The organism is Micromonospora sp. WMMC273 (assembly GCF_027460285.1).
GTDB lineage: Bacteria > Actinomycetota > Actinomycetes > Mycobacteriales > Micromonosporaceae > Micromonospora > Micromonospora aurantiaca.
Genome location: NZ_JAPZBE010000001.1, coordinates 2,383,701 through 2,612,926 on the forward strand (window position 1 = coordinate 2,383,701; position 229,226 = coordinate 2,612,926).

General features: G+C 73.9%; 207 protein-coding genes and 2 pseudogenes (2 of these 209 cut by a window edge). 114 read left to right on the forward strand and 95 right to left on the reverse strand.

The window, feature by feature from the left end:
* Positions 1-306, reverse strand: partial view of a cytochrome P450 gene (locus tag O7611_RS11055; protein WP_194800042.1) — the 5' portion only. The gene continues 897 nt to the left of window position 1, outside the view; 306 of the gene's 1,203 nt are visible here — the first part of the coding sequence; its start codon is at positions 304-306; its stop codon lies off the left edge, out of view.
* 190 nt (positions 307-496) lie between these two features.
* Between O7611_RS11055 and O7611_RS11060 the strand changes: the two genes are divergently transcribed.
* Genes O7611_RS11060 through glyA form a run of 7 tightly spaced genes read left to right on the forward strand, consistent with a single transcriptional unit; the run spans position 497 to position 17,768 of the window.
* A complete protein-coding gene (locus tag O7611_RS11060; RefSeq protein WP_269696749.1) occupies positions 497-1,486 on the forward strand; it encodes a ParB/RepB/Spo0J family partition protein in 990 nt (329 codons plus the stop codon).
* A gap of 27 nt (positions 1,487-1,513) precedes the next feature.
* Positions 1,514-8,089: a non-ribosomal peptide synthetase gene (locus O7611_RS11065; RefSeq protein WP_269696750.1), complete on the forward strand. Its 6,576-nt coding sequence runs from the start codon at positions 1,514-1,516 to the stop codon at positions 8,087-8,089.
* Entirely contained in the window at positions 8,086-13,437 is a 5,352-nt protein-coding gene (locus O7611_RS11070) for a non-ribosomal peptide synthetase (protein WP_269696751.1), read from the forward strand. The genes O7611_RS11065 and O7611_RS11070 overlap by 4 nt, the downstream gene beginning before the upstream one ends.
* Positions 13,434-14,579, forward strand: coding sequence for a saccharopine dehydrogenase NADP-binding domain-containing protein (locus tag O7611_RS11075; RefSeq protein WP_194800045.1), 1,146 nt, complete (start codon positions 13,434-13,436; stop codon positions 14,577-14,579). Before O7611_RS11070 ends, O7611_RS11075 begins: the two co-directional genes overlap by 4 nt.
* Complete coding sequence (locus tag O7611_RS11080; RefSeq protein WP_269696752.1) at positions 14,576-15,667, forward strand: Gfo/Idh/MocA family oxidoreductase; 1,092 nt, start codon at positions 14,576-14,578, stop codon at positions 15,665-15,667. Before O7611_RS11075 ends, O7611_RS11080 begins: the two co-directional genes overlap by 4 nt.
* The gene (locus O7611_RS11085; RefSeq protein WP_194800047.1) at positions 15,664-16,419 is read left to right on the forward strand and encodes a thioesterase II family protein; all 756 of its coding nucleotides are present in this window, start codon (positions 15,664-15,666) and stop codon (positions 16,417-16,419) included. The genes O7611_RS11080 and O7611_RS11085 overlap by 4 nt, the downstream gene beginning before the upstream one ends.
* Positions 16,377-17,768, forward strand: a complete 1,392-nt coding sequence (gene glyA / locus O7611_RS11090) for a serine hydroxymethyltransferase (RefSeq protein WP_194800048.1) — start codon at positions 16,377-16,379, stop codon at positions 17,766-17,768. Before O7611_RS11085 ends, glyA begins: the two co-directional genes overlap by 43 nt.
* On the opposite strand, the gene O7611_RS11095 is transcribed toward glyA, so the two are convergent.
* The gene (locus O7611_RS11095) at positions 17,753-19,003 is read right to left on the reverse strand and encodes a cytochrome P450 (protein WP_194800049.1); all 1,251 of its coding nucleotides are present in this window, start codon (positions 19,001-19,003) and stop codon (positions 17,753-17,755) included. The two genes, glyA and O7611_RS11095, sit on opposite strands and share 16 nt — an antisense overlap.
* Before the next feature lie 97 nt (positions 19,004-19,100).
* Between O7611_RS11095 and O7611_RS11100 the strand changes: the two genes are divergently transcribed.
* The 3 genes from O7611_RS11100 to O7611_RS11110 all read left to right on the forward strand — a co-directional run bounded on the left by O7611_RS11100 (position 19,101) and on the right by O7611_RS11110 (position 22,661).
* A complete protein-coding gene (locus tag O7611_RS11100; protein WP_269696753.1) occupies positions 19,101-20,279 on the forward strand; it encodes a glycosyltransferase in 1,179 nt (392 codons plus the stop codon).
* A gap of 64 nt (positions 20,280-20,343) precedes the next feature.
* Entirely contained in the window at positions 20,344-21,228 is an 885-nt protein-coding gene (locus tag O7611_RS11105) for an NAD-dependent epimerase/dehydratase family protein (RefSeq protein ID WP_269696754.1), read from the forward strand.
* 14 nt (positions 21,229-21,242) lie between these two features.
* Positions 21,243-22,661, forward strand: coding sequence for an aldehyde dehydrogenase family protein (locus O7611_RS11110; RefSeq protein ID WP_228531758.1), 1,419 nt, complete (start codon positions 21,243-21,245; stop codon positions 22,659-22,661).
* A 42-nt stretch (positions 22,662-22,703) separates the two neighbouring features.
* On the opposite strand, the gene O7611_RS11115 is transcribed toward O7611_RS11110, so the two are convergent.
* The 3 genes from O7611_RS11115 to O7611_RS11125 are packed head-to-tail and all read right to left on the reverse strand — an operon-like array spanning position 22,704 to position 26,431.
* Positions 22,704-23,759 carry a hypothetical protein gene (locus O7611_RS11115; protein ID WP_269696755.1) on the reverse strand — a complete coding sequence of 352 codons (1,056 nt, stop codon included), beginning with the start codon at positions 23,757-23,759 and terminating at the stop codon, positions 22,704-22,706.
* Between the two features lie 39 nt (positions 23,760-23,798).
* Positions 23,799-24,764: an FAD-dependent oxidoreductase gene (locus O7611_RS11120; RefSeq protein WP_269696756.1), complete on the reverse strand. Its 966-nt coding sequence runs from the start codon at positions 24,762-24,764 to the stop codon at positions 23,799-23,801.
* Positions 24,761-26,431 carry an AMP-binding protein gene (locus O7611_RS11125; protein ID WP_194800053.1) on the reverse strand — a complete coding sequence of 557 codons (1,671 nt, stop codon included), beginning with the start codon at positions 26,429-26,431 and terminating at the stop codon, positions 24,761-24,763. Before O7611_RS11125 ends, O7611_RS11120 begins: the two co-directional genes overlap by 4 nt.
* A 226-nt stretch (positions 26,432-26,657) precedes the next feature.
* On the opposite strand from O7611_RS11125, the gene O7611_RS11130 reads away from it, so the two are divergent.
* The 16 genes from O7611_RS11130 to O7611_RS11205 all read left to right on the forward strand — a co-directional run bounded on the left by O7611_RS11130 (position 26,658) and on the right by O7611_RS11205 (position 43,679).
* The gene (locus O7611_RS11130; RefSeq protein ID WP_269696757.1) at positions 26,658-28,337 is read left to right on the forward strand and encodes a carbamoyltransferase N-terminal domain-containing protein; all 1,680 of its coding nucleotides are present in this window, start codon (positions 26,658-26,660) and stop codon (positions 28,335-28,337) included.
* Between the two features lie 77 nt (positions 28,338-28,414).
* On the forward strand, positions 28,415-28,705 hold the full coding sequence (locus tag O7611_RS11135; RefSeq protein WP_269696758.1) for a phosphopantetheine-binding protein: 291 nt from the start codon (positions 28,415-28,417) through the stop codon (positions 28,703-28,705).
* Between the two features lie 52 nt (positions 28,706-28,757).
* The gene (locus O7611_RS11140) at positions 28,758-30,461 is read left to right on the forward strand and encodes a carbamoyltransferase N-terminal domain-containing protein (RefSeq protein ID WP_269696759.1); all 1,704 of its coding nucleotides are present in this window, start codon (positions 28,758-28,760) and stop codon (positions 30,459-30,461) included.
* 2 nt (positions 30,462-30,463) lie between these two features.
* On the forward strand, positions 30,464-31,486 hold the full coding sequence (locus O7611_RS11145) for a methyltransferase (protein ID WP_194800056.1): 1,023 nt from the start codon (positions 30,464-30,466) through the stop codon (positions 31,484-31,486).
* Positions 31,483-32,232: a 3-oxoacyl-[acyl-carrier-protein] reductase gene (gene fabG / locus O7611_RS11150; protein ID WP_269696760.1), complete on the forward strand. Its 750-nt coding sequence runs from the start codon at positions 31,483-31,485 to the stop codon at positions 32,230-32,232. Before O7611_RS11145 ends, fabG begins: the two co-directional genes overlap by 4 nt.
* A 49-nt stretch (positions 32,233-32,281) precedes the next feature.
* A complete protein-coding gene (locus O7611_RS11155; RefSeq protein WP_135239705.1) occupies positions 32,282-32,536 on the forward strand; it encodes an acyl carrier protein in 255 nt (84 codons plus the stop codon).
* A 4-nt stretch (positions 32,537-32,540) separates the two neighbouring features.
* Positions 32,541-33,761: a beta-ketoacyl-[acyl-carrier-protein] synthase family protein gene (locus O7611_RS11160; RefSeq protein ID WP_269696761.1), complete on the forward strand. Its 1,221-nt coding sequence runs from the start codon at positions 32,541-32,543 to the stop codon at positions 33,759-33,761.
* On the forward strand, positions 33,758-34,831 hold the full coding sequence (locus tag O7611_RS11165) for a beta-ketoacyl synthase N-terminal-like domain-containing protein (protein WP_269696762.1): 1,074 nt from the start codon (positions 33,758-33,760) through the stop codon (positions 34,829-34,831). Before O7611_RS11160 ends, O7611_RS11165 begins: the two co-directional genes overlap by 4 nt.
* Positions 34,828-35,637 (forward strand): alpha/beta fold hydrolase, encoded by an 810-nt coding sequence (locus O7611_RS11170; RefSeq protein WP_269696763.1) that lies wholly within the window; start codon positions 34,828-34,830, stop codon positions 35,635-35,637. The genes O7611_RS11165 and O7611_RS11170 overlap by 4 nt, the downstream gene beginning before the upstream one ends.
* A complete protein-coding gene (locus O7611_RS11175; protein ID WP_194800060.1) occupies positions 35,634-36,332 on the forward strand; it encodes a 2-hydroxychromene-2-carboxylate isomerase in 699 nt (232 codons plus the stop codon). Before O7611_RS11170 ends, O7611_RS11175 begins: the two co-directional genes overlap by 4 nt.
* Positions 36,329-37,552, forward strand: coding sequence for a cytochrome P450 (locus O7611_RS11180; RefSeq protein ID WP_135239710.1), 1,224 nt, complete (start codon positions 36,329-36,331; stop codon positions 37,550-37,552). Before O7611_RS11175 ends, O7611_RS11180 begins: the two co-directional genes overlap by 4 nt.
* Positions 37,549-38,697, forward strand: coding sequence for a steroid 3-ketoacyl-CoA thiolase (locus O7611_RS11185; protein ID WP_269696764.1), 1,149 nt, complete (start codon positions 37,549-37,551; stop codon positions 38,695-38,697). The genes O7611_RS11180 and O7611_RS11185 overlap by 4 nt, the downstream gene beginning before the upstream one ends.
* A gap of 46 nt (positions 38,698-38,743) precedes the next feature.
* Positions 38,744-39,679 (forward strand): TIGR03560 family F420-dependent LLM class oxidoreductase, encoded by a 936-nt coding sequence (locus tag O7611_RS11190; RefSeq protein WP_269696765.1) that lies wholly within the window; start codon positions 38,744-38,746, stop codon positions 39,677-39,679.
* 48 nt (positions 39,680-39,727) lie between these two features.
* Positions 39,728-40,897, forward strand: a complete 1,170-nt coding sequence (locus O7611_RS11195; RefSeq protein ID WP_135239713.1) for an acyl-CoA dehydrogenase family protein — start codon at positions 39,728-39,730, stop codon at positions 40,895-40,897.
* A complete protein-coding gene (locus O7611_RS11200) occupies positions 40,885-43,299 on the forward strand; it encodes an alpha-L-rhamnosidase-related protein (RefSeq protein ID WP_194800063.1) in 2,415 nt (804 codons plus the stop codon). Before O7611_RS11195 ends, O7611_RS11200 begins: the two co-directional genes overlap by 13 nt.
* Complete coding sequence (locus tag O7611_RS11205; RefSeq protein WP_269696766.1) at positions 43,296-43,679, forward strand: hypothetical protein; 384 nt, start codon at positions 43,296-43,298, stop codon at positions 43,677-43,679. The genes O7611_RS11200 and O7611_RS11205 overlap by 4 nt, the downstream gene beginning before the upstream one ends.
* Here the strand turns inward: O7611_RS11205 and O7611_RS11210 are convergent.
* Entirely contained in the window at positions 43,673-45,130 is a 1,458-nt protein-coding gene (locus O7611_RS11210) for an amidase (RefSeq protein WP_194800065.1), read from the reverse strand. The genes O7611_RS11205 and O7611_RS11210 overlap by 7 nt on opposite strands.
* A 267-nt stretch (positions 45,131-45,397) precedes the next feature.
* Between O7611_RS11210 and O7611_RS11215 the strand changes: the two genes are divergently transcribed.
* Positions 45,398-46,777 carry a cytochrome P450 gene (locus O7611_RS11215; protein WP_194800066.1) on the forward strand — a complete coding sequence of 460 codons (1,380 nt, stop codon included), beginning with the start codon at positions 45,398-45,400 and terminating at the stop codon, positions 46,775-46,777.
* 154 nt (positions 46,778-46,931) lie between these two features.
* Here the strand turns inward: O7611_RS11215 and O7611_RS11220 are convergent, their stop codons facing one another.
* Positions 46,932-48,233 carry a condensation domain-containing protein gene (locus tag O7611_RS11220; RefSeq protein WP_269696767.1) on the reverse strand — a complete coding sequence of 434 codons (1,302 nt, stop codon included), beginning with the start codon at positions 48,231-48,233 and terminating at the stop codon, positions 46,932-46,934.
* A 73-nt stretch (positions 48,234-48,306) separates the two neighbouring features.
* On the opposite strand from O7611_RS11220, the gene O7611_RS11225 reads away from it, so the two are divergent.
* From O7611_RS11225 to O7611_RS11240, 4 genes are read left to right on the forward strand one after another with little or no spacing between them, the layout of a single operon-like run.
* Positions 48,307-50,031: an FAD-dependent oxidoreductase gene (locus tag O7611_RS11225; RefSeq protein WP_269696768.1), complete on the forward strand. Its 1,725-nt coding sequence runs from the start codon at positions 48,307-48,309 to the stop codon at positions 50,029-50,031.
* Position 50,032: 1 nt separating this feature from the next.
* A complete protein-coding gene (locus O7611_RS11230) occupies positions 50,033-51,436 on the forward strand; it encodes an FAD-dependent oxidoreductase (RefSeq protein WP_269696769.1) in 1,404 nt (467 codons plus the stop codon).
* Positions 51,437-51,468: 32 nt separating this feature from the next.
* The gene (locus tag O7611_RS11235) at positions 51,469-52,749 is read left to right on the forward strand and encodes a cytochrome P450 (protein ID WP_269696770.1); all 1,281 of its coding nucleotides are present in this window, start codon (positions 51,469-51,471) and stop codon (positions 52,747-52,749) included.
* Between the two features lie 9 nt (positions 52,750-52,758).
* A complete protein-coding gene (locus O7611_RS11240; RefSeq protein WP_269696771.1) occupies positions 52,759-53,166 on the forward strand; it encodes a VOC family protein in 408 nt (135 codons plus the stop codon).
* A gap of 4 nt (positions 53,167-53,170) precedes the next feature.
* On the opposite strand, the gene O7611_RS11245 is transcribed toward O7611_RS11240, so the two are convergent.
* Both O7611_RS11245 and O7611_RS11250 read right to left on the reverse strand, forming a co-directional pair.
* On the reverse strand, positions 53,171-54,037 hold the full coding sequence (locus O7611_RS11245; RefSeq protein ID WP_269696772.1) for a thioesterase family protein: 867 nt from the start codon (positions 54,035-54,037) through the stop codon (positions 53,171-53,173).
* 3 nt (positions 54,038-54,040) lie between these two features.
* Positions 54,041-55,492 carry an MFS transporter gene (locus O7611_RS11250; RefSeq protein WP_269696773.1) on the reverse strand — a complete coding sequence of 484 codons (1,452 nt, stop codon included), beginning with the start codon at positions 55,490-55,492 and terminating at the stop codon, positions 54,041-54,043.
* Positions 55,493-55,588: 96 nt separating this feature from the next.
* Here O7611_RS11250 and O7611_RS11255 point away from each other — a divergent pair, with 96 nt between their 5' ends.
* Positions 55,589-56,035 carry a VOC family protein gene (locus O7611_RS11255; protein WP_135239725.1) on the forward strand — a complete coding sequence of 149 codons (447 nt, stop codon included), beginning with the start codon at positions 55,589-55,591 and terminating at the stop codon, positions 56,033-56,035.
* Positions 56,036-56,045: 10 nt separating this feature from the next.
* Here O7611_RS11255 and O7611_RS11260 read toward each other — a convergent pair whose 3' ends face one another.
* Entirely contained in the window at positions 56,046-57,338 is a 1,293-nt protein-coding gene (locus tag O7611_RS11260; RefSeq protein ID WP_194800073.1) for a condensation domain-containing protein, read from the reverse strand.
* A gap of 67 nt (positions 57,339-57,405) precedes the next feature.
* On the opposite strand from O7611_RS11260, the gene O7611_RS11265 reads away from it, so the two are divergent.
* Entirely contained in the window at positions 57,406-58,500 is a 1,095-nt protein-coding gene (locus tag O7611_RS11265; protein WP_269696774.1) for a class I SAM-dependent methyltransferase, read from the forward strand.
* A 57-nt stretch (positions 58,501-58,557) separates the two neighbouring features.
* Here the strand turns inward: O7611_RS11265 and O7611_RS11270 are convergent, their stop codons facing one another.
* Together O7611_RS11270 and O7611_RS11275 are read right to left on the reverse strand one after the other, a co-directional pair.
* Complete coding sequence (locus O7611_RS11270) at positions 58,558-59,040, reverse strand: PaaI family thioesterase (protein WP_194800075.1); 483 nt, start codon at positions 59,038-59,040, stop codon at positions 58,558-58,560.
* A complete protein-coding gene (locus O7611_RS11275) occupies positions 59,040-60,644 on the reverse strand; it encodes a (2,3-dihydroxybenzoyl)adenylate synthase (RefSeq protein ID WP_269696775.1) in 1,605 nt (534 codons plus the stop codon). The genes O7611_RS11270 and O7611_RS11275 overlap by 1 nt, the downstream gene beginning before the upstream one ends.
* Positions 60,645-60,874: 230 nt before the next feature.
* On the opposite strand from O7611_RS11275, the gene O7611_RS11280 reads away from it, so the two are divergent.
* Positions 60,875-62,197, forward strand: a complete 1,323-nt coding sequence (locus O7611_RS11280; protein WP_194800077.1) for an acyl-CoA dehydrogenase family protein — start codon at positions 60,875-60,877, stop codon at positions 62,195-62,197.
* A 13-nt stretch (positions 62,198-62,210) separates the two neighbouring features.
* Here O7611_RS11280 and O7611_RS11285 read toward each other — a convergent pair whose 3' ends face one another.
* On the reverse strand, positions 62,211-62,858 hold the full coding sequence (locus O7611_RS11285; RefSeq protein ID WP_194800078.1) for a GNAT family N-acetyltransferase: 648 nt from the start codon (positions 62,856-62,858) through the stop codon (positions 62,211-62,213).
* A 141-nt stretch (positions 62,859-62,999) separates the two neighbouring features.
* Between O7611_RS11285 and O7611_RS11290 the strand changes: the two genes are divergently transcribed.
* Together O7611_RS11290 and O7611_RS11295 are read left to right on the forward strand one after the other, a co-directional pair.
* A complete protein-coding gene (locus tag O7611_RS11290; RefSeq protein WP_167796881.1) occupies positions 63,000-63,263 on the forward strand; it encodes an acyl carrier protein in 264 nt (87 codons plus the stop codon).
* Positions 63,227-64,975, forward strand: a complete 1,749-nt coding sequence (locus O7611_RS11295; RefSeq protein WP_269696776.1) for a carbamoyltransferase C-terminal domain-containing protein — start codon at positions 63,227-63,229, stop codon at positions 64,973-64,975. The genes O7611_RS11290 and O7611_RS11295 overlap by 37 nt, the downstream gene beginning before the upstream one ends.
* 1 nt (position 64,976) lies before the next feature.
* Here the strand turns inward: O7611_RS11295 and O7611_RS11300 are convergent, their stop codons facing one another.
* Both O7611_RS11300 and O7611_RS11305 read right to left on the reverse strand, forming a co-directional pair.
* The gene (locus O7611_RS11300) at positions 64,977-65,975 is read right to left on the reverse strand and encodes a hypothetical protein (protein WP_194800079.1); all 999 of its coding nucleotides are present in this window, start codon (positions 65,973-65,975) and stop codon (positions 64,977-64,979) included.
* A gap of 12 nt (positions 65,976-65,987) precedes the next feature.
* Positions 65,988-67,076 carry a phosphotransferase family protein gene (locus O7611_RS11305; RefSeq protein ID WP_194800080.1) on the reverse strand — a complete coding sequence of 363 codons (1,089 nt, stop codon included), beginning with the start codon at positions 67,074-67,076 and terminating at the stop codon, positions 65,988-65,990.
* 194 nt (positions 67,077-67,270) lie between these two features.
* On the opposite strand from O7611_RS11305, the gene O7611_RS11310 reads away from it, so the two are divergent.
* A complete protein-coding gene (locus O7611_RS11310) occupies positions 67,271-67,879 on the forward strand; it encodes an NADPH-dependent FMN reductase (RefSeq protein WP_269696777.1) in 609 nt (202 codons plus the stop codon).
* A 37-nt stretch (positions 67,880-67,916) separates the two neighbouring features.
* On the opposite strand, the gene O7611_RS11315 is transcribed toward O7611_RS11310, so the two are convergent.
* Positions 67,917-68,177 (reverse strand): hypothetical protein, encoded by a 261-nt coding sequence (locus tag O7611_RS11315; RefSeq protein WP_194800081.1) that lies wholly within the window; start codon positions 68,175-68,177, stop codon positions 67,917-67,919.
* A gap of 132 nt (positions 68,178-68,309) precedes the next feature.
* Here O7611_RS11315 and O7611_RS11320 point away from each other — a divergent pair, with 132 nt between their 5' ends.
* On the forward strand, positions 68,310-69,449 hold the full coding sequence (locus O7611_RS11320; protein ID WP_194800082.1) for an acyl-CoA dehydrogenase family protein: 1,140 nt from the start codon (positions 68,310-68,312) through the stop codon (positions 69,447-69,449).
* A gap of 15 nt (positions 69,450-69,464) precedes the next feature.
* The gene (locus tag O7611_RS11325; RefSeq protein ID WP_194800083.1) at positions 69,465-70,520 is read left to right on the forward strand and encodes an acyl-CoA dehydrogenase family protein; all 1,056 of its coding nucleotides are present in this window, start codon (positions 69,465-69,467) and stop codon (positions 70,518-70,520) included.
* 10 nt (positions 70,521-70,530) lie between these two features.
* On the opposite strand, the gene O7611_RS11330 is transcribed toward O7611_RS11325, so the two are convergent.
* Together O7611_RS11330 and O7611_RS11335 are read right to left on the reverse strand one after the other, a co-directional pair.
* Entirely contained in the window at positions 70,531-71,067 is a 537-nt protein-coding gene (locus tag O7611_RS11330; protein WP_194800084.1) for a hypothetical protein, read from the reverse strand.
* Positions 71,068-71,244: 177 nt separating this feature from the next.
* A complete protein-coding gene (locus tag O7611_RS11335; RefSeq protein WP_269696778.1) occupies positions 71,245-74,034 on the reverse strand; it encodes a helix-turn-helix transcriptional regulator in 2,790 nt (929 codons plus the stop codon).
* Between the two features lie 432 nt (positions 74,035-74,466).
* Here O7611_RS11335 and O7611_RS11340 point away from each other — a divergent pair, with 432 nt between their 5' ends.
* Positions 74,467-75,099 (forward strand): hypothetical protein, encoded by a 633-nt coding sequence (locus O7611_RS11340; RefSeq protein ID WP_194800086.1) that lies wholly within the window; start codon positions 74,467-74,469, stop codon positions 75,097-75,099.
* Between the two features lie 226 nt (positions 75,100-75,325).
* Here the strand turns inward: O7611_RS11340 and O7611_RS11345 are convergent, their stop codons facing one another.
* From O7611_RS11345 to O7611_RS11395, 11 genes are all read right to left on the reverse strand, one after another.
* Entirely contained in the window at positions 75,326-76,039 is a 714-nt protein-coding gene (locus tag O7611_RS11345) for an aspartate/glutamate racemase family protein (protein ID WP_269696779.1), read from the reverse strand.
* Entirely contained in the window at positions 76,036-77,316 is a 1,281-nt protein-coding gene (locus tag O7611_RS11350) for an NAD(P)/FAD-dependent oxidoreductase (RefSeq protein WP_269696780.1), read from the reverse strand. The genes O7611_RS11345 and O7611_RS11350 overlap by 4 nt, the downstream gene beginning before the upstream one ends.
* A gap of 13 nt (positions 77,317-77,329) precedes the next feature.
* Positions 77,330-78,208 carry a family 3 encapsulin nanocompartment shell protein gene (locus tag O7611_RS11355; RefSeq protein WP_269696781.1) on the reverse strand — a complete coding sequence of 293 codons (879 nt, stop codon included), beginning with the start codon at positions 78,206-78,208 and terminating at the stop codon, positions 77,330-77,332.
* Positions 78,209-78,222: 14 nt separating this feature from the next.
* Positions 78,223-79,062 carry a class I SAM-dependent methyltransferase gene (locus O7611_RS11360; protein WP_194800090.1) on the reverse strand — a complete coding sequence of 280 codons (840 nt, stop codon included), beginning with the start codon at positions 79,060-79,062 and terminating at the stop codon, positions 78,223-78,225.
* A 29-nt stretch (positions 79,063-79,091) separates the two neighbouring features.
* A complete protein-coding gene (locus O7611_RS11365; protein ID WP_269696782.1) occupies positions 79,092-79,922 on the reverse strand; it encodes an SDR family NAD(P)-dependent oxidoreductase in 831 nt (276 codons plus the stop codon).
* Between the two features lie 4 nt (positions 79,923-79,926).
* A complete protein-coding gene (locus O7611_RS11370) occupies positions 79,927-80,898 on the reverse strand; it encodes a sulfotransferase (protein WP_269696783.1) in 972 nt (323 codons plus the stop codon).
* The gene (locus O7611_RS11375) at positions 80,895-82,079 is read right to left on the reverse strand and encodes an MFS transporter (protein WP_269696784.1); all 1,185 of its coding nucleotides are present in this window, start codon (positions 82,077-82,079) and stop codon (positions 80,895-80,897) included. Before O7611_RS11375 ends, O7611_RS11370 begins: the two co-directional genes overlap by 4 nt.
* Positions 82,076-83,404, reverse strand: coding sequence for a DegT/DnrJ/EryC1/StrS family aminotransferase (locus O7611_RS11380; protein WP_194800094.1), 1,329 nt, complete (start codon positions 83,402-83,404; stop codon positions 82,076-82,078). The genes O7611_RS11375 and O7611_RS11380 overlap by 4 nt, the downstream gene beginning before the upstream one ends.
* Before the next feature lie 793 nt (positions 83,405-84,197).
* Positions 84,198-84,935 (reverse strand): serine/threonine protein kinase, encoded by a 738-nt coding sequence (locus O7611_RS11385; RefSeq protein WP_269696785.1) that lies wholly within the window; start codon positions 84,933-84,935, stop codon positions 84,198-84,200.
* Between the two features lie 55 nt (positions 84,936-84,990).
* Positions 84,991-85,995 (reverse strand): Acg family FMN-binding oxidoreductase, encoded by a 1,005-nt coding sequence (locus O7611_RS11390; protein WP_269696786.1) that lies wholly within the window; start codon positions 85,993-85,995, stop codon positions 84,991-84,993.
* Positions 85,996-86,101: 106 nt separating this feature from the next.
* On the reverse strand, positions 86,102-87,325 hold the full coding sequence (locus O7611_RS11395; protein WP_269696787.1) for a PucR family transcriptional regulator: 1,224 nt from the start codon (positions 87,323-87,325) through the stop codon (positions 86,102-86,104).
* An 84-nt stretch (positions 87,326-87,409) separates the two neighbouring features.
* Here O7611_RS11395 and O7611_RS11400 point away from each other — a divergent pair, with 84 nt between their 5' ends.
* The 10 genes from O7611_RS11400 to O7611_RS11445 all read left to right on the forward strand — a co-directional run bounded on the left by O7611_RS11400 (position 87,410) and on the right by O7611_RS11445 (position 100,577).
* A complete protein-coding gene (locus O7611_RS11400) occupies positions 87,410-88,501 on the forward strand; it encodes a ferredoxin reductase (RefSeq protein ID WP_269696788.1) in 1,092 nt (363 codons plus the stop codon).
* Positions 88,502-88,515: 14 nt separating this feature from the next.
* Complete coding sequence (locus O7611_RS11405; RefSeq protein WP_269696789.1) at positions 88,516-89,655, forward strand: fatty acid desaturase family protein; 1,140 nt, start codon at positions 88,516-88,518, stop codon at positions 89,653-89,655.
* A gap of 191 nt (positions 89,656-89,846) precedes the next feature.
* Positions 89,847-91,352, forward strand: coding sequence for a glycosyltransferase family 4 protein (locus O7611_RS11410; RefSeq protein ID WP_370584909.1), 1,506 nt, complete (start codon positions 89,847-89,849; stop codon positions 91,350-91,352).
* Between the two features lie 507 nt (positions 91,353-91,859).
* On the forward strand, positions 91,860-93,035 hold the full coding sequence (locus O7611_RS11415) for an alanine--tRNA ligase-related protein (protein ID WP_269696790.1): 1,176 nt from the start codon (positions 91,860-91,862) through the stop codon (positions 93,033-93,035).
* A 132-nt stretch (positions 93,036-93,167) separates the two neighbouring features.
* Positions 93,168-94,631 carry an ATP-binding protein gene (locus tag O7611_RS11420; protein WP_269696791.1) on the forward strand — a complete coding sequence of 488 codons (1,464 nt, stop codon included), beginning with the start codon at positions 93,168-93,170 and terminating at the stop codon, positions 94,629-94,631.
* Between the two features lie 16 nt (positions 94,632-94,647).
* Positions 94,648-96,468 (forward strand): acyl-CoA dehydrogenase, encoded by a 1,821-nt coding sequence (locus tag O7611_RS11425; RefSeq protein WP_194800103.1) that lies wholly within the window; start codon positions 94,648-94,650, stop codon positions 96,466-96,468.
* Between the two features lie 3 nt (positions 96,469-96,471).
* Complete coding sequence (locus tag O7611_RS11430) at positions 96,472-97,023, forward strand: hypothetical protein (protein WP_228531761.1); 552 nt, start codon at positions 96,472-96,474, stop codon at positions 97,021-97,023.
* 196 nt (positions 97,024-97,219) lie between these two features.
* Positions 97,220-99,196, forward strand: a complete 1,977-nt coding sequence (gene fxsT / locus O7611_RS11435) for an FxSxx-COOH system tetratricopeptide repeat protein (protein ID WP_194800104.1) — start codon at positions 97,220-97,222, stop codon at positions 99,194-99,196.
* 47 nt (positions 99,197-99,243) lie between these two features.
* Positions 99,244-99,756, forward strand: coding sequence for a hypothetical protein (locus tag O7611_RS11440; RefSeq protein ID WP_194800105.1), 513 nt, complete (start codon positions 99,244-99,246; stop codon positions 99,754-99,756).
* Positions 99,757-99,857: 101 nt separating this feature from the next.
* Positions 99,858-100,577 (forward strand): hypothetical protein, encoded by a 720-nt coding sequence (locus O7611_RS11445; protein ID WP_194800106.1) that lies wholly within the window; start codon positions 99,858-99,860, stop codon positions 100,575-100,577.
* A 128-nt stretch (positions 100,578-100,705) separates the two neighbouring features.
* On the opposite strand, the gene O7611_RS11450 is transcribed toward O7611_RS11445, so the two are convergent.
* Both O7611_RS11450 and O7611_RS11455 read right to left on the reverse strand, forming a co-directional pair.
* On the reverse strand, positions 100,706-101,290 hold the full coding sequence (locus tag O7611_RS11450; protein WP_194800107.1) for an HD domain-containing protein: 585 nt from the start codon (positions 101,288-101,290) through the stop codon (positions 100,706-100,708).
* 144 nt (positions 101,291-101,434) lie between these two features.
* Positions 101,435-102,094: a GntR family transcriptional regulator gene (locus tag O7611_RS11455; protein WP_269696792.1), complete on the reverse strand. Its 660-nt coding sequence runs from the start codon at positions 102,092-102,094 to the stop codon at positions 101,435-101,437.
* A 176-nt stretch (positions 102,095-102,270) separates the two neighbouring features.
* Between O7611_RS11455 and O7611_RS11460 the strand changes: the two genes are divergently transcribed.
* The 4 genes and pseudogenes from O7611_RS11460 to pyrE all read left to right on the forward strand — a co-directional run bounded on the left by O7611_RS11460 (position 102,271) and on the right by pyrE (position 105,053).
* Positions 102,271-103,461 (forward strand): helix-turn-helix domain-containing protein, encoded by a 1,191-nt coding sequence (locus tag O7611_RS11460; protein WP_269696793.1) that lies wholly within the window; start codon positions 102,271-102,273, stop codon positions 103,459-103,461.
* Between the two features lie 245 nt (positions 103,462-103,706).
* A pseudogene (locus O7611_RS31910) lies at positions 103,707-104,114 on the forward strand (hypothetical protein); the annotation flags it as partial.
* A gap of 7 nt (positions 104,115-104,121) precedes the next feature.
* Entirely contained in the window at positions 104,122-104,340 is a 219-nt protein-coding gene (locus O7611_RS11470; protein ID WP_013477111.1) for a hypothetical protein, read from the forward strand.
* A gap of 188 nt (positions 104,341-104,528) precedes the next feature.
* Positions 104,529-105,053: an orotate phosphoribosyltransferase gene (pyrE, locus tag O7611_RS11475; protein WP_269698081.1), complete on the forward strand. Its 525-nt coding sequence runs from the start codon at positions 104,529-104,531 to the stop codon at positions 105,051-105,053.
* 2 nt (positions 105,054-105,055) lie between these two features.
* On the opposite strand, the gene O7611_RS11480 is transcribed toward pyrE, so the two are convergent.
* A complete protein-coding gene (locus tag O7611_RS11480) occupies positions 105,056-105,640 on the reverse strand; it encodes a GIY-YIG nuclease family protein (RefSeq protein WP_269696794.1) in 585 nt (194 codons plus the stop codon).
* 33 nt (positions 105,641-105,673) lie between these two features.
* On the opposite strand from O7611_RS11480, the gene O7611_RS11485 reads away from it, so the two are divergent.
* Positions 105,674-106,117, forward strand: a complete 444-nt coding sequence (locus O7611_RS11485) for a hypothetical protein (protein ID WP_228531845.1) — start codon at positions 105,674-105,676, stop codon at positions 106,115-106,117.
* A gap of 64 nt (positions 106,118-106,181) precedes the next feature.
* On the opposite strand, the gene O7611_RS11490 is transcribed toward O7611_RS11485, so the two are convergent.
* The 5 genes from O7611_RS11490 to O7611_RS11510 all read right to left on the reverse strand — a co-directional run bounded on the left by O7611_RS11490 (position 106,182) and on the right by O7611_RS11510 (position 110,905).
* A complete protein-coding gene (locus O7611_RS11490) occupies positions 106,182-106,874 on the reverse strand; it encodes a suppressor of fused domain protein (protein WP_269696795.1) in 693 nt (230 codons plus the stop codon).
* Positions 106,875-106,926: 52 nt separating this feature from the next.
* Positions 106,927-107,943, reverse strand: a complete 1,017-nt coding sequence (locus tag O7611_RS11495; protein ID WP_269696796.1) for a DUF1963 domain-containing protein — start codon at positions 107,941-107,943, stop codon at positions 106,927-106,929.
* A 187-nt stretch (positions 107,944-108,130) separates the two neighbouring features.
* Positions 108,131-108,688 carry a nucleotidyltransferase family protein gene (locus O7611_RS11500; RefSeq protein ID WP_269696797.1) on the reverse strand — a complete coding sequence of 186 codons (558 nt, stop codon included), beginning with the start codon at positions 108,686-108,688 and terminating at the stop codon, positions 108,131-108,133.
* Positions 108,689-108,945: 257 nt separating this feature from the next.
* Positions 108,946-109,665, reverse strand: a complete 720-nt coding sequence (locus O7611_RS11505; RefSeq protein WP_269696798.1) for a response regulator — start codon at positions 109,663-109,665, stop codon at positions 108,946-108,948.
* Positions 109,658-110,905 (reverse strand): sensor histidine kinase, encoded by a 1,248-nt coding sequence (locus O7611_RS11510; RefSeq protein WP_194800115.1) that lies wholly within the window; start codon positions 110,903-110,905, stop codon positions 109,658-109,660. Before O7611_RS11510 ends, O7611_RS11505 begins: the two co-directional genes overlap by 8 nt.
* A gap of 302 nt (positions 110,906-111,207) precedes the next feature.
* Between O7611_RS11510 and O7611_RS11515 the strand changes: the two genes are divergently transcribed.
* Both O7611_RS11515 and O7611_RS11520 read left to right on the forward strand, forming a co-directional pair.
* Positions 111,208-111,591 carry a hypothetical protein gene (locus O7611_RS11515; protein ID WP_194800116.1) on the forward strand — a complete coding sequence of 128 codons (384 nt, stop codon included), beginning with the start codon at positions 111,208-111,210 and terminating at the stop codon, positions 111,589-111,591.
* Between the two features lie 238 nt (positions 111,592-111,829).
* Positions 111,830-112,579: a maleylpyruvate isomerase family mycothiol-dependent enzyme gene (locus tag O7611_RS11520; RefSeq protein WP_194800117.1), complete on the forward strand. Its 750-nt coding sequence runs from the start codon at positions 111,830-111,832 to the stop codon at positions 112,577-112,579.
* Positions 112,580-113,356: 777 nt separating this feature from the next.
* On the opposite strand, the gene O7611_RS11525 is transcribed toward O7611_RS11520, so the two are convergent.
* Positions 113,357-114,601 (reverse strand): IS256 family transposase, encoded by a 1,245-nt coding sequence (locus O7611_RS11525; RefSeq protein WP_194803563.1) that lies wholly within the window; start codon positions 114,599-114,601, stop codon positions 113,357-113,359.
* Positions 114,602-114,650: 49 nt separating this feature from the next.
* On the opposite strand from O7611_RS11525, the gene O7611_RS11530 reads away from it, so the two are divergent.
* From O7611_RS11530 to O7611_RS11545, 4 genes are all read left to right on the forward strand, one after another.
* Entirely contained in the window at positions 114,651-115,295 is a 645-nt protein-coding gene (locus O7611_RS11530) for a hypothetical protein (protein ID WP_269696799.1), read from the forward strand.
* 20 nt (positions 115,296-115,315) lie between these two features.
* Complete coding sequence (locus tag O7611_RS11535) at positions 115,316-117,733, forward strand: DUF5984 family protein (RefSeq protein ID WP_269696800.1); 2,418 nt, start codon at positions 115,316-115,318, stop codon at positions 117,731-117,733.
* Between the two features lie 172 nt (positions 117,734-117,905).
* Positions 117,906-118,037 (forward strand): hypothetical protein, encoded by a 132-nt coding sequence (locus O7611_RS11540; protein WP_269696801.1) that lies wholly within the window; start codon positions 117,906-117,908, stop codon positions 118,035-118,037.
* The gene (locus tag O7611_RS11545) at positions 118,034-118,957 is read left to right on the forward strand and encodes an AEC family transporter (protein ID WP_269696802.1); all 924 of its coding nucleotides are present in this window, start codon (positions 118,034-118,036) and stop codon (positions 118,955-118,957) included. The genes O7611_RS11540 and O7611_RS11545 overlap by 4 nt, the downstream gene beginning before the upstream one ends.
* Positions 118,958-119,026: 69 nt before the next feature.
* On the opposite strand, the gene O7611_RS11550 is transcribed toward O7611_RS11545, so the two are convergent.
* Complete coding sequence (locus O7611_RS11550; RefSeq protein ID WP_194801781.1) at positions 119,027-119,389, reverse strand: nuclear transport factor 2 family protein; 363 nt, start codon at positions 119,387-119,389, stop codon at positions 119,027-119,029.
* Between the two features lie 48 nt (positions 119,390-119,437).
* Positions 119,438-119,629: a hypothetical protein gene (locus O7611_RS11555; protein WP_269696803.1), complete on the reverse strand. Its 192-nt coding sequence runs from the start codon at positions 119,627-119,629 to the stop codon at positions 119,438-119,440.
* A 130-nt stretch (positions 119,630-119,759) separates the two neighbouring features.
* On the opposite strand from O7611_RS11555, the gene O7611_RS11560 reads away from it, so the two are divergent.
* From O7611_RS11560 to O7611_RS11570, 3 genes are all read left to right on the forward strand, one after another.
* Positions 119,760-120,599, forward strand: coding sequence for an AraC family transcriptional regulator (locus O7611_RS11560; protein ID WP_269696804.1), 840 nt, complete (start codon positions 119,760-119,762; stop codon positions 120,597-120,599).
* A gap of 66 nt (positions 120,600-120,665) precedes the next feature.
* On the forward strand, positions 120,666-121,247 hold the full coding sequence (locus O7611_RS11565; protein WP_194801778.1) for a dihydrofolate reductase family protein: 582 nt from the start codon (positions 120,666-120,668) through the stop codon (positions 121,245-121,247).
* Positions 121,248-121,268: 21 nt separating this feature from the next.
* Positions 121,269-121,880 carry a DUF6000 family protein gene (locus O7611_RS11570; protein WP_194801777.1) on the forward strand — a complete coding sequence of 204 codons (612 nt, stop codon included), beginning with the start codon at positions 121,269-121,271 and terminating at the stop codon, positions 121,878-121,880.
* A 28-nt stretch (positions 121,881-121,908) separates the two neighbouring features.
* Here O7611_RS11570 and O7611_RS11575 read toward each other — a convergent pair whose 3' ends face one another.
* Both O7611_RS11575 and O7611_RS11580 read right to left on the reverse strand, forming a co-directional pair.
* Positions 121,909-122,913 carry a hypothetical protein gene (locus tag O7611_RS11575; protein WP_269696805.1) on the reverse strand — a complete coding sequence of 335 codons (1,005 nt, stop codon included), beginning with the start codon at positions 122,911-122,913 and terminating at the stop codon, positions 121,909-121,911.
* Positions 122,914-123,035: 122 nt separating this feature from the next.
* A complete protein-coding gene (locus O7611_RS11580) occupies positions 123,036-123,527 on the reverse strand; it encodes a DinB family protein (protein ID WP_269696806.1) in 492 nt (163 codons plus the stop codon).
* Between the two features lie 405 nt (positions 123,528-123,932).
* On the opposite strand from O7611_RS11580, the gene O7611_RS11585 reads away from it, so the two are divergent.
* Positions 123,933-124,685, forward strand: a complete 753-nt coding sequence (locus O7611_RS11585; RefSeq protein ID WP_269698082.1) for a GNAT family N-acetyltransferase — start codon at positions 123,933-123,935, stop codon at positions 124,683-124,685.
* 73 nt (positions 124,686-124,758) lie between these two features.
* Positions 124,759-125,133 (forward strand): hypothetical protein, encoded by a 375-nt coding sequence (locus O7611_RS11590; RefSeq protein ID WP_269696807.1) that lies wholly within the window; start codon positions 124,759-124,761, stop codon positions 125,131-125,133.
* On the opposite strand, the gene O7611_RS11595 is transcribed toward O7611_RS11590, so the two are convergent.
* Positions 125,047-125,637 (reverse strand): hypothetical protein, encoded by a 591-nt coding sequence (locus O7611_RS11595; protein WP_269696808.1) that lies wholly within the window; start codon positions 125,635-125,637, stop codon positions 125,047-125,049. The genes O7611_RS11590 and O7611_RS11595 overlap by 87 nt on opposite strands.
* A gap of 125 nt (positions 125,638-125,762) precedes the next feature.
* On the opposite strand from O7611_RS11595, the gene O7611_RS11600 reads away from it, so the two are divergent.
* Together O7611_RS11600 and O7611_RS11605 are read left to right on the forward strand one after the other, a co-directional pair.
* Positions 125,763-126,506: an SDR family NAD(P)-dependent oxidoreductase gene (locus O7611_RS11600; RefSeq protein WP_194801773.1), complete on the forward strand. Its 744-nt coding sequence runs from the start codon at positions 125,763-125,765 to the stop codon at positions 126,504-126,506.
* A 101-nt stretch (positions 126,507-126,607) separates the two neighbouring features.
* Entirely contained in the window at positions 126,608-126,985 is a 378-nt protein-coding gene (locus tag O7611_RS11605) for an MmcQ/YjbR family DNA-binding protein (RefSeq protein WP_194801772.1), read from the forward strand.
* 9 nt (positions 126,986-126,994) lie between these two features.
* On the opposite strand, the gene O7611_RS11610 is transcribed toward O7611_RS11605, so the two are convergent.
* Together O7611_RS11610 and O7611_RS11615 are read right to left on the reverse strand one after the other, a co-directional pair.
* Entirely contained in the window at positions 126,995-127,417 is a 423-nt protein-coding gene (locus O7611_RS11610) for a DinB family protein (RefSeq protein ID WP_228532473.1), read from the reverse strand.
* Between the two features lie 162 nt (positions 127,418-127,579).
* On the reverse strand, positions 127,580-127,894 hold the full coding sequence (locus tag O7611_RS11615; protein ID WP_269696809.1) for a winged helix-turn-helix transcriptional regulator: 315 nt from the start codon (positions 127,892-127,894) through the stop codon (positions 127,580-127,582).
* Positions 127,895-128,084: 190 nt separating this feature from the next.
* On the opposite strand from O7611_RS11615, the gene O7611_RS11620 reads away from it, so the two are divergent.
* On the forward strand, positions 128,085-128,882 hold the full coding sequence (locus tag O7611_RS11620) for an SDR family NAD(P)-dependent oxidoreductase (protein WP_269696810.1): 798 nt from the start codon (positions 128,085-128,087) through the stop codon (positions 128,880-128,882).
* Between the two features lie 15 nt (positions 128,883-128,897).
* Here O7611_RS11620 and O7611_RS11625 read toward each other — a convergent pair whose 3' ends face one another.
* Positions 128,898-129,365, reverse strand: a complete 468-nt coding sequence (locus tag O7611_RS11625; RefSeq protein ID WP_194801770.1) for an SAM-dependent methyltransferase — start codon at positions 129,363-129,365, stop codon at positions 128,898-128,900.
* 71 nt (positions 129,366-129,436) lie between these two features.
* Here O7611_RS11625 and O7611_RS11630 point away from each other — a divergent pair, with 71 nt between their 5' ends.
* The 3 genes from O7611_RS11630 (at position 129,437) to O7611_RS11640 (ending at position 131,273) form a co-directional block, all read left to right on the forward strand.
* Positions 129,437-130,312, forward strand: a complete 876-nt coding sequence (locus O7611_RS11630) for a PhzF family phenazine biosynthesis protein (RefSeq protein WP_269696811.1) — start codon at positions 129,437-129,439, stop codon at positions 130,310-130,312.
* A gap of 50 nt (positions 130,313-130,362) precedes the next feature.
* Complete coding sequence (locus O7611_RS11635) at positions 130,363-130,731, forward strand: YciI family protein (protein ID WP_194801768.1); 369 nt, start codon at positions 130,363-130,365, stop codon at positions 130,729-130,731.
* An 80-nt stretch (positions 130,732-130,811) separates the two neighbouring features.
* Complete coding sequence (locus tag O7611_RS11640; RefSeq protein ID WP_269696812.1) at positions 130,812-131,273, forward strand: hypothetical protein; 462 nt, start codon at positions 130,812-130,814, stop codon at positions 131,271-131,273.
* Between the two features lie 27 nt (positions 131,274-131,300).
* On the opposite strand, the gene O7611_RS11645 is transcribed toward O7611_RS11640, so the two are convergent.
* Complete coding sequence (locus tag O7611_RS11645) at positions 131,301-131,705, reverse strand: nuclear transport factor 2 family protein (RefSeq protein ID WP_194801766.1); 405 nt, start codon at positions 131,703-131,705, stop codon at positions 131,301-131,303.
* A gap of 67 nt (positions 131,706-131,772) precedes the next feature.
* Between O7611_RS11645 and O7611_RS11650 the strand changes: the two genes are divergently transcribed.
* Together O7611_RS11650 and O7611_RS11655 are read left to right on the forward strand one after the other, a co-directional pair.
* Positions 131,773-132,309: a TetR/AcrR family transcriptional regulator gene (locus O7611_RS11650; protein ID WP_228532401.1), complete on the forward strand. Its 537-nt coding sequence runs from the start codon at positions 131,773-131,775 to the stop codon at positions 132,307-132,309.
* Positions 132,310-132,505: 196 nt separating this feature from the next.
* The gene (locus O7611_RS11655) at positions 132,506-133,237 is read left to right on the forward strand and encodes an alpha/beta hydrolase (RefSeq protein WP_194801764.1); all 732 of its coding nucleotides are present in this window, start codon (positions 132,506-132,508) and stop codon (positions 133,235-133,237) included.
* A 22-nt stretch (positions 133,238-133,259) separates the two neighbouring features.
* On the opposite strand, the gene O7611_RS11660 is transcribed toward O7611_RS11655, so the two are convergent.
* From O7611_RS11660 to O7611_RS11670, 3 genes are read right to left on the reverse strand one after another with little or no spacing between them, the layout of a single operon-like run.
* A complete protein-coding gene (locus O7611_RS11660) occupies positions 133,260-133,862 on the reverse strand; it encodes a hypothetical protein (RefSeq protein WP_269696813.1) in 603 nt (200 codons plus the stop codon).
* Complete coding sequence (locus tag O7611_RS11665) at positions 133,859-134,248, reverse strand: VOC family protein (RefSeq protein WP_269696814.1); 390 nt, start codon at positions 134,246-134,248, stop codon at positions 133,859-133,861. The genes O7611_RS11660 and O7611_RS11665 overlap by 4 nt, the downstream gene beginning before the upstream one ends.
* Positions 134,249-134,252: 4 nt before the next feature.
* Positions 134,253-134,447, reverse strand: coding sequence for a helix-hairpin-helix domain-containing protein (locus O7611_RS11670; protein WP_194801761.1), 195 nt, complete (start codon positions 134,445-134,447; stop codon positions 134,253-134,255).
* A gap of 134 nt (positions 134,448-134,581) precedes the next feature.
* Here O7611_RS11670 and O7611_RS11675 point away from each other — a divergent pair, with 134 nt between their 5' ends.
* Entirely contained in the window at positions 134,582-136,015 is a 1,434-nt protein-coding gene (locus tag O7611_RS11675; protein ID WP_442929340.1) for an alpha/beta hydrolase, read from the forward strand.
* A gap of 10 nt (positions 136,016-136,025) precedes the next feature.
* Here O7611_RS11675 and O7611_RS11680 read toward each other — a convergent pair whose 3' ends face one another.
* From O7611_RS11680 to O7611_RS11700, 5 genes are read right to left on the reverse strand one after another with little or no spacing between them, the layout of a single operon-like run.
* The gene (locus O7611_RS11680; RefSeq protein ID WP_269696816.1) at positions 136,026-137,087 is read right to left on the reverse strand and encodes a hypothetical protein; all 1,062 of its coding nucleotides are present in this window, start codon (positions 137,085-137,087) and stop codon (positions 136,026-136,028) included.
* 33 nt (positions 137,088-137,120) lie between these two features.
* Positions 137,121-137,441 carry a PadR family transcriptional regulator gene (locus O7611_RS11685; RefSeq protein WP_194801797.1) on the reverse strand — a complete coding sequence of 107 codons (321 nt, stop codon included), beginning with the start codon at positions 137,439-137,441 and terminating at the stop codon, positions 137,121-137,123.
* 41 nt (positions 137,442-137,482) lie between these two features.
* Complete coding sequence (locus tag O7611_RS11690) at positions 137,483-137,971, reverse strand: YcxB family protein (RefSeq protein ID WP_269696817.1); 489 nt, start codon at positions 137,969-137,971, stop codon at positions 137,483-137,485.
* A 53-nt stretch (positions 137,972-138,024) separates the two neighbouring features.
* Positions 138,025-138,789, reverse strand: coding sequence for an SAM-dependent methyltransferase (locus tag O7611_RS11695; protein WP_269696818.1), 765 nt, complete (start codon positions 138,787-138,789; stop codon positions 138,025-138,027).
* 19 nt (positions 138,790-138,808) lie between these two features.
* The gene (locus tag O7611_RS11700; RefSeq protein WP_228532400.1) at positions 138,809-139,585 is read right to left on the reverse strand and encodes a hypothetical protein; all 777 of its coding nucleotides are present in this window, start codon (positions 139,583-139,585) and stop codon (positions 138,809-138,811) included.
* A 112-nt stretch (positions 139,586-139,697) separates the two neighbouring features.
* Between O7611_RS11700 and O7611_RS11705 the strand changes: the two genes are divergently transcribed.
* Positions 139,698-140,162 (forward strand): MarR family winged helix-turn-helix transcriptional regulator, encoded by a 465-nt coding sequence (locus tag O7611_RS11705; RefSeq protein ID WP_269696819.1) that lies wholly within the window; start codon positions 139,698-139,700, stop codon positions 140,160-140,162.
* Positions 140,163-140,176: 14 nt separating this feature from the next.
* Here O7611_RS11705 and O7611_RS11710 read toward each other — a convergent pair whose 3' ends face one another.
* The 4 genes from O7611_RS11710 to O7611_RS11725 all read right to left on the reverse strand — a co-directional run bounded on the left by O7611_RS11710 (position 140,177) and on the right by O7611_RS11725 (position 142,070).
* Positions 140,177-140,401, reverse strand: a complete 225-nt coding sequence (locus O7611_RS11710) for a hypothetical protein (RefSeq protein ID WP_194801756.1) — start codon at positions 140,399-140,401, stop codon at positions 140,177-140,179.
* 112 nt (positions 140,402-140,513) lie between these two features.
* Positions 140,514-141,119 carry a YdeI/OmpD-associated family protein gene (locus O7611_RS11715; protein WP_269696820.1) on the reverse strand — a complete coding sequence of 202 codons (606 nt, stop codon included), beginning with the start codon at positions 141,117-141,119 and terminating at the stop codon, positions 140,514-140,516.
* 29 nt (positions 141,120-141,148) lie between these two features.
* Positions 141,149-141,559: a diguanylate cyclase gene (locus tag O7611_RS11720; RefSeq protein ID WP_194801754.1), complete on the reverse strand. Its 411-nt coding sequence runs from the start codon at positions 141,557-141,559 to the stop codon at positions 141,149-141,151.
* A 142-nt stretch (positions 141,560-141,701) separates the two neighbouring features.
* Positions 141,702-142,070 carry a winged helix-turn-helix transcriptional regulator gene (locus tag O7611_RS11725; RefSeq protein WP_269696821.1) on the reverse strand — a complete coding sequence of 123 codons (369 nt, stop codon included), beginning with the start codon at positions 142,068-142,070 and terminating at the stop codon, positions 141,702-141,704.
* A 61-nt stretch (positions 142,071-142,131) separates the two neighbouring features.
* On the opposite strand from O7611_RS11725, the gene O7611_RS11730 reads away from it, so the two are divergent.
* Positions 142,132-142,797, forward strand: coding sequence for an NAD(P)-dependent oxidoreductase (locus O7611_RS11730; protein ID WP_269696822.1), 666 nt, complete (start codon positions 142,132-142,134; stop codon positions 142,795-142,797).
* Here O7611_RS11730 and O7611_RS11735 read toward each other — a convergent pair.
* Positions 142,794-143,450 (reverse strand): HAD family hydrolase, encoded by a 657-nt coding sequence (locus O7611_RS11735; RefSeq protein ID WP_194801752.1) that lies wholly within the window; start codon positions 143,448-143,450, stop codon positions 142,794-142,796. The genes O7611_RS11730 and O7611_RS11735 overlap by 4 nt on opposite strands.
* A 62-nt stretch (positions 143,451-143,512) precedes the next feature.
* Here O7611_RS11735 and O7611_RS11740 point away from each other — a divergent pair, with 62 nt between their 5' ends.
* The 3 genes from O7611_RS11740 to O7611_RS11750 all read left to right on the forward strand — a co-directional run bounded on the left by O7611_RS11740 (position 143,513) and on the right by O7611_RS11750 (position 145,817).
* A complete protein-coding gene (locus O7611_RS11740) occupies positions 143,513-144,094 on the forward strand; it encodes a carboxymuconolactone decarboxylase family protein (protein ID WP_228532399.1) in 582 nt (193 codons plus the stop codon).
* Positions 144,095-144,158: 64 nt separating this feature from the next.
* On the forward strand, positions 144,159-145,133 hold the full coding sequence (locus O7611_RS11745; RefSeq protein WP_194801750.1) for a DUF1152 domain-containing protein: 975 nt from the start codon (positions 144,159-144,161) through the stop codon (positions 145,131-145,133).
* A 39-nt stretch (positions 145,134-145,172) separates the two neighbouring features.
* Entirely contained in the window at positions 145,173-145,817 is a 645-nt protein-coding gene (locus O7611_RS11750) for an alpha/beta fold hydrolase (RefSeq protein WP_194801749.1), read from the forward strand.
* 17 nt (positions 145,818-145,834) lie between these two features.
* Here O7611_RS11750 and O7611_RS11755 read toward each other — a convergent pair whose 3' ends face one another.
* Positions 145,835-147,073, reverse strand: a complete 1,239-nt coding sequence (locus tag O7611_RS11755; protein ID WP_194801748.1) for an MFS transporter — start codon at positions 147,071-147,073, stop codon at positions 145,835-145,837.
* Positions 147,074-147,185: 112 nt separating this feature from the next.
* Between O7611_RS11755 and O7611_RS11760 the strand changes: the two genes are divergently transcribed.
* Positions 147,186-148,112, forward strand: coding sequence for a LysR family transcriptional regulator (locus tag O7611_RS11760; RefSeq protein ID WP_269696823.1), 927 nt, complete (start codon positions 147,186-147,188; stop codon positions 148,110-148,112).
* On the opposite strand, the gene O7611_RS11765 is transcribed toward O7611_RS11760, so the two are convergent.
* Positions 148,113-148,880, reverse strand: coding sequence for a class I SAM-dependent methyltransferase (locus O7611_RS11765; protein WP_269696824.1), 768 nt, complete (start codon positions 148,878-148,880; stop codon positions 148,113-148,115).
* 51 nt (positions 148,881-148,931) lie between these two features.
* Here O7611_RS11765 and O7611_RS11770 point away from each other — a divergent pair, with 51 nt between their 5' ends.
* Complete coding sequence (locus O7611_RS11770) at positions 148,932-149,354, forward strand: class I SAM-dependent methyltransferase (protein WP_370584971.1); 423 nt, start codon at positions 148,932-148,934, stop codon at positions 149,352-149,354.
* A gap of 101 nt (positions 149,355-149,455) precedes the next feature.
* Here the strand turns inward: O7611_RS11770 and O7611_RS11775 are convergent, their stop codons facing one another.
* The 12 genes from O7611_RS11775 to trxA all read right to left on the reverse strand — a co-directional run bounded on the left by O7611_RS11775 (position 149,456) and on the right by trxA (position 158,570).
* Positions 149,456-149,977, reverse strand: coding sequence for an AAA family ATPase (locus O7611_RS11775; protein ID WP_194801745.1), 522 nt, complete (start codon positions 149,975-149,977; stop codon positions 149,456-149,458).
* Between the two features lie 15 nt (positions 149,978-149,992).
* Positions 149,993-151,084, reverse strand: coding sequence for a DNA glycosylase AlkZ-like family protein (locus O7611_RS11780; RefSeq protein ID WP_269696825.1), 1,092 nt, complete (start codon positions 151,082-151,084; stop codon positions 149,993-149,995).
* Between the two features lie 67 nt (positions 151,085-151,151).
* Entirely contained in the window at positions 151,152-151,370 is a 219-nt protein-coding gene (locus tag O7611_RS11785; RefSeq protein ID WP_194801743.1) for a hypothetical protein, read from the reverse strand.
* 48 nt (positions 151,371-151,418) lie between these two features.
* A complete protein-coding gene (locus O7611_RS11790; protein WP_269696826.1) occupies positions 151,419-153,098 on the reverse strand; it encodes a long-chain-fatty-acid--CoA ligase in 1,680 nt (559 codons plus the stop codon).
* Positions 153,099-153,199: 101 nt separating this feature from the next.
* Positions 153,200-153,379 (reverse strand): hypothetical protein, encoded by a 180-nt coding sequence (locus tag O7611_RS11795; protein ID WP_018787202.1) that lies wholly within the window; start codon positions 153,377-153,379, stop codon positions 153,200-153,202.
* 73 nt (positions 153,380-153,452) lie between these two features.
* Complete coding sequence (locus O7611_RS11800) at positions 153,453-154,163, reverse strand: spermidine synthase (RefSeq protein ID WP_269696827.1); 711 nt, start codon at positions 154,161-154,163, stop codon at positions 153,453-153,455.
* Positions 154,164-154,245: 82 nt separating this feature from the next.
* Positions 154,246-154,854 (reverse strand): class I SAM-dependent methyltransferase, encoded by a 609-nt coding sequence (locus O7611_RS11805; protein WP_269696828.1) that lies wholly within the window; start codon positions 154,852-154,854, stop codon positions 154,246-154,248.
* Entirely contained in the window at positions 154,793-155,689 is an 897-nt protein-coding gene (locus O7611_RS11810) for a sulfite exporter TauE/SafE family protein (RefSeq protein WP_194801739.1), read from the reverse strand. The genes O7611_RS11805 and O7611_RS11810 overlap by 62 nt, the downstream gene beginning before the upstream one ends.
* Positions 155,686-156,270 (reverse strand): rhodanese-like domain-containing protein, encoded by a 585-nt coding sequence (locus O7611_RS11815; RefSeq protein ID WP_194801738.1) that lies wholly within the window; start codon positions 156,268-156,270, stop codon positions 155,686-155,688. The genes O7611_RS11810 and O7611_RS11815 overlap by 4 nt, the downstream gene beginning before the upstream one ends.
* Before the next feature lie 86 nt (positions 156,271-156,356).
* Entirely contained in the window at positions 156,357-157,757 is a 1,401-nt protein-coding gene (locus O7611_RS11820; RefSeq protein ID WP_194801737.1) for an MBL fold metallo-hydrolase, read from the reverse strand.
* A gap of 139 nt (positions 157,758-157,896) precedes the next feature.
* Entirely contained in the window at positions 157,897-158,166 is a 270-nt protein-coding gene (locus O7611_RS11825) for a metal-sensitive transcriptional regulator (RefSeq protein ID WP_013285930.1), read from the reverse strand.
* Positions 158,167-158,219: 53 nt separating this feature from the next.
* On the reverse strand, positions 158,220-158,570 hold the full coding sequence (gene trxA, locus O7611_RS11830; protein WP_269696829.1) for a thioredoxin: 351 nt from the start codon (positions 158,568-158,570) through the stop codon (positions 158,220-158,222).
* A 486-nt stretch (positions 158,571-159,056) separates the two neighbouring features.
* Here trxA and eccB point away from each other — a divergent pair, with 486 nt between their 5' ends.
* Positions 159,057-160,454 carry a type VII secretion protein EccB gene (gene eccB, locus O7611_RS11835; RefSeq protein ID WP_269696830.1) on the forward strand — a complete coding sequence of 466 codons (1,398 nt, stop codon included), beginning with the start codon at positions 159,057-159,059 and terminating at the stop codon, positions 160,452-160,454.
* Between the two features lie 133 nt (positions 160,455-160,587).
* Here the strand turns inward: eccB and O7611_RS11840 are convergent, their stop codons facing one another.
* From O7611_RS11840 to O7611_RS11860, 5 genes are read right to left on the reverse strand one after another with little or no spacing between them, the layout of a single operon-like run.
* Positions 160,588-161,193 (reverse strand): class I SAM-dependent methyltransferase, encoded by a 606-nt coding sequence (locus tag O7611_RS11840; protein ID WP_194801735.1) that lies wholly within the window; start codon positions 161,191-161,193, stop codon positions 160,588-160,590.
* Between the two features lie 32 nt (positions 161,194-161,225).
* Positions 161,226-161,828: a phosphatase PAP2 family protein gene (locus tag O7611_RS11845; RefSeq protein ID WP_194801734.1), complete on the reverse strand. Its 603-nt coding sequence runs from the start codon at positions 161,826-161,828 to the stop codon at positions 161,226-161,228.
* A gap of 22 nt (positions 161,829-161,850) precedes the next feature.
* Positions 161,851-162,717, reverse strand: a complete 867-nt coding sequence (locus O7611_RS11850; RefSeq protein ID WP_269696831.1) for a carbohydrate ABC transporter permease — start codon at positions 162,715-162,717, stop codon at positions 161,851-161,853.
* Positions 162,717-163,676 (reverse strand): carbohydrate ABC transporter permease, encoded by a 960-nt coding sequence (locus O7611_RS11855; protein WP_194801732.1) that lies wholly within the window; start codon positions 163,674-163,676, stop codon positions 162,717-162,719. Before O7611_RS11855 ends, O7611_RS11850 begins: the two co-directional genes overlap by 1 nt.
* A complete protein-coding gene (locus O7611_RS11860; protein ID WP_194801731.1) occupies positions 163,673-165,064 on the reverse strand; it encodes an ABC transporter substrate-binding protein in 1,392 nt (463 codons plus the stop codon). The genes O7611_RS11855 and O7611_RS11860 overlap by 4 nt, the downstream gene beginning before the upstream one ends.
* 121 nt (positions 165,065-165,185) lie before the next feature.
* Here O7611_RS11860 and O7611_RS11865 point away from each other — a divergent pair, with 121 nt between their 5' ends.
* From O7611_RS11865 to O7611_RS11875, 3 genes are read left to right on the forward strand one after another with little or no spacing between them, the layout of a single operon-like run.
* Positions 165,186-166,223, forward strand: a complete 1,038-nt coding sequence (locus O7611_RS11865) for a zinc-binding dehydrogenase (RefSeq protein WP_194801730.1) — start codon at positions 165,186-165,188, stop codon at positions 166,221-166,223.
* A complete protein-coding gene (locus O7611_RS11870; protein ID WP_194801729.1) occupies positions 166,223-167,041 on the forward strand; it encodes a sugar phosphate isomerase/epimerase family protein in 819 nt (272 codons plus the stop codon). Before O7611_RS11865 ends, O7611_RS11870 begins: the two co-directional genes overlap by 1 nt.
* Positions 167,038-168,375, forward strand: coding sequence for an MGH1-like glycoside hydrolase domain-containing protein (locus tag O7611_RS11875; RefSeq protein ID WP_194801728.1), 1,338 nt, complete (start codon positions 167,038-167,040; stop codon positions 168,373-168,375). Before O7611_RS11870 ends, O7611_RS11875 begins: the two co-directional genes overlap by 4 nt.
* A gap of 46 nt (positions 168,376-168,421) precedes the next feature.
* Here the strand turns inward: O7611_RS11875 and O7611_RS11880 are convergent, their stop codons facing one another.
* Positions 168,422-169,126 carry a CBS domain-containing protein gene (locus tag O7611_RS11880; protein WP_194801727.1) on the reverse strand — a complete coding sequence of 235 codons (705 nt, stop codon included), beginning with the start codon at positions 169,124-169,126 and terminating at the stop codon, positions 168,422-168,424.
* A 95-nt stretch (positions 169,127-169,221) separates the two neighbouring features.
* Positions 169,222-171,336, reverse strand: coding sequence for a molybdopterin-containing oxidoreductase family protein (locus tag O7611_RS11885; RefSeq protein ID WP_269696832.1), 2,115 nt, complete (start codon positions 171,334-171,336; stop codon positions 169,222-169,224).
* A gap of 137 nt (positions 171,337-171,473) precedes the next feature.
* Here O7611_RS11885 and O7611_RS11890 point away from each other — a divergent pair, with 137 nt between their 5' ends.
* The 11 genes from O7611_RS11890 (at position 171,474) to O7611_RS11940 (ending at position 201,578) form a co-directional block, all read left to right on the forward strand.
* Positions 171,474-171,866 (forward strand): DUF2267 domain-containing protein, encoded by a 393-nt coding sequence (locus tag O7611_RS11890; protein WP_269696833.1) that lies wholly within the window; start codon positions 171,474-171,476, stop codon positions 171,864-171,866.
* A 329-nt stretch (positions 171,867-172,195) separates the two neighbouring features.
* Positions 172,196-175,663, forward strand: coding sequence for an AMP-binding protein (locus O7611_RS11895; protein ID WP_269696834.1), 3,468 nt, complete (start codon positions 172,196-172,198; stop codon positions 175,661-175,663).
* On the forward strand, positions 175,660-178,770 hold the full coding sequence (locus O7611_RS11900; protein WP_269696835.1) for a thioesterase domain-containing protein: 3,111 nt from the start codon (positions 175,660-175,662) through the stop codon (positions 178,768-178,770). Before O7611_RS11895 ends, O7611_RS11900 begins: the two co-directional genes overlap by 4 nt.
* A complete protein-coding gene (locus O7611_RS11905) occupies positions 178,767-181,070 on the forward strand; it encodes a lantibiotic dehydratase (RefSeq protein WP_269696836.1) in 2,304 nt (767 codons plus the stop codon). Before O7611_RS11900 ends, O7611_RS11905 begins: the two co-directional genes overlap by 4 nt.
* Positions 181,067-184,570 carry an amino acid adenylation domain-containing protein gene (locus O7611_RS11910; RefSeq protein WP_269696837.1) on the forward strand — a complete coding sequence of 1,168 codons (3,504 nt, stop codon included), beginning with the start codon at positions 181,067-181,069 and terminating at the stop codon, positions 184,568-184,570. The genes O7611_RS11905 and O7611_RS11910 overlap by 4 nt, the downstream gene beginning before the upstream one ends.
* 29 nt (positions 184,571-184,599) lie before the next feature.
* Positions 184,600-190,050, forward strand: a complete 5,451-nt coding sequence (locus tag O7611_RS11915) for a type I polyketide synthase (protein WP_269696838.1) — start codon at positions 184,600-184,602, stop codon at positions 190,048-190,050.
* A 33-nt stretch (positions 190,051-190,083) separates the two neighbouring features.
* A complete protein-coding gene (locus tag O7611_RS11920; protein WP_194801719.1) occupies positions 190,084-191,037 on the forward strand; it encodes a TauD/TfdA family dioxygenase in 954 nt (317 codons plus the stop codon).
* A 1-nt stretch (position 191,038) separates the two neighbouring features.
* Positions 191,039-191,227 (forward strand): MbtH family protein, encoded by a 189-nt coding sequence (locus tag O7611_RS11925; RefSeq protein WP_269696839.1) that lies wholly within the window; start codon positions 191,039-191,041, stop codon positions 191,225-191,227.
* Positions 191,224-194,349 carry a non-ribosomal peptide synthetase gene (locus O7611_RS11930; RefSeq protein WP_269696840.1) on the forward strand — a complete coding sequence of 1,042 codons (3,126 nt, stop codon included), beginning with the start codon at positions 191,224-191,226 and terminating at the stop codon, positions 194,347-194,349. Before O7611_RS11925 ends, O7611_RS11930 begins: the two co-directional genes overlap by 4 nt.
* Complete coding sequence (locus O7611_RS11935; protein ID WP_269696841.1) at positions 194,349-199,835, forward strand: non-ribosomal peptide synthetase/MFS transporter; 5,487 nt, start codon at positions 194,349-194,351, stop codon at positions 199,833-199,835. The genes O7611_RS11930 and O7611_RS11935 overlap by 1 nt, the downstream gene beginning before the upstream one ends.
* Positions 199,836-199,931: 96 nt before the next feature.
* Entirely contained in the window at positions 199,932-201,578 is a 1,647-nt protein-coding gene (locus O7611_RS11940; protein WP_269696842.1) for a DUF885 domain-containing protein, read from the forward strand.
* Here the strand turns inward: O7611_RS11940 and O7611_RS11945 are convergent.
* The 3 genes from O7611_RS11945 to O7611_RS11955 all read right to left on the reverse strand — a co-directional run bounded on the left by O7611_RS11945 (position 201,524) and on the right by O7611_RS11955 (position 203,825).
* On the reverse strand, positions 201,524-202,738 hold the full coding sequence (locus O7611_RS11945; RefSeq protein ID WP_194801715.1) for a hypothetical protein: 1,215 nt from the start codon (positions 202,736-202,738) through the stop codon (positions 201,524-201,526). The genes O7611_RS11940 and O7611_RS11945 overlap by 55 nt on opposite strands.
* A 31-nt stretch (positions 202,739-202,769) precedes the next feature.
* Positions 202,770-203,282: an NUDIX hydrolase gene (locus O7611_RS11950; protein WP_194801714.1), complete on the reverse strand. Its 513-nt coding sequence runs from the start codon at positions 203,280-203,282 to the stop codon at positions 202,770-202,772.
* A gap of 99 nt (positions 203,283-203,381) precedes the next feature.
* Complete coding sequence (locus O7611_RS11955) at positions 203,382-203,825, reverse strand: DUF4291 domain-containing protein (RefSeq protein ID WP_194801713.1); 444 nt, start codon at positions 203,823-203,825, stop codon at positions 203,382-203,384.
* Between the two features lie 77 nt (positions 203,826-203,902).
* On the opposite strand from O7611_RS11955, the gene O7611_RS11960 reads away from it, so the two are divergent.
* Entirely contained in the window at positions 203,903-204,397 is a 495-nt protein-coding gene (locus tag O7611_RS11960; RefSeq protein WP_194801712.1) for a type II toxin-antitoxin system PemK/MazF family toxin, read from the forward strand.
* 54 nt (positions 204,398-204,451) lie between these two features.
* Here the strand turns inward: O7611_RS11960 and O7611_RS11965 are convergent, their stop codons facing one another.
* The gene (locus O7611_RS11965) at positions 204,452-205,087 is read right to left on the reverse strand and encodes a GGDEF domain-containing protein (protein WP_194801711.1); all 636 of its coding nucleotides are present in this window, start codon (positions 205,085-205,087) and stop codon (positions 204,452-204,454) included.
* A gap of 225 nt (positions 205,088-205,312) precedes the next feature.
* Here O7611_RS11965 and O7611_RS11970 point away from each other — a divergent pair, with 225 nt between their 5' ends.
* The 4 genes from O7611_RS11970 to O7611_RS11985 all read left to right on the forward strand — a co-directional run bounded on the left by O7611_RS11970 (position 205,313) and on the right by O7611_RS11985 (position 208,981).
* Entirely contained in the window at positions 205,313-205,570 is a 258-nt protein-coding gene (locus tag O7611_RS11970) for a DUF397 domain-containing protein (protein ID WP_194801710.1), read from the forward strand.
* A 105-nt stretch (positions 205,571-205,675) separates the two neighbouring features.
* Positions 205,676-206,563, forward strand: a complete 888-nt coding sequence (locus tag O7611_RS11975; RefSeq protein ID WP_194801709.1) for a helix-turn-helix domain-containing protein — start codon at positions 205,676-205,678, stop codon at positions 206,561-206,563.
* Between the two features lie 76 nt (positions 206,564-206,639).
* Positions 206,640-207,476 (forward strand): SAM-dependent methyltransferase, encoded by an 837-nt coding sequence (locus O7611_RS11980; RefSeq protein ID WP_135239838.1) that lies wholly within the window; start codon positions 206,640-206,642, stop codon positions 207,474-207,476.
* Positions 207,477-207,538: 62 nt separating this feature from the next.
* Positions 207,539-208,981 carry a serine/threonine-protein kinase gene (locus O7611_RS11985; RefSeq protein ID WP_194801708.1) on the forward strand — a complete coding sequence of 481 codons (1,443 nt, stop codon included), beginning with the start codon at positions 207,539-207,541 and terminating at the stop codon, positions 208,979-208,981.
* On the opposite strand, the gene O7611_RS11990 is transcribed toward O7611_RS11985, so the two are convergent.
* Together O7611_RS11990 and O7611_RS11995 are read right to left on the reverse strand one after the other, a co-directional pair.
* Positions 208,945-209,688: a phosphotransferase gene (locus O7611_RS11990; protein WP_194801707.1), complete on the reverse strand. Its 744-nt coding sequence runs from the start codon at positions 209,686-209,688 to the stop codon at positions 208,945-208,947. The genes O7611_RS11985 and O7611_RS11990 overlap by 37 nt on opposite strands.
* A 25-nt stretch (positions 209,689-209,713) precedes the next feature.
* Positions 209,714-210,406, reverse strand: a complete 693-nt coding sequence (locus tag O7611_RS11995) for a carbon-nitrogen hydrolase family protein (RefSeq protein ID WP_194801706.1) — start codon at positions 210,404-210,406, stop codon at positions 209,714-209,716.
* A 66-nt stretch (positions 210,407-210,472) separates the two neighbouring features.
* Here O7611_RS11995 and O7611_RS12000 point away from each other — a divergent pair, with 66 nt between their 5' ends.
* Positions 210,473-211,246 (forward strand): DedA family protein, encoded by a 774-nt coding sequence (locus O7611_RS12000; RefSeq protein ID WP_194801705.1) that lies wholly within the window; start codon positions 210,473-210,475, stop codon positions 211,244-211,246.
* 7 nt (positions 211,247-211,253) lie between these two features.
* On the opposite strand, the gene O7611_RS12005 is transcribed toward O7611_RS12000, so the two are convergent.
* Together O7611_RS12005 and gdhA are read right to left on the reverse strand one after the other, a co-directional pair.
* On the reverse strand, positions 211,254-212,612 hold the full coding sequence (locus tag O7611_RS12005; RefSeq protein ID WP_194801704.1) for an alpha/beta hydrolase family protein: 1,359 nt from the start codon (positions 212,610-212,612) through the stop codon (positions 211,254-211,256).
* A 152-nt stretch (positions 212,613-212,764) separates the two neighbouring features.
* Complete coding sequence (gene gdhA / locus O7611_RS12010) at positions 212,765-214,096, reverse strand: NADP-specific glutamate dehydrogenase (protein ID WP_194801703.1); 1,332 nt, start codon at positions 214,094-214,096, stop codon at positions 212,765-212,767.
* A gap of 92 nt (positions 214,097-214,188) precedes the next feature.
* Here gdhA and O7611_RS12015 point away from each other — a divergent pair, with 92 nt between their 5' ends.
* Genes O7611_RS12015 through O7611_RS12030 form a run of 4 tightly spaced genes read left to right on the forward strand, consistent with a single transcriptional unit; the run spans position 214,189 to position 217,097 of the window.
* Positions 214,189-214,530: a MazG-like family protein gene (locus O7611_RS12015; RefSeq protein WP_194801702.1), complete on the forward strand. Its 342-nt coding sequence runs from the start codon at positions 214,189-214,191 to the stop codon at positions 214,528-214,530.
* Positions 214,531-214,560: 30 nt separating this feature from the next.
* Positions 214,561-215,394 carry a hypothetical protein gene (locus tag O7611_RS12020; RefSeq protein ID WP_194801701.1) on the forward strand — a complete coding sequence of 278 codons (834 nt, stop codon included), beginning with the start codon at positions 214,561-214,563 and terminating at the stop codon, positions 215,392-215,394.
* 16 nt (positions 215,395-215,410) lie between these two features.
* A complete protein-coding gene (locus O7611_RS12025; protein ID WP_030269116.1) occupies positions 215,411-216,382 on the forward strand; it encodes a pirin family protein in 972 nt (323 codons plus the stop codon).
* 46 nt (positions 216,383-216,428) lie between these two features.
* Positions 216,429-217,097, forward strand: a complete 669-nt coding sequence (locus O7611_RS12030; RefSeq protein WP_194801700.1) for a hypothetical protein — start codon at positions 216,429-216,431, stop codon at positions 217,095-217,097.
* A 318-nt stretch (positions 217,098-217,415) separates the two neighbouring features.
* Here the strand turns inward: O7611_RS12030 and O7611_RS12035 are convergent, their stop codons facing one another.
* Positions 217,416-217,685, reverse strand: coding sequence for a DUF2795 domain-containing protein (locus tag O7611_RS12035; protein ID WP_091427162.1), 270 nt, complete (start codon positions 217,683-217,685; stop codon positions 217,416-217,418).
* Between the two features lie 177 nt (positions 217,686-217,862).
* Between O7611_RS12035 and O7611_RS12040 the strand changes: the two genes are divergently transcribed.
* The gene (locus O7611_RS12040) at positions 217,863-218,267 is read left to right on the forward strand and encodes a DUF2267 domain-containing protein (RefSeq protein WP_194801698.1); all 405 of its coding nucleotides are present in this window, start codon (positions 217,863-217,865) and stop codon (positions 218,265-218,267) included.
* A gap of 12 nt (positions 218,268-218,279) precedes the next feature.
* On the opposite strand, the gene O7611_RS12045 is transcribed toward O7611_RS12040, so the two are convergent.
* The gene (locus tag O7611_RS12045; protein ID WP_269696843.1) at positions 218,280-219,452 is read right to left on the reverse strand and encodes a CaiB/BaiF CoA transferase family protein; all 1,173 of its coding nucleotides are present in this window, start codon (positions 219,450-219,452) and stop codon (positions 218,280-218,282) included.
* Between the two features lie 241 nt (positions 219,453-219,693).
* Between O7611_RS12045 and O7611_RS12050 the strand changes: the two genes are divergently transcribed.
* From O7611_RS12050 to O7611_RS12065, 4 genes and pseudogenes are all read left to right on the forward strand, one after another.
* Positions 219,694-220,728, forward strand: a complete 1,035-nt coding sequence (locus tag O7611_RS12050) for a TerC/Alx family metal homeostasis membrane protein (protein WP_194801696.1) — start codon at positions 219,694-219,696, stop codon at positions 220,726-220,728.
* Between the two features lie 50 nt (positions 220,729-220,778).
* Positions 220,779-221,378 carry a sulfite oxidase-like oxidoreductase gene (locus O7611_RS12055; RefSeq protein ID WP_194801695.1) on the forward strand — a complete coding sequence of 200 codons (600 nt, stop codon included), beginning with the start codon at positions 220,779-220,781 and terminating at the stop codon, positions 221,376-221,378.
* A gap of 40 nt (positions 221,379-221,418) precedes the next feature.
* The gene (locus O7611_RS12060) at positions 221,419-222,138 is read left to right on the forward strand and encodes a ferredoxin reductase (protein ID WP_269698083.1); all 720 of its coding nucleotides are present in this window, start codon (positions 221,419-221,421) and stop codon (positions 222,136-222,138) included.
* Between the two features lie 46 nt (positions 222,139-222,184).
* Positions 222,185-222,355: pseudogene (locus tag O7611_RS12065) on the forward strand (DUF6510 family protein); the annotation flags it as partial.
* On the opposite strand, the gene O7611_RS12070 reads toward O7611_RS12065, so the two are convergent.
* Together O7611_RS12070 and O7611_RS12075 are read right to left on the reverse strand one after the other, a co-directional pair.
* Entirely contained in the window at positions 222,281-224,065 is a 1,785-nt protein-coding gene (locus O7611_RS12070) for a glycosyltransferase family 2 protein (RefSeq protein WP_269696844.1), read from the reverse strand. The pseudogene O7611_RS12065 and the gene O7611_RS12070 sit on opposite strands and share 75 nt — an antisense overlap.
* A gap of 170 nt (positions 224,066-224,235) precedes the next feature.
* Positions 224,236-224,883 (reverse strand): C39 family peptidase, encoded by a 648-nt coding sequence (locus O7611_RS12075; RefSeq protein ID WP_194801693.1) that lies wholly within the window; start codon positions 224,881-224,883, stop codon positions 224,236-224,238.
* A 726-nt stretch (positions 224,884-225,609) separates the two neighbouring features.
* On the opposite strand from O7611_RS12075, the gene O7611_RS12080 reads away from it, so the two are divergent.
* The gene (locus O7611_RS12080) at positions 225,610-226,155 is read left to right on the forward strand and encodes a GNAT family N-acetyltransferase (protein ID WP_269696845.1); all 546 of its coding nucleotides are present in this window, start codon (positions 225,610-225,612) and stop codon (positions 226,153-226,155) included.
* 10 nt (positions 226,156-226,165) lie between these two features.
* Here the strand turns inward: O7611_RS12080 and O7611_RS12085 are convergent, their stop codons facing one another.
* Positions 226,166-227,611 (reverse strand): M20/M25/M40 family metallo-hydrolase, encoded by a 1,446-nt coding sequence (locus O7611_RS12085; protein WP_269696846.1) that lies wholly within the window; start codon positions 227,609-227,611, stop codon positions 226,166-226,168.
* Positions 227,612-227,711: 100 nt separating this feature from the next.
* On the opposite strand from O7611_RS12085, the gene O7611_RS12090 reads away from it, so the two are divergent.
* Positions 227,712-229,010, forward strand: coding sequence for an NAD(P)/FAD-dependent oxidoreductase (locus O7611_RS12090; protein WP_269696847.1), 1,299 nt, complete (start codon positions 227,712-227,714; stop codon positions 229,008-229,010).
* Positions 229,011-229,037: 27 nt separating this feature from the next.
* Here O7611_RS12090 and O7611_RS12095 read toward each other — a convergent pair whose 3' ends face one another.
* On the reverse strand, positions 229,038-229,226 hold the 3' portion of the coding sequence (locus O7611_RS12095) for an AI-2E family transporter (RefSeq protein ID WP_269696848.1). 954 nt of this gene lie beyond the right edge of the window; the window shows 189 of its 1,143 coding nt (coding positions 955-1,143); its start codon lies off the right edge, out of view; the stop codon is at positions 229,038-229,040.

The window sequence follows — 229,226 nt, forward strand, 5'->3', positions numbered from 1 at the left end:
CCGGGGCGCGAGCAGCCGGGACATCGCCCGGCGCAGCACGGTGTGCACGGGCGCGTCCCGGTTGAGCACTGTGGCCCGGAAGAAGCCGGTGACCGCGTCGGGCTCGCCCGAGGCCTGGTATACGACGTCGGGGAACTCGTGGCCGACGCGCGGGTCGGCCAGCAGGGCGGTGACGTCGGCGTGCCCGGTGACCGCCCACACGCCGGGACCGGCGGGCACGACCGGCCCGGCCTCCCGCAGTGCCGCGTAGGCGGGGTAGGGGTCGTCCAGTCCGGCGATCGCGGTCGCGTCGTATCGCACTCGCACGACGGGATCGTAGCGCCGGTGGGACGCTTGAAAGCGAGATAGTGCAGCGACGGCGATCACTGACCTGTCGCGATCCCGGCACGTCTGGGGCGTGTGCTCGGCTTCTCCGTCTGATTAGGATTCGCGTATCACGGCTCTTGCGACGCGACGAGAGACGTAAAAGCTAGATACGACATCCCCTGGAGGCGGCGTGACCAAGGGAGCAGCCATGACGGTGGTGGCGGACCTCGACGAGGAGCCGGCGAGGGCGACCGAGGGCGGGCCGGTGCAACTGCTGCCGATCGCCTGCCTGCGCGCGGCCGACTCGCCCCGGCTGGCCGGCGAGGACGACCTGCACGCGCAGACACTGGCCGAGACGGACGCGCCACTGCCGCCGATCCTGGTCCACCGCGGCACCATGCGCGTGATCGACGGCATGCACCGGCTGCGCGCCGCGGTCCTGCGCGGCGAGACGCAGATCGCCGCCCGCCTGTTCGACGGCACCGTCGAGGCGGCGTTCGTGCTCGCGGTGCAGGCCAACGTCACCCACGGACTGCCGCTGTCGCTGGCCGACCGCGAGGCGGCGGCCCAGCGGATCCTCCGGTCGCACCCGCACTGGTCCGACCGGGCGGTGGCGACCGCGGCCGGGCTCGCGGCGAAGACTGTGGCGAGCATCCGCCGGCAGGACATCGGGGCTCCCGACGTGCACGCCCGGCTCGGCCGCGACGGCCGGCTGCGCCCGGTCAACAGCGCCGAGGGCCGCCGCATCGCCAGCGAGCTGATCAGCCGCAAACCGGAGGCGTCGCTGCGCGAGATCGCCAAGACCGCCGGCATCTCCCCGGCCACCGCCCGGGACGTACGCGAGCGGATGAAGCGCGGCGACGACCCGCTGCCGCTGCGTCAGCGCGGTGGTGAGCCGCGCCCGGCCCGGGCCGGCCTGAGCCGCCGGCCACCGATGCGGGAGCGCTCGGTCAACCTGCAGAACCTGCGGCACGACCCGTCCGTCCGGTTCACCGAGTCCGGCCGTGCACTGCTGCGCTGGCTCGACAGCCAGGCCACCGGGCCGCAAGGCTACGCGGAGCTGATCGGCACCATCCCGGCGCACTGCACGTACGTGGTCGCCGACATCGCGCGCAGCATCGCCGAGGAGTGGCTCGAGTTCGCGGACCAGCTCCGGCAGCGGGCGAACGAGGCGGCCTGACGTCGCCACCGGTGGGATTGGGGACAAATGGATACGCAGCACGAGCTGACGCTCGACCGCGTCCGCGCCGACATCGGCGCCGCGGTCGGCGACACCGACGCGCTCGACGCCTCGGACGGCGACCTCATCGCCTGCGGCCTCGACTCGCTGAAGGTGATGCGGCTGGCCAGCCGGTGGCGGGCGGCCGGAGTGGACGTCAAGTACGCCGAACTCATGGAACGGCCGACGCTCGCGGGCTGGATGGACCTGCTCACCGCACGACAGGCGCCCGCTCCCGCCACCGCCGCTCCCGCCGCGTCCGGTGCCCCGGCGGACGCCCCCGGAGAGCCGTTCGACCTCGCCCCGATGCAGTACGCCTACTGGGTCGGCCGGCACGAACAGCTCGTGCTGGGCGGCGTGGCCACCCACTTCTACGCCGAGTTCGACGGCGCCGCGATCGACACCGCCCGGCTCGACGCGGCCACCCGGGCGCTCATCGCCCGCCACGACATGCTGCGCGTGACGATCCTCGACGACGGCCGGCAGCGGGTCGCCGACTCCTCGCCGTGGTCCGGCGCCACCGTCCACGACCTGCGCGACCTCGACGGACCGGCGGTCACCGCGCGGCTGGCGGAGATCCGCGACCGCCTCTCGCACCGGCGCTTCGACATCGCCCGGGGCGAGGTCTTCGACCTGGCCGTCTCGGTCCTGCCCGGCGGCGCCAGCCGGCTGCACCTCAACATCGACATGATCGTCGCGGACGCGCTGAGCTTCCGGATCATCCTCAACGACCTGGCCGAGCTGTACGCCGACCCGGACGCCGCGCTGCCGCCGATCCGCTACAGCTACCGCCGGTACCTCGCCGAGCGCCGCGCCGCACCGGCCCGGGGACGGGAGGCGGCCGTCGCGTACTGGCGCGAACGCCTGCCGGAGATGCCGGCCGCGCCGCAGGTGCCGCTGGCGACCGCGCCCGAGCGCCTGGCGGTCCACCGCGTGGTCCGGCGCTTCCACCGCCTCGACGCGGCCTGGCGCGAACGCCTCGACGCGCGGGCCCGGACGCACGGCGTCACGTCGTCGATGGTGTTCGCCGCCGCCTTCACCGAGGTGCTGTCCGCGTGGAGCGCCGAGCCCGACTTCCTGCTCAACGTGCCGCTGTTCGACCGGGATCCGCTGCACCCGGACGTGGCGCACCTGGTCGGCGACTTCACCAACCTGCTGATCGTGGCCGTGCACACCGGGGAGGGCACGTTCCTCGACGCCTGCCGCCGGCTGCAGGACCGCGTCCGCGCCGACGCCCTGCACAGCGACTTCTCCGGCCTGGAGGTGCTGCGTGCGCTCTCCGCCGAACGCGGCGCGCAGGCGCTCGCGCCGGTGGTGTTCACCAGCGCGCTCGGCCTCGGCGAGCTGTTCAGCCGCAAGGTACGCGACTGCTTCGGCGACGCCGGCTGGAACATCTCCCAGGCCCCGCAGGTCTGGCTGGACCACCAGGTCACCGAGGACGACGGCGGGCTGCTGCTCAACTGGGACGCCGTCGACGGCCTGATCCCCGCCGACGTGCTCGACGACATGTTCGCCGCGTATCTGTGGCTGCTCGACCGGATCGTCACCGACGCGGGGGCCTGGACCGAGCCGGTGCCGAGCCTGCTGCCGCAGGCGGCCGCCCGCCGCCGGGCGGCGCTGAACGACACCGCCGGCCCGCAGCGGCGGACCACCCTCACCGAGGGGTTCCTGGCGCACGCCGCCGCCGAGCCGGACCGGATCGCGCTGCTCGCCGCCGGGGCCGTCGTGCGCTACGGCGAACTCGCCGAGCGGGCCCGGCGGATCGCCGGCCGGCTCGTCGCCGCCGGACTGGATCCGGGCGACACCGTCGCGGTGACCCTGCCGAAGGGACCGGCGCAGATCGAGGCGGTGCTCGGCGTGCTGTGCGCCGGCGGCGTCTTCGCCCCGGTCGGCGTCGACCTGCCACCGGTGCGCCGCGTCGCGATCCACCGGGCCGCCGGGGTGCGGATCGTGCTCACCGACACGGCCACCCGGGACCAGCCGATCTGGAGCCACGGACTGCCGGTGCTCGCCGTCGAGGAGGCGACCGACGCGCCACCGCTCGCCGAACTCCGGCCGGCCGGGCCCGACGACCTGGCGTACGTCATCCACACGTCCGGCTCGACGGGCGGCCCGAAGTGCGTGGAGATGACGCACCGGGCGGCGATGAACACCATCGAGGACATCGGCGACAGGTGGGGCATCGGCCCGGACGACCGGGGGCTCGCGCTGTCCGCGCTGGACCACGACTGGTCGGTGTACGACATCTTCGCGTTCCTCACCGCCGGCGGCGCGCTGGTCTGCGTCGACGACACCGCCCGCCGCGACGCCGAGCACTGGCTCGACCTGGTCCGCCGCCACCGCGTCACGGTGTGGACGTCGGTACCGGCGCTGCTGGACATGCTGCTCGTGGCGGCCGAGGGCGAGGCGGCGGAGCAGGCCGGTGACCTGCCGTTGCGGCTGGCCCTCGTCGGCGGCGACTGGGTGGGGCTCGACCTGTACGACCGGCTCACCGCGCGGGCGCCCGGCGCCCGCCTGGTCGCGCTCGGCGGCGCCACCGAGGTCGGCATCCACTCCACCTGGCACGAGGTGACCGAGGTGCCGGCGCACTGGCGGTCGGTGCCGTACGGCGCACCGCTGCGTAACCAGCTCACCCGCGTGGCCGACGGGCTCGGCCGGGACCGGCCCGACCTCGTGCCCGGCGAGCTGTGGCTCGGCGGCGTCGGCGTCGGGCCGGGCTACCGGGGCGACCCGGAACGCACCGCCGCGCGGTTCGTCGAGCGGGACGGGCAGCGCTGGTACCGCACCGGTGACCTGGCCCGCTTCCACCCCGACGGGCGCCTGGAGTTCCTCGGCCGCCTCGACGGCCAGGTGAAGATCCTGGGACACCGGCTCGACCTCGGCGACGTGGAGGCGGCGCTGCGCGAGCACCCGGGCGTGGCCCGCGCGGTCGCGCTGACCGTACCCGGCGAGGCCGGGCCGCGGCTGGTCGCCGCGGTGACCCCGGCGGCCGGCGGGCCGGTCGACGCGCAGACGCTGCGGGCGTACGCCGGGGAGCGGCTGCCGCCGTACATGGTGCCGTACCGCGTCGGCGTGCTGGACGCGCTGCCGCTCACCGCGAACGCGAAGATCGACCGGACCGCGCTCGCCGCCCGGTTCAGCGACGACGCCCGGCCCGCACCCGAGGCGGCGGGCCGGCTGACCGGCCCGGCCGAACTCGCCGTCGCGGCCGTCTGGGCCGACCTGCTCGGCCGGCCTGCCGTCGGCCCCGACGACAGCTTCTTCGCCCTCGGCGGCAACAGCCTGCTCGCCACCCGCCTGGTCACCGCCGTGCGGGCGGCCGGATTCCCGGGCGCGCGCCTGTCCACGCTGTTCGCCGCGCCGACGCTCCGGGCGTTCGTGGACCGGCTCGGCGAGGCGTCCGCGCCGGTCGCCCCGGCCGCGCCCGCCACTGCCGTGCCGGTCGAGGCCCACCCCGAGCGACGGTACGACCCGTTCGACGCCACCGAGGTCCAGCGCGCCTACTGGCTGGGCCGGCGTCCCGAGTTCACCCTCGGCGGCGTCGGCTCGCACTGGTACTGGGAGTTCGAGGGCGAGCAGGTCGACCTGGAGCGGTTCGAGGAGGCGTTCAACCGGGTCGTCGCCCGGCACGACATGCTGCGCGCCGTCTTCGACGACGACGCCCGGCAGCGGGTGCTGCCCGAGGTGCCGCGCTACCGGATCACGGTCACCGACGCCGGCGGTGACGCGTACCCGGTCGCGGTCGAGCGGATGCGCGACGACCTCGCCCACCTGGTGCACGACCCGGCCGCCTGGCCGATGTTCGCGGTCCGCGCGGTCCGCTCGGCGGATCGCACCCGCATCGGCCTCAGCCTCGACTTCCTGGTCCTCGACGCGCTCAGCATCATGATCGTGCTGGCCGATCTGGCCGAGCTGTACGCCGACCCGGCGGCCGCACTGCCCGAACTGGGGATCACCTTCCGGGACTGCGTGGTGGCCGGGGACCCCGATCCGCAGCGCCGCGAGGCCGCCCGGCGCTACTGGGTCGAACGGCTGCCGCACCTGCCGCCCGGCCCGCGGCTCCCGCTGGCCCGCGATCCCCGCCAGATCGACCGTCCCCGCTTCACCCGGCGGGAGGGACGCCTGAACGACCAGGCGTGGTCGCGCCTGGTCGCGCGGGCCGCCGAGCACGGCGTGACCCCGTCCACCGTGGTCGCCGCCGCGTTCGCGGCCGTCCTCGGGAGGTGGAGCGCCACGCCGGACTTCACGCTGAACCTCACGCTGTTCGACCGGCTCGCCACCCACCCCGACATCTCCCGCATCGTCGGTGACTTCACCTCGCTGCTGCTGGTCGCGAACACGCCCGAACCGGGGGAGAGCTTCGCCGCCGCCGTCCGCCGGCTCCAGGGCCGCGTCTGGGCCGACATCGAGCACAGCTCCTTCTCCGGCATCGCGGTCCTGCAGGAACTGGCCCGGCACACCGGCTCGGCGGAGGTCGCCATGCCTGTGGTGTTCACCAGCACCATCGGCGTCAGCGCCGCCACCGATCGCCCGTTCGGCCTGACCACACCGTTCGGCCGGTACGTCACCGGCCTGTCCCAGACCCCGCAGGTGTGGCTCGACCACCAGGTCACCGAGCACGAGGGCGGGCTGCTGTTCAACTGGGACGCGGTCGAGGAGCTGTTCGCGCCGGGCGTGCTCGACGCGATGTTCGACGCGTACCGCGGGTTGCTGCGCCACCTCGCCACCGCCGGCTGGGACCGGCCCGCGCCGGTGCCGCTGCCGGCCGGGCAGGCGCAGGTGCGGGCCCGGGTCAACGACACCGGCGCACCGGTCACCGACCGGCTGCTGCACGCCGGGTTCGCCGCCGTCGCCCGCGACGACCCCGGCCGTACCGCACTGGCCTGGGGCGACGGTGAGTCGCTGAGCTACGGCGAACTCGCCCGGCGGGCCCGCCGCGTCGCCGGTGCGCTCGTCGCCACCGGCGTGCGGCCCGGCGACAACGTGGCCGTGTCGCTGCCCCGGGGACCGGACCAGGTCGCCGCGGTGCTCGGCGTCCTGCACGCCGGTGCCGCGTACGTCCCGGTCGCCGCCGACCAGCCCGAGCTGCGCCGGGAGCGGATCCATCGGGGCGCCGGGATCCGGGTCGCGCTCACCGCGTCGGCGGTGCCCGACGGCGTGACCGCACTGCCGATGGCGCGGGCGCTGGCCGCCGCCGAGCTCGCCGAACCGGTCACCGTCACGCCCGACCAGCCCGCGTACGTCATCTTCACCTCCGGCTCCACCGGCGAGCCCAAGGGTGTGGTGACCGCGCACGGCGCCGCCTGGAACACTGTCGACGACATCAGCACGCGCTTCGGCGTCGGCCCCGGCGACCGGGTGCTGGCGGTCAGCGCCCTCGACTTCGACCTGTCCGTCTACGACCTGTTCGGCGCCCTCGCGGCCGGCGGGACCGTGGTGCTCACCGCCGAGGACGAGCGCGCCGACCCGGCCGCCTGGCTGCGCCTGGCCGACACCCACCGGGTCACGGTCTGGAACTCGGCCCCGGCGCTGCTGGACATGCTGCTCACCATGTCGGGCGACCGGCCGCCGCTGCCGCTGCGTCTGGCCCTGGTCTCCGGCGACTGGGTCGGGCTGGACCTGCGGCGGCGCCTCGACGCGGTGACCTCCGGCTGCCGGCTGATCGCCCTCGGCGGCGCCACCGAGGCGGCCATCTGGTCGAACGCGTTCGAGGTGACCGAGGTGCCCCCGGAGTGGACGTCGGTCCCGTACGGCTTCCCGCTGCGCGGCCAGCGCTACCGGGTCGCCGACCCGGCCGGCGCGGACCGCCCCGACTGGGTGCCGGGTGAGCTGTGGATCGGCGGGGCGGGCGTCGCGCTCGGCTACCACGGCGACGAACGCCGCACCGCCCAGCGTTTCGTCCGCCACGACGGCGGCCGCTGGTATCGCACCGGCGACCTGGGCCGCTACTGGCCGGACGGAACGCTGGAGTTCCTCGGCCGCGCCGACCACCAGGTGAAGATCCGCGGCCATCGGGTCGAACTGGGCGAGGTCGAGGCGGCCCTGGAGAGCCACCCGGCGGTGACCCGGGCGGTGGCCGTGGCTCCCGGGGGACGGCAGCGCCGGCTGCTCGCGGCGGTGGTCGCACCCGGCGGCGTCGATCCCGGCGACCTGCGCGCGCACCTGGCCCGCCGGCTGCCCGAGCACATGGTGCCGGCCCGCGTCGAACACCTCGCCGAGCTGCCGCTGACCGCCAACGGCAAGGTCGACCGGGCACGCGTCGAGGCGATCGTCGACCGGCCCGACCACACCGGCGGGGAACGGATCAGCGACCCGGTCGAGGAGGCGGTGGCGCAGCTCTGGACCGACCTGCTCGGCCAGCCCGTCACCGGCCGCCGGGAGAGCTTCTTCGCGCTCGGCGGCAACAGCCTGCTCGCCACCCGGCTGGTGGCCGCGTCCCGGGCCCGGTTCGGGGTCGAGCTGTCGCTGCGTCAACTGCTCACCGCGCCGACGGTCGCCGAGCAGGCCGCCCTCGTCGCCGCCCAGTCCACCGTGGAACTCGCCGTCGAGGAGGGTGTGCTGTGACCGCAGCGCTGCGTGCCGACGCCGCCGCGATCCTGGCCGAGCTGGAAGCCGCCGGCGTCCGGCTGTGGGCCGAGGACGCCCGGCTGCGTTTCCGCGCGCCCCAGGGCGTGCTGACCGAGGAACGGCGGGCCCGGCTGCTCGCCGCCAAACCCGAGCTGCTCGCGTACCTCGCCGAGGCCGAGTCGGGACGCATCGAGCCCGAACCGGAGGCCCGCCACGAGCCGTTCCCGCTCACCGACATCCAGGCCGCGTACCTGATGGGCCGGCGCACCGTGTTCGCGTACGGCGGGGTCGGCTGTCACGCCTACGGCGAGGTGCGGCTGCGCGACCTGGACCCGGAGCGGGTACGCGACGCCTGGCAGGCGCTGGTGGACCGGCACGACATGCTGCGGGCGGTGATCGACGCGAACGGCTCGCAGCGCGTCCTGGCCGAGGTACCGCCGGTCCGGGTCGCCGCCACCGACCTGCGCGGGCGTCCCGCCGAGGAGGTCGAGGCGCACGTCGCGGCCGTGCGGGCCGACATGGACCACCGGGTCTACGAACCGCACGAGTGGCCGCTGTTCGACCTGGCGGTGACCCGCGCCGACGACGGCGCGCTGCTGCACGTCTCGATCGACTTCCTGATCGCCGACTTCGTCAGCATCCAGCTGCTGCTCACCGAGTTCCAGGAGCACTACACCGATCCGGACCTGGTCCGGCCGCCGCTCGACGTCACGTTCCGTGACTACCTGGCCGCCGAACGGCGGCTGCGCGGCACCCGCCGCTACGAGCGGGACCAGGCGTACTGGTTCGACCGGATCGACAGCCTGCCGGCCGCGCCGGACCTTCCGGTCCTCGGTGACCAGTCCGCCGGCGACCCGGTCCGGTTCCGGCGCCACCAGCTGCGTCTCGACGGCGCCGGGTACGCCGCGCTGCGCGAGGCCGCCGCCGCGCACGGGCTCAGCCCGACCGCGGCGGTCCTCACCGCGTACGCCGAGGTGATCGGCAGGTGGAGCCGGCGGCGACGGTTCGTGCTGAACCTGACGATGCTCAACCGGCTGCCGTTGCACCCGCAGGTGGATCGGCTGGTCGGCGACTTCACCTCCGCCGTGCTGCTGGAGGTCGACGGCGCCGAGGGGACCACGCTCGCCGAACGCGGTGGCGCCCTGCAACGCCGGCTCTGGCAGGACCTCGACCACCGGCTGGTCGGCGGCGTCACCGTGCTGCGGGAGCTGGCCCGCCGCCGGGGCGCCGACGCCGCGCTCATGCCCGTCGTGTTCACCAGCGCGCTCGGTCTCGGCGACACCACAGCGCCCGGGCCGGAGGCGGGGGAGACCGGCTACGGCATCAGCCAGACCCCGCAGGTGTGGATCGACTGCCAGGCGCTGGAACGCGGCGACGGCCTCGAACTGCACTGGGACGTCCGGCAGGGGGTGTTCCCGGACGGTGTCGCGGAGGACATGTTCGCCGCGTTCGGCGACCTGGTACGGCGGCTGGCCGGCGACGCGCCGCCCTGGTCGCAGCCGTCCCCTGTGGACCTGCCGGAACGGCAGCGCCGCCGCCGCGCCGAGGTCAACGACACCGCGGCCCCGCTGTCCGGGCGGCTGCTGCACAGCGGCGTGGTCGAGCAGTGCCGGCGCACCCCGGACCGCCCGGCGGTGCTGTCCGGGGAGCGCACGCTCACGTACGGCGAACTGCTCGGCCGGGCCGGCGCGGTGGCGGCGGCGCTGCGCGAGCGCGGCTGCGCGCCCGGCGACATCGTCGCCATCGTCATGCACACCGGCTGGGAGCAGCCGGTCGCGGCGCTCGGCGCGCTGCTGGCCGGCGGCGTCTACCTGCCGATCGACACCCGCAGCCCCCGGGCGCGCCGCGACGCGCTGCTGTCCGGTGCCGGGGCGCGGCACGTGCTGGCCACCGCAGCCACCGCCGACGGGCTCGACGCCCCGATCCTGGTCGAGCGGCTGGACCCGGTCGACCCCGACGAGCGGCTACTGACGCCCGCCGCCGGCCCGGCGGACCTGGCCTACGTCATCTACACCTCCGGCTCGACCGGCACGCCCAAGGGCGTGATGATCGACCACCGGGGCGCGGTAAACACCGTCGAGGACGTCAACGCCCGCTTCGGCGTCGGGCCGGACGACCGGGTGCTGGCCCTGGCCAGCCTCGCCTTCGACCTGTCCGTGTACGACCTGTTCGGCCCGCTGGCCGTCGGCGGCGCGCTGGTGCTGCCCGACCACGACCGGCGCGCCGACCCGTCGCACTGGGTCGACACGATGCTGCTGCACAGCGTCACGCTGTGGAACTCCGTCCCGGCGCAGATGCAGATGCTCGCCGACTACCTGACCGTGGAGGCCGGCGTCGACCTGCCGTCGCTGCGGCTGGCACTGCTCAGCGGCGACTGGATCCCGGTCACCCTGCCGGACCAGATCCGCGGTCGGCTGCCCGGGCTGCGGCTGGTCAGTCTCGGTGGCGCGACGGAGGCGTCGATCTGGTCGATCCACCACCCGATCGAGGCGGTCCCGCCGCACTGGCGCAGCATCCCGTACGGCACGCCGCTGACCAACCAGACGTTCCACGTGCTCGACGAGGCCGGACGTGACTGCCCGGACTGGACGGTGGGGGAGCTGTACATCGGCGGCGTGGGCGTCGCGGCCGGCTACCTCGGCGACCCGGAGCAGACCGCCCGCCGGTTCAGCGTGCACGAGCCCGGCGGCGAGCGCCGGTACCGCACCGGCGACCTCGGCCGCTACCGGCCCGACGGCGTCATCGAGTTCCTCGGCCGGGAGGACGACCAGGTCAAGATCCGCGGCCACCGGATCGAACTGGCCGAGGTCGAGGCGGCGATGCAGTCGCACCCGGCGGTCGGTGCCGCCGTCGCGTTCGTGGAGGGGGAGCCGCCGCTGGACCGGCGCCTCGCCGCCGTGGTCGAGACCGCACACCGGGAGCCGGACCGGGAGGCCGCCGTCCGCGACACCGCCCGGCTCCTCGACGGCGCCCGGCGCCGGCTCGCCGAGGTACGCCGGGAGATGGACGCCGACGCGGCAGTCGCGTTCGCCCGCGAACTGGACCGCACCGCGCTGCTGGCGATGGTGACCACGTTGCGCGGCGCCGGCCTGTTCCGTACCGCCGGGTCGGCACACACGCTGCCGGAGGTGCTCGACGCCGCCCGCGTCGCCCCGAAGCACCACCGCCTGGTCCGGCGCTGGGTGAAGGGCCTGATCGCGGGCGGCATGATGCGCCGCGACGGCGACCGGCTCACCGGCGTACCGGCGGTGACCGCCGACGACGTGGCGGCGGCCTGGGCGCGGGTCGACGAACTGCTGCCCGGTGGCGGGCACCGGCCCGAACTCGTCGAGTACTTCCGCGCGGCCACCACCCGGCTCCCCGAGCTGCTGCGCGACGACGCCGACCCGATCCAGTTGCTGTTCCCCGAGGGGCGGCTGGACATCCAGGAGTCGGCCTACCAGGGCAACTTCCTCAGCGACACGGTCAACCGGCTGGTCGTGGAGGCGATGTGCACGCTCGCCGCCGACTTCCCGGCCGGGCGGCCGATGCAGGTGCTGGAGGTGGGTGCCGGGGTGGGCGGCACCAGCATCGACCTGATCCCGGCGCTCGCCGCGCACCCGGTGCGCTACCTGTTCACCGACGTCTCCACCTTCTTCCTCAACGCCGCGCAGGAACGCTTCGCCGCATACCCCTGGGTCGGCTACGGCATCTACGACCTGAACGCCGACTACCGGGCGCAGGGCCTGGAGTCCAACGCGTTCGACGTGATCCTCTGCGCCAACGTGCTGCACTACGCCCGCCACGCCGGCCGGGCGCTGGCACGGTTCAGGGAGATGCTGCGCCCCGGCGGCTGGCTGGTCTTCATCGAGACGACCCGGGACAACTACCAGATCCTCACCTCGATGGAGTTCCTGTTCGACGCCACCGCCGGCGACTTCGAGGACGTACGGGCCGGACAGGACGAGACGTTCATCTCCCGGCCGCAGTGGCAGGCGCTGCTCACCGAGGCCGGTGCCTCCACTGTGGTGTGCCTGTCCGACGAGGACGAGGCGCTGGACCGGATCGGCATGCACGTGTTCGCGGTGCGGTTCAAGGCCGACCGGGTGCCGGTCACCCCGGCCGAGATCACCGCGCACCTGGGCGAGCGGCTGCCCGGCTACATGGTGCCGGGCACGATCGGGGTGGTCGACGCGCTGCCGCTGACCGGCAACGGCAAGGTCGACCGGGCCGCCCTGCCGGCGCTGCTGCGGGCACCGGAGCTGGGCGGAGCCGCGCCGGTGTCGGCGGAGCCGTCCGGCGAGGTCGAGATCGCGCTGGCGAAGGCGTGGGCGGAGGTGCTGGGCGTGCCCACCGTCGGCCGCGACCACACCATCTTCCAGCTCGGCGGCGACTCGCTGCTGGCGGCGCAGCTCGTCGCCCGGATCCGCGAGTCGGTGCCGGCGGCCGCCGACGCCTTCTTCGACCAGATGCTGCGCGACCTGCTGGAGGGGTGCACGCTCGCCGAACTCGCGGCCGGTCTCGGCGCCGGTTCCGCCACCGAATCCCGGTCCGGGGACGAGACCGGGCCGGACGGGCCGGTGACACTGGTCGGCCTCGACGGTCCGGGGCCGGACGTGCTCGTGCACGACGGCACCGGCGGGCTCCCTCCGGTCGCCGGTGACCTCGCCGCCGCCGGGTCCGGCCTGGTGGTGGCCGCGCCGCAGACGTACCTCGGCCTGGACCCGGCGGTGCTCGTCGACTGGCACGCCTCCGCCTGCGCCGACGTGCTGGCCGGGACCGCGCCGCTCGCGCTGGCCGGGCGGAACTTCGGCGCCCTGCTCGCGGTCGAGGTGGCCCGGCGCCGGCTGGAGCAGGGCGGCGAGATCAGCCGGCTGGTCGCCGTCGTCACCGAGCCGTTCACCCCGGACCTGCGCGACGACCTGCTCGTCGAGTACGCCTTCGCCAGGGCCCTCGGCGTGGCGCCGCCGGACGTCGGGCTGCCCGCCGAGGCGGACCTGGCACGTGCCGTCGAGGCGGCCGGTGGCGGCGTGCTGCCGCCGGGCCGGCTCACCTATCCGCCGGCCGGGCAGGAGGCCCCCGGCGTGACCGACGTGCTGCTGCGGCAGACCGAACGCCCGGCCGGCGAGCGGCTCGCCGCCATCGCCACGCGGGCCGGGCTGACCGGGGCCGAGACCGAGCGGCGGTACGAGATGTTCCGGCACAGCCTCGACGCGGCGGCCCGGCACCGCGCCGAGCCGTACGCCGGGGACGTCACGCTCGTGCTCGCGTTCGACAGTGGGCTCTGGCCGGCGGCGGCGGAGGCGATCCCGGCCCGCTGGCGCGACCAGTGCCTCGGCGCGGTCGACGTGCGGTGGTCGCGGTGACCGCCGGCCCGGTCGCCGTGGTCGGCGGGTACGGCGCGGTGGGCAGCGCCGCGGTCGCCCGGCTGCACCGCGACGGCGTCGGCCCGCTGCGCGTCGGCGGCCGGAACCCCGACCGGGCCGCGGCGCTGGTCCGCGACCGGCTCGGCGGCGCCGGGGAGGCGGTCGCTGTCGACGTGTACGACAGGGACTCGCTGGCCCGCTTCTGCGCCGGCTGCCGGCTCGTGGTCTGCGCGGGCGGCGCGTCGCACCAGGTGCTCGACCGGGTGGCGGTGGCCGCTCTGGCCGCCGGCGCGGACTACGTGGACGCCGGCGGGGACGAGCCGTTGTACGACCGCCTCGCCGGGCGCGACCTCGCCGCGCAGGGCCGGATCGCGCTCGTCACCGCCGGGATGATGCCGGGACTCAGCGGGCTGCTGCCCCGCTGGCTGGCGGCGCGGGGCGTGACCCGGCCCCGGCGCCTGGTCGCCCACCTCGGCGTGATGGACCGGCTCACCCCGGCCGGCGCGGTCGACTACCTGCTCAGCCTGCACGACCGCGAGCGGGAGTCGCGCGCCGTGTGGATCGGCGGCCGGCCGGTCGCCCGCGCCGCCGAACCACAGGTGGACGCGCTGGTGCCGTTCTTCCCCAACCCGGTCGGCGTGCACCCGTACCTCGGCTACGAGGCGCGCCGGCTCGGTGCCGGACTCGGCCTGGACGAGGTCCGCTGGAACTCCGTCTTCGACGGCGGCGCCGCGATGATGGCCACACTGGGCCGCCTCCAGGGGGCGATGGCCGGGCAGAGCGACCTCACCCGGGCCGCCGCCGAACTGGCCCGCGCCGCCGACCTGGACATGTTCTCGCGCCGGCCGTACCAGTTGATGCTGCTGGAACTGTCCGGCGCGGACGCCGCGGGCGACCCGGTCACCCGGACCGTGCTGGCCCGCTCGACCGACACGTCCGCGCTCACCGGCACGGTCCTGGCGCTGGCCGCGCGGCAGGTGCTGGACGGGCTGGTGAAGCCGGGGACGCACTTCGCGGCCGAGGGCCTGCACCCGGAGCGGCTGGTCGAGGCGCTGCTACGCACCGGCGCGCTCACCGCGTTCGAGACGTTCGACGTGCCCGCCGCCGAGGCGGCGTCAGCGGTCGAGGAGGGCGCGTTGTGACAGGGCCCCGGGTGGTCGTCGCCGGCACCGGGTTCGGCCGGGTCTACCTGGCCGGCGTCGCCGACCCGGCGTTCCCGTTCGAGCTGGCCGGCGTGCTCGCCCGGGGCAGCGAGCGGTCCCGGGCCTGCGCCGAGCGCTACGGCGTGCCGCTGTGGACCCGGGTGGCGGACCTGCCCGGCGACGTGGACGTGGCCTGCGTGGTGGTCGGTTCCGCGCCCACCGGCGGGCCCGGCGCCCGGCTCGCGGTCGAGCTGATGCGCCGGGGCGTGCACGTCCTCCAGGAGCACCCGGTGCACCCGGGGGAACTGGCGGAGTGCCTGCGCCAGGCCCGCGCCTCCGGGGTGCGGTACCGGCTCAACAGCCACCACGTCCACGTGGCCGCGGTACGCCGCTTCATCGCCGCGGTACGCGACCTCGCGGCCCGGCAGGACCTGCTGTTCGTCGACGCGGCCACCAGCGTGCAGGTGCTCTACACCCTGTTCGACGTGCTCGGCGAGGCGCTGCCCCGGCTGCGTCCGTGGACGTTCGCCCCGCCGGTCACGCCGCCCGGCGTACCGCCGGCCGAGGCGCCGTTCCACAGCCTCGCCGGTGTGCTCGGCGGCGTGCCGGCCACGCTGCGGGTGCAGCACCACCTCGACCCGCGCGAGCCGGACAACCACGCCCACCTGTGGCACCGGATCACCGTCGGCGCCGAGGGCGGAACGCTGACGCTGGTCAGCAGCAACGGGCCGGTGCTGTGGTGCCCCCGGCCGCACCTGCCGCCGACGGACGGGCTGGCCGGGTTCGACGAACTGGCCGACGCGCACCTGAGCTACGGCGTCGCGGAGCCGGTCGGTCCGGCGACCGCGCCGACGTTCGCGGAGGTCTTCACACGACAGTGGCCCGCGGCGGTCCAGACCGCCCTGACGGGATTGTGGGACGCGGTGACCGACGGCGAGGATCCGATGACCAGAGGCCAGTACCATCTCACGCTCGGCCGGCTCACCCAGGACGTGCTCGATCTGCTCGGGCCGATGCACCTGGTCCGGCGGGACACCCCCACGGTGCTGTCCGCTCGGCACCTGTCCGCGGGACCGGAGGCGGCATGACCCCGCTGACCCGCTGCCTCCAGCGGTACGCCGCGCCCGCCGCGCCGGCCACGCGGCTCGTCTGCTTCCCGCACGCCGGTGGCGGGGCGAGCGGCTTCCGGCAGTGGGCGGGGCACCTGCCCGGCGGGGTGGAACTGCTGGCCGTGCAGTACCCGGGCCGGGAGGAGCGCATCGCCGAACCGCCCGCGACCGACCTGTGCCGCCTCGCCGCCGAGGTGTCGCACGCGCTCGCCGGTCTCGACCCGGCGCCCACCGTCCTGTTCGGGCACAGCCTCGGCGCGGCTGTCGCGTTCGAGACCGCCCGCCGCCTGCCGTCGCCGGTGCTGCTCGTCGTGTCCGGCCGGCAGGCGCCGGTGGACCCGGGCCGCTCGGTGCACCTGATGAGCGGCGACGAGCTGTGGCAGGACGTGGCCCGCTCCGGCGGCACCCGGCAGGAGGTGCTCGACAGCGACGAGTTGCGGGCGCTGCTGCTGCCGGTGCTGCGGGCCGACTACCGGCTCAGCGAGACCTACCGGCCGGCGCCGCTGCCGTTGCTGGCCTGCCCGGTGCTGGCCTGCTCCGGCGACCGCGACCCGGAGGTCGACCCGGCCGCCCTGGACGGCTGGCGGTCGGTGACCACCGGGACGTTCACCGCCCGGCTGTTCCCCGGCGACCACTTCTACCTGGTGCCGCAGCGGGGCGCGCTGATCGCCGAGGTGCTGCGTACCGCGTGGTCGTTGCCGGCCGCCGCGGCCTGGCCGTCGACGCCGTGACCAGCGAGGCGCTCACCGGCGCGCCGGACACCGGCACGACCGACCGGATCGCGGCGCTGTCCGCCGTCGCCGCCGCCGGGGGCGAGGGGTTCGCCCGGCTGGCCGCCGCCGACCCGGCGCTCGTGGCACTCGCCCACCGGCAGCGGGAGCGGCGGTGCCGGCAGCTCAACCTGGTCGCCGCGGCCAGCCCGACGCTGCCGGCCGTGCTGGCCGCCGGTGCGCTGGGCTTCGGCGCCGTCACCGCCGAGGGGTACCCGGGTCAGCGCTACCACTCCGGCGCCGAGACCGTCGACGCGGTGGAACGGCTCGCCCGGGCCCGCGCCGAACTGCTGTTCGGCGCCGCGCACGCGAACGTGCAGCCGGCGTCCGGCTCGGCGGCGAACCTGGCCGTGCTCTACGGGCTGCTCGGGCCGGACGACACAGTGCTGTCGCTGGAACTGAGCCACGGCGGGCACCTGTCGCACGTCTCCGGCGCGGCGAGCGTCTCCCGCCGGGTGCGGGCCCGGCACTACCGGGTCGGCCCGGACGGACTGGTGGACACCGACGAGGTGGCCGCGCTGGTCCGCGAGATCCGGCCCCGGCTGCTCATCTGCGGCGGCTCGGCCTGCCCCCGGGCGGTCGACTTCGCCGCGTTCCGCCGCGCCGCCGACGAGACCGGCGCGCTGCTGATGGCCGACGTCAGCCACGTGAGCGGCCTGGTCGCCACCGGGTTGCACCCGTCGCCGTTCGACCACTGCGACGTGGTGACCACGTCCACGTACAAGCAGTTGCGCGGCCCCCGGGGCGGGCTGGCCCTGCTCGGCGCCCGGTCCCGGATCCGCGCCGCCGACCTGGACCGGGCGGTGTTCCCCGGCTTCCAGGGCACGCCCGACTTCGGTGCCATCGCCGGCAAGGCGGTCGCGCTGCGCCACGCGGCCCGGCCGGCGTTCGCCGCCGCGATGGGCCGGGTGGTGCGCTACGCCGGGCAGCTCGCCGACGCCCTCGCCGGCCGGGGCGTACCGGTGCTCACCGGCGGCACCGACACCCACATGGTGCTCGTCGACCTGCGGCACGCCCCGGTGTCCGGCCGGTACGTCTGCGACGTGCTGGAGGCGCACGGTGTGCTCGCCAACCGCAATCCGGTGCCGGACGACCCGCGACCGGTCGGGCAGACCAGCGGTCTGCGGTTCGGCACCAACGACCTGGCGTTCCGGGACGTCGGCGACGACCTGGTGACCACTGTCGTGGCGGCCGTCGCCGGTGCCGTGGCGGAGCTGGCCGAGACCGGCGACCAGGCGCGCTGCCCGTCCCTGGCCGTACTGCCGGACCTGGTCGCCGAGGTCGCGTCGCGCGGCTACCGGGAGGAGTGAGGCGCCCGGTCGACGCGCAGCGGCAGCGCGGTCAGCGCCCGCAGGCTGAAGCTCGGCACCGCCCGGCGCGGCGCACCGGCGAGCGCCAGCCCCGGCCGGGCGCGCAGCAGCGCGGTGAGCGTCGCGGCCGTCTCCATCCGCGCCAGGTAGCCGCCCACGCAGGCGTGCGCGCCCCGTCCGAGGCCGAGGTTGCGGTTCGCGCCGGGCCGCTCCACGTCGAGCCGGTCCGGGTCGGGGAAAGCCCGCTCGTCCCGGTTGGCGGAGCCGACGAGCAGCATCACCGGCTGCCCGGCCGGGATCGTGACGTCGCCGACCCGGTGCTCCCCGGTGGTGACCCGGGTCGCGGTCTGCACCGGGCTGTCGTAGCGCAGCAGCTCGTCCACCGCGCCCGTCGTCAGCGCCGGGTCGGCGCTGAGCCGGTCGAGCTGCTCCGGGTGCCGCAGCAGCGCCAGCATCCCGTTGCCGATCAGGCTCACCGTGTTGTGGTGCCCGACGATGAGCAGGAAGACGCCGTTCACCAGCAGCTCGGCGAGCGTCATCGTCCGCTCGGCGCGCTGCGCGGCCAGCCACCTGCTCATCAGGTCGCCGGTCGGCTCGCGCCGGCGGCGGGTCAGCAGCCGGCCGAAGTAGTCGCCCGCCTCCCGCGTCGCCTCGGCCGCCGCGTCCCGCTGCGCGTCGCTGAGCAGCGCGTCCGGGTCGGAGGCGGCGCCGAACGCGCGGGACCACCGCTCCAGCAGCGGCCAGTCCGCCCGGGGCAGCCCGAACAGGCGTCCGATCACCGCGATCGGCACCGGGTACGCGACGTCGGCGACGAGGTCGATCTCGCCCCGGTCCGGCAGCGCGCCCACCACCTCGGCGACGGCCGCGTCGATCGCCGGGCGCATGGCGTCCACCGCCTGCGGCACGAACTCGTGACTCATCGCCGAGCGGATGCGCGGATGGTCCGGCGCGTCGAGCGCGTTGAGCGGCAGCGGGAACCGGGTGTCGATGCCCCGGGTACGGAAGTACTCGTCGTACGCGGTGAGCCGGCCCAGGTCGCAGCTCAGTCGCGGGTCGCGCAGCCCGGCGCGGACGTCGTCGTACCGGGACACCAGCCAGATGCCCGCGTTGGTGCGTACCGCCGGCGCCTCGTCGCGCAGCCGGCGCAGGAACGGGTACGGGTCGTCGGCGTACGCGGCGCCGGTGACGGTGGCGAGGAAGTCCGCCGCGATTCCGGGCGGGGAGGAGGTGGTCATCGGTGGCCTCCGTCGACTGTGGTGCCTGCGGATCGGCTGGGCGAGAATACCGGGGGCCAGGGCTCCGTCACCCATTATCCGGAGGTGGATGGCCCTCATGAAAGTCGTGGTGACCTGCCAGCCCGCGGTCGGGCACTTCCATGCGATCGCCCCGCTCGCGCTCGCCGCCCGCACCGCCGGGCACGACGTCACGGTGGTCACCGGACGGGGTCTCGGCCCCTGGGTGACCCGGGCCGGGCTGGACGTGGTGGAGGTCGGCCCGGCGTGGCTGGCCGACGGGCCGAGGACGTCGGCGTTCGACGACGAGCGCCGGCGGCTGCGGCTGATGGCCCTGGCCACCGCCGCGCTCATCCCCGGCGTCGTCGAGGTGCTCCGGGACACCCGCGCCGACGTGCTGCTGCACGAGTCGCTGGAGTGGGCCGGGCCGCTCGCCGCCGACGCGGTGGGCGTGCCCTACGCGGCGCTCGGCCAGCTCCCGCGCCTGCCCCGGGCGGTCACGGCGCAGACGATGGGCGCGGGCTGGAGCCAGGCCCGCACCCGCCTCGGGCTGCCCGCCGACCCGGGCATGGCGCGGCTCTACCCGTACCTCTACCTCGACGCGTACCTGCCGAGCATGCAGCCGCTGTCCGACGACCCGCTGCTGTGGTTCGGCGGACGGGCCGAGGACGAGGTGGTGCACCCGATCATGCCGCCGCTGTACCAGGTGGACGGCCCGGTGCCGGACTGGCTCACCGCCCCGGCCACACGGCCGCTGATCTACATGACCATGGGCACCGCGTTCAACCAGACGCCGCACCTGTTCCGCGCCGCCGCGCGGGGCCTGCGCGACGAGGACGTCGACGTGGTCATGACGCTCGGCTCCGGCGTCGACCTCGCCGCCACCGGCATCGACGCGCCGAACGTGCGGCTGGCCACGTACATCCCGCAGGACGAGGTGCTGCGCCGCACCGCCGTGGTGCTGCACCACGCCGGTTACCTGACCACAGTCGGCGCGCTGCGGCACGGCCTGCCGATGGTGGTCGTCCCGGTCGCCGTCGACCAGCCGTACCACGCCCACCGGCTCAGCGCGGCCGGGGTGGCGATCCGCCTCGACGAGGCCGCGGCCACGCCGGAACGCATCCGCGACGCGGTGCGCGCCACCCTGGACGACGACCTCTACCGGCGCAACGCCGCCCGGCTCCAGGCGGAGATGGCCGGGATGCCCGGCGTGGAACGGGGCATCGAGCTGCTGGAGCGGCTGGCCGAGGAGCGCCGGCCGCTGCGCGCGGCCGCATAGGACGGATCCCGGCCGCGTACGCCCGTACCTGTTCGCGCGGCCACCTCGCAGAGAGGCGACAGCCATGCGCGTACCAGTGGAGACCGTCGACGCCGAGCCGGCGCCGCTCGGCCGGATCCTGCTCACCGGCGCGACCGGCCGGGTCGGTGCCCGGCTGCTGCCCCACCTCAAGCGGCTCGGCGGCAAGGCGCGCCTGCTGGTGTGGGGCCCCGGCCCGGGGCCGGGCGGCGGCCGGCTCGTCACCGGCGACCTGCGCGACCCGGCGGTGTGCCGCAGCGCGGTCGAGGGGGTCGACGCGGTGGTGCACATCGCGTCCGCGTTCGTCGGCCTGGACGGGCCGGGCGCCGAGGAGGTGAACCGGACCGCGACCGCGGCACTGGCCCGCGCCGCGCTCGACGCCGGGGTGCGCCGGTTCGTGCAGATGAGCAGCTACCTCGTCTACGCGCCCGCCGGCGACCGGCCGGTACGCGAGGACGGCCCGCTGCTGGAGTCGCCGGAGTCGTCGTTCCCGGCCGCGAAGCTCGGCGCGGAGGCGGCGCTGCGCCAGTTCACCGGCGGGGAGCTGGAGGTGTGCGTGCTGCGTGTCGCGTTCACCTACGGCGAGGGCGACCCGCATCTCGCCGACGCGCTGAGCTGGGCCGCGCACCGGCCGGACGACGAGCGGCTGCACCTGGTGCACCACGCCGACGTGCGGGCCGGCATCTTCGCCGCGCTGCGCAGCCCGGCCGCGGCCGGGCACACGTACAACCTGGCCGACGACGAGCCGGCCCCGGCGGCGTTGCTGCGCCCGCTGGCCGAGGAGTTCACCGCGCGCGGCGCCGGAGCCGGCGACGCGGAGGAGGGCGGTCCGCTGGGCTGCGTCGTGGACACCACCGCCGCCCGCCGGGACCTGGGCTTCCGGCCCGTCTACCCATCGATCGAGGACGCCCGCCGCGCGGGCCGCATGTGACGGAGGACGCCACCATGACCGCGACCGCTGAGCACGCCCCGGCGATGACGATCGGCGGCGTGGCCGAGGAGGCGGCCGCCGTCCTCCCGGTCGACAACCCGGCCACCGGCGCGCCGCTGGGCGCCGCCCCGGTCTGTTCCGGCCGGCAGCTCGACCGGGCGATGGACGCGGCGCTCGCCGCCGCCGGCGGCTGGGCCGCCGACGACGAGGCCCGGCGTGCCGCGCTGCTCGCCGCCGCGAAGGAGGTGTCGCGGGCCGCGTCCCGCCTGGGCGCGCTGGTCACCGCCGAGCAGGGCAAGCCGACGGCGATGGCGATCGCCGAGGCGTACGGCGCGGCCGGCGCGCTGCGCTACCACGCCGGACTCGACCTCGGTGCCGAGCTGCTGCGCGACGACCGGCGCGGGCACGTCGAGCTGGCCCGTCGTCCGCTGGGCGTGGTCGCCGCGATCACCCCGTGGAACTTCCCGGTCGCGATCGCCGCGGCCAAGCTGGCCCCGGCGCTGCGGGCCGGCAACACGGTCGTGCTCAAGCCCTCGCCGTACGCGCCGCTGGCCGTGCTGGAACTGGGGCGGCTGCTGGCGCCGCTGTTCCCGCCCGGCGTGGTGAACGTCGTGTCCGGCGGGGACGACCTCGGCGCGGCGATGGTCGCGCATCCGGTGCCGGCGCACGTGTCGTTCACCGGGTCGGTGGCCGCCGGGCGCCGGGTCGCCGCCTCCGCCGGCGCCGGGCTCAAGCGGGTCACCCTCGAACTCGGCGGCAACGACCCGGCGATCCTGCTCGACGACGCCGACCCGGACGCGATCGCCGAGAAGCTGTTCTGGGAGGCGTTCGCCAACAGCGGGCAGGCGTGCATGCTGGTGAAACGGCTGTACGTGCCGGCGTCGCGCCACGGTCGCGTGGTCGACGCGCTGGCCGACCGGGCCCGGGCCACCCGGGTCGGCGACGGCGCGGTGAAGGGCACCGAGCTGGGGCCGCTCACCACCGGGGCGCAGCTGCGCCGGATCACCGCGCTGGTCGAGGCGGCCACCGCCGGGGGAGCGCGGGTCGCGGCCGGCGGCGCGCCGCTGCCCGGCCCGGGACGGTTCTACGCACCCACCGTGCTCGCCGGCGCCACCGACGACCTGGCGGTCGTGACGCAGGAGCAGTTCGGGCCGGTGCTGCCCGTGGTGCCGTACACCGATCTCGACGACGCGGTCCGGTCCGCGAACGCCGGCCCGTACGGGCTGGGCGCCTCGGTGTGGTCGGCGGACCCGCAGCGCGCCTGGGACGTCGCCGCGCGACTGGACGCGGGCACGGTGTGGGTCAACTCGCACGCCGAACTGACCCCGGACCAGCCGTACGGCGGCCTGAAGTGCAGCGGGCTGGGCGTGGAGGGCGGTGTGGCCGGGCTGCACGGCTACACCGGCGCGCAGGTGCGTCACCGTCCCCGGTGAGCCGCCGTCCGGGCGCCCTGTCCGGGGCGCCCGGAGCGCGGGTCAGGTCAGGCCGCTGTAGAACAACGCGCCGATGACGGCCCGTTCCGCCTGCGGCAGGCGGGCGTGCGGCACCGCCCGGCCGGTCAGCGCCAGCCCTTCGCGCGGCTGGTAGATGAAGTCCAGCCCGCCGTCGGGGAAGTTGCCCGCCTCCCGCACCCACCGGTCCAGCCAGGCCGGGTCGTGGCCGGTCTCGTCGAGGTACGAGCGCATCGGCCCCGGGTCGCCGGCGATGGTGAACAGCAGCGACACCTCGCACGTCGGCTGGTCGGTGTGCACGCCCAGGTAGTCGCCCTTCTCGTAGCGCAGGTACGTGCACCGGGTCGGGTGCATGGGCCGGCCCATCCGGGCGCTGATCTCGGCGACCAGCGCCGGATCCTCGTGGATCTTGATGAGTGTCGGCCCGGCGCCCAGGTACGCGTTCATCGACCGGCTCACCAGTGCGTCGTGCTCGACGTCCCAGCCCGGCTGCAGCCCGCCCGCGAACGACTCCCCGCGCGGGGCGGCCAGCAGCACCTCGACGTCCTTCATGCACTCCCGCGCGGTGGCCGCCGAGATCAGGTCCGGCATGTGCCAGTAGTACCCGGACGGGTCCAGCATGGACAGGTAGTCGCTGCGCCGGCCGCTGGACTCGCGCAGCAGCGCCGCGTACTCCTCGTCCACCTCGTGGTCGGTGGGCCGCCGCACCACCCGCGACTTCACCGCCCGGATGATCAGCGGGCCCTGCGGGAACATCTGGTCGTACGTCGCGTCGACCAGCGGCCCGCCGCCGGCCAGCGGTGACACGTCGGCCGGCGGCACCCCGGCCGACACGGCCAGGCGCTCGTACAGCCGGATCGAGGCCGGCGGCTCGTCGCGCAGTCCGAGGTGGTGACGCAGCCGCCAGCGCCGCCACTCCAGCTCCACCTCGTTGATCCGGTGCCGGGGCCACCGGTACGAGCCGCCGGGCGCGTACAGCGCGTCCCGGATGTGCTGCACGTCGATCGCGCGGACCCGGTCCGCGGCGGTGCGGAACAGGGCCGACGCGTCGGCGCCGGACGCCCAGGTGGCAGTGGACATGGTGTCCCTCCGGTCAGGCCGGCGCCCGGCGGCGCCGGCTCACTCGTCAGGCCGGTCGGTGGTCCCGCCGCCCTGCGCCAGCGCGGCGGCGTCGCGGGCGCATCCCCACGAGAGCATGACGCCGTTCCCCGCGTGGCCGTAGTTGTGCACGACGAGCGCGTCCCCCCGACGCTCGGCCTCCACCCGCGGGGCCGGGCGGCCGGGGCGCAGCCCGACGGTGTGCGCGAGCACCTCGGCGCCGGCCAGGGCCGGCTCGATCGCGGCGCACCGCGCGACGATGTCCCGCTCCTCGGCCGGGTCGGGCGTGGTGTCGTCGCTGCGCCGCTGCGCGCCGCCGAGCACCACGTGGTCGCCGTGCGGGAAGATGGACGCCCAGGTGGGTGTCATGGGCGCCTCCAGGAAGAACCGCTCGATCCCCGGGTTGCGCACCACGATCTTCGGGCCGCGCACCGGGTGCAGCTCGTCGTCGCCGGTCAGCGCCCGCGCGGCCAGCCCGGTGCAGTTGACCACCACCGGCGCCACCGCCGCCGCCTCGTCGAGCGAGGCCACCGGCTCGGCGCGCAGCTCGCCGCCGGCGTCCAGGAAGCGCTGCTGGAGGTACGCGAGGTAGACGGGCATGTCGACGAGCGGCAGCCGGACGGTGAACGCGGTGCCGAAGCCCGCCGGGCGTTCGTGCTCGTCCAGCGGCCGGAACCCCGGGGTCTGCTCCACGAACGGCGGGGTGGCACCGGCGGGCCGGGCCGCGAGTACGCCCTCGCGCAGCGTCACGCCCGGCATCGGCTCGTCGCGCAGCACCCGCAGCGTCTCGTCGGTCCAGGCGCGCTGCGGGTCGTCCGGCGGTGACAGGTTCGGGCCGACCAGCGCCGAGGCCTGCATCGAGGTCGTCCGCGCGGGCGGTTCCGCGGTACGGATCAGCACCCGCGCGCCTCCCTCGGCCAGCCGGATGCCGGTGCTGAGACCGGTGACACCGGAACCGAGGACGACGACGTCCGGACGTGCGGTCATGAAGGATCCTCCGAGTGTGCGGCGGCTGTGGTCAGCTGTCCTGTCAGGAAGATTCTCCACAGCTCACGCCGCTTCGGCTTGCCACTCGTGGTTCGCGGGATGGTGCCGACGCCGGTCCGGACGAACACCAGGTCGGCACCCTCGGTCACCCGGCCGACGAGCCCCTGCGCCGCCTCCAGCCGCAGCGGGTCGGCCTGCTCGACCACCACCACCGCGGTCGGCCGATCCCCGCGCATGCCCAGCAGGACGGTCTGCCGGTGCCGCGGCAGCCCGGCCGACTCCAGCGCCGCCTCCACGTCCTCGGCCAGCAGCGTACGGCCGCGCACCTTCACGCTGTCGCCGATGCGGCCCAGCACGAACAGCTGGCCGTCGTGCAGGAACCCGGCGTCGCCGGTGACCAGCGGCCCGTCCCGGCGGCCGGTGTCGGCGTCCGGCGGCTCGTTGTGGTAGCCGTCGGTGAGGCAGGGACCGTCCACCACGATCTCGCCGACGTGGTCCTCCGGCAGTTCCCGGCCGTCCCGGTCCACGATCGCGACCCGGATCCCGTCCAGCGGGCGGCCGGATCCGACGAGCGCGCCACCTGCCTCCGGCGCCAGCGGCACCGGCCCGTCGAGCACCACCCGCCGCGGGTCCAGCGGCACCGACGTCCACAACTCGTCCAGCGGCAGACCGGTGACGGCGAGTGTCGCCTCGGCCAGCCCGTACGCGGGCAGGACGGCGCGCGGATCCAGCCCGTACGGGGCCAGCAGCCGCACGAAACGCTCCACCGCGCCGGTGCCGACCCGCTCGGCGCCGACGATGACCGCCCGCCAGGCGGAGAAGTCCATGCCCGCCAGGTCCTGCGGGCGTACCTTCCGCGCGACGTGTTCCAGCCCGAACGTCGGCATCGCGGTGAGCCGCGCGCCGTGGACGCCGAAGCAGCGCAGGTAGCGCAGCGGGGACCGGACGAACTGCTCGGGGGAGAGCAGCCACAGGTCGCTCTGCCGCACCACCGGCGTGATGAGGCAGCCGATCAGCCCCATGTCGTGGTGCATCGGCAGCCACGACGCGGTCGGGTCCTCCGGCCGCATCCGCAGCCACTGCGCGATGGCGGCCACGTTGGCCTCCAGCGCCGGCACCGGCACCCGGACCCCGCGCGGCGCCCGGGTCGAGCCGGAGGTGAACTGGAGCATCGCCAGCTGGGCCGGGGCCCAGCCCGGCCACGGGCCCGGGTCGGCGGTGGCGATCACGTCGTCGTCGACCCGCACCGGCACCGGTGGCGGCACCAGCCCGGCGAGCTGCCCGGCCAGCGCGGCGGACGTCACCACCATCCGCGGGGCGGCCCGGCCGACCAGGTGGGCCAGCGCCCGCGCGTACCCGGTCAGATCCTGGCCGAACGCGGGCGGCGCGGTCGGCACCGGCACCGCGCCGGCCACCATCGCGCCGAAGTAGAGCTGGATGAACCGGGGCCCGGTGGGCTCCACGATCACCACCGTGTCGCCGTCGGCGGTCCCGGCCGAGCGCAGCCCGGCGGCGACCCGGCGGGCGCCCTCGGCGAGCCGCTCGTAACTCCACTCGTCCCACCCGTCGCCGGGTCCGGCGAAGCGGACCGCCGCGTCCGGGCGCGGCCGGTGCACCCAGTCGGTCAGCGGCGAGCCTGCCGCCGCGGCGCGATCCTGTCCGTCCATCGGGGACCTCCTGGGCACGGGTGGGCGGAGCGTAACGCGGTGCCACGCGACGGCGGCAGGCCCGCGCGAGCCGGCCGGCGGGCACGCTTGCGGCGCCGGCCGGCCCGGCGCGAGCATGCGCTCGACGTGTGACGTGGGCGCGATGTCCCTGGCACGCCTGCCCGGTCAGGTGCGGGCAACTGGGCATTCTGCCCAGTTGAACGGACCCGGCGAGGAGGCTGCGAAGGTGCCTGGACGATCCCTGATCTGCGGACTGAAGGTCACGCACGACGGCGCGGTGGCCGTGATCGACGACGGTCGGCTGCTGTTCTCCACCGAGGCGGAGAAGCTCGGCAACCACAACCGCCACTCGGAACTGCACGACATCGACGTGATCCACGACGAACTGCGCCGGCACGGCCTGTCGGCGGGCGAGCTGACCGGCGTGGCAGTCGACGGCTGGGCCCGGGACCGCGACGGCACCTCGTACGTGTGGCTGCTCGACGGTGCGCGCCCGCACCCGCTGGACGTGGCCGGTTACGAGGACCCGGTGACCGACGCGGCGCGGCCCCTGGACGCGCGGCACGGCCCGCTGCCGCAGCGGTTCGGCCCGGCCGGTTTCACCAGCTACACCCACGCCACCGGGCACCTGTTCGCGAGCTACAGCACCAGCCCGTTCGCGCAGCGCGGCGAGCCGGCGCTCGGCCTGGTCTGGGACGGCGGGATGCCGCCCTTCCTCTACCTGGTCGAACCGGACGGGCCCCGGGTACGCGGCGTCGGCCGGGTCAACGAGTTCATCGGCGGCCTGTACCCGATCTTCGCCTCGCACTTCGATCCGTTCCGGGTCGACCGGCGCAGCGCCGACCCGGACCGCCGGTTCGGGATGGAGGCGCTGCTCCCGGTCTCCGGCAAGGCGATGGCGTACGCCGGGCTGGGCAAACCGGTGGAGGCGGTGATCGACGTGATGGGCGCCGTCACCGCGCAGTTCGGCGCGGTCGACACGCCGATGCGCTCGTTCCAGTGGAGCCAGCGGGTGCTCCAGCTCGCCCGGGGCCTCGGCGCCACCGACGCCGAGCTGCTGGCCTCGTTCCAGGAGTACCTGTTCCGGGCCCTGGTCACCGGCATGGTGGCGATGCTCGACCGGCACCCGGAGCTGCGGGCGTTGCCGCTGTGCCTGTCCGGCGGCTGCGCGCTGAACATCAAGTGGAACTCCGGCCTGCGGAGCAGCGGGCACTTCCCGCGGGTGTGGGTGCCGCCGTTCCCCAACGACGCCGGTTCGGCGATCGGCGCCGCGTGCGCCGAGATGGCCCGCACGACCGGGCGTACCGGCCTGCGGTGGAGCGAGTTCGCCGGGCCGGAACTGCGCTGGGACGGCGTGGTGCCGCCGGGCTGGACGTCGCGGCCGTGCCCGGTCGAGGACCTCGCCGCGCTGCTGCACGAACGCGGCGAGGTGGTCGTCGTGCTCACCGGCCGGGCCGAGCTGGGCCCGCGCGCGCTCGGGCACCGCAGCCTCATCGCGCCCGCCACCAGCCGGGACATGCAGCAGCGGCTCAACGAGATCAAGGGCCGGGAGTGGTACCGGCCGGTGGCGCCGATCTGCCTGGAGGAGCGGGCGCCGGAGGTGTTCGCGCCCGGCACCCGCGACCCGTACATGCTCTTCGACCACGACGTCCGGGCCGGCTGGGTGGAACGCATCCCGGCGGTGGTGCACGTCGACGGCAGCGCCCGGCTGCAGACCGTCGACCCCGGCAACCGGGTGGTCCACGACCTGCTGCGCGCCTACGAGCGCCTCAGCGGCGTACCGGTGCTCTGCAACACCAGCGCGAACCTGCCGGGACGCGGTTTCTTCCCCGACCCGGGCACCGCCATGTCCTGGGGCCGCACCCGGTACGTGTGGTCCGACGACGTGCTCTACGAGCGCCTCTGAGCCCGCCTCCGGAGGGTGTCCGCGGTCGAGTTCGCGCACGCTTCCGGGGGCGCTCGGGGCGGGGTTACGGTGCCCCCGTGCCGATTCCGAATGAGCAGCAGACGCGGAAGCGGGTGCGGGAGCTGGTCCTCGAACTGGCCCCCAACCCGGAGAAGGGCGACCAGGACGAGGTGCTCCTCGTCGAGGACCTGGAGTACCACTCCCTGGCCCTCCTGGAGCTCGCCTTCGCCCTGGAGGACGAGTTCGACCTGCCGCCGATCGACGAGCAGAGCGTGCAGAACATCCGTACCGCCGCCGACATCGAGAACCACGTGGTGCGGCAGCTGGAGAGCAAGGACGCCGAGCCGCTGGCCGCCACGACGGACTGACGGTCCACCACGGACCGTGCGAGGGCTGGCAACGATCGGTGGAGGTGCGGACTTGTCCGAGCACGACGAGGTCATCTGCGGGCTGAAACTGACCCACGACGGCGCGCACGCCCTCATCCGGGGCGACCGTCTGCTCTGGTCGGTCGAGGAGGAGAAGGTCGGCAACCGCCGCCGCCACGCCCGCCTCACCGACCTGAGCGGCGTGGTGGCCGAGCTGGAACGCCACGGCCTGGGCATCGGCGACATCGACGCGATAAGCGTCGACGGCTGGGTGCAGTCCGGCGACGGGCGTACCGCGGCGGAGATCGAGCTGCCCGACGGCGGCCGGCAGATGATCGACCTGGCCGGCTACGCGGTCATCGCCGAGCCCGGCAACCCGCTGCCGGCCCACCCGCGCACCACCGGCAGCGGCCTGCCGCTGGGCTCGAAGACCTTCGACTACTCCAGCTACCCGCACGCCACCGGCCACGCGTTCGCCGGTTACAGCACCAGCCCGTACGCGGCGGCGGACCGGGCCGCGCTGATCCTGGTGTGGGACGGCGGCATGCCCGCCACCCTCTACCGGTTCGACCCGGCCACGCCCGCGCTGCACTCGCTCGGCGTGGTGGTCCCGATCGTCGGTGCCCTCTACCCGATCTTCGCCTCGCTGTTCCCGCCGTTCGGCGTCCCCGCCGACGAGCGCCGCCGGCTCGGCGGGCTGGGCGACTTCGCCCAGCTGGAGGCGCTGCTGCCGGTCTCCGGCAAGGCGATGGCGTACGCCTCACTGGCCCCGGCCAGCGAGGAGGCGATCACGGTGATGACCGAGCTGGCCGAGTCGATGCTGCCGATCGGCATCACCGGCGCGTTCCTCTGGAGTCACCAGGCGCGGCGCCGGCTCGCGCCGCTCGGGCTCTCGGACGCGGCGATCCTCGCCTCGTTCCAGGAGTTCCTGTTCCGGCTGCTGCTGCGCGGGCTGCGTACCGGCCCGGGCGCCGCGTACGTGCGGGCCGGCGAGCCGCTCTGCCTGTCCGGCGGCTGCGCGCTGAACATCAAGTGGAACTCCGGGCTGCGGGCCAGCGGCGACTTCAGCGACGTGTGGGTGCCGCCGTTCCCGAACGACGCCGGCTCGGCCATCGGCACCGCCTGCGCGGAGCTGTTCCGCCGCACCGGCCGCGCCGCGCTGCGCTGGTCGGTGTTCGACGGCCCGGACCTCGTCGACTCGCCGGTCCCGCCCGGCTGGACCGGCCGCCCGTGCAGCGTCGCCGAACTCGCCGAGCTGCTGCACCGCACCGGCGAACCGGTCGTGGTGGTCGACGGCCGGGCCGAGCTGGGCCCGCGCGCCCTGGGCCACCGCAGCATCATCGCCCCGGCGCACGACCCGGCGATGAAGGACCGGCTCAACGAGATCAAGCTGCGCGAGTCGTACCGGCCGGTGGCGCCGATCTGCCTGGAGGATCGGGCGCCGGAGGTGTTCGACCCCGGCACCCCCGACCCGTACATGCTCTTCGAGCACCACATCCGGCCCGGGTGGCGGGACCGCGTGCCGGCGGTGGTGCACGCCGACGGCAGCGCCCGGCTGCAGACCGTCGGTCCGGCCCATCCGCTGCTGTTCGAACTGCTCACCGCGTACGAGCGGCACTCCGGCATCCCGGTGCTCTGCAACACCAGCGCCAACCACCCCGGACGCGGCTTCTTCCCCGACGCCGCCTCCGCGATGCGCTGGGGCGGCGTGCCGCGGGTCTGGTCGCGGGGCCGGCTGTACACGGCGGACCGCTGACCATGGTGGCCCGTCGCGCCGACATCTCGGCGATGCTCGAGATGCTCCCGCCGTTCGCCGTGCGGGTCGCCGCCACGCTGCGGCTGTCCGACCACATCGCCGACGGTCACACCGGGCTCAAGGCACTCGCCCGGGCCGGCGGAGCCGACCCGGACGCGCTCGGCCGGCTCCTGCGCTACCTGGTCCAGCTCGGCCTCTACACCGAGCCCGAGCCGGGCACGTACGCGGTCACCCCGGCCGGCCGGATGCTCGCCACCGCCCACCCGTCGGGCCTGCGGGCCTGGCTGGACCTGGACGGGCCGGGCGGGCGGATGGACCTGGCGCTGGCCGGGCTGCTGCACGCGGTGCGCACCGGCGAACCCGGCTACGACCGGGTCCACGGCCGCTCCTTCTGGGACGACCTGGCCGCCGACCCGGCCCGCGGTGACGCCTTCGACGCGCTGATGGCCGGCAAGTCCCGGCGCGTCGCCGCCGACCTGGCCGCCGTGGTGCCCTGGCACGGCACTCGGCACCTGGTCGACGTGGGCGGCGGTCGCGGCGCCACGATGATCGCCGTCCTGGGCGCCCACCCCGGTCTGCGCGGCACCGTGTTCGACCTGCCCGGGCCGGCGGCCGGGGCGCGCGCCGCGGTGCGGGAGGCGGGCCTGGCCGACCGGTGCGACGTGGTCGCCGGCAGCTTCCTCGACGCCGTGCCCGAGGGCGACACCCACCTGCTGTTCGACATCCTGCACGACTGGGACGACGCGACCGCCGCGGCGATCCTGCGCCGCTGCGCCGCGGTGAGCCGCCGGGTGCTCGTGGTGGAGGACATCCCGGCCGGCGAACCGGACCGGTGGTCGGTCGCCGCCGACCTGAAGATGCTGACCCTCTTCGCCGGCCGCCAGCGCACCGCCGCGCAACTGGCGGCGCTGGGGGCGGTGGCCGGCCTGCGGGCCGTGCATCCGGCCGCGCCGGTGGCGCTGCCGGGCGGGTTCGCCTACGTCGAGTTCCGGCCGGGCGCCGGGGAAGGGGGTACGCCGGCATGAGCGGCTCCGAGTCCGCCGGGCACGTCCTGGTCACCGGCGCCTCCCGGGGCATCGGCCGCGCCGTCGCGGTGCACCTGGCCGGCCTGGGCTACGACGTCACCGGCTGCTACCGGCGCGACGGCGAGGACGCCGAGGCGGCCGAGGCGGAGGTCGCCGCCCACGGCGTGCGCTGCCTGTTCCAGTCCTGCGACGTGTCCGACCCGGACGCCGTCGAGGATCTGGTGGCGCTGGCGGAGAAGAAGATCGGCCCGCTGACCGGGCTGGTGAACAACGCCGGCATCACCCGGGACGCCCCGGCCGTGCTGATGCGCGCCGACCAGTGGCGGGACGTGCTGGACGTCAACCTCACCGGCACCTGGAACCTGTGCCGCACCGTCGGGTTCCGCTTCCTCAAGCGGCGGGCCGGTGACATCGTCAACATCTCCTCGGTCGCCGGTGTCTACGGCAACGCCGGTCAGACCAACTACGCGGCGGCGAAGGCCGGCATCATCGGCCTGACCCGCTCGCTGGCCAAGGAGATGGCGCCCTACGGGTCGCGGGCCAACGTGGTCGCGCCCGGGTTCATCGACACCGACATGACCTCGGCGCTGCCGTCGAAGTCGCGCGCCAAGGCGCTCGCCGCCATCCCGCTGGGGCGCTTCGGCGTACCGGACGACGTGGCGCCGCTGGTGGCCTTCCTGCTGTCGCCCGCCGCGTCGTACATCACCGCCCAGGTCTTCCACGTCGACGGCGGGATCGTCCTGTGACGCCCGTGCCGTGCCCGACCGACCGTCGTACCAGGAGAGGAACAGTGTCATGTCGGACAAGCAAACCCACCTCGAGGAGCTGCGCGAGCTGGTCGCGGAGGTGCTCGAGGTCGAGCCGTCGGAGCTGACGGACACCGCCGACTTCCAGGACGAGTACGAGGCCGACTCGCTGCGGGCGATCGAGATGCTGGCGCGGATCGAGAAGCGCTACAAGGTGGAGATCCCGCAGCGGGAGCTGGCGGGGATGGAGAACCTCAAGGCGGTGTACGAGATCACCGCCACCTACGCGGGCTGGGACAGCTAGTGCGATGAACCGTGTCGTGATCACCGGCGTCGGGCCGGTCTCCAACATCGGCATCGGGGCCCGCGCCTTCGAGCAGGGGCTGCGCGAGGGGCGCGTGGGTGTCGGGCCGATCCGCAGCTTCGACACCACCGGCTTCCCGCGCACCATGGCCGGTGAGGTCCGCGACTTCGTCCCGGCGGACCTGCTGCGCCGGCTCGACGTCGCGGCGTGGGGCCGCTCGTCCCTGTTCGCGGCCGCCGCGGCCCGGCTCGCGGTGCGTGACGCCGGCCTGGACGCGGCGCTCGACGCCGGTGCGCTGGCACCGGACCGGGTCGGCGTGGTGGTCGGCACCACCAGCGGTGAGTCGAAGCTGACCGAGGAGTTCGGCCGGCGGGTGGTCGACGCCGGGTTCGCCGCCGTGGATCCGGCGCTGCTGGCGGGGTTGCCGGCCGGGCGGCTGGCCTTCGCCGTGAACGAGGAGCTGGGCGTGACGGGTGAGTCGGTGACGCTGGCGACCGCCTGCTCGGCGAGCAACTACGCCATCGGCTACGCGTACGACGCGATCGCCGCGGGCGACGCCGAGGTGATGCTCACCGGCGGCGCCGACTCGGTGTGCCGGTGGGCGCACGCCGGGTTCGTGCGGCTCGGTGCCGTCGCCGAGACCGCCTGCGCGCCGTTCGACCTGAACCGCTCCGGCATGGTCACCGCGGAGGGAGGCGCGATGCTGGTGCTGGAGTCCGCCGACCACGCCGCCGCGCGTGGTGCCCGGCCCTACGCCGAGGTGCTCGGCTACGCGCTGAACTGCGACGCCAGCCACATGGTCGCGCCGAACGCGGCCACCATCGCCGCGTGCATGCGCCTGGCCTTCGACAACGCGGGGATCAGCCCGTCGGACGTCGACTACGTCTGCGCGCACGGCACCGGCACCGCCGCCAACGACGCCACCGAGGCGGAGGCGCTGTTCGAGGCGTTCGACGGGAAGGTGCCGCCGGTCAGCTCGATCAAGTCGATGCTCGGCCACACCATGGGCGCGGCGAGCGCGTTCGGCGCGATCGCGTCCGCCGTCGCCATCGCCCGGGGGTTCCTGCCGCCGACGGTGAACTGGGCGTCGCCGGACCCGGCCATGTCGTGGCTCGACCCGATCCCGAACCGGGCCCGCCCGGCGCCGGTACGGGTGGCTCAGAACAACGGCTTCGCGTTCGGCGGCAACAACGCCATCGTCCTGCTCGGGGGGGCGCCGTCGTGACCGCGTTGACGATCGCCGGCTGGGGCGTCGTGGGCCCGGCCGCGGACGGCCCGGAGGCGCTCGCCACGGCGCTCGGCGCCGCGCCGCAGCCGGTGCCGGTCACCGGCATGTACGCCGACGAACTACCGGACGCGCGGGCGTACGCCCTGGTCGGCTTCGACGTCAAGGCGCACCTGCGCCGCCGCGGCACCGCCTTCTTCGACCGGCGCACCTCGCTGACCGTGGTCGCCTGCGGCCGCGCGATCGAGGACGCCGGGCTGGTGGTGACCGACGACAACCGGGACCGGATCGGCATCGTCACCGGCACCACCGCCGGCAGCGTCAAGTCGAGCGTGGACTACGCCGCGGAGACGTTCACCCAGCAGCCGCCGTACCTGGTGAACCCGGCGCTGTTCCCGAACACCGTGATGAACTGCGCGGCCGGTCAGTCGGCCATCTGGTACAAGCTGCACGGCCCGAACGCCACCGTCGCCGGAGGACCGCTGGCCTTCCTGACCGGGCTGCGCTACAGCGCGAACCTGTTCCGGCGGGGCCGTGCGGACGTGCTGCTGGCCGCCACGGTGGAGGAGTTCACCCCGCACGCCGCCTGGACCGTGCGGCGCACCGGCGGGACCGTCGCCGGGGAGGGCGGCGCCGCGTTCGTGTTGCGCCGCGAACCGGACGGGCCGGCCGACGGCGCCGTCCTCGCCGTGCGGGTCGGCTTCTGCCCGGCCGGCCAGTCCCGGCCCGCCGCGCTCTCCGCACTCGTCCGGGCGACGCTGGCCGAGGCCGGCGTGGACGGCGCGGACGTGACCACTGTCGCCTGCGGCCGGCGCGGCGACGCGCGCGACGACGCCGAGGTCTGGTCGGCGGTGGACGACGGGCTCGGCGGGCGCTCGCCGGCCGAGCGGCTGCACGTCGACGACGTGGTAGGGGACTGCCAGGCGGCGACCGGGGCCTGGGAACTGGCCGCGGTGCTCGCCCGGCACCGCGCCGACCCGGGCCGCGACGGCGCGTACGCGCTGCTCGTGGCGCGGACGCCGGAGGGCGGCGTCGGCGCCGCGGTGGTCCGGGGCCGGAGCCGGCGATGATCCAACCGCGACTGCACGGCCTCACCGCCGACGATCGGGACGCCACTGCGGCCGACGGCGACGGCCCGGTCGCGGTGTTCGTGCACGGCATGGAGGACGACTGCCGGGGCTGGACCGCGCTCGCCCGCAGCCTCGGCCCGCAGTGGCGGACGCTGGCGATGTGCGTGCCCTGGCACGCCGGCAACGACTACTCCTGGCGGTACGCCGGGCGGCCGGGGGAGTGGGTGGCGGCCGGGCTGTCGAAGCTGCCCGCGCCACCGACCGTCCTGGTCGGGCACTCCTTCGGCGCCAACGCGATCCTGGAGCTGCTGGCCACCAGCCCGCAGCCGCCGGCCCGCTCGGCGGTGCTGACCACGCCGTTCTACCGGCCGCACGACGCGCCGGTGACCTGGCGCGCGTTCGACAGGTCGCGGCGGATCTTCCAGCGCCAGATCAGCGACGGGCTGCGCTCGCGGCTGACCGCCCGCAAGACGTCACTGGAACCCGACATCCTCGAGTCGATGCTCGAACGGGCGTGGGAGCGCACCGGCCCGAGCGCGTTCCTGGCGGTCTTCGAGCAGTACCTGGCCAGCGGCCACCTGCCGGTGCAGACGGTGGAGATCCCGGTGCTGGTGGTCGGCGGTGAACGCGACCCCGGGCTCAACCGGGACCACCTGCGGGCGCTCACCGACCGGCTGCCGCTGGGCCTGCTCGCCTGCGAACCCGACTACGACCACTTCTGCCACCGGCGGCACGCCCACCGGCTCGGCCGGTCGATCGACCGGTTCGCCAGGTACGGCACCGACGCGGAGAGGCCGGCCCGATGACACCGAGGACACAGCCGCGCGTGCACTTCTCCTTCCGCAGCCCGTTCAGCTGGCTGGCGATCACCGTCCTGCGCCGGCGGGTACCGGACCTGGACGACCGGGTCACCTTCGTGCCGTTCTGGAACCCGGACGCGGTCACCGAGGCGGCGCTGCGGGAGCGTGGCGCGGAGCTGCACTACGCCCCGATGAGCAAGGCGAAGCACCTCTACATCCTGCACGACACGAAACGGCAGGCGGCCCGCGTCGGCGTGCCGATGCGCTGGCCGATCGACGACGACCCGTGGTGGGAGCTGCCGCACCTGGCCTGGCTGGCTGCCCGCCGCGCCGGCCGGGCCCGGCAGTTCTACGAGGCGGCGTGCGCGGCCCGCTGGGAGCGCGGCGAGGACATCTGCACCGTCGAGGCGGTCGAGCGCATCGCCCGGGAGGCCGGGCTCGACCCCGGACCGGCGGCCCGGGCCACCGACGACCCGCTGATCCGGGCCGAGGCGGTCGACTGCCTGGAGCAGGCGTACCACGACGACATCTTCGGCATCCCGTACTTCCGGATCGGCCGACACCGGTTCTGGGGCCTGGACCGGGTGGACGACTTCGTCGCCGAGCTGGAACACCCCACCCCGGTGCGGCGGCCCGCCCCGGCCGGCGCGGCCCGGCGGATCGGGGCGTACGACACCGACACGGCGGGAGGCTGCGGATGACCGCGAGCGCACGGGAGTCGGCGCGACTGTTCGACCCGTTCGACCCCGCCGTCCTGGCCGACCCGTACCCGGCCTACGCGCGGCTGCGCGACCACGACCCGGTCAGTTACCTGCCCGAGTACGACGTGTGGATGGTGACCCGGTACGACGACGTGGTGGCCATCGCCCGCGACCCGGCCCGGTTCTCCTCGAAGATCGGCATGAGCCCGGACTTCGCGGTCGCCGGCGGCCCGCAGACCGGCGTCAGCTACCGCATCGGCGCGCCATCGGTGCGGGTGCTCATCGCCACCGATCCGCCCGAGCACCAGATCTTCCGGCGCGCCGTGGCCGGCGCCTTCACCCCCGCCTCGGTGACCGCGGCGACGCCCCGGATCCGCGCGCTGGCCCGCGAGCGCGTACGGGTGCTGCGGGAACGCAGCGAGGCCGGGTGCGGGGACTTCTTCACCGACCTGGCCGAGCCGCTGCCGGTGCTCGTGCTCGCCGACCTGCTCGGCGTGCCGGCGGACATGCACGAGGAGTTCCGGGACTGGTCCACTGTCATCACCAAGGACCTCGACCAGGCGTCCGGGCCGCCCCGGGTGGGCCGGGGGATCGAGATGTTCCGCTACTTCAGCCGTCAGCTCCGCCGCGCCACGCCCGGCCGGGCGAACCTGTTCGACGCGATCGCCACCGCCCGTTCCGCCGGGGTGTCCGAGCAGGAGCTGCTGGCGTTCTGCGCGTTCCTGCTCGTCGCCGGCATCGAGACCACCACGAACCTGCTGACCAACCTGATGGCCGCGCTGCTGCGTTTCCCCGGGCTGCAGGACCGCATCCGCGACGACCCGGGCCTGGTGCCGACCGCCGTGGACGAGGCGATCCGCTACGACACCCCGGTGCAGGCGCTGTGGCGGGGCACCCGCGAGCCGGTGGAGCTGCACGGTCGTACGCTGCCCGCCGACGCCCGGGTGCTGCTGGTCTGGGGCGCGGCCAACCGAGACGGCCGCCGGTTCGACCAGCCGGACGAGTTCCGGCCGGACCGCCGCCCCAACGACCACGTCGGCTTCGGCGCGGGCCCGCACTTCTGCCTCGGCGCGCGGCTGGCCACCGCCGAGGTCGCGGCGGTGCTGCACGAGCTGTTCGCCGCCGCGATCCGGGTGGAGCCGGCCGGGGAGCCGGTGCTGACCCGCAGCCTGGTGCTGCGCGGCCGGACCAGCTTGCCGGTGCGGTTGGTGCCCCGGTGACCCCGCCCGACCGCGACCCGGTCGTCGTCGAGGCGGTCCGCACCCCGATCGGCCGCCGCCGGGGCGCGCTCAGCGGCGTGCACGCCGCGGTCCTGCTGCGCCACGTGCTGCTGGCCGTGCTGGAGCGCACCGGCGTCGCGCCCGCGGACGTCGACCAGATCATCGGCGGCTGCGTGACCCAGGTCGGCGAGCAGGGCCTCAACGTGACCCGCAACGCGTGGCTGTCCACCGGCCTGGACCACCGGGTCGCGGCGACCACCGTGGACGTGAGCTGCGGCTCGGCCCAGCAGGCAAACCACCTGGTCGCAGCGCTCATCCACGCCGGGGCCATCGACGTCGGCATCGCCTGCGGGGTGGAGTCGATGAGCCGGGTGCCGGTGGGCAGCAACTTCACCGGTGCGGCCGACTTCCGCACCGAGGACTACCCGTGGGACGACCCGCCCCGGCTGCAGTTCGGCGGGGCGGAGCGGATCGCCGCGCGCCAGGGGCTGACCCGGGACGAGCTGGACGCGTACGGCCTGCGCTCGCAGCGACGGGCCGCCGCGGCCTGGGCCGCCGGGCACTTCGACCGCGAGGTCGTGCCGGTGCCGGTGCCCGGCGGCCCACCGGTCGCAGTCGACGAAGGGCTGCGCGCCTCCACCCCGGAAGGGCTGGCCGCGCTGCGCCCCACTGTCGACGGCGGCCTGCACACCGCCGGCACCACCTCGCAGGTCTCCGACGGCGCCGCGGCGGTGCTGTGGATGTCGGCCGGCCGGGCCCGGGCGCTCGGCCTGCCGGCCCGCGCCCGGCTGACCCACCAGGTGGTGACCGGCGCCGACCCGTACTACCTGCTCGACGGCCCGGTGGAGGCCACCGGCCGGATCCTCGCCCGGGCCGGGATGAGCCTCGGCGACATCGACAGGTACGAGGTGAACGAGGCGTTCGCCGCAGTGGTGCTGTCCTGGGCCGGGCGCCTCGGCGCGGACCTGGACCGGGTCAACGTCAACGGCGGGGCCATCGCGCTCGGGCACCCGATGGGCGCCACCGGCGCCCGGCTGGTCACCACCGCGCTGCACGAGCTGGAACGCACCGGCACGGAGCTGGCCCTGATCACCATGTGCTGCGGCGGCTCGCAGGGCACCGCCTCGATCCTGCAGCGCTGCTGACTGGCACACACGTACCCGGCCGGACCGCAGTGGAGGGAGCACCAGGATGCGGATGGGAGTGTTCGTCGGCGACTTCACCGGTCCCGGCGGGACGGCGGCGCTGGGCGAGCGGCTGGCCGCGTTCGCCGTACGGGCCGAGCGGGCCGGCGCGGCGAGCCTCTGGCTCAACGACCACCTGTTCCAGATCCCCATGTTCGGCGGCGAGGACGACCCGGTGCCGGAGTCCTGGACGGCGCTGGCGTTCGTCGCGGCCCGGACCAGCCGGATCGAGCTGGGCACGCTCACCACCTCGGCGACGTACCGGCACCCGGGCGTGCTGCTCAAGACCGTCGCCACGCTGGACGTGCTCAGCGGCGGGCGGGCCTGGCTCGGCATCGGGCCGCCCTGGCACGAGCGGGAGCAGCGCGACATGGGCATCCCGGTCGGCTCGTGGCCGGAGCGCTTCGCCCGGCTGGAGGAGATCCTGCGGCTGACCCGGCAGGTGTGGGACGGCGACACCGCCCCGTTCGCCGGCGAGCACTACCGGCTCGACCGGCCCCGGCTGTGCCCGCCGCCGCTGCGCCGCCCGCCGATCCTGGTCGGCGGCGCGCACGAGCGGCGGGTGCTGCGGCTCGTCGCCCGCTACGCCGACGCCTGCAACCTGTTCGAGGCGGGCGGGCTGCCGATGCTGCGGCTCAAGCTGGACCTGCTGCGGCGCAACTGCGAGCAGGCCGGCCGTCCCTACGACGACATCCTGCGGACCACGTTCGGCGCGCTGCGCGCCGAGGACGTGGCCGACCCGCGGGCGGCGCACCGGCGGTTCCAGGACCTCGCGGAACTCGGCGTCGACGTGGCGGTCGTGGACCTGGGCGCGGACGCCGACGAGCGCCGGTTCGAGCTGTTCGCGGCGCTGGCCGAGGCGGTCGCGCCGCTCGGCCGCACCCAGCCGGCCGCTGTGCCGGCGCACATCGTTGTTCCGGCCGTACCGGCGTTGGCAGACTGACCCGGCGACGGCCGATCCGCACGCGTGTCGAATGTGGAGGAACGTCAAATGACCTCGACCACCCCCGTGACGATCGACGCCCTCAAGGCGGCCCGGGAACTGGCGCCGACGATCGCGGACCGGGCCGCCGAAGGCGAACGCCTCGGCTGCGTACCCCCCGATCTGCTGGACCGGATCTCCCGGGCCGGGCTGATCGACCTGATGCTGCCGCAGGCGTTCGGCGGCCTCGAACTCGACCCGATGGCCGTGGTGGACGTCATCACCGAGCTGTCCCGCGCGGACGGTTCGGTCGGCTTCACCATCCTCAGCCTCAACGCCACGTTCTTCGTCGCCTGGCTGGAGCCGGACGTCGCCCGCTCGGTGCTGGCCGACCGGCCGCGCGCCATCGCCACCGTGTTCGCGCCGCTGGGCAAGGCGACGCCGGATCCGGGCGGCGGGCTGGTCGTGGACGGCCGCTGGCCGTTCAACAGCGGCTGCCGCAACGCCTCCTGGTTCGCCAACGGCGTGATGGTGATGGACGGCGACAAGCCGGCCGTCGTCCCGCCCGGGCGCCCCGACTGGCGGCTGGTCTTCGTCCCGGCCGCGGACGTCGAGGTGCTCGACACCTGGGACGTCGCCGGGCTGCGCGGCACCGGCAGCAACGACGTGCGCATGAGCGGCGTACGGGTGCCGCCGGAGTACACCGCGAACCCGATCTTCGAGTCGGCCAAGCTGGACGGGACCATCTTCCGCTGGTCCTTCTTCGCACTCATGGGCGTGCTGTTCGCCGGCTTCCCGCTGGGCATCGCCCGGCGCGCGATCGACGAGTTCGTCACCGTGGCCCCGCACAAGTCGCGGGGCAGCCGGCCGCTGGCCGAGGAACAGTCGGTCCAGCTGACCGTCGCGCGGGCCGAGGGGCAGCTGCGCTCCGCGCACGCGTACGTGCAGGACACGCTGGGCCGGGCGTGGGACCGTACGCTCGCCGGCGACGAGATGACGATGGACGACCGGGTCGCGGTCCGGCTGGCCACCGGCAACGCCATGCGCGCCGGGACCGCCGCCGTCGACTCGATCTTCCGGCTGGCCGGGGGCAGCGCCCTCTACAACCGGTCGCCGCTGCAACGCTGCTGGCGCGACATCAACGCCGGCAGCCACCACGGCTACTTCTCCGAATACCACGAGACCCGCGTGGGCCGGGCGCTGCTCGGCGTGCCGGTGCCGGACCCATGGATGATGTGACGACGGACGGGCGCCGGCCGTGGACCGGCAGGTGGATCTGGTGCCAGGACACCGGCATCCGCCGCACCGGCGAGTTCCAGAGCATCCCGGAGGTCGACGAGCGGGTCCACGACCGGCGGGTGCTGTTCCGGCGCGAGTTCACACTCGACCGGGTGCCCGGGCGGGCGCCCATGCGGATCACCGCCGACTCCCGGTACGTGCTGTGGGTCAACGGGGTGGAGCTGGCCCGCGGCCCGGCCCGCAGCCATCCCCGCCGTTTGCTCCACGACACCGTCGACGTGGCCCCCGCGCTGCGTCCCGGCGTCAACGTCGTCGGGGTGCTGGTGCGCTTCTACGGCGAACCGACCGCCTGGTGGATGCCGGCGGTGCCGACGTTCAGCCACGGCGCCGGGGTGCTCGTCGCCGAGGTCGACCTGCCCGGCGGCGTCCTCGGCACCGACCGGACCTGGCGCTGCCGGGTGAGTGACGCGTGGACGCGCCAGCGCCCGTCCGGTCTCGGCCAGGCCCGCCCGGAGGTGCTCGACGGCCGCCGGCTCGACCCGGACTGGCTGCGGCCCGGCCACCCGGACGAGGGCTGGTCGGCGCCCCGCGTGGTCACCGCCCTGCACCTCGGGGGCATCGGCCGGGCGGTCCCGCCCACCGACCCGTACGGGCCGATGCCGCCGCGTGTCACCGCGCCGCCGGCCGTGACGCCGAGGATCCCGGCAGAGCTGCGGCGGCACCGGCCCGGCATGCCCGGTGAGCCGGTGACGCTACCCCTGACGGTCGACCTGGACGCCGGGTCGCCGGAGGTGCTCACCGCCGACTTCGGCCGGGTCGTCGCCGGCACGCTCGCGCTGCGGCTGACCGGCCCGGCCGGCGTGGTCGCCGACGGTTCGCTCGGCGAACGCCTGGACGGCGAGGGCGCGCCGGCACCGTCGAGCGCCGCGTTCTCCTACACGCTGCGCGGGCACGCCGACATGTTCGAGACCGCCGACCCGGGCGGCGGCCGGTACGCGGTGCTGCGCCTGACCGGGTCCGGCCGGGTCACGGTGGACGCCGTCACCGTGACCGAACGGCTGCGCCCACGACCGGCCGGCCCGTTCTTCACGTGCAGCGACCCGCTGCTGGACGAGATCCACCGGGTCGGCCTGCGGACCGTCGACCTGACCGCGCAGGACGCGTACATCGACTGCCCGACCCGGGAGCAGCGGGCCTGGACCGGCGACTCGGTGGTGCACCAGGCCGTCGACCTGGTCACCAACCCGGACTGGCGGCTGGCCCGCTGGCATCCGCGCCTGGCCGCCGTCCCCGGCCCGGACGGGCTGCTGCCGATGGCGGTGGCCTGCGACTTCGAGCACCGCGCCACCACCACCATCCCGGACTGGTCGCTGCACTGGATCCGGTCGGTACGCAACCTGTGGTGGTGGGCCGGCGACCGGGACGAGGTGGCCGCGCTGCTGCCGGTGGCCGAGGGCGTGCTGCGCTGGTTCGCCGAGTTCGCCCGCGACGGGCTGCTCACCGACGTCACCGGCTGGGTGCTGCTGGACTGGGCCAGCGTGCAGGGACGCGGCGCCGGCGCGGTGCTCAACGGGCTGTGGGGGCGTGCGCTGACCGACTTCGCCGAGATGGCCGCGTGGCTCGGCGACCACGGCCGGACCCGCTGGGCGCGCGCGCAGCACCGCCGCCTCGCCGAGGCGTACCGGATCTTCTTCGACCCCGCGCGTGGCGGCTACCGGGACTGGGCGCGCGACGGCGTGGCCGCTCCCGGCCTCAGCGACCACGCCGCCGCGGCGGCAGTCGTCGGCGGCCTCGTTCCGGCCGCTTCGCGGGCCGCGGTGCTGCGGTTCCTGCTGGCGCGGGAGGACCGGGTGACCAGCGCGTGGTCCTTCGGCGTCATGCCGCTGCGGGCCGCGATGGGCCCGCCGCAGCCGGACTGGGACGTGGACCGCCAGGTGGTCGCGGCACAACCGTTCTTCCGGTACGTGGTGCACGACGCGGTCGCCGCGCTCGGCGGCGCGGAGCACGTGGCCCGGCTGTGCCGGGACTGGCGGGCGCTGCTGACGGAGGAGACGGACACCTGGCCGGAGACCTGGTCGGGCGGCTCGCTCTGCCACGGCTGGTCCGCCACGCCGAGCCGGGACCTGCCGCTGTACACGCTCGGCGCGGGCCCGGCGGCACCCGGCTTCGCCCGGGCCCGGGTCGCACCGCGCCTGGGTGACCTGGACTGGGCGCGCGGGGCGGTGCCGACGCCGCACGGCCCGCTCACCGTCGACGTGGGCACGGAGGTGACGGTGGAGTCCCCGGTGCCGGTGGAGATCGACGTGGGCGGCGTCCGGCACCACCGGCCGCCCGGCCGGTGGACGGTCCCGGCGGGACGGGCTCACGACCGGGACCGCCCCGGCGCCGCGGTGACGGCATGACCGGCGAACCGGCGGGCGCGCGGACCAACGGCACCAGGCTGACCGTCGCCAACGGCCGGCGGCCGGCCACCGACGCCGCCCCGGCCGCGCGTACCGTCCCCGTGGAACGGGCCGACGCGCTGCTGTCCGCCGTCGCCGACCTGGTCGGACCGCGCGCCGACCCGCTCGGCGACGCGCTCGCCGCGGTGCTCGACGCGGCCCGCGACCTCGTCGAGGTGGCGGCCCGGTGGCCGGCCGGCTCCACCCCGGGGGCCGAGTCGCACGAGCGCCTCCGGCAGGCCCACGGCAGCGCCCGCGCCGCGTGCAGCGTCTGCTGGTACGCGGTCGTCGAGGTGGGCGACCAGGTCCGCCGCGCGGACGGCGGCCGTCCGGCTCAGTAGCCGGGCGGGGCCGTGTAGCCGCCGGTCAGCTCGTGCACCGCCGCGGCGAAGGCCAGCGTGCCCCGGTCACCCCAGCGCGGCCCGATCACCTGCACCCCGACCGGCAGCCCGGCCGCGGTACGGCCCACCGGCACGGCGGTGGCGGGCAGCCGGGCCAGGCTCGCCAGGCTCGCCCACACCAGCTGCCCGGCGTACGGCGCCGGCCGGCCGTCCACTGTGAGCTGCCGGGCCAGCGGGGGAGCGTCGGTCTGGTGCGGGTACGCCGGAAGCGGCGCGGACGGGGTGATCACCAGGTCCACCCGCTCGAAGACCGCCTGCCACGCGGCGGCCGACCGCGCCTGCCGCTCGGCGCTGCGGTGCCAGGCCCGGTACGGCTGGGCGAGGCCCCGGGCGAGCCGCACCACCGGGCGGTCGTCGTCGGGGCGCGCCCGGCGGGCGATCCGGGCCAGCTTGGCGAAGTCGGCGTCGGAGAAGTCGGTGCTGAGCACACCCAGCAGCAGTTCCAGGTAGATCTCGTACGACTCGTAGAACGGCCGGGGCGGCCGGAGCCGGTCCTCGACGAGCGCGCCCGCGCCGGCCAGACGCGCCACGAACTCCCGGAGCACCCGCAGCGTCTCCCGGTCGGTGCGCATCAGCGGGTTGTCCAGCCAGACCGCGATCCGGCAGCCGCTGATCCGCCGCGTCGCCGGGGGCGCCGGGGGCAGCGTCCCGCCCGGTACGCCGCCCGCGTCGCCGCCCACCAGCACGCCCAGCGCCAGGTCGAGGTCGGCCGGGTGCCGGGCCATCGGGCCGACAGCGCCCAGCGGCGACGCACCGAGCGTGCCGGGCGGCCCGGGGATGTGCCCCCGCGTCGGCACCGCCGAGAAGGTCGGCAGGTGGCCGTACACGCCGCAGAAGTGGCTCGGCAGCCGGATCGACCCGGCGATGTCGCTGCCCAGTTCCAGCGGGGTGAGGCCGGCCGCGAGCGCGGCGGCGGAGCCGCCCGAGGACCCGCCGGCGGTGCGCCCGGGATCCCACGGGTTACGGGTCAGCCCGTACACCGGGTTGTCGGTCTGGAAGTCGCCCGCGTACGGCGGCACGTTCGTCTTGCCGACCACGACGGCGCCGGCGGCCCGCAGCCGGGCGACCGCCTCCGCGTCGCGGTCCGGCCGGTGCCCGGCCAGCTCGGGCGCGCCCGCGGTGGTCACCAGACCGGCGGTCTCGAACACGTCCTTCACCGTCATCGGCAGGCCGTGCAGCGGGCCGCGGGGCTCCCCGGCGGCGCGTGCCCGGTCGGCGGCTGCCGCCGCCGCGAGCGCCCGGTCCCGGTCCACCGCCACCACCGCGTTTACCGCCGGGTTGAGCCGCTCGATCCGGTCCAGGTGGGCCCGGACCAGGTCGGCGCTGGACACGGCGCCGGCGTCGAGGGCGCGCAGCAACGCGGTCGCGCTCACCGTGGCCAGTTCCTCCATCGCACCTCCCGGCCGCACCCGCGCCGACTGCGCCGGCCGCACGGGCTGGGTACGGTCGTGGCACCGTACCGCCCGGCCGGTCGACTGCGGACCGGTCGCAGTTGCGCGGCGTCCTGAACGCTTGTGCGGCGGCGGCGCGGCGGGCGACGCTGCCGGGGACACCGCGAGCGTGCTCCGGGCGGGCAACGGGCCTCGTTACGGGGCGGCCGCCGCAGCGTCCACGCGTGCATCCGTGGCGATCGTCGCCTGCCCACAGGGGAGACTGGCATGACTTCCGCTCCGACCAGGTCGACCACCTCGAAGACTCCACCGGGGTCGAACGCGCCGCGGTTCGTACAGACCGCGTCGTTCGTCCGGGGTCCGATCGACTACCTCGACCAGAACCACCGCAAGTACGGCGACATCTTCACGGTGTCGCTGATCGGCATGCCGCCGATCGTGTACGTCGCGAACCCGGACCTCGCCCGCCAGGTGTTCGCCACCGACCGCAGCGTCGGCAACGCCGGCCGTACCCGGCAGGACTTCCTGCAGCGGATGGTGGGCGACTACTCGATCCTGGTGCTCGACGGCGACGAGTGGCTGCGGCAGCGCAAGATGATCGGGTCCGCGTTCCACACCCGCTACCTGCAGAGTTACCAGGAGGAGATCCGCCGCATCGCGGTCGAGTCGGTCGCCACCTGGCCGGTCGGCACCCCGTTCCCGGTCCGGCCCAAGATGCAGACCATCGCGCTGGACGTGCTCCTGCGCGTCGTGTTCGGCATCCGCGACCTCGAACGGGTCGCCCAGCTGCGGGAGATGCTGCCCCGGCTGACCGCGTCGGCGTCCAGCATGGAGACGCTGGCGTTCGTGCTGTCCCGCTCGGCGTGGGCCGGCATCGAGCCGATCTTCCGCAAGATCCCGGGCAGCGCGGCGGCCCGGTTCACCCAGGCGCGCGCGGACTGCGACGCGATCCTCTACGACGAGATCCGGCGGCGGCGGGCCGAGCCGGACAACGCCGAGCGCAAGGACATCATGTCCCAGCTGCTGCGTGCCGCGGACGACCAGGGCACGCCGATGACCGACCTGGAGCTGCGCGACGCGCTCATGACGCTGCTGGAGGCGGGATACGAGACGACCGCCGCGGCGATGGCCTGGGTCTTCGAGCGGCTCGTCCGTCACCCCGACGTCTACCGGCGACTGCTGGAGGAGACCAAGGACGGCGACGAGACGTACCTGGAAGCAGTCATCAAGGAGACCATGCGGACCCGGCCGATCGTGCCGGTGATGCCCCGGGCGCTGTCCGGCCCGCTGGAGATCGGCGGCTACACCGTGCCGGGCGGCTGGTGGGTCGCGCCGTCGGTGCCGCTGCTGCACGGCCGGGAGGAGTCGTTCGAGTCGCCGGAGGAGTTCCGGCCGGACCGGTTCCTCGGCGAGGACGTGCCGAAGTCGGCGTTCCTGCCGTTCGGCGGCGGCCGGCGGCACTGCCTGGGCGCGCAGTTCGCCATGATCGAGATGAAGGCGGTCATTCCCGAGGTGATCAAGCGGATGGACCTGCGCCGCCCCGACGGCGCCGGTCCGGAGGCGCAGAAGACCTCGCACGTGCTGCTCACCCCGTCCGAGGGGGCGACTGTCGTGGCCGAGCCGCGTAAGCAGGCGGCGAGCGCCTGAGACGTACCGATCGACCGGGCCGGCCCTCGACGAGGGCCGGCCCGTCCCGTGTCGGCGGTCGGCCCGGGACCGCGCCCGACGGCCCCCGGAGCGCGCCTGACGCCGCGACCGTGCGCCCGACGGCGCGGCCGAGGGCTCAGCGGCGGGCGGCGGCTCAGCGGCCGGCGGCGGCGACCAGGCGGCGCAGCGGCGCATCCGGGTCGGCCAGGACGCGCCCGGCCAGCTCCGCGTAGCGGCGGACGAAGTCCTGCGCCCAGGCCGGCTCGAACTGGTCCTCGGCGTAGGACAGCCGGGCGTCGAACCGGTCGGCGCGGGGGATGACGGTCAGGCTCAGGCCGAAGCGGCTCAGTCCCTGGCTGGGCCGGAACGTGTCGATCTCCAGCCCGTTGCGCACGGCCGTCGGCGACCAGGAGTCCGGCGCCCGGTCCGGCAGCATCTGGAAGACCACGTCGTTGACCCGGCCGCCGGCCTCGCGCAGCGCCGGCACCGGCACCGTCTGGTACGGCACGCCCTGGTGCACGACGGCGTCCAGGACGGTACGGCGGGTCGCGGCGAGCAGGTCGCGGAACGAGCCGCCGTCGGCCAGCCGGGTGCGCAGCACCAGCATGTTGGCGAAGAAGCCGACGGTCAGCTGCACCTCCGGCCGGGTGCGGTTGGCGAACAGCGAGGCCACCGCCAGATCGTCGGCGCCGGTCTCGGTGTGCAGCAGCAGGTAGTAGAGGCCCAGCATCACCGGGAACAGCGTGGTCCGCTCGGCCTTGGCGAACGCGCGCAGCGCCGCCGCGTCCGCGTCGCCGAACTCGTGCAGCGCCAGCCCGGGGCGCGGCGCGCCCTGCCCGGGGCGCCGCGCGGGCAGGTCGGGCACCCGCATCCCGTCGAGCTTGGCGGCCCAGTAGTCGTGGTCGGCGCGCAGCTGCCCGGAGGCGCTCTGCTCGTGCTGCCAGGCGGAGAACTGCCGGTACTGCCAGCCGACCGGCGCGGGTGGCGCGCCGTCACCGAGCAGCGCGATCACGTCGTTGATCAGCACCCCGCAGGACCAGGCGTCGGAGACCAGGTGGTGCATGTTGGCGCAGAGCACGTGGTCGTCGGCGCCGATCCGCCAGGCGTGCCAGCGCACCGGGGCCTGCTCGACGGCGATCGGGGCGCGCAGTTCCTCGGCGTACTGCCGCTGGACCTCCGCCTCCGCGCCGGCCGGCAGCTCGGTCCACTCGACGCGGGTCGGGCCGGGCTCGTGGACGCGCTGCACCAGGTCGCGCCCGCGCCGGTGCAGTGTGGTGCGCAGCGACTCGTGCCGCCGCATCAGGACGTCGACGGTGCCGGCCAGCTTGCCGGGGTCGAGCGGCCCGCGGATGCGGAAGCCGGCCGGGCAGTTGACCGACGCCGTCTCGGCTCGGTAGTGCGCCAGGAACCACATCAGCCGCTGACCGATGGAGGCCGGGATCTCCGTGTACGACATGGCGAGGAGTCTATGGGCGTATCTGCTATCTGCGCTCTACTGCCGGTCCGGACACTCGTGGTAGTCCTAACCCATGTCTGAGGATGCGATCGAACACCGGACCCGGGTCATCGTCGTCGGCGCCGGCTACGCCGGGCTCACCGCGGCGCTCTTCCTGGCCTGGCGCGGTGTCCCGGTGACCCTCGTCGAACGCCATCCGAGCACCTCGGTGCAGCCGAAGGCCTTCGGCATCGTGCACCGCAGCATGGAGTTGCTGCGCCAGATTCCCGGCCTGGAGGAGAAGATCCTCGCCGCCGACGTCATCGACTTCGTCAACGAAGCCCACATCACCATCGCCACCGACATGAAGGATCCGAACCCGGAGGTCCTCCTGGCCGGCAACGACGACACCATGTCGCGGCTGATCCGGTTGACCCCGGCCGGCTTCGGCGCCCTGCCGCAGTCCAAGATCGAGGCGATCCTGCGCCGCACCGCCGAGGAACTCGGCGGCGACCTGCGCTTCTCCACCAGGCTGGAGTCCTTCGACGAGGACGACGACGGCGTGGTGGCCACCCTCGTCGACCTGCCCACCGGGCGCCGCTACCGGGTGGCCGCCGACTACCTGGTGGCCGCCGACGGCTGGCAGGCGCCGGTCCGCGAGTGGCTGGAACTGCCCACGCACGGCGTCGGCGAGCTGTGGCGGTGCCGGACCATCCTCTTCGACGCCGACCTGACCGAGCTGCTGGCCGGGCGGAAGGCGCTGCTGACGTACTTCAAGAACGACGAGTTCACCGGCCTGTACGCGTACCTGGAGAACGCCCGCGAGGTGTTCGGCGTCTCCGGTGCCCACCTGCTCGGCATCAACTACTTCATCGAGCGCGGCGAGAGCGACGACGACTTCACCGACGAGCGCTGCGTGGAGCTGGTCCGCAAGGCCATGGTGGAGCCGGACCTGGAGGTCACCATCACCGACCAGTCCACGTTCGTCATCGCCCACCGGGTGGCCGACCGGATGCGCGAGGGCCGGGTGTTCCTGGCCGGCGACAGCGCGCACGTCATGCCGCAGACCGGCGGCCTGGGCGGCGCCACCGCGATCCAGGACGGCTACGACATCGCCTGGCGCATCGCCGCCGTCGTCGTCGGATACGCCGGGCCGAACCTGCTCACCGGCTACGACGCCGAGCGGCGGCCGGTGGGGGAGTCGACCGCCAACCGGCAGCTGCACCGCCTCTCCGAGCGGATGGCGCCGCAGCTCAAGACGTTGCAGTTCGCCGAGGAGGTGAGCCCGGTCTGGGAGCACCTGGGCTACCGGGTCCACTCGCCGTTCGTCGGCACCGAGCCCGACGACGACGGCGACCTGCTGGAGGACCCGGAGCTGGCGCAGGCCCGGCCGGGCAGCCGCGCGCCGCACGTGCCGGTCCGGCACGGCGACCGGGAGATCTCGCTGCTTGACCTGTTCGGCCGCGACCACGTGCTGCTGCTCGGCTCGCCCGGCACGCCGTGGCGGGCCGCCGCCGAGAAGCAGGCCGCCGCGCTGGGCGTGCCACTGCCGGTGTACGCCTTCGGCGCCGACCTGACCGACCACACCGGCGAGGCGGCACGCCGCTACGACCTCGGCCCGGACACCGCCGTCCTGGTCCGGCCGGACGGCTACGTGGTGTGGCGGGCCCTGTCCCGGCCCGACGACCCGGAACGGGCGCTGCGCGACGCCCTCACCACCGTCCTCGGCCGCGCTCCCGAGCCGGTCGAGCCGCCGCAGTGGTCCGAGCCGGCGCTGCGGCGTACCGCGATCCGGTTCTTCACCAACATCCGCCGCTGACGTGAGCCGGATCGCCGTCGTCGGGGCCGGCATGGCGGGCCTGGCCGCCGCGTTGTTCTGCGCCCGCCGGGGCCACGAGGTGACGCTGCTGGAACGCGACGCCGCCGCGCCGCCGGACGGCGCGGGCGCGGACCGGTGGTTCACCGACTGGCACCGGCCGGGCCTGCCGCAGGGACGGCACTCGCACAAGTTCCTGGCCCGGTCGTGCCGGGTGCTGGCCGAGGAGGCGCCGGACGTCCTGGACGACCTCGTCGCGGCCGGCGCGGTGCGGGTGCCGGTCAGCCGCCTGCACACCGGGCCGCCGCCGGCCGACGAGTTCGCGCTCGCCGCGCGGCGGCTGATGCACGAGGCGGTGCTGCGCCGCGCCGTCGGACGCGAACCGACCGTACGTCTGCGACCCGGTGCGACCGCCCGCGCGCTGGTCACCGGGAGCCCGGACGGCGGCGTGCCGACGGTGGACGGCGTCCGGCTCGACTCCGGCGAGGTGGTGTCCGCCGACCTCGTCGTGGACGCCGCCGGACGGCACGCCCGGCTGCTCGACTCGATCGACGTGCGCCGCCCGCCCGCGCTGGTGCATCCGTGCGGGTTCGTCTACCTGACCCGGCACTACCGGCTGCGGCCCGGCGCCGAGCTGCCGCCGCTTGATCGGCCGCTCGCGATGAGCCTCGGGTACGCCGCCACGCTCGCGTTCCCGGCCGACAACGGCACGTTCTCGCTGTCGGTGACGCTGTCCGACCAGGACGAGCTGCGTCACGCCCTGCGCCGCCCGGCCACGTGGGACCGGTTCATCGCCGCGGTGCCGCACACCCACCGCTGGGCCCGCCGGGGCGTACCCCAGGGGCCGGTGCGCACCATGTCCGGCATCGCCAACCGCTGGCAGCGGATGCACGACGACGACGGGCCGGCGCTGGCCGGGCTGGTCCTGCTCGGCGACGCCGCCCTCCAGACGAACCCGACGTACGGCCGGGGCGTCTCGATCGCGTTCCTGCACGCCCAGCAGCTCGCCCGCACCCTGGACACGGCCGGTGACCCGGGCTCGGCGGCGTTCACCGACGCGTTCGAGGCGTGGACCGCCCGCAACCTCGGCGTGTGGTACCGCACCCAGGTCACCGCCGACACCGCCGGTCTGCGGCGGATGGCGGCCGGGCTGCGCGGCCAGCCGCCGCCGGTGTCCGACGACCCGTTCGCCCGCTTCATGGCCGGCATGGAGGTGCTGGCCGGGCGGGACGAGGTCGTCGCCCGCGCGCTCGGCCGGATGGCGCACCTGCTCATCACACCCGCCCAGCTGCTCGGCGACCGCGACGTGGTGCGCCGTGTGACCGGCTTCCTCGACGGCCGGACCGTCACCGACGACGCCGTCGAGGGCCCGGCCCGGCGGGAGTTCGAGGCGATCGTCGCCGCCTGAACCGCGACCGGACGGCACCTTCGGAGGCCACAATGGACGCACGGCCCGCCCGGACCGACGCTCCCGCCCGCTGCCCGGTGACCGGCGCCGCGGACTTCGAGCCGTTCGGCCCCGCCTACAACGCCGAAGCCGGGGCGAGTCTGGCCGGCGCGCGCGCCGAACGGCCGGTCTTCCACCACCCCGGCCTCGACTACTGGATCGTCACCCGGTACCGGGACGTGCGTGCCGTGTTCGGCGACCCGGACACGTTCTCGGCCGCAAACGCGATGGACCCGTACCGCCCGCTGTCCCGCCCCGCCCTGCGCGAGCTGGTCCGCCGGCGGTTCACCGGCGGCCCGGTGCTGGCGAACGAGGACGAGCCGGTGCACCTGCGGCGGCGGCGCCGGCTCGCCAGGCCGTTCACCCGGCGCCGGGTGCAGCGGCTGGAACCACGCGTGCGCGCGCTCGTCGGCGAGCGGATCGACGCGTTCGCCGGCCGGGGCCACGCCGACCTGGTGGCCGAGCTGTTGTGGGAGGTGCCCGCCCTGGTCGTCGCCGTCTTCATGGGCGTACCGGACGAGGACCTGGCCGAGGTGCGCGGCTACTCGGTGTCCCAGGCCGTGTTCAACTGGGGGCTGCCCACCGACGACGAGCAGGTGGCCGCGTGCGACGTGATGGGCCGGTACTGGCAGTACGCCGCCCGCCTGGTGAGCGGGCTCAAGGAGACCGGCGGCGGGGGCGCCGGCTGGATCGCCCACGCGGTCCGCGCCCAGGCCCGCAACCCGGAGCTGTTCAGCGACTCGTACCTGCAGTCGCTGGTACTCAACGGCACCACTGCGGCACACGAGACCACGGCGTCCGGCGCGGCCAACGCGGTGCGGACGCTGCTGGAGACGCCGGGGGCGTGGGCGGCGCTGTGCGCCGACCCGGCCGGCATCCCGGCCGCGGTGGAGGAGTGCCTGCGGCTGCGGCCCCCCGTCGTCGCCTGGCGGCGCCGCGTGGTCCGGGACACCGTCCTGGGTGGCGTGCCGCTGCCCGCCGGGGCCCGGCTGCTGCTGGTGACGGCGTCGGCCAACCGGGACGCCGAGATGTTCGCCGACCCGGACACGTTCGATCCGGCCCGGCGCGGCGTGCGCCGGCACCTGGCCTTCGGCGACGGCAACCACGCCTGCCTCGGCGCGCACCTGGCCCGGCTGCAACTGCGTGTCGTCCTGGAGGAACTGACCCGCCGCCTGCCCGCGCTGGAACTGGTGCCCGGCCAGGACTTCGGTCACGCCCCGAACACCTCGTTCCACGGACCTGAACGGCTGTTGGTGCGCTGGCCCGCGTCGTAGCGTTCGGGCATGACGGAGAATGCGGTCGGCATCTACCCGTGTCTGCTGTACCGGGATGCCGAAAAGGCGATCGAATGGCTGGTCGAGGCGTTCGGGTTCACCAAGAACGTGGTGTTCCCCGGCCCCGAGGGGACCATCGCGCACGCCGAGCTCGGCTGGCGTGGCTCAGCGGTGATGGTCAATTCCGTCGGCACCGGCACCCGCCTGGCCACCGAGGTCGGGCAGGGCGGCCTCTACCTCGTGGTGGACGACCCGGACGCGCACCACGCCCGCGCCGTCGCGGCCGGCGCGGAGATCATCCGGGAACTCAAGGACGAGGACTTCGGGACGTCCCGCGGGTACGCCGCCCGGGACCTCGAGGGCAACGTCTGGATCATCGGCACCTATCAGCCCGGCAGCACCCCGGCCCCGGCCTAGCGGCTCACGAGCGGGTCGGCTGCACCTGGCGGGGTGCCATCGCGGCGCCCCGCCGGGTGGAGGTGCTCAGCATCTGCTGCATCCCCGCCGCCACCAGCCGGCCGTCCGGCGCCCAGACCTGGGCCGCCCCACCCAGCACGCCCCGGTGCGACGCCACCCCGGCCGCGTTCACCAGCAGCCACTCGTCGCCCGGGGCGCTGTCGTGGAACGCCACGTACAGGTCGATGCTCGGGGCGAACAACTGCGTCTCCAGCTCCGGGAACGCGTTCATCACCGCCGGCCACTGGAGACTGTCCACCAGGATCACCGAGCGGCAGGCGTCCAGCCACGGGTCGTCGAAGGTGGCCTGCGGCTGGAACCGGGCCCAGCTGAACGCCACCGGCGCCGGCGTCTCCAGCGTGGTCCGCCCGGCCAGCTCCCGCAGCGTGACGCAGTCGTGCCAGGGCGGCACGCCCCGCCCCTCCGCCTCCAGCAGCTCCCGCAGGTCGGGCAGCTCGTCCGGACCGGGCACCTCGGGCATCGGCGTCCACGGTCCGTCCGGGCCGGTGAGCCCGTCGTGCGCCGCCCACACCATCGCCTCCAGCACCGGCCGGCCGAACTGCGTCATGGACACCCGGGCCGCCGCCGCCCGGCGGGTCGCCCGCAACGTCACCACCGCCAGGTCGACGTAGCCGAACCGGGGCGGGCTCAGGAACTGGCAGGACAGGCTCGCCGGGCGGGGCAGGGACAGGGTCTGCTGGGCGGCGCGCAGCGCCACCGCGGCCAGGTAGCCGCCGTTCGGGCCCATCAGCGCCCAGTCGGAGCACAGCTTCGCCCGGAACAGGCCGTCGCCGGCCGGTTCGATGGTGGTGTCCTCGGCGAGGTGGCCCACGGCTCAGCCCGCCGTCGCCGGCGTCGCCGGGCGGCCCGGCGTCAGCAGGCTGACCACGGTGCCGACGCCGATGAGCACGGCGGCCAGCAGGAAGCCGCGGTCGTACCCGGCGGCCAGCGCGACAGCCGGGGACCGTCCCGCGTCGGCCAGGTGCGACGCGTGCGCCACGGCGGCGGTGACCAGCGTGGCCAGGCCGATCGCGCCGCCGAGCTGCCGGGTGCTGCTGATGACCCCGGACGCCAGGCCCGCCTGGGCCGGCGGGATGCCGCTGGTGGCGGCCGCGGTGATCGGCACCATCACGATGCCGATGCCCAGTCCGATCAGCACGGTCGGGGCGAGCAGGTCGACCAGGAACGTCGCGTCGGCCGGCGTCCGGGACAGCCACAGCAGCCCGGCCGCGGCGACCACGCCACCGGCCACCAGCGGCAGCCGCGGACCGGTGCCCGGCAGCAGCTTCGTGGAGACGCCGGAGCCGGCGACGATGCCGATCGACAGCGGCAGGAACGCCAGCCCGGCCTCGATCGGCCGGTAGCCGAGGACCTGCTGGAGGAAGAGCGACAGGAAGAAGAACATCGACACCATCGCGGTGCCGCCCACCAGCGCGATGACGTTGGCGAGCGCGACGTTGCGGTGCCGGAAGAAGCCCGGCGGCATGATCGGTTCGGCCGCCCGCGTCTCGACCACCAGGAACACCGCCAGCAGCAGGACGCCGACCCCGATCGGCACCAGGACGGGAGCGGAGAGGAACGGGTGCTCCCGTACGCCGACGATGCCGTACACGAGCGTGGCCAGACCCGCGGTGACGGTGACCGCGCCGGTGACGTCGAGGCGGCGGCGTGCCCCGGCGGCCGGCGCCGACTCGGTGAGCGCCCAGGCCGCGCCGGCGAACAGCAGTACGCCCAGCGGCACGTTGCAGAACAGCACCCAGCGCCAGCTGAGCAGGTCGGTGAGCACGCCGCCGGCCAGCGAGCCGATCGCGCCGGCGGACGCGGCCACCGCGCTCCACAGGCCGATCGCCCGCCCTCGCTGCTTCGGGTCGGTGAACGTGGTGACCAGCACCGTCAGCGTGGTCGGGGCGAGGATCGCGCCGCCGAGGCCCTGCACCGCCCGGGCGGCGATCAGCGTGCCCGCGTTCGGGGCGAAGCCGCCGACGAGGCTGGCCATTGTGAAGACGGTCAGGCCGGTGAGGAACATCCGCTTGCGTCCGAACAGGTCGGCGGTACGGCCGCCGAGCAGCAGGAACCCGGCGAAGACGATGGTGTACGCGTTCACCACCCACTGCAGCTCGGCCGGGCCCATCGCCAGCGACTCGCCCATCCGGTCCAGCGCCAGGTTCACGATCGCGACGTCGAGGATCACCATGAACTGGGCGAGGCAGACCACCGCGAGGATCGCCCCGCTCGGCGCGCCGGCGGCGCGGGCCGGCGCCGACGCCGCCTTTCCTGTCGTCGTCACTTGCGGGCTCCAAGGGCTCGGGCCGGCCCGGGACGCGCCGGCGGCGGGGAGGCTCGTGCGCTCGGGAGCGGCGGCCGGGGCTGGCATACTGCCCGCATGGCCGATCTCACCGGAACACACTATCGGGGTTACAGTCCGTATCTCTACTACGAGGACGCGGGCGCCGCGCTGGACTGGCTGGTCCGCACGTTCGGCTTCACCGAGAAGGTCCGCTACCTCGACGAGGCCGGTGTGGTCCGGGAGGCGGAGCTGCACGCCGGGGACACGCTCATCATGCTGCACGGCGCCGACCCCGGCTACTGGGCGAAGCAGTCGGCGCCCGGCCCGGTCGGGCACATGTGCATCGTGTACGTCGAGGACGTCGACGCCCACCACAAGGCCACTGTCGCGGCCGGTGTGGACGCGCCCGAGCCGGAGGACCAGCCGTACGGGGCTCGGATCTACATCGTCACCGACCCGGGCGGGCACCAGTGGACGTTCTGGCAGCACCTGACCGACGAGGTGCGGCTGGCGCCGGGCTGGCGCGAGGTACGCCCGGCGTAGCGCCGTCGCGTCAGACCGGGTCCGGCTGCGGCCGCCGGTCCGGCGCGCCCGCCGCCCGCACGGCCAGCGCGACGTAGTCGGTGAGGAACGCCCGCGCCCACTCCGGGTCGAACTGGTCGTCGTAGAACAGCAGCGCCCGGCAGTCGCCGCCGGGTTGCGGGATCAGCCCCAGCTCCAGCCCGAACCGGCTGCGCAGCGCCTCCGGCACGTAGAGGTCGAAGTCGACGCCCCGCGCGGTGACCTTCGTGCCCGGTGGTGGCGTGAGCAGCATCTGGAACACCACGTCGTCGGCGCGCCGCCCGTTCGTCTGGAACCGCACCGGCAGCATCTGGTACGGGATGCCCTCGTGCAGGAACGCGTCCACCACGGTCCGGCGGGTCGCCTGCACCACCTCGCGGAAGCTCGCCCCCTGCGGGATCCGCGTGCGCAGCATCAGCATGTTGGCGAAGAACCCGACGGTCGACTGCACCTCGCGGCGGGAGCGGTTGGCGAACAACGACGCGACCGCCAGGTCGGTGCTGCCGGTCTCCCGCTGCAGGATCAGGTAGTACAGCGAGAGCATCACCGTGAACAGCGTGGTCCGCTCGGTGCGGGCCAGCAGCCGCAGCCGGTTGAACGTCTCGCGGTCGATCGTCTCGGCCTCCAGGTAGCTGCGCCGCGGCGCCTGCGGGTCCAGCTCACGCATCGGCACGTCGGGCAGCGTCAGCCCGGTCAGCTGCCCGGTCCAGTAGTCCTGGTGCGGCTTCAGCTCGCCCCTGGTCATCAGCTCGTGCTGCCACTGCGCGAACTCCGGGTACTGCCAGCCGATCGGCGTCAGGTCCGGCTCGCCGTCCGGGCCGGCCTCCAGCAGCCGGATCAGGTCCTGCACGATGATGCCGCACGACCAGGCGTCGGAGACCAGGTGGTGCATGTTCACCGACAGCACGTGCTCGTCCGGTCCCAGCCGCCACAGCGTCACCCGGACCGGCCACTCGCTGACGTCCACGTTGTCGCGGACCTCGGCCGCGACCGCCGCGCCGAGCGTCTCCTCGTCCGGGTCCGGCAGATCGACGTGGCGGACCCGGACCGGCGCCGGGTCGTGCACGTGCTGCACCAGGTTGCGCCCCTGCCGCACCAGCGTGGTGCGCAGCGCCTCGTGCCGCGCGGCCAGCCGGTCCAGCGCGATCTGCAGCTCGCCGACGTCCAGCGGGCCGTGCAGGCGGCACACGACGGGGCAGTTGAGCGATGCCGAGTCGGGCCGATAATGCTCCAGGAACCACAGCAACCGTTGTCCGATCGAGGCCGGCACTTCGCGTACGCCCATGCCCCGGAGTATCGAGATCCGGCGACGCCCGGCGCAATGCGATCCGGCCGGTGAAACGAGGTCGAGGGTGGAACCGTCCAGCTCACCGGCACGGCAGGCGCAGGCCCTGTCGATGCGGTTGTTCCTGCACAGCCTCGGCGCGGCCGAGCTGATGACGATGTACCTCGGCCATCGGCTGGGGCTCTACCGGGTGCTCGGCGACGGGCCGGTGACCGGTGCCGAGCTGGCCGCGCGCGCGGGCGTCGGCGCCCGGCACGCCACCGAGTGGCTGGAGCAGCAGGCCGCCGCCGGAGTGGTCGAGCCCGCCGGGGACGGCCGCTTCCGCCTGCCGGAGGGACACCGGCAGGCGCTCACCGACGCCACCAGCCCGTTCGCGGTGCTGTCGCTCGCGGTGCTGCCGGTGGCCGGGCTGGCGCCGATGCTCGACCGGCTGGTCGAGGCGTACGCCAAGGGCGAGGGCGTGGGATACGACGAGTACGGCGAGGAGTTCCGCGCCGCGCAGGCCGGCATGAACCGGCCGGTGTTCACGCACGAACTGCCGCGCTGGATCCGGACCGCCCTGCCGGACGTGCACGCCCGGCTGTCCCGGCCCGGCGCGGTGGTGATCGACGTCGGGTGCGGCACCGGTGACTCCTCGCTGGCGCTGGCGCAGACGTACCCGTTCGCCACGGTCCACGGTGTCGACCTGGGCGCTGCCGCGATCGGCGCGGCCCGTGACCGCGCCGCGTCGGCCGGGCTGGCCGAGCGGGTCGTGTTCACCGTCGCCGACGTGGCCGAGCGGCCCGGCGCCGAGCGCGGCGACCTGGTGTGCGTGTTCGACGCGCTGCACGACATGAGCCGGCCGGTACGGGTGCTCACCGCCGCCCGGGAACTGCTGCGTCCGGGCGGTTGCGTGCTGCTGATGGAGCCGCGGGTGGGGGAGCGGTTCACCGCGCCGGCCGGTGAGGTCGAGCGGTTCATGTACGCGGTGAGCGTGCTGCACTGCCTGCCGGTCGGCCTGACCGGTGACGGCGACGACGGCGGTGCCCCGGCCGGCACCGGCACCGTCATGCGGCCGGACACGGTGCGCCGCTACGCCGAGCGCGCCGGTTTCGCCGCGACCACGGTGCTGCCGGTGGAGCACCGGTTCCACCGCCTCTACCGCCTGGACCCGCCGGCCTGACCGGACCGGCCGTCCTCACGGGGCCGGCCCGGCCGGGCCGCCTGCGGATCAGGCGGATCAGGCGGACGGGTCGCGGCGGGCCGCCACCCGGGCGCTCAGTCGGCTCGCCGTCGACTCGGACAGCACCCGGAACTCCGCGGTGGCCTCCACGCACACCCGGTCGGCGCCGTCGACGATCGTGCCCGTCGTGCCGAGCCGGTCGGGGGCGGGCGTCGCGATCCGGGCACGCACCCGGTAGTCGGCGCCGATGCGCAGCGGCCGGACGAACCGGGCCGTGGTGTCGACGGTGACCGCGAAGCGCCGGGCACCGGCCACCACCGCCCACGCCATCGCCTCGTTCAGCACGGCCAGGCTCAGCCCGCCGTGCACGTACGTCGGCGCGCCGGAGTGCCGCTGCGCGAACGTGAACGAGGCGAGCACCTCGGCGCGCTCGTCGTCGTAGGAGAACGGGATCCGCAGCCCGTGCTCGTTGATCGGGCTGCACACGAAACAGTGCGTCTCCAGCGGGCCGCTGTGCTCGTCCAGCCGTCGTACGGCCATCAGGCGCCGTCCCCGGTGAGGGACCGGCGCAGCGCCCGCTTGTCGACCTTGCCGGCGCCGGTGTGGCTGAACGCGGGCACCACCTCCAGCCGGTCCGGCAGCTTGTACGCGGCCAGCCCCCGGCCGGTCAGGAAGGCGCGCAGCTCCGCCAGGTCGAGTCCGCCGCCGTCGTCGCGCCGGACCACCACGGCACAGATCTTCTCGCCCAGAGCGGGGTCGGGCACCGCGATGACGGCGGCGGCGCGTACGGCCGGATGCGCCTCGATCTGGCTCTCCAGCTCGGCCGCGCCGATCTTCTCGCCGCCACGGTTGATCACGTCCTTGATCCGGCCGGCGACCATCAGGTTGCCCTCCGGGGTGAGCCGGACCAGGTCGCCGGTGCGCAGGTAGCCGTCGGCGGTGAACGCGGTGGCGTTGTACTCCAGCGCGTCGTAGTAGCCGCGCAGCGTGGTCGGCCCGCGGACCAGGAACTCGCCGACGCCGCCCGGCGGGACGTCCCGGTCGTGCTCGTCGACGACGCGGTACTCGTCGGCCGGGATCAGCGGCCGGCCCTGGGTGGTGGCGATCGTCTCCGGCGGGTCGTCCAGCCGGGTGTACCACAGCGGTCCCTCGGCCATCCCGAACCAGTGGCTCAGCCGCAGCCCCCGGCCCAGGATCTCCCGGGCCACCTCCGGGCGCAGCGGCGCGCCGCCGACCTCCAGCAGCACGCCGGACAGGTCCACGCCGTAGTCGGCGGCGAGGTCGAGCCAGACCGCCAGCAGCGGCGGCATCAGCGTGGTCAGCGTGACGCCCTCGGCGGTGATCAGGGGGAACACGTCGTCCGGGCTCGGTGTCGGGCTGAGCACGACCCGGCCGCCGGCGCGCAGCGTGCCGAGCACGCCGGGGCAGCCCAGCGCCGCGTTGTGCGCCGCCGGCAGCGAGGCGAGGTAGACGCCGTGCTCGTCCACGCCGAGTGCCTCGGCGCTGCGGCGCAGCTGGTAGGCGTAGTCGTCGTGGGTGCGGGGGATCAGCTTCGGCAGCCCGGTGGTGCCGCCGGAGAGCAGGAAGAACGCTACGTCGCCGGGGTCCGGCGCGGGCAGGTCCCGGGGTTCGTCGCGTACCTCGCTCAGGGCCAGGTGCGGCCCGGGCTCCCCGGCCACGATGACGTGTTCGAGGCCGGCGGCCGACGCGGCCACCGTCGCGGCCAGCGGCCGGTGGTCGTACCCGCCGAAGCGGTCCGGCACGACCAGCGCCCGCGCCTCGGTGTGCCGGGCCAGGTAGGTCAGCTCGGCCTCGCGGTGCGACGGCAGCGCGAACACCGGTACGGCGCCGAGGCGGAACAGGCCGAGCGCGACCACCACGAACGCGGCCGTGTTCGGCAGTTGCACCACGACCCGGTCCTCGGCGCGCAGGCCGAGCCGGTGCAGACCGGCGGCGATCCGGTCTGCGGCGGCGTCGAGTTCGGCGTAGCTCATCCGGCCGCCGGTGTCGACGACGGCGGTGCGGCCGGGATGCCGGCGCGCCCCCTCACGGCCGATCTCGCCGAGCAGCTCACCGGTCCAGATGCCCGCGGCGCGGTAGCGTTCCGCGTCCGTCTCGGGCCAGGCGACACAACCTTTCAGCACCGCACGACTCCCCTGTCAACTGTGGACGCGTCCGCCTCGGGCGAGGTGCGCTCCACCTTGGCCGGTGCCGTCGCGGCCCGGCAAGCGGTCAGCGTTGCCGCCCGCGGGGCCCGGCTGCGATCCTGCGCGGGCGCAGGTCCCCCCGGTCGTGACCGGGTGCGACTGCGGATGCGCATCAGTTGCACAGCCGGCCGCCGGCCGGGGCACTGTCATCCGACGGGAGGGGACGCATGGGCCCGGATGTCAACGGCGGCGACGGGCGGGGCAAGGAGTGCCGGTCGGACGCGGGTGAGCTGACCGCGCGCACCGAGGCCGGCCGGCGGATGGTGGAGCTGGCGCAGGAGCACGCCGCCGACTTCGCCACCCGCGCCGCCGACCACGACCGGGACAACACGTTCGTCCGGGAGAACTTCGAGGCGATGAAGGCCAGCGGCTTCCTCGCCGCCACCGCGCCGCGGGAGTTCGGCGGCCTCGGCGTGTCGTCCCTGCACGACCTCGTCGTCGCGGTGTCCCGGCTCGCCCGCGGCTGCCCGTCCACCGCGATCGCCGCGAACATGCACCTGGGGTTCGTGTGGAGCACGGCCCGGGGCTGGCGGGCCGCCGCGCAACCGCCGCCGCAGCTCACCATGCTGCTGCGGCTGCTCGGCCGGGGCCGCATCGTGGTGTCGCACGCCGGCACCGAGCCCGGCGGCGGGGCGATCAGCTTCCCGCGCACGACTGCCGAGCCGGTGCCCGGCGGCTACCGGATCAACGGGCACAAGATCTTCGCCACGAACGCCGAGATCGCCGAGACGGTGGTGGTGTTCCTGCGGGTGCCCGACGGCGCGGGCTGGTTCAACGCCGGCACCGCCGTGGTGCGGACCGGCACACCAGGGATGACAGTGGAACGCACCTGGGACGCGCTCGGCATGCGGGGCTCGGGCAGCCACGACATCCGCTTCACCGACTGCGTCGTCGGGCGGGACATGGTGCTGGTCGGCCGCCCACTGGGGGAGATGGCCACCGAGTGGCCGGGCCTGCTGGCGGTGAACTTCCCGCTCGTGGCCGCGTACGTGGGCATCGCCGAGCGGGCGATGAGCCACGTGACGGAGCTGGCCGTGACGCGCCGCCAGCAGCCCTCCGGCCAGTTGCTCGCGCACCGCGCGCCGGTGCGGTCGCAGGTGGCGGAGATGGCGGTGGAGCTGGCCGTCGCGCGGGCCACGCTGGGCCGGGCCGCGGAGGCGATCGACGCGTTCCTGGCCCGCCCCGACGCCGAGGTGGAGCCGGCCGACGCGTACCGCGCCATCGAGGACTTCCAGGTCGCGAAGCTGGTCGTGAACCGGTCCGCCGCCGCGGTGGTCGACCGGGCGATGGCGGTGACCGGCGGCCAGTCGTACCGGACCGGGCACCTGCTCAACCGCCTCTACCGGGACGTGCGCGCGGGCGGGTTCATGCAGCCGTACTCGCCGCCGGAGGCGCTGGAGTTCGTCGGGCGTACCGCGCTGGGCCTGGACCCGTTCGAGGAACTGCGGGACAGCCTGGCGTCGGCCCGCGCGGCGGCGGCCGCCGGCTGACGGGAAAGGGCCCTCAGCCCGTGCGGTCGGCCGGTCGGCCGTCGCGGCGCAGGTACCACAGCGGGATGCCGACGACCTCGACGGTCTTGGTCAGCTCCCAGCCGAGCGCGGTGTAGAAGCGCACGTTCGCCTCGGTGTCGGTCTCGCCCCAGGTGGGTCGCGGGTCGCCGGCCATCACGTCGAGCAGCGCCTGCATGAGCGCCTCGCCGATGCCGCGGCCCTGGAAGCGCGGCTCGACGCCGACCGGACCGACGTGCCAGTGTGGCTCGGCCAGGTCGTGGATCGCGTAGTGCGCCCGGACGTACTCGGCTCGCGCCGGGTCGCCCACCGGCGGTGCCGCGCCGAGCGCTATCCGGCGGGCGTCGCTGTCGAGTGCGGCGCCGATGCAGCCGCCGGGCGGGACCGCCGCGGCGGCCCCCACCAGGCAGCCCTTGTAGAACGCGCCGATCTGCGGCGGCGCGGGACGGTGGAAGAACGCCGTCCAGATGGGCATCAGCCCGGCCAGCCGGTCCAGCGGCTCGTCGCCGAACATCGCGTACGTGGTGGGGTTGTCCCGCATCGCGCGGGCGACCAGTCCGGCGGCCGGCCGGCGGTCGTCCTTGCGCAGCTCTCGTATCTGGAGTGTGGGCAGGGTCCGGGGTACGGCTCTGGTGTCGGTCACGGGCGCACGCTAACAGCGGCGCGACGGCCCGGGCAGGGGCGTGACGGCGGCGTCCGTGATCCTTGTGGCGGCGGCGATCCGGCACCTATGTTGCCTCGGAGTTCTCGGTTCTGTCGCACCGACCGGAGTGGGGAAGACGAGATGGCTTTGGACCAGGCGAGCGGCCAGGAAACGAACAGGGCGGATCCCGCCACCGTCGTGCACGGCATCGTCGAGGAGGTCGCGGGCGTCGACGTACGGCCCGACGAGAGCTTCTTCGACCTCGGCCTCGACTCCATCCAGCTGATGCAGGTGTGCAACCGCATCAACGAGGAGTTCGGCGAGGTCATCGATCTGTTCCTGCTGTTCGAGAATCCCACTGTCAACGAGTGCGTGTCGGTCATCAGCGCGCAGCGGTCGGGCTGAGCATGCCGACGCCCGAGGTGTGGTGCGGCCTGAAACTCACGCACGACGGCGGCGTCGCCGCCATCGAGGGGAACCGCCTGCTGTTCTCGATCGAGGCGGAGAAGCTGGAGAACCGGCCCCGGCACGCCACCATGCACGAGGCGGCCGACATCGTCGCCCAGCTCGCCGCCAACGGGCTGGCCCCGGGTGACCTCGCCGGCGTCGCGGTGGACGGCTGGGCGCGCGGCGCGCAGGGCGAGACCTGGGTCGAGGTCGCCGACGCCGCCGGCACGCTGCACCCGGTCGAGGTGGCCGGCTACCACGACGAGCCAGGCGCCGGCCGGTTGCTGACCGGGGTGACCGGCAGCGCGCCGCTGCTCGGGGTGCCGACGCCGTTCCGCAGCTTCAGCCACGCCACCGACCACGCGCTGTCCAGCTACTGCACCAGCCCGTTCGCCGCCCGGCGGCAGCGCGCGCTGATCACCGTCTGGGACGGCGGCATGGTGCCGTGCCTGTACGTGTTCGACCCGGAACGGGTGAGCCTGGAGTGCCTGGGGCCGGTGGGCTCGATCTCCGGCGCGCTGTTCCCGATCTTCTGCTCGCACTTCGCGCCGTTCAAGATCGACCACGGCACCCGGCGCGCGAACGATCCCGGCCCCGGCCTGGAGGCGCTGCTGCCGATCGCGGGCAAGGCGATGGCGTACGCGGCGCTGGACACGGTCAGCGAGGAGGCGGTGGCCGTGATGGCCGCCGTGACCGAGGAGATCGGCCTGGTCGACGCGGCGATCCCGGCGTACCTGTGGAGCCGCCGCGTGCTCACCCGCACCGCGCCGCTCGGCCTGTCCGACGCGGCGCTCGTCGGCTCGATCCAGGAGTTCCTGTTCCGGGTCTTCGCGGCCGGGCTCGACGGCCTGCTGTCCCGGCGGCCGGACCTGGACGGCCTGCCGATCTGCCTGTCCGGCGGCTGCGCGCTCAACATCAAGTGGAACGCCGGGCTGCGGGCGAGCGGCCGGTTCGCCGGCGTCTGGGTGCCGCCGTTCCCCAACGACAGTGGTTCGGCGATCGGCGCGGCCTGCACCGAGATGGTGCGCCGCACCGGCCGGGCCGACCTGGAGTGGTCGGTGTTCGCCGGGCCCGGCGTGCGCGACGTCGGCCAGCCGCCGCCCGGGTGGTCGGCGCAGCCCTGCGAGATCGAGGAGCTGGCCAAGATCCTGGAGGTGCACGGCGAACCGGTAGTGGTCGTCAGCGGCCGGGCCGAGCTGGGCCCGCGCGCGCTGGGCCACCGCAGCATCATCGCGCCGCCCAGCTCGGCGGCGATGAAGAACCGGCTCAACGCCGTGAAGGGCCGGGAGCCCTACCGTCCGGTCGCGCCGATCTGCCTGGAGCACCGGGCGCCGGAGGTCTTCGACCCGGGCACACCCGACCCGTACATGCTGTTCGACCACCAGATCCGGCCGCAGTGGCGTTCCCGCATCCCGGCGGTCGCGCACGTCGACAACAGCGCCCGGCTGGAGACCGTCGGACCGGACAACGAGCTGATGTGGCGGCTGCTGACCGCGTACGAGCGCAGCACCGGCGTGCCGGTGCTCTGCAACACCAGCGCCAACTTCCGCGGCAGCGGGTTCTTCCCCGACGCCGAGTCGGTGATGCGCTGGGGTCAGGTCCGGTACGTCTGGTCGAACGGGACGCTGTTCACCTCCGACGCCGACCCGGGAGCCGGCGCCGCCGGATGACTCACCGCTGCGGCACCCCGGTGGCCCGGGCGACCGGGAAGAACCGGTGGTGCCGCGCACCGGTGATCTCGTAGATGGCCGTGCCGGTCCGGCCGTCGTCGGTGCGTACCGCCATCAGCTGCTGGCCGCCGCCGAGCCGGCCGTACCGTGCCGACCAGGCGCCGGCGCCGGTCAGCCGGATCGTGGTGCCGTCGGCGAAGGCCGTGGTGACGGTGCCGGCCAGCCCGGTCACCGCCTCGCCGTCGCGGCCGTAGCCGACCGGGACGCCGTCCGCGCCGGTCCAGTCCAGCTCGTGCGTGAACGAGGTGAGCGGCACCGGCGGCGCGGCACCGGCCGGCGCCCAGCAGCCCTCGGTGAACACCCGCGAGCCGTCCGGGTACTCCCAGCACCACAGGCCCAGCATGCCGTCGGGCAGCTGCACCGCGAACCACATCCAGGCCGGCACGTTGCGGTGGTCGCGTACGCCCCACGAGTGGTCCCGCTGGCCCCACCACCGCCGCACCGGCCGGCGTTCCCCGTCGACCCAGTAGGCGCCGTCGAACCAGCCGGACTGGAACATGTGCCGCTGGTCCCACACCGGGCCGCGGGGGCCGTCCAGTACGCCCCGGGGCAGCGCGTGCGGCGCGGTACGCGCGGTGAACGTCAGCTCCAGCGGCACCGGCACGCCGGGACCGGACGCGCGGACGCCGACCCGGCGGTACGGCTCCTCGACGGTCACCGCGACCGGCCCGGCCACCGGGTCCGGCCGGTCACCACCGGCCGGGCGGGAGAACCTGTCGAAGCGGAGCCGTCCGTCCACGCGCACCATCACGTACGCGTCCACCACACCCCGGTACGGGTGGTGGCCGAGCGTCACCAGCAGCACGTCGCCGTCGGCCCGGTCCGGGTGGGCCACGAAGAAGTAGCTCTCCCGCCAGTGCCGGTACGCCCGGGGCAGGCGCGGGCCGGGCGGGCGGGTGAAGTGGACGAAGTCCTCGTCCGCGGCGGTGAGGATGTCCATCGCGCTCCGATCTCAGCTCAGCAGGGTCAGCGCGTCGAGGTCGGTGACGTGCGCGGCGTGCCGTTCGGCCATCGCCACGAACATCGCGTCGCCGCGCCCGTCGCGGGCGACGAGCATCGCCCCGACGACGGTCATGTGCAGGCCGGCGACGGTGTTCACCCGGTACGAGCGCCAGCACTCGTCGCGGCTCCACCGCACCCCGGCGGCGCGCAGGGCGTCGTGGTACGACGCGAACAGCTCCGCCTCCCGCGCCCGGCGCACGTCGGTGGGCAGGCTGCCGCCCACCAGGTACGCGGCGTCGCTGGGCCCCGGTCCGAGCTGGACGGTCTGCCAGTCCACCACCGTCACCGCCGGTTCCGGGCCGTCGGTGAACAGCAGGTTGTCCACCCGGAGGTCGCCGTGCAGCAGCGTCAGCGGCGGCCGGTCCGCCCGCACCCAGCCCCGGATCCGGGTGCGCAGCGCCTCCACGACGCCGAGCGCGGCGGGGGAGAGCAGGTCGCCGAAGCGTTCCGTGAAGGCTCCGGCGGTGAGCCGGTACGCCGCGCCCAACCGCCGTCCGCCGTCCGCGCCGCGCACCGGCAGCCAGCCGGGCGCCGGGCGGTCCCAGTGTTCGGCCTGCGCCGCGGCGAGCCCGGTCAGCACGGTCGCCACCTCGTCCACGGTGCAGCCGGTGAGCTGGTCGCCGGGGCGGGCCGGCGCGGCGTCACCGAGCAACAGCACGAAGTCGCCGGAGGACTCGTCGTACCCGGCCGCGTAGCAGCGCGGCACCGGCAGCGGCAGAGCGCCGGCCAGCTCCCGGTAGAACGCCACCTCCCGGCGGTACGCGTCGCTGCCCTGCCCGGTGTGGCGGCTGCGCTCGTCCAGCGCCGGGAACTTGCCGACGACGCTGGCCGGTCCGCTCCCGCCGGCCCAGGCCAGCTCGTACCGGACGTTGTGCCCGAGCTTGCCCAGCCCGAGCGGGGTGGCGGTGACCGCGTCGACCCGGTCACCGGGGGCGGCGGCGCCGGCGGCGACCAGCACCTCGGTGAGCCGGTCGGGGGTGACCAGGCCGGGCTCCCGGAACGGACGCACCGGCACGGTCACCGGAGCGGGGGCGCTCATCGGGGCCCGGCCGGTGACGCGGCGCGGGGACTGACGACGGCCTGGAGGATGCGCGCGATCGGCACTCGCACTCCGTATCTCGTATCGACACTGATGCGTCATCGGCGAGGATAGCGACGTGAACCCGCCGGGTGCACCGGCGCGGAGGACCGCCGTCGCCCCGTCCGGGCCGGTGGCGCGAGGGGAGCCGTGTGGTGATCGAGTCGAACGGGCCGCACCCGGTGACGGTCCTGCTGGGCAACCCGCGTGCCGGGTCGCGCACCGCGAACGTGGCGCGCCGGGCGGCGGACACGCTGGTGGAGTGCCTGGCCGCGCGCGGCGTACGCCTGGCCGAGCCGTCCGTGGTGGACCTGTCGGGGCTGACCCCGCTGCTTTCCACCGCCGACTGGGCGCAGCCGCCGCCGGCGGCGCTGGCCGAGGCGTACCGGCAGGTGACGTCGGCCCGGCTGCTGCTGGTGGCCACGCCCACGTTCAAGGGCTCCTACACCGGGCTGCTCAAGCTGTTCGTGGACCCGCTTCCCCGGCGGGCGCTGGCCGCGACGGTGGCGATACCGGTGATGACCGCGGCGCGCGCGGCCGACCAGCACGCCGTCGACAGCCACCTGCGGCCGCTGCTGCTGGCGCTGGACGCCAGCGTGCCGGTGCCCGGGCTGTCCGTGCTGGAGTCGCAGTTCGACCGGCTCGACGACGTGGTGGGGCGGTGGTGCTCAGCGGCCGCGCCGGTCCTGGCCGGGGTGCTGCCCGCGGTCGCGGATCCGATCCTGCCGATGCTGCCCGATCCGTCCCTGCTCACGTTCGTGTAGGGCGGTCCGGAGCCGGCCCGGCCCGGCTCCGGACCGGTCAGGCGGCCATGCCCTGTGCGATCCAGTTGCGGAACAGCTCGACCTTCTCCGCCTCCCACGGCGCGTCGCAGGGCATGGAGCCGTCCGCGACCCGCTCCAGGATGGACTCGGCGTAGTCCCGGACGTCGTCCAGGCTGGTCAGGTCCAGCAGGAACGTCATCTCGGCCACGTCCATCTCGCGGAACAGCGGCCGGATGTCGCGGGCGAAGCTCAGCGTTCCGGCGCCGGGGCGCTGGCCGGCGGTCTCGGTGTCGGTCACCCGATGCTCCTCTCGACCGGGGCGTTCGGCGGCCCGGATCCGCCAGTGATCCTAGGAGAGCCGGTGTCGCCTGTCATGCCTTGTCGCTTCGTGTATCTCGCCTTTGCCGGGTGGGTCGGCTAGCGTCCGGTCATGGACCTGCGTGACTCGCCCGACGAGGCCGCTTTCCGGGCCCGGGCACGTGCCTGGCTCGCGGAGGCGGTCCCGGCCGTGGACGACCCGGCCGCCGCCCGGGCCCGCTGGTTCGACAGGGACTTCCTGACCACGTACGCGCGCCGCCTGCACGCCGCCGGTTACGCCGGACTGGGCTGGCCGGTCGAGTACGGCGGCCGGGGGCTGCCGCTCGGGCACCAGGCGATCTTCCTGGAGGAGTCGGCCCGCCGGGGCGCCACCGAACAGGCCGGCGTGATCGGGCTGGGCATGGTCGGCCCGACGGTCGTCGCCTGGGGCACGCCCGCGCAACGGGCCCGCTACCTGCCCGGCATCATGCGCGGGGACCTGCTGTTCTGCCAGGGCTTCTCCGAGGCCGAGGCGGGCAGCGACCTGGCCGCCGTGGCCACCACCGCGCGAATCGACGCTGACGCCTACGTCGTCGACGGGCAGAAGCTGTGGTCCTCGTACGCCGCCGTCGCCGACCACTGCCTGCTGCTCGCGCGTACCGGCGGACAACGCCACCGCGGACTCACCTGCCTGCTGGTGGACCTGCGGACGCCGGGCGTGACGGTACGGCCGCTACGGCAGATCACCGGGCGCGCGGACTTCGCGGAGATCTCGTTCGACGGCGCGCGGGTGCCGGCCGGCGCGGTGCTCGGCGAGCCCGGTGACGGGTTCCGAGTGGCGATGACGACCCTGGCCCACGAGCGCGGCACGTTCGGCTTCACCCTCACCGCCCGGCTGGAGGAGCACCTGCGCCAGTTCGTCGCGCTGCTGCGGGCCTCCCCGCTGGCCGACGACCCGGGCGTCCGCGACCGCCTCGCCACCGTCTGGACGGACCTGACCGCGCTGCGCTGGACCAACCTGCGGCTGCTGGCCGAGCTGGCCGAGGGCGGCGAACCCGGTCCCCGTACCTCGGTGGTGAAGCTGCTCTGGTCGCAGGCCAACCAGCGGCTGGCGCACCTGGGCGCGGAGGTCGCCGCGGCCGACGAACACGCCACGGCGCTGTGGCGGGACCGCCTGCTGCGCAGCCGGGGCAACACCATCGAGGGCGGCACCAGCGAGGTGCTGCGCGACGTCCTCGCCGAGCGGGTGCTCGGCCTGCCCCGATCACGCTGAACCCGTGGAGGGACCGTGCGCTTCGCGTTCACCCCGGAACAACTCGCCCTCGCCGAGACCGCCCGCCGGTACCTGGCCGAGCAGCAGTCCCCCGACGCCGCCGGTGTCCCGGAGACCGACCCGGCCCGGCGCGAGGCCGCCTGGAAGACGCTCGGCACGCTCGGCTGGCTCGACGCCGACCTCGGCGCGGTCGAGTGGGGCGTGCTCGCCGAGGAGTGCGGCTACGGGCTGCACCGCGAGCCCTGGCTGACCACCGTCGCGCTGGCCGGCCCGGCGCTGCGGGCCGCCGGTCAGCCGCCGGCCGGCCCGGTGGCGCTGGCGTGGGCGGAGGCACCCGCCGGGCGGGCCCGTCTCGACGAGGCGCACCTGCCCGGCTGCCGGGCGGCACCGGACCGGGACGCGGTCCGGCTGCACGGCCGCAAGGAACGCGTCGTCGACGGCCTGGCCGCCACCTCGGCGGTGGTGGTCGCCCGAGGGCCCGACGGCCCCGGCCTGTACCTCGCCGACCTCGCGGCGACCCGTCGCGTCCCGCTGCCGGCGCCGTGGGACGCCACCCGCGCCGAGTGCCGGGTGGACCTCGCCGGCGCGCCGGCGGAGGACCTGTGGCTGGACACCCGCCGGGTACTGGCCGACACCCGGCGGCTGGCGCTGGCGCTGTTCGCCTGCGAGGCGGTGGGAATCGCCCGCCGGGCCCACGAGATCGCCGTCGCCCACGCCCGCGACCGGGTGCAGTTCGGCCGCCCGATCGGCGCCAACCAGGCGGTGTCGCACCCGCTCGCCCAGGCGTACGCCCGGATCGAGACGGCGCGGTCGCTCGCCTACCGCGCCGCCTGGTGCGTCGCGGAGCGGGAGCCCGGCGCGGAGCCGGAGGTCGTCGCGGCGTCACTGGCCGCGCGGGAGGCGGCGCTCACCGCCACCGAGGCCGCGATCCAGACGCTCGGCGCGGCCGGGTTCACCTGGGCGCATCCGGCCCATCGCTGGTACCGCCGGGCGCTGTGGCACCAGGACTTCGCCGGTACGGCGTCGGATCTGCGGGCCGAGCTGGCCGCGATGGTCCTCGCCGCGGCCTGACGCCCGGGGTTCAGCTGTCGGTGGCCGCGGAGTGCTTGCGGCGCAACCGGGTGATCCAGCCCTGCGCGGTGTGCGCGGGGACTCCGAAGTGCCCGGCCACCCCGGCGATCGTGCCGGTCTGCCGGTAGACGGCCTCCAGCTCGTCGTCCTGCGGCGCCCGCCGGTACGCCCGCCCGGCCTGGATCCGGGCGGTCGCGGACGGCTTGCGGCTCAGCCCGCCCTTGCGGGACCGCCCGGCCGTCGGGCTCGCCGGTTCGGCACGCGCCGGCTCGGCCGCGCCGGTGCTGACCCGGGGGAGGGCGCCACCGGTCACCGACACGCCCGGCCGGTCCCCGGCGGCACCCGGGATGAACGCGGACAGCAGCAGTTCGAGATTGACGTACGGAAGCTCGCCGCCGCGCATCTCCGCGCCCTCGACCGGCTGGATCACGACCTCCTTGACCGTCGGACGGCCGCCCTCGAGTTCGAGGCGGACCCGCGTCTGCACCGCCGGACTGGCGAAGCTGTCGTCGACGACGGGGACGATGGTGACGATGTATTCGTTCATGTCATGCCTTCTTCGGGCACCTGCGGTCCAGAGTTTCTGGTCCCGCGGTGGCGCGGCCCGGGCGTCGGAGGTAGGGTGCGCGGCTTGCGTCGAAGCACGGTTGACACATCGTAGCGGAACAGAAGACGCAATACACCAAGCGGCGAACGCGGAATCGCCGGACCCCAGCACAGAGACTCAATACTCGTCGGTGCCGGGGTCCATCATCGAGGCGATGAGCGCGGAGCGTGACGACACCCCGACCTTACGGAAGATGCGGGTCAGGTGTGCCTCGACGGTCTTGACCGTGACGTAGAGCCGCTCCGCCGCCTCGCTGTTGCTCATGCCGGTCGCGATGAGCTGGACGATCTCCCGTTCCCGGCGGGTCAGCGTCGGCATGTCGGCCGGTGGCCCGGAGGTCCGCCGGCCGGCACGACCGGCCCGGCCCAGCAACCGGCTCTGCGCGCTGATCGAGGCCCGGTGCAGGATCCGGGCGCCGCACGCCTCGGCGATACGGCGCACCTGGGCCAGGCTCGCCTCGGCGGCCTGCCAGTCGTGCAGCCCGTCCAGCGCCTTGGCGTGCACCAGACGCGCGGCGGCCTCCTCCAGCGGCCAGCCGAGCTGGGCGAACGCCTCGGCGGCGCCGGCCGCGCCGGCCGCCGCGGCGGGCAGGTCGGTGGCCATCGCGATCCGCGCCCGGGCCAGCGCCACGTGCGCCTGCTGCCCCGGCAGGTCACACGCGCCCGCGTGCCGTTCGGCCTGTTGCACCCAGCGCCGGGCCTCCTCGACGTCGCCCCGCCGCCGGGCCGCGCCGGACAGCGTCGCGGCCCAGTAGGGCCGGTGGCACACGTCCACCGCGCGCAGCGTCGTCCCGCCGCAGGCCCGGATCAGCAACGTCAGCGTGTTGGCGCGGTCGGCGCACTCGTCGCGCATCTGCGCGTGGATGCGCTGGACGACCGAGCCGAACCAGTCGTCGGCCGAACTGCGCACGACCGGCTCGGCCAGGCGCAGCGCCGCGGCCGGCCCGTCCTGCCAGTACACGACGGCGGTCCGCATGATGCGCGCGAACCGGTGCATGGTGTCCAGCTCGAGCCGGTCGGCGTACCGCTCGGCCTCGACGGCGTCCGCGCGCGCCTGGTCCAGCAGGCCGAGCTGGCGGGCGGCGCAGGACCGCCCGCTGCGCAGATACGGCACCAGCACATCGTTGCGGGCGGTGGTGGCGATGCGCAGGGCCCGGTCGAAGTGCCGGATCGCGCGCGTCTCGCGGCCCTGGAGCAACTCCACCCAGCCGAGCAGCGCCAGCACGTCCAGGTGGGTGCTCAGCTCGGCGTCGGTCGAGGCGTCGGCGGCCGCCGTGGCGTCGGCCACTGTCGCCGTCACGTCCACTGTGCTCGGCACGTAGCAGGCGGCGAACGCCGAGACCACCCCGAACCACGCCGCCTCCACCGGGCGGCCGGCCTCCCCGCCGGTCCGCCGGGCCAGCGCGGCGTAGCGGGCCGCCTCCCGCTCACCGGCCAGCGCCCCGCAGATCGCCAGTTCCGCGGCGACGGCCGCGGTCAGCCGTCCGGGCAGCGGCGCGGTGTGCGGCTCCGGCATCAGGTCACGCAGCAGCGTGTACCCGAGGCGGCTCTGCCCGCGCAGCCGTTCCACCCGGGCCTGGGCCAGGACCGCCTCCGCCCGCACGTCCCCGTCCGACCGGGCCGCGACGTCCTGAAGCACCCCCCGCCCGTCGGCAACCCGGCCGGCGCGCACCAGCGCGTCGGCCAGGTGCAGCCCTTCGGCCGGGGGCAGCCCGGAGCGCGCCGACGCCGACGGGGCCAGACGCGCGGCCACCGACAGCCAGCGCACGGTGTCCGCCGCCGGCACGAACGGATGACCGGCGGCGGAGAGCAGCGTACGGGCGGCGTCCGTGTCGCCCGGGCGGGCCGATCGGGCCAGGTGGTCGGCGTAGGCGGGCGCGGGATGGCCCAGCTCGCGCAGCACCCGGGCGGCGGTGGCGTGCAGCGTGCGGCGGCGTCCCGGCGGCACCTGCTGGTAGACCGCGGCGCACAGCACCGGGTGCCGGAACCGCAGCGCCGGCTCCTCGTGCAGATCGGCGCGCAGCACCTCGCGGGCGACGAGCCGGTCGGTCAGGTCCTGGCAGTCCTGCGGGTCCAGCTCGCACATGGCGGCGATCAGCGTCGGGTCGAAGCTCACTCCGAGCACCGCGGCGGCCTCGGCCACGGCCCGTTCCGTCGGCGGCAGCGCCAGTTCCGGCGCGAGCACCCGCACCACCTCGGGCGGCAGCGCCTCGGCCAGGTCGACGGGCTGGTGCCGGCTCGGGTCCAGGCAGTCGTCGTCGAGGTGCCGGTACGCCTGGCTGTACAGCGGGTTGCCCCCGCCCAGCGCGTGGATGCGCTCCGCGCGGTGGCACGGCTGGGCCAGCATCCGCCCGACCTCGACCACCGACAGCGGCGGCACCTCCAGGCGTTCGTGCCGGCCGCTGGTCACCGCCAGAGCCGCGGCCAGCGGGGCCGACATCCGGGCCAGCCGGTACGCCAGCACGAGGACCAGCCCGGCCGGCGGATTGCGGACCAGCTCGCCGATCAGCTCCAGTGAGGACGCGTCGGCCAGGTGCGCGTCGTCGACCAGCAGCATCGGGCCGCCCTGCCGGCTGTGCCCGGCGGCGAGCGCCGCGAGCAGCCGTGACCTCGGGTCACGCCGGCCGCGCGCGCCGTCGTGGGAGCGCCAGAGCGGGGCGAGCATCGCGTACGTCGCGGGGGCGCGCCCGACCGCGGACAGCACGTTCAGTCCAGCGGCGCGGGCGAGGCGTCCGCAGCGTTCGAGCAGCGCCGTCTTCCCGATCCCCGGCGCGCCGGGCAGTTCAAGGACGGTGGACGTGCCGTCGGCCGCCGCGGTGACGGCCCGGCGGGCCGCCGCCAGCAGGGGTGCCCGGCCCACGAACGACGCCGGTTCGGCTCCCTCCGGGTCGTCGTCGAGGCTCGCCATCGGACACCTGCATCCTTTCGGGACGTGCGCCGGGCGGGCGCCCGACCCCGGCCTGCTCCGCCCGGGCGTTGCCGTCCATGATGTGCCGTCGCTCGGCACGGCGCCGGGCGGGTGCACCGTTGCGCCGGATACCGGCGTAATCGACGGTTGTTGACGCCACGAACCCTAACGCCCCGATGCAATGTGGGGTTTCCCCCACTGTCGACGACGGGCCGGCGATCGACACTGGTCGCGGTGTTTCGCGGAAAGGGTTCGCCCATGCGCAAACGAGGTCAGGAAACCGGTGACTGGGTGCTGTTGCACTGTCCGTTACCGGGCCGTTCGACCCATGCCGACTCCTTTCTGACGAGGGGTATCGGTCCGCTCTTTTCGGGCTTGCACCGAAGCGGTGAGGTTACCGGCTGGTATTACGACCGGCGCGGTTCCGCCGACGTGCACGTGCACGGCCGCTGCACCGACCCCGGCGTGGTCCGGGCCCGGCTGGCCGGTCTCGTGCTCGCCGGCCGCAGCGCCGGCCGGCCGGTGACCGTGTGCCCCGAGCCCGGCGCGCTGCCGGTACGCCACACCGACCTGCGGGAGCAGTCCAGTGCGCTCGCCCTGGAGATCATCGCGGCGACCGCCACCCGCCCGGCGCGGATCCGGACGGGCTGCGATCTCGCCCTCGCCACGTTCCTGTGCGCCGGGGTCGCCGCCGCGTACCCCGGCTCGGCGCGCGTCACGCCGGCCGGGACGGACGCCTGTCCGCACTGCGTGGAGTGGCTGCGGTCGCCGCAACCCGGGGTGCCGGCGCGGCTGCGCGGCGTGGCCGGGCTGCTCGCCGAGGGGCGCGGCTGGGTGGCGCGGTGGACCGCGGTGCTGCGCCGGTCGGGGATCGTCCCGGTGGCCGGCGGACCGGACGAGCTGACCACCCCGCTGCGGTGTCTGCTCAACCAGATCGGCCTCACCGGGGCGGACAGCCGGCGGATCGAGGCGACCGCGCGGCGGGCGGTGCTCGCCGTCACCTCCGGCGTCCCGTTGCGGGCGCACCGCACCCGCCGCGCGCCCGGTTACGACTGGTGCGGCTGACCGCGGTGACCGTTCACCGAAACTGCCACCGCCGGTTCACCCTGCGTCGATTCGGGAGCCTGGGAGCGCGCCCACGGAACAGTTGTTCCAGCCGTTTGCCCACTTCTTCCGGCCGCAATTATTGACCAATCGGCGGAAGTGCCGCACGTCAGCGGCGCATCCGTTGTCGTTGCGCCCCGGCCGGGTACGAAACCGGCGGTTTCCGGCGCAGTTCTCCGACAGCTCCTCATTGCGGTCCGCGCTGTTTCCGGTGGTACGGCCCCCGGGTGAGGCTCGCGTACGCCATCGTCGTCAACGTGACGATGTCGAACACCGGCACACCCAGCCGCGCCTGGATCCGGTGGGCGAACGGCACCAGGTCCGTGCACTCGACGACCAGCGCCCCCAGATCCGGGTGCGCGGCGGCCACCGCGTCGACCCGCTCGTCCACCTCGGCCGCCAGCCGCTCGACGTCCAGGGCGTCGCGCCGGCCCTCCAGCATCACCTCGCGGAACTCCGGCTGCCCGGCCATGCCGGTGACCGCCACCGGCACGTCGGCCGCGCCGATCGCGGCCAGGTGACGCGGGGTCAGCGCCGCCTCGTCGGCGACCAGCAGCCCGACCGGGCGCCCGACCATCCGGTGCACCATCGGCAGTTGCACCAGGCTCGACGACCACAGCGGGACGCGTACGGCGGTGGCGAGTTCGGCCTGGAACAGCACGAGGAACCCGCACGCGCCGGTGATCCCGGCGACCCCGGCCGCCTCCAGGTCACGGGCCGCGTCGACGAACGGTCGCAGCAGCGTCGGGTCGGCCTCGCGGACCAGCCGCTGCGGGGTGGCGCCCTCCACCACCCGGTAGCGCACCGGGAAGTCGAACGTGTCCGGGTTGCGGATGTGACCGGGGATCTTGTCGAAGCTGGTGTCGAGGCAGAGCACGCCGATCTCCGGCCGGTCGTTCACGAGATCCCCTTCCGGAAGCGGTCCACCGCGAACGTGTCCAGCGGCAGGTCCGGCTCGGCGCCGGAGACGAGCTGGGCGAGCAGTTGCCCACCGGCCGGTGCCAGGCCCATCCCGATGTGCCCGTGCCCGGTGGCCACGCTGACGTTGTCGTAGGCGCCGGCCCGCCCGATCAGCGGCAGGCTGTCCGGGGTGCACGGCCGCAGTCCGCTCCACACGTCCAGCCGCCGGCCGGTGTCCAGTGCCGGCAGGTACCGCCGTGCGGTGTGCAGGATCCCGTCGACGCGGCGCGGCGAGATCGACGTGTCCAGCCCGGACAGTTCCAGCGTGCCGCCGACGCGTACCCGGTCACCCAGCGGCATCACCGCGACCTTGCCCTCGCTGAGCAGCACCGGCCGGGTGGGTGTCCCCGGGCCGGCGGGCAGCGTGACGGTGTAGCCCTTCGCCGGTTGCAGCGTCAGCCCGACGCCGAGCATCCGGGCGCAGGTCGCCGACCACACCCCGGCGGCGATCACCACCTCGGCCGGGCGCAGCTCGCCCCTGCTGGTGCGCACCGCGCGTACCCGTCGCCCGGTCACCTCGAAGCCGCGTACCTCCGCCCCGGTGACGACGTCCACGCCCCGCGCCCGCAGCGCCGCCGCGAGCGCCACCAGGAACGCCGGGATGCGCAGCGCGGCGCCCTCCTCGTTGAGCAGCGTCCCGGCCACCGCGAAGTCGACACCGGGTTCCAGCCGGGCCAGCTCGGCCCGGTCCAGCTCCCGCAGCGGCACGCCGCGCGCGGTGGCCGCCGGGATCGTCCGGCGTGCCTTCGCGTACCCCTGCTCGGTGTGGCAGGCCAGGATCATGCCGCGTTCGGTGAGCGTCCCGGCCAGCTCGTCCTCGGCGCAGATCTCGCGCAGCAGCGTGAGGCTGCGCTGCTTGAGCGCGAGCAGCGTCTCGAAGCCGGCGCGGGCGTGCCGTTCGGTGCAGTGCCGGCGGAAGTGCCACAGCCAGGCCAGCAGCGCGCCGTCCAGCCGGGGCCGGACCGCGAACGGGCTCTGCGGGCTGAACAGCCAGCGGATCCCGGTGGCCGGCACCCCCGGCTCGGCCAGCGGCGCCGAGCCCTGGGTGCCGACGAAACCGGTGTTCCCGGCCGAGCAGGCCGCCGGGTCACCGACCTCGCCCCGGTCCACCACCGTCACGCTGAGCCCGGCGCGGCGCAGGAACCAGGCGCAGCACAGGCCCACCACGCCCGCGCCGACCACCAGCACGTCGGGGTCGGTACGGCCCGGCGTCGTCATCGGTCGCCGCCGGTCAGAGCGTGACGACGAAGAAGCAGGTGGGCAGGTTCACCACGACCCGTTCCCAGATCTCGGCGCGCAACGCCACCCCGGGTTCGGCGAACGTGCCCGGCGGCGGCTCCGCGAACCCGATGGTGGACCGGCCGGCGTCGAACAGCAGCGCGCCGTGGCCGAAGTCCCCGACGATCGCGGTGCCCGGGTCGACCAGCCGGGTACGCACGATGAACACGCCGTTGTCCTCCACGTCGCGCATCAGCGAGCCGCTGCCCAGCAGCCGGTAGTAGTCGGCCGGGTTGATGATCAGCCCGTCGGCGGTGCTGCCCATCTGCTCGACCTCGTTGCACGCGGCCAGGACGGTGGACGCGAACGGTCCCGGGTCGGTGAGCCGGCCCAGGTCCGGCATGGTCAGCAGCCCGCCCTCACCGCGCAGGATCGTGTGGTTCTCCGCCGTCGCCAGCCGCACCACCAGCCGGTAGTCGATGAACTGCGCGAAGCTGACCGGGTCCTCCCACAGCGTGTCCGGCACCTGCACCCAGGCGGTGGTGGTGAGCAGCGGCGGAATGGGGGAGCGGTGGAAGTGGTTCGCCGCCTCCCGGCGCAGGTCGGCGCCGTCCACCGCCGGGTCGTCCGGCCGGGGCGGGCTCTCGTGCCAGTAGAAGTCCTGCGGATCCCGGGACAGGTCCACCACCTTGAGCATGTTCCGCGACGGGTAGCGGGGCTTGCGCCGGGAACTGGTGAGCGAGTCGGTGATCGTCACGTCGTAGTCGACGCTGGTGTCGAAGCCGTCCTTGGTGAACGCCTCGACGAACGTCGCGCCGGGCGACATCTGCGTCCTCCGCTCGGCGACCACCTCGGCGATCGTCCGCTTCACGGTGTCGGTGCGCTGCGACATCTGCTGTCCCTCCCTCAGGCCGGCTTGCGGGCGACGAACATGCCCCAGCCGAACTCGCCCCTGTCGATCGCCGCCTGGATCTCGTCGCACGAGTCGGCGAAGCCGAGGATCCAGGTCCGCGCCGCCTCGTCCGCCGTCGTCTCCGCACGCTCCCGGGCGGTGCGGCCCAGCACCCGGTACGTCTGCCTGATGTGCGCGTCGAGACTGCGCGCGACCACGTCCACGAACCCGGCCTCGCTTAGCGCCCGGCGGTAGCCGTCGAGCGAGTAGCCGTCGTTCCAGCGCACCCGGTCGTAGACGTGCCTGCGGGCCGCCTCGCCGATCCGCTCGGTGGGCTGGAGGAAGTCGGACACCGCGAGCACCCCGCCGGGGGCGAGCACCCGGAACATCTCGGCGTGGCTGCGCGGCTTGTCCGGCACCAGGAACAGCGCGTCCTGGCTGACCACGTGCGTGAACGTGCCGTCGTCGTACGGCAGGGCGGTGGCCGAGCCGTGCCGGAACGACACCGGGAGCGAGGGGCCCCGCTCGGCGCGCCGCTGCTCGGCGAAGCGCACCCGCTCGATGCTCAGGTCCAGCCCTTCGCCCCGGCAGCCGGTGCGCTCGGCCAGGCGCAGCAGGAAGTTGCCGCAGCCGCAGCCCACGTCGAGCACGTTCGCCGAGGCGTCGATCCCGGCGTCGGCGGCGAGGATGTCGGAGGTCCGGTCGGCCGCCGCGTGGTAGTCGGTGTCGTCCTCCCCGGCGAAGTAGCCGGTGTGCAGCACGCCCTCGCTGTCCCAGAAACTGAGGTACGTCTGCGTGGTCTGGTCGAAGAACTCGGAGACGTCCCGCTCGGTGAACCGGCTGGTCGTGGACATGGGCACTCCCTTGTGCGGCGGTCGGTGGGTCAGGCGTAGGTGTCCTTGCGGACGCCGGTGAGGTGGGGGAGGTCGGGGCCGGTGGCGGAGGCGCCGCCGTCGATCAGGTGCACCCCGGCGGTCACGTACGACGCGCGTTCGCCGGCCAGGAACGCGGCCACCGCGGCCACCTCCTCGGGCCGGGCCAGCCGGCCGACGGCGCTGTGGTGGCCCATCGCGGCCAGCCGCGCCTCGACGTCGCCGTCGGTGCCGGCGAGCCGGGCCGCGGCGCGTTCCATCGGCGGCGTCCGCACCCCGCCGGGCGCGAGCACGTTGACGGTGATGCCGTCGCGGCCCACGTCGACGGCGAGGCCCTGCGCGAAGCGGACCAGCGCCGCCCGGGTCACCCCGGACAGCACGAGCGGGCCGATCGGCACGCAGGCGGTCTCGGAGGCCACCAGCAGCAGGCGGCCCCAGCCCGCGGCGCGCATGTGCGGCAGCGCGGCGAGCGACACCGCGACCGCCGGCAGGAGCACCCGGTCGACAGCCGACCGGTAGTCGTCGGCGTCGAAGCCGGTGGCGGTGCCGACCGGCGGGCTGCCGCCGCTGACCAGCAGCACGTCCACGCCGCCCAGTTCGGCGGCGACCCGGTCCACCCAGCGGGCGGCGGCGCCGGTGTCGGTGAGGTCCACGCCGGTCGCGCTGACCCGGCCGGACGCCACCGCCGTCAGCTCCCGCTCGGCGGCGGCGAGCCGCTGCGGGTCACGCCCGCAGACCGCCACGTGGGCGCCCTCCGCGGCGAACTCCTTCGCACAGGCCAGCCCGATGCCGCTGGTGCCGCCGGCGACGAGCGCCACCCGGCCCTTGAGCCCCAGATCCACGTCCTCACCTCTCCGTCTCGCCGACGCGGGCCGCCGCGCCGGGGTACGCCGGGTCGCCGGCCGGCCCGCCGGACCGGTAGCCGTACCGGGTGGACAGCGGCCAGGCCAGCGCCGCCACTGCGAGCCGTTGCCGGCCGGTCAGCGTGCGCCGCCACCCGTCGTCGCGGTCCCGGATGACGGTCCGGCCGGTCCGGAAGCGGTCCGGGTTGCCGGTGACCGTGTGGTTGCCGCGCAGCTCGACGCTCCGGTCCCGTACCGGGTTGGCCGCCGGGTCGACGCCCACCAGTTTCAGCAGGTCACCGATCGTGCCGGCCGGGTCGGCGGTGAAGTCCTCGTAGCGCAGGAACGCCGACCGGTCCGGGTGACGCCTGTTTATGGCCGCCGACGCGAGGTTGAACCCGTGCCAGTACGCGGTGCTGCGCGCCGCCGACATCGCGTAGACGTACTCCTTCGGCTCCCGCCACGAGTGCGCCACCGCACGCGGGTCGCGCACCAGGTGCAGCCAGTACGCCTCGACGCCCGGCACGTGCGGCAGCAACGCCGACTCGCCGGGGATCTTGGTGCTGTCCACGATGACGCGGGCGCCGGTGCGTGCGGCCACCTCCCGGTAGATCGCGCCGAGCAGGTCGGCGTGCGCCCGGGTGTCCGCGTCGTACGCGCCCCGGCGCAGCACCCGCCACGTGTGCCGGGTCCGCAGCCGGGCCCGTTGCCGGCGGATCACCTCGGCGGCGTGCGCGTCCGCCGACATCCCGGCCGGACGGCCCAGCGGCAGCACCGCCGACCACAGCGGACACGCGGTCAGCGCGGCGCCGCAGCCGCACCTGTCGTTCACGCCGCGCCCGGTCGAGTTCTTCCACAGGAAGTGCAGCTCACCGACGTGTACCACGCCGGGTGCCTCGCCGAGCACGTTGCCGATGATGGTGCTGCCGTTGCGGCACCAGCCGTTGACGCTCAGGACGGTCACCGGTGCGCTCATGCCGCGCGTACCTCCGCCGCCGGAGCGGGCGCGGGCGCCGGCCGGCCGATGCGCAGCGCCATCGCGGCGGCGACCGCCGCGCCGGCCGCGCCCGCGACGAACACCGCCGGATAACCGAGACCGGCGGCGACCAGGCCGGTCGCCGGCCCCCACACCGCCAGGCCCAGATCCCAGAACGAGGTGTACGCCCCGATCGCTGCGCCCTGCCGCGCCGGGTCGGTGCGGTTCATCACCATCAGCGCCAGCGACGGGTGCAGCAGGGAGAACCCGACGCCCATCACCACGCTGCCGGCCACCGCCACCGGCAGGTTCGGCGCGACCGCGATGACCAGCAGGCCGACCGCCTCGCCCACCCCGCACCAGGTGGCCACCCGGCGCGGGCCGAGCCGGTCGGGCAGGTGCCCGATGGCCAGGCGGGTGCCGGCGTACACGGCGCTGAAGACGCTCAGCACCACCACGCCGTGGCCGATGCCCCGCGCGTCCAGGTGCAGCACGACGAACGCGGCCAGACCCGCGTACCCGGCGGCGCCGAAGGTGAGCGCGATGCCGGGCAGCAGCGCCGGGCGCAGCAGCAGCCCGGCGCCCTTGGCGGCGGGTGCGGTACGCGCCGGCGCGGGCACCAGCGCGACGAGCGCCGCGCCGACCGCCGGGGCGACCGCGCTGAGCAGCCACACCGCCGGATAGCCGGCCTGCTGCACGGTGGCGCCGAGGAACGTGCCGGCGGAGATGCCGCCCCACATGCTCACTCCGTACAGGCCGATGAGCTGACCGCGCCGCTCGTGCGGGGCGAGCTGCACGATCCACACCGCACCGGCGGTGAACAGCGCCGCCTCACCGGCGCCGAGCAGCAGCCGGACCGCGACCAGCGCGGGCACGCTCAGCGGGGCCAGGTAGAGCAGGCCGCCGCCGGCCACCACGAGCGCCCCGGCCAGCATCACCGTGCGGTGGCCGTGCCGGTCGGCGAGCGCGCCCGCGACCGGCCGGACCAGCAGCGCGGCCACCGCGGTCACGGTGACCACCACGCCGACTGTGAGGTCACCGGCGTCGTGCCGTTCGCGCAGGAAGCCGGGCAGCACCGGGATCACCGCTGTCAGTCCGAGGTAGCCGGTGAACAGTCCGCCGAGCAGCCCGGCCAGCGCGAGCCGGGGCAGCGGCCGGGCCGGAGTGTGCGCGCCGGTCACGACCCGACCAGGGCGGTCTCACGGGCGGCGGCCACCTTGCGGACCGCGCGGACCAGGTCGTCGCAGTCCTCGGGCGTGAGGTTCGATGACAGCGGCACGTCGACGGTCTCGGTCAGCAGCCGTGCGGTACGAGGCAGCGTCGCACGGATCTCGCCCGGGTCGGCGCTGTCGTACAGGAACCGCCAGTTCCAGAACGCCCGCACGTTGAGGTCGTCGTCCGCGCCGATGTTGCGGGCGTCGATCCCCTCCGCCCGCAGCGCGCGGGCGAACCAGCCCGCGTCGCCCCAGCCCGCGTCGCCGCCGGGCACGCGGAACACGAACGCCTCCCCGAGGTACGCCCCGGGCGCGACCGGCCGCCGCACCGCGATCCCGGGCAGTCCGGACAGCGCGGCGCTGACGTGGGCGTAGTTGCGGTGGAACAGGGCGAGCCGCTGCGGCAGCCGGGTCAGCTCGGCGCGCAGCAGGGCCGCCCGGATCTCGTCCATCCGCAGGCTCAGCAGCGGCAGGTCCAGGCCGGTCAGCGGCGGCTCGCCGTGCGGGAAGTGCCGCCGCAGCCGTCCCTCGTACGCCCCGGACAGCGCCACCGCCCGCGCGAACAGCGTGCTGTCGTCGGTGATGAGGAAGCCGCCCTCACCGCAGTTGAGCGCCTTGTCGGACTGGGTGCTGAACGCTCCGGCGGCCCCGAACGTGCCGAGCTTGCGCCCGTTGAGTTCGGCGCCGAGCGCCGGCACCGCGTCCTCGATGAGCGGCACGCCCATCTCGGCGGCGAACGCGGACAGCGCTTCGACGTCGGCGGCGAAGCCGCGCATGTGGACGACCATGACGGCACGGATCTCCGGCCGCCACCGGCGGCGCAGGTCGTCGAGGTCCATCCGCAGGTCGTCGTCCACCTCGACCAGGAATGGCCGGCAACCGGCCAGCACAATGGCGCTGGGGGTGGCGACGAAAGTGAATCCGGGGCAGGCCACCAATGAGCCCGGTGGCACTCCGGCGCCCATCAGGGCGAGCGCCAGCGCGGCGGTACCGCTGGAAACGGCCAGCGCGTGCCGGGTGCCGAAATAACGACACAGCTCGGCCTCGAACCGCCCGCATTCGGTTTCATTAGGCGGCCGATGGTCATATCGGAAGTAGAGGTGGCTGCGGACGGCGCGAATAGCCGCGTCCTCGTCCTCGCTGTGCACGAAGACGGCGCCCTTGTCGTACGTCGGCCAGGGCGTACGCCGCACCGGCTGCCCGCCGTGCAAGGCGAGCTGTTCGGGCAGCTCAGAGCCGTTCTGCACCGGCCTCGGCGGGCTCGGTGCGGGAGCGTCGTCGTTCCCGTCCACCGGCGGACTCCTCGGGCGAGCGGCGACAATTCCTAGCGACTCGATAGGATTGGCCGGGCCGTGCGCCGGGCATGGTCGCCCGGCGGAATCGCAGTCCCGGCGCGATCCCGTCGAGGGGTAAGAAATGCCACCAGATCCGACATTCATGGTACGTCGATCCAGCGAGAGTAATGATTGTCGTCGATCCCGTACGCGTCAACAGATAGACGTGAATATGTTCGGCGCCGGGCTGTGCCGACAGTGGACTATGCGGAATTGTCGCTGCCGGCCCGCTGATCCGCCGGTGCGGCGCCCCGCCTCTGCCGCCGAAGGTGGCGCGCCGCCCCGGCGCCTCGATCCGCCGCCCCGGTGCGCCGCCCCGGCGCGTCGGGCGACGCCCTGGGTGCGCCGGGCTCGATGGCATCGGGCCTGATTGCACCGCGCCCGATCGTGCGGGGTTCGGTCGTGCCGGGGTCCGGCCGCCGTCGGGACCCGCCGTCACCGAAAGTAACCTTCGCCGCTCGCGGCAGAACTCACTCCGCGCCCTTTGCTCTGCAGCCACCGGCGCATCGGTGACTCACGGCCACTGCCGCCTATGTGGCTGCAGAGCAAAGGGCGCGAAGGGGTATGCGTCCAGCTATCGGCTCGCCGCGCATCTTCGCTGTTCAGGAGCATGCTGCGGACAATTCGACCCATTCGGCCCCGGCAACTACTGTCACCCTCCGTGATTGGCCGCCGAATCGGGCTGCTGTAACGGAAAGTCACCCACAAGGGCGAGCGTGCCGTCGATACCCGGCCTGACGAGGCCGGGGAATCAGGCGGCTCGCCAGTCGCGAACCAATGCGGCCACGGTGGCGTACCGCTGCGCCGGATCGGACCGGCCGGCCCGGCCGGCGACCGCGCGCTCGGCGGCGGTGCCCCGCCAGCCGGACGGGCCGTCGAGCAGGTGGTGCAGCGTACGACCCAGCGCGTGGACCGTGGTGCGCTCGTCGATCGTCGCGCCCCGGGTCAGCTCCTCGGGCGACAGGTAACGACGGGAACCGGGCAGCCGATCGGAGTCGAGCACGAACGGCCCCGGGCGGTACTCGTCCAGGTCGATCAGCCGCATCCGGTGGGCGTCGAAGTCGTAGAGGAAGCATCCGTCGTACAGGTCGACCGCGACGTACCCGGCCGCACTCACGGCCAGGTGGGCGTCGAGGATGACGTCCAGCGCGACGCGGACCTCGGCGACCGGCAGCCGCTGGAAGCGGGCCAGCCCGCTCCGGTCGCTGCCGCCACCGGTGGTGGCGTGGTTGAGCACGACGCCGTCGCACCACGGGTACACCAGCGTCGGGTCGTCCGTGCCGTCGAGGACCAGCTCGGGCCGGACCACTGCCGGGTGCCGGACCGCGGCGTGCAGGCCCAGCGCGCGGGTCAGCGACTCACGCGCCGCGGGCGTCCCGGCCCGCTTCACGAACCAGCGCCGGCCCGCCGACTCCACGCCGTAGGAGACGCACCCGGAGTCCTGGTCGCCGAAGACCACGAACGCGTCGGCCGGGTCGAGGTTCTCCACGCGTCGAGGCTACGACGACGGCCGCGCCGGCGGCGGCCCGCCGGACCGCGCCGGGTCACCGCGGCTGGTCCACCACCTCGATCACGTCGGCCGGCGCGCGGCGCGGCGCCGGCGGCAGCTCCGCGTCCGGGCCCCAGCCGACGCGCACCACCAGGTACGGATCGCCGATGCCGGCCAGCAGGTCGCGCATCATCCGGCGCGGCCAGGCCAGCTCCACGGCGTCGCTGAGCGGCGCGCTGGCCAGCCCTTCGGCGGTGGCGGTGAGCAGCAGCGCCGACAGCGCCTCGCCGCCGCGCAGCCAGGCCGCCGGCTCGTCGGATTCGCCGAACAGGATCAGGTACGCCGCGCCCCGGTCGAAGTCCGCGCCCGCGCTGAGCCCGGCCGCCCCGCCGGGGGCGTAGTCGCGCAGCGGCACCCGGCGCGGGGACGGCCGCACGGCGGTGGCGGCGGGCACGCCGTCGCCGCTGCCCTCCGGGCGGTGGGTCCAGCGGTGCAGCTCCTCCCGGTACGCGGGGTCGGCCAGCTCCGCGTCGGCGGCGCGACCGGTGGAGACGGCGAGCATCGGCATCTGGTCCGGCCGGACCACGTGCAGATGGGCGCCCTCGGCCTCCGCGGCGTCACCGAGCCGGGCCAGCACCGCCTCCGGCACCGGCCGGTCCCCGTACGCCCGGCGGTCGGTGCGGCGGCGCGGAATGGCGTCGACCAGGCGGCCCGCCGGCACGTCCAGGTCGGCCGGGCCGGTGGTACGCACCCGGGCCAGCAGCGACGGGTCGGCCGGGTCGGGCAGCCGCTCCACGGTGACCGCCCAGCCGACCGCCGTCAGCGACACGCGCGCGTGGTGCAGGGCGGCCCCGCAGCTCAGCATGAGCAGCCGGCCGTCCGGGTCGGTGTGGGCGAGCTGCCGGTCCGGGTCGGCGCGCAGCTCCAGCGCGTCGCCGGTGACCCGCCAGCGCCAGGGCTGCGTGTTGAACACCGACGGGGCGTGCAGGGACTGCCGGGCGGCCGCCTCCAGCACCCGTACCCTCGGATCCTGCTCGGTGCGGGTCGATGAGCTGTTCATGGCGGCCCTCCTGGTTGCTCGTCCCCTTCCGACCCTGCCCGCCGCCGTCGCGGGCGGACAGGGCCGGAGGTCCCGGCCGCACCGGGCCGTGCGCCCCGGCGCGGCGTCAGGCCCCCTCCGGCTCCGGGGGTACGGCCAGAGCGATGGTCAGGTCGAGCACCGTCGCCGGGTCGTGCAGGCGGTCGCCGAACAGCTCCCGCAGCTTGCCCATCCGGTAGCGGACGGTCTGCGGGTGCACGAACAGGTCGGCCGCCACGTCGTCGCGCCGTCCCTGGTGCAGCAGCCACGACCGCAGCGTCTCGGCCAGCCGCTGCGCGGTGGCCGGGGGCAGCGCGGCCAGCGGCGCGAGCGCCTGCGCGCGCAGGTCGGCCAGGGCCTCCGGGTCCATGCTGAGCAGCAGCGTCGCCAGGTGGCGCTCGGTGTCGACAGGTCCGGCGTCCGCCTCGCCGAGGCCGAGCGCGAGCGCCCGGGTGGCCCGCTGGTACGACGCGGCGACCCGGTGCCAGGGCCGGGCCGGGCCGAGCACCGCCCGGTGCCCGTGCAGCAGCCGGGTGAGCTGGCGGCGCCGGCCGCCGTGCATGTCCGGCACCAGCAGGACGGCCAGATCCTCGACCGAATTCACGCCGGGCAGGTCCTCCCCGCTCTCCAGCGTGTACGGGCTGAGCAGCGCCAGCACCGCGCGCAGGTGCCGGCGGGGCAGCAGCACCACGGTCAGGGTCTGCGGCGGCGGCCAGTCGGCGCGCTCCGCGCTGCGCCGCAGCGACTCCTCCGGCTCGCCCGCCAGCAACTGCTGGGTGAGCCGTTCCAGGTTGCGGCGGCGCATCCGGCCGGCGCTGGCCAGCTCGTCGGCGTGCCCGGCCACGCTCGCCGCGGACAGCTCGTCGATGTAGGCGAACATGAGTTCGGCGAACTCGGCCACCGTCTCGGCGGCCAGCCCGCTGCGTACCGTCGTGGTCGACACCTCGCGCCAGGCCACCCGGGCGCCCACCCGGTACGCGGCCAGCAGCGCGTCCATGCTGCGCCCCGAGCGGGCCTCGCCGCTGCCCAGCGCGTACGCGGCCTCCAGCGCCGGGGCCAGGGGAGTGCTCGGGTCGAACGCCTGGGTACCCTCGATGAGCTGGAGGAACGTGCCGAGTGCGATGCGTACCGCGTTTTCGATCTTCGCCCGCATGGCGCCGGTGAGCGCGCCCGAGTAGTCAGGCACCTCGGCGGTGATCGCGGAGACCGTCCGCTCGGCGACCACCGGCAGCCGGCCGCGCAGCGTCGCGGCCATGCCGGCGTCGAGGTTGAGGTGCGCGGCGCGCTGCCCCGTGCCGGCCTCCGACGTCATCGTTGTTCCCTCCGAACAAGAAACCGCGACTGTTTCACCTTTGCCGGTCAAGATGTTATGCGATCGGGCGGTCACGCTGGTCATATGACCACAACTGCCCCCCGCCGCCCCCAGAAGGTCTCCTTCCGGGACAGGCTGCTGCGGCTGGCCGGAACGGTCACCACACCGGTGCTGCCCGACGACTACCTCGACCTGATCGCGCCCCTGCGCGCGGGCGCCCCGCTGCGCGGCAAGATCGTCGCGATCCGCCCGCAGACCCGCGACGCCGCCACGCTGGTGATCCAGCCCGGCCGCGCCTGGCAGGGCCACACGCCCGGGCAGTACATCCGCCTCGGCGTGGACGTCGACGGGGTGCGCCAGTGGCGCGCGTACTCGCTCACCTCGCCGCCGGACGCCGCCGACGGCCGGATCTCCGTCACGGTGAAGGCGATCCCCGACGGCAAGGTCAGCAACTACCTCGTACGCCGGCTCCGGCCCGGCACGATCGTGCACCTCGACCAGGCCCAGGGCGAGTTCGTGCTGCCCGCCGCGACGCCCGGGCGCGTCCTGTTCCTCACCGCCGGCAGCGGCATCACCCCGGTCATGGGGATGCTGCGCTCCGGGCTGGCCGATCGGGCCGACGTGGTGCTCGTGCACTCGGCGCCCACCCGCGACGACGTCATCTTCGGTACGGAACTGCGCGCGCTCGCCGACCGCGGCGCGCTGCGTCTGGTCGAGCGGCACACCGACACCGACGGACTGCTCGACGTCGCCGAACTGGCCGACCTGGTGCCCGATCACCTCGACCGGGAGACCTGGGCGTGCGGGCCGATCGGCATGCTCGACGCGGTCGAGGGGTACTGGTCCTCGAACGGTCTCGTCGAGCGGCTGCACACCGAGCGGTTCCGCCCGACGGTGATCACGCCGGGCGAGGGAGGCACGGTGACCTTCACCGGGGCGGGCGTGACAGTCGAGTCCGACGGCGCCACCACACTGCTCGACGCGGGGGAGAACGCCGGAGTGCTGATGCCTTCCGGGTGCCGGATGGGCATCTGCTTCGGCTGCGTCGTACCGCTGCGCCAGGGCGCTGTCCGCGACCTGCGCAACGGCGACGTCACCACTGCCGTACCGGGGGACGGCGTGCTGGTCCAGACGTGCGTGTCGGCCGCCGCCGGTACCTGCGACATCGATCTCTGACAGGAGCCACCCACGTGACCGTCATCCAGAAGAAGGCCGTCAACCCGATCGCCCACCTGAGCGCCGAGGACATCGAGATCATCGGCAAGGAACTGGACGCGATCCGGGACCGGGCCCTCGCTGACCGGGGGGAGCGGGACGCCCGCTACATCCGCAAGGTGGTCAAGACCCAGCGGACACTGGAGATGAGCAGCCGTGCGGTGCTGCTGTTCTCGCTGTTCCCGCCGGCCTGGATCGTCGGCACGGCCGGGCTCACGGTCGCCAAGATCCTGGAGAACATGGAGATCGGGCACAACGTCCTGCACGGCCAGTGGGACTGGATGCGTGATCCGAAGATCCACTCCACCACCTGGGAGTGGGACCACGTCTCCCCGGCCGACCAGTGGAAGCAGTCGCACAACGAGCTGCACCACCGCTACACCAACGTGGTCGGCAAGGACAACGACCTCGGGTACGGCATCATGCGCGTCGACGAGGACCAGCCGTGGCACCCGATGCACCTCGGGCAGCCGCTCTGGAACCTGATCAACGCCATGTTCTTCGAGTACGGCATCGCCGCGTACGACATGGAGCTCGGCGACCACCTCAAGCAGCGCAAGCTGAAGGACCCGAAGTTCCGGGCCAAGGCGAAGGCCGTCGGGCGCAAGATCCGTCGCCAGGTGCTCAAGGACTACGTGGTGCACCCGCTGCTGTCCGGCCCGTCGTTCCTGTCCACGCTCGCCGCCACGTTCACCGCGAACCTGCTTCGCAACGTGTGGAGCCACTCGGTGATCATGTGCGGGCACTTCCCCAACGGCGTGGAGACGTTCGAGAAGACCTCCATCGACGGCGAGACCCGCGGTGAGTGGTACCTGCGGCAGATGCTCGGCTCGGCAAACATCAGCGGCAGCCGGCTGCTGCACATCATGACCGGCAACCTGTCGTACCAGATCGAGCACCACCTCTTCCCCGACCTGCCCAGCAACCGCTACCAGGAGATCGCGCCGCAGGTACGGGCGCTGTTCGACAGGTACGGCCTGCACTACACCACCGGCCCGCTGCCCAAGCAGGTCGCCTCCGCCTGGTGGAAGGTCATCCGCCTGTCGCTGCCCAACCGCAACGACAGCCGGCAGCCGGTCGCCCCGGCCCCGCTGGTCTCCTCCGGTACGGCCTGACCCGCCCGTTCGGTGCACGGCCGGTGAACGTTCACCGGCCGGCACCTGACCATCCGCTGCACAGTCGGCATCACCGCAGCTCAGAGCCGGTTTAGCGGCCGTCGTGACGGTCCCGCGTCCCCGTACACTCGCGCCCGTCGGGGCGTACGGGTGAAGGGTGTTCGACGATGCGGCTTCGCCGGCGCGTGGTCATGCTCGTCGACAACGCGATCGACGGTGACTCGCGGGTGCAGAAGGCGGCGCGCTCGGCCGCCGACGCCGGCTGGGACGTCACCCTGATCGGCTGCGCCCACGTCGACGCCGAACGCCGCTGGCGGCTCGGCGACGCCGAGGCCCGCGTCCTGCCGCTCGCCGCTTCACCGGCCGTCGTCGCCGGCCAGCGCGGCGTTTCCGCTTCGGGTGGCCGTGCGGGCTCGCGCGAGGGCTTCGCGAGCCTGGGCGGCGTGTCCGGGCTGCGGGCGCGGCTGGTGGCCCGGGGCGGGCTCCCGTTGCGCGCGGCGCGGCTGGCCCGCTGTCCGGTGGAGCACGCCCAGGTCCGCTACTGGCGGGCCCGGCTGCGGGACGGGGCCTGGCGGCGGCTGGAGCCGGGCCTCTGGGACTACGAACGGGTCGCCGGGCCCGTCGTTGACGAGCTGCGACCCGAGCTGATCCACGCGCACGACTTCCGGATGCTCGGCGTGGCCGCCCGCGCCGTGGACCGCGCCCGCGCCGCCGGACGCGACGTCAAGCTGGTCTGGGACGCGCACGAGTGGCTGCCCGGCGCACGACCCCGCCGCGAGAACCGCCGCTGGCTGCCCGCGCACCTCGGCTACGTCCGCGAGTACGTCGGTCACGCCGACGCGGTGGTCACCGTCTCCGACACGCTCGCCGACCTGCTGGTACGCGACCACGCCCTGCCCGAACGCCCGACCGTGGTGCTGAACGCCCCGGTCACCACCGCCCCCGAGCCGGCTGCTCCCGTGCCGACCGCCTCCGACCCGCCCGTCCCCGAGCCGGCCGTCCCCGAGCCGGCCGTCCCCGAGCCGGCCGCCCCCGAGGCGCCCGCCTCCGAGCCGCCCGCCCTCGAGTCGGCCGCCTTCGAGACCGCCGACCTGGCCGCTCCCGACCTGCGGCAGCGGTGCGGTCTGCGCCCGGACACGCCGCTGCTCGTCTACAGCGGGGCGATGGCGGTCCAGCGCGGCGTGGACACCGTGGTCGAGGCGTTGCCGCTGCTGCCCGGCGTACACCTGGCGCTCGTCGTCGCCGACCCGGCCGCCGCCTACGTCCGTCAGGTCGTCGCCCGCGCGGCCCGGCACGGCGTGGGTGACCGGGTGCACGTGCTGCCGTACGTGCCGCACCACCAGCTCGTCGAGTTCCTCGCCACCGCCGACATCGGGCTGATCCCGCTGCACCACTGGCCCAATCACGAGATCGCGCTGATCACCAAGTTCTTCGAGTACGCGCACGCGCGGCTGCCGATCGTGGTCAGCGACGTCCGCACCATGGCCGAGACGGTCCGGGCCACCGGCCAGGGCGAAGTGTTCCGCGCCCGCGACGCCGCCGACCTGGCCCGCGCCGTCCGGACGGTGCTGGCGGATCCGGCCCGCTACCGCGCCGCGTACGAGGGCCCGGACTCGCCACTCCCGGGGTGGACGTGGGAGGCGCAGGCCGAACGCCTCGACGCCCTCTACCGCCGGCTGCTCACCCCCACCCGCTGACGCCCGCCACCCACCTCCTGCCACCCACAACCCGCCATCCGCGACCCGCCACCCGCGACCCGCCACCCGCCACCCGCCCGGGTGGAACACCATGGGTGTCTCCGGCCCGTTTTGACACCCATGCCGTTCCACCCGCACCTCGGGAGTCGCATGATCAACTCCACCTCGGTGAAGTGGCGGTATCCGAAGGGCGCCGACCCCGCCATTTCGGGGAAGTGGTGTTGATCTTGAGTCAGCGCGAGCGAGGGCGAGGGTGGGCGCGGGCGAGGGCACGGGGGCGCGCGGGAAAAGGGCTGGGCGGGACGGGGCGGCCGGGCTAGCGTCGAAGTATGCAGAGCAGGCGCACCTTCACCGCCGCAGCCGCGCGAGCTTCCCGCTCGCCGGTTGCCGCCGCCTGACCTGCCCCACACCCACGCCGGCGACCGGAAACGGTCCGCCGGCGTCGTCGTGTCGACGCCAACGCGCGCGGCGGGCCGTCCGGTCACCCGTACCCGGAAGGCACCCGCCATGACACCCGACGACATCACCCGGACGTTCCTCGACCACTACCACCGGCACGGCCATCAGGACGCGCCGGAGAGTTCGCTCGTTCCGCCGCCCGGTGACCCGGTGCTGTTCACCACGTCCGGCATGCACCCGCTCACCCCGTACCTGCTGGGGCGCCCGCACCCGGGCGGACGGCGACTGGCGAACGTGCAGCGGTGCCTGCGCACCACGGATCTGGACGAGGTCGGCGACAGCACCCACCTGACCGTGTTCCAGATGCTCGGCTCGTGGTCGCTCGGCGACTACGACATCGTGACCAGCCTGCGCTGGGGCTTCGGCCTGCTCACCGACGGCTTCGGCATCCCGGCGGGGAGGCTGCACGCCACGGTCTTCGGCGGCGGCGGCGACGGTGAAGGGCCGGACGACACCGCGCGGGACACCTGGACCGGGCTCGGCGTCCCGGTGGAGGCGCTGGGCGAGGACAACTGGTGGTCCAACGGCCCGACCGGCCCCTGCGGACCGGACTCGGAGATCTTCGTGTGGACCGGCGACGGCCCGCCCACCGGCACACCCAGCACCGACGCGCGGTGGGTGGAGGTGTGGAACCACGTGCAGATGCGCTACCACAGGCACCCCGACGGCCGGCTCACGCCGCTACCGCACTCCAGCATCGACACCGGCATGGGCCTGGAACGGCTGGAGATGGTGCTGCGCGGCGACCGGTCCGTGTTCACCGGCGACGGGCTGCGGCCGTGGGTGGACGCGGTGGGGGAGCGGTGGGACCTGCGCGGTGCGGACCTGCGCGTGGTCTCCGACCACCTGCGGTCCGCGGTGGTCGTGCTCGGTGACGGGGTACGTCCCGGCAACACCGGCCGCGGGTACGTACTCCGGCGGCTGCTGCGCCGCGCGCTCACGGTGTTGTGGCGCGACGATCCGGCGCGCACCCTGGACGATCTGCCACCCCAGGTGTACGGGGACACGCTGCGCCGCTTCCGCCAGCCGGTCGACGTCGGCTCGCTGCACGCGACGCTGGTGGACGAGGAACGCCGCTTCCGCGGACTGCTGCGACGCGGACGGTCGCTCGTGGACCGGGTACGGGCGCGCGGGCCGCTGACCGAACGCGACTACCACTGGCTGCACGACACCCACGGGCTGCCCCGCGACCTGGTCGACGGCCTGCTCGCCGAGGCGAGCTGAACAGCGGCCTGGCGGGCGGCGGCCAGGCCAGCGGCGGCGGCGCAGCGGTGGCCGCCCGGCCGGGCCGGTGCCAGACTCGGAGGCGGACGCCACGCGAGGGAAGCGGACGCCGCCGCGAGGAGAGGGCTGCCGATGACCGAGGTACGGCCGGATGAGGAGACGGTGCCGCTGTTCGGCGCCGAGGTGCGCATCGCCGACGCGGCCGGGCTGCTCGCCGCCGCCGTCGACGGGCCGGTGGAGCTGCTCGTCGACGGCGACTTCCCGGCCCCGGTGCGGGAGGTCCGCTGCACAGTGCGCGCCGACACCGCAGCCGAGCCGCCGGTGCACCGCTTCGAGGCGTACCTGCGGGTGGAGAGCACCCCGGCGGGCCTGATCGCCCTCGGTCTGGCCGGGCCCGTCGGCGTGCTGCTCGCCGAGCGGCTGGCCGCGCGCGGCGGCGACGGCCCGGCCGCCGCGGTGGGCCGGATCGCCGCGGAGGCCGGCCGGCGCATCTGGCCGCGACCGGTCGCCACGCTCGCCGCGCCGCCCGGCGACGAGGCCGGCCGGGAGGTGCTGCGCGTGGCCCGCGAAGCCGGGCTGCGGCCCCGCGTCGACCAGGACAACGGCACGGTACGCATCCGCGCCGACGTACCAAGCGCCGAGGTGGGTCCGGCGCACCTGACGGCGATGGTCGGCCTGCTGCTCCAGGCCGTACGCGAGTTGTCCGGCGACAGCGACGAGCCGACGGTGCTGCGCGGCCGGACGTATCTTGTGGGGCGGCGACCGGTGACGGCGGCGGCGGGGCCGCGCAGCGCGACGGTGACCCTCGACCAGGTCGGCGGCCTGCCCGACGTGGTCGCGCGGTTCCGCGAGGTGGCGGTGTCGTTCCGGCACCCGGCGGCGATGGCCCGCTGGGGTGCGCGCCGGCCGCAGGGCATCCTGATGTACGGGCCGCCCGGTACCGGCAAGACCATGCTGGCCCGGGCGCTGGCCAACGAGGTCGGCGCGGACTTCGTGGAGATCCGTACCCCGGAGATCCTGGACAAGTACCTCGGCGGCTCGGAACGCAACATCAAGCGCATCTTCCGGGAGGCACGCCGCTACCGGCGGCCCACAGTCATGCTGTTCGACGAGTTCGACTCGATCATCAGCTACGCCGGTGCCGGCGGCGACGCGGCCAGCCAGGCCGTCAACGCCGTCGCGGGCATCTTCAAGCAGGAGATGAACACGCTGTTCGAGGAGAACCCCGACGTCATCGTGGTCGCCACCACCAACTTCCCGCACCGCGTCGACGCCTCGCTGATCCGCTCCGGCCGGTTCGACCTGAAGATCGCCATTCCGGCGCCGGACGAGAACGGACGCGCGGAGATCCTCACCAAGATGATCCGCGAGCTGATCGACCGGCACGAACGGCCCGGCTTCACAATGTTCGCCGACGACCTCGACCCGGCCGCCCTCGCCGCCGACACGGCCGGGCTGACCGGCGCGGACCTGCGGGAGGCGCTGCGCCGGGTGCAACTCGCCAAGGCACTCCGGGAGGCGGCGGAGGGTGCGCCACCGGCTCCGATCGGTCAGGATGACCTGCGGGAGGCCGTCGCCGGGTTGCGCCGCGGCTGACCGGAAGGAGTCCACGTTGTCCTCGTCCGATCTGCTGCTGTCCCGCCGCGACCTCGCGTTCCTGCTGCACGACTGGCTGGACGTGACCCGGCTGACCGAACGCCCCCGCTACGCCGAGCACACCCGGGAAACAGTCGACGAGGTACTCGACCTCGCCGCCCGGGTCGCCGCCGAACGCTTCGCCCCGCACAACCGGGCCGCCGACACCGGCGAGCCCACGTTCGACGGGCAGCGCGTGCGGACCATCCCGCAGGTGAAGGCCGCCCTGGAGGCGTTCGCCGAGACCGGGCTGCTCGCCGCCACCATGGACGAGTCGGTCGGCGGGCTGCAACTGCCGCACACGGTGGCCGCGGCCGCCTTCGCCTGGTTCCAGGCCGCCAACGTCGGCACGTCGGCGTACCCGATGCTCACCCTCGGCAACGCCAACCTGCTGCTCGCCCACGGCAGCGCCGAGCAGATCGACACCTGGGTACGCCCGATGGTCGAGGGACGGTTCTTCGGCACCATGTGCCTGTCCGAACCGCAGGCCGGCAGCTCCCTGACCGACCTGACCACGCGGGCCGAGCCGCAGGACGACGGCACGTACCGGATCGTCGGCACCAAGATGTGGATCTCCGGCGGTGACCACGAACTCGCCGAGAACATCGTTCACCTGGTGCTGGCCCGCATCCCCGGCGCGCCGCCCGGCGTGAAGGGGCTGTCGCTGTTCATCGTGCCGAAGGTGCTGCTCGACGACGACGGCAACCTCGGGCCGCGCAACGACGTGGTGCTGGTCGGCCTCAACCACAAGCTCGGCTACCGGGGCACCACCAACACGCTGCTGAACTTCGGTGAGGGCGTGCACCGGCCGTACGGGCGGGTCGGGGCGGTCGGCTACCTGGTGGGACAACCGCACCAGGGGCTCGCGGTGATGTTCCACATGATGAACGAGGCGCGCATCGGCATCGGGGCCGGCGCCACCGCGCTCGGCTACACCGCGTACCTGAAGTCCGTCGCGTACGCCCGGCAACGCCCGCAGGGCCGCCCGGTCGCCGACAAGGACCCGACCACGCCGCAGGTGCCGATCGTCGCCCACCCCGACGTACGCCGGATGCTGCTGGCCCAGAAGAGCTACGTGGAGGGCGCGCTCGCGCTGGTGCTCTACTGCGGACGGCTGCTGGACGAGCAGAAGACCGCGCCGGCCGAGGCCGACCGTGAAAGGGCGCAACTGCTGCTGGACCTGCTCACCCCGATCACCAAGAGCTGGCCGGCGCAGTGGTGCCTGGCCGCCAACGACCTGGCCATCCAGGTGCACGGCGGGTACGGCTACACCCGCGACTACGACGTCGAGCAGCACTGGCGCGACAACCGGCTCAACGCCATCCACGAGGGCACCCACGGCATCCAGGCCCTCGACCTGCTCGGCCGCAAGGTCACCATGCGCGACGGCGCCGCGCTGGAACTGCTGCTGGAGACCATCCGTGGCACCGTGACCCGGGCGTGGAAGGCCGAGGGGTTCGCCTCGGAGCTGGCCGGTCAGCTCGCCGCGGCGGTGGACCGGATCGCCGTGGTGACACGACGGTTGTGGGCTCCGGGCGATCCGGAGCTGGCGCTGGCGAACGCGTCGGTGTACCTGGAGGCGGTCGGGCACGTGGTGATCGCGTGGATGTGGCTGGAGCAGGTGCTGGTGGTGGAGGCGTTGGGTTCGCCGGACGGAGCCGAGGGGGAGTTCCTGGCGGGAAAGAGGCAGGCGGCGCGGTACTTCTACAGGTGGGAGCTGCCGAAGGTGGGGGCGCAGTTCGACCTGTTGGAAGGGCTGGACCGGACGACGCTGGACATGCGCGAAAGCTGGTTCTGAGGATTGTCAGCCGACGTCTGGGCGGTTCTGACCGACGAACAGCGACTGCGCTGGACGTTCACACCGTTCGCGCACGTCGGCCCGCTGGTGTTCGGAATGACGCACGAGCAGGTGCAGGCTGCTGTGCACGGCGTCCTCGGTGTCGCTTGCTCCGACAGGTGGGCGGATTTCTGGCTTGAGCGGAGTGCGGGCGCGGCGCCGACCGGACCCGCGGTCACCACCTATTACGACGAGTCGAACAGCTTGGCCGGCGTCGCCGTCAACGCCCTTCGCGGACCGCAGGTGACACTGGACGGATTGCGGCTGGTGGGACAGCGGCCCTCACGGCTGGAGCACGATTTCACCGAGCACCTCGCGGAGCGCAGCCTGGAATTGAGGTACTCGCAGGGCGCCGATCCGTGTTCGTCGCAGCTCGGGTTGGTGCTGCGGGTACAACGGGCCGGTGATGTGGTGCTGAGCCGCCCGGTGATGGTGGCGAAAGCATGGGCAGAGGGCTGCTGGGACGTGAGCGAGGGCTGCATCCCGACTCGGGAATGGACGACGTTCGCGTCGTGAAAGGACGTCCTCGGCGGAGAGCGCGGCTCGGCACAGCCATAGACAAGGTGTAAAGTCTAAACTCTACGGATCACCGTTGGCGCGCTCCTCGAAAGCGGGGTAACGGTTGAGAGGAAACGCGCGGTGGCTGGTAGCCACCGGTGCCAGCGCAATGTTGGTGGCCGCGACCTGGCTGGCGTGCCAGGTGTGGGCCGACTTGGACGTACAGACCTCAGCAACCGTAGCGGCGCTCGTATGTCCGGTCATCGGTGCGGCCCTGGCTGCGTGGGCCGGCCATTCGGGAGAGCAGAAGGCGGTGGCCGACTCCGACCCGCCGAATAGGCGCCGCGAAGTCGTCTACAACCTCCCGCCACGTAACCCCTGTTTCGTCGGACGAGACATTCAACTCGCCGCTTTCGAGAACGGCATCGAGGAGCGGACGCCGACTGTCGTCCAGGTGCTCCATGGAATCGGCGGCGTCGGAAAAACCACGCTGAGCACCGAATACGCCTACCGTCGACTGCAGCGCTACGACCTGGTCTGGTGGATCGACGCGGAGACGCCGTCAATGATCGGCGGCCAGCTGACGTCGCTGGGCGTCGCGGCCGGATGGGTGAAGACTGCGGCCGACATCCCTTCGGCTCTCCGCGAGGTGAGGCTCCAGTTCTCCCGGACCGATCGATGGCTGCTCATCTTCGACAACGCGGAGGATCCGGCCGCACTGGCGCAGTGGGTGCCCCAGGGGCCGGGGCACGTCATCATCACGTCCCGGAATCCCGCTTGGGAGTTGATGGGAGATCCGGTTGCATTGGACCCGTTCTCGCGGGCCGAATCGGTGGCTCTCATGAGGCGTCTGTCGCCCACGTTGAGCAGCGCTGAGGCGAACGACATCGCCAGTCGTCTGGAAGATCTGCCCCTGGCGGTCGCCCAGGCGTGCTCCCTCATGAACGAGACAGGTATGTCCGCGACGGAATATCTCAAGGAGTTGGACCGCAACGGTAGGGAACTGCTGGAGGACGGGCGCCTGCCCACCTACCCCACGCCGCTGACACAGGTGGTGGTGACCGCTCTCCGGCGGCTGGAGGAGGAATCCCCGGCGGCCGTGCAGCTTCTCGAGATCTGTTCGATGATGGCGGCCGAGCCGATCCCCGTCGAGTTGTTCAGGCCAGAAACCGCCGTCGTGCTGGCAGAGCCGCTGGCGGCGCAGTTGCAGACGACGCTGGGGATGCGCCGGACGCTCGGCTGGATCTCGCGCTACGGCCTGGCACGGGTGGACGGGAAATCGATTCTGCTGCACCGGCTCGTGCAACTGGTGATCAGTGGAAGCATCGACGCGGAACGCCGCCCGGAGATCCGCCGAAGGGCCGACGAGGTCCTGGCGAGCGTCTGCCCGGCCGACAGCAAGAGCACGTCGTCGTGGGAACTCTGGGACCGGCTGATGCCGCACCTGCTGGCTAGCGACCTCGTCGCGACCCCGGCAACATCTCTGCGATCCGCTGCTCATAGGGCGGCCTGGTATCTGGCCGAGCGTGGTGAGCTGGAACACGGTCGAGAGCTGGCCGCGACCCTCTACGAGCACTGGCAGGTCTACCTCGGACCTGATGATCGGCAAACACTTTCCGCCGGCCACACCGTGGGCGGCGCCCTCTGGCGGCAGGCACGGTACGCGGAGTGTCAGGACATGGCTGTCGAGGTGTACAGGCGGAGCCGCCGAGCCTTCGGTGAGGACCAACTGCTCACCCTCAACGCGGCGGATCTCTTCGCGTCCACCCTCCGTGAACTCGGAAAGCCCCGAGACGCGCGTGCCCTGCACGAGGACACCTTGAAGCGGAAGGCGAGGATCTTCGGCGAGGAGCACCTGGAGACACTGGGAACCGCGCACAACCTGGCTCTGGATCTTCGGGCGCTCGGGCGGCACGAGGAGAGCCTGGCCCTCAACCAGGAGACCTACGTGCGTCGGCGGAGAGTACTCGGCGACGACCATCCCCATACGCTGCTCTCGGCCTACGACGTGGTGATCGATCTGCTTGCCGCCGGTCGCACCGATGAAGCTCTGACCCTTTGCCGGGAGACGGTGAGGAAACGGGTCGAGGTGCTCGGGCAGGAGCATCCGGAGACGGTGAAGACGACACGTCTCGCGGAACAGATCGTGTCGGGCGCGGAGGTGGACACCCGATCGCGACTGTCCGGCTGACCGTTATCGGATCGGGTCCGCCGGCCTGCCCGTCTACGATGTCTCGCATGACTTCGTGGTTCCGCCTCGGCCGCGTCGGCATCCTCGTCATCCCCGTCGCGACTGCAGTCGTAGCGTGCGGCACTGACCACCGCCCCTCTACTCCGGAGCCCGGATCGGCGGCCCGGAAGGTCACTGTGGTCCGAGGAGACCAGACCTACCCGGTGACCGCCGAAGTGACCGCCTGGAAGACGACTGTCCACCCCCAGGCACCCGAGCGGGGTCCGGCGGTGCACTTCCACTACCGCTTCACCAGCGGGGACCGGTGGACCGCCACGGAACGCGTCGAGCTTCAGGCCTGCGCGGTCGACGGTCGCAGAGTCGTCATCCTGTGTACGTTGATCGTCAAGGACTCCCTCGTGGACGGCTGGTTCGGGCCCAGCACGGAGCTGGACCTTGCCCGTACATCTGATGTCCTGCTCCTGCCGTACCAGATGTACGCGGGACTTCACGCCGGTGATCCCAAGGACCACGACGGTTATGTCCCGCCGGAGATTCTCGGCCCAGGCAGCCAGCTCTGACAGGCCGATCCACTCGCCATGTCGGGATGCTCGAACCCGTCGGGCACTGCGCCGAACGGCACCGGTCCGCCAGGCGGCTACCGCGCTGCCATGATGGCGAGGTGATCATCCCCGGATACCTGGACGGTTACGAACCGCCGATCCTGCGGTCGCCGCTGGTCGACGGATCCGACCTGATGTCGTACGCGATGTTCTGGCCCACCTTCCTCGCCACCGTCGGCGGAGCCGCGTCGGCACCGGACGCGTTCGGCGTCGATCCAGCCGATCTGGAACCGATCGTCGACGCATTCCTCGACCCGGACCGATGGCCGGTGTTCTCGCTACCGCTCGCCGAGGGCTGTCGCCTGCACGTCGTCCTGCGCAACTACGAGGGCGAGGGGGGCGTCGACTACGTGCTCGACCCCGGCACCGGCGACGTGTCGATCCCCCTCGCCGCGATGGAGGGACATTTCCGAGGGCCGGCGTTCGCATGGCAGGAGGTGGTCGCCGCAGCGCGGCAGCCGGATCCGGACCACACGCCGGCCGAGCGGTTGCTCCTGCTCGTTCCGGCCTGTGCCGACAGCAGCCGCCCGGACACGGCGGTCGACATGACAGCGGAAGCCCTGACCACCCTCGGCGCCCGGTCCGGTGGGCGTCAGCTCAGTGAAGAACTGCTCACCAGCCCCAGGTACTGGGGGCCGTGCCGATGGACGTACGTGGACGACGTTCTCGTCGGCCTCGGACCGGCTACCTACCGCCGTCACGGAGGTGAACTGTCGCCGGAACAACTCCGCCTCGTCGCCACCGCGCTTCAACCTGGCGATGCCGGCATCAAGCGGTAGTCAGGGGAACCTGCTTGGCACCGACAGAGCCTCGTTCGCCGGCTTGGTGCCGGACGCCGTCAGTCGGACGTCAGGTTCCATCGTGCGGGCAGGGTGTCACCGCACAGGGCCGTGGTGTCCTCTGACGTCTACGTCACGGGCGGGCTGGCGGGCGGATTCAACCATGCCATTGGAGCGCCGGTGAGGGCGACGTCGGCGAGACGATGGGCAGACGATGTCTTGAGCGCAGATCGTGAGCTGTCGATCCAGCGCTGCACGTCCGCGACACCCTGATGCCGGTACTCAACCGCTTGGACGAGGCACTCCAACTTGTCCGCGTCGCGGGCCACGATGGCTTCCAGGGTTTCGCCGGCCTCGTACTCTGCGACGGCAGCGTTGATCACGTCGGCAACGGCGGGTGGGCAATCGGCTACCTGGTCGGCGGTGACGGCGGTGTTGGGTGGGGCCGTGAGATAGCGCTTGGCGATGTGGGGGATGTCGGTGATCCGGGTCTCCTGCGTGTCGTGCAGGACGCACAACATCGAGACGCGACCCGGGTCGGCGCCCTCCATGGCCGCGAGCATCATGCCGATGAGTGCCGTGCGGAACGAGTGGTCGGCGATCGACTCGGGGTGCTTCACACCGGCGAACCACCAACCGGTACGGGCAGCGCGCTTGAGCACGCCGGCCTCGAAGATGAAGCTCATGGCTCCTGCGTGCGGATCGTCGGTCATCGGAAGCGCCCTCCCATCCGGCGAGCTTGTCGACATCACGTCACCTCCGCCGTCTCGTCAGTTGATGGGGAGACGGTAGACGAGGTCGTATCGCCCGCCCGGTAGCACAATGTCGGCCGTCTCCACAGGCGTGCCGCTCGCCGTTTAGGTCCGCTCGATGGTGTGCACAAACGTGCGGGCCGGCAGGTTGAGAGCCTCGACCTCCTCGGCCGTCGCTGATCGATGGCTGACACGCTCCACGACCTCGTCGACCCGTACGCCGATGGTGTCCATGCGTGCGACGACGCCCTTGATCTCTCCGTCCTCGGGCCACTCGACCGGAGTGCCCTTGGTGAGGGCACGTGGCTCGTACGACACGGAGAGCTGTATCGGGTCGCCGTCGGCGAGGAAGCGGTATGACGTCCGCATCACCGGTGCGCCCGGCTCGATGCCGAGCCGGGCGGCAATCCGCTCATCGGCCTGCTCGTGTCGGCTTTCGTGCTCCCACGTGCCGTGCTGTCCGGCGTCGGCCGCGTCGCGGGCGAACGGGGACGCCGGGCCGTCGGCGGAGCGGACGTCGCGGCCTCGGGCATGACGGACCAGCCGGGTGGTGTGTCGGACGTACACGCCGGATCCGGCGCGACCCTCCACGATGCCCTCGCCCTTCAGCACGGCGATGGCCCACTTGGCGACGGTCCGGCTCACCTCGTACTGGCGCATCAGGCCGGACTCGGACGGCACCTTGGCTCCAGCGGGGAGTTCTCCGGACAGGATCGCGGCACGTAGGTCGGCGGCGATCGTCAGGTAGGCAGGCGGCGTTGGCATGTTGGCGGCACCTCCGGTCAGCCCGACCAGTCGACCACAGGGCGCAGGGGAGCGGCAGGTAGGAGACGTCTCGACGTCAATACAAGAGCACCGATCCACGTACACTGGCGCACGGGTATGCCGGCTTACCGGCCGGTGCCGAAGTCCCAGCCCTCGTCCTGGGAGGCAGGCGAGACATGGCCAGCAAGGCCGACACGATCGGTGCCCGGATCCGCTACTGGCGGATGCGCCGTGGCGGGATGAGCCAGGCCGTTCTCGCCGGGCTCGCCGGGGTCAGCCAGTCCTACATCTCTCAGGTCGAGTCCGGCCGCAAGACGATTGACAGGCGCTCCACCCTGGTCGCTGTCGCCGCCGCGTTGCAGATCACGGTCGCGGACCTGCTCGGTCAGGGCACCGAGACGGGTGACCCGGCACGCGAGCGCGCGGCGGAGTGCGTGCCGGCGATCTGGTCGGCGCTGATCGAGATCGAGGACGGCGAGCGGCGGCCGTCGACGCGTACCCCGGGAGAGTTGGCGGCAGGCATCGCGCGCAGTGAGCAGCTTCGCCACCGCTCGAACTTCCCGGCCATGTCGCAGATGCTGCCCGGCCTGCTGCTGGAGGCTGCCGCGGCGGGCGGCCCGGCGCTCGCGCAGGTGGCGTACCAGGCGTCGGCCTGCCTGCGGCACCTCGGGTACCGACACCTGGCGTTGAACGCGGCGCGGGTGGCGGTGACGGCGGCCGAGGACGTGGCGGAGGCGGCGTGGCTGGGCGCGACCCGCTTCGCGTACGCGCAGAGTCTGCCGATCGAGTCGGCGTCGCTCGCCGCGCGGGCGGCTGACCGGTCGCTCGCGGAGCTTCAGTCCGCCGCCTCCGATGAGCGGGTCCGGCAGATGCTCGGCCAGTTGCACCTGTCGGCGGCTCTGGCCTCGACAGTCAGCGGGCGCCTCGACGCCGCGCGTGACCATCTGACCGAGGCCGCCCGGGAAGCGGCGACCCTCGGTGACCCGACGGACGGCATGGGATTCAACGGCTGCGGATTCGGGCCGACGAACGTGACGCTGTGGGAGATGTCCATCGCGGCCGAGTCCGGCGAGCCCGGCCGGGTGATCGAGCTGTCCCGCACCGTACGGCCGCAGGTGCTGGCGGCATCGATCCGGCAGATGTCGTACTGGCTCGACCTCGGGCGGGCACTGGCCGATTCCGGTCGCCGGGACAACGAGGCGATAGCGGCGTTCGTGCGCGCGGAGCAGGCAGCGCCGGTGCCGTTCTCCCTCAACCCGCTCGCCCAGGACGCGGTCGTCGCGACGGCGCAGCGAGCCAAGCGGCGGGCCGTGCCGAACGAGCTGCGTCTGCTGGCGGGGCGCCTCGGCATCAGCCTGGCGGCATAACCAGCGGTAATTTCTCCATCACCATGCGGCCCTAGTGTCCGTTTTCGGGTGAGGAAACGCCTCATCCTGCCGGGCGCGACACGGCACTCCCTTGTGAAGTGATCCGTCGCGCTGGAGCGGACGGAGGTGGTGATGGACGGTCGGAACCGATGGCGCCCGACAGGCCAGGAAGCGCAGCAGGCCGAATGGGAGGCGGCGAAACGGAGGATCCTCGGCCTGGCTGATTCCGATCACGCGCAGACAGCATCCAGCGAGTCGGCGGCAGCGCAAGCGCCGCACCGGGATGCGGACGTCGCCGCGCCCGCCAAGCCGCGCCTGCCGTACGAGGGCTACCTCCTCGCCGTCGCGTCGACGCTCGTACGCCGGCATCGCCCGGCCTGGTCGTGGCGGAAGTGGCGGTGGGTGTGCCGCTGCGGTGCGGACCTGCCGTGTCGGAACCGTCACCGCGTACCGATCAATCGCGGTCACTGGCCGTCGCAGGAGGACCAGTGAGCACCGCTGAACAGGCGATCCTGGCGGTGCACGTACGGGGTCTGGACGGGATGTGCGTGGGTTGTCGGCTGTGGTGGGCGCGGCTGACTCCGTACCCCTGCTGGCAGGTCGCGTGGGCGACCAGCCGGCAGGCGCGCGCGAGCGTCGCCGCTTCCTGGGGGTGCGCGGGTGAGCACCCACGGGCCGGTGCTGCCGGTCTGGACGTGCGGCGGGTGCGGTGCGCCGTGGCCGTGCGCGACGCGGCGGCGGGAGCTGCTTGCGGAGTACGAGGGCGCGCCGGTGTCGCTGGCGGTGTACCTGGGGGCGCAGCTCGTGCGGGCGACGGCGGATCTGAGCTGGGCGCCGGCGGGGACGTTGCACCGGCGGTTCCTGGGGTGGCTGCGGTGAGCGTGTTGCGGGCCGGGGACGAGAAGTTCCACTACAGCGACGGGTCGCACCGGTGGACGGCGCCGGATCCGGGGTACGACCAGGAGGTGTGGGAGGAGCAGGTCCGCCAGCACAAGCTGCGGCACCTGCGCAACGAGCGCCGGGGGTACGCATCCGACGGATCGTGTGACGGGTGCGAGACTGGGCCGGTGACTCACCCGCTCGCGCGCCGCGTCTACGACACCTGCCATCTCACCGGCCGGTTCCATCTCCGATCCGGGCAGGTCAGCGACGAGTACTTCGACAAGTACCTGTTCGAGGGGAAGCCGGAGCTGCTGCGCGAGGTCGCCGAGGCGATGGTGGCTCTGCTGCCGGAGTGCGACGTGCTGGCGGGGATGGAGATGGGCGGCATTCCGATTGCCACGGTGATGTCGCAGCTGACCGGGCTGCCGACGGTCTTCGTGCGCAAGCAGGCCAAGGAGTACGGGACCGCGAAACTGGCCGAGGGCGGCCGCGTGAGCGGTCTGCGGGTCGTGGTGATCGAGGACGTCGTGACCACGGGAGGCGCGCTCCTGGCCTCGTGTGGACAACTCCGGTCCGTCGGTGCCCAGGTGGAGACGGTGGTCTGCGCCATCGACCGCGAGCAGGGCGGGCGGGAGAACCTGGCGGCCGAGGGGCTGCACCTCCGCGCCGCCCTCACCCGTCGTGATCTGGAAGCATCGCTGACGGCGTAAAGCTAGGGCTGCTCCGGGCCGCTGCTGGCGTTGTACGAGTTCTTGGCGGCGACCACTGCCACCTGGATGTGCTCGGGGTCGACGCCGTGGACGTTGAGCGGGGGGTGCAGGCGCCGGACGAGTTCGGCTTCGATGACCGTCGGCTCGGGGTCTTCCGCCCAGGTCAGGCGCAGATTTTCGTGCATCCAGGCGGTCAGCCGTGTCTCGTCTGCGGGGACCAGGACGACGCGGTCGGTCCAGGTGGTCCGGTAGCCCTCGGAGACGAGGAGGCCGGCAAGTGTGCGGCGCAGGGTCGAACTGCCCGAACGCCTCAGATGGTTGCGCAGGATCCGGCCCCGCAGGCTGGTCGCCCGGCCGAGATAGATCATCCGCCGCGACGGGTCGGTGTCGTTCGGTGGCCCGGGGAGGTCGGGAAGGACCGAGGGCAGGGCCCACCAGGCGTAGACGCCGCTGCCGCGGGCGAGCCGCTTGACGGCGACGTCGAGTGCGACCGGCGGGCCGGTCAGCAACCGCAGGGCCGCGTCGACCCGTTCTTCGTCGGTCGGGACGACGGCGGGCCGCCGTTCGGGGAAGGTCACCGGGACCATCCTAGGCGTTCGGCGGGTCGAGATCGGGGGGAGGTGCCCGACTACCTGGATACCGGCAGAGGTGCGACCAGTGGCGAAGCCGAAGCCGGGTACGTCGGCAAGGAATCCGCTGAAGTCGCTAACGTCGTCCTCGTGAGCGATCATCATGGCGGCGCTTGGACGCTGCATCGGCGCGACGACGGCGGGTTACTTGCTGATCTCGTGGTGACCGGTGGCGACCTCCCGTGGCTTAACGCTCGTGTCGACCCGAGGGAGGGGCTCGCAGAAGTCCGGCCGCTCTTCGCCGAGGAACTGCGGCTGCTCGATGGCATCGATGAGGATGTCGAGTCATGGGAGCGCGCATACGACGCAGTCCGAAACGCCGTGACGCTTCGGTACCCGGAGGGCCAGGAGGTTCCTGAGTTCCTCCTCCACATCGATGGCAACGAGGCGTGGTGGCGGTGGAGTGACAAGCCGTTTGACCAGGAGGACGCCTAGCCAGGGCGCTCGCTGGGCGGCAGAGGCGCGCACGTGACCTTGGTCAGCGCGTCCGGTCGAGCCGTCAGGCGTACGAGGGCCGGCGCGGGTCCAGCAACTCGGTGATGCGGCCACGGTCGAGGACTTCGATGAGTGCGTCGGTACCGCGTTCGACCTTGGCTGCAATCTCCTCTGGGTGCAGAGGGATCAGCGCGAGCAACACGATTCGGATGCCGCCGTCGACGTCGATCGTCCGCGCCTCGGGCGGCACCCGCAGCATCGGCGTGACGACGACTCCGGCGAACGGGGTGTCCGTAGCGTACGGCTGCGCGGGATCGCCGTTCGGCACGGAATGCCATTCGCCTATCCAGGTTCCGTACTCGTGCGGCAGCCGAGCTACCTGCTTGAGGATCCGCAGCGGCCACCCGGTTTCGTCGCCGAAACCGGCTGCATCGGTCAGCGGCCAGTCTGCCGGCAGGCTGAGCATCAGTTCGGCGTACGGGCTGATGTCGTGGCCCTCCGGGACCGTCATCGGCAGCTCGCTCATCCCTGAAGTGATCAGCGTCCGGTACGGGCGTTCCTCGGTCGGGGCCACGACATGGACATGCACACCGACCAGGTGTGAGGCGATCTCGTGGTAGACGAACTCGACGGGCCCGAAGTGTTCCTCGATGTGTCGGTCGATGGCGTCGGCGAAGGCCTGCTGCGGCCCTTGCGCCGGTGTGCGTGCACGGGGATCGAGCCGATACATACGCCGTCGACACGTGCGCTCACGCACCCGACGACTGGACCTGAGCTCCGCCCGCCGGGAGAGCAACACCTGTCCTCGCTCACTCGGTGAACTCGGTCCAGGAGACAGCGCGGTCGAACCGCTGGGCGGCGAGGTCGTCGACACGGATCATGAAGCGGCCGAAGTAGACGTAGTCACGGGTCTCGAACTGCACCAACGGGAGCCACTCCCGGCGGACCCGCTGCAACTCCTGTTCCACGAGGAAGGCTTCCTGGGCGCGGTCGATGCCGGTCAGGCGGCCTCGAAGCTTCGTCTCCGCCATCTCCAGCTCGGGATCGTCGTACAGATTGCCGTAGGACACGCCACCGGTGTGCCACGAGTAGCCGCCGAACTGGAAGGCGGCGAAGTCGGCGGCCGGCCAGAGCCGGTCGACCAGGGCACACAATTCCCGACGATGCGGCATGTCGCGCGCCAGCTGCTGTTGAAAGACGGACAGGTCCGCATCCTCCGCGGTCAACCACGAGGGCAGGGCGGCCTGGACGACAGCGAAAAGGTCCTGCTCGGGAGCGATGAAGTCACGGTCCGCGTAGTAGGGATGGGCAGCGTAGTCAGCCGGCAGCTGCGCTGTGGTCTCCGTGCCGGCCCGCACATACAGCAGCCTCCCGTACTGCTGCTCGTCGCTGCGCTCACACACGTCGTAGTCCTCTTCGTGATGCAGGAACACCAGCAGGGAGCCGTCCGACGGTAGCGGCAGGCGCTCGACCCGCGGCAGCGCGGCACAGTCGAAAGACGCGATGAACGGCAGCGGGTAGCCCTCCGGGTCGGTGGGCCACGGCATGCCGACCGGGAGCTGCGGCAGGCCGCCGGCCCGGCCGACGAGCAGGTCGGCGGGCCGCTGGGGCGGCAGATCCCGAGAATGCGCCGCGAGCTCGCCGTTGTACCGCTGACTTGTCCAGATGGCGAAGCGCAGCAGTTCGGCGAACGTCGCCGTCTCCGTCTCGGTGAAGCCCGCGTCGGTCGCGGCTCGCCGCAAAAGCCCGTAGTGATCCACGGACATCATGCTGACAGGTCTGATTTGACCGGCGGCGGCAGGCATCCCGTATTCGATCTTCGGCATTACCGGACGTTTCGTCTTCGGCTGACCTGGCCTCACGAGGGCTGCGGTGATCGTCTTGCCTCAGAGCTGATAAGCCGCTGAACTGCGGTGGCGGAGGTGCACCCGGCAGGATTTCGAACCTGCGGGCTTGGGGCTAGAGGAAGATCGGAGTTGGTGGGTCGACTTGGCTGTACGGATGGCTGTGCGGCTACGGCGGAACGACAGTGACTTGCGGCCAGCGTCTGCCGGGGTCATGGCGCGAGAGACGCGCTCGTGAAAGCTCGACCGTGATCCTTCGTGGATTGCGCCGCCACACCCCATCGAGCAGGTCTTCCAGCCCACGCGGGGCACAGACGTGCAGTGTCTCGGCAGAGTCGAGACGCACGGCGACACAGGTAGCGGTTTCGGGCCAGGTGGCTACGGCATCGGCCACGGATCCGAGTGCATCGACTGGACCCGTACCGAACACGCTCTCGTACCAGATGTGCACCGCGGCTTGGTTGGTCGCCTCCCACGGGACCGCCGGATCATGGCGTCGTAGAAGCTCGGTTGCCGCGACGTCGCTGCCCGGGGTGAGGTCGCTGGCGTCGAAGAATGCAACGTCGACGTCCCGAACGTCCCGGGGGTTGAAGCCGGCTCCATACCGTTGGTCCCAGACGAGATCCCGCAGGACACCCGCCCCTACCCACGCGTCCGGTAGACCAGCTTCCCGCACGGTCGTCAGGACGTTGAGTAGCCACGGACACGACACGATCAGCTCGGCCAATTCGGTCGTCTGCGGACCGCGCGGCTCAAATGCGAGCGGCAATGGTTCCCCCAGATACGTGCGCGCGCCCCGATACAGCCTGCGAAGTCATCAGCGCGGCGAGTAGTCGATCGGTCGGCGCCGAATTGCTTCCCACTGGATCCACTTCCCGGGGGCGGGCGGTGTACTGCACGGTGAATCCTCCGTGTGTTGGCCACACGTCGTTGCGGATCACCCGGGAACTGATTCCGTTCAAGTGACGGTGTCGGTCTGCCACATCACGACGGCATCCTCTCACCTCCCGGCACCACTAGACCGACCTCGTAGGCGCACACGACGAGCTGGGCTCGATCACGGGCCGACAATTTGAGCAGCAGTCGGCTCACGTGGGTCTTCACCGTGTTGAGGCTGACGGTGAAGTGTTCGGCGATCTCCGCGTTCGACCGGCCTGCCGCAACCTGAACCAGCACTTCCCGTTCGCGCTCGGTCAGTTCGTCGAGCGCTCCCGGCGCGGTTGCCAAGGCGCGGCCGGACGTGCTTCGCACGAACTCCGCGACCAGTCGGGTGGTCACCCGTGGGGTCAGCAGGGCCTCACCACCGGCGATGATGCGGATGGCGCTGAGCAGGTCTTCCGGAGGGGTGTCCTTGAGTACGAAACCGCTTGCTCCGGCACGCAGCGCGGCGAAGACGTGCTCGTCCTCACCGAAGGTCGTGACGATCAGCAGTCGGGCGTCGATGCTGTCGTCGTCGGCGATGTGCCGGGTGGCTTCGAGGCCGTCCATGACCGGCATGCGGATGTCCATGAGCAGGACGTCCGGCCGAAGTGCACGGCTCTGCCGGACCGCCGCGGCACCGTCGGATGCCTCGCCGACCACCGTGAGCCCTGGTGAGGTTTCCAGGAGCACCCGGAATCCGGCTCGTACCAGCGCCTCGTCGTCCACGACCAGGACACGGATCGGCTCGGTGGTGCCGTCGGCGCCGACCGCCGGTTCAGCCACGGCGCTTCCCCTCGCTGCGGTCAGCGTGTGCCGTCCGGCTCGTCGATCGTAGTGGGAACTGAACGCGCACTGCGTAACCACCGTCCGGACATGGGTCGGCCGTGACGGTGCCCTCGTACAACGCGACACGGTCCCGCATCCCGGCCAGGCCGTGTCCGCTGCCCGGCCCGGCCCCGGACGGACCGGCGACGGGGGCGGCGTTGAGCACCGAGATGCTGAGTCCGTCCGGGCCGCTGGTGACCTCGACGGATGTTGTCACCCGGCCGGCGTGGCGGACCACATTCGTCAGCGCCTCCTGCACGACCCGGTAGGCCGACTCCTCGACCGGTGGTGGTGCGCCGGCCGTCTCGGACAGTGTGAGCGTGATCGGGTAGCCGTCATCGCGGAGATTGTCGACGAGCGACCGGATGTGTGCGAGTGTCGGTCGTTCGACGGCCGGGCCGGCCGTCAGCGCACCCGCCGTCAGCGCACCCGCCGTCCCCAACGGATTCCCCGAAGCGTCCCGCAACGAGTGCAACACCGCTCGTAACTCGTCCAAAGCGCTGCGGCTGGCCGTCTCGATCGCCGACAGCGCGGCCCGCGCCTCCTCCGGCCGCTGTTCGAGCACCACCCGTGCCACGCCCGATCGGACCGCGATCATGCTCAGCGTGTGCGACACGATGTCGTGGACGTCCGCCGACACCCGGACCCGTTCCTCGGCGCGGACCCGGCGCTCCGCCTCCCGGGCCCGCTCCGCCGTCTCCGCGCGCAGCCGACGCTCCGCCTGTCGACGGGTACCGAACGCGTACCCCACCAACCAGGCTGGAATGGCGAGAACCAGTTGGATCGCGTTCTTCCCGGTGGCCGGATGCAACTGCATCGCGATCAGTTCCGCCGTGGTGACCAGCCCGACCGCGGCCACGCTGGCACGCAGCGACACCTCGCGCGGAAGCCGATCGGCCACGGTCAGCACCGCGATCCCCAACGCCGGGCCCGCGTTGCTGTGGAACACCGTGAAGCCGACATCGGCCAGCGCCGCCACGGCGAGGACCAGCGACACCGTCACGAGCACCGGTATCGGGACCGCCCGGCGCGCCGCCAGCGGCACGGCCGCGGCGGTGCCGAGGAACAGGATCGCCGCCGTCGGCCCATGTCCGGAACCGCGGAGCAGGACCGGGAGAGTGAACAGTCCGAACGACCCGACGGCCAGAGCGATGTCGAGCAGATCGGGCGATGGCAGATCGGTCCGGCACAGTCGCATGTGGATCACGCTAGCGAGACGTATCGACGAAGGCGTCATGCGCGAGAATGACCGTGCCGCCTCCGAGGGAGGCCCCGGATCATGCCGGAGAGCGACGCCCGGGCCGGTCGGTGTGGCGCAATGTTCCAGTCATGACAAACCACCGGCTGCAGCTGTCCCGTCCCGCCGTCGTCACCGCGACCGTTTCCGTGATAGCCGGACTGGCCAGCGGAGTCGCGAGGTACCTCCACCGATCCGACACGCTCGAACCACAGATCGCGGGCACTGAGGCGTGGCTGCCGCATCTCGGCGTCCTCGTGGTCGTGACCGTCTGGTTCGCGGTGGCATCCCGCCGCAGCCAGCTCGGCTGGAAAGTGGTCTTCGTGCCGCTCGGACGTCCGATGGCAGCACGGATCGGAGCCACATTCCGGTCCGGGGCCGGCGTTCGGGCTTTGCTGCGCTGCCTGGCCGTCGCCTTCCTCGTACTGCTGGAGGTGTACATGGCCTGGCGCATCGGACTGCAGGTCTTCGCCGGGCTGGACCCGAACTTCACCCGCAACGCCTGGGGCGGCCCGTCGTACCTCGGCGCGATGTTCTGCCACTACCTCGACGGCGCCCTGCTGTACCCGATCTGCCACGTCCTGCTCCGGCGAGTCACTGTCCCCGCCCCCGGGAAGAAGGCGTCGCCGCGTGATCGGACGAGGTGAACCCGGGCCACCTACCAAATGCCGATTCGGATAGAGCGGAATTCGGCAATGCAATACGCCGACGGCTTGTCCTCCGTCGACTGATGCGCGACAGCCGTCCACCAACTGTTCTGCGACGCCATGCCGATCGCGCCCTGGCAGTGCGCGACGCGGCGGCGGGAGTTGCCTGGGGAGTACCAGGGTGCTCCGGCCCCTTTCCGCCTGGCGGACGGTTGGTGGCGCGTGGGACGCTCCGGTCATGCGCATCGCCGAGCACATTGCCGCGCTGGATGAGGAAGGCGTCCGACTGGCAGAGGCGGCGGACCGGGCGGGCCTGGACGCACCCGTGCCCACCTGCCCCGGCTGGCAGGTCCGTGATCTGCTGCGCCATGTCAGCGGTGTCCATCGCTGGGCCACGGGCCACGTGATCACGGGACGCCGTCAGCCTTACTCCACTCGCGAGGAGGCGGAGTTCTTCGCCGCAGTCGAGGACGACGAGCTGCTGGACTGGTTTCGGGAGGGCCACCGCGCACTCGTGGACACGCTGACGGCGGCCGACGAGAGCGTTGAATGCTGGACGTTTCTGCCCGCGCCCTCGCCGCTGGCGTTCTGGGCACGTCGCCAGGCTCACGAGACCGCAGTACACCGCGCCGATGCCGAGTCGGCTGTCTCCACGGTTCCCTCCTGGGATCCCTCCTTCGCCGCTGACGGCATCGACGAACTGCTCAGCGGCTTCTTCGGCCGGCCCGGTGGGCGTCTGGTGGCCGATCCACCCCGCAGCATGGCCCTGGCGCCCACTGACGTCGACGCCGGATGGACCTTCCACATCGAGCCGGCCGGGCGCCGCCTGGTCGCCGCTGAGATGCCGGCCCAGCTGACCATCGTGGGACCCGCATCCGAGCTCTACCTCCTGCTGTGGAACCGGAACGGGACTGAACGCCTCGAACTACGCGGGGACGCGGCCGTCCTGGACCTCTGGCGGGCACGGGCCACGATCACCTGGAAATGACGCCGTCATCCCGGCGAGGTCAGCCTGTTGCCGCCCACCGTGGTTCCCATCCGCTCATCGACAGACCCGGATGGGCGAGACAGGCGGTTCGGAAAGCTGGATGCGACCGGCTGCCGTTCGACCTCTGCATTACAGACGCAGTGGGTTCAGCCAAACCATCGGGCAGGTAGGAGCCGCCTCGACGTCAATACGAGAGCTAAGAGCCACTCCGCCATCGCTCCAACTTCCCGGCCATGGCCCAGATGCTGCCCGGCCTGCTGCTGGAGGCAGCGGCAGTCGGTGGCCTGCGCTCGCCCAGGTGGCGCGGCCTGCCTGCGACACGTCGGGTACCGCCGCCTGGCGTTGGGCGCGGGCGCGGGTGGCGGTGACGGCGGACGAGGACGTGGAGCAGGCGGCGTGGCCGAGGGCGACCCGCTTCGCGTACGCGCGAAGCTCCGGACGGGGCCGAGGGGGAGTTCCTGGCGGGTAAGCGGCAGGCGGCGTGGTACTTCGACCGGTGTGAGCTGCCGAAAGTGGGGCGCAGTTGGTGCGCCACGCAGATAACTCTGTCGCCGTGTCGTGCCGGGCCCGGTGACAATGCTTGCCGGACGGTGATACGACGAGGGTCGAAGGGCGTTGCTGTAGTGGGTCGACGGTTGGGCGGACACGAATGGCCGGTGATGGTCAGTACCGTTCACCTCGGGCGCCATCGGTACCGGGTCATGCGGCCGGCAAAGCCGCCGGGTCACGTCCGCGCTGGTGGTGTAAGAGACGGCCATCGTGTGATCCGGTCTGATGTTATGCGGCGATCGATGCCGCGTCGGTCTGGTCGGTGTCGTGTTGGCTGGTGTCGATGGTGATCAGGCGGGCTTTGGCGAGGAGTTCCAGGCCCATGTAGCGGCGTCCTTCGGTCCATTCGTCGGTCTGTTCGGCCAGGACGGCGCCGACGAGGCGGATGATCGCCGCCCGATTCGGGAAGATCCCGACGACATCGGTGCGCCGGCGGATCTCCTTGTTCAGGCGTTCCTGCGGGTTGTTCGACCAGATCTGACGCCAGATCTCGCGCGGGAAACTGGTGAACGCGAGGAGGTCGTCGCGGGCGGCGTCGAGATGCTCAGCGGCGGCCGGGAACTTCGCCTCAATCGTGGCGACGACCCGCCGGAACTGCGCGTGGACGGCGTCGGTATCAGGCTGGTCGAAGATCGTGCGGACCAGGGTGGCGATCCACGGCTGCGCGGACTTCGGCACCTTCGTGAGCAGGTTGCGCAGGTAATGGGTGCGGCACCGCTGCCAGGTAGCGCCGGGCAACGCCGCGCCGATCGCCGCGACGAGGCCGCGGTGGGCGTCGGAGATGACGAGCTGGACGCCGGACAGTCCGCGGGCGGTCAGCGATCGCAGGAACGCCAGCCAGCCGGCGCCGTCCTCGTCCGAGGCGACGTCGACGCCGAGGACTTCCCGTTGACCGTCGGCGTTGACCCCGACCGCAATCAGGGCGTGGACATTGACGGTGCGTCCGGCCTCGCGGACCTTCATCGTCAACGCGTCCATCCACACGAACGTGTAATGCCCAGAGTCGAGGGGCCGGTTGCGGAACGCCTCGACCTGGGCGTCGAGGTGGGCGGCCATCTCCGAGACCTGCGACTTCGACAACTGCCGGATCCCGAGCTGCTCAACCAGCTTCTCCACCCGCCGCGTCGACACCCCGAGCAGATAGCTCGTGGCCACGACCGAGACCAAGGCCTGCTCGGCCCGCCGCCGGTGGGTGAGCAGCCAGTCGGGGAAGTAGCTGCCCTGACGAAGCTTGGGAATCGCCAGGTCAATCGTCCCCGCCCGGGTGTCCCACTCCCGAGCCCGGTAGCCGTTGCGCGAGTTGACCCGCTCGTCGCTGCGCTGCCCGTAGCCAGCGCCGCAGATCGCGTCAGCCTCGGCGGACATCACCGCCTGCGCGAACGTTTTGATCATCGCCTGCAACACATCCGGCGACGCGCCCTCGATCTGCTCGCGCAGCAGGTCAACAGGGTTCACACTCTCTGAAGCGGCCATCGCGTTCCTTCTTCCTTCTCTGACTTGGTCGTCTTGAAGGATCGACGCGATGGCCGTCTCTCATCTACGCAACACGCCCATCACGGGCAAGTCGTACACCACTCCCGTGGACGCAACCAAGCCGCCGGGGTTCGCCGGTCTGTACGAGGGCCGTCTTGGAGCCCAGTTCTGCCTCGACAAGGAAACAGCGATGCTGCTCGCTCTGGCGTGGGGGCTGGCTGCCCGGTCGCCGCACACGATCGTCTATCTTCCCCTACGTCGCGCGACAGTTCCTGACCATCATGGTCGGGGGCGCCCGCTCGACCTGGTGTTGCTGCATCACCGCCTCGCGTTCCCGCCGTCGCGGTGGAAGCAGGTCCGTTCCCGGTTGGGGACCGGTCGGCCACACACCGTCGTCCTACCTGGCGAGGCGTGGCCGGCGCGGTCGACCGATGATCACCGGCGAGTCCGGTACCAAGAGTTCCGCGATCATCGGCGGTGGGACATCGCCGCCGACACGTTGGTGCTCACCGGCAGCCGCGAAGCGTTCGGTTTGGAAGCCGACCAGGTCCGTGCCCTGGCCGAGGAGTGCCCCGCCCATCGCGCTCGCATGCCAGGCACGCACTGTTGCGCCGAGATCGGCATGGGCAGAACCCGCCGCCACCCCGACCGACGCCGGCCGTACGCCGAACTTCATGCCGAATACGCGCAGTGACGTTACTGGGTACTGCTTCGATGATCAGGTTCCGGTTCGAGCTGTACCCACTCGACGAGGTGTCGCCGTGGGGCAGGGGCCAGCCGAGGCTCCACTGGTTCGGGCTCACCGAGGGCTGGTACTGGCTCGAAGCAGGCGGGCAGGAGCTGCTGCGCGGCGCCCGGGAGGTTCATCCGCATCCCTACGTCGAGTACTACCTGGCCCGGCTCTGGGAAGACGTCATTGCCCTTACACCCGAGGTGATGGAGCCGGTGCCCGACGATCTGCAGTCGTTCATCGCCTCCCACCCCGAGCAGTGGACGTGTGACCCTCTCGAGTTCGTGGCCGAACCGGATGAGGGACAGACCGACGACGGGAACGCGGACGTGCCCGACCATCCAGTCGTCACGGCCGCGATCTGGCACGGCGAGCATCACCTGGATTTCGGTTACCTGCGTAATCCTCCCAAGCTCCGATTCTGGCGTGCCATCCGTGGCGATCGCGACGAGATCACCATGGATTGGCGGCACGAGGACGACGGCGAGATCGGTTTCACCGCCGACCCCGCAGTCCGACGCAGCGTCCCGACCACCGCTTACCTTGAGGCCGTGCACATCCTCAACCGAGAGTTGATGGACGCCATGGGGCAGCGGGTCGAGGAGCTGGAACGCCGTGGCGGGCTACCTGCGTGGACCTTGACGTCGTCCATCTGCGGCGGGAACACGAAGACCGGCGGCACTGGTTTGCCAAGAACCTCGATCGCTCCCCGAAGACCGACTGGAACGTTGTCCGCCAAGGTGCCCGCCTGCTGCTCGGCGACGTTCAACGGGCCGACGCCCCGGCGGGCTAGGCATTCCTTCGAGCACCTGACCGGGACATCATCCGCTTATCGGCTAGATGCGGAGGTTGGTGGCGCCGTTCCTGCCTCGCTCGAGGTCTTCGGGGTACGCGGAACATCAGTAGGTGGACCTAGACTGCGGCTCGTGACGACACCCCCCACTGCGGTCGAGGTGGCCTTCGCGCTGTTGCGGGAGGGCCGGATGGGTGATGCCGAGAACCTCATGACGCGCGAGTTGCAGGCCGTTACTGACAAACACGGTCACGGCGGCCCGGAATGGGCCTCGGCCCAGTGCGACCTCGGCAATGTGCTGCTCAACGCCGATCAGCTCGACCGCGCGATCGAGTGCTACCGGCGTGCCGTCTCCGCGACGCCGCGGGATCACGAGTCCCGCAAGGAGCAGTTGACCTGCCGACTCAATCTGGGCTTGGCGCTGCGCATGGCCGGACGGTTCGACGAGGCCGAGACGGAGTTGCGCCTGGGGGTGCAGGAGCGGCTCGCCTTCTACGGCCGCGAGCACGCCGGGTACGCGTTCGGTCTCGAGCCACTGGCAGACCTGCTGCGGCAGCGTGGCGACGTCGCAGGTGCCCGGCAGGTCGTCGAGGAGGCGGTGGCCAACCTGTGGCGCAACGGGCACGATCGGGTGGCCTCCGCGTTGGCGCTGCGAGCAGCGATCGTGCACGCCGGTGGCACCGGCGAGCCGCTCTTCGTGGGCCTGGACCAGCTGCCGGACCAGGTCGTCGAGGAGATCGGACGAGTCGTCATTCAGATGCTGGACCACGACGACCCGGCAACCAGGCCCCTGCTCACCTCCCTGGTCGCCGCGTTGGAGGAGCGGCTCGGCATCGACCACCAGGCGACGCTCAATGCTTTGTCCGCACTGGCGAACCTCGGCCGTGATCTCGGTGACCAGGTGGGGCGGGTCGACGCGATCGAGCGCGTGCTCGCTTCGTACGACCGGCAGGGCCGGCAGGAGGAGGCGCTGATGGCGGCGCTCGGCTTGGCTGTGGCGCAGGGCGAAGTCGGCGACGCCCAGGCGGCGCTGGGCACGTACGCGTCGTCGTACGCGAGGGCGGAGCGCATTGGTCGTCCGGAGCTGCGGAGTCAGGTGCTGCGCAACTGGGGTCTGGCGCTGAAGGAGGCCGGCCAGGTGGACCTGGCGGAGCAACGGCTGACCGAGGCAGTGAACCAGGCGCGCCGCGGCGCCGACCATGAGATGGTCGGGCGGGCCTGCATCGCCCTCGGACTGTTCCTTCAGCATGAGGCACGGCTGTCGGAGGCCCGCACGGTCCTGGAGGAGGGCCTGACCGTCATGGATCCCGTACACCCGGACGCGATCATCGGCCGCAGCCACCTCGGTGCGGTTCTGGATGGCCGCACCTGCGGATGCGGCGACATGGCGGGCACGATCGCCGACGCGTTCCGTGGGTTCGTCATCACCAGGCTCCCTGCGGACCTGCTCGACCGCCTCGACGTGGCGATCGTCGACGGCGACTTCAAAATCGACGTGGCACTGCGGCGAGAACCCACCGAGTCCGAACTCGAACGGCTCAACGACGTCTTCCGGACCGCCCACGCGGAGTTCCGCCGCCGGATCAGCGAGCCCCGCTACGCCGGTTGACCGCACGACAGCCGCCGCAGGACCAGGCCGTGCCGGTCGAGGTCCGGACGGGATGCGAGGCTGGACGCGTGGCTTCCCGATCGATGTACGCGTGGACGGCCCTCGGCTGCCCGTCGGCCACCCGGTAGGCACCGTGGGCGCGTCGGTGTGTCTGACGACCGGCGAGAGTGCGGTGGAGTGTCACGGAACCGTGCTCACCCTGCGGCAGGCCCATGACAGCCTCGCCCAGGTGGAGATCGTCGCCCGGCTCCTCGGCTCGTACGCTCCGGACGCCCGCCGGCCCCTGACGTGGCGCGACGCATGAGCCTGGTGTCGGCGTTCGTACCGATCTGGATCCTCACCGCTGTGGGTTACGCGGCCTGTCGCTGGGGACTGCTGGGCGAGGCGGCGGCGTCGGTGCTCGGCCGGTTCGTGTTCCAGCTCGCGATGCCGGCCGCCCTGTTCCTGGCCCTGGCCCGGATGCCGCTGTCCGGGTTCGCGGGCCGCTCGCTGCTCGCCTTCGGGGTGAGCACCGTCGCGGTCGTCGGGTTCGGCTGGGGCGGCGCGAGCCGGCTGTTCGGTCGCGAGCCCGGCGAACGGCCGGTCTGGGGCATGGCCGCCGGGTACGTGAACTCGGCGAACCTCGGCATCCCGATCGCGACGCAGGTTCTCGGCGACGTGTCGTTCCTGGCAGTGGTGGTGCTGCTGCAGGTGCTGGTGGTGGCGCCCGTGATCGTGGTCGCCCTGGACCGGCGCAGCGACCCGGCCGGACGGGTGCGGGTTCGCCGGGTCGCCTCCCTGCCCGTACGCAATCCGGTGATCCTGGCGTCGCTGCTCGGTGTCGCGTGCTCGGCGGCCGGCCTGCGTCTGCCGTCGGCGGCCGACGCGTCGCTGACGCTGCTGGCGGGCGCCGCGGCGCCCGCCGCCCTGGTCGCGCTCGGCGCGTCGCTGCACCCCACGGCGCCGTCGCGGGCAGAGCCGGCCGAGCCCGCCGAACTGGCCGTGATCACCGCGCTGAAGCTTGTCGCACAGCCGGTCATCGCGTACGCGGCCGGGCTTGCCCTGAATCTGTCCGCGCCGCAGTTGCTCGCCGTGGTGGTGTGCGCGGGCCTGCCGACGGCGCAGAACACGTTCATCTTCGCGCAGGAGTACGGCGTCGGCGAGGCGGTTGCCAACCGGGCGGTGGTCGTGACCACGACGCTGTCGCTGGCCACCCTGGCCGCAGCGGCGGCGCTCCTCGGGTAGCCCGGCCATACAGTTCTGCCATGTCCGACGGCCCGTGCTACCGCCCCGACCGACACCCGTCGGCACCTGTCACTCCCGGATCTCCATCTCCGTCACCAGGCCGTCGCCGAGGCGGTATACGTGCGTGACGGTGTGATCGGCGAGCGTCGCTCCCGCTTGGTCGTGGACCACTTGATGAACGGTGACGGCGATGCGGCCGTCGGCTTCCGTGCGGAACGCCGTCGGCGTTACTGTCGGATCGAGCTGCTCCCACTGCCGGCGCCAGTAGGCACTCACCTGGTCCCGGCCGTGAATGACGCCTCCCTCCCAGCCGTTGGGCCACGAGACGTCCGGCGTCATGGCGGCCAGCAGCGTGGGGATGTCACGCCTGTTGAAGGCCGCGTAGAGGTTCGTGAGCAGGGCCTGGGCAGTGAGGCGTCTCGGCGAATCCATCGAGTCAGCATGGCCCGTGGGCACGACCGGACGCAGTCCTCTTTGCGCTCAGCAGAACGCGCGATCCTCGCCGGGGGCGGGCGTCAGGGAGCCGGATCGTCTGAGCGCGCCCCTGTAGATCGGCATGCCGGTTTCCCCCGGCACTGTCGACACGTCGTACTGGCAGTAGCTGACGGCGATCCGCGTCCAGTCGGACACCGGGCCCTCACGTCGCTGCCCTCCACCGCCCGCATCGGCCATCGCCGGATCGTAGCGCCGTCCTGACCGCACGGTGGGGCACCCGGACGGCGGTCCCCAGCCCGTCGCGGACGATGACCGGGCCCGGCGGGGCGTCGGCCGTGACGGCGCGGCGTCCGCGATGCTGTGGGGCGTGGAGTACGTGTCCAGAGTGCCGCGACCGCCGCTGGACGGGCTGATCGACGACCTCTACTACCTGGCGGGTACGCCCCCGTACCCCCGGCTGACGCTGCCGCCGATGCCCGCGGCGCTGCTCATCGTCAACCTCGGGGCGCCGTTCCGTGTCCGCGCCGGCACCGACATCGAGAGCACGGAGTACGCCGACGGCTGCGTGATCACCACACCCACCCGGGCGTTCGAGTTCGGCTATCCGTGCCCGACCCGGTCCGTCGGCGTACACGTCAAGCCGTGGGGTCTGGCGCCGTTCCTGCCGATGCCCGCGGCCGAGCTGCGCGACCGGCCGGTGACGCTGGAGCAGGTCTGGGGCCGGCCCGCCGTCGCTGAGCTGCGCGACCGGCTGGCCACGGCGGACGGGCCGCACGAGATGCTGGCGCTGCTCGAACAGGAGCTGATAGGACGGCTGTCCGAGACCACCGGACTTGGGCTGGTCCGGCATGCGAGCGGCGTCATCGCGGCGACGAGCGGCGCGGTGCCGATCGGCGACCTGAGGACAGCGGCCGGTGTCAGCAGCACCCATCTGACGCAGCGGTTCAAGGAACTCGTCGGCGTCACGCCGAAGCGGCTGGCCCGCACCTACCGCTTCGCCGCCGCCGTGTTCGCGATCGACCCCGCCCGGCCCGTCGACTGGGGCGAGCTCGCCAGTGGCGCGGGCTACTTCGACCAGGCCCACTTCGGCCACGAGTTCCGGGCGTTCACCGGGCTCACACCGACCCGGTACGTCGAGGTCCGGCGGCGGTTCCTGCGCGAACACCCCGGCCACGCGATGGACGGCTGGCCGCTGCCGGTCGATTGATTTCGTACAAGAACCGCGGCTCACGGCCCGCTAGCGTGAGGAAATCCAAGGCAGAGGGGAACCGGCGTGGGCACTGTGGTCCTGTACAGCTCGGTGTCGGTGGACGGCTTCGTCGCGGACGACAACGACCAGCCCGGACCGCTGTTCGACTGGTTGACAAGCGGTGACGTCCCACTGGACGACAGCGGCGCGCTGAAGGTGTCGCAGACGTCCCACGACTACGTCGGGCCCTACTGGGACCGGATCGGGGTGACTGTCGTCGGCCGGCACGTCTTCGACCTGACCGACGGCTGGGACGGGACGCCGCCGAGCGGGATCGACCACGTGGTCGTCGTGACCCACCGGCCCGCGCCCGACGGCTGGGACCCTGCGGCGCCGTTCCACTTCGTCGACGGCGTCGAGGCAGCCGTGGCAAGGGCGCAGGAACTCGCGGGGGACCGCATCGTCGAGGTCGCCGCCGGTGACGTCGGAGGCCAGGCGCTCGCCGCGGGCCTGGTCGACGAGGTACGCATGGACGTCGTACCAGTGGTGTTCGGCTCCGGCAAGCGCTACTTCGGGTCGGTGGACGCGCAGCACCTCCTGGAGGATCCGGACGTGGTGCTCCAGGGCGATCGGGTGCTGCACCTGCGCTACCGGGTGCGCCGCTGACCGATCCGGGATGATGTCGCCGTGGACTTCCCGCCGCCGATACCGGATCCAGCTGACGGCACCATCCGCCGCTATGTCATCGCCCCGTCGGACCGGGGAAGCGCTCGCTATCTGGACCTCCTGCACGGTGGCATCGTCCGTCCGGACGCGCACGAGAACGCTCCAGTGGTGTACGCCCTGCGCCAGGATGCTCGACGCGTCAGCGACGAGGAACTCGTCTTCCTGCTCCAACCCGGCGGCCTGCCGAACTGGCGCTCACGGTTGGTCGCCGGCTACCTCATCGGGCTCGACCGGCGTACCCGGTTCCGGCAGACCGTCGGCGAGCTGCTCCTGGGCAGCGAGGTCTGCTTCAGCGGCCAGGGCTACTGCTTCGCCCTCGCGGCCTTCGGTGACCACCCGGACGCGGAGATCCTGACCGCATACCTCGACCGCTACCTGCCCGCACTCGACCTCCGCTACGACCAGCACTGGGCGCTGGGTGCCCTGCGTTACGTCGATTCGCGACTCGGCACGAGCCACGCCGACCGCTACCTCGGACCCGGCGGCCGGTGGGAACGCTGGGCCGGCGCCGTACCCCAGCCTCCGGACGCCGACACCTATCGAGCACTGATCGCTGATCTGTGCGCGCTGTGAGCGTGCGGCGGCGCCGTGACCGACGCGGTCAGAGCAGCGCGAGTTGGCCCGGCAGCGGCTCGTCGTCGAGGCGAGCGTCGAGCTGCCACAGCCGGAGCTGATCGTCCTCGTGCTGGCGGGTGAGCCATCGGCCCGGCTGGTGAGCGGGGTGGACGGAGCCGGACCCGTGGTGGCGCGGGTAACGCACCTCGGAGCGGCACCCGAGGCCGAGCGCCGACAGCAGGAGATGGCCCCCGGCGTCGTTCGGCAGGTCTGCGGTGTTCACGGCGACGAGGATCAGGTCCTCGGTGAGGAACAACGCGTGGTCCACGTATCTGTTGCCCGCGAGCCAGTGTGGCGCGCTCCGCAGATCTTCCAGGTGTCGTTCTGCGATCGCTGCGTCGGACGCGACGTCGCGGACGGACAGGAAGCCGTCGGTGGTCAGGGTCAGACAGCGGCCGCCTGCCGGGCTGAAACCGGCGAGATCTCCACCGGCCAGTGGCCGCGACACGATGTGCTCGGCGTCGAGCCTGATGAGCATGGCGTCTGACCGGTCGGGGTCGAGCAGCGTCAAGCCGGTCCAGGCATTGCGGGGCGAGTGCACGAACCAGGCGGCCTCGGGCCCGGGCAGCGGGATGCGATGGATCTCCGTGCCTCTCGCGCCGTGGAGGGCGACGAGTTCCCCGGTGCCGGCCAAACGGATCCAGAGGGTGTCGTCGCCGTCGAGGTGGAAGTCGGCGCCGGCGCTGTCGCCGAGTCGCTGCCAGGTGCTGCGCCAGCGAATCGCGCCGTCGCGGTCGAGCACGACGATCTGTTGCTCGTCGCCTGCCGCCACGAGCCGGCGGGTGGCACTGACCTTCATCTGCGGGCCGTCGAGCGGCACCGCAAGCCGCGCCACGCGACGCAGTTCCTGGTCGAACAGGTTTACCGTGACACTGTCTCGCTCAGTGACCACCCAGCCAGGGCCCGTTGCCTGCGTGACGTGCCGAATGCCGGGCAGCCGCACCTCGTTGACCAAGCGGGGTTGCATCGCAGCAGCATAGAACCGCTGCATGCGCCCGTCAGGGTGCGTGCGCGGACCCGCGTCCACTCGCCCGTGCCCTTACCGCGGCCGTCGGAATCGACCTGAGCCGAGGGCCGTCGACATCAGAGTCGTGCGACTCCGCCCCGCTCGTCTCACCGCGGCCCGAGCCCGGTGCGACCGTCGATCAGCTCGCGGACGACGTCCAGGTGGCCGGCGTGCCGGGCGGTCTCCTCGATGACGTGCAGAACGATCCGTCGCAGGTCGGTGGTCTGCGACGCCAGCGTCTCGTCCGGATGCCGGCCGGCGGGTGCCGCCGTCAACGGTGCCGCGGCGATGATCGCGTCGGAGACGTCGCACTGGTCGCGGTAGAAGCCGAAGACCTGGGACGGCGATCGAGTCGTGCGAAGTGGTGTGTTCTCGTCCGGCCAGGGCAACGGCTCCACCGAACCACGAAAGACCTCCTGGAACCAGTGGCGTTCCGCATGCCCGAGATGCTCCACCAGCCCGAGCGGCGACCATCCGGAGGGCAGGACCGGCTTGCGCAGCGAGGCCAGGTCCAGATCGGCCAGGATGGCTCGGACACTGGCACGCTGATACTCGAGGAACTCACACAGCGCGGCCTTCTCCATATCGACCTTTGTCACGCCGGCAGGCTAGCGGCCGGCACCGACAGTTTCGCGGCCCCTTGCAGATGGCGGACAAGGCACGTACCGATGTTCCCCGAGTGAGGCGCACCGTCAGGTCGTCCGTCCATTGCACCCGACGAGTACCCCCGCCCCGATCTTGATCCACAAGCGAGTTGCTTCTCGACGTCCGGCCGTACGCGATTGACACGTCCGGGTCGGGAGGGGCAAGGTTGCGATTGGCCACGCGCACCGCGTGGGCACTCCGCATGAGGGAATGACGCCTGTGATCCGGGTAGGCCGAGCGGCCGCCTGAGTGTCGGCCACGCGACGGATGACCGTCGCGTGCCTGCGACACGGCGGGGCGGCCCGACGCTTCTTCCGCCCGTCGCAGCTTCTCTCATGCATCGAGGTCCCCCGTTGAGCATGGATGCCCGCATCCAACAATCAGTCGTCGTCAACCTGTCCCGCCGGCCCGCGCCGGTCGAGGTGGGGCCGTTCGTGATCGGGCTGGACCCGACAACGGCCAGCCCGTACGTCAACTACGCGACGCCGCGTCCCGGCGCCGCCGTCACCGCGGCCGACGTCACCGCCCTGGTCGCGGCGTTCCACGCCGCCGACCGCAAACCCCGCCTGGAGTACGTCACCAGTTGCGCCCCCGATCTGGAGGCGCTGCTGACCGCCGCCGGCTTCACCGTGGAAGCCCGGCACACCTACCTGGTCTGCGCGCCGGACACGCTGGCGTCCCCACCCGTGCCGGACCACCTGAGGCTGTGCGAACCGGGTACCGACTCCCAGCGCGCCGCGCTGATCAGCGTGCAGAACGAGGCGTTCGGCGACGATCCGGTCGCCTCCGAGGCCGACGTGGCTCGCCTCCGGCGCCAGCAGGACACCGGTGGCGTGGTCGTCACGGCCGTCACCGAGGACGGTGACTGCGCGGGCGGCGGCGGTGCGGCGGCGCCCGTCGGCGCGGTCAGCGAGGTGGCCGGCATCGCCGTCCGCGCGTCCTACCGCCGTCGGGGACTGGCGTCCGCCATCACCGCCGACGTCACCCGGCGGCTGTTCGGCGCCGGTGCGGAGGCCGCCTGGCTGGAGGCCGGTGGCGAGGATTCGTGGCGGGTCTACGAGCGCGTCGGCTACCGGCCCGGCGGGCAACGGCTCTACACAGCGGTGAACTGAGCCCCGGCGAGGCGGCCCGGGCTGAGGTTCGACAACCGAGGCCTGGGCCGCGCGCTCCGGGTACACCTGGGCGGTGATCCTCATTCAGCGGGTCCGCGTCCGGTGGACCGCCGCCGCCCGCGGTTCGCCGGCGGCGAACGCCCGCCGCGGCCTCGTCCGGGCGATGCCGCCGCCCCGGCCGCTTCCGGACGCCGAGCTGGTCGTCCACGACGTGCTCGCCGACCAGGAGGCCGGCTACGAACACCGGGAAGGGGTACGCGCCGGAGGCGTCGAGCTGGCCCGCGAGGTCGGACTGTGGCTCGGGCACTACCGGGCGTCGGGCGTCGTGGACCGGCTACCCGGATCGCCGCGCGGGGCGCCGCTAGCTGTCGAACCAGACGACGAGCCGTACGTTGTCGTCGCCGTACCGCTCGGCAAGCTCGCGCATGCGGTCGAGCAGCGCGCGTAGCTGCGGGTCGGCGCGCAGCACATCACCGTGGGTCAGGCGCTCCACCCGCCACATCCGGTCGCCCGCCCGCCATTCGGTTCCCTCCGGGTAGCTGCTGCCCCGGTGGTCCGCGTGCTCGCCGGCCACCTCGTGCCAGGCTCGTCCGTGGTGTCCGGCCTTGCCCACGAAGCGCGGCCCCTGCCTCGTCAGCTCGTACTCATGGATCCGGTCGTCCACACGGGGCGCCTGCGCGCTCCAGTCGACGGATGCCAACTGCGCCCACGTCGCCCAGGTGTGGTCGTGTTCGCCGTCCGCGAGGAGAGCGCGCAGGTCGGCGCCGGCGTCGTCCGGCACGCCACGGCCGGGCGCGACCGGCTCGAACCCGGCATAGTTGCGCACACCGAACAGCAGCCCGAAGGCGTCGTAATGGCGAGGTAGCGCATCCAGGCCGACGTGGGCCAGCCTCCAGGGCGAACCCGGACCGTGCGGCCGGAGCTCCACCCCACCGGCGATGTCGGTACCCACGTCACCCCACCTTGCAGCCGAGATGGTGCCCGCCACCGGACCATTCGGAACGCCGGCGCGGTGTCACGAACGCGGCGTCCGATCCCCGCCGGACATGCGACCCATTGTCGACCAGGCTCTCCACCATGAACAACGCACTTGACGGCAAGGTAGCTCTCGTCACCGGTGGTGGCCGTGGCATCGGCGCGGCGGTGGCCCTGCGCCTGGCCGAGGACGGCGCCGATGTGGCGCTGACGTTCCAGCAGAATCAGCGTCGCGCCGACGACGTGGTGGAGCAGATCAAGGCTGTGGGACGGCGCGCGATCGCCGTGCGGGCCGACAGCGCCGATCCGGCGGCGGTGATCGCGGCGGTGGACCGGGCCGCCGGTGAGCTGGGCCGGTTGGACATCCTGGTCAACAACGCGGGCGCGTTCCTGCTGGGGCCGCTGGAGCAGTTGAGTCTCGACGAGTTCGAGCAGACAGTCGCGGTGAACGTCCGGGCGCCGTTCGTCGCCTCGCAGGCCGCGGTACGCCACATGCCGGCGGGCGGACGGATCGTCAACATCGGCAGCAACACGGCCGAGCGGGCGGTCTTCCCGGGCTTCTCGCTCTACGCGATGAGCAAGACCGCCCTGATCGGCCTGACCAAGGCGCTCGGGCGCGAACTCGGCGGTCGAGCGATCACGGTGAACCTGGTGAACCCCGGCGCCACGGACACCGAGCTGAACCCGGCCGACGGCCCGAACGCGGACACGATCAACGGGTTCACCGCCCTCGGCCACTTCGCGCAGCCGGTCGACGTGGCCGCCGCCGTGGCGTTCCTGGCCGGCCCGGACGGGCGTTACGTCACCGGCGCGACGGTGAACGTCGACGGCGGATTCACCATCTGACCATCGGTACGGCCCCGAAGGACATCGACGGCCTGCCACCGGACGGCGGCGCGGCGGCTAGGCTGTGCCGGTGTGGAAGGCGGTGTGCCGGGGTGACCGTCGTGGCTGATGCGGACGATGTCCGTCGGGTGGCGCTGTCGCTGCCGCACGTGGTCGAGATCGACAGTGACGGCTTCGACTTCCGGGTCGCCGGCAAGGGGTTCGTCTGGTCGTATCCCGAGCGCACGTCCGGTAGGCCGCGGCGCATCCGCACCGACATCGCCGTGCTGTACGTGGGCGACGAGGCGGAGAAGCAGGCCCTGCTCCTCGGCGAGCCCGACCTGTTCTTCACCACCCCCGCGTATGACGGGTCACCCCTGGTCATGCTGCGGCTGGCGCACGTCGGCGTCGAGCGCCTGACCGAACTGGTCACCGACGCGTGGCGGATGCGTGCCCCCGACTTGTCGACCGGTGACCCCGACGAGGGCGCCGGCGCGTGACGCCGGCCGTTACGACGACGAACCACCGCCGGCCGCCCGCTGTCCGTCGAGGATCTGCTCCCGGAGGATGTCCGCGTGCCCGCAGTGCTGGGCGAGTTCGCGCAGGACGTGGAGGTACACCCAGCGCAGCGGAAGCGGGCCCCGTCGGTGCCCGGTGAGGATGTCGTCCAGACGCCGCGTGGAGGTCGCCCGGCGTGACGCGTCGCGGGCGTCGCGGTATGCCCGCCGGACGCCGGTGATCGTGTCGCCGTCGTCGAGGAGGAACGAGTCCTCCGACCGCTCCGGGATGCCGATCTCGGCTCGCGACCGGCCCGTGACGGCCTCGTCGAACCAGACCTTCTCGACGAAGGTCGCGTGCTTCACCAGACCCAGCAGCGTGGTCCGGGAGGCCACCAGTGACCGGCGCGCCTGTTCCTCGGTCAGTCCGTCCAGGCAGCGGTCGAGCGCGTCGCGCTGCTCGTCGAGAACGCCTCGAACTGGGCCTGGATCGGCTGCGCGACGATCCCGGCGGAGAAGGTGGGCGGGAAGGACGGCATGGACGAAGCATTCCAGATCGACGCCCACCGCCCGGCGGACAAACGCCGGACCGGTGCCTCACCGCTCGGGCACGCTCACCGGGTCCACGGGCTGACGTGCCGCGACGATCTCGGCATGGTGAGCGACCGCCCAGTCGGCCAGCGCGGAAAGCGGCCCCAGCAGGCTGACACCGAGCGGCGTCAGCCGGTACTCGACGCTCGGCGGCACCGTCGGAAACACCTCACGTTCGACCAGGCCGTCGCCTTCCAGCGCGCGCAGTGTCCGGGTGAGCATGCGCGGGCTGATGCCCTCGACGGCCCGGTGCAACTCGTTGAACCGGTGCGGATGCCGGCCGAGCAGGGTGATCAGCAACAGCGTCCACTTGTCGCTCACCCGCCCGCAGCACGTCGGTGACCGGGCAGCGATCGTACTCGCCGGCCGGAACCGGCACCGGCAGCCGATGATCGCGCAGCGAGGCACTCACATCGATGTTACCTGTGGACATGAAAGTGCCTTCTTTCGCCTCCGCCGGCCTGCTGCCCAGGATGAGGCAGGCCGATGAGCAAGACGATAAGGGGGCGACGTGGGCGTCGTGGTGGTCAGTGGCGGCACGAACGGGATGGGACGTGCGTTCGCCCTGGGACGGGCCGAACGTGGCGACCGCGTCCTGGTGCTCGGCCGCAGCCGTGCACGGGGCGAGGCGATGGCCGGCGGCCTGATCACCTTCGTACCCGTCGATCTGTCCAGCATGGCCGAGACGCGGCAGGTCATCGCGCACATCCTCGGCGAGCATCAGGTCGTCGACGCGTTGACGCTGTTCGCCAATGCCGTGACGCCGCGCCGCGTCGAGACGGTGGAGGGACTGGAGCGTACGTTCGCGCTCTACTACGTCAGTCGCTACCTGCTCAGTTTCGGTCTGCGTCCGGCCCTGGACCGGGCGACCGCTCCGGTGATCATGAACGTCGCCGGTGTCGGGGTCACGAGAGGCGAGGTGCGCTGGACCGATCCACAGATGACCGCGGGCTACTCGGCCGTCGCCGCGCAGTTGCAGGCCGGGCGGGCCAACGACCTGCTCGGCGTGGGCTTCGCCCAGCGGTCCGGCAGCCGGGCCCGATACGTGCTCTACCATCCCGGTTTCACCAGGAGCGGTGACCGTAGCGCACTCCCGTTCGTGGTACGAGGGCTGCTCGCGGTGGCGGCGGCCGTCGCCGCCCGGCCCGTCGCGGACGCGGTGGCGCCGATTCACCAGTTCCTGGACGCGCCGCCGACCGCGCCGGTGACCGCCGTCGACCGGGGGAAGCTACTTCCGCCCGGTTTCCCGACCCTCGACCCCCATGACGCCGAGCGGTTGATGGACCTCACGGAGAGGCTGCTGCGGTGAGGTGGCGCGCCGACGCTACGGCCGGAAGTAGTCGGACATCATGCCGCTGACCCAGTCCGGCTGGCGGACGTCGGCGGGGACGAACTCCACCATCACCGGCTTCAGGTCGATCACGGGCGTGCCGGCCACGGCGTCGAGGCCCACCACCGTCAGCTCGCGGCCGTCGACCGACTCGATCCGGCAGCACGTGACGCCGATGCGGTTCGGCCGGCGCGGGCCGCGACCGGCGAACACGCCCATCGGCGGCAGGTCGGCCCGGCCACGGTAGGGGCGGGGCTCCCGGAAGTCGCCGCCGTCCGGGAACCGGTCGAAGACGAACAGGACCTCCACGTGGGAGAACCCCTCCAGGCCCTGCAGGCACGCCTCGCCGAAGCGCTCGTCGACGACGACGGTGCTGCGGACCGCACCCCAGTTGTCGCTGTGCTGGATGTCCGTCCGGTCGTTGCGGACCGTACCGATGGGGGTGATCTCGAAGCCGCTCATGCCCGGAGAGTAGTTCGGCGTGGCTCGTCTCGGGGCAGACGAGCCGGAGCATCGTCGCTAGGCTCGTGATCATGGACATTCTCCGATACGCCGCGTTCACCGCCGACCCCGCCGGTGGCAACCCGGCCGGTGTCGTCCTGGACGCCACCGGGGCGGGCGACGCGGAGATGCAGCGGGTGGCGGCCGAGGTCGGCTACTCCGAGACGGCGTTCCTCGTGCCCGCCGGCGGGGGCGGGCGGTTCACCGTCCGCTACTTCAGCCCCAAGGCGGAGGTGCCGTTCTGCGGGCACGCGACGATCGCGTCGGCGGTCGCGTACGCGCAGCGGCACGGCCCAGGTGTGCTGCACCTGGACACTCGCGCCGGGCTGGTCGAGGTCGCCACGAGCGTGCAGGCCGACGGCGCCACCACCGCCACGCTGACAAGCGTCGCGCCGCGCACCGTACCCCTTGCCGCGGACGATCTGGCGGCGCTGCTCGCCGCGTTGCGCTGGTCGCCGGACGATCTCGATGCGACGCTGCCGCCGCGTGTCGCGTACGCCGGGGCCTGGCATCCGATCGTGGCCGCCGAGACCCGGCAGCGCCTGGCGGACCTGGACTACGACACGGCGGCGTTGAGCGCGCTGATGGCCGAACGGGACTGGACGACGATCGACCTCGTGCACCGCGAGTCCCCGCTGGTGTTCCACGCGCGCAACCCGTTCCCGCCGGGCGGCGTGGTCGAGGACGCCGCGACCGGCGCGGCGGCGGCCGCGTTCGGCGGTTACCTGCGTGAGCTGGGCGTGGTGCGGCCGCCCGCGACGGTGACCGTGCGGCAGGGTGACGACATGGGCCGTCCGAGCCTGCTCACCGTCAGCATCCCCGCCGGGGACGGCGCCGGGATCGCGGTGACCGGCACCGCCGTGCCCATCCCTGCGGATGATGTCAGATCGGGTGCGGCTCGTTCGTAGTACGGGTGAGAGGCGGCCGGACCGGGCCGCCCGGACAAGGGAGTCATGGCATGCCGCGGTACCTGATCTCGTTCAACGACGGCGCGATGGACCACATCCCCGCCGAGGAGATCCCCCAGGTGGGCAGGGAGGCGCACGCCGTCATCCAGGAGGCCGTGAACGCCGGTGTGTTCGTGTACGGCACCGGGCTCGAACGCCAGCAGGCGACCATCGTGGGTGCGGACGGGGTGGTCACCGACGGGCCGTTCCCGGAGACCAAGGAGGTCATCGGCGGGTTCGTGGTCCTCGACGTGGCGTCCCACGACGAGGCGCTGAAGTGGGCCGCCAAGATCGCCGCGTCGTGCCGATGTGCCCAGGAGGTCCGGGAGGTCATGCCCGACCCCGAGACGGAGGCGATGCTCCGCGCGGCGGGCCGGTGACAGGTTCGATGTCGACGCGATGAGGGTGGGTGTGGCACCCGGACGGCAGCCACGCCCACCATGATCGCTAGCCTCGTGCGGTGAAACGTGAACTCGCCGCACTCTCCCTGCTGTTCGTCGTCTCCGCGTGCGCGCCCGCGGAGCCCGCACCGTCGACGTCGGCCACCCCGTCGTCGTCCGCTGCGGCGTCCTCCGCCGCTCCGCAGGCCGGCTCGACCGCGCCCGCGGACAAGGTCGCGGCCGGTGCGTGCAACATGGTGGCCCGGGTGGTCGAGCAGCAGGACGTCCGTTTCACCTCGAACTCGCCGATCGCCATGCGTGCCCGCAAGGCGGCCGACCCGGGCGTCCGGGAGGCCGGCGAGCGACTGGCGGTGGCGGCGAAGGAATCCGGGGACATGTTCATCCGCAACGACCCGAACGCGGACACCGGCCCGGTCGACGCGCGCATGGCCGAGGCGCAGCGCGGGCTCCTCACCGCGTGCACGGAGCTGTTCGGCCCGCAGCCGTGGCCGTTCGCCCCGTCGCCGACCCCGTCCTCCTGAGCGCGGCGCCCCTGTCGTGATCCAGCCTCATGCCTGGCCGGCGGCCTGAGCGATGGCGAGCGTGTGCTGGTACTCGCGCCAGTGGGCCAGCTTGCCGTCCCGGGTCCGCAACACCCCGATGAAAGGCGCGGAGGCGGTCACCCCGGTCACCGTGTGTGTGCCGACGAGTTCGTACTCGACCACGATCACCTCGGGATCCGCCGTCTCGTGCACGACCACGCCGCGGCAGTCGTCGAACCGCACCGGGAACACCGCCCGGCCCGCCCGCGTGTAGTCGAGAACGGGTTGCTTCCCCTCGGTGCGCGTCGGCTGGCCGGGCGCGGCGAAGGGCGTCTCGACCACCACGTCGTCGGCCAGCGAATCCGCGTCGAAGGCGGGCAGACCGGCCAGCCATCTGGCGCGCATGCTCTCGAAGATCTCCTGTGGTGTCATGCCGGCCTCCGAGATAATGAGTCGTGACTCGACTTGTGTCCGTGAGAATAGTGAGTGGAGGCTCATTTTGGTAGAGGGTCCGCCGCTGCGCGCCGACGCGCAACGCAACAGGGCACGCATCCTGGACGCCGCCGAGGCGGTCTTCGCCGAGTTCGGCACCCGTACCTCGACCGAGCAGGTGGCTCGCCGGGCGGGCGTGGCCATCGGCACGGTCTTCCGTCATTTCCCCACCAAGGAGGACCTGCTCGTCGCGCTCATGAAGCGACTGCTCGCGCAGCTCGCCGACGAGGCGGGACGACACGACCTCTTCGGGTTCTTCAGATACACCGTGGCGCAGGCCGCCGCGAAGAAGACCGCAGTCGAGCTGCTCGCCGGATCCGGGGTGGACATCCGGCTTCCGGACGCGGTAGGTCACCTGGAGGAGGCGGTGGGCAGGCTGCTGGAACAGGCCCAGGCCGCCGGAGCCGTCGCCGGCTCGGTACGGCTACCCGAGGTGATGGCGCTGCTCACCGGCATGTGCCAGGGCGCCCTGCACGGGGGCTGGGACGAGCATCTGCAAGCCCGGACGCTGGCTGTCGTCTTCGCCGGCTTCGAGCGCGGCTGACGGTCCGGCGCGGATCACGCCGCGACAAAACCGGTTGGCCGGCCCCGGCGGACGCTGTTAGCTTGCCGGTGGCCGTGCCGGAGAACGAGGGAGGTGGTACCCGTGACCGCAGTATCGACATGGGTGCTCCCCTCGGGGGTCACGGCCGGGCGATAGGTCGTCCGGGAGCGCCGACGCACTCCCGAGAGGCACGACCATGCGCTTCACCTCCGAACAACGCCTCGCCGACGACGTCCGCGAACGCGAGTTCACCCTCGGCGGGATCCCCGGCCTCCTGTGGACGCCCGCGTCCGCGTCCGCCCCGGTCCCGCTGATCCTGCTCGGCCACCCCGGCGGACTGCGCCGGATGTATCCCCGCCTGCTGGCCCGGGCGGAGGGCTGCGTCGCGCAGGGCTTCGCCGCCGCCACAGTCGAACTTCCCGGCAGCGGCGACCGGCCCGCGTCCGCCGCCGCCGAGCAGGCCCGCGCCGACCTGCGCCGGGCACTTGGAGCCGGTGAGCCGGTCGCCGACGAGGTGGTCGACCGGCTCGTCCTGCCGCTGGTGGAGAAGGCGGTCCCGGAGTGCCGGGCCACCCTCGACGCCCTGCTCGCGCTGCCCGGGATCGGTGGCCCGGTCGGCTACGCCGGCGGCGTGATCTCGATCGGCGTACGGCTGGCGCTCGTCGAACCCCGCATCGTGGCCGCGCTCCTGTTCGCCGGGAGCTTCGTGCCGCGCGCCATCATCGAGGAGGCCCGGCAGGTCACCATCCCGCTGCATGTCCTGCTCCAGTGGGACGACGAGGGCAACGACCGGCAGATGGCACTGGACCTGTTCGACGCCTTCGGCTCGGCGGAGAAGACGCTGCACGCCAACATGGGCGGGCACACCGGCGTGCCGTGGTTCGAGGGGGAACCCGCGAACCGGTTCTTCGCCCGGCACCTGAGGTAGGGCAGGGACGCCGGATGTTCGCCTACCAGCTCGCGGTCCAGCTGTACCAGGGACCACCGAGATGCGTGAAGCTCGGCGCTTCGAAGTCCTCGTTCGCGAGGTCCTCGGTGGGGCCCTGCGGCAGGTAGGCGAACCCGGCGTCGTCCAGCATGTACCCGTTGCTCTCGTAGAGCACCACTCCGCCGGGCACCGTGTAGGCCGAGGTGATGATGTAGGCGCCGATCCGGTGCGGCACCCGCACCTTCGACCACTCGGCGTCCTGCGCGCTCGCCGCGGGCAGCGCGGCGACCACCCGGTCGAACGCACCACGGCTCACCGCCCAGCGGGCCTGGAACGGCGCTCCTGCGACGACCAGCGCCGCCGTGAGCACGACGATCACCGGGGCGACCAGGAACCGCCAGGACCAGCGGCGGCGCTCGACCACGAAGAAGCCCACCAGGATGGCCCAGCCCAGACCGGTCACGGCGAGCAGGAAGACCACGCCGAGCATCACGACGAAGACGAAGCCGGGGACACTGACGGCCCAGAGCAGACACGCCGCGGTGATCGCCACCCCGAGGTGCAGGGTCCGCCAGGCGTTCCTCGTCCAGCGGTCGGCCGGCCGGCCGCCGCGCGCGCCGGTCATGCGGATCCGTCCACCGGCGACGCCCAGGTGGGGCGCCTGATCAGGCAGAACGGGTGACCGGCCGGGTCGGCGTACACGTGGTCGCCCGGCAACCGCCGTGCGCCCAGCGCGAGCACCGCCTCGCCCGCCGCGTCCTGGTCGTCGACCATCACGTCGAGGTGCATCTGCTGCGGCACCGCCGGATCCGGCCATGTCGGCGGCGTCAGGCCGGGGGCGCGCTGGAACGCCAGCCCGGACGTCGCCGTACTCGCCGACACCACGGTGAAGTCGTCGTCCGCGTACGTGATCGGGTCGCCGAGGACCGCGCTCCAGAACCGTGCCTCGGCCATCGGATCCGGGCAGTCGACGATCAGGTGGTGGAGTCGCCCGAATGGCACAGCGGTCACCCCGTCAGCTCAGCCGCAGGTCGTGCTCGGCGAGGGCGGCCTCGATGACGGCCAGCGCCTTCGGCCCCATGCCGTGCAGCCGCGCCAGCTCCGCGCGTGGCACCCCGGCGAGCCGGCGCAGCGTGGTGTAGCCGGCGGCGGTCAGCGCCCGCGTGGCCGGTGCGCCGATCTTCGGCAGGCGATCCAGGGGCGAGGCCATCGCCAGATGCTAGACCGCCACGGGTACGGCTCGCCTGCCGTACCTCGGCGTCAGGGACGGAATGGGGGAAATACCCGACGGGCATATCGGGGCGTTTCCGTATATGACTCGGGTGGGACGCCGCTGAAGAATCGATGAGCATCCAGACACCGGGAGGCACCGTGTTCCGACGTACCGTGGCCCTCGCTCTGACCGCGCTCACCGTCCTGGCGGGACTGCCCGGCGCGGCGCGCGCCGGTCTTCCGCCGCCGCGACTCGCCTGGGGCGAGTGCGCCGACGACCTGCCGGACGTCCCGCCGGATCCGCGCGTGCGGTGCGCCCGGCTCCGACTGCCGGTGGACTGGGCCCGGCCGAACGGCCCGACGTTCGACCTCGCCGTGGCACGCCGGTCCGCGCGCCTGCCGGAGCAGCGGGTGGGCACGCTGGTGTTCGGACCGGGCGGCCCCGGCGACTCGGGGGTGGAACGCATCCGCAGGGGCGACCGGTTCAGCGACGAGCTGCTGGACCGGTTCGACCTGGTCAGCTTCGACCCGCGTGCCGTGGCCCGCACCGCCGCGCCCGTCTGCACGCCGGACCCGGCGCTGCGCAAGCCGCCCGTCCCACTGACCGGCCAGGCCGACTTCGACGCCGCGGTGGCCTACAACCGGGCGCTGTGGAGCAGGTGCCGCCCGACCAGCCCGGTGTTCGACCACGCCGACACGCCCAGCACCGTCCGTGACCTCGAGGCGTTGCGGCGTGCGCTGGGGGAGCGGCGGCTGTCCTTCCACGGCAGCTCGTACGGCACCCTGCTGGGTCAGCAGTACGCCGAGCGGTACCCCGGCCGCGTGCGGGCGGTGGTGCTGGAGGGCGTGTTCGACCACAGCCTCGACGTGCGGTCCTTCGTACGGACGCAGGCCGCCGCGTTGCAGGACGCGTTCGACGAGTTCGTCTCCTGGTGCGACAGCTCGGCGGACTGTGTGCTCCACGAACGGGACGTGCGATCGGTGTGGGCGCGGGTGCTGGCCCGCGCGGACCGAGGTGAGTACGCCCCCCGTACCGCCTTCGACGTCACCGCCGTGGCACTCGGCATGCTCGCCGGCCCGCGCTGGCCGCAACTCGCCGCGATCGTGCGGGACATGGACGCCGGTACGCCGCCACCGGCTGTGAACCTCTCGATCTCGGTCGCGGCGTTCTGCGCGGACTGGCCCGCCGAGGTACGCGACTACGCCGAGTACGCCGGACTGGTCCGGGACGCCGCTGCTGCCGCCCCGGACGTCCGGTACGGCGCCGGTCTGCTCGCAGTGCAGACCTGCCTGGGCTGGCCGTCCCCGGTCCGCAATCCGCCGCACGAGCTGAACGTGCACACCCGCACGCCGCTGTTGCTGCTCAACTCCCGGCACGATCCCCGTACCGGCCACGCCTGGGCGGCGAACGTCGCCCGGCAACTCGGCCGGCACGGGCGTCTGGTCACCTACGAGGGCTGGGGCCACGGCACCTACCAGCGCAACGACTGCACGACTGCCGTGGTGGACAGGTACCTCGTCGATCTGACGGTGCCCGCCACCGGCACGCGATGCCCGGCGAGCTGACCCGGCGGCGCTAGACCGCCGGGTCCGACGCCCCGGCGAGCGTGCGGCCCGCCGGGCGCCGGTGCGGCAGCGCCGCCAGCCCCAGCGCGACGATCAGCAGGACCGCGCCGAGCAGGAACGGCAACGACAGGGTGGGCTGGCCGAGCCACTCCCACGGCATGTGCCAGCGGGGATGCGGCTCGCTCAGGTGATGCGTGAGCATCATCGGCGCGCCGAGCAGGGTCGGCGCGGCCCAGAACACCATCGCGACGCCGTACAGAACCTTCGCCGGGCCCTGCACCAGCGGGCTTCGTCCCTCGGTGCGGCGGCTCGCCCAGCCGAACAGCACCCAGCCGCCCAGCGTGCCCAGCACGAAGCCGAGCAGACCGGCGGGATACGCGGCGCCGGGGGTGGCGCGGCTGAGGGTGAGGTTCATCGAACCCTCGGCGTTGAGCTCCGCGGCGAGGATGTGGTCGCCGCGTCCGGCGTACACGGTGATGTCGGAGGGGATGGACGCCGGGTCGCACTGCGGACTGCCGGGGACGCAGCCGTACGCGTCGGTTCTGACGGGCTCGCTCCGCTCCCACCCGGCGGCGTGCAGGCGCTGCCGCAGGTCGGTGAGGCCGCCGGCCGGCGTCTGGTCGAACGACGCGGTCAGCTCGGCCAGCGCGTACTCGCCGCCGTCACCGAGGAGCAGCTCGGACAGGAGGTCCTCGTTCAGCGGGTGGCCGTAGATGAGGAACACGGCGGGCGGGTCGTCCCGGTCGATGTGGCTGACCTGCCGGTCCGGGTAGAGCTGCCCGACCACGGCGGCGAGGTCCCGGTGGTCGAGCGGGCGGGAGCCGAGCCACGCGAGCCAGGTGCCGAACGACGCGGCGAACAGACCGCAGACCACCGCGAAGACCGCCGCCCAGGCCACCACGGTACGGCTCGCCGGCCGCCCCAGCCGGGCACGCAGACCATGACGTACGAGATTCGCCGCGATCCGGGTACGCCGATGGGCCGGGCCGACGTCCCGTACCGTCTCCAGGATCTCGGCCCCGCGCGCCCGGCGGTAGTCGCGGGGGTAGGCCAGCAGCAGCCAGCGATGCATGGGTTTCTCCCTCGGGAGCCGCGACGGTGGGGGTCAGGCGGTGCGGGGCCGTAGGGCGCGCAGCCGGGACTCGGCGGCGGACGCGAGCTGTCGCAGCCGCTCGGTCTGGCGTGCCAGCTCGGCCCGGCCGTCGGCGCGCAGCCGGTAGTAGCGGCGCAGCCGGCCGTCGACGACCTCTTCGTGACTGAGTTCGGCGAGGCCCTGCGCGACGAGGCGGTCCAGGGCGGCGTAGAGGGTGCCCGGCAGCAGGTTGACGCGACCGCCGGACAGGCCGGTGACCTCCTGGATGATCCCGTAGCCGTGGCGCGGCTCGTCGGCCAGCGCGGTCAGGATCAGGAAGGTCGCCTCGCGCATCTCATTCACCGAGGCAACATATACAGCCGATCAATACATGGTCAACGGTGGCCGAGCAGTCGCCGCTCGGCCATGAAGGCGCGCAACGTCCCGGCGTCCTCGGCGGACATCAGCCACCGGGGGATCACCGTGGCCGGCATGCGTCCCACGTACACGATCCAGAAGTCGGGGGTCTCGGTGACCCGCGTGACGCCGTCCCAGGCGATGCCGCCGGACTCCGAACCGCTGCGCATCATGATGTTGCGGTCGTCGATGTCGTAGCCGCCCTCGACGGCGTACCCGCCGGAGCGGCGCCGGGCCCGCCACCGCACCCACGGCGCGTACAGCATCGACAGCACGCCGGCCACAATCAACGCGGTCCACAGCGACGCGAACCGCGCCGACGCCTGGGAGGCGATCCAGCCGATCACCCCGATCGCGGCGAGGGCCGCGCCGATGTAGCCGAACCGGCGCAGCCGGGCGGCGGCGAGCGCGGCGGCCACGCGGGCCGGATAGGCGGGATCGGCCGGTACGGCGAAACGGATCTGCACGCCCGAACGATAGTGCCCCGCCCGCCTGTGCCGAGCCGGACCCGCGCGGCCGGTCAGGTCCGGCGCAGCACCAGCGTCGCGAACCCGAGCACGCCGCGGTATCCGCGCAGCCACTGGTCCCGGTGCTCCCGGGCGGCGGCGAGCGCGTCGGCGGCATCCGGGTGACCCGGGTTGTCAAGCGCCCACTCGGTCAGCGAACCGGTCCACGACCACTCGTAGTCGTCCCACTCGGCGGTGTCGCTGACGTGCGCGTACACCGGGGTCCAGCCGGCCTGCTCGGCGGCCGCGACCAGACCGGCGAGGTCGGTGTGGTCGTCGGGTTTCGCGCCCAGCGCGGCCAGTGCCTCCGGCGTCGGCGGCACCTGCCAGAAGCCTTCGCCCACCATGAGGATGCCGTCGGCGTTCACGTGCCGGCCGGCCAGTTCCAGCGTCTCACCGAACCCGCCGAACGCGTGCGTCGACCCGACGCAGAGCACAAGGTCGTGGTCGCCGTCCGGGACGTACGACCGGGCGTCGCGCTCGTGCAGCGTGAGCCGTTCGGCGAGGCCGCGCACGGCGGCGGCCTCGGCGGCGCGTTCCAGCGCGTACGGGTTGAGGTCCACGCCGTCGGCGTGCCCGTCCGGGTAGTGCGCGAGGGCCTGCAACGCCCACGCCGCCTCACCGCAGCCCAGGTCGAGGATCCGGGCCGCAGGCCGGCGACCGGCCCGGCGCAGCAGCCGGTTGACGTTGACACCGGAGAGCGGGGCCGCGATCGGGTGGTGCGAGTGCGCGATGCTGCTGAGCCGTCGACGGTCCATCGTCGCAGTCAACACGAGCACGACCGGATTGTCGTGCCGGTCAGGTGCGGCAGACGATCGTCGCGTCGTCGGTGGCGACGCCCCCGCGTGCCTCCGCCTCGCGGACCCGGCGGATGACGTCCGCGGGGCCGTCGGTCTCCAGCAGGCGCAGCAGCCCGGCCCAGTCGGAGAGCCCGAACGTGTCCACGAGCCGGCTCGCACCGTTGCTGAGCAGCGCCGCCGTGCCCGCCTCGCCGGCCGGGCACTCGCCGGTGACCGCCTCGGCCACCACCGTCGGGTCGTCCTTGGCGACCCAGAAGCCGCCGGGACTGTTACGGCGGGATCGCAGATCCAGCAGCAGCCGCCGGTACTCGTCGCCGCCCTCCGGCACGTCCTTCAGCCGCTCCTCGAAGGACCGGGCGATCACCACCTCCCGCGGATCGTGGGCGACGACGGGATCCCCCGCCGCCCGGCCGACGACCGCGACCGCGTCGCCGAGGACCAGGTGCTCGACGATGTCGCCGGAGAACCGCAGCATCGCGACCGCCGCGAACGGGCTGATCGGATGGGCGACGTCGCACGTGTCGCGGTGCGCGTCGGTGACCCGCTCGATGCCCTCGGCCAGCACGTCGCGCAGGCTCCGCCCCTGCGCCAGCGCGCCGAGCAACGCGCCGCCGAGCCGGGTCGCGTACCAGGCGATGCCGTGGTGGCAGACCTCGCCCGCCCCGGCGATGCCGCCGGCACCGTCGACCAGCACCATGCCGCACGGTACGGCGCCGGCGAAGTCCTCATTGGCCCGGCCGGGATGCCCCGCGTCGGTCGCCATCGTTACCCGCATCGGCTCATCATGCCGGGGCCGGCCGGAACGCGATGTCCCGCGCGGCTTGATCTGAAGCCCGGTTGAGGTCCTAGCGTCGTGCTCACCCGATCACCGCCGGAGGTAGCGCACCATGACGACACCGCACCTGTCCGACGCCGAACTCGCGGGCCAGCCGGCCGCCTACTGGACGGGCGTCGCGTACGAGTCGCTCATCGCCTTCACCCGGGCCCAGCAGGCCGCGCACGGCTTCACCCAGCCCCAGTTCTGGCTCCTGCGCAACCTGTCCCCGAACGACCTCCTGCCCGGTGGCGGCGGACTGACCGTGCCCGAGCTGCGGCACGCGATGCGCTCGTACCTGCGGGCCGAGGACGACCTGGACGCCGAGGCGGAGGTGCTGCGCGAACGCGGCTGGCTGACCCGCGACGCGGACGGCCGGCTGCGGATCACCGAGGCGGGGGAGGCCGCCCGGCTCCGCCTCAAGCAGCACGCGCCGGGGATCCGGGCCCGCATCCACGACGGCGTCGACGACGCCGACTACGTCACCACCCTCAAGGTGCTCCGGCGGATGATCCGGAACACCGGCGGCACCGGGTAGCGCACGGGCCCGACTCAGGACGCCCGAAGGCTCCGGATCGCCAGGCGGGCTCCGTGGTGGAGCAGCACGCCGGCACCGGTGTTCGCGACGGCCAGCCCGGCCGCGCCGAGCAGCCCGGCGCCGACGTCCATCACGCCGGTCGCGACCAGGAGGACCGGCCAGCCCAGCGCGGCGGTGACGAGCGACGACCGCCACCAGCGCCCGAGGAGAAGCCCGAACAGGATCAGCACCGGGATCATCGCGGGCGACCTCCTGCCGTCGGCTCGTTCGAGCGTACGCCCGGCTCACCCCGCCGGTCGCCGGGCGCGGGGTCGTCGCGGCTGCCGGAATCGGCCGTACGGGCGCGGCACGTCACGGAGCGGTCGGTGGCTTCGCCTTCTGCGGGTGGAACGTGTCGTGGCGGGCCAGCATGGCGACGAACTCGCCGACCTTGCGCGTCCGGGTCTCCGCGCGTTTGACCGCGTTGAGCCGGTGGATGAGCGCGAACCGGTTGGCGCTGGTCAGGACATCGAACATGGCCTGGGCGGCGGGCTCGGCCGCGATGGCGGCGAGCAGGTCGGCCGGCACCTCGGCCTCCGACGGCGGCGCGTAGGCCGCCGCCCACCGGCCGTCCGCCTTCGCGGCCTCCACCGCGGCCCGGCCCGCCGGCGTCATCCGCCCCTGTTCCTCCAGCCGGGCCACGTGCCCGACGTTGCGCTGCGACCACGAACTACGGGCCCGGCGCGGGGTGAACCGGATCCAGGAGCTCTCGTGGTCGCGCTTGCGGGCCTGCCCGTCGATCCAGCCGAAGCACAACGCCTCGTCGACCGCCTGCTGCCAGGTCAGCGTGGTGACGGTGCCGCCCTTGCGGGTCAGGGCGAGCCAGACGCCGGGAGACGTGTCGTGATGGGCGGACAACCACGCGCGCAGCGCGTCCGCGTCGGGCACGATCAGCTCGTCCAGCTCAGCGGTTCCCATGACAAGCAGGCTATGCCGGGGGTACGACGCTACTGCCGGACGCCCGGCTCAGCCGCCCGCTGATCCCCGTCGGGCGACGCGTCGGCCGCCCGCCGTATCCGCCGTCCGGCCACCAGCATCGCCACGCCTGCGCCGGCGAGCCCCGCGCCCATCAGACCGCCTCCGATCCCCGTCGCCGGACGGCCCTCACGGAACGCGTACCCCACGGCCGAGGTGAGGATCGGCGTGCCGAGGGCGATCGCCGTCCACCCGGCGAGGACGTCCCCCTTGTCGGCGAAGGCGTTCGTGGTGATGAGGAACGTCAGCACGACGGCCGCGGCGAGGCTGACGAGGATCAGCGCCGCGACGATCAGCGCGGGGTCGCGCGGGAGCAGCCCGGCGGCCGCGGCGAGCACGTAGATGATCGCCGCCGCGATGAGGTTCGCGAGGACGTTCGTCATCACGTTCGCGGCGAACCTGCGCAGGCCGCCGCGCCCGGTGTCGTTGCCGCTGATGGCGTCCCCCGATCGCCGTCGATGCCTACCAGAGCGAGGTTAGGGCGACCGGTCGGCCCGGCACAACGCCCGGTGCCGACAGGTGTGGTCACGGCATCCGTGAGTCGTGCGACCTCCGGGCCGCCAGCACCTCGTCCAGGTGCCGCTCGCTCCACGATCGGGCCGCCGCGACCAGCGTCAGCAGGCTGCGGCCCAGCGGCGTCAGCGCGTACTCCACGCGCGGTGGGTTCTCGTCGTAGGCGCTCCGCGTGACCAGCCCGTCGCGTTCCATCGCCCGCAACGTCTCGGCCAGCACCTTCGGCGTGATCGTGCGCAGCGGCACCCGCAGCTCGGTGAACCGGCGCGGCCCGTGCTCCAGGCACAGCACCACCATCGCGGTCCACTTGTCGCCGATCTGCAACGGCATCATCCGCGACGGACAGGCGGGATCGAACATGTCCGGATCGAGCGGCGTCACCGCCCGAGCGTAACCCCGGTACCGTTGCGGTAACCGGCACCCGGCGCTCTAGCGTCGCGCCATGACCAGCATCGCCGTCCTCGGGGCGGGTGGCCGCGCCGGCCGCGCCGTCACCGCCGAGGCCCACCGCCGCGGCCACCGCGTCACAGCCGTCGTCCGCGACCCCGCCCGCCATCCCGACCTCACCGCCGCGGTACGCGGCGACGTCACCGACCCGGAGGCCGTCACCTCGATCGGGTACGGGCACGACGCCGTCGTCCACGCGGTCAGCCCGGCGTCCGGGCCGGAGGCGCTCGCCGCCGCCGGCCTCGATCCGGAGTTCTTCGTCCGGGCCGCAGACGCGCTGCTGCACGGCCTGGCCCGCGCCGGCGTGCCGCGGCTCGTGGCGATCGGCCTGTTCGCCACGCTCACCGACGCGCACGGCCGGCCCCTCCACGACGACCCGGCCGTCCTGCCCGCCGAGTTGCGGCCGTTCGCGCTCAGCCACGCCGCCGGCCTGGACCGGCTCCGCGGCGCGGACACCACAGTCGACTGGCTGGTGCTCACCCCGCCGGCCGCGCTCGACGTGGACGGTCCCCGCACCGGCCGGTACCGTCTCGGCGGCGAGCAGGCCCCGGCGCTCGCGTACCTGTCGTACGCCGATCTGGCGGTCGCGGTGGTCGACGAGATCGAGTCACCGCGCCACCACCGCACCCGGGTCTCGGTCTTCGGGGACCTGCCGAGCTAGCCGCCCGCCGCGTTGTGCCGCGCGACCAGGGCCGGCAGCTCGTCCAGCGAGTCGATGCGGAACAGGCACCGGTCGGCGACGTCCGGCATGTCGAGGATGTGGCCCCACGGTCCGCGCCGGATCAGGCACGCCGTCATGCCGGCGGCCATCGCCGGGGCGGCGTCGTTGTCCGGCCGGTCACCGACGTAAAGGAGCGCCGACGCGTCGCCGCCGCCCTCGCGAACCACCCGGGCGAAGAACTCCGGCGCCGGCTTCGCCACGCCCCAGGCCGCCGACGTGCCGATCACGTCCACCGACAGGTCGAGCGCCCGCAGCGTCGCCTCGGCGTGCTCCGGCTGGTTGCCGGCCAGGCCGACGCGCAATCCCTGCTCCCGCAGGGCGGCCAGGCAGGCCCGTGCGTCCGGGTACAGATCCTCCTCACCGAACGACTCCGGGTCACCGGCGGCGACCCGGCGCGCGAGTTCGGCGGTGAGGTCGAAGTCCGGCCGGAACGCCCGGAACACCTCCTGGTAGTCCAGGCCTCTGGCGATCACCGCGCCGAAGACCGCGGAGAACGTGTGCCTCGGTACGCCGAGCCAGTCCGCCCAGGTCGCGAACTCGCGCGTCTCGTCGAGGATCGTCCCGCCCACGTCGAAGAAGACCGCCCGGATCATCAGCGGATCGTACTGTCGTTGATCGGCCAGTGGGGGCCGCCCGGGTGGCGCAGACTGCCCGCATGAATCCCGCCTTCCTCCCCGAACCGCCGCAGAGCCCGGCGGCGAAAGCCGCGTACGAGGACGACCTCGCGTCCGACGGCTACGTCAACAACCTCACCCGCGTCTGGTGCTGGCGGCCCGACGTGCTGATGTCGTTCCAGAACACCCGCACCGAGCTGCTGTCCGAGTCCACGCTGTCCTCCCGTGAGGTGGCGGTGCTGGTCGCCGCCACGGCCGCCGCCCGGGGCGACTCGTACTGCTCGCTGGCCTGGGGCGCCCGGCTGGCCGGGATGAGCGACGAGGAGACGGCCGCCGCGGTGCTGCGCGGCGACGAGGCGGATCTTTCGGAGCGGGAGACCGCGCTCGCGGACTGGTCCCGCCGGGTCGTGACGGATCCGAACGCCACCACCGAGGCCGACACGCGACGCCTGCGCGACGCCGGCCTGAGCGACCGGGAGATCTTCGAGGCGACCACGCTGATCGCGTTCCGGCTGGCCTTCTCCACGGTGAACGACGCGCTCGGCGCTCGGCCGGACGCGCAACTGGCGGAGAAGGCGCCACGGCTCGTCCGGGAGGCGGTGACGTTCGGCCGGCCGGTCTGAGCGAGCGGGCCTGCCCCGCGGCCACGGGACAGCGGGCCGCCACGCGAGCGGAGATCATCATCCGGTGACAGACACCGCCGCGTACACCTTGGCCGTTCCGCCGTTGTTCGCCGCCCTGGCCCCGGCACGCGACGTCCTGATCGCCGGCGCCGGTGGCGGCTTCGACGTCTACGCCGGCCTGCCGCTGGCGCTCGCGCTGTGGCAGGCCGGCAAGCGGGTGCACCTGGCCAGCCTCTCCTTCTCGGAGCTGGAACTGCTCGACCGGCAGGTGTGGGTGGACGAGCACGTCGCGGCGATCCGGCCGGACACCCTCAGCCCGGACTGGTACTTCCCGGAGGCGCACCTGGCCCGCTGGCTCGCGGGCCGGGACCTGCCGTCGACCGTGTACGCCTTCCCGCCGCTGGGCGTGCAGCCGCTGCGGGAGGCGTACCGGTACCTGGTCGACCGGCTCGACCTCGACGCGATCGTGCTCGTCGACGGCGGCACCGACATCCTGCTGCGCGGCGACGAGAGCGGCCTGGGCACCCCGGTGGAGGACATCACCAGCCTGGCCGCCGTGGCCGGGCTGGACGTGCCGGTCCGGTTGGTGAGCAGCCTGGGTTTCGGCATCGACGCGCACGACGGCGTCAACCACGTCGAGGTGCTGGAGAACCTGGCCGCGCTGGACCGGGAGGGCGGCTACCTCGGCGCGCTGTCCATTCCCGGCTCCAGCCGTGAGGCGGTGCTCTACCGCGAGGCGGTCGCGCAGGCCCAGGCCGCCACCCCGCACCGGCCGAGCATCGTCCAGGGGCAGATCGCCGCCGCCATCGGCGGCGCGTTCGGAGACGTACGCTTCAGCCGGCGCACCGGCCACGGCGACCTGTTCGTCAACCCCCTCATGGCGATCTACTTCTCCGTCGACCTGCCCCGGCTCGCCGCCCGCTGCCTCTACCTCGACCGGATCGAGAACACGATCGGGCGGCGTCAGGTCATCACCCGCATCGAGGCGTTCCGCGACGAGCTGCGGGCCGCCCGGGTGCCCCGGGCGTACCCGCACTGACGGCCACGGCATGTCGCACCGGTGTGGGAGGGTCCGGGCATGACGACGTTCGTGCTCATCCACGGTGGCGGGGGCAGCGCGTGGGACTGGCATCTGCTGGTTCCCGAGCTGGCCGCCCGGGGTCACGACGCGGTGGTGCCGGAGCTGCCGATCGGTGACCGGTCGGCGGGGTTCGCCGAGTTCGGCCAGGCGGTGATCGACGCGGTCGGCGACCGCGACGACCTCGTGGTGGTCGGGCACTCGTACGGCGCGTTCACCGCACCGCTGGTCGTCGACCGGCTGCCGGTGCGCCTGCTGGTCCTGCTCACGCCGATGATCCCGCGACCGGGCGAGAAGCCGGGGGACTGGTGGGGCGACACCGGCTACCGCGAGCCGGAAGGGCTCAGCGAGGAGCAGCAGTTCTACAACGGCGTGCCGGCCGGGATCGTCGCCGAGGCGCCCGCGCACGGCCGGGAGCAGGTCAGCGCGGAGTGGGACGAGCCGTGGCCACTGCCCACCTGGCCGGCCGTGCCGACGAGGGTGCTCATCGGCCGCGACGACCGGTTCTTCCCCGCCGACTTCCAGCGCCGGGTGGCCGCCGACCGGCTGGGCGTGGTGCCGGACGAGATCGACGGCGGCCACGCGGTGGCGCTCAGCCGTCCGGGCCCGCTCGCCGAGCGGCTGACCGCCTACCTGGCGTCCTGACCGTCCGGGCGCCGGCTTCAGGAGACGGCGGCGGCCGGGCGCGCGGGCTCCGGCTCGCGCGTGTGCCGGCGCGTCGGCAGCAGCAGCGGCGTGGCGAGCAGCAGCACCCCGGACACGGTGATCGCGGCGAGCGGGCCGACGACGGTGGCGAGGACGCCCCACCCGGCCGTCAGCGCGGCCCGGGTGAGCCGGCCGGTGACGCTCCACGCGGTCAGGACCTGCGCGGTGTGCGCCTGCGGGGTGCGGCGCAGGCGCTCGGTCGCGTAGATCGGGTTGAACACGCCCATGCACGTGATGAGCACCGACTCGACGGCGATCACGGTCAGCAGCCCGATGATCCCCGGATGGGTGAACGCGAGACCGAGCGGGACGATCGACCGCAGCCAGCCGGACGCCGTCATGACGCGCTGCCGCCCGTACCGCCGCACCAGACGAGGGCTCAGCCGTGCACCGAGCACGCCGCCGAGCGCGGAGACACCGAAGACCAGCCCGTACTGCCACGCCGCCACCCGGTACTCACCCAGCAGGAGCACGGCGAGCAGCGGCGCGGTCGCCATGATCAGGCCGCCGACCAGCACCGAGTTGAGGAACAGCCGCCACAGCACCGGGTCGCGGCGCACGAACCGCCAGCCGGCGCCCAGGTCGGCGACGCGTGAGGCACCCGACGGGTCGCGGGGCGCGGCCGTGTCGGCGGCCCGGATCCGCCGGACCGCGAGCGCCGACAGCAGGTGGCTCACCGCGTCGGCGGTGATGGTGACGACCGGGCCGAGCAGCCCGACGAGCGCACCGCCGAGCGGCGGCCCGGCCGCCGTCGCGGCCCAGCTCGTCGCTTCGAACCGTCCGTTCGCCGCCAGCAGCCGATCACCCCGGGCCAGGCTCTTCAGGTACGCCCCGGAAGCGGCGGTGAACGTGATGCCGGCCGTCCCGCAGACCACCGCGACGACGAGCAACTGGCCGTACGACAACACCCCGAGCGCGTACGCGGCCGGCACGCTCGCCAGCGCCGCGAACCGGACCAGATCCGTCGCGATCATCACCGGCAGCTTGGGCCGGTAGGCCACCCACGGCCCGAGCGGGATCGCCAGCCCTGCCGCCACCGCCAGTCCCGCCGCCTCCAGGAGCGACACGGCGAACGCCGACGAGTCCAGCACCCGCACCGCGATCAGCGGGAACGCGCCGAACGCCAGCCAGGTGCCGTACGTGCTCACCGCGTACGCCGACCACAGCCACCCGAAATCCGAACCCAGCTTCCGCACACCGCCCCCGTCACCGATGCCCCGCGCATCAGATCGGCCACGTGGACGCCGGGGCAAACAACCGCCGCCCGGCGCGCCACAACCATCGGCTGGACCCGCCTACTGTGGGCCGATGGACAGCGAGGCGGTGCGGTCGTTCGTGCGGGCGGCCGAGCTCGGGCAGTTCCGGCACACCGCCGACGATCTGGGCGTCACCCAGCAGGCCGTGTCGAAGCGGATCGCCGCGCTGGAGCGGGAGCTGGGGGTGCGCCTGTTCACCCGTACACCGCGAGGGGTCGAGCTGACACACGACGGCCGGGCGTTCCTTCCGCACGCCCGGGGCGTCGTCGCCGGCGCGGACCGCGCGGTCGCCGCGGTCCGGCCCGGCGCGCGGGCGCCGCGCATCGACGTGCTCGGCCTGCGCAGCGCGCAGGCCGTCCTGCTGCACGACTACTGGCGCGCCCACCCGGGCGTCGACCTCGACGTGGTGACGCTGCGGGTCGACGACCCCCGGCAGGTCGCCGCCGCGGTCCGGGCCGGCGACGTCGACGCCGCGTTCCGCACCGTCACCGACCCGGCTGCGCTGCCGCCCGAGGTACGGATGGTCCGCGCCTTCGACTCGCCGCTGCAACTGCTCGCCGGTCCCCGGCACCCGCTCGCGTCCGCGCCCACGCTCACGCCGCCCGAGCTGCGCGGACACCGGCTGCGGGTGCCGGGCATCGTGCCCGGAAGCGAGTGGGGCGAGTTCTACGAGCAACTCGCCGACGCCTTCGACCTGTGGGTGGACGCGACCGGGCCGAACTTCGGCACCGAGGTGCTCCTCGACGAGCTCGCGGACTCCGCGGACGTGGCGACGCTCGTCGGCGCCCGGGACCGCTACGTCTGGTCCACCGGCCACGACCTGCGCCGCATCCCGATCACGGATCCGGTGCTCGCGTACCCGATCAACCTCATGCTGCCCCGGACCGGCCCGCACCCGGGGCTGCGGCCGGTGATCCGCCACTTCGCGGGCCTGCCGCCGCTGCCCGGGCCGGTCTGGCTGCCCGCCTGGCCCGGGTGATCAGGGCTGCGACGTCCGCCGAGCCAGGTGGACCGTGACGTCCGAGGTGACCTCGACCGTGCCGGGCAGCACGTCCCGGACGCGGGGGAACACCTGCTCGCGTACGTGCGGCGGCAGTTCGAGATAGGCCGAGACGGTCGACAGGAGACCGAGGTAGTCGTCGGCGGTCATCGTGATCCGCCGCTCGATCTCCGACTGGCGTACGTCGGTGAACCACTCGGACGCGCGCAGCTCCGTGCCGGGCCACTGCATGCCGGCCTCCGGCGGCGTCCCGTCCGGCGACGGGATCTCGTCGTCGGCGAGGAACTCGGACCGGGCCGCAGCCACCGCGTCGCGCAGCGCCGGGTCGGCCAGCCGCAGCGGCCCGCCGAACGACGCGAACACACCACCGGGCGCGAGCAGCCCGGCGATCCGATCCCACCGCCGGTCCGGGTCGGTCCAGTGCAGCGCCGCCGCCGCGTACACCAGGTCGTGGTGCTCGCCGGCGCGCAACTGCTCGAACGCGGCCTGCCGGACCCGCACGTCCGCGGGCACGTGCCGGCGCAGTTCGGCGAGCATCGCGGAATCCGGGTCGGTGGCGGTGACCGCGATGCCGCGCCGGGCGAACAGGCGGGTCGCCTTGCCGGTCCCGGCGCCGATCTCCAGTGCGGTCCGGACCGGCCGGTCCGCGTACGACAGCACCAGGTCGGCCAGCTCCTCGGGGTAGCCGGGCCGGAACCGTTCGTACGCCTGCGCTGCCGCCCCGAAGCTCAACGCGCGATCCGGCATGCCGGCCATCCTCCCACGATCGGTCCTTCGTTCGCGGCTATCGTGCGCGGCGTGAGCGAACCCGGCTGGCTGGACGACACCCGCACCTCCTACGACACGGTGGCGTCCAGCTATGCCGACCTGCTGCGCGACGCCCTGGCGAACGAGCCGTTCCAGCGCGGCATCCTTGCGCTCTTCGCCGAGCTGGTCCGGGCGCGGGGGAGCGGGCCGGTCGCGGACGTCGGCTGCGGACCGGGCCGGATCACCCGGCATCTCCACGATCTGGGCTTGAGCGCGTTCGGCATCGACCTGTCACCGGCGATGATCGACCTGGCGCGGCGCGACCACCCGGACCTCCGTTTCGAGGTGGGTTCGATGACCCGTCTCGACCTCACCGACGAGTGCCTGACCGGGTTGCTCGCCTGGTTCTCCCTCATCCACGTCCCGGACGGTGAGATGCCCGCCGTCCACCGAAGCGGGTCGCGGCCTGGCTGACCGACGCCGGCTTCACCGTCGAGGCCGAGATGACGCATCACCCCGCCCCGGACGTCGAAGGCGGCTTCGTCTTCGCCCACCGGTGAGATCAGGCCCTCGCCCTACGCTTCCGGATCCCCGGTCACGTGCGCGGCGACGGCGTCGGCCACCTGCTCGGGCGGCACGGTGGCGTCGATCAGGTGGGTGTCGGTCACCGACGCGAAAGTGGCCAGCGCCCGGGCGACATGGTCGTGCCGCCAGCCGCGCGCGCCTGCCTCGATCTGGTCGGCGTCGATGCGGGCCCGCAGCCGGTCCTCGGGGAGCGTGAGCACGACCTCGCGGACGTCGATGCCGCAGGCGCGGATGCCGCCGAGGATCTCCGCCCGGTACGCCGGGTCGAGCAGGCTCATCGGCACGATCCAGACGCCCGGGTGGTGCCGGTCCAGCCCGGTGACCGTCTGCACGACGAGGTGACGCCACAGGGGCAGGTCCTGGAAGTCGCCGGTCGGCGGGGTGACGAACGCGGTGAGCATCGAGCCGAGGAACTCGGGGTCGAACAGCCGCGCGTCCGGAAGCGACTCCGTGAGCAGCCGCGCGGTGGTCGTCTTGCCGACACCGAACGCGCCGTTGATCCAGACGATCACGCGATCATGATGCCATCACGCGGCGAAGTCGACGCCGGCGAGCGGCACGCCCCGGTACGCGGCGAGGCGCTCGGCCTGCGCGACGACCGCGTCGCGGGTGCTGCCGGTGAGCTCTCGCCACGGCTGGACCGCGACGGTGAACGACCGGCCGGACTTGCGGGGCCGCCAGGTCCCGGCCAGCTCACCGTCGGCCAGCACGGCGCCGGGGCGGCCCAGTACCGGCCACAGCTCCTTGACGCGGGCCGCGTCCGGCACGAGCGTCGCCCGGTCCTTCGCCTGGAGGAACAGATCGAACGGGCCGAGCAGGCGGGTCGTCGTGGCGTCCGCCGACGCCAGCGCCGCCTCGTCGGCGGCGAGCAGCCAGCGCGTCTCACCGTCGACGCTCACCTCGACCGCGTCGTGCGGCCAGCGGGCCTTGACCTCCTTGACCGGGGCGTCGAGGTAGTCGGCGACGTGCTTGGGCGTGGCCGGGCCGAGCAGCCGCAGGTAGGCGCGGATGAGCTCGAACCGGTCGTCGGGCGCGGCGGCCGCACGGAAGCCGCGGATGCGTTCCAGGATCGGCGGTGACGTGTCGAGCCGCAGCTCCAGGCCGGCGCGCACGGCGGCCAGCCGGAACGGCATCTCGTAGAGGTGGATCGCGTTGCACGGCCGGCAGAACCGCAGGTAGGGCTCCGGCATCACCTCGGCGAGCCGCCCGGAGACCGCGCCCTTGACCGTCGGCGTGCGGACGATCTCCCGCATCCGCGCGGCCACCTCGTCGAGCGCGGCGACGATGCCGATGCCGGCCGCCTTCAACGGCTTCGCCGCGTCGTAGATGCGCTTGCCCGCGTCGGCGTCGGAGAACGGCTCGACCGCGGCGGCCACCACGCCCACGTCGGCACGGCGGTAGAGGTGCGGGGCGCCGCGTACGGTCCAGAGCAGGACCAGGTCGTCACCGGTCAGCGGGGCCACGTCGACGCCGCGCGTGGCGAGCGCCCACCGGCCGCCGTCGGGACCGGTGTCCTGCACGCCGATGTCGAGCACAGCGGTGTCGGCGAGCGAGCCCCGCGCCCGGTCGAGCTGCTGAGCGCGGATGCGGAAGGCCAGCACCTGACGCCTGTCGATCATCGCCACAGCGTAGGCGGCAGCACCGACATGTCCGGCGCGGAGCGCCGACCGGCGTGGCCGCGTGCGGTCAGCGGGCGGCGCGCGGCGCGGGGTCCGTCCGCCGGTCCGGGCCGGAGCGCTTGAGCAGGAACACGCCGCCGCCGATGAACAGGACGCTGAGCACGATCCCGACCAGGTTGCCGTCGGCGAGCGTGGCGAAGATGCCGAGCAGGCCGAAGATGACGGCCACGCCGCCGACCAGGCGCATGAGGTAACGACCGACTGACTTGCCCCGTGAATCCACCATGTACGCCCGTCTGCCCCCGCCGCCGCGCCGGCAAACGGGCGGATCGGGTCAGCGAGCCGCGAGCAGCCGTTCGCGGACCTCGCGGCGCAGGATCTTGCCGATCTGGGAGTACGGCAGTTCGTCGACCACAACGACCCGGCGGGGCACCTTGTAGCCGGCCAGGTGGGTGCGGCACGACGTCCGGATCGACTCCGGGGTGGCGGCCACCGCCGGGTCGACAACCACGGCGGCGACGACCTCCTCGCCGTCGTCGGTGGGCATGCCCACGGCGGCGGCCTCGCGTACGCCGGGGACGCGGCGCAGCGCCTCCTCCACCTCGGACGGGTAGACGTTGAAGCCGCCGGTGATGATCAGCTCCTTGATCCGGTCCACCACCGTCACGAAGCCGTCGGCGTCCATGATGACGATGTCTCCGGTACGCATCCAGCCGCCCGGCAGCAGCACCTTGGCCGTCTCCTCGGGCCGGTGCCAGTAGCCGGTGAACACCTGCGGCCCGCGGACCAGCAGCTCACCGGCCTCGCCCGGGGCTCGGTCCCGGGACGGGTCCTCCGGGTCGACGATGCGGACGTCGGTGGAGGGGAACGGCACGCCCACGGTGCCCGGCCGGCGGGTGGGGGCGACCGGGTTGCCCACGGTGATCGGGGACGTCTCGGTCATCCCGTACCCCTCGACCAGCAGGCCGCCGGTCACCTGCTCCCACAGCTCCACGGTGGCCGGTGGCAGCGACATCGCGCCGGAGATCGCGTACCGGATGGAGGTGAGGTCGACGCCGCGTTCGCGCGCGGCGGCGGCCAGCTTCGCGTAGACCGGCGGTACCGCGGGCAGGAACGTCGGCGGGCGGCGACGGACCGCGTCGAGCACCTGGTCGGCGTCGAAGCGGGGGAACAGCACCAGCGTCGCGCCGATGCTCACCGCGAAGGTGAGGCAGAGCGTCAGGCCGTAGGCGTGGAACAGCGGCAGCACCGCGTAGATGGTCTCCGCGCCGTCGCGCAGGCCCGGCACCCAGGCCCGGCCCTGCGCGGCGTTGGCGCGCAGGTTGCGGTGGGTCAGCACCGCGCCCTTCGGCTCGCCGGTGGTGCCACCCGTGTACTGGAGCAGCGCCACGTCCCCGGCCTCGGGCGCGGGATGCCCGGCGGGCAGCGGCCCGGCGGCGGCGACCAGCTCCGACCAGGGCAGCGCGCCGGGCGCGGGGGCGGTCATCGCGGCCCGCGCGGCGCGGACCTTCGGCAGCGGCACCCGCAGCGCCCACCGCTTGAGCCGCGGCAGCGCCGCGGTCAGGTCGACCGCCACCACGGTACGCACGGCGCCGCGTCCCGCCACCAGCGGCGCGACCTTGTCCCACACGATCGCGACCGTGGCGCCGTGGTCGGTGAGCTGGCGGTCCAGTTCGTCGGCCGTGTAGAGCGGGTTGTGCTCGACGACCACCGCGCCGAGGCGCAGCACGGCGTAGAACGCGACCACGTGCTGCGGGCAGTTCGGCAGCACCAGCGCCACCCGGTCGCCCGGGCCGACGCCGAGCCGGCGCAGCGCCTCGGCGGCGCGGGCCACCTGGTCGGCCAGCTCGGTGAACGTGGTGGTGGCGCCGTAGAAGTCGAGCGCGACCTGGGGCCCGAACCGTCCGGCCGCCTCGGTCAGCAGGTCGACGAGCGAGCCGTCCGGCTCGGCGATCTCGGCCGGTACGCCGGGTGCGTAGCTGCGGGTCCAGGGTCGCTGGGCGGTCGCGTCCATCGCCGTTACTCCTCGTCGCGCGGTTGACGCCCCCAGCCTAACTTGACCGCCCGGTAACCTACGCTCACGTAGGTTGCCGGGTCGGTCACATCCGCCGCAGGTCAGCGGCGGCGGGTCGAATGCTGGTGCACCACCCGCCGGCCCTTCACGATCCCGAAGATGATGACCGCGGCGAGCGCGATCACGCCGATGATGACGAGCCAGCGGACCGCCTCCAGCAGCAGCCCGAGCAGGATGAGCACCCCGGCGACCACGCCGACCACCCAGAGCAACGCGCGCATGTCCCAGCCTCCCGTCGTACGGTCGGCCGCCCGCTTTCCCGCTGGACCGGCGGGCATGCCGCCGCCTGGTGGATCAGTGCCGGGCCACGTACACGGTGTTCGCCGCCTCCCGGCCCTGCAACGGGTTCGGGAACCGGACGACGTGCGCCACCGAGGTCGGGAACACCTCGGTGAGCGTGCGCTGGAACGCCGGATCCGGTGGGTCGTTCGACCACAGCGCGAAGACGCCCTCCGGGTGCAGCAGCGCGGCCAGCCGCCGCAGCCCGTCGACCGTGTAGAACGGGGCGTGGCTGGGGTGCAGCACCTGGCGGGGGGAGTGGTCCACGTCCAGCAGCACCGCGTGGAAGCGGCGGCCGGGCTCGTCCGGGTCGAGACCGTCGCCGGCCATCGCGGCGAAGAAGTCCGCCCGGACGAACCGGGTACGCGGATCGGTGGCCAGCCCGGCGGCGAACGGCAGCAGATCCCGCCGGTGCCAGTCGATCACGTCCTCGATCGCCTCGACCACCACCAGCGAGCGCACCCGGGGATCCTCCAGCGCGGTACGCGCGGTGTAGCCGAGGCCGAGCCCGCCGACCACCACGTCCAGCGCGTCACCGGTGAGCGGGGCCAGCCCGAGCCGGGCCAGTTCGATCTCCGCGACCGGGAAAGCGCTGGACATGAGGTACTCGTCGTCGAGCTTCACCTCGTAGACCTCGGAGTCCAGTGCCGGGTCGCGGCGCCGCCGCAGGCTGATCTCGCCGATCGGCGTCTCCCGCCAGGCCAGTTCCTCGAAACGCGCGCCCACCCGGTGTCCTCTCCGCTGATCCGTCCCCGGATGCTACCGGCCGGTCCCGGCCCCGGCCCGGCGAAACGGCGGCGGACGGCGGTCAGTCGGCGGGGCGGGTGGCGACCACCACCGTGTCCAGCGCGTCGACGCTCCCGCCGTCGGTGCCCGGGACCGGCCGGCGGGTCGTCTCGGCCCGCTGCACGCGCAGCCCGGCCAGCCCGTCGACCACCGACTCCGGCGTGAGCAGCACGTCCGGGTCCTGCGGGCCGCCGATGCCGCCGGAGAGGTTGGCCAGGTCGTGGCCCACCACCACGAGCGTGCCGCCGGGGCGCAGCGCGGACTTCGCCGCGGCGAGCACCCCGGCGAACTCCGGCGCGGGCAGGTGCAGGTAGCTGATCAGCACCAGGTCGTAGCTGTTCGGCACCGGCCGGTACGCGGTCACGTCCGCGATCCGCCAGTCGACTGTGACGCCCCGCGCGGCGGCCAGCTCCCGCCCCCGGTCGACGGCCACCGCGGAGAAGTCCACCGCGTTGACCCGCCAGCCCAGACCGGCCAGCCAGACCGCGTTGCGGCCCTCGCCGGCGGCGATGTCCAGCGCTGACCCGGGAGTCAGCCCGGTGACCGACTCGACCACAAAGCGGTTGGGCTCAGCGCTCCACACCAGTCCGGGCGTGTCGGCGTACCGGCTGTCCCAGGCGCTGCTGTCCACTGTGTCCCCTCCTCCGGCGGCCCCACACCGCCACGGTGACCGTACCGGCCACGGCAAGCGCTCCCACGGCGAGTCCCCACACCGGCGGCAACTGCTGCGCGAGCACGAACACGCCCATCACCACGACGAACCAGCCGAACACCCGGCGCAGCAGGTCGGCCGGGATCCGGCCGGCGAGCCGGCCACCGAGCAGGCTGCCGACGACGGCGGCGGCGGTGACCCCGGCGGCCAGACCCCAGTGGATCTGCACGCTGGACAGGTAGCCGGCCAGGCCGGCGAACGACTTCATCGCGATGACGACCAGCGAGGTGCCTACCGCTACCGGCATCGGCAACCCGCCCAGCAGGGCCAGGGCCGGTACGACCAGGAAGCCGCCGCCGGCGCCGACCAGGCCGGTGACCAGGCCGACGACCACGCCGTCCCCGACCACCCGCAGCATCGGCAGCTCGTGCGGCACCGGGCGGCCCTCGGTGGACCGGCGGCCCCGCAGCATCGCGACCGCGGTGGCGAGCATCATCAGCGCGAACCCGGTCAGCAGGACGCCGGCCGGGACGAACTCGGCCAGCCGGCCGCCCGCGTACGCGCCGGTCATCCCGGCCACACCGAAGATGAGCCCGGTACGCCAGCGGACCCGGTTCGCCCGGGCGTGCGGCAGTACGGCGACGGCACTGGTCACGCCGACGACGAGCAGCGAGGTGGCGATCGCCTCCTTGGCGGGCAGATCGGCGACGTAGACCAGCAGCGGCACGGCGAGGATCGACCCGCCGCCGCCGAGCAGGCCCAGCGTCACGCCGATCAGCACCGCGCCGGCCAGCGTCAGGACGAGAGTCGTCACTTGCGGCTCCCGTCCCGCAACTGCCCGACGATCGTGTCCAGGTCGCAGCTCGCGCCGCGGTTGTACGGCAGCTTGCTCAGCAGCATGCCCATGGCGCAGGTGTTGGTGAGCGCGGCGAACGTGAGGCCCGCGCCGATGAACGCGGCGACCCACTTCAGGCCGGGGACGAACACCGAACCGACGATCGCGGCGAGCACGATCGAGCCGGCGACGAGGCGTACCTGGCGCTCCAGGTCCCAGCGCGGCCGGCCCTGGTTGACCGGGGCGTTCGTGGCCTGCCAGGCCAGCATGCCGCCGTCGAGCACCTTCACGTTGGGCAGGCCGACGGTGCCGAGCGCCTGACCGGCCTGGCTCGCCCGGACACCGGAGCGGCAGATCAGCACCACGTCCTCGTCCAGGTGGCTGCGCAGCTCCGCGCGGTGCTCCCGGAGCAGGTCCAGCGGCACGTTGTACGCGCCGGGGATGTGCGCCGCCTCGAACTCACCGGGCGTGCGCACGTCGAGCATCCGGGGCGTACGGCCGGCGGCGATCAGCTCGCGCAGGGTCGCTGCGTCGATGGTGGTGGGGGTGGTCGTGGTCATGCTTCGGTCTCCTTCAGCGGGTGTTTTCGGGCAGGGTCGGGCGCCGGCCGGCGCAGGGGCACGCCGGCCGGGCGCTCGGGGAGAGGTCAGGCGGTGGGCGTCATGCGTACGCCGGCCGCCTCGGCCCGGCCGTACGAGTCGTCGATCAGCACCACGTCACGGCCGGCGTTGGCGAGCAGGGACGCGGCGGCGGTGGCCCGGTAGCCGGAGCCGCAGTGCACCCAGACGGTCCCGGCGGGGATGTCGGCGAGGCGCTTCGGCACGTCCGGCAACGGCACGTGCACCGCACCGTCGATGTGTCCGGCCTTCCACTCGTTCGTCATCCGCACGTCGAGGACGACCTGCGGCGCGGGCAGTCCGGCCGGGGTCTTCCCGGCCTGCGCGGCGGCGAGCGCGGCGAAGTCGGCCACCGCCATCTCCCGCAGCTGCGACGGGTCCGTGGTCCACTGCTCGGGCTCGCCGGTGGCCTGGGCGGCCGGGCGGTCGATGCCGATGCGGACCAGTTCCCGCTGGGCATCGGCGACCTGCTCCGGGGTCTGCGCCAGGAACGTGATCGGCACGCCCCAGTCGATCAGCCAGCCGAGCCACGTCGACATCGGCCCGTCCAGGCCGAGGCTGACGGTGCCGGCCAGGTGCGAGGCCGCGTACGCCTTGCGGTGGCGCAGGTCGACCACCCACTCGCCGGCGGCGATACGACGGCGCAGCTCGCCGGCGTCGGCGCGGGCCACCGGCGTGAGGTCGACCGGGGCAGGACCGGCGGCGTTGGCGACGCCCATGTGGGCGTAGTACGCCGGGTAGGCGTCCAGCCCGGCCAGCGTCTCGGTGACGAACTGGTCGGCGGCCAGCCGCAGCACCGGGTTGGCCTCCTTCTCCCGGCCGATCGTCGACTCGGGGGCGTCGGCCTGGCTGGCCGAGCAGAAGCTGCCGAAGCCGTGCGTGGGCCAGACCTGCGCGCCGTCGGGCAGCAGGTCGGCCAGCTTGCGCGCGGAGGCGTACTGGTGGTGCGCCAGCTCGTGGGCGTACTGCTGGCCGAGCAGGTCGGTACGGCCGGTGGTGCCGAACAGCAGCGAGCCGCCGGTGAACACGCCGGCCGCCGTCCAGCCGCCGTCGGTGGCCTCGTCGAGTGCGTACGACAGGTGGTGGAACGTGTGACCCGGGGTGCCGATCACCCGCAGCCGCATGGTGTCCGACACCGGCACGGTGTCGCCGTCGGCGGCCGGGGTCCGGTCGAACTCGACCGTGTCGGCGGCGGCCACCAGGTACTGCGCGCCGGTGATCCGGGCCAGCTCCAGGCCGCCGGAGACGTAGTCGTTGTGAATGTGCGTCTCCACCACGTGGGTGATCCGTACGCCCTTGTGGCCGGCCAGGTACAGGACGCGGTCGATGTCGCGCTGCGGGTCGACCACGATCGCCACCCGGCCGTCTGAGGCGAGGTAGCTGCGGTCGCCGAGCGAGGAGGTCGCGATGACGGACACGTCGAGAGTCATGCCGTTTCCTCTCATTGCCTATATACCCCCGGGGGTATGCGTCGGACAGTCTGCGGCCTGGGTTCTCCAGGCAGGTGTTTACCCGCCCGCGTCGCGGTCACACGGCGCGGACGGGGCTCAGTCGGTCAGGCGGGTGCCGTCAGGCCAGCGACAGGAAGAGCTTCTCCAGCTCCTCCTCGGTCATCTCCGGCTCCTCGCCCGCCTGGCGGGCAGCGTCGCAGTAGCGCATGCCGGAGGCGATGATCTTGAAGCCGGCCCGGTCGATGGCCTTGGAGACCGCGGCGAGCTGGGTCAGCGCGGCGCGGCAGTCCTCACCGTTCTCCATCATCTCGATGACGGCGTTGAGCTGCCCCCGGGCCCGCTTGAGCCGGGTCAGCGCCTCGCCTGTCATCTCCGGTCGAAGATTCACGTCGTACCTCCTGCGCTCGAAGATACCCCAGGGGGTACCTGTGCCGCCACCCGTCAGGCGGTCTTGGTCCGGACCTCGTCCATGTCGAGGTCACGCACGGCCCGGATCAGATCCTCCAGCCCGGCCGTCGGCAGGGCGCCCGGCTGGGCGAACACCAGCACGCCGTCCCGGAACGCCATCAGTGTCGGGATCGACCGGATCTGGGCGGCCGCCGCGAGGGCCGGCTCGGCCTCGGTGTCGACCTTGCCGAAGACGATGTCCGGGTGCTGCTCGCTGGACTTCTCGTAGACCGGCGCGAACGCCCGGCAGGGGCCGCACCAGCCGGCCCAGAAGTCGACCAGGACGATGCCGTCCCGGTTGACCGTCTCTGCGAAGTCGGTGGTGGTCAACGCCACGCTGGCCATCGGTACCTCCGTCGGTTCGGGTTCCGCCATGTGTAACACACCCCCGGGGGTATCCATTCCGGGCGGGTGGTCCTGGCCGCCTTGATCGACGCCTGGCTTGACGGGTCCTGGCCGCCTTGATCGACTCCAGTTCGGGGAGGTGGTGGGGTCCGGGGCGGTGTGATGCAGGCCACCTCGGCGTACTGGCGCCGGGTTGAGGCGAGGGATTGAGGCGAGGGCGCGACTGTGGCGGTGTTCGTGCGAAGTGGGCGGGCGGCACATCGCGTGGTGCGCGTCGGTGAGCGTGCCCAGCGGACCGGCCGACCCGGTGCGCTTGATCGACTCCAGTTCGGGGAAGTGGTGGGGTCCGGGGCGGTGGGATGCAGCCACCTCGGCGTACTGGCGGAGCGGGGGACGACGAAGGGGCGGTGAGGGACACGCAGGGTCGCCGGGGCATCGACGGAGCGCTTATCCTGTGCGCCGACCATCCCGGCGGGAAGGGACACGATGGCGTCGCGGCAGGACCAGCTGCACTCGTACCAGTTCACCGTCCAGCGGGCGGTCGCCGCGCTCGTCATGCGGGAGACGGACCCGCCGCAGTCCCCGTTCCGCCGGCTGGCCGGCGCCGGTCTGGCCAGCGTCCTGGTCGCCGCGATCGCGCTCGGCGGCGTCGCCCTCTACGGCCTGTTCACCGGCGGCGGTGACTCGTGGCGCGAGACCGGCGCGGTGATCGTGGAGAAGGAGTCGGGCGCGCGGTTCGTCTACCGGGACGAGAAGCTGCACCCGGTGTTGAACTACGCCTCCGCGCTGCTGATCATCGGGGCGGAGCAGCCGAAGACGGTGCTTGTCGGCCGCCGCGCCATCGAGGGAGTGCCGCGCGGCCTGCCGCTGGGCATCGCCGACGCGCCGGACTCGCTGCCCGTGTCGAACCGGCTCGTCCGCGACGCCTGGACGCTCTGCTCGGTGCCGGGCGACGACACGGGGCGCGGGGAGGCCGTGCGCGGCGCGCCCCGGTCGGTGCTGCTGATCGGGCGGCAGGCCACCGGCGGCCGGGCGCTCGGCGACCAGGGGCTGCTGGCACGGCACCCGGACGGCGGCCTGCACCTGCTCTGGCACGACCGGCGCTACCTGCTGCGCGACACCGACCGGGTGCTCGCCGCGCTGGCCGCCACCCGGGAACGGGCGGTGCCGGTCGCGGCGGCGCTGCTCAACACGCTGCCGGCCGGCGCCGACCTGGCCCCGCCGCCGGTGGACGACCTCGGTGAGCCGTCCGAGCGGGTCACCGGCGCGAGCGTGGGTGACGTGTACCTGGTGCGCAACTCCGGTGGCGGGCGGCAGTACGCGGTGGCGCAGCGCGGCGGGCTGGCCGGTATCACCGAGTTGCAGGCGGCGCTGCTGCTGGCCCGCACCGGCCAGGGGGAGCCCGAACCGATCACGCTCGGCCGGTTCGCCGCACTGCCGAAGCTGCCCGGTCTGGTGCCCGGCGGACCGACCGCGCCGCCCGCCGTGCCGCCCCGGCTGGCCGCCGCCGAGAACGGTGCGGTCTGCGCGCTGGCCGGGGACGACGCCGGCGTACGCGAGATCCGCGTCGGCGTCACCGCGCCGGACCTCGCCGCCGCCACGCGGACGCCCGGCGGCCGGGCCGGGCTCGCCGACGAGGTGGTGGTGGAGCCGGGACGTGGCGCGCTGGTGGAGGCGGTGTCCGCGCCGGGCGCCACTGGCGGCACGGTCTGCGTGGTCACCGACCTGGGCCGGCGGTATGCGCTGACCGGCGCTGACGTGCCGGGCATGCTCGGCTACGCCGGGGTGCGTCCGGCGCGGCTGCCGGCGGGCCTGGTGGACCTCCTGCCGGCGGGCAGCCCGCTCGACCCGGAGGCCGCCCGAACTGTCGCCGCACCCGCCTGACCGGCCCGGCGGCGGGCGTCCGCCTCGGCCGCACAGTGGCCGCCCTCGCCGACCGCCGTGGCCAGCCCGTCCGGCAGCGCGCGCAGCCAGCCGGCGGGCGAGCCCGCCACGGCCCGTCAGGTGGGGGAGCGGGTCAGTCGGCGGGGCGGCGCAGCACGGTGACCGCGAAGTCGGCGTCGTCGCGCCACGGCCGCAGGTCCCAGGTGGCGAAGCGGTGCTCGGGGCGCAGCCCGGCGGCGACCGCGTCGGCGTCCAGCTCGGCCACCGGGTAGCCGCGGTCGGTGGCGAAGCCGACTACGACCAGGCCGTCCGGCCGGACGTGCGCGGCGACGCGGGCCAGCACGTCGCGTTCCGTGCCGGGGGCGACGAAGACCATCACGTTGCCGGCCAGCACCGCGGCGTCGAACGGCTCGGCCTCACCCTGGGCGGCCAGATCCAGCTCGGCCAGGTCGGCGACCAGGAAGCGGGGACCCTGATGGTCGGCGCGGGCCGCCTCGACCAGCGTCGGGTCGGCGTCCACGCCCACGGCGGTGTGCCCGCGCGCGGCGAGCGCGGCGGCGACCCGGCCGGTGCCGCAGCCGGCGTCCAGGACGCGTGCGCCCGGCGGTACGAGCGCGTCCAGCAGCCGCGCCTCACCGGCCAGGTCGGCGCCCTCGGCGGCGAGCTGACGGAACCGGTCCACGTACCACTGCGAGTGGCCGGGATTCGTGTCGGTCACCCAGCGGGTCGGCTTGCCCATGAGGCCACCGTAGCTGATCTTGTGGCGGCGGGTCAGGCGAGCGCCAGGAACGTGCCGGCGGCGAGCGGCCCGCCGAGCGCGACGCCGGCCAGCACCTGCGGCCAGGTGTGGTCGTCGAGCCGTACCCGGGACCAGCCGACGGCCGCGACGAGCACCCAGCCGAGGTTCGCGGCCGGGCCGGCCAGCGGCACAAGCACGGCGACCGTGGCGGCGGCGACCGCCGCGTGGATGCTCAGCTTCCACCAGTGGTTCACCAGCGCGCAGGCCGCGCCGACCACGAAGATCACCACGATCACGGCGAACAGTTCGGCCGGCGCGCGGACCGCCGCCAGCAGCAGCACCCCGGCCGCGACCGAGGCCAGCCCGATCGACAGCGGCCGGGCGCGCTGGGTGCGGTCGCCGACGTGCCGGTCGGTGAGGCGACCCCGGCGGACGCCGTGCGCGAGCACGCCGATCGGGATGACGGCGCAGAACGTCAGCGCGATGCCGCCCCAGAGCAGGAACTGGCCCGCCGAGCGGCTGACCCGGGCGGCGGCGATCAGCGGCAGCGCCGTGACCAGGACGGTCGGGGCGAGCGCCTCGGTGAGCAGCCGGGCCGCCCGCGCGCCGGCCCGGCGCTCCCGTGATGCTCGCACCCGATCATCCTGGCACGGACGCTCAGCCCTTCTCTGCCCCGCTGGTGAGTCCCTCGGTGAGCAGGCGTTCCCCGGCGAAGAACAGCACCACGATCGGCAGCGTGAGGATGACCGAGCCGGCCATCAGCGCCGTCTTGGGCACCTCGACGCCGTCGGCGAGCAGCGACAGGCCCAGCGACACGGTCCACCGGTCCGGCCGGTCGACCATGAACAGCAGCGCGAACAGGTACTCGTTCCAGGCGATCATGAAGTCGTACAGCGCGACGGCCATCACCGAGGGCGCCGCGAGGGGCAGGCTGACCCGGCGGATGATGCCGAGCCAGCCCGCGCCGTCGATCGCCGCCGACTCCTCGAGGCTGACCGGAATCGTCTCGAAGTAGTTCTTCAGCATGTAGACCGACACCGGCAGCGTCTGCGAGATGTAGACGAGCACCAGGCCGGTCAGCGACCCGCGCAGCCCGGCCCGGGTGAAGACCACGAACAGCGGGATCGCGATGACGATCGACGGGAACAGGTAGACCGCCAGGAACAGCGCGCTGACCTGCCGGCGGCCGAAGAACCGCAGGCGGGACACCGCGTACGCGCCGGGAATGGCGATCACCAGGGTGAGCGCGGTGGCGGCGAGCGCCACCAGGCCGCTGTTGCGGATGAACGTGAGGAAGCCCTGGCCGCCGTCGGAGACGGACTTCAGCACCTCGGCGTACGTGGCGACGGTCAGCTCGCCGAACGGCACCCAGAGCGAGCCGGGTTCGAGCAGCAGGCGTTCGATCGGGCGTACCGACAGCACCAGCATGTACCAGAACGGCAGCAGCGTGACCACCAGGAACCCGGCGATCACCAGCCGGCGCAGCCAGCGCAGGCTGACCGTCTCGATCCGGTCCCGATCCATCACGCCTCCCGTCGCGCGCCGAAGAAGCGCAGGTAGATCGCCACGAACACGAGCAGCACCACGGCGAGCACGACGGCCTGGGCGGCGGCCGCGCCGATGTCGGTGCGGGCGGTGAGGAACTGGTAGACCCGGACGCTCACCACCTCGGTGCCGGCGGCGCCGCCGGTGAGCAGGTAGACGTCGTCGAACTTGTTGAACGTCATGATGAAGCGGAGCACGCCGATGAGCGCGATCACCGGCATGAGCTGCGGCAGCAGGATGTGCCGGAACCGCTGGGTGGGTGTCGCCCCGTCGACCCGAGCGGCCTCCTCCAGCTCGCCGGGCACCGCCTGGAGCCGCGCGAGCAGGAACAGGAACGCGAACGGGAAGTAGCGCCACGCCTCGAACGTGATCACCGTCCACAGCGCGGTGGACTCCTGGGACAGGAACGGCACCGGCTGGTCCCAGCCGAGGAAGCGCCGCCCCCAGTCGTTGACGATGCCGAGCTGCGGGTCCAGCATCACCTGCCAGACGAACGTCATGGCGACCACCGGCGCCACGTACGGCAGCAGCATCGACGCGCGGACCAGGGTGCGGCCCCGGAACGGCCCGCGTACCGCGAGCGCCGCCGCCAGGCCGACCACTATCGAACCCGCGGTGCCGCCGACGCTGTAGAGCACAGTGGTCCAGAGCGTGTCGGCGAACCCGGGGGTGTGCAGCACCCGGTCGATGTTGTCCAGCGTCAGCTCGCCGAACAGGCCGGTCTTGCGCAGTGTCGCCAGGCGTACCCGCTGGAAGGCCAGCACCACGGTCCAGACGATGGGTATGCCGATCACCGCGACCACGACGAGCAGGGTCGGGCTGACCAGCGCGAGCCCGGCGCGGGACTCGCGGCGGCGCAGCGTCAGCGGACGTCGGCCGGGTCGGCGGGGTCGCTCCGGTGCGGGAGAGCGGCCGGCCTCCGGCGCGGTGGTGGTCAATTGACGCCCTTGGCTATCGCCTCGACGTCCTTGCGGGCGCGTTCGGCGGCGGCGCGGGCGTCGGACCTGCCGCCGACGACATCGGCGAGCGCCTTGGGCACTGGTAGCTCACCGAGGATGGCGCCGACGAGCTTGCCCTGGTTCTCGGTCAGGCCCCAGCGCTGGAACGTGTCCGGGCTCTTCCGCAGGGTGGCGAGCACGTCCTCGCCGTAGACCTCGGACAGCGGCTTCTTGGTGTCCACGCCGGCCGGGCTGGTGTTCCAGGCTGTGCGGAACTTCTGCTTGTCCTCCGGCGTGCCGGTGCGCACCGGGAAGCGCCCCTCGGGGGACATGCCGAACCAGCGCGGGTAGCCGTCGGAGAGCATGTACTCCACGAACGACTTCGCCGGGTCGACCGCGCCGTCGAGCACGGCCCAGGAGCTGACCTCGCCGTACTGGGCCGGTTCGGTGCCGTTCGGGCCCTTGATCGCGGTGACGAAGCCGCTGTTCTTGGCCAGCCACGCCGGGTCGGACTGGCACTGCGGGCAGGTGGGCCGGGCGTCGGCACGCAGCCCGGCCAGCTCGTCGAGGATGAACGGCGACCAGATCAGCATGGCCGCCTTGCCGGCGAAGTAGGTGGCCCGGGTGGTGTCGACGTCCTGGGCGCCCTTCACCGAATTGTTCCGCATCAGGTCGCCGTAGAAGCGGAACGCCTCGACGCACTCGGGGGAGTCGAGCGTGACCTTCCCGGAGTCGTCGGTGAGCCGGCAGTTGTTCGCCAGCGCCAGGTGCTCGAACGTCTGCTGGGTGAACACGTCGCCGGGAGAGGTGGCCGCGGTGATACCGGCGACGCCGCCGGTGTTCAGCTTCGCCGCCGCGGCGGCGATCTTCTCGTACGTGTCGGGCGCCGGCAGGCCGGCGGCGGCGAACAGGTCCTTGCGGTAGACGAGCAGCTGACCCCACCCGTCGCTGGGTACGGCGAGCTGCTTGCCGCCGTCGCTGGTGAGTTCCAGCGCGCGGGGCGTGAACGTGTCCTTGCCGAGCCGGTCGACGACAGTGCCGTTGGCGTCGACGTCGAGGAGTTCGTTGGCGGACAGCGTCCGCACCCCGGCCAGGGAGACCGAGCCGACCACGTCGGGCAGGTCGCCGGCGGCGGCGCTGGAGGCGATGAGGGACGGGAACTGGTCCTCGTTGACGGTGACCAGGTTGACCTTGACGCCGGTCCTGGCGGTGTAGTCGGCGATGATCGCCTTGGTGGCGGCGACGCGGTCCGCCACGTCTTCCAGGCTCCAGACAGTGATCTGCGAACTGTCGGATTTCTGCCCGTCGTCGCTGCATGCGGCCACGCCGGTCCCGGCCAGTGCCAGGATCAGGCCTAGTGCGAGCCGCCGTGTGGAGGGTGATGACATCGGTGGCACTCCTCTCGAAAGAGTACGGCTTTCCGCCAATACCCATCAATTCATCAATGTAATCACATATGCCCATTTTTTGGGTTAGAATCGAGGTAGGCACTTTCTTCGGAGCGACGCCATGAGTAACTGGGTTGTCTCTCTGGCCGGGCCCCGGCACGTACGCCTGGAGCCCTGCCCCACGGACCGGCTCGGTCCGGGCCAGGTCCGCGTCCGCACCCGCTACTCGGGCATCTCCGCCGGCACCGAGCTGACGCTCTACCGGGGCAGCAACCCGCGCCTGCGCAAGGACTGGGACGCCGGCAGCCGCATGTTCGTCCCCCGCCAGGCCACACCCGCGTACCCGGTGGTGGGCTTCGGATACGAGGAGGTCGGCGAGATCGTCGAGGTCGCCCCCGACGTGGCCGGGCGGTGGCCCGGCCAGCTCGTCTGGGGCATCTGGGGGCACCGCGCCGAGGCGGTGCTCCCCGCGACGGCGGCGCACCCGCTGCCGTCCGGCCTCGACCCGCTCGCCGCCGTGTTCGCCCGGCCCGGCGCCATCGCGCTGACCGCCGTACTCGCAGGTGACCTGCACCTGGGCGACTGGGTGGGCGTGTTCGGGCAGGGCGTGATCGGGCTGCTCGGCACGCGTCTGGCCGCGCTCTCCGGCGCCCGCGTGGTCGCCGTCGACCGGATGCCGGGCCGGCTCGCGCACGCCGTGCGGCTCGGCGCGCGCCGGGTGGTCGACGCCGCCGCCGACTCGCCCGCCGCCGCGCTGCGGGCCGCCACCGACGGCCGGGGTGCCGACGTCTGCCTGGAGCTGTCCGGGTCGTACCCGGCGCTGCACGAGGCGATCCGCGCCACCGCGCACGCCGGGCGCGTCGTCGCGGCCGGCTTCTACCAGGGGTACGCCCACGGGCTGGAACTCGGCGAGGAGTTCCACCACAACCGGATCCAGCTCGTGGCCGCCCAGGTCTCCGGGTCCGATCCGGCACCCGGCACGGCCGGCCGGTGGTCCGGGACGCGGATCGCACACACCTTCATGGACCTGGTGGCCGAGGGCAGCGTCGACCCGCTGCCGCTGGTGAGCCACGTCGTCGACGCGGGCGCGGTGGCCGACGCCCTGGCGTTGCTCGACCGCGGTGACGGTGACGTCCTCCAAGTGGTGCTGAGGTTCTGATGGACATTCCGCTTGCCTGCCAGGAGCAGCTGCTTCCCGGCACCGACCTGACCCGGAAGTACGCCCTCGCCGTCTCCCTCGGCTACCAGGGCATCGAGCTGCGCGGGCGGGGCGACCTCGCCCTGGCCCGGCGGCTGCCGGAGCTGCGCCGCGCCCGCGCCGCCGGCGTGGTCGTGCCGACCGTCTGTGTCGAGATGGACCACTTCATCGGCGACTTCGACCCGGGCCGCTCCCGCGACGCGGTGGACAACCTGCGCTCCCAGCTCTCGGTGATCGCCGAACTGGGCGGCGTCGGTGCGATGACCCCTGCCGCCTGGGGCATGTTCTCCCGCCGGCTGCCCCCGTTCGACCCGCCACGCTCGGCCGACGACGACCGGCGGGTGCTCGTCGACGCCCTGGGCGAGCTGGCCGGGCACGCCCGCGCCGAGGGGGTCACCCTGTTCCTGGAACCGCTCAACCGGTACGAGGACCACATGGTCAACCGGCTCGACCAGGCGGTCGAGCTGTGCCGCGCGGTCGGGTCACCGGCGCTGCGGGTCGCCGCCGACACCTACCACATGAACATCGAGGAGGACGACCCGCACGCCGCGCTGCGCGCCGCCGCGCCGTACCTCGGGCACGTCCAGGTCAGCGACTCCAACCGGCACCAGCCCGGCGCCGGGCACCTGGACTGGGGCGCGCTGCTGGCCACGCTCGACGCGATCGGCTACACCGGCTGGCTGGCGCTGGAGTGCCGGCTGCGCGGCGAGCCGGTCGCCGCGCTGCGCCAGGCCGCCACAGCGCTGGCCCAGGCCCGTCCCCGGCGGGCCGCCGCATGACGCTGACCACCGGGGTACGCGCCGACGCCGACCGCCACGCCCGGCTGCGCCGCCTCGCGCTGGCCACCCTGGACGCCAACTGGGAACACGACCACACCGTCCCGTCGCGCACGCTCTACCCGCACCAGTGGAGCTGGGACTCGGCGTTCATCGCGATCGGCCTGGCCCACGTCCGCCCGGACCGGGCCTGGCGGGAACTGCGCACGTTGTTCGCCGCGCAGTGGGTCGACGGGCGGGTGCCGCACATCGTGTTCAACCCGGCCTCGCGCGCCGGGCCGTACTTTCCCGGGCCGCAGTTCTGGGACTCGGCCCGCGCCGACGGCTCGCCGGCCCGAGCCACCTCCGGGATCGTCCAGCCGCCGGTGCACGCTCCGGCCGCCTGGCTGGTGCACCGCCGCGCGCCCGGCGAGGCGTCGGTGGCCGCGCTGCGGCGGCTCTATCCGAGGCTGGTCGCGCAGCAGCGCTACCTGACCGGTCGGCGCGACGCCGGGGGCGGCGGGCTGGCGTCGATCGTGCACCCGTGGGAGTCCGGGCTGGACAACAGCCCCGCCTGGGACGCGCCACTGGCCGGCGTGCCCGCCGACGAGGCGGTGATGCGCGCGTACCGCCGGCACGACACCGCGCACGCCGACGCGGCGCAGCGCCCCACCGACCTGGACTACGCGCGCTACGTCGCGCTGGTGGAGAGCTACCGGGCCGGCCGCTACCGGGACGAGGGACTGCTCGGCCGGCACCCGTTCCTGGTGGAGTGCCCGCTGGTCAACGCCGCGCTCGGCGTCTCCGAGTACGCCCTCGCGCGCATCGCCGCGGTGATCGGCGCCGACCCGGGACCGCACCGCGACCGGGGCGCCCGGATCACCGAGGCGCTCGTCAGCCGCCTCTGGGATCCGGTGGCCGGCACGTTCCGTCCCCGCGACGTGCGCGCGGACCGGCTCGTGCCGGCCCGGACCGTGCTCGGGCTGATGCCGCTGGCGCTGCCCGAACTGCCCGCCGCGCAGGTGTCGGCGCTGCTGGCCGAGGCGTGCTCGCCGCGCTTCGGGCTGGCCGCCCGGATGGACCGGCCGCTGCCCACGTACGACCGCACCGCGCCGGACTTCGAGCCGCTGCGCTACTGGCGCGGCCCGAGCTGGATCAACACCGGGTGGTTGCTCTGGCAGGGGCTGCGTACCCACCGCCGGGCCGACCTGGCCGCCGGGCTGCGCGAGTCGCTGCTCGACCTGGTCGACCGGGCCGGCTGCCACGAGTATTTCCACCCGGACACCGGCGCCGGTCTCGGCTCACCGGCGTTCAGCTGGACCGCCGCGCTGGTGCTGGACGCGCTCGCCCAGGAGTGACGGCGGTGGGCGCCGGTTATGCCGGCGCCCACCGGGCCGTCAGGGCTCAGGCGATGCCGGCCGGGGTGCCGCCGCCGGTGCGCAGCGCCGACATCGGCGAATCGTCGATCGCGTAGCCGAGCGCGTCGACCACCTCGACCACGCCGCTGACCTGCCGGGCCAGCCGCACCGCGAGCTGCGCGGTGGACCGGCGCTCCACCTGGCCGGTGAGCGTCACCACGCCCCGGTCCACTGTCACGTCCACCACGCCGTCGCGGACGCCGAGGCTGCGCCACAGCACCTCCTCGACCACGTCCCGCCGGACGCCGGCGTCCGGGCGCAGGTGCACCTTGAGCAGGTCGCCGCGGGTGACGATCCCGACCAGCCGGCCGAGGTCGTTCACCACCGGCAGGCGTTTCACGCCACGCGCGTCCATCAGCCGGGCCGCCTCGACGATCGTGGCGTCCGGGGTGATGGTGACCGGGGGAGCGGTCATCAGGTCGGCGGCGAGCGTCGCGCCGGCCTTCGCCCGCGCCTCGCGGCGGTGCCGGTCCGGCAGGATCCGCCGCTCCCGGGGCTGTCCCAGGAACTCCACCTTGTACATCAGGTCCGCCTCGGACACCACGCCCAGCACCCGGCGGGTCTCGTCCACCACCGGTGCCGCCGTGACGTGCCGGTCGGTCAGCACGTCGACGATCTCCCGGTACTCCGTGCCCTCCCGTACCGACGCCACGTCCCTGGTCATCACGTCCTGCACCTGCCACGTACGCATGGCGAACCTCCCTGTTGTCCGCCTCCGACGCTAGGCGGCGGCGACGGGCCGGAGCAGGGGCGCAAAGACCAGGTCAGGGGGCCGGAGGTCCCGAATCACCCAGCCGCGACGGGCTCCGCGACCTCGTCGAGGGGCGGCTCGGCGGTCAGCAGGGCGGCCGGCACCGGCTCGACCTCCACCCGGCAGTCGTGGAACGTGGGCGCCTCGCCCAGGTCGGTGTCCCGGACGCCGGTGACCGCGTTGACAGTGGACCGCCCCGGGCTGCGCCGCGCCCAGTACGCCTTGTACGTGAACGCCAGCCCGGGCCGGGCCGCCTCGTCCACCGCCACCGCGGCGAGGAACGCGCCCCTGTCGTTGTGCACGCGTACCGCGTCGCCGTCGGCGAGCCCGCGCTCCGCCGCGTCGGCCGGGTGCAGGTGCACCCGGGGCGGCCCGGCGCGGCGGGTGTGCCACGGCAGCGACGCGAACGTGGAGTTCATCAGGTAGCGGTTGGCCGGGGTGAGCAGCGTCAGCGGGAACCGGCGGGCCAGCTCCGGGTCGGCCGCCTCGGCCGGTGGCGTGTACCCGGGCAGCGGGTCCACCCCGAGCGCGGCCAGCGCCGGATCGTGCAGCCGGGCCCGCCCATCCGCTGTGGGGAAACCACCCTGGGCGTACGGCGCGGAACCCACCGGCACGCCGGTGAGCCGGGCGTACGTGCGCTCGCGCAGTTCCTCGTACGTGATCGGGGCGCCGGCCAGCAACTGCCGGGCCAGGTCCTCGTCGCTGTCGGAGAACGCCGGGTGGTCGATCCCGAGCGCGGCGGCGATCCGCCGGAAGATCTCGGTGTTCGGCAGCGCCTCGCCCGGCGCGCGGGTGACCGGCAGGTTCAGCGTCGTGTAGTGGTGCCCGTAGGACGTCTGGAGGTCCAGGTGCTCGGGCTGCATGGTGGCCGGGAGCACCACGTCGGCGTAGTCGCAGGTGTCGGTCCAGCGCTGCTCCAGCACCACGGTGAACAGGTCGGCGCGGCCGAGCCCGGTCAGCAGCCGGGCCTGGTCCGGGGCGGTCGCCGCCGGGTTGGCGTCGAACACCACGAGTGAGGTGACGGGCGGGTCGGCCTCCCCGGTGAGCACGGCGGCCAGCCGGCTCATGTTCAGCGACCGGGCCGGCGGGGCGGGCATGCCGGCCGGCCGGATCTCCGGGCCGTTGTCGACCGGGTGGTGGCCGCTGGTGGTGACCAGGGCACCGCCGCCGGGGTACCGGAAGTCGCCGGTGACCAGCGGCAACGCGCAGATCGCCCGGATCGCCTGCCCGGCGCCGTGGTGGCGTTGCAGGCCCAGCCCGACCCGTACCGCTGTCGGCCGGGTGGTGGCGATCCGGTCGCCGAGGCGGCGGATCGTCCCGGCGGGCAGGCCGCACTCGGCGGCGGCGCGTTCCACCGGCCAGTCGTCGAGCCGGGCGCGCAGTTCCGGCCAGCCGGTGGTGTGCGCGGCCAGCCACTCCTCGTCGGCCGCCCCGGCGTCGCGGACGTGCCGCATCAGCCCGAGCGCGAGCGCCGCGTCGGTGCCGGGTAGCGGCGCGACGTGCTCGTCGCTGCGGGCCGCCGTCTCGGTGCGCAGCGGGTCGATCGTCACCACGTACGCGCCGCGCTCGCGGGCCTGCTGCACGAACGGCCACAGATGCAGGTTGGTGACGAGCGGGTTGGCGCCCCAGAGGACGATCAGGTTCGCCTCGACGATCGACTCCGGTTCGAAGCCGACCGAGGCACCGTAGAGCGAGCGCAGCGCCGCCCGTGCCGCCGCCGTGCAGATGGTGGTGTCCAGCCGGGACGCGCCCAGGTGGGCGAAGAGCCGGGGCCCCATGGTCCAGCCCTGGACCAGGCCCATCGTGCCGGCGAAGTAGTAGGGCAGCACCGACTCCGGGCCGTGGAGTTCGATGCTCGCACGCAGTCCGGCGGCCACCCGCTCGACTGCCTCGTCCCAGCTCGCCGGCCGGTACGCGACCCGGCCGGCGCCCTTCGGGCCGGTGCGGACCCAGGGCGTGGTGAGCCGGTCCGGCCCGTTCACCGCGTCCAGGTAGCGGTTCACCTTGCCGCAGAGCGCGCCCCTGGTGAACGGGTGGTCGCGGTCGCCGCGCAGCGCGACGGCCCGGCCGTCCTCCACCGTGAGCTGCCAGACGCAGGTGTCCGGGCAGTCCAGCGGGCAGGCACCGGGGTGGGTGGTGACGGGGGCCATGGGCGGATGCTACCCCCGGTTCGTGGTACTGCCGCCGCTCGTCGTGGCCGGGGGCGTTTGGCCTCGGCCCCGGCGGGTACCCGCCGGGGCCGAGCGGGGTGGGCGTGGTGCCCGCCGCCGGCGAGGGGAGGGGTGGGATGCGGTTCCCCCTGTTCGTCGAGGCGGTGGCGCGGCGGGCCGAGTTGCCCGCCGACGAGGCCGCGACGGTGTCCCGTGCCGTGTTGCAGACCCTCGCCAACCGGATCACCGCGGACGAGGCGACGGACCTGGCCGCGCAGCTGCCGGACGACGTGGGCGGCTATCTGGAGCCCGCCGGCACCGCCACCACGGGTGGCGCTGTCGACTTCCTGTACCGGGTGGCCGAACGCGCGGCGGTGGACCCGGCGGTCGCCGAGGTGGGTGCCGTCGCGGTGCTCGCCACCCTGCGTGACACGGTGACGGTGGGGGAGTTCCACGACCTCGTCGCGCAGCTCCCGAAGGGCTTCGACGCCATGGTGGACCCCATCCCGCGACCGCCGTACGATGTCTGAGCAGGCTCCCCGCGACCCGGGTCGAGCTGCGGCACCGAGGCCGTCTGCGGCGAAGATTCCACGGCCTGGAAGTATTTTCACCGTAAAATAACTTGTCGCCGGTCACCTACGCTGTAAATCGTCTACGCGCTAGAGGGATGATCGGACGAATTCCTCCGTCCGAGGTTCCAAGGTGCCGTCCCCTCTTCGGCTCGAGCCTCGTCGCCGCTCTTCCGGCGCAGGAATCGAGCCATATTCTGCTTCCAATGTGAAGTCCTGGGGGGGATCAATGATCACATTCGTCGATTGCTGCCTGCCTGCCCTCTGTGGAGCGCGACCCGCATCCTGACATGGCAGAGACGATGATCATCAATCGTTTCGGCGCGATCACGGCGGTACACGGCGGACGTCCGGCACTTCTCGGTGAGACCCACGAGGTCACCTACACCGAGCTGGCCGGGGCGGCCGGCGGGCACGCTGCCGTGTTCGCCGCCGCGGGCCTGCGCGCCGGAGACCGGATCGCGCTGCTCACCGCACACGGTGCACCGACCGTGGCGGCGATGCTCGGCGCCCTCGCGACCGGATGCGCGTACGTGCCGCTGGATCCGGGCTTCCCGGTCGCCCGGCTGCGCCACATGGTCGACGCCGCCGGCGTCACCGCAGTGGCCTGCGCCGCCGAGCACCGCGACCTGGCGTCCACACTGGCCGGCGAGCGGCCGGTCGTCCCGCTGGACGAGGTGCCGCCGGCGCCGCTGCACCCGGTCGCGGCCGACCCGGACGCGCTCGCGTACGTGCTGTTCACCTCCGGCTCCACCGGCGTGCCCAAGGCGGTCGGGCAGACCCACCGCAACCTGGCCCACGTCGTCGACAACCAGATCGCCGCGCTCGGTGTCGGGCCCGACGACCGGCTCAGCCTGCTCGCGTCGTTCAGCTTCGACGCCGCCATCCCCGACCTCTACCCGGCGCTGCTCACCGGCGCCGCCGTCGTCCCGGTCGACCTGCGCCGTCAGGGGCTCGCGTACGCCGTCGAGCAGCTCGACCGGCACCGCGCCACGGTGCTGCACTGCACGCCCACCGTCTACCGCTTCCTGCTCGACACGCTCGGCGCGCGCCGGCTGCCCACGGTGCGGGCGGTGCTGCTCGGCGGCGAGCAGGCCACCTGGGCCGACGCGGCCCGCGGCCGGGACCGGTTCGCCCCCGAGTGCGTGCTCGTGAACGGCTACGGCGCGACCGAGATGACGTTCGCCGCCCGGCACGTGCAGCCGCTGTCCGAGGTGGACCCGGACGCCCGCGGGCCGCTGCCGGTGGGCGTCGCGTTCCCCGGTTACCGCCTGGACCTCGCCCCGGACACCGGCGAGATCGTGGTCCGCAGCCGCCACCTCGCCCCCGGCTACCTCAACCAGGACAGCGACCGGTTCGGCGTCAACGCCGACGGGCTGCGGTCGTACCGCACCGGTGACCTGGGCCGGCTGCTGCCCGGCGGGGAACTGGTCTGCCTCGGCCGGCTCGACCGGCAGGTCAAGGTGCGCGGCCACCGGGTCGAGCTGACCGAGATCGAAGCCGTGCTGTCCGCCCAGCCCGGCGTCGCGGGCGTCCGCGCCGTCGTGCGCGACGGCGAACTGCTCGCGTACGCCCGGCCGGCCGGTGCCCGCCCGGACCCGGTGGCGCTGCGCGCGGCGCTGACCGCCGCGCTGCCCGACTACGCCGTGCCCCGAGCGGTGGTGGTGGTCGACGAGTTCCCCCTCACCGTCACCGGCAAGGTCGACGAGCGGGCGTTGCCCGGCCCGGTGACCGAGGTGCCGGCCGAGGAGGCACCGGCCACCGACACCGAACGCGCCGTGCACGACATCTGGTGCGCGGTGCTCGGCCGCGACGCGGTCGCCCGCACCGCCAGCTTCTTCGACGTCGGCGGGCAGTCGCTGCTGCTGGGCCAGGTGCAGCAGCGCCTCGCCGAGCGGTTCGGCGTACGCCTGCCGATGCTGCGCCTGTTCGACCACCCGACCGTCGCCGCCCAGGCGGCGCTGCTGGACGCCCCGCCCGAGGCGGTCCGCGCCCCGGTGCTGCCCGCGCCCGCCGCGCCGGTGCGCGCCGCCCGCGAGTACACCGGCGACGAGATCGCCGTGGTCGGCGTCGCCGGGCGCTTCCCCGGCGCGCCCGACGTGGCGACGTTCTGGTGGAACCTGTGCACCGGCGTCGACTCGGTGCACGACCACACCGACGAGGAGCTGGCCGCGCTCGGCGTCGGCCCCGGCCTGCGCGCCGACCCCCGGCACGTCCGCGCCGCCGGCCGGCTCGACGGGGTGGCCGACTTCGACGCCGAGTTCTTCGGCTTCGCCGCCGACGAGGCCGCCCGTACCGACCCGCAGCACCGGCTGTTCCTGGAGACCGCCTGGGAGGCGCTGGAGGACGCCGGGCACGACCCGGAGCGCTTCCCCGGGCTGGTCGGCGTCTACGCCGCCACCTCGGCCAACCGCTACTTCCTGTTCCACCTCATGGACAACCCGGCGGTGGTCGGCGACGTCGACCCGGACGACTGGGAGGCCCGGCTCGTCGGCCGCCAGTTCACCGACCACCTGCCCGGTCAGGTGGCCTACCGGCTCGGCCTGACCGGCCCGGCGATGGCCGTGCAGAGCGCCTGTTCCAGCTCGCTCGTCGCGGTGTGCGTGGCCGCGCAGAGCCTCGCCGACTACCAGTGCGACCTGGCGCTGGCCGGCGGTTCCACGGTGATGTGGCCCCGGCACCGCGCCACGCCGGGCGGGCTCGCCTCGCCCGACGGCCGGTGCCGCGCCTACGACGAGGGCGCCGCCGGTTCCGGGTTCGGCTCCGGCGCGGGCGTGGTGGCGTTGCGCCGGCTCGCCGACGCGCAGGCCGACGGCGACCGCATCTACGCGATCCTGCCCGGCTGGGCGGTCACCAACGACGGCCCGGACCGGGCCGGCTTCGCGGTGCCCGGCCCGGCCGGACAGGCAGCCGCCGTCGCGGGCGCGCTCGCCACCGCCGAGGTCGCGCCCGGCGAGGTCCGCTTCGTCGAGGGCCACGGCAGCGGTACGCCACTGGGCGACGCCATCGAGGTCGCCGCGCTGCACGAGGTGTACGCGGGCACCGCGCCCGCCGAGTCCACAGCGCTCGGCTCGGTGAAGACGAACATCGGTCACCTCGACGCCGCGGCCGGCATCGCCGGGCTGATCAAGACGGTGCTCGCCGTCCGGCACGGGGTGATCCCGCCGAACCTGCACTTCACCCGCCCGCACCCGGAGATCGACCTGGCCGCCGGGCCGTTCTACGTGCCCACCAAGGCGCGGGACTGGCCGGACGACGCGCGCCGGGTCGCCGGGGTCAGCGCGTTCGGCCTGGGCGGCACCAACGCGCACGTCGTGGTGGAACAGCCGCCGCCCGCCGAACCGGCCGACCCGCCCGGCGAGGGACCGTGGCTGCTGCCGGTCTCCGCGCGTACCCCGGCGGCGCTGCGGGCCGCGCTCGCCCGCCTGCGCGGCCACCTGGCCGGGGTCGCCCCGGCACTGTCCGACGTGGCCGCCACGCTGGCGCTGGGCCGGCGGGCGTTCGCCCACCGCGCGGCGGTGATCGCCGCCGACCTGCCGGCCGCGCTGACCGCGCTGGACGTGCTGCTGGACACCGGCGCCCGCATCGCCGGTGACGGCGGCCCGCTGCGCGAGACGGCAGCCGAGTGGGTCGCCGGGCGCGACGTCGACTGGCACGCGCTGCACCCCGAGGGCACGGTCCGGCGCACCGGACTGCCCACCTACCCGTTCCAGCGCCGCCGGCACTGGATCGACCCCGTGCAGAAAGGTCCGCGGTGAACTGGTTCGTCTCCGCCGGAAGCCGACCCGAGGCGCCGGTGCGGTTGTTCTGCCTGCCCTACGCCGGAGCGGGCGCCAGCGCGTTCCGGCGCTGGGCGGCCGAGTTCGGTGCGAGCGTCGACGTGGTGCCGGTGCAACTGCCCGGCCGGGAGAACCGGATCACCGAGGACCCGCGCTTCAGCGTCGCCGAGGTCGCCGACGCCATCGCCTCCCGCGCCGACCGCCCGTACGCGATCTACGGCCACTCGATGGGCGGACGGCTCGGCTTCGACGTGGTCCGCGAGCTGCGCCGTACCGGCCGCCCGCTGCCGCTGCGGCTCTACGTCGGCGGCGCCCGCGCCCCGCACGTCGCCACGCCCGGCCCGTTCGACGGGCTGTCCCGGGCCGGCGACGACGAGCTGCTGCGCCGCCTCGGCGAGGGCGGCGGCCTGCCCGCCGAGCTGCTCGACCACCCGGAGCTGGTGGAGCTGCTGCTGCCGCTGCTACGCGCCGACTTCGGCCGGGTCGACGACTACCGCCACGTCCCCGGCGAGCCGCTGCCGGTGCCGATCGTCGTGTTCGCCGGCCGCACCGACCGGGCGGTCAGCCGGGAGCAGAGCGCCGCCTGGGCCGAGCACACCGCTGCCGGGTTCACCCTGCACGAGCTGGACGGCGGGCACTTCTTCCTGCACGACCGGCTGACCGAGCTGGCCGCGCTGATCCGGGCCGACCTGACCGCCGCGCCCACCGACACCCGCCCCGGCACGCCGGACGCGGGTCCGGACCCGGTGCGCGCCGCCGGCCGCGGGACCGCCGGCGCCGCGCACCGGGTTCCGCTCGGCGACACCGGCTGGTCGGTGTGGCGCGACGCGGTGCTGCGGACCACCGGCTTCCCGGCCGACGGGCTGGAGCTGTTCGCCGCGCCCCGGGCCGCCGCCGCGGCCGACGAGCTGCTGACCACCGGCGCGGATGAGGACCGGTTCACAAAGGAGTTCGAGGAGGCGCTGCGTGCCGGCGCGCAGCGGTTCAGCGAGCTGGCCGCCGATCCGCTGCTGCGCGAGGCGGTCACCTGGCAGAACCGGGGCGCGCTGGTGGCGTTCGACGGGCTGGTGCGCGGCGGCGCCGACGCGGCCCGCAACGTGCGCCGACGCGACCGGGAACGGGCGCTGCTGAAGTACTGGCAGCGCTACTGCGGCAAGAACGAGACCGTCGGCTTCTTCGGCCCCAGCTGCTGGGTCACTGTCGATCCCGCGCAGCCGGAGGTTGCCCGGGTCAACCCCGGCGACAGCCTGACCCGGCGGCGCTGGGTGTGGTTCGAGTCGTGGGCGCTGTCCGCGTACGCCGAACGGCTCGGCGCGGACCTGGCCGTACGCCGGTGGTGGCCGCCGATGCTGCGGGCCCACCTGGCGGTCCGGGACCGCGACGTGCTGCGGCCCGGCCGGCCGCCGCTGACGCTGACCCCGGTGGAGGCCGCCCTGCTGCGCGCGGCCGACGGCCGGCGCGGCGCCGCCGACCTGGTCGCCGACCCGGCGATCGGGCTGCGCCGCCCGGAGGACGGCTACGCGCTGCTCGACCGGCTGGTCGAGCGGGAACTGATCACCTGGGACGCGGCCCTGCCGGTGAGCCCGGACGCCGAGCGGGTACTGGCCGACCGGATCGACGCGATCGGCGACGAGCCGGCCCGCGCCGCCGCGCGCGCCGGGTTCGACCGGCTGCGCGCCGCCCGCGACGCGGTTGCCGCGGCGGCCGGTGACGCGGACCGGCTGCGGACCGCCCTGGACGCGCTCGACGCCACGTTCACCGAGCTGACCGGCGTGCCCGCGGTACGCCGGGCCGGGCAGATGTACGCCGGCCGCACGGTCTGCTACGAGGACAGCGCCCGCGACCTCGACGTGGTGTTCGGCGCGCCGCTGCTGTCCGAACTGGCCGCCCCGCTGGACGTGCTGCTGCGTGCCGCCCGCTGGCTGGCCAACGCGCTCGCCCGCGCCTACCTCGACGTGCTGCGCGGCCTGTACGAGGAGCTGCGCGCCGAGTCCGGTGCCCCGGTGCCGCTGGCCGACCTGTGGTTCCTGGCCCAGGGCATGTTCTGGGGCGACGGGGAGCGGCCGGTCGACGCGGTGGCGGCGGACTTCGCGGCCCGTTGGGCCGGGTTGTTCGGCCTGGACACGCTGCCCGCCGGCACCACCGACGTGCGGCTGCGCGCGGCCGACCTCGCCGGCCGGATCGACGCGGTGTTCCCCGGCGAGGGGCCCGAGTGGTCGAACGCCGCCATGCACAGCCCCGACCTGCAGATCTGCGCCACCGACGCGGAAGCGCTGCGGCGCGGCGACTACACGGTGGTGCTCGGCGAGCTGCACGCCGCCTGGTCGTCGTTCGACTGCGCGGTGTTCACTCCGTCGCACCCGGACGTGGAGCGGCTGCGCGACGCGCTCGCGGTGGACATGGGGCAGCGGCGGGTCCGGCTGCTGTTCCCGGCCGACTGGCCGCGGCGGACCAGCCGTACCGCCGAGTCGCTGACCGGCCCGGCCGACCGGCACCTGGCGTTCCTCGACGCGCCGGGCGCCGACCCGGCCCGCGTGCTGCCCACCGTCGACCTCGTCGTCGACGAGGTGGACGGCGAACTGGTCGCCACCGCCTCGGACGGTCAGCGCTGGCCGCTCGTCGAGATCTTCGCCGAGCCGCTCAGCGCGCACGCCGTGGACGGGTTCAAGCTGGTCGCCGCCGCGCCGTACACGCCCCGGATCACCGTGGACCGGCTGGTGCTGGCCCGGCAGACGTGGCGGACCACAGTGGGCGAGAGCGGCCTCGCCGTGCCCAACGGCGAGCGGGACCGCTTCCTCGCCGTCCGGGACTGGCGGCGCCGCCTCGGCCTGCCCGAGCAGGTGTACGTCAAGTTCGGCACCGAGACCAAGCCGTGCTTCGTGGACCTGTCCGCGCCGGCGTTCGCCACCACGCTGTGCGCGATGGTGCGCGCCGCCCGGGTCGACGGCGGCGACGACGTGTCGTTCACGGTCAGCGAGATGCTGCCCGCACCGGAGCAGGCGTGGGTGCCCGACGGGGCGGGCCGCCGCTACTTCAGCGAGCTGCGCCTGCACATCACCGACGCCGGGCGGGAGGACCACCGGTGAGCCACCTGCTGCCCCTGGGCGACACCGGCTGGTCGGTGTGGCGGGACGTGGTGCTGCGTACCGCCGGGTTCCCGGCCGCCGGGCTGGACCGGTTCGCCGCGCCGGACTGCGCCGCCGCCGCGGACGCGCTGCTCGCCGGCGACACCGGCGCCGAGGTGTTCGGCAAGGCGCTGGCCGAGGCGTTCGCCGAGTCCTCCGCGGTAGCCGGTGAGCTGGCCGCCGACCCGCTGCTGCGCGAGGCGGTCACCTGGCAGAACCCGGACATGCTGATCGCGCTGGACGGGCTGCTGCGCACCGACCCGCAGGTCCGCAACGTGCGCCGCCGCAAGCGCGAGCTGAGCCTGCTGCGCTACTGGCAGCGCTACTGCGGCAAGGCCGAGACCATCGGCTTCTTCGGCCCGGTCTGCTGGGGCACGTTCGAGACCTCCCTCCGCGGGGTGCACACCGTGCCCGGCGACGCGCTGGTGCACCGGCGGCGGGTGTACTTCGAGGCGTGGGCGCTCATCGCGTACGCCGACCGGCTCGCCGACGACCTCGCGGTGCGGCGCTGGTGGGCGCCCGCCCTGCAGCCGCACCTGACCGTCGCCGGGCGGGAACTGCGCTGGCCGCTGCACCCGCCGATCGCGCTGACCCCGGTCGAAGCGCTGGTGCTCGGCGCCTGCGACGGGCGGACGCCCGCTGTGGAACTGGCGCAGCGGCTGTGCGACGCCGGCGAGGTACACGGCGCCGACGACGTCTACCTGCTGCTCGACCGCTGGGTCGAGCGCGGCCGGCTCAGCTGGGGCGCGAACCTGCCGATCGCGCCGGACGCCGAGCGGGTGCTCGAAGCGCGGATCGCCGCGATCGGCGACGAGCCGGTCCGCGCCGCCACGGCGGCCGAGTTCGGCCGGCTGCGCGCCGCCCGCGACGAGGTGGCCGCCGCGGCTGGCGACCCGGACCGGCTCGGCGCCGCGCTCGCCGCGCTCAACGCCGGGTTCACCGCCGTCACCGGGCGCCCGGCCACCCGGCACAGCGGGCAGATGTACGCCGCCCGCACCGTCTGCTACGAGGAGACCGCCCGCGACCTGGAGTTCCGGATCGGGTCGGCGGTCATCGACGCGCTCGCCGAGCCGATGGCGGTGGTGCTGCGTACCGCCCGCTGGTTCACCGGCGAGGTGGCCGCCCGCTGCGGCGAACTCTTCACCGAACTGCACGAGGAACTGGCCGCCGACGGCCCGGTGCGGCTCGCCGACCTGTGGCTGCTGGCCCAGGGCACGCTCGTCGCCCCGGACGGCCCGATCGGCCGGGCCGGCGCCACGCTCACCGCGCGCTGGGCCGAGCTGTTCGGCCTGGCCGACCTGCCCGAGGGGCAGGCGGAGCTGCGGCTACGCGCCGCGGACCTGACCGAGCGGGCCCGGGAACTGTTCCCGGCGACGCGGCCCGGCTGGCCGTCGGCCCGGCTGCACAACCCCGACGTGCAGCTCAGCGCCGCCTCGCCGGAGGCTGTCGAGCGCGGCGACTTCCTGCTGGTGCTCGGCGAGCTGCACCCCGCCTCGGTCGCCTTCGACAGCGCGGTGCTCAGCCCGTTCCACCCGGACCCGGCCGCGCTGCGCGCCGACCTCGACGCCGACCTGGGTCCGGTCCGGCTGCGGGTGCTCTGGCCGGACAGCTTCCCCCGCCGCACCACCCGCACCACGTACGCGCTGACCGGCCCGGCGGACCGCCAGCTCGGCATCGACACCGCGCACGGCGCCGACGTGGACCGCCTGGTCCCGGCCACCGCAGTGCTGGTCGAGCGCACCGGTGACCAGCTCACCGCGGTCTTCCCCGACGGCGCCCGCTGGCCGCTGATGGAGGTCTTCGCCACGCTGCTCGGCTCGCTGCTGCTCGACGCGTTCAAGCTGCTCGGCGCCGCCGCGTACACCCCCCGCATCACCATCGACCGGCTGGTCGTGGCCCGGCGTACCTGGCGCACCACGGCCGGGGCGTGCGGGCTGGGCGGCCACGCCGACGAGACCGCCCGCTACCTGGCGGTACGCCGCTGGCGCGCCGGGACCGGCCTGCCCGAGCGGGTGTTCGTCAAGGTCGGCACCGAGATCAAACCCTGCTACGTGGACCTGACCGGCCCGCTGTACGCGCAGTCGCTGTGCGCGATGGTCGACGCCGCGCTGCGCACCGGCCCGGACGTGCCGGTGGTGGTCTCCGAACTGCTGCCCGCACCCACCGAGGCGTGGGTGCCCGACGCCCGGGGCCGCGGTTACGTCAGCGAACTGCGCCTCCAGATCACCGACCCGGCCGAGCACCTTGGAGCACTCCGGTGACCGACACCCTGACCGTCAGCGCCGTCCACGGCCCGGACCTGCCGTGGCCGGACGCCACCCTGGCCGACCTGATCACCGCGCAGGCGGCCCGCACCCCGGACGCGGTGGCGGTGCGCCAGTGGGACACCCGGCTCACCTACCGGCAGCTCGTCAACCGGGCCGCCGGGGTGGCCGCCGCGCTGCGTGAGCACGGCGTCGGCCCGGGCGACCGGGCCGGCGTGTGCGGCGCGCGCACCCCCGACCTGGTGGTCACAGTCGTCGGCGTGCTGCTCGCCGGCGCCGCGTACGTGCCGCTGGAGCCGGGCGGCCCCCGGGCCCGGCTGCGCGGGATCGCCCGCGACGCGGGCGTCCGCGTGGTGGTCGGCGACGCGGCGGCGGCCGAGTTCGGCGACGAGCCCGGCGTGACGGCGCTCGGCCTGCCCGGCCCGGCCCCGCTCGCACCCTGCCCCGCCCGACCCGGCGATCCGGCGTACGTGCTGTTCACCTCCGGCTCCACCGGCCGCCCGAAGGGCGTGCTGACCACCCACCGCAACGCGGTCGAGTTCGTCACCGGAGTGAGCGCGCTGACCGGCGCCGACGCCTCGGTGCGCAGCCTCGGCATCGCCTCGCTCGGCTTCGACGCGGCCACCATGGACCTGTTCGTGCCGCTCACGCTCGGCGGCGCGGTGCAGCTGCTCGGCGCCGACGACCGGGCCGACCCGGTACGGCTGGCCCGGTTCGTCGCCGAACACGAGGTCACCTGGGGCTTCATCACCCCGGCCGTGCTGTCGCTGCTGGACCCGGCCGGGTTCCCGTCGTGGCGGGTGCTGCTCTGCGGCGGCGAGGCGGTCCCGGCCGAACTGGTCGCCCGCTGGGCGCCGGGCCGCCGGTTCCTCAACGGCTACGGCCCGACCGAGACCACCGTGCTGGCGGTCACCTGCGACCTCACCCCGGTCGACACCGACCCGATGCCGATCGGCCGGCCGCTGCCCAACCACCGGGCGTACGTGGTCGACGCCGACCTGTGTCCGGTGCCGGCGGGGGAGACCGGCGAGCTGCTGATCGGCGGGCCCGGCCTGGCCGACGGCTACCTGAACCGGCCCGGCCTGACCGCCGAGCGGTTCGTGCCCGACCCGTTCGGCGAGGCACCCGGCGAGCGGCTCTACCGCACCGGTGACCTGGTCCGGCAGGGCCCGGACGGCCGGATCGTCTACCTCGGCCGCGCCGACCGGCAGGTGAAGGTGCGCGGCCAGCGCATCGAGCTGGGCGAGATCGAGGCGGTGCTGGCCGCCTGCCCCGGCGTCGAGCGCGTCGCGGTGGAGGCGGTGCCCGGCCCGGCCGGCGCCGAGCTGGTCGCGTTCCTCACCCCGGCCGGCGCGCCGGACGACGACGAGCTGCGGGCGTACGCGGCGACGCGGCTGACCACCGCGATGCTGCCGGCCCGGACGGTGCGGCTGGACGCGCTGCCGGTCAGCGCGACCACCGGCAAGCTGGACCGGCCGGCGCTGCGCGAGCTGGCCGCGACCGCCCCGGCCGCCGTCGCCGACGCGCCCGGCGACGACGACCCGGTGACGGCGGCGGTCCGGCGCGTCTGGACCCGGCTGCTCGGCGCCGCGCCCGCCCCGGACAGCGACTTCCTCGCCGCCGGCGGCAACTCCATCGCCGCGATGCGGCTGGTCGCCGCGCTGCGCGCCGAGCTGGGCCGGCAGGTCGACACCCGGGTGCTGTTCGCCGACCGCACGTTCGCCGCGCTCGTGGACCGGGTCCGCGCCGCCGACCCCGCCGACGCCGACGGGCTCACCACCGGCAACCCGCCGACGCTGTCCCCGCCGCAGCGGCGGCTGTGGTTCATGGACCAGCTCGCCCCGTCCAGCGCGCCGTACAACATCGCCGTCGCGCACCGGCTGCGCGGGCCGCTGGACGTCACCGCGCTCGGTGCCGCGCTGCGGGCCGTCGCGGAACGGCACGACGTGCTGCGCTGGCGCATACCGCAGAACGGCGGCGTGCCGTACGCGGTCCGCGAGGAACCCACCGACGTGGCGGTGCCGGTGGTCGACCTGACCGGCGCCGCCGACCCGGACGCCGAACTGGCCGGCATGCTCGCGGCCGGCGCCGGGCACGCGTTCGACCTGGCCACCGGGCCGCCCTGGCAGGTGGCCGTGTACCGGCTCGCCGCCGAGGAGCACGTGCTCGCGGTGACTGTGCACCACGCGGTCTTCGACGGCTGGTCGGAGGCGCTGCTCTACGACGAGCTGGCGCTCGCGTACGCCCGCGCACTCGGCCGGTCCGTGCCGGGCCGCCCGCCGCTGCCCGCCACGTACGCCGACTACGCGGTGTGGCGCGCCGACCGGGACCGGCGCCGGGGCGAGACGGACCTGGCCTGGTGGGCCGCGCACCTGGCCGGTGCGCCCACGGTGCTGGACCTGCCCCGCGACCGTCCCCGCCCGGCCGTGCAGACGTACGCCGGCGCGGAGGCCGCGGTGCGGCTGGACGAGACCGCCGACCGGGCCGTACGCGACCTGGCCGGCCGGCGCGGCACGACTGTCGCGGCGGTGCTGCTGGCCGCGTTCGGCGAGCTGCTGCGGCGGGTCACCGGCGACGACGAGCACGTGCTCGGCGCGATCGTCGCGGACCGGCGGCTGGCCGCGTTCGACGAGGTGATCGGGTTCTTCATCGACACCGTGCCGGTGCGGGTCCGCTCCGGCGGCGCGAGCTTCGCCGAGCAGGTCGGCCGGGCCGCCGCCGAGCTGCACGAGGTCACCGCCCACCCGGGCGCGCCACTGGAACGCATCGTCGAGGCGCTCGGCGTGGGCCGGGACACCTCCCGCGCCCCGCTGGTGCAGGTGCTGTTCAACGTGCTCAACTTCGTCGCGCCCCGGCTGACGCTGACCGGCCTGGCCGTCGAGCCGGTGCCGGTGCCCAAGCCCGGGTCGCCGTTCGACCTGACCGTCTACGTGGTGGAGCGCGACGGGCGGGCCGGCGTCGAGGTGGTGCACAACCCGGACCTGTTCACCGGCGACCGGATCGAAGCGCTCCTGACCGACCTGGCCGCCCTGGTCGGCGCGCTCGCCGCCGACCCGGACGCCCCGGCCGCCGAGGTCGCGCCCGAGCTGCCCCGCCCGGCGGTACGGGTCGCGGCGCTCGGCGCGATGAGCGTCGCCACCGCCGAACCGGCCCGCGCGCCGCTGCCCGCCGGGTCGGACGCGCTCACCGCGACCGAGGAGCTGATCGCCGGGATCTGGCGGGACGTGCTCGGCCGCGACGCGGTCGGCGTGAGCGACAACTTCTTCGACATCGGCGGCCACTCGATGGCCCTGGCCGCCGTGCACGCCCGCCTCACCGAGGCCACCGGCCGCTCGATCACCATGCTCGACCTGTTCCGCCACCCGACCGTGCGGGCGCTCGCCGCCAGCCTCGACGGGGCCGCCGACCGGCCGGAACTGGCCCGCGCCGCGATGCGCGCCGCCGCCCGGCGGGGACGCGCCCGCCGCACCCCGCCACCACGCCGACCTCACCCGTGACGCGATCCCTTGTGAATGAAGGAACCCCCATGCAGAACGACATTCCCGCCGACGACGGCGTCGAGCCCATCGCCATCGTCGGGCTCGCCGCCCGCCTGCCCGGCGCGGCCGACGTCGACGAGTTCTGGCGCAACCTGGTCGACGGCGTGGAGTCGACGACCGAACTGACCCGCGAGGAGCAGCTCGCCCGCGGCGCCCAGCCGCAGGAGGTCGACGACCCGGGGTGGGTCAACCGTGCCCCGCTGGTGGACGGCTACGACGAGTTCGACGCCGGCCTGTTCGGGATGACCGCCCGCGAGGCCGAGATCACCGACCCGCAGCACCGGCTGTTCCTGGAGACCTGCTACACCGCCCTGCAGAACGCCGGCTACGACCCGGGCCGCTACGACGGCGCGGTGGGCGTGTACGCCGGCACCGGCGGCAACACGTACCTGCACCGCAACGTGTACCGCAACAAGCGCGTCGGCGGGAACCCGCACGGCGCGGTCTCGCTGGCCACCGGGAACTCGCCGAACTACGTGGCCACGAACGTGTCGTACCGGCTGGACCTGCGCGGGCCCAGCATGACCGTGCACACCGCCTGCTCGACCTCGCTCGTCGCGTTCCACCTGGCCTGCGAGGCGCTGCGCAACGGCGAGTGCGACATGGCCCTGGCCGGCGGCGTCAACATCGAGCTGCCGCACGTCGGCTACCTCGGCATGGACGGCTTCACCTCGCCCGACGGGCGGTGCCGGCCGTTCGACGCCGGAGCGAACGGCACGGTGTGGGGCAGCGGCGTCGGCGTGACGCTGCTCAAGCGGCTCTCCGACGCGATCGCCGACGGCGACACCATCCGCGCGGTAGTGCTCGGCAACGCCATCAACAACGACGGCGCCGGGAAGGTCGGCTTCACCGCCCCCAGCATCGACGGGCAGATGGAGGCCGTCGCCCAGGCCGTCGAGCTGGCCGGCGTCGACCCGCGCAGCATCAGCTACGTCGAGGCGCACGGCACCGGCACCGCGCTCGGCGACCCGATCGAGGTCGCCGCGCTGTCCGCCGTCTACACCAAGGACACCGACGAGCGCGGCTGGTGCGGCATCGGCTCGGTGAAGTCGAACATCGGCCACCTCAGCCAGCCCTCCGGCATCGTCAGCGTGATCAAGACGGTGCTGGCGATGGAACACGGGCTGATCCCGCCGACCATCAACTACGAGTCGCCGAACCCGGCCATCGACTTCGCCGACACCCCGTTCTACGTGGCGAACACGCTGACCAAGTGGGACACCGACGGCGGACCGCGCCGCGCCGGCGTCAGCTCCTTCGGCATCGGCGGCACCAACGCGCACGTGGTGCTGGAGGAGGCCCCGGCCGCCGGCCGGCCCGAGCCGCCGGCCCGCCCGGCGCAGCTGCTCCAGGTGTCGGCGAAGACCCCGACCGCGCTGGACACCGCCGTGCGGCGGCTCGCCGACCACCTGGAGAGCGGCAGCGACGTGGCGCTCACCGACGTGGCGCACACGCTGCGCGTCGGCCGCCAGGTGTACGCCCACCGCGCCGCCGTCGTCGCCGGTGACCCGGCGTCCGCGGCCGCCGCGCTGCGCGAGCGGCGCAAGGGCCACCGGGGTGCCGCCGAGGGCGCCGCGCCCCGGGTGGCGTTCCTGTTCAGCGGTCAGGGCTCGCAGTACGCCGGGATGGGCGCCGAGCTGTACGCGCAGGACACCGCGTACGCCGCCGCCGTCGACGAGTGCGCCGAGCTGCTCCGTCCCGAGCTGGGCCTGGACATCCGCGACCTGATCCTGGGCCGCGACCCGGAGGCGGCGGACAAGCTCACGCAGACCCGCTACACCCAGCCCGCCCTGTTCACCGTCGAGTACGCCCTCGCCGCCGCCTGGCGGGCCGCCGGGGTCACCCCGGCCGCGATGATCGGCCACTCCATCGGCGAGTACGTGGCCGCGACGGTCGCCGGGGTGCTCGACCTCGCCGACGCGCTGCGCGTGGTGGCCGCCCGGGGCCGGCTCATGCACTCCCTGCCCGCCGGTTCGATGCTGGCGGTCACGCTCGACGAGTCGGAGGTGACCGGCAAGCTGCCCGAGGGCCTGTCGGTGGCGACGGTCAACGGCCCCGGCACCTGCGTGGTCGCCGGTGAGACGGCGCTCGTGGAGGAGTTCGCGGCGAGCCTCGGCGGCAAGAACAAGTCGAAGGTGCTGCGCACCTCGCACGCGTTCCACTCGCCGATGATGGACCCGATCCTGGACGAGTTCACCGCGCTGATGGCCACCGTGCCGCTGCGCGCCCCGGCGGTGCCGTTCGTCTCGAACGTGACGGGCACCTGGATCACCGAGGCGCAGGCCACCGACCCGGCGTACTGGGCCGCGCACCTGCGCCGCCCGGTCCGCTTCGGCGCGTGCGTGGCGACGCTGCTCGCCGAGGGCACCTGGGCGCTCGTCGAGTGCGGCCCGGGTCGGCAGCTGGCCAACCTGGCCCGGATGCAGGTCGCCAAGGCCGCTGAGGCGCAGCGCGCGCTGACCCCGCTGGGCAGCCTGCCCGGCCCGGGCGAGCCGACCGGTGACCTGGCGGCGCTGCTCGGCACGGCCGGCGCGCTGTGGTGCGCCGGGGTGCCGGTGAGCGTCCCGGCCGACCCGCACGCGCGGCGGGTGCCGCTGCCCACGTACCCGTTCGAGCGGCGCCGCTACTGGATCGACCCGGACCCGGAGCAGGAGCCGGCGGCGGCGCCCGTCGAGACCGGCCCGCGCCCGCTGCCGGAGTGGTTCGCGGTGCCGGTGTGGCGGCAGGCCGCGCCGGCCCGCACGGCCGAGCCGCTGGGCCGCTGCCTGGTGCTGGCCGACGGTCCGCGCGGCGACGCGCTCGTGGCCGCGTTGCGCGCCGCCGGCGACGACCCGGTCGAGGTACGCGCCGGCGAGGCGTTCACCGCCACCGCCAACGGCTTCCGGCTGCGCCCCGGCGTACGCGCCGACGCCGAGGAACTGGTCGCCGCGCTCGGCGCCGACCTGCCCCGGCGGATCGTGCACGCGTTCGCGCTCGACGGTGACCCGGCCGGCACCGACGCGGCGGCCGCCTGGGCGGCGCAGGAGCGCGGCTTCCTCGGCGCGCTGCACCTGGTGCAGGCCCTGGCCGGCGCCGGTGTGACGGCCGACGAGGCGGGCGTCCGCCTGGACCTGGTCACCGCCGGCATCGGCGACGTCCGCGGCGACGACCTGACCCGCCCGGAGCACGCCACGCTGGCCGGCCTGGCCCGGGTGCTCCCGGCCGAGCTGCCCGGCCTGACCGTGCGGCTGCTCGACACCGACCCGGCCGCGCGCGGCGTCGCCGCCCTGGTGGCCGAGCTGCGCAGCCCGGTCGACGCCGAGCACCCGGAGGTGGCGCTGCGCGGCGACCGCCGCTGGCTGGCCGGCTACGAGCAGGTCACAGTGGCCGCCGAGGACGAGCCGGGCGTGCTGCGCGAGGAGGGCCGCTACCTGATCACCGGCGGCCTCGGCGGCATCGGCGTCACCCTCGCCGAGGACTTCGCCCGCCGGGCCCGCGCCAAGCTGGTGCTGCTGGCCCGCTCCGGGCTGCCCGAACGGGACGAGTGGGACGCGCACCTGGCGGTGCACGGCGGCGCCGACCGGGCCGGACGGGCCATCGCGGCGATCCGCCGGATGGAGGCCGCGGGCGCCGAGGTGCTGGTGCTCGCCGCCGACGTCACCGACACCGACGACCTGCGCCGGGTCCGCGACGAGGCGGAGCGCCGGTTCGGCGGGCTGGACGGCATCGTGCACGCCGCGGGTCTGCCCGGCGGCGGCATGGCCGAGGTGAAGGACCGCGACGAGGCGCAGCGCGTGCTGGCCCCGAAGCTGGCCGGCACCCTGGCGCTGGCCCGGGTCTTCGGCGACCTGCCGCTGGACTTCGTCGTGCTCTGCTCCTCGATCACCGCGGTGATCGGCGGGTTCGGCCAGGTCGACTACTGCGCCGCGAACAACTTCCTGGACGCGTTCGCGCGCTCCGGCACCGGGTTCCGCGCGCCGGTGGTGTCGCAGAACTGGGGCGGCTGGGCCGAGGTCGGCATGGCGGTGGAGACCGCCGCCCCGGCCGCGTTCCGGGCCGCCGGGCGGGACACCGTGACCACGGCGGTCGCCCACCCGGTGCTCACCACGATGGTGGCCGGGCCGGACGGCACGGTGCTGCACGGACTGGTCTCGGCGGACACCCACTGGCTGCTCGACGAGCACCGGATCGCCGGGGTGCCGGTGGTGCCGGGCACCGCCCACCTGGAGTCGGTGCGCGCCGCGGTGGTCGCCGCGCTGCCCGCGCCGGGGCCCGACGCCGCGGTGGAACTGCGGGACGTGGTGTTCCTGGAGCCGTTCTCGGTGCCGGACGGCACCGTGGCCCAGTACCGGGTCGAGCTGACCCCGGCCGAGGACGGCACCGACTTCACCGTCGCCAGCCTCGCCGCCGGGCAGGCGCGCACCCACGTCCGCGGCACCGCCGGGTGGACCACCGACGCGGCCCCGCCGGCCGCCGTGCCCGCCGTCGCCGGGCGGCGGGTCGACGACGACGCCTCGTTCGGCCGGGGACGCACCAGCATGCTCACGTTCGGCCCGCGCTGGGCGGCGCTGGCCGAGCACCACCTCGCCGACGGCGAGGAGCTGGCCCGGGTGCAGGCACCCGCCGCCGCGGTCGGTGACCTGCCCTCCTGGGGCATGCACCCGGCGCTGCTGGACGTGGCCACCGCGTTCGGCCGTGGGCAGGGCTCCGGCACCTACCTACCGCTGTCGTACGGCCGGATCGTGGTGCGCGGCGCGCTGCCGGCGACGTTCCACAGTCACCTGCGGCACCGGCCCGCCGCCACCGACGAGGTGGTCGCCGCCGACCTGTCGCTGCGCGACCCCGACGGGCGGGAGCTGGTCTCGATCAGCGACTTCGTGCTGCGCCGGGTCGACCAGGACGCGGTCACCGGCAACCTGGGCGAGTCCCCGGCGGCGGACGCGGACGCCGCGGCGCCGGTCACCGAGGACATCCGCCCGGTCGACGGCGCGGAGGCGTTCCGCCGCAGCCTCGCCGCCGGTCTCGGCGCCCAGGTGGTGATCACCACCCGCACCGTCGCCGACATCCGGCGCCGCGCGGCGCGGGTCACCACCGACAGCCTCGCCGAGGAGACCGACGCGCCGGCCGGCACGACGGCGGCCACCGGAGGCGGCTCGGCGGCGCCCGGCACCGAGCTGGAGAAGACGATCGCCCAGGTGTGGCGCGACGGCCTCGGCGTCACCGACGTCGGCGTGGACGACGACTTCTTCGCCCTCGGCGGCAACTCGCTGGTGGCCGTGCAGCTCATCGCGGCCATGCGCAAGGCGACAGGCGTACGGCTGCCGATGCGCAGCCTCTTCGAGACCCCCACGGTGGCCGGCCTGGCCGCCCGGATCGAGGAGCTGCGCGCCGAGGCGCCCGCCGACGCACCGGCCGCCCCGGCGGCGATCCCGGCCATCCCGCGGCTGCCCCGCGGCTGACACCCCCGATCCAGAACCAGGAGACACCGCACCATGAGCGAGACAACCACGACGCTGCCGGTGGTCGTCGAGAGCGACGGCCGGGCGCTGACCGACCTGATCGCGGCCCGGCGCGCCGAGCTGCGGGACACCCTCGTCACCAGCGGCGGGCTGCTGTTCCGCGGCTTCGACGTGGGCGGCGTGGACGGCTTCGACCAGGCCGTCCGCGCACTCGCCGGCGAGCCGCTGACCTATACCGAGCGCTCCTCGCCCCGGCACTCCATCAAGGGCCGGGTCTACACCTCGACCGACTACCCGCCGGACGAGGAGATCTTTCTGCACAACGAGAACTCGTACCAGGCGCGCTGGCCGCTGACGCTGTTCTTCTACTGCGTCACGCCGCCGGACACCCAGGGCGCCACGCCGCTGGCCGACGTGCGCCGGGTGTACGAGCTGATCGACCCGGCGGTCCGCGAGGAGTTCATCCGCCGCCGCTGGATGCTGGTGCGCAACTTCCACGGCGACTTCGGCACCCGCTGGCAGGAGGTGTTCAACACCGAGAGCCGCGCCGAGGTCGAGGCGTACGCGGCGGACAACGGCATCACCGTGGAGTGGGTCGGTAAGGACGGCCTGCGTACCCGCGCGGTCCGCGACGTGGTGCACCACCGGCCCGGCTCGGACACCCCGCGCTGGTTCAACCACGCCACGTTCTTCCACCTCAGCACCCTGCCCAAGGACTACCAGGAGGGGCTGCTGGCCATGTTCGGCGCCGCCGGGCTGCCGTCGAACACCTACTACGGCGACGGCGGCGAGATCCCCGCCGACGTCATGGACCACCTGCGCGCCGCCTACCGGGCCGCCACCGTCCGCTTCGACTACCAGCGCGACGACGTGCTGGTGGTGGACAACATGACCGCCGCGCACGGCCGGGAACCGTTCACCGGTCCTCGCAAGATCGCCGTGGCGATGGCCGAGCCGTACACCCCCGAGACCGCAGGAGCGAACTGACATGGCCGAACCCCGATTCCTGGTCGTCCGCAACGACGAGGAGCAGTACTCGATCTGGTCGGCCGACCGGGACCTGCCCGCCGGCTGGGACGACACCGGCTTCGCCGGCACGCGCGAGGAGTGCCTGGCCCACGTCGACGAGGTCTGGACCGACATGCGTCCCCGCTCGGTGCGCGAGGCCCTCTCATGAGCACGATCCAGGAGTGGACCTTCCCGGCCTCCTACGCCCAGGAGCGGGTGTGGATGGCCAACCAGCTCGACGCCGGGTCGCCGGTGTTCAACGTGTCCTTCCCGTGGCTGTTCCCGGCCGGCGTGGACGCCGACACGGCCGGTGACGTGGTCAACCGGGTGATCGCCCGGCACGAGGCGCTGCGTACCCACCTGCGGACCGACGACGGCGCGCTGGTGCAGGTCGTGCGCGCCCACGAGCCGGCGTCGCCGCCCGTCACCGACATCACCCACCTGCCGGCCGGTGAGCAGCGGGCCGAGTTCGAGCGCCTCCGCGGCGAGATGGCCCGCACGCCGATCCCGCTGGACGCGGCGCCGCTGTGGCGGGCCCGGCTGATCCGCATGGAGGAAGGGCTGGCGCTGGCGTTCGTGGTGCACCACGCCGTCTTCGACAGCCACTCGGCGGTGCTGTTCCACGCCGAGCTGGTCGCGTTCTGCGAGGCCGCGCGCGCCGGCGCCGAGCCCGCCGTGCCCGAGCTGCCCATCCAGTACGCCGACTTCGCGGTCTGGCAGCGCCAGCAACTCACCGGCGAGGAACTGGACCGGCAGCTCGCGTTCTGGACCGGTCACCTGGCCGGCGCGCCGCCGGTCACCGGGCTGCCGCTGGACCGGCCCCGCCCGGCCCAGCTCGGCTTCGCCGGTGACGAGGTGCGCTTCACGCTGCCCGACGGGCTGCTGGACCGCGTCGGCGCGCTGGCCACCGGCGCGCAGGCCACCCCGTACATGGTGCTGCTGGCCGGTTTCGCGGCGCTGCTGTCACGGATCTCCGGCGACGCCGACGTGGTGGTCGGCGTCTCCACCGCGGGCCGGGACAATCCGGAGCTGACGCCGCTGATCGGCATGTTCGTCAACCCGGTGGCGCTGCGCTGCGACGTCTCCGGCGACCCGACGTTCGCGGCGCTGCTCGGCCGGGTCCGCAACGGCCTGATCGACGCGATGGAGCACGGGCAGACGCCGTTCCAGAAGATCGTCGAGGCGGTCGACCCGCAGCGTGACCCGTCGGTGCAGCCGATCTTCCAGACCGCGCTGAACTGGATCCCGGACTCCGGCCTCGACCCGGTGGAGCTGGGCACCACGAAGGACGACCTGGCCTTCGACATCACCACCGGCGACTGCCGCCTGGTCTACCGCACCGACCTGTTCGACCGGGCCACGGCCGAGACGGTGGTCAGCCGCTACGTACGGCTGCTCGCCGCCGCGGTCGCCGAGCCGGAGCGTACGGTCGGCGCGCTGCCGCTGCTCACCGACACCGAGCGGGAGCGGGTGCTCGGCACCTGGAACGACACCGCCCACGACGTGCCGGCGGCCACCGTGGTCGACGAGGTGCAGCGGCAGGCCGCCGCCACCCCGGACGCGGCGGCGCTGGTCTGCGACGGCGTGACGCTCGGCTACGGCGAGCTGAACACCGCCGCGAACCGGCTGGCCCGGCTGCTGGTGGCGCGCGGAGCAGGCCCGGAGACCCGGGTCGCGCTGGCGCTGCCCCGCTCCTGCGACCTGGTCGTGGCGATGCTGGCGGTGCTCAAGGCCGGTGCCGCGTACGTGCCGGTGGACACCGCGTACCCGGCCGGCCGGATCGCCTACCTCCTGGCCGACGCCGCGCCCGCGCTGGTGGTGACCGCGCCGGACACCGCCGCCCTGGTGCCCGGTGACGCGCTGGTACTCGACGGCGAGGTCGGCTCCGACCAGTCCGGCGACGACCTCACCGACGCCGACCGGGTCGCGCCGCTGCGCCCGGAGCACCCGGCGTACGTGCTCTACACGTCCGGCTCCACCGGCCGCCCGAAGGGCGTGATGGTCGAGCACCGGGCGGTGACCGCGTACCTGGCCTGGGCCCGCGCCACCTACCCGGGGCTGGCCGGGGTGGCGCTGCTGCACTCGCCGGTGTCGTTCGACCTGACCGTGACCGGCCTGCTCGGCACGCTCACCGCCGGCGGCACGGTACGGCTCGCCGCGATCGACGAGCCCGCCGCCCGCGCCGGTGGCCGGCCCGCGTTCCTCAAGGTCACGCCGAGCCACCTGCCGCTGCTCGACGGCGAGCTGTCGCCGACGGCCGACCTGGTGATCGGCGGCGAGGCGCTGACCGGTGAGCAGCTCGCCGCATGGCGGGCCGCGCACCCCGACGTGGCCGTCATCAACGAGTACGGCCCGACGGAGGCCACTGTGGGCTGCGTCGCGGCCCGGATCGCCCCCGGCGAACCGGTCCCGGCCGGTCCGGTGCCGATCGGCACGCCCACCTGGAACACCCGGGCGCTGCTGCTCGACGCCGCCCTGCGGCCGGTGCCGCCGGGCGTGGTGGGGGAGCTGTACGTCACCGGCACCCAGCTCGCGCGCGGCTACCACGACCGGCCCGCCCTGACCGCCGAGCGGTTCCTGCCCTGCCCGTACGGCCCGCCCGGCGCGCGGATGTACGCCACCGGCGACCTGGCCCGCTGGCGTGCCGACGGCACGCTGGACTACCTGGGCCGCCGCGACGACCAGGTCAAGGTGCGCGGCATGCGCATCGAACTGGGCGAGGTGGAGGCCGCGCTGCTGGCCCACCCGGACGTGCGCGCCGCCGCCGCGGCGGTACGCACCGACGGCGGCGAGCCGATGCTCGTCGGCTACCTGGTGGGCCCGGCCCACGAGGACTCGGTCCGCGCCGAACTGGCCCGCGAGCTGCCCGCGCACCTGGTGCCGGCCGCCCTGGTCCGGCTGGACGCGCTGCCGCTGACGCCGAACGGCAAGCTGGACCGTGCCGCGCTGCCCGCCCCGGCGACGACCGAGGCGGCGCAGGACAGCTACGTCGCGCCCCGCACCGACGCCGAGGAGCTGGTGGCCGAGGTGTACGCCGAGATCCTCCAGGTGGAGAAGGTCGGCGCCCACGACGACTTCTTCGCCCTCGGCGGCAACTCGCTGCGCGGCATGCGGGCGATGGCCCGGATCCGCGCCGAGGTGGACGTCGACCTGCCCATGCGGGCGCTGTTCAGCAGCCCCGTGGTGGCCGACCTGGCCGCCCAGATCGAACAGCGGATCGCCGCCGAACTCGACGGGCTCTCCGACACCGAGGTCGCCGCGCTGCTCGCGGCGGAAGAGGGAACCAACTGATGACGGACCTGAAGGATCCGGCCCGCGAGGCGGCCCGGCAGGCGCTGATCGCCAAACGGCTACGCGCCCGCCAGGCCGCCCCCGCGGCCCGGATCACCCCCCGCCCGTCCGGCGCCGAGGTGCCGCTGTCCTACGCCCAGGAGCGGGTCTGGTTCATGGACCAGCTCGCCCCGGGCGAGGCGGCGTACCACATCGCGGTGCCGCTGCGGGTGCGCGGACCACTCGACGTGGACGCGTTGCGCGTCGCGCTGACCGCCCTCGCGGACCGGCACGAGTCGCAGCGCACCCGCTTCCCGGCCGACGCCGACGGCCGCCCCACAGTGGTCGTCGCGGACACCGCCGACGTGCCGCTCACTGTGGTGGACGCGCCCGACGAGGCGGCCGCGCAGGCGCTCGTCGACGCGGCGGCGGCCGAGCCGTTCGACCTGGCGAACGGGCCGCTGCTGCGGGCCCTGCTGATCCGGCTCGCCGCCGACGACCACGTGCTGTTCCTCGCCCAACACCACATCGTCGGTGACGGCTGGTCGGTGGACGTGCTGCTGCGCGACCTGATCACGCTCTACCGGGGCGGCGAGCCGCCGGCCCTGCCGATCCAGTACGGCGACTTCGCCGTCTGGGAGGCCCAGGAGCTGGACGGGCCGCAGGCGCGGGCGCACGTCGACTACTGGAAGCAGCGGCTGGCCGGCATCACGCCGCTGGAACTGCCGCTGGACCGGCCCCGCCCGGCCACCCAGACCTACCGGGGTGACTTCGTCGAGTTCCAGCTCGACCCGGCCGCCACGGAGGCGCTCAACGCGCTCACCCGCGACAGCGGCGGCACGCTGTTCATGACGCTGCTCGCCGCGTACCAGGTGCTGCTGGCCCGGCACGCCGGCCAGGACGACTTCGCCATCGGCGCGTCGGTGGCCGGCCGGTCCGCGCCGGAGCTGGAGAACGTCGTCGGCATGTTCATCAACATGCTGCCGCTGCGCGCCGACCTGGCCGGCGACCCGACGTTCGCCGAGCTGCTGGAACGCACCCGCCGTACGGTGCTCGACGGGTTCGAGCACGCCGAGGTGCCGTTCGCCAAGGTGGTCCACGAGCTGGGCCTGCCGCGCGACGTCAGCCGCTCCCCGGTGTTCCAGACCATGTTCGTGCTGCAGAACTACGAGATGGGCCGCTTCCGCGGCGTGTCCCGCACCGACGAGGTCACGTTCTCCTGGACCCCGATGGAGTTGCAGGCCACCCGGTTCGACTTCGAGCTGCACGCGGTGGAGACCGTCGACGGTCTCTGGGGCAAGCTGGTCTTCAACACCGACCTGTTCGACCGTGCCACGGTGGAGCGGATGGCGCAGCGGTGGACCGCGCTGCTGGACGCGGTCGTCGCCGCGCCGGACACCCCGGTGTCCCGGCTGCCGCTGCTGCCCGCCGCCGAGCGGGACCTGCTGGCCGCCTGGAACGACACCACCGCCGACTTCCCGCGCGCCGAGACGCTGCACGGCCCGATCGAGGAGCGCGCCGCGGCCACCCCGGACGCGGTGGCGGTCACCATCGACGGGCACAGGCGCACGTACGCCGAGCTGAACGCGCAGGCCAACCGCGTCGCGCACCGGCTGCGCGTGGCGGGCGTCGGCCCGGAGACCCTGGTCGGGGTGTGCGCGGAACGGTCGGTGGAACTGGTCGCCGGCCTGCTCGGCGTGCTCAAGGCCGGCGGCGCGTACCTGCCGCTGGACCCGGAGTACCCGGCCGACCGGCTCGCGTTCATGGTCGGCGACGCGGACGCGCCGGTGGTGCTGGTCCAGTCGCACCTGCGTGACGTGCTGCCCGACACCGGCGCCACGGTGCTCGAACTGGACGACGCCACCGTGTGGAGCGGTCAGCCCGAGACCGACCCCACGCCGGCCGCCGGGCCGGAGAACCTGGCGTACGTCATCTACACCTCCGGCTCCACCGGCCGCCCGAAGGGCGTGCCGAACACGCACCGGGGCATCGTCAACCGGCTCGACTGGATGCAGAAGACGTACGGCCTCGGCGCCGACGACGCGGTGCTCCAGAAGACCCCGGCGAGCTTCGACGTGTCGGTGTGGGAGTTCTTCTGGCCGCTGCGCACCGGCGCCCGCCTGGTGCTGGCGAAGCCCGGCGGTCACAAGGACGCCGGCTACCTGCGCGACCTGCTGGTGTCCGAGCGGATCACCACCGCCCACTTCGTCCCGTCGATGCTGACCGTCTTCCTCGCCGAGGACGGCGTGGAAGCGGCCACCGCGCTGCGCCGGGTGATCTGCTCCGGTGAGGAGCTGCCGCCGGCCTCGGCGGCCGACTTCACCGCCCGGCTGCCCTGGTGCGGCCTGCACAACCTGTACGGCCCGACCGAGGCGGCCATCGACGTGACCGCCTGGGCGTGCGAGCCGGACCGGCTGGCCGAGGTGACCAGCGTGCCGATCGGCGCGCCGATCGCCAACCTGCGGCTGCACGTGCTCGACCCGTCCGGCGCGCAGTGCCCGGTCGGGGTGGCCGGGGAGCTGCACATCGGCGGTGTCGGGCTGGCCCGCGGCTACCACCGCCGGCCGGCGCTGACGGCGGAGAAGTTCGTCCCCGACCCGTTCTCCGGCGAGCCGGGCGCCCGCCTCTACCGCACCGGTGACCTGGCCCGCTGGGTCGCCGGCCCGGACGGCGCCGGGGTGATCGAGTTCCTCGGCCGCATCGACCACCAGGTCAAGCTGCGTGGTCTGCGCATCGAGCTGGGCGAGATCGAGAGCGCGCTGCGCGACCAGCCGGGCGTCACCGAGGCCACGGTGATCGTCCGCGAGGACAGCCCGGGCGACAAGCGGCTCACCGCGTACCTGGTGGGGGAGGCCGAGCACGCCGCGCTGAAGGCGGCGCTGAAGGACACGCTGCCCGAATACATGGTGCCGGCCGCGTTCGTCACGCTCGACGCGCTGCCGCTGACCCCGAACGGCAAGCTGGACCGCAAGGCGCTGCCCGCGCCGGTGGTCACCCGCGAGGCGTCGGTGGCGCTCGTCGAGCCGCGCGACGACACCGAGCGGGCGCTCGCCGCGATCTGGTCCGAGGTGCTGGGCGTGGACACGCTCGGCATCGACGACGACTTCTTCGACCTGGGCGGGCACTCGATGCTGGCCACCCAGGTGGTCGCCAAGATCCGCAAGGCGGAGCTGGGCGGCCGGGCGGTCGGCGTGATGGACCTGTTCCAGCAGCGCACCATCCGGGACCTCGCCGCGTTCATCTCCGGTGACGCCGCGCACGAGGGGCCGCGCCGGCTGCTCTACGAGCTGACCAAGCCGATCCCGGCGGGCAAGCGGGTGCTGACGTACGTCTGCGTCCCGTACGGCGGCGGCAGCGCCATCGTCTACCAGCCGCTTGCCGACGCGCTGCCGGCCGGGTACGGGCTGTGGTCGCTGGCGATCCCCGGCCACGACGTGGGTCTGAGCGAGGACGCGTTGCCGTTCGACGAGCTGACCAGCCGGGTCGCCGACGAGATCCTGGAGCGGGTCGAGGGGCCGATCGCACTGTACGGCCACTGTGGCGTGGGCAGCGCCATCCTCGCCGACGTGGCCCGCAAGGTCGAGGCGGCCGGCCGGGACCTGGAGGCCGTCTACATCGGCGCCATGTTCCCGTTCGCCCGTCCGAAGGGCGTGATCGCGGCGCTCCGCGACCGCCTCGAGCGGCTCAGCAGCAACAGGCACTCGGCGAGCTGGCTGAAGTCGATGGGTGTGGACACCGACGAGCTGGACCCGGAGCAGGCCGACCGGATCATCAGCAACATGCGGGCCGACTCCCGCGCCTCGGAGGAGTACTTCACCCGGCTGCTGGACCAGCAGGCGGCGAAGCTCCGGACGCCGATCATCTCGGTGGTCGGCTCCGAGGACCCGGTCACCGACTACTACCGCGAGCGGTACGCCGAGTGGCAGTTCCTCAGCGACACGCTCGGCCTCGTCGTCCTCGACCAGGCCGGGCACTTCTTCCTCAAGTACCGCGCCGAGGAACTCGCCGAGATCGTCACGCAGGTGCACCCGGCGGTGGTCGCCGGTGACGTCGGCGCGCTGACGCCGGAGGCCCGTGGTGAGGACGCCGGCTGGGTGGTGGCCGACACGCTGCGGGTGGGGGAGGCCCGCAAGCCCACCAAGACGGTCAAGCCGAGCATGGGCCGGTTCATGGCCATCACGACCGGCCAGCTCATCTCCAGCACCGGTTCCGCGCTGACCGCGTTCGCGCTGCCGATCTGGTTGTTCAACCGCACCGGCTCGGTGGCGAACCTCGGCCTGCTCTGGGCGCTTGCGCTGATCTGCGGCGTGCTCATGCTGCCGGTGGCCGGCGCGCTGGTCGACCGGGTCAGCCGGCGGCGGATCATGATGACGGCGAGCTGCTTCGCCGGGTCCGTCCAGCTCGTGCTGGCGACCCTGTTGTGGACCGACAACCTGGTGCTCTGGCACATCTACATGCTGGTGGCGCTCAGTTCGGTGGCCGGTTCGTTCCAGCGGATCGCGTTCCAGTCGGCGGTGCCGCAGCTGGTGCCCAAGCGCTACCTCGGGCACGCCATGGGCATCACCCAGCTTTCCACCGGTGTGGCCACGCTGCTCATGCCGGCGTTCGCGGCCGGCCTGCTCGCCACCATCGAGCTGAAGGGCATCCTGCTGGTCGACGTGGCCAGCTACGTGTTCGCGGTGCTCACCCTCGCCGTGGTCCGCTTCCCGGACGCGCTGGGCTGGCGGCCCCGGGAACGCCTGCTGGTGGCCATCGCCAACGGCATGCGCTACTCGTGGCGGCATCGCGGGTTCCGGCTGATGCTCGGCTACTTCGCGCTGGGCAACATCTTTCTGGCGCCCGCACTGGTGCTCATCACGCCGCTGGTGCTGTCGTTCGGCAGCCCGACCCAGGTGGCGCAGGTGGCGCTGGCCGAGGCGGTCGGCGCGGTGCTCGGCGGCGTGCTCATGTCGCTGTGGGGCGGTCCGCGCAAGCGCCGCATGATCGGCGTGCTGATCGGCAACCTGGGCACCGCGATCGGGTGCGTGCTGATCGGCCTGGACGCGTCGGTGGCGATGATCTGCGTCGGCTTCTGCTGGCTGGCCATGTCGATGACCACCGCGCAGTCGATCTACGCGACGATCGTCCAGGTGAAGGTGCCGCAGCGCTTCCACGGCCGGGTGTTCAGCCTCAACCAGACCATCTCCTGGTCGACGCTGCCGATCGGGTTCGCGCTGCTCGCGCCGGGCGCCACCGCGCTGTTCGAGCCGATGCTCGCACCCGGTGGGGCGCTCGCCGGCTCGGTGGGCGCGGTGATCGGCACCGGACCGGGCCGGGGCATCGGTTTCGCGTACATCTGCTTCGGCGCGGCGCTGATCCTCATCACGCTCGGCGGGTTCGCGATCCGGCTGCTGCGCCGGTTCGACCTGGAGGTGGAGGACTCCCTGCCGGACGACCTGATCGGTGCCCAGGAACGGGAGAAGCGCCTGGCCGCCAAGGCCGAGAAGAAGGAGCTCGTCTCGGTCTGACCCCGCCTCCCATCCGGTTGATCAAGGAGTTCGTGTCCGGTCCGGGCCTCCCCGGCCGGCACGAACTCCTTGATCACCGGGGCTAGCATCGGTGCGATGAGCGAGGACGTCACCGAGGTGCTGTTGCGGGAGATGGGGCGCCTCGACCCGTGCGCCGCCGTGGTCGAGGCCGGTGAGCAGGACGTCGATGGGCTCACCGACTACAGCCCGGACGGTCACCAGGCCCGCGCCGACCTCGCCACCCGCGCCCTGCGCCGGATCGAGACGCTGCCCGCGAGCCCGCTGCACGCCCACCTCGCCGAACGGCTGCGCGCCCGGATCGCCTTCCACGACGCCGGGGAGGACCTGCGGGAACTGCACGCCGCGGCCACCGGCCCGCTCCAGCTCATCCGCCAGTGCGTGGAATCAGCGGTGCCGGGCCGCGACGCCGGGCGCGCGGCCTCCGAGGACGGCTGGGCCCGCGTCGGCGCGCGCCAGGCCGCGATCCCGGCCGCACTCGACGGGTACGCCCGGAGCCTGCTTCTCGCCGCCGGGCGCGGTCACCTGCCGGCCCGGCGTCAGGTGGAGCTGGTGACGCGGCGCTGCCGCACCTGGCTCGACGAGGACACGGCGCTCGTGCAGCGGTACGGCGACGGCCCGCAGCGCGCCTCGTTGCAGGCTGCGGCGCAGGGCGCGCGGGAGGCGTACCGGCGGTTCGCCGCGACGCTCACCGCGGACCTGGCGCCGCTCGCGCACGACGACGAGGCGTTCGGCCCGCAGCGGTACGCCCTCTGGGTGCGGACCTTCCTCGGCACCGAACCGGACCTGCGCGAGCTGTACGAGTGGGGCTGGGACGAGTTCGCCGCGATCGAGGCGGACCTGGTCGCCGAGGCGAAGGCCCTGGGCGGCACCGTGCCCGAGGTGCGGGACCGGCTCGACCGCCCCGACGCGCCGGGCGCGCTGGCCAGCCGGGACGAGTTCGCCGCCTGGCTCCAGGAGCTGCTGGAGGCCACCACCGAGCGGATGCACGGTGTCCACTTCGACATCCCCGCGCCGCTGCGGCGCATCGAGTCAAGGGTCACCACGTCCGGCGGCACCGCCTACATCGCGCCGTCGCGGGACCTGACCCGGCCGGGCCGGGTCTCGTGGCTGCTGCCCGAGGGGCGGGAGCACTTCTCCACCTGGTGGGCGTACAGCACCGCGTACCACGAGGGCGTCCCCGGCCACCACCTGCACCTCGGCTCGGAGGCGTGCCGGGGCGGCCCCGGGCAGCGGCTGAACCTGCTCGGCGGGCTCTCCGGCGCGCAGGAGGGCTGGGCCCTGTACGCCGAGCGGTTCATGGACGAACTCGGACTCTACGAGCAGCCGGGCGCCCGGCTGGGGCACCTGTTCATGCAACTGCTGCGGGCGGCCCGGGTGGTGCTCGACATCGGCCTGCACCTGAAGCTGCCGATGCCCTCCGGCGGCGCGCCGTGGACGCCGGACGCCGCGCTGGACCTGTTGCGCGACCGCTGCCACCAGGGCCCGTACGCACCACTGGAACTGGCCCGCTATCTGGGCCGGCCGGGGCAGGCGCTCACCTACAAGGTGGGGGAGCGGGTGTGGCGGGACGGCCGCGCGGCGTTCCCCGGCGATCGGCGCGCGTTCCACAACCGGGCGCTGGAGCTCGGCTCCTTGGGACTGGACCAGCTCACCAGCGCGCTCGCGGCCTACCCGGCGTCGCCGGCGGGCAGCTCCTCCGGGTCGGCCACCCAGGCGGAGTAGACAGGCAGCGCGTGCCACGGCCCACCGGCCGGGTCCGTGGTCACCGCGACCACCGCGTACGGGTGACCGAAGCGCAGCTCCGCGATGCGGGCGACCCGCTCCGGCGGCGCGCTGGTCACCGTGAAGAACCCGGTCACCGCGGCCGCCTCGAAGCCGTAGCGGCCGAACCGGGCCACCGCGGACTGCGCGGCGTCGAACCCCGGCCCGGTCATGCCCAGCAACTCGCCGAGCGCCCGGGCCGCCGCGTCGAAGCCGAACCCGGGCGCGGTCAGGTCGTGCCGGCTACGCGCCGACCAGCAGGGCAGCACCGCGGTGGCGCGTTCCACCCGGGCGTCCGCCGCGTACGTTTGGATCGGCTCCTCCCGCACCGTCCACAGCGGCGTCTCGTCCAGCGGAAGGTCGTACAGCGAACGGCGGTCCGGCGTGGAGTCCGGGATGAGCGCGGCGGCGCTCGCCAGTTCCTGCGCGGCGGCCAGCACGTCGGCGGCGGGCACCTCGGGTGCGGCGGCCACCGAGACCACGAGCATCCCGGCGCCGTCGTCGCCGGTTTGCGCCGGCACCGCGTGCACCGCCACGTCACCGGCGCGGTCGGTGGCCGCCACCCAGCAGCGGTGCCCGGACGGCGGCGTACGCAGCACCCGGCTCAGCCGCCCGGACCAGGCGCTGCCCGCGCCCAGCTCCGCGCCCGGGGCGGTGTCGAACGGGTCGGCCCACGACACCCGGGTCGCGAGCGCGCTGGCCAGGACCAGCAGGGTGTCCGGGGCGAGGTCGACCGGGAAGCTGTCGATCAGCCCGCCGGTACGCTCCCGGGCCCAGGCGTCCAGCGCCGCCTGGTCCGGCAGCGGACCGCGTTCGGTGCTCGCCGGCAGGGCGGCCCGCCAGGCGGCCAGTTCCGCCGCCGGGGCGCGTTCCCACAGCGCGGTGGCGGCGGCGACCATCGAATGCGGGGCGGCGAGCAGCGCCCGGGCCTCGGCGGCGGCGTCGTCCGGGTCGGCGTCGAGTGCCTCGGCCAGCGCCGCCCGGGTCTCACCGGTGGCGGCCGGGCCGGTCAGCGCCAGCAGCAGCCAGGCACCGAGCGGCGAGGCGACGTGGTGGGTGTCACCGGCGGCGCGGTGCAGCCGCTCGGCGTAACGGGCCAGGGGTGCGCGCAGGGGAGTCACGGCTCCACTCTGCCCGCCGGCGCGCCCCGTGTCAGGACCACAGCTCGAACGGCTCGTCGATCTCCGTCCCGGCCAGGAACGCGGGCAGCAGGTCCGGCAGTCGCCCGGGATAGCAGCGCGGCCGTTCGGCGAGCACCTCGGCCAGCGGCCACCAGCGGAACCCGAAGTAGTCCTCCACCTCGTAGTCCAGCCGCAGCGCCTCGTCCACGTCCGGTCCGGGGCCGGGCAGCCGTACCGTCACGACGACCTCGTCCTGGAGGTGGCGGCGTTGCCGGTGCCGGAAGCTGGCCCGCCGCCGCCACGTCGGCGCGCCCACCTCGTCCGGGCCGATGACGATGCCGGTCTCCTCGCGCAGTTCGCGTACCGCCGCCTCCCGGTACGTCTCGCCCGGGTCCAGGCCGCCGCCGGGTAGCTCCCACCACACGCCGAGGTCCGGGTGGTCCGGGTCGCGGGTGTGGAACAGCAGCAGGTGGTCGGCGGCGTCGAGCACCACCAGCCGCACCGCGCTGCGCTCGAACAGCGGCAGATCGTCCGGCAACTCCACGCCCCCACTGTAAGGAAGGGCCTCCTGTTAACGCCTCCGGTAGTAGAAAAGCCCCTATTGACAGCGCGCCTCGCGGCGCCCGCCCGGTGCCGGGGTCGCTCAGCCGGCGTCGACGATCCGGGCCACCTCGACCGGCAGCGGGTACGGCCGCTCCACCGGCAGCGGCGCCAGCCGCAGCGAGCGTTCCGGGTCCCACTGCACCCGCACCGGGCTGACCCGCAGGCTGTGCCGCCAGGCGTCCCGGTCCGGGTGCAGGCGTGGGTCGTAGCTGCTGAGGCAGGCGTGCCGCAGGGCCCACTCGAAGCCGGACCGGCTGATGTCGACCGCCAGCACCCGTTCCTGGCCCGGCTTGAGCGCCCAGCCGCAGCGGTACATCATCCAGCGGAACGACGGCTTGATCCAGGTCATCCGCTCCCGCTTGAACGGCGGCACGAACCGCCCCGCCCGCAGCGCCGCGTCGGCGATCTCCGGCGGGTACGCCTGGTAGACGGTGACCGACGTGTCGGTGTACGCGGCGCGGATCTGGTGGCGGGGCACTGTCACCGGGGCACGATGGCACCGCGTACCCGCTCCGGCGACCCGATTCCGGGCCCGGCGCCCCGGCCGATAGGCTGCCCGCCGTGGCAGGTCTGTTGAGGAACGTGGCGTCGAAGCTCGGCCGGATCACCCGGGGCGTGCCCGCCCCCGCCCGCCCCGGCGGACCGATCCCGGCGCAGGTCGCGCGCCGCCGCCAGGTCAGCGCGTTGCAGCGTCGCGAGCTGTCGTACGCCCCGGAGCCGGACGGGCAGGCCGACCCGGGCGAGATCGTCTGGACCTGGGTGCCGTACGAGGACGACCCGCGCCAGGGCAAGGACCGCCCGGTGCTGGTGGTGGGCCGGCACAGCCGCACGCTGTTCGGGCTGATGCTGTCCAGCCAGAGCGACCGGGACGGCCAGCGGCACTGGCTGGCGCTCGGCCCGGGGGAGTGGGATCGGGACGAGCGGCCGAGCTGGGTTCGCCTGGACCGGGTGCTCACCATGCGCGAGGACAGCATCCGCCGCGAGGGCGCGGTGCTGGACCGGCCCCGGTTCGACCGGGTCGGGCAGGCGTTGCGCGCCGGCTACGGCTGGCGCTGACCCACCGGACAGAGCCGCCCCGGCGACCCCGCGACGAGCTGGCGGACGAGCCGCTCAGCACTCCGCGACGAGCTGGCGGGTCGGGCGGGACGCGCCGAGCGTCTTCGCCTCGTACATGGCCGCGTCGGCGCGGCAGAGCGCGTCGGCGAGCTGCGTGGGGCAGTGCACCGGCGCCAGCCCGACCGAGGCGGTGACCTGGATGCTGCGCGCGCCGAGCGGGATCGGCGCGGCGAGCGCCTCGCAGAGCCGCCGGGTGGCGTGCTCGATCCACCGGCGGTCCGGCGTGGGGCTGGCGAGCAGTCCGGCGAACTCGTCGCCGCCGAGCCGGGCAACCAGGTTGGGGCCGGCGAACGCGGCGAGCCGCTGCGCGACGCAGACCAGCACCTGGTCCCCGGCGGCGTGCCCGTAGCGGTCGTTCACCTGCTTGAAGTTGTCCAGGTCGAGCACGACCGCGACGAGCGGCTGGCCGGCAGGGTCGGTGAGCAGGGCGGCGGCCAGCCGGAAGAACGCGCGGCGGTTGGGCAGCCCGGTGAGCGGGTCGTGGCTGGCGGCGTGCCGTTCGGCGGCCAGCTCGGCCTGGAGCAGCTCGATCTCGGCTTCGGCGCGCAGCGCGCGGCGGCGTAACTGCCAGGCGGAGACGAGTGCGCCAGCCGCGGAGATGCCGGAGGCGATGGTCATCGGATCCGCCAACGCGTCCTCCTCACCGCAGTCCCGAAGCCGCGCGGAGCGGCGTCCCCGGGGCCGGGTTCAGGTCACCGTACGTGAGCGAACCGGCACACCGTATTTCGAGTATCATCCTCTCCGTCCATTGCAGATGCAATAGCAGATGCACGTGCATCTCACTCCTCAGTCGACAGACGTCGCCACCCACCGCTCCTCCCCGCGGCCTCGGCTGGCTCATCCCGAAGGACGCCCATGCAGCATCCCCCGAACGGCGTGCCCGTGACCGAGTTGCCACCGATGCGCTGGCTGAAGAGCCGCCGCAGCAACCCCAGCGGCAACTGCGTCGAACTGGCCGAGCTGCCCGACGGCGGCGGCATCGCGGTCCGCAACTCGCGGCACCCGGAGGGCCCGGCGCTCATCTACACAGTGGACGAGATCGCGGCCTTCGTGCTCGGCGCGCGGGACGGCGACTTCGACCACCTGATCCCGCCGTCCCGTACACGGGACTGACTCCGTCCGTCCGGAGGAGTTCACCTCACTGTCGGTTCATGGCATGCTTACTCGTCGGTCCGGGAGGGTGCCCGGCCGGGTCGGTCGGGATGCGAGGGCGGTCAGGTGGCGACGGTGCCCGTCGAGGGTGGTCCGACAAGCGGTCCGACAGTGCTGCGCATGCTGCTCGGCGGGCAGCTGCGCCGGCTGCGGGAGAGTGCCGGCGTCAGCCGGGAGACCGCAGGCTGGGAGATCCGCTCGTCGGAGTCGAAGATCAGCCGGATGGAGCTGGGCCGGGTCGGCTTCAAGGAGCGCGACGTGGCCGACCTGCTCACGCTCTACGGCGTCACCGCGCCGGAGGACCGCGACGCGCTGCTCAAGCTGGCCCGCGACGCGAACAGCCCGGGCTGGTGGCACCGCTACGGCGACGTGCTCCCCGCCTGGTTCCAGTCGTACCTGGGCCTGGAGGCGGCCGCCGCGCTGATCCGCACGTACGAGGTGCAGTTCGTACCCGGCCTGTTGCAGACCGCCGCGTACGCCCGGCAGGTGATCCTGCTCGGCCACCGCGGCGCGTCGGCGGCGGAACTGGACCGGCGGGTGGAGCTGCGGATGCAGCGCAAGGAGCTGCTGCGGCGGCCCAACCCGCCGCAGCTGTGGGCGGTGCTCGACGAGGCGGTGCTGCGCCGCCCGATCGGCGGCGCCGCGGTGATGCGCGAGCAGATGGACGCGCTGATCGAGGCGACCTCGGGCCCGCACGTACGGTTGCAGATCGTCCCGTTCGCCGCCGGCGGGCACGCCGCGGCCAGCGGCGCGTTCAGCATCCTGCGCTTCGGTGACGCCGACCTGCCCGACATCGTCTACATCGAGCAGCTCACCAGCGCCATCTACCTGGACAAGCGCGACGACCTCGACTTCTACGCCGAGGCGATGGAACGGTTGTGCGTGGAGGCGGCGCCGCCGGAGCGGACCCCGGAACTGCTGGCCCGCCTGCGCGACGAGCTCTACCCGGCCTGACCGGCGCGGTGGCGGGCAGTAGCATGACCGCCGACCGGAGACAGTGGACGGTGGCACCCGAGTCGTGGAGGCGGCCTTGACCAGCGACGCACCAGGTACGGCACCCGAGTCGGGCCGGATCGACACCACTGTGGCGCATCCCGCCCGCCGGTACAACTACTGGCTCGGCGGAAAGGACAATTTCCAGGCCGACCGTGACTCCGGCGACGCGATGGCCGCGCGGTTCCCGACCATCCGGATCAGCGCGCTGGAGAATCGGCGGTTCCTGCGCCGCGCGGTGCGCCACCTGGCCGGTGAGGCGGGCATCCGGCAGTTCCTGGACATCGGCACCGGCATCCCCACTGCCGACAACACGCACGAGGTGGCGCAGGCGACCGACCCGCGCGCCCGGGTGGTCTACGTCGACAACGACCCGATCGTGCTGGCCCACGCCCGCGCGCTGCTCACCAGCTCCGCCGAGGGCGCCACCGCCTACCTCGACGCGGACCTGCGCGACCCGGAGCGCATCCTCGCCCACCCCGACCTGCGCCGCACGCTGGACTTCTCCCAGCCGGTCGCGTTGATGCTGCTGGCGGTGCTGCACTTCGTGCCCGACGGCGAGGACCCGTACGCGATCGTCGGCCGCCTGCTGGACGCCCTGCCCGCCGGCAGCTACCTGGCCGCCTCGCACGCCACCCACGACTACCTGCCGGCCGAGGTGGCCGCCGAGGCGAAGGCGGCGGCCCGCGGCGGCGGCCCGCACGGTGTGATCAACCTGCGCAGCCGGGAGGAGGTCGTGCGCTTCTTCGACGGCCTGGAACTGGTCGAGCCGGGCATCTGCTCGGTCGCCGAGTGGCGCGCCGACGGCGAGCCCGAACCACGCCCGTCGGTGATCGACGTCAGCATGTACGGCGGGGTCGCCCGCAAGCCCTGACGCCGGGCTCCGGGCCGGGCGGTTGACGGGCACGGGGACCGGACGGGCACACTGGAGGCATCATGTCGCCGTTCACGCCCGCCCTGCGCCTGCACGACCGGTACGTCCTGCGCGAACGCATCGGCCTCGGCGGGATGTCCGAGGTGTGGCGCGCCGACGACGAGGTGCTGCACCGGCCCGTCGCGGTCAAGGCCCTCGCCGGGCAACTCGCCGCCGACCCGCAACTGCGCGCGGTCATCCAGCGCGAGGCCCGCGCGGCGGCGCGGCTTACCCACCCGCACGTGACCCAGGTGTACGACTACGGCGAGGCGACGCTGGACCGCGGCGTCGTCGTCCCGTACCTGGTGATGGAGCTGGTGGAGGGTCAGACGCTCGCCGACCGGCTGAACGGCGGGCCGCTGGCCTGGCCGGACGCGGTCCGTACGGCCGGGCAGGTCGCCGGGGCGCTGGCCGCGGCGCACCGGATCGGCGTGGTGCACCGCGACGTCAAGCCGGCGAACGTGATGCTCACCGAGACCGGCGCGAAGGTGCTCGACTTCGGCATCGCCGCGCCGGCCGGCCCGCACCCGGTCACCGGGCAGACCGGCGCGCTGCTGATGGGCACCCCCGCCTACTTCGCCCCGGAACGTCTCGACCCGGGTCCGGCGAACCCGGCCGGCGACGTGTACGCGCTCGGCGTGCTGCTGTATCGCAGCCTCACCGGCCTGGCGCCGCTGCCGGTACGCAGCTGGGACGACGTGCTGGACGTGCGGCGCAACCGGCCGCCGGTGCCGCCGCCGCGGGTGCCCGGTCTGCCGCCGGAGATCGCCGACCTGGTCCTGGCCTGCCTGGACGTGGACCCGGAGCGGCGGCCCACAGCGGCCCGGCTCGCCGACCGGCTCGGCGCGGGCCGCCCGGTCGACCCGCCGACCGCGATCCTGCCCACAGTGGCGCCGGCGGCGCACCCGCCCACCCTGGTCGAGCGGTCCCCGGCCGCCGCGTCCCGCTCGGTCCCGCCGGCACGTCCCGTCGCGCCGCCGCGCCCGGCGGTCTCGTCGAACCGGCTGCTCGGACTGCTCGTCGCCGGTGCCCTGGTGCTGCTGCTCGCGGTGGTGGGCTCGCTGGTGTGGGGTGACGGCTCCGGCACGCCGCCGGCCGCCGCGCCCACCGCCGGCCCGTCGACCGGCGCCGCCGAGCCGCCCGCCCCGGAGCCCAGCAGTGCCGCGCCGCCGTCGACTGTGCCCGAGCCGGTGACGCTGCGTCAGCTCGGCGATCGGTTCGGTGAGCTGATCGACCGGGCCGAGTCGATCGGGCTGGTCGACCGCAAGACCGCCGACGACCTGCGCAAGAAGGCCGCCGAGCTGGACCGGGGCAAGCCGAAGGACCGGGGCAAGCGGGTCGAGGACCTGCGCGAGAAGATCGACGACGCGGCCGAGGACGAGAAGATCGACCCGGTCACCGCCACCGCGCTGCGCAAGCTGCTCGACGGTTACGAGCGGCTGCGCGGCGGCACCGACGAGGGCTGAGCCGCCGCCGGCCCGACAGTTCTGATCATCTCTGTGACGAGGACGGCCGCCTCGGGCAGCAGCTCCGGATCGGGCGCGCGACCGGCGGCCCGGTGCCGGACCGCCTCCATCAGCCGGTCGAGCGGCCCGGACACGGCGACGTACGCGGACAGCAACTCGCCCGCCGCCACCCGCAACGGGTGCCCCGGAGTGACGGCGACCTCCGCGAGGATCAGCGCTGTCGTCGTCCGGTCCAGTGCGGGCGGACCCTCGGCGCTGTCGGTCCAGTCGATGACCACCGGACCGGTGGCCGTCAGCAGCACGTTGTCCGGGTGCAGATCGAGATGCAGGATGCGGACCGCCGGATCGGCCGACCGAAGGGCCGGCAGCGCGTGCAGGCGGGCGTGCAGGTCGGCCAGCATGCGGGCGCCCGCCGGCGCGGTGACGGTGCCCGCGCGGAACGCCTCCACCAGCGTCGGGCCGGTGATCCGGTCGAGCACCAGGTCGGCGCCGTCGGCGTGATGCACCCGGGGCACCGGATAGCCAGCCCGGCGCAGGTGCCGCATCACCTCGGCCTCGGCCCGCACGTCGCCACCGGCGCGGTAGCGGCGCAGCACCCGGCCGCCGGGCAACAGCCACACGTCGGCGGTGCGGCCGGTGGCGAGCGGGGCCGGCGGCGGGCCGCCCGCCGCAGCCGGTTCCGGGGCGGCGCCCTCTGACGATGCCATCGTTACCAGCGTAGGTGATCCGTCCTCAGTGAAGCGTCGCCGCGAGCACCTCGCCGGTGCCCGTACCGGCCCGGGCCACCGGCTCGCCGTCCGGCGACCAGATCCCCGAGCCACCCGCGGCCCGCGCGTACCCGCCCCCGGTCGAGCCGGCGAAACTCGCCGTGACCACCCACACGCCGTGCGCGGCGGCGACCCGGCGGGCGCGTTCGTCCGGCACCGCCGCGTCGTCCGCCGACTCCAGCACGCCGGCCAGGTAGGCGTCCGCGCCCAGCGCCACCGTCGCCGCCGCGTGCTCCGGCGTGCCGGTGTCCTTGCACACCGCAAGCCCCAGCCGCCAGCCGTCCACATCGAGCACCGTCGGCTCCCGGCCCGGTCGCATGTGCCGCGGCTCCGCGCCACCCAGGCACATCTTCCGGTACGCGACCCGTACGCCCCCGGCGTCGACCGCGAGCACCCCGATGTGCGGGCCGGGCACCGGCGCCCCGGCCAGCGCCAGCGTGCCGGTCTCGGCGCAGGCCGCCCGCAGCGGCGCGAGCCTCGGGTCGGCCGGGTCCAGCGGCGCGGCGGTCAGCTCGTACCCGGTCAGGGACATCTCCGGGAAGACCACCACGCGGGCCGCGGCGGCGCGCACCGCGTCGGCGTGGCGGGCGGCGTTGCCCTCGACGTCGTGGGAGCGGGTGAGCGGCTGGGCGACGGCGATCCGCAGCGGCGTACGCATGGCGTACACGATAATGGTTTCCATGACGCGTGGTCGTCCGCGGCTTCGCCCCGTAACGTTGGTCCGATGATCGGAAACGCACAGCTGCTCGCCGTCCCCCGGGTGAGCACCGCGCGGGCCGCGGAACCGTCCGGCGACGGGGTGACCGGATGGGTCACCGGCCTGATGGAACGGCTCGGTGGCCCGGGCGCCGGCCTCGCGGTGGCGCTGGAGAACCTGTTCCCGCCCATCCCCAGCGAGGTGATCCTGCCGCTGGCCGGCTTCACCGCGAGCCAGGGCAGGATGAGCCTGGTCGGCGCGATCGTCTGGACCACGATCGGGTCGATCGTGGGCGCGCTGGCGCTGTACTACATCGGCGCGGCCCTCGGGCGGGACCGGATGCGTGCCCTTGCCGCGCGGCTGCCGCTGATCAAGCTGGAGGACGTGGACCGCACCGAGGCGTGGTTCCTGCGCCACGGCGTCAAGGCGGTGTTCTTCGGCCGGATGATTCCGATCTTCCGCAGTCTCATCTCCATCCCGGCCGGGGTGGAACGGATGCCGGTGCCGGTCTTCCTGCTCTACACCGCGCTCGGCAGCCTGATCTGGAACACCACGTTCGTGCTCGCCGGGTACTTCCTCGGCGAGCAGTGGCACGTGGTCGAGGCGTACGCGGGCACGTTCCAGAAGCTGGTCATCGTGGCCGTGCTGGCCGGTGCCTGCTGGTTCGTGGTCAGCCGGGTCCGCCGCTCCCGCCGCACCGCCGGGGCCGCGCCGCAGGAGGCGGAGGCGCCGCCGGAGCCGCAGCCGACCCCGCAGGGCACCGTCTACCGCGGCGGCTGGTACTCCCGCGCCGAGGACTGAGGCGGGCTCAGCACGGCGGGTAGAGCGGGCGGGTGCCGGTGCCGGCGGCCCGGGCCGCCCGGTCGCTGAACCGGCAGCCGAAGTCCGGCGCCGCCACCGCGCGCCGGTCGGTGACCGCGTCACCGGCCGGCCGCTTCCCGGTACGCACCCAGCGGACCAGGTCGTCCCAGGCGGCACCGGCCTCGGCCGGGCTGAACTCGCAGTGCTGCGCGGTGCGCACCGCCCGCTGCACCAGCAGCCGGGACCGGCCGTGCCGGGCCACGTCCCGGGCGTACGCCTGCTCCATGCCGAACGGCACGAACAGGTCGCCGAGCCCGTGCAGGCTCAGCACCGGCACGGTGGGCCGCCCGGCGATCCGGGGCACCTCCGTCAGACTCGGCGAGAGCCGCTGGCGCAGGTTCTCCGGCGCGACCCGCTGCACCGTCGCGTTCAGGTTGACCGGCTGGTTCGGCGCGTACCTGGTGAACAGGTTCGTGGCGAGCTGGCCGGGCCGCCGGGCGGGGGAGCCGTCCGCCTCGCCGACAGCGATGCCGAACAGGAAGTCCTTCCAGACCGCGAACGCGGCGTCGGCGCCCGGCCGCGGCCCGCCGGAGCGCTCCGCGGTGACCGCGCGCAGCTGCTTGCCGAGGTCGTTGGTGGTGTCCGGGCCGCCCGGGGTCAGCCCGGCCAGGCCGAGCGTGACCTGGATCCGGGGCACCGCCGAGGTCAGGTAGTCGGGCGGCGTCGGGTATGCGCGCACCCCCGCGAGGGCCTGCGCCACCAGGTTGTAGTCCAGGAAGAAGTCGAACAGCTCCTGGTCGCCGAGCACCCCGCACATCGGCAGCGCCCCGGCGTAGAAGCCCGGGTACTGCTCCAGCGACCGGCCGATGACGTGACCGCCCATCGACACCCCGGCGATCAGCACCCGGTGCGGGCGCCGGACGGTACGGCTGAACAGGTCGGCCAGGGCGCGGGTGCTGCGCACCCCGGAGCGCACGTCGTAGCCGTTGCGGTCGTACGACGACGACGCCCACGCGTACCCCTGCGCCACCAGGCGCTGCCGCAGGTCGTAGGCGGGCGGCTCGGGCGACAGCTCGGTGCCCTGGCCACGGTAGCCGTGCGACCACATCACCAGCTCGCCGTTCCAGCGCGCCGGGATCTCGATGACGTACCCGGCGTTCGCGTGCACGCCCTGCCGCACGGTGGTGGCGGCCCCGCCGACGACCAGTGGCGGCAGCGGCGGGTTGACGATGGTGTAGCCGGGCAGCGGGCCGCTGCCGTCGTCGCGGCCGGTGGCGGCGGCGGGGGCCGCGCCGGCGAGGCCGAGCGTCAGCGCGAGGGCAGCGCCGACGGCGAGCACCCGGCGGCGGACGGGTGAGGGCTGCATCGCTGCTCCCCGGGGGACGGGTGCCACCCCGGGACGGGGGTGACGACGCGGGACGGATGCCTACCAGCCGGTAGCGACCTGAACCTAGGCCGGGCGTCGAGGGCTGTCAATCACTGACTGACCACGCCGTCAGCGTCCGTCCCGTCGCCCGCTCACACCAGGCCGTGCGCCAGCATCGCCTCGGCCACCCGCCGGAACCCCTGGATGTTCGCCCCGGCCACGTAGTCGCCGGGCAGGCCGAACTCCTCGGCGGTCGCCCAGCACCTGTCGTGCACGTCCCGCATGATCTCGCGCAGCCGCTGCTCCGACTCGCCGAACGTCCACGTGTCGCGGCTGGCGTTCTGCTGCATCTCCAGCCCGCTCACCGCCACACCGCCGGCGTTCGCCGCCTTGCCCGGGGCGAACCGCACCCCGGCCCGGCCGAGGATCCGCACCGCCTCCGGCGTGGTGGGCATGTTCGCCCCCTCCACCACCGCGACGCAGCCACCGGCGACCAGCGCGGCCGCCTCCGCGCCGCCGATCTCGTTCTGCGTGGCGCAGGGCAGCGCCAGGTCGCAGGGCACCTCCCACACGTTGCGGTCAGCGACCGCCACGGCGTTGCGCGCGTGCTCCGCGTACTCGGCCAGCCGGCCCCGGCGCTGCTCCTTCAGCTCGCGCAGCAACGCGAGGTCGATGCCCTTCTCGTCGACCACGTAGCCGCCGGAGTCCGAGCACGCCACCACCGTGCCGCCGAGCTGATGCACCTTCTCGATCGCGTAGATGGCCACGTTGCCGGAGCCGGACACCACGACCCGCTTGCCCTCCAGGCTGTCCCCGGCCTGGCGGAGCATCTCGTCGGCGAAGAACACCGCCCCGTACCCGGTCGCCTCCCGGCGCACCTGCGCGCCCCCGTACGCCAGGCCCTTGCCGGTGAGCACGCCCGCGTCGTACCGGTTGGTGATCCGCTTGTACTGCCCGAACAGGTAGCCGATCTCCCGGCCGCCCACCCCGATGTCACCGGCCGGCACGTCGGTCTGCGGGCCGATGTGCCGGTACAGCTCGGTCATGAAGCTCTGACAGAACCGCATCACCTCGCGGTCGGAGCGGCCCTTCGGGTCGAAGTCCGCGCCGCCCTTGCCGCCGCCGATGGACAGCCCGGTCAGCGCGTTCTTGAAGATCTGCTCGAACCCGAGGAACTTCACGATGCCCAGGTAGACCGACGGGTGGAAGCGCAGACCGCCCTTGAACGGGCCGAGCGCGCTGTTGAACTCCACCCGGAATCCGCGGTTCACCCGTACCCGGCCCTGGTCGTCCTCCCACGGCACGCGGAAGATGACCTGCCGTTCCGGCTCGCAGACGCGTTCGACCACCTCGGCGTACTCCGGATGCCGGGCCAGGGCCGGACCGATGCTCTCCAGCACCTCGCGGACCGCCTGGTGGAACTCGGGCTCTCCCGGGTTCCGGGCGACCACGCCGGCGAACACCGACTCGACGGTCTCTGGCATCACGGGCACCTCCTCTCGCCTGGGACGCGGGCCCCCTGGCCTGCGTCGCCCCAGGATACGAACGGTGCGCGGGGTGGGGTTCACTGGTCGGCGTGGACGCCACCATCTGGACGACGGCGCGGGACGCGCGCGCCTGGCTCGACGCCGCGAACGGCCGCGGCGACACCGAACTGACCTGTCGCATCCTCAAGATCGGCGAGGAGGCCGGCGAGGTCGCCGCGGCCTGGATCGGGCTGCTCGGGCAGAACCCGCGCAAGGGGGTGACGCACACCCGCGAGGAGGTCGCCGCCGAACTCGCCGACGTGGCGTTCACCGCGCTCGTCGCGATCGAGAGCCTCGGCCTGGACGCGCAGGCCGTGCTGGCCGCCTGCGCCGGCAAGGTGCGGGAACGGACCGGAGTGGGAATGAACCGGGACGCCGACACGGACGTATGACCCCAGGGGGACCGGCGAGAGGGGACGACCATGACCGTATCCGAGGACGACCCCGGCCGGGCCCGGCCCCGCTGGTCCGGCGGAGCCCGGCTGCTCGCGGCGGCGGCGGTGCTCGTGGTGGTGCTCGGCGCGGTGGCGGTGGCGGTGACGCTGTCCAACCCGGCTCGGCTCGGCGTGGTCTTCTCCGGCGGCGCCCCGCCGTCGTCCGCTCCCGGTGGCGGCTCCGGCGGGGCCGGCGCCGCCGAGGTGGCCGGCGCCGAGACGCTCGCCGCGCCCCGCGGCGACCGGCAGCGCGCCCAGTTCGAGCTGGTCGACGGGCTGACCCGGTTCACGCTGCGGGCCGCCGACCTCGGCGACGACCTGTACCGGATCGGCGCGCCGGACGGCTCGGGTGTGACCCCGCGCCCGCAGCTCGTGGGCGACCGGGTCCGGCTGAGGATCGAGGAGAACGGCCGCCCCGGCCCGGCCGCCGTGGAGGTGGTGCTCAACTCCCGGGTCACCTGGCGGCTGCGGCTGATCGGCGGCGTCAGCGAGCAGCGGCTCGACCTGGGTGAGGCCCGCCTCGCCGGGATCGACCTGGTCGGCGGCGCGTCGCGTACCCGGCTGCTGCTGCCCCGGCTCGACGGCTCGCTCATCGTCCGGATGACCGGCGGGGTCAGCGAACTGACAGTCACCGTGCCCGGCGGGCCGCCGGCCCGGGTGCGGGTGGCGTCCGGCGCCGGCTCCCTGACCCTGTACGACGAGCGTCGCGGCGGGATCGCCGCCGGTGACCTGGTCAGCTCGCCGGGCTGGGACCGGGCCGCCGACCGGCTCTACCTCGACCTGGTCGGGGGCGCCAACGCGGTGAGCGTCACCGCGGAGTGAGCGTACAGTCGGGGCGGTGGACCGCACCGAATCCCTGCCCGCGCAGACGCTCCCACCGGGCGTCGGCCCGACCGACCCGGGCAGCGTGCTGCTGCCCGGCCACGACGTCCCGCTCGGCCGCTACACCACTGTGCGCCGGCTGCTGCCGCAGCGGCAGCGCCGGATGGTCGGCGCCTGGTGCTTCGTCGACCACTTCGGGCCCGACGACGTCGCCGACCGGCCCGGCATGGAGGTGCCGCCGCACCCGCACACCGGGCTGCAGACCGTCACCTGGCTGCTCGACGGGGAGATCCTGCACCGCGACAGCCTCGGCAACGTGCAGCCCATCCGCCCGGGCCAGCTCAACGTGATGACCTCCGGGCGCGGCATCGCCCACTCCGAGCGCTCCCCGCTGGTGCACCCGCCCCTGATGCACGGCGTGCAGCTGTGGGTGGCGCTGCCCGACCCGGCCCGCGCCGGTGACCCGGACTTCGCCCACCACGCCGACCTGCCCCGGTTCCGCGACGGCGACCTGGACGTCACGCTGCTCGTCGGCGACCTCGGCGGGGAGCGCTCGCCCGCCGTCGTGCACACCCCGCTGGTCGGCGCGCAGATCGAGGTCCGCGGGCCGGCGCCGGCCACGCTGCCGCTGCGCCCGGACTTCGAGTACGGGCTGCTCGCCATGTCCGGCGCCGCCGAGTGCGACGGCACGGCGCTGGCCCCCGGCGCGCTGCTCTACCTCGGCCTCGGGCGGAACGCGCTGACGCTGCGCGCCGAACCGGGCACCCGGCTGCTGCTGCTCGGCGGTACCCCGTTCGAGGAGCCGCTGGTGATGTGGTGGAACTTCGTCGGCCGCTCGCACGAGGAGGTGGTGGCCGCCCGGGAGGACTGGATGGCCGGCCGCCGCTTCGGCGTGGTCGCCGACGACGCGGCGCCGCCGCTGCCCGCGCCCGCGCTGCCCACCACCCGGCTCAAGGCGCGCGACCGCGGCGGCGACGTACGGGGCTGACCGTCGTACCCCCGAATGCCGCGCCGTCGCCGGGGTAGTCGGCGGCATGCCGACAACCACCGCCCCGCGCGACGTCGCGGAGAAGAAGCGGCTCGCCCGGCGGCTCGCCGGAGACGGCCGCGGGTTCGCCGAGTGCTTCGGGTTCCGGGTGACCAACAACCCGGCCCAGTTGTTCCAGGTGCTGTACCTGGCCGTCCTGCTGGCCCGCAGGGGCGACTTCCACCGCGCCGTCGACGCGGCCGGCGCGCTGCGCGACGCCGGCTGGGACACCGCGGCCCGGATGGCCCGCTCCCGCCACGAGGACCGGGTACGTGTGCTGCGCGCCGCCGGACTGCGCGGTGATCTGGCCGGGATCGCCGACACCATCGGCGACCTGGCCCGCACGGTCGTCGAGACGTACCGGGGTGACCTTCGGCGGCTGCGGACCGCCGCGCACCAGGACCCGGGCGAGGAACGGCGGCTGCTGACCGCGCTGCCCGGAGTGGACGACGAGGTGTGCGACCTGTTCCTGCGCGAGGCGCAGGCGCTGTGGCGCGAGGCGGCGCCGGTGGCCGACCGGCGGGCGCTCGCGGCGGCCCGGCGGCTCGGGCTGGGCCGCACCGCCCGCGACCTCGCCGGACTCACCGGCAGCGGGGAGTCGGAGCAACTGTCGTGGCTGGTCGGAGCGCTGGCGCGAGTGGACCTGGAGCGGCGCTACGCGGAGGTGACCGCCTGAGCGCACGTGCGCCCGGCCACAATTCCGCGATTCTCACCCGTTCGGCTGATGTCGCGTCGTATGATGATCGTGGCAGCGATGCCCGCCCGGTTCGGGCGAACATCTCACCGCTGCGCGGTCGCGACCCGGTTCGGGCGTGAACCGCGCAGGACAGGTGCTGCGTGGCGCCCCAGGTCGCGGTTCGTGACCCGGGGCGCTCGCCTGTCCGGGCACGCCGACCCGCCACAGGGGAGTGCCCACGCGCGACAGTCGTACACCGGCCCTTCTCCGCACGCGCGGAGGCCGGCGGCCGTGTCGCCCGCCGGCCCGCCGCGGTGCTCAGATGCCGCGCAGGTGCTGCGACACGCGCGGGTGGTCGACCCGGGCCTGCGCCGCGCGCTGCGACGGGCTCACCTCGGGCGCCGCGTCGATGCCGGCCGAGCGGGCCACCTCGGTGCCGTTGGCGTAGTCCACCGGGGGCAGCGCGCGCAGCGCCCGCAACACGTCCGGCGGTGCGCCCTCCCGTTCCGCCTCGCGGATGACGTCGTCCTTGCCGGCCGGGTAGTCCAGCGCGGACAGGTACTCAAGGACATCCGTGTAACTCGCCATGGGTCGGGCTCCTCGTGGCAGTAGTCGGGGTCATGACCGGGCGGCGGATACCCGTCGCGCCGCCCCTCACGCCCGCAAGCGCGGAAAACCCGCAGTCGCCGCGCGCCGGTCGCCGGCGCCGTTTCCGGCGCGCCGTCGCGGGTAGCCGCGGTGGGCGCACCGAAGGGGGTACCACGGATGCACTACCTGACCTTCGTGAGCCGGGTCGCCCGGCTCACCGGCACGAGCGAGGACCGGGCCGCCGCACTCACCGGGGCCACGCTGGAGACGCTCGCCGAGCGGCTGACCGGCGGCGAGGTGATGGACCTCGCCGCGCAGCTGCCCAAACAGCTCCAGGGGCTGCTCCGGCCCTATCCGCGCGACGAGGCGGCCGAACGGTTCGGCGCGGCCGAGTTCGCCGCCCGGGTCGCCCGCCGGGCGGACTGCGACGAGAACACCGCCCGGGACGCCGTACGTGCGGTCTTCGTCACGCTGCGCGAGGCGATCCGGGGCGGGGAGTTCCAGGACGTCGTGGTGCAGTTCCCCCGCGACTACCGGGACATGGTGGAACCGGCCCTCGCCCCGGCCGCCGCGCGCCGCTGAACCGGCGGCCGGTCAGCCGATCACGCCGGCGTCGCGCAGCGCGGCGATCCGGCCGGCGTCGACCCCGGCGTCGGCGAGCACCTCGTCGGTGTGCTCGCCCGGCGAGGGCGGTGGGCGCCGCACCGACGTCGGGGTGGCCGAGAAGCGCGGCGCGGGGGCGGGCTGGGTGACCCCGTCCGGCGCGACGAACACGTCCCGGGCGCGCAGGTGCGGGTGCTCGGGCGCCTCGGCCCAGTCGAGCACCGGCGCCACGCAGGCGTCCGTGCCGGCCAGCAGCGCCGTCCACTCGTCGCGGGTACGGGTGCGGAACAGCCGCGTCCAGGCCGCCCGCAGCGCCGGCCAGTTCGCCGGGTCGTCCCGGTCCAGCGCGTCCTCCGGCGCGTCCTCGCCGTCCAGCGGGAAGCCGGTGAGCCGGACCAGTTCGGCGTAGAACTGCGGCTCCAGCGCGCCCACCGCGACGTACCGCCCGTCGGCGCACTCGTACGTGTCGTAGAACGGCGCGCCGCCGTCGAGCAGGTTCACCCCGCGCGGGTCCTGCCACAGCCCGATGTCGCGCAGCGCGTGGATCTGCGTCGCCAGCACCGACACACCGTCCACGATGGCCGCGTCGACCACCTGGCCGGGCGCGCCGCCGCGCACCGCGTACAGCGCCGCGACCACGCCGAGCGCCAGCATCATGCCCCCGCCGCCGTAGTCGCCGAGCAGGTTCATCGGCGGCACCGGGCGTTCCCCGGCCCGGCCCACGCCGTGCAGCGCACCGGTCAGCGCCAGGTAGTCGATGTCGTGCCCGGCGCGCTGCGCCAGCGGCCCGTCCTGCCCCCAGCCGGTCATCCGCCCGTACACCAGGCCGGGGTTGGCGGCGAGGCAGTCGTCCGGGCCGAGGCCGAGTCGTTCGGCCACGCCGGGCCGGAAGCCCTCCAGCAGCGCGTCCGCGCCAGCGACCAGGTCGAGCACCAGGTCACGCCCCGCGGGCTGCTTCAGGTCGACGGCGATCGAGCGGCGGTTGCGGTTCAGCAGGTCGCCGGGGAAGGCGCCGAACCCGCCCCCGCCGGCCCGGTCGACGCGCACCACGTCGGCGCCGAGGTCGGCCAGCATCATCGCCGCGAACGGACCGGGGCCGATGCCGGCCAGCTCGATCACCCGTACGCCGGTCAGTGGTCCCTGGTTGGTCACCCGCGTCACCATAGGGGCAGGTGTGGCCCGGCGCCACGCCCTCCGCCGGCGCCCAGTGGTTGACCAGGGCAATCATGCGTGTCCCGACTTGGCGTCCGGTCCGGCGGTGACCTAGCCTTGTGCAGGCGAGGGGAGTACTTCCCACGAATCATTCCGGTCAGTACGGCGAGCCTCCGAGGCGAGCCCCGGGTGGTTGCCCACGAAACGTGGGTGAAGGAGACCTCGAACATGACACGGTGTTCGAGGAGGCTCCATGCCCGAATTGTCGCCCCTGGCTGCGGCCGGGTTGTCGTCTGTCGGCACGCCCACGCTGTGGGCCGTGACGATCGTCGGTGTGCTCGTCCTGCTGGTGCTCGACTTCCTGGTCACCAGGAAGCCGCACGAGGTCTCCATCCGTGAGGCGCTGGGCTGGTCCGCCTTCTACATCGCCCTGCCGCTGGCCTTCGGCGCCTGGATCTGGTCCCGGTACGGCAGCCAGCAGGGCGTCGAGTACCTCACCGGCTACCTGGTCGAGAAGTCCCTCTCGGTCGACAACCTGTTCGTCTTCATGCTGCTGCTGGCCGCGTTCGCGGTGCCCGCCGTGCTCGCCCAGCGGGTGCTGCTCTACGGCATCGCCGGCGCCCTGGTGCTGCGCGGTGTGTTCATCGCGCTCGGCGCCGCCGCGCTCCAGACGCTCGACTTCGCCTTCCTGCTGTTCGCGCTCATCCTGATCGCCACCGCGGTCAAGCTGCTGCGCGACGCCCTCTCCGGGCACGAGCAGGAGGTCGACATCAACAAGATGCGGTCGGTCCGGCTGCTCCGCAAGATCATGCCGGTGGTCGACGACTACCACGGCACCCGGATGACCATCCGGCAGGCCGGCCGGCGGGCGCTCACCCCGTTCGCGCTGGTCGTGGTCGCCGTGCTGGCCACGGACATCGTGTTCGCCGTCGACTCGGTGCCCGCCGTCTACGGCATCACCGAGGACCCGTACCTGGTCTTCGCCACCAATGCCTTCGCGCTGCTGGGCCTGCGCGCGCTGTACTTCGTGCTGCACGCCGCGCTCAGCCGCCTCGTGCACCTCAGCTACGGCCTGGCCGCCATCCTGGCGTTCATCGGCGTCAAGCTCGGCCTGCACTGGGCGCACGGCATCTGGAAGGGCGTGCCGGAGATCCCCACGCTCGCCTCGCTCGGCGTGATCATCGGCGTCCTGGTCATCGTCACCATCACCAGCCTGCGGGCCACCCGCAACAGCGGCGACGGCAAGCGCACCGTCGTGCACGAGGTGCAGGGCGGGGGTTCCGCCTGACTCGGCGGGAACCCCTGCCCCGGCGGTACCGGCGGTGGTACGACTGACGGGTGGGAATCGTCTCGCCCGGCTTCCAGGGCCGGCCCCGTACGTCCGCGCCCGACCTGCCGCCGGGGCAGTACCTCACCGAGGACTTCCCGGTGCTCTCCGCCGGTCCGACGCCACGCGTGCCGCTGGACACCTGGGAGTTCGTGCTGACCAGCGAGACCGGTGCGGAGTACCGCTGGTCCTGGGACGAGCTGATGGGCCTGCCGCAGGACACCCCGACGGTGGACCTGCACTGCGTCACCCGCTGGTCCAAGCTCGGCACCACCTGGCAGGGCGTCTCCCTGGACACGCTGCTCGACGGCGTCGACACCGAGGCCCGGTACGCGCTCGCGCACTCGTACGGCGGCTACACCACCAACCTGCCGCTGGACGACCTGCGCGGCGGGCGGGCGTGGGTGGTGCACACGTACGACGGGGGGCCGCTGCCGGCCGAACACGGCGGACCGGCGCGGCTGCTCGTACCGCACCTGTACCTGTGGAAGTCGGCGAAGTGGGTGCACGGCATCCGGCTGCTCGCCGACGACCGGCCCGGCTTCTGGGAGACCGCCGGCTACCACGACTACGGCGACCCGTGGCGCGAGCAGCGCTACCAGGGCGACTGAGGTGACCGCGCAGGCGCAGGGCCGCCGCGTCGCGCCGCTGATGTGGCGGGTCGCCCGGCTGGTCGAGCGGCGGATCGAGACGCCCACCGCGCAGACGCTGGTGCTGGACGTGCCCGGCTGGCCCGGACACCTGCCCGGGCAGCACGTCGACCTGCGCCTCACCGCCGAGGACGGCTACCAGGCCGCCCGGTCGTACTCGCTGGCCGGCCCCGCCGACGGCGAGCGGATCGAGGTGACGGTGCAGCGGGTGCCCGACGGTGAGGTGTCGCCGTACCTGACCGACACCTACGCCGAGGGCGACCCGGTGGAGGTACGCGGACCGGTCGGCGGCTGGTTCGTCTGGCGTACCGACGACACCGCGCCGGTGCTGCTCGTCGGCGGTGGATCCGGCGTGGTGCCGCTGATGGCGATGATTCGCGCGCGCCGGGCCGCGGGCAGCCGCACACCGTTCCGGCTCGTCTACTCGGTGCGCACCCCGGACGACGTCATCTACGCCGACGAGCTGCGCCGCCGCGCCCGCGACGACCAGGGCCTGGACGTCGCGTACGTCTACACCCGGTCCGCGCCCGAGGGCTGGCGCGGCGAGCCGCACCGCATCGGCCTGGCCGACGTGAACAGCCACGGCTGGCCGCCCGACCTGGAGCCGCTGTGCTACGTGTGCGGCCCCACCGGATTCGTGGAGACCGTGGCCGACCTGCTGGTGGGGCTGGGTCACCCGACCCGGCGCGTGCGGACCGAACGGTTCGGCCCGACCGGCTGAGACCCGAGGAGGGCGTATGACCGACCTGTCCTACGTGGATGGCAACATGCTCGACGGGCCGCTGCGCGAGTTGTTCGCGGTCGACCTGAGCGCCACCACCGGGCGCTGCGACACCTGCGGCATGACCGGCCCGATGGCCGGGCTACACGTCTACTCGCACGCCCCGGGCCTGGTCGGGCGCTGCCCCGCCTGCGCCGGGGTGATGGTGCGGCTGGTCCGGGCGCCGCAGCGGGCCTGGCTGGACCTGCGCGGCACCACGTACCTCCAGGTGCCCATGCCGGCCGAGCAGGGCTTCCGCGCCGCGCCCTGACGCCTGCGCCGTGGCTGGGCCGCGTCCGGACGTCTGCGCCGTTACCGGTCTGCGCCTGCCGCGCCGGCGCAGCCGCCCGACGAGCTGACCCACAGTGACCGGCACCACGGAGAGCACGAGCTGACCGTTGCGCGGGTCGACGGTCGCCGTCACCCCGTACAGCCGGGCGCCGTGCCGCAGCAGCCGGGGCCGCCCGGCGGCGAGCCGAGGTGCGCGCACCGCGGCCCCGCCGCGCCCGTGACCGCCGTCCACCTCGGCGCGTACCGGATGGCGCTGCCCGCTGGCGGCGCTGGCGGCCAGGAGCCGGTCCAGCGCGAAGTCCGTGCGCAGGGTGCGGCCGGCCGGATCGCCGGCGTCCATCCGGGTGGCGCCCACGACCGGACCGGCCAGCATCCGCACCGGCCCGGCCTCGGTGGCGAACCGGGGGTACGGGCTGCGCGTGGTCACCGTCAGCGTGTGCCCGTCGACCCAGCTCACGTCGACGGTGTCCAGCCGCGCCAGCCAGTCGGCGCGCACGTCGGTGACGTCGGTCCACCGGGCCGGAGCGCCCGGGTAGCCCGCGTGCCAGCGGTCACCGGCGAACACCGTCGCCGGCACGCCCCGGCCGCTGTCCTGCTCGATCACCGCCAGCAGGTCGTCCACCCCGCCCACGGTGACCGCGCCCAGGCGCAGCCGGGCCTCGATGTCGAGCCGGTCCCGCAGGCGGTCGGTGACGTGCCGCCGTACCAGCCGCGCCACCGTGGCGTGCACCCGCTCCTGCGCGGCCCGGTCCAGGTGCCGGAAGTCGTCGCCGACCAGGTTCGCCAGTTCCAGCCCGGCGTGGCGGCGCAGCACCGCGTCCCGGCGCTCCCCGGCGGGGATCAGCTCGGCCACGTACGCGACCAGCCGCTCCACGCTGACCAGGCGCTGCTCGATCCGGCTGTGGTAGGTGATGTTGCGGGCGTCCAGCCGGCGTACCGCGTGGTAGTAGTCGTAGTCGGCGAGCACCGAGATCCGCCGGGCGTGGTAGCAGGCGGCGAGCGTGAACGGCTGGTCGCTGAGCACCGGCATGTCCTCCGGGAACCGCAGCCCGAGCCGGTCCACGAGGTCGCGCCGGAACAGCTTCGTGTTCGCCGGCGACCACGGCAGGGCCGAGTCGAACAGGCTCACGTCGACCGCGTTGCCGTCGGCGAACACGTCCGAGAAGACGTGCCGGCCGTTGACCCCGACCACCTTCCCGAGCACCACGTCCGAGCCGTACCGGTCGGCGGCGGCGACCAGACGCTCCAGGGCCTCCGGGCCGAGCCGGTCGTCCGAACCGAGGAAGAAGACGTACCGGCCGGTGGCCAGGTCCAGCCCCCGGTTGCAGGGCGACGCCGGGCCACCGGAGTTGGGTTGGTGCACGACCCGCACCGTGCCGGGGTGCTTGGCGGCGTACCGGTCGAGCAGGCGGCCGCTGCCGTCGGTGGACCCGTCGTCCACCGCCACGATCTCCATCCGGTCCGGCCCGATCGTCTGCCGCAGCACCGAGTCGAGGCAGGACCGCAGGTAGCGCAGCGTGTTGTAGACAGGCACGACGACACTCACGTCGGGGCGGCTCGTGGTCGGTGGGTGGTGCGTCGCCTCCTCGGCTGCCACGGCTGCTCCTTCACGGTCGCCCGGACGATCCGGCGCGACCCAGCGTGGTGGAGCGAGCCGTCCGGGTGACGACACCGGCGTGACGGCGAGGTGACCGGAAGGCAGCCGTTGGACACGCGGAAGGGCCCGACCCGTGTTCTGGGGTCGGGCCCTTCGGCATTGTCACTCGGTCAGGAGCTGTAGCCGCGGCTGGCGATCCAGTGGGCCAGGGCGTCCACGTCCATGCGGTACGAGGCCTGGTTCGGGTTGGCCGAGTCGGCGATCGTCACGACCTTCCCGCCGTCGCGGTAGCCGACCACGCTGATGTAGTGGCCACCCTCGAACGAGTGGGCGTTGCCGTCGGTGTCGGTCGCGGTGCCGGCGATGTTCGCCACCACGGCCCGGCCGTCGTCGACCGTGCGCACCACGTCGGCGCGCAGCTTCTCCACCTTGTCACCGGCCTTGTCCACCGGGATCTCGGTCGACTTGTAGACGTCCTTACCGGTCTCCTTGTTCAGCACCGGCGTGATGTCGTTGATGGAGTTGGTGCCGTCCTCGGTGGTGCCCATCTCCTCGGCCATCGCGTGCACGTCGATGTTCTTGCCCTGCACGCTCAGTGCGTTGCGGGCCGCGGCCGGGCCACAGAAGTAGAAGTTGGGCTGCGCCTCGTAGCGTACGTCCAGTTCCCGCTCGCCGTGCTTGCGGTCGGTGGTGACCTGGGCGGCGGCGCGCTCGGCCGGGGTGGCCTGGGCGGCGATGGCGGGGCCGGCGATGCCACCAGCGGTGGCGACGACACCAGCAGCGGTCAGAACGGTCTTGCGCAGCAGAGTGGTAGCCATGATGGTTGCCTCCCTGAAGTGGGGGATCACGCGGCGATGGGGGTGCCGCGCGAAAGGGGGAAAGTCTGGGGTGCCCGTCGAAACCGGGCTGGCGCGCGGGCGACCCGGGGGGCCTGCTCCGCGGCTCGGGGGTTTAACGACGCGCGGGCCGGGGTCATTCCCGGAGACGGCGGGGTGCCCGTCGCTCGGGGATGTAACGACGACCGGGCCGGGTCGATTCCCTGACCTGCCGTGGGTGCCAGGCGGGCCGGTGTCCGGCGCTCGACCCTGCTGCCTGGGCGGTCAGCCATGTACAACGCCCCGCGCCCGCCACCGATTCCACCCGCACGATGGCACCGACACAGCCACGCCAGGCCAGCACAGCGAACCGGACATCGCCCACCGAACACCCAGCGGCGGTGCGAGCCGCCGTCACAATCCACCCGCCCGCCCACGCGATCTTGCAATTTGGTCCCCAGCGAACCTCGCAAAGCGGGCATCCTCGGGGCACCAGGTGCAAGATCGCGCGAAGCGCCGATCCAAGATCTACTGGGCCGGTGGACCGGCCGGGCGGGCGGCACGTCCGGGCCGGACGGGTGGCCTCACGTCGGGCTGGGACAAGGGGGCGGGAAGGTCGTGCCGGAAGGGGCGCTGGTGGGGAACACGAACTCCTGCGGCGGCCCGTGTGGCGGTGGGAGAGTGCACCCCGGGTGGGGTGGGGTGGACGCGGTGGCGGAGAGTGGCGCTGTGCGATATCTGCGCAGTGACGGACGCGTCGCCATCCGCCGTCCCCGACCGGCTGACGAGGCGGAGTTCGTCGCCGCCGCCCGGCGCAGCCGCGACCTGCACCATCCGTGGCTCTCCGCGCCCGACGACGCGCAGCGCTACGCGGCCTACCTGCGCAAGATCCGGGGGCGGGACAGCTCCGGGTTCCTGCTCTGCGACCGGGCCACCGGGGACATCGCCGGATACGCGAACATCAGCGGCATCGTGCTGGGCGCGCTGCGCGGCGGTTACCTCGGATACGCGGCGTTCCGCCCGTACGCGGGCACCGGGCACGCCTCGGCCGGGGTGCGGCTGGTGATCGAGTACGCGTTCGGGCCGCTCGGTCTGCATCGGCTGGAGGCGAACATCCAGCCCGGCAACGAGCCGTCGAAGCGGCTGGCGCGGCGGCTCGGCTTCCGGCTCGAGGGGTTCTCCCCGGACTACCTGTTCGTCGACGGTGCGTGGCGGGATCACGAGCGCTGGGCGGTCACCGCCCCGGATCGGGTGGACCCGGCGCCGGGGCGGTGACCGGCCGGCCTCAGCTGCCGGGCTTCGGGAAGGCGACCGGGCTGCGGTGCCCGTCCCGGTCCACCGCCCGTACGCCGAAGAACACGTTGTCCTTGGACAGGTCGATGGTCACCTCGGTGACGTCGCCGACCGGCAGCACCTTCTGCCACTGGTCGGCGGTGGTCTCCCGCCACACCACCTCGTACCCGGCCAGGTCCGGCTCGGGGCCGCGCTGCCACCGCAGGGTGGTGTCGTTCGTCAGGTTCGTGGTCACCACCGTGACGCCCTTGGGCGTGCCCGGCGCCTGGGCCAGTGACCACAGCGTCGCGGCGTTCACCCGCGCCACCCGGGTGATGTAGCCGAAGTCGCAGAACTCGGGCAGGTCGCCGTACTGCACCCCGTCGACCACGCGCACGTCCTGGTGCTGGTGGGCGAAGTCCTCGTTGGGCTCGGTGAACCGGCCCGCCGGCCAGCCCTCGCGCAGGAACGAGATGTGGTCGCTGCCGCGCAGGTAGCGGTCCCGCCGGTAGATGACGCGCACGTCCATGCCGGTGGCGGAGTTCTCGGCCACGTCGGTGACGAAGCGGGCGAGCTGCCGCGACGGCGAGTCGTTCTCGCCGCCGACGGACTGCCGCACGCTCGCCTCGGCCGGGGTCTCGGCGGTCGGCACGCCCTCGGCGAACAACCGCACGGTACGCGGGTCGCGGGTGCCGTCGTCGGCGGTGCTGGACCCGACGATGTCGTTGCTGAACATCGCCTGCACGTCGGCGCCGGCCGCCTTCAGCTGCGACGCCAGGTACGCCGAGCCGTACAGTCCCTGCTCCTCGGCGGCGACGGCGGCGAGCACGATGGTGGCCTCGGTGCGGCGGGTGGACAGCACCCGGGCCAGCTCCATCACCACCGCCACGCCGGAGGCGTCGTCGTCGGCGCCCGGCGCGTCGCTGACCGCGTCCATCACGTCGGTGGCCCGGGAGTCGTAGTGGCCGGTGATGACGTACACCCGCTCGGGCGTGACGTCGCCGCGCACTGTCGCCACCACGTTGGTGATGGTGGTGGGGACGGGGATGCGGGAGGCGGGCTGCTGCACGTACGACTGCAGTTCGACGCTCATCCGGCCGCCGGACGCGGCCGCGTACCCGGAGAGCTGGGCGTGGATCCAGTCGCGGGCGGCGCCGATGCCGCGTACCGGATCGGTCTGGCTGGACAGGGTGTGGCGGGTGCCGAACGCGGCGAGCCGGCGCACGACGGCCTCGATCCGGCGGCTGTCGATCTCGCGCAGCAGCGCGGTCAGCTCGCGGCCGGGCCGCTGCGGCCGGGCCGGACGGCCCGGGCCCGGGGGAGCGCCGGTCGCGGCGGCGGCCGGGGCGGCGGTGAGCGGGGTGGCGACGGCGGCGGCGGTGGCCGCCGCGGAGGCGGTGAGGAAGGTACGCCGGCTGGACCTCGTGGGCCGACCCTCGGCGGTCTCGTGGTTTCCCATCCCGGCATCCTCGCGCCGATCACGAGGAATGTCCATATAGCCGCTGATGGATGGATCGTGGGCACGTTTGTCGCAGGTCTGCCCGGGAACGGCAGCAGGCATGACGAAACCACGTGTGGTGATCGTGGGGGCCGGGTTCGCCGGGTACCACGCGGCCAAGACGTTGCGCCGGCTGGCCCGCGACCGGGCCGAGATCGTCCTGCTGAACACGACCGACTACTTCCTCTACCTGCCGCTGCTGCCCGAGGTGGCGGCCGGCGTGGTGGAGCCGACCCGGATCGCCGTGCCGCTCGCCGGCACGCTCGACGGCGTCCGCGTGGTGGTCGGCGAGGCCGACCGGGTCGACCTGCAGAACCGGTGGGTCGGCTACCGCTCGATCGAGGGCGAGCACGGGCAGCTCGCGTACGACCGCCTCGTGCTCAGCGTCGGCAGCGTCAACAAGCTGCTGCCGATCCCCGGCGTGACCGAGTACGCCCACGGCTTCCGCGGCCTGCCCGAGGCCCTGTTCCTGCACGACCACGTGGTCCGGCAGGTGGAACTGGCCGAGCTGACCGCCGACCCGGCCGAGCAGCGGGCCCGCGCCACGTTCGTGGTGGTCGGCGCCGGCTACACCGGCACCGAGGTGGCCGCGCACGGGCAGCTGTTCACCGACCGGCTGATGGCCCAGCGTCCGCACCTGAACGTCCGGCCGCGCTGGATGCTGCTGGACGTGGCGCCCCGGGTGCTGCCCGAACTGGACCGGCGGATGTCGGTCACCGCCGACCGGGTGCTGCGCAGACGCGGCGTGGACGTGCGGATGGGCACCTCGGTCGCCGAGGCCACGCCGGACGGGGTGATGCTCACCGACGGCGAGTACGTGCCGACATGCAGCCTGATCTGGTGCGTCGGCGTACGTCCCGACCCGTTCGTGGCCGAACTGGGGCTGCGCACCGAGAAGGGCCGGCTGGTGGTCGACGAGTTCCTCAACGTCCCCGGCTACCCGGAGGTGTTCGCCTGCGGCGACGCCGCCGCCGTGCCCGACCCGACCCGCCCCGGGCAGGTGTGCGCGATGACCGCGCAGCACGCCCAGCGGCAGGGCAAGCTGGCCGCGCACAACATCGCCGCCTCGTACGGGCAGGGCGTGCGCAAGTCGTACAAGCACCACGACCTGGGCTGGGTGGTGGACCTGGGCGGCAAGGACGCGGCGGCGAACCCGTTGAAGGTGCCGCTCGCCGGGCTGCCCGCCAAGGCCGTCACCCGCGGTTACCACCTGCTCGCCATGCCCGGTAACCGGCCCCGGGTCGCGGCGGACTGGGCGCTGGACGCGACGCTGCCCCGGCCCGCCGTGCAGCTCGGGCTGGTCCCGGCGAACGCGGTGCCGCTGGAGAGCGAGTCACCGGAGCTGGCCCGCCGCCGCTGAACCGCACACGCACCCGCCGGCCGGCCCTCACCCGCCGGCCGGCGGCCGTTCCGGCGTCTCCGGCAGCTGCGGGACAGTCGCGCCGTCGGCCGAGCCCGTGTCGGGCGGACCCGCCGGACCACCGTCGGCGGGCTGCGGCAGCGCCTGCCGCCCGGCCGGCGCGAACTCGCGCAGCAGCACCTGCACGATGCCGGCGGCCGGGATCGCCAGCAGCGC

Bases quoted from the DNA above. Each gene is read 5' to 3' on its own strand.
- O7611_RS11335 (WP_269696778.1), bottom strand. From the start codon at position 74,034: ATGGCGAGCCTCGACGACGACCCGGAGGGAGCCGAACCGGCGTCGTTC.
- O7611_RS12020 (WP_194801701.1), top strand. From the start codon at position 214,561: ATGACCGTATCCGAGGACGACCCCGGCCGGGCCCGGCCCCGCTGGTCC.
- O7611_RS11400 (WP_269696788.1), top strand. From the start codon at position 87,410: ATGACCACAACTGCCCCCCGCCGCCCCCAGAAGGTCTCCTTCCGGGAC.
- O7611_RS12045 (WP_269696843.1), bottom strand. From the start codon at position 219,452: ATGGTGACGCGGGTGACCAACCAGGGACCACTGACCGGCGTACGGGTG.
- O7611_RS11545 (WP_269696802.1), top strand. From the start codon at position 118,034: ATGAGCCTGGTGTCGGCGTTCGTACCGATCTGGATCCTCACCGCTGTG.
- O7611_RS12040 (WP_194801698.1), top strand. From the start codon at position 217,863: ATGCACTACCTGACCTTCGTGAGCCGGGTCGCCCGGCTCACCGGCACG.
- O7611_RS11200 (WP_194800063.1), top strand. From the start codon at position 40,885: ATGGATGATGTGACGACGGACGGGCGCCGGCCGTGGACCGGCAGGTGG.
- O7611_RS11525 (WP_194803563.1), bottom strand. From the start codon at position 114,601: ATGGCCGCTTCAGAGAGTGTGAACCCTGTTGACCTGCTGCGCGAGCAG.
- O7611_RS11635 (WP_194801768.1), top strand. From the start codon at position 130,363: ATGCCGCGGTACCTGATCTCGTTCAACGACGGCGCGATGGACCACATC.
- O7611_RS11555 (WP_269696803.1), bottom strand. From the start codon at position 119,629: ATGGCCGATGCGGGCGGTGGAGGGCAGCGACGTGAGGGCCCGGTGTCC.
- O7611_RS11715 (WP_269696820.1), bottom strand. From the start codon at position 141,119: ATGGGAACCGCTGAGCTGGACGAGCTGATCGTGCCCGACGCGGACGCG.
- trxA (WP_269696829.1), bottom strand. From the start codon at position 158,570: ATGGCCAGCGTGGCGTTGACCACCACCGACTTCGCAGAGACGGTCAAC.
- O7611_RS11095 (WP_194800049.1), bottom strand. From the start codon at position 19,003: ATGACCACCTCCTCCCCGCCCGGAATCGCGGCGGACTTCCTCGCCACC.
- O7611_RS11440 (WP_194800105.1), top strand. From the start codon at position 99,244: ATGACTTCGTGGTTCCGCCTCGGCCGCGTCGGCATCCTCGTCATCCCC.
- O7611_RS12085 (WP_269696846.1), bottom strand. From the start codon at position 227,611: ATGGGAAACCACGAGACCGCCGAGGGTCGGCCCACGAGGTCCAGCCGG.
- O7611_RS11175 (WP_194800060.1), top strand. From the start codon at position 35,634: ATGACACCGAGGACACAGCCGCGCGTGCACTTCTCCTTCCGCAGCCCG.
- O7611_RS11680 (WP_269696816.1), bottom strand. From the start codon at position 137,087: ATGCATCGCTGGCTGCTGCTGGCCTACCCCCGCGACTACCGCCGGGCG.
- O7611_RS11670 (WP_194801761.1), bottom strand. From the start codon at position 134,447: ATGGCCTCGCCCCTGGATCGCCTGCCGAAGATCGGCGCACCGGCCACG.
- O7611_RS11655 (WP_194801764.1), top strand. From the start codon at position 132,506: ATGCGCTTCACCTCCGAACAACGCCTCGCCGACGACGTCCGCGAACGC.
- O7611_RS11360 (WP_194800090.1), bottom strand. From the start codon at position 79,062: ATGTCCACGACCAGCCGGTTCACCGAGCGGGACGTCTCCGAGTTCTTC.
- O7611_RS11100 (WP_269696753.1), top strand. From the start codon at position 19,101: ATGAAAGTCGTGGTGACCTGCCAGCCCGCGGTCGGGCACTTCCATGCG.
- O7611_RS11145 (WP_194800056.1), top strand. From the start codon at position 30,464: ATGGTGGCCCGTCGCGCCGACATCTCGGCGATGCTCGAGATGCTCCCG.
- O7611_RS11995 (WP_194801706.1), bottom strand. From the start codon at position 210,406: ATGCGTACGCCGCTGCGGATCGCCGTCGCCCAGCCGCTCACCCGCTCC.
- O7611_RS11785 (WP_194801743.1), bottom strand. From the start codon at position 151,370: ATGGTGGATTCACGGGGCAAGTCAGTCGGTCGTTACCTCATGCGCCTG.
- O7611_RS11970 (WP_194801710.1), top strand. From the start codon at position 205,313: ATGCAGCATCCCCCGAACGGCGTGCCCGTGACCGAGTTGCCACCGATG.
- O7611_RS12060 (WP_269698083.1), top strand. From the start codon at position 221,419: ATGTGGCGGGTCGCCCGGCTGGTCGAGCGGCGGATCGAGACGCCCACC.
- O7611_RS11205 (WP_269696766.1), top strand. From the start codon at position 43,296: ATGACCGGCGAACCGGCGGGCGCGCGGACCAACGGCACCAGGCTGACC.
- O7611_RS11815 (WP_194801738.1), bottom strand. From the start codon at position 156,270: ATGACCACGACCACCCCCACCACCATCGACGCAGCGACCCTGCGCGAG.
- O7611_RS11795 (WP_018787202.1), bottom strand. From the start codon at position 153,379: ATGCGCGCGTTGCTCTGGGTGGTCGGCGTGGTCGCCGGGGTGCTCATC.
- O7611_RS11705 (WP_269696819.1), top strand. From the start codon at position 139,698: ATGACGACACCGCACCTGTCCGACGCCGAACTCGCGGGCCAGCCGGCC.
- eccB (WP_269696830.1), top strand. From the start codon at position 159,057: ATGGCGTCGCGGCAGGACCAGCTGCACTCGTACCAGTTCACCGTCCAG.
- O7611_RS11240 (WP_269696771.1), top strand. From the start codon at position 52,759: ATGACGGAGAATGCGGTCGGCATCTACCCGTGTCTGCTGTACCGGGAT.
- O7611_RS11850 (WP_269696831.1), bottom strand. From the start codon at position 162,717: ATGGATCGGGACCGGATCGAGACGGTCAGCCTGCGCTGGCTGCGCCGG.
- O7611_RS11820 (WP_194801737.1), bottom strand. From the start codon at position 157,757: ATGACTCTCGACGTGTCCGTCATCGCGACCTCCTCGCTCGGCGACCGC.
- O7611_RS11155 (WP_135239705.1), top strand. From the start codon at position 32,282: ATGTCGGACAAGCAAACCCACCTCGAGGAGCTGCGCGAGCTGGTCGCG.
- O7611_RS11925 (WP_269696839.1), top strand. From the start codon at position 191,039: ATGGCCGAACCCCGATTCCTGGTCGTCCGCAACGACGAGGAGCAGTAC.
- O7611_RS11760 (WP_269696823.1), top strand. From the start codon at position 147,186: ATGGACAGCGAGGCGGTGCGGTCGTTCGTGCGGGCGGCCGAGCTCGGG.
- O7611_RS11840 (WP_194801735.1), bottom strand. From the start codon at position 161,193: ATGGGCAAGCCGACCCGCTGGGTGACCGACACGAATCCCGGCCACTCG.
- O7611_RS11115 (WP_269696755.1), bottom strand. From the start codon at position 23,759: ATGTCCACTGCCACCTGGGCGTCCGGCGCCGACGCGTCGGCCCTGTTC.
- O7611_RS11740 (WP_228532399.1), top strand. From the start codon at position 143,513: ATGAATCCCGCCTTCCTCCCCGAACCGCCGCAGAGCCCGGCGGCGAAA.
- O7611_RS12090 (WP_269696847.1), top strand. From the start codon at position 227,712: ATGACGAAACCACGTGTGGTGATCGTGGGGGCCGGGTTCGCCGGGTAC.
- O7611_RS11510 (WP_194800115.1), bottom strand. From the start codon at position 110,905: ATGCGACTGTGCCGGACCGATCTGCCATCGCCCGATCTGCTCGACATC.
- O7611_RS11220 (WP_269696767.1), bottom strand. From the start codon at position 48,233: ATGTCGTACACGGAGATCCCGGCCTCCATCGGTCAGCGGCTGATGTGG.
- O7611_RS12005 (WP_194801704.1), bottom strand. From the start codon at position 212,612: ATGCAGCCCTCACCCGTCCGCCGCCGGGTGCTCGCCGTCGGCGCTGCC.
- O7611_RS11455 (WP_269696792.1), bottom strand. From the start codon at position 102,094: ATGCCAACGCCGCCTGCCTACCTGACGATCGCCGCCGACCTACGTGCC.
- O7611_RS11235 (WP_269696770.1), top strand. From the start codon at position 51,469: ATGGACGCACGGCCCGCCCGGACCGACGCTCCCGCCCGCTGCCCGGTG.
- O7611_RS11450 (WP_194800107.1), bottom strand. From the start codon at position 101,290: ATGACCGACGATCCGCACGCAGGAGCCATGAGCTTCATCTTCGAGGCC.
- O7611_RS11585 (WP_269698082.1), top strand. From the start codon at position 123,933: ATGGATGCCCGCATCCAACAATCAGTCGTCGTCAACCTGTCCCGCCGG.
- O7611_RS11280 (WP_194800077.1), top strand. From the start codon at position 60,875: ATGGGCCCGGATGTCAACGGCGGCGACGGGCGGGGCAAGGAGTGCCGG.
- O7611_RS11920 (WP_194801719.1), top strand. From the start codon at position 190,084: ATGAGCGAGACAACCACGACGCTGCCGGTGGTCGTCGAGAGCGACGGC.
- O7611_RS12030 (WP_194801700.1), top strand. From the start codon at position 216,429: ATGCCGACAACCACCGCCCCGCGCGACGTCGCGGAGAAGAAGCGGCTC.
- O7611_RS11290 (WP_167796881.1), top strand. From the start codon at position 63,000: ATGGCTTTGGACCAGGCGAGCGGCCAGGAAACGAACAGGGCGGATCCC.
- O7611_RS11630 (WP_269696811.1), top strand. From the start codon at position 129,437: ATGGACATTCTCCGATACGCCGCGTTCACCGCCGACCCCGCCGGTGGC.
- O7611_RS11180 (WP_135239710.1), top strand. From the start codon at position 36,329: ATGACCGCGAGCGCACGGGAGTCGGCGCGACTGTTCGACCCGTTCGAC.
- O7611_RS11120 (WP_269696756.1), bottom strand. From the start codon at position 24,764: ATGACCGCACGTCCGGACGTCGTCGTCCTCGGTTCCGGTGTCACCGGT.
- O7611_RS11110 (WP_228531758.1), top strand. From the start codon at position 21,243: ATGACCGCGACCGCTGAGCACGCCCCGGCGATGACGATCGGCGGCGTG.
- O7611_RS11600 (WP_194801773.1), top strand. From the start codon at position 125,763: ATGAACAACGCACTTGACGGCAAGGTAGCTCTCGTCACCGGTGGTGGC.
- O7611_RS11320 (WP_194800082.1), top strand. From the start codon at position 68,310: ATGGACCTGCGTGACTCGCCCGACGAGGCCGCTTTCCGGGCCCGGGCA.
- O7611_RS11210 (WP_194800065.1), bottom strand. From the start codon at position 45,130: ATGGAGGAACTGGCCACGGTGAGCGCGACCGCGTTGCTGCGCGCCCTC.
- O7611_RS11535 (WP_269696800.1), top strand. From the start codon at position 115,316: ATGATCAGGTTCCGGTTCGAGCTGTACCCACTCGACGAGGTGTCGCCG.
- O7611_RS12035 (WP_091427162.1), bottom strand. From the start codon at position 217,685: ATGGCGAGTTACACGGATGTCCTTGAGTACCTGTCCGCGCTGGACTAC.
- O7611_RS11885 (WP_269696832.1), bottom strand. From the start codon at position 171,336: ATGGCCCCCGTCACCACCCACCCCGGTGCCTGCCCGCTGGACTGCCCG.
- O7611_RS11410 (WP_370584909.1), top strand. From the start codon at position 89,847: ATGCTCGTCGACAACGCGATCGACGGTGACTCGCGGGTGCAGAAGGCG.
- O7611_RS11700 (WP_228532400.1), bottom strand. From the start codon at position 139,585: ATGCGGGTAACGATGGCGACCGACGCGGGGCATCCCGGCCGGGCCAAT.
- O7611_RS11190 (WP_269696765.1), top strand. From the start codon at position 38,744: ATGCGGATGGGAGTGTTCGTCGGCGACTTCACCGGTCCCGGCGGGACG.
- O7611_RS11395 (WP_269696787.1), bottom strand. From the start codon at position 87,325: ATGACGTCGGAGGCCGGCACGGGGCAGCGCGCCGCGCACCTCAACCTC.
- O7611_RS11085 (WP_194800047.1), top strand. From the start codon at position 15,664: ATGACCCCGCTGACCCGCTGCCTCCAGCGGTACGCCGCGCCCGCCGCG.
- O7611_RS11350 (WP_269696780.1), bottom strand. From the start codon at position 77,316: ATGACGACGCCGGGCCGTACCGACCCCGACGTGCTGGTGGTCGGCGCG.
- O7611_RS11660 (WP_269696813.1), bottom strand. From the start codon at position 133,862: ATGACCGGCGCGCGCGGCGGCCGGCCGGCCGACCGCTGGACGAGGAAC.
- O7611_RS11990 (WP_194801707.1), bottom strand. From the start codon at position 209,688: ATGGCATCGTCAGAGGGCGCCGCCCCGGAACCGGCTGCGGCGGGCGGC.
- O7611_RS11530 (WP_269696799.1), top strand. From the start codon at position 114,651: ATGGCCGTCTCTCATCTACGCAACACGCCCATCACGGGCAAGTCGTAC.
- O7611_RS11935 (WP_269696841.1), top strand. From the start codon at position 194,349: ATGACGGACCTGAAGGATCCGGCCCGCGAGGCGGCCCGGCAGGCGCTG.
- O7611_RS11520 (WP_194800117.1), top strand. From the start codon at position 111,830: ATGCGCATCGCCGAGCACATTGCCGCGCTGGATGAGGAAGGCGTCCGA.
- O7611_RS11305 (WP_194800080.1), bottom strand. From the start codon at position 67,076: ATGAGCGCCCCCGCTCCGGTGACCGTGCCGGTGCGTCCGTTCCGGGAG.
- O7611_RS11125 (WP_194800053.1), bottom strand. From the start codon at position 26,431: ATGGACGGACAGGATCGCGCCGCGGCGGCAGGCTCGCCGCTGACCGAC.
- O7611_RS11730 (WP_269696822.1), top strand. From the start codon at position 142,132: ATGACCAGCATCGCCGTCCTCGGGGCGGGTGGCCGCGCCGGCCGCGCC.
- O7611_RS11940 (WP_269696842.1), top strand. From the start codon at position 199,932: ATGAGCGAGGACGTCACCGAGGTGCTGTTGCGGGAGATGGGGCGCCTC.
- O7611_RS11575 (WP_269696805.1), bottom strand. From the start codon at position 122,913: ATGCAGCGGTTCTATGCTGCTGCGATGCAACCCCGCTTGGTCAACGAG.
- O7611_RS12050 (WP_194801696.1), top strand. From the start codon at position 219,694: ATGCCCGAATTGTCGCCCCTGGCTGCGGCCGGGTTGTCGTCTGTCGGC.
- O7611_RS11765 (WP_269696824.1), bottom strand. From the start codon at position 148,880: ATGCCGGATCGCGCGTTGAGCTTCGGGGCGGCAGCGCAGGCGTACGAA.
- O7611_RS11865 (WP_194801730.1), top strand. From the start codon at position 165,186: ATGAGTAACTGGGTTGTCTCTCTGGCCGGGCCCCGGCACGTACGCCTG.
- O7611_RS11875 (WP_194801728.1), top strand. From the start codon at position 167,038: ATGACGCTGACCACCGGGGTACGCGCCGACGCCGACCGCCACGCCCGG.
- O7611_RS11710 (WP_194801756.1), bottom strand. From the start codon at position 140,401: ATGATCCCGGTGCTGATCCTGTTCGGGCTTCTCCTCGGGCGCTGGTGG.
- O7611_RS11685 (WP_194801797.1), bottom strand. From the start codon at position 137,441: ATGCGCGAGGCGACCTTCCTGATCCTGACCGCGCTGGCCGACGAGCCG.
- O7611_RS11915 (WP_269696838.1), top strand. From the start codon at position 184,600: ATGCAGAACGACATTCCCGCCGACGACGGCGTCGAGCCCATCGCCATC.
- O7611_RS11330 (WP_194800084.1), bottom strand. From the start codon at position 71,067: ATGAACGAATACATCGTCACCATCGTCCCCGTCGTCGACGACAGCTTC.
- O7611_RS11985 (WP_194801708.1), top strand. From the start codon at position 207,539: ATGTCGCCGTTCACGCCCGCCCTGCGCCTGCACGACCGGTACGTCCTG.
- fabG (WP_269696760.1), top strand. From the start codon at position 31,483: ATGAGCGGCTCCGAGTCCGCCGGGCACGTCCTGGTCACCGGCGCCTCC.
- O7611_RS11170 (WP_269696763.1), top strand. From the start codon at position 34,828: ATGATCCAACCGCGACTGCACGGCCTCACCGCCGACGATCGGGACGCC.
- O7611_RS11645 (WP_194801766.1), bottom strand. From the start codon at position 131,705: ATGACACCACAGGAGATCTTCGAGAGCATGCGCGCCAGATGGCTGGCC.
- O7611_RS11420 (WP_269696791.1), top strand. From the start codon at position 93,168: ATGACCGAGGTACGGCCGGATGAGGAGACGGTGCCGCTGTTCGGCGCC.
- O7611_RS11550 (WP_194801781.1), bottom strand. From the start codon at position 119,389: ATGGATTCGCCGAGACGCCTCACTGCCCAGGCCCTGCTCACGAACCTC.
- O7611_RS11300 (WP_194800079.1), bottom strand. From the start codon at position 65,975: ATGGACATCCTCACCGCCGCGGACGAGGACTTCGTCCACTTCACCCGC.
- O7611_RS11860 (WP_194801731.1), bottom strand. From the start codon at position 165,064: ATGTCATCACCCTCCACACGGCGGCTCGCACTAGGCCTGATCCTGGCA.
- O7611_RS11870 (WP_194801729.1), top strand. From the start codon at position 166,223: ATGGACATTCCGCTTGCCTGCCAGGAGCAGCTGCTTCCCGGCACCGAC.
- O7611_RS11930 (WP_269696840.1), top strand. From the start codon at position 191,224: ATGAGCACGATCCAGGAGTGGACCTTCCCGGCCTCCTACGCCCAGGAG.
- O7611_RS11105 (WP_269696754.1), top strand. From the start codon at position 20,344: ATGCGCGTACCAGTGGAGACCGTCGACGCCGAGCCGGCGCCGCTCGGC.
- O7611_RS12000 (WP_194801705.1), top strand. From the start codon at position 210,473: ATGATCGGAAACGCACAGCTGCTCGCCGTCCCCCGGGTGAGCACCGCG.
- O7611_RS11895 (WP_269696834.1), top strand. From the start codon at position 172,196: ATGGCAGAGACGATGATCATCAATCGTTTCGGCGCGATCACGGCGGTA.
- O7611_RS11370 (WP_269696783.1), bottom strand. From the start codon at position 80,898: ATGAGCGCACCGGTGACCGTCCTGAGCGTCAACGGCTGGTGCCGCAAC.
- O7611_RS11750 (WP_194801749.1), top strand. From the start codon at position 145,173: ATGACGACGTTCGTGCTCATCCACGGTGGCGGGGGCAGCGCGTGGGAC.
- gdhA (WP_194801703.1), bottom strand. From the start codon at position 214,096: ATGCCAGAGACCGTCGAGTCGGTGTTCGCCGGCGTGGTCGCCCGGAAC.
- O7611_RS11480 (WP_269696794.1), bottom strand. From the start codon at position 105,640: ATGGTCCCGGTGACCTTCCCCGAACGGCGGCCCGCCGTCGTCCCGACC.
- O7611_RS11790 (WP_269696826.1), bottom strand. From the start codon at position 153,098: ATGGACGCGACCGCCCAGCGACCCTGGACCCGCAGCTACGCACCCGGC.
- O7611_RS11780 (WP_269696825.1), bottom strand. From the start codon at position 151,084: ATGATCGACAGGCGTCAGGTGCTGGCCTTCCGCATCCGCGCTCAGCAG.
- O7611_RS11720 (WP_194801754.1), bottom strand. From the start codon at position 141,559: ATGACGAACGTCCTCGCGAACCTCATCGCGGCGGCGATCATCTACGTG.
- O7611_RS11195 (WP_135239713.1), top strand. From the start codon at position 39,728: ATGACCTCGACCACCCCCGTGACGATCGACGCCCTCAAGGCGGCCCGG.
- O7611_RS11355 (WP_269696781.1), bottom strand. From the start codon at position 78,208: ATGTCGCAGCGCACCGACACCGTGAAGCGGACGATCGCCGAGGTGGTC.
- O7611_RS11495 (WP_269696796.1), bottom strand. From the start codon at position 107,943: ATGCCGAAGATCGAATACGGGATGCCTGCCGCCGCCGGTCAAATCAGA.
- O7611_RS11735 (WP_194801752.1), bottom strand. From the start codon at position 143,450: ATGATCCGGGCGGTCTTCTTCGACGTGGGCGGGACGATCCTCGACGAG.
- O7611_RS11880 (WP_194801727.1), bottom strand. From the start codon at position 169,126: ATGCGTACGTGGCAGGTGCAGGACGTGATGACCAGGGACGTGGCGTCG.
- O7611_RS11270 (WP_194800075.1), bottom strand. From the start codon at position 59,040: ATGGCCGTACGACGGCTGGACGAGCACAGCGGCCCGCTGGAGACGCAC.
- O7611_RS11390 (WP_269696786.1), bottom strand. From the start codon at position 85,995: ATGAACAGCTCATCGACCCGCACCGAGCAGGATCCGAGGGTACGGGTG.
- O7611_RS11415 (WP_269696790.1), top strand. From the start codon at position 91,860: ATGACACCCGACGACATCACCCGGACGTTCCTCGACCACTACCACCGG.
- O7611_RS11460 (WP_269696793.1), top strand. From the start codon at position 102,271: ATGGCCAGCAAGGCCGACACGATCGGTGCCCGGATCCGCTACTGGCGG.
- O7611_RS11215 (WP_194800066.1), top strand. From the start codon at position 45,398: ATGACTTCCGCTCCGACCAGGTCGACCACCTCGAAGACTCCACCGGGG.
- O7611_RS12075 (WP_194801693.1), bottom strand. From the start codon at position 224,883: ATGGCTACCACTCTGCTGCGCAAGACCGTTCTGACCGCTGCTGGTGTC.
- O7611_RS11625 (WP_194801770.1), bottom strand. From the start codon at position 129,365: ATGAGCGGCTTCGAGATCACCCCCATCGGTACGGTCCGCAACGACCGG.
- O7611_RS11255 (WP_135239725.1), top strand. From the start codon at position 55,589: ATGGCCGATCTCACCGGAACACACTATCGGGGTTACAGTCCGTATCTC.
- O7611_RS11675 (WP_442929340.1), top strand. From the start codon at position 134,582: ATGAGCATCCAGACACCGGGAGGCACCGTGTTCCGACGTACCGTGGCC.
- O7611_RS11890 (WP_269696833.1), top strand. From the start codon at position 171,474: ATGCGGTTCCCCCTGTTCGTCGAGGCGGTGGCGCGGCGGGCCGAGTTG.
- O7611_RS11260 (WP_194800073.1), bottom strand. From the start codon at position 57,338: ATGGGCGTACGCGAAGTGCCGGCCTCGATCGGACAACGGTTGCTGTGG.
- O7611_RS11160 (WP_269696761.1), top strand. From the start codon at position 32,541: ATGAACCGTGTCGTGATCACCGGCGTCGGGCCGGTCTCCAACATCGGC.
- O7611_RS11065 (WP_269696750.1), top strand. From the start codon at position 1,514: ATGGATACGCAGCACGAGCTGACGCTCGACCGCGTCCGCGCCGACATC.
- O7611_RS11225 (WP_269696768.1), top strand. From the start codon at position 48,307: ATGTCTGAGGATGCGATCGAACACCGGACCCGGGTCATCGTCGTCGGC.